The sequence below is a fragment of the Streptococcus mitis genome (assembly GCF_902159415.1).
Classification (GTDB): domain Bacteria; phylum Bacillota; class Bacilli; order Lactobacillales; family Streptococcaceae; genus Streptococcus; species Streptococcus mitis_BG.
Genome location: NZ_CABGJU010000001.1, coordinates 1 through 230686, shown reverse-complemented (window position 1 = coordinate 230686; position 230686 = coordinate 1). Strand labels below are relative to the sequence as shown.

The 230686-nt window shown below is 39.8% G+C and carries 213 protein-coding genes, 11 tRNA genes, 1 other RNA gene, 1 pseudogene and 2 other annotated features (1 of these 228 cut by a window edge); of the genes and pseudogenes, 45 read left to right on the top strand and 181 right to left on the bottom strand.

Going from position 1 to position 230686, the window contains the following annotated elements; genetic code table 11:
• The 4 genes from metG to FN031_RS01135 form a co-directional block, all read right to left on the bottom strand.
• A protein-coding gene (gene metG, locus FN031_RS01150) for a methionine--tRNA ligase (protein ID WP_142556886.1) crosses the window boundary here: on the bottom strand, nucleotides 1-680 show its beginning. The gene continues 1318 nt to the left of window position 1, outside the view; only the first 680 of its 1998 coding nucleotides appear in the window; the start codon lies at nucleotides 678-680; its stop codon lies beyond the left edge, outside the window.
• Nucleotides 681-813: 133 nt separating this feature from the next.
• Complete coding sequence (locus FN031_RS01145) at nucleotides 814-2073, bottom strand: ABC transporter permease (protein ID WP_142556884.1); 1260 nt, start codon at nucleotides 2071-2073, stop codon at nucleotides 814-816.
• A 1-nt stretch (nucleotide 2074) separates the two neighbouring features.
• Nucleotides 2075-2776, bottom strand: coding sequence for an ABC transporter ATP-binding protein (locus FN031_RS01140; RefSeq protein WP_142556882.1), 702 nt, complete (start codon nucleotides 2774-2776; stop codon nucleotides 2075-2077).
• On the bottom strand, nucleotides 2760-3947 hold the full coding sequence (locus FN031_RS01135; RefSeq protein ID WP_142556879.1) for an efflux RND transporter periplasmic adaptor subunit: 1188 nt from the start codon (nucleotides 3945-3947) through the stop codon (nucleotides 2760-2762). Before FN031_RS01135 ends, FN031_RS01140 begins: the two co-directional genes overlap by 17 nt.
• A 238-nt stretch (nucleotides 3948-4185) precedes the next feature.
• Here FN031_RS01135 and gor point away from each other — a divergent pair, with 238 nt between their 5' ends.
• Nucleotides 4186-5532, top strand: coding sequence for a glutathione-disulfide reductase (gene gor, locus FN031_RS01130; protein ID WP_142556877.1), 1347 nt, complete (start codon nucleotides 4186-4188; stop codon nucleotides 5530-5532).
• Between the two features lie 145 nt (nucleotides 5533-5677).
• Nucleotides 5678-6217: a biotin transporter BioY gene (locus tag FN031_RS01125; RefSeq protein WP_075567818.1), complete on the top strand. Its 540-nt coding sequence runs from the start codon at nucleotides 5678-5680 to the stop codon at nucleotides 6215-6217.
• Between the two features lie 52 nt (nucleotides 6218-6269).
• Here FN031_RS01125 and FN031_RS01120 read toward each other — a convergent pair whose 3' ends face one another.
• Nucleotides 6270-6485, bottom strand: coding sequence for a YdbC family protein (locus FN031_RS01120; RefSeq protein ID WP_006145796.1), 216 nt, complete (start codon nucleotides 6483-6485; stop codon nucleotides 6270-6272).
• 97 nt (nucleotides 6486-6582) lie between these two features.
• On the opposite strand from FN031_RS01120, the gene FN031_RS01115 reads away from it, so the two are divergent.
• Nucleotides 6583-6903 carry a hypothetical protein gene (locus tag FN031_RS01115; protein WP_075567823.1) on the top strand — a complete coding sequence of 107 codons (321 nt, stop codon included), beginning with the start codon at nucleotides 6583-6585 and terminating at the stop codon, nucleotides 6901-6903.
• A 28-nt stretch (nucleotides 6904-6931) separates the two neighbouring features.
• Here the strand turns inward: FN031_RS01115 and FN031_RS01110 are convergent, their stop codons facing one another.
• From FN031_RS01110 to rpsP, 9 genes are all read right to left on the bottom strand, one after another.
• Nucleotides 6932-7270, bottom strand: coding sequence for an ATP cone domain-containing protein (locus tag FN031_RS01110; RefSeq protein ID WP_075567824.1), 339 nt, complete (start codon nucleotides 7268-7270; stop codon nucleotides 6932-6934).
• A 12-nt stretch (nucleotides 7271-7282) separates the two neighbouring features.
• Nucleotides 7283-8002, bottom strand: coding sequence for a tRNA (guanosine(37)-N1)-methyltransferase TrmD (trmD, locus tag FN031_RS01105; RefSeq protein WP_142556876.1), 720 nt, complete (start codon nucleotides 8000-8002; stop codon nucleotides 7283-7285).
• Nucleotides 7992-8510, bottom strand: a complete 519-nt coding sequence (rimM, locus tag FN031_RS01100) for a ribosome maturation factor RimM (RefSeq protein WP_142556874.1) — start codon at nucleotides 8508-8510, stop codon at nucleotides 7992-7994. Before rimM ends, trmD begins: the two co-directional genes overlap by 11 nt.
• Before the next feature lie 30 nt (nucleotides 8511-8540).
• Entirely contained in the window at nucleotides 8541-9329 is a 789-nt protein-coding gene (locus FN031_RS01095) for an alpha/beta hydrolase (protein ID WP_142556872.1), read from the bottom strand.
• Between the two features lie 98 nt (nucleotides 9330-9427).
• Nucleotides 9428-10285 carry an alpha/beta fold hydrolase gene (locus tag FN031_RS01090; RefSeq protein WP_142556870.1) on the bottom strand — a complete coding sequence of 286 codons (858 nt, stop codon included), beginning with the start codon at nucleotides 10283-10285 and terminating at the stop codon, nucleotides 9428-9430.
• A 149-nt stretch (nucleotides 10286-10434) separates the two neighbouring features.
• Nucleotides 10435-11337, bottom strand: coding sequence for a DMT family transporter (locus FN031_RS01085; RefSeq protein WP_142556868.1), 903 nt, complete (start codon nucleotides 11335-11337; stop codon nucleotides 10435-10437).
• 65 nt (nucleotides 11338-11402) lie between these two features.
• On the bottom strand, nucleotides 11403-11747 hold the full coding sequence (locus FN031_RS01080) for a MazG nucleotide pyrophosphohydrolase domain-containing protein (RefSeq protein ID WP_142556867.1): 345 nt from the start codon (nucleotides 11745-11747) through the stop codon (nucleotides 11403-11405).
• 44 nt (nucleotides 11748-11791) lie between these two features.
• Nucleotides 11792-12031 carry an RNA-binding protein KphA gene (kphA, locus tag FN031_RS01075; RefSeq protein ID WP_075567830.1) on the bottom strand — a complete coding sequence of 80 codons (240 nt, stop codon included), beginning with the start codon at nucleotides 12029-12031 and terminating at the stop codon, nucleotides 11792-11794.
• Between the two features lie 19 nt (nucleotides 12032-12050).
• Nucleotides 12051-12323: a 30S ribosomal protein S16 gene (gene rpsP, locus FN031_RS01070; RefSeq protein WP_004253064.1), complete on the bottom strand. Its 273-nt coding sequence runs from the start codon at nucleotides 12321-12323 to the stop codon at nucleotides 12051-12053.
• A 493-nt stretch (nucleotides 12324-12816) separates the two neighbouring features.
• Here rpsP and FN031_RS01065 point away from each other — a divergent pair, with 493 nt between their 5' ends.
• The 6 genes from FN031_RS01065 (at nucleotide 12817) to FN031_RS01040 (ending at nucleotide 17707) form a co-directional block, all read left to right on the top strand.
• Nucleotides 12817-13413: a DUF3796 domain-containing protein gene (locus FN031_RS01065; protein WP_142556865.1), complete on the top strand. Its 597-nt coding sequence runs from the start codon at nucleotides 12817-12819 to the stop codon at nucleotides 13411-13413.
• A gap of 2 nt (nucleotides 13414-13415) precedes the next feature.
• Nucleotides 13416-13640, top strand: a complete 225-nt coding sequence (locus tag FN031_RS01060; protein WP_001041097.1) for a helix-turn-helix transcriptional regulator — start codon at nucleotides 13416-13418, stop codon at nucleotides 13638-13640.
• A gap of 163 nt (nucleotides 13641-13803) precedes the next feature.
• Nucleotides 13804-14610: a peptidylprolyl isomerase gene (locus FN031_RS01055; protein ID WP_142556863.1), complete on the top strand. Its 807-nt coding sequence runs from the start codon at nucleotides 13804-13806 to the stop codon at nucleotides 14608-14610.
• Between the two features lie 27 nt (nucleotides 14611-14637).
• Entirely contained in the window at nucleotides 14638-14877 is a 240-nt protein-coding gene (locus FN031_RS01050) for a zinc-ribbon domain-containing protein (protein WP_142556861.1), read from the top strand.
• A gap of 113 nt (nucleotides 14878-14990) precedes the next feature.
• On the top strand, nucleotides 14991-16286 hold the full coding sequence (locus FN031_RS01045) for an MFS transporter (protein ID WP_142556859.1): 1296 nt from the start codon (nucleotides 14991-14993) through the stop codon (nucleotides 16284-16286).
• Between the two features lie 116 nt (nucleotides 16287-16402).
• Nucleotides 16403-17707: a hypothetical protein gene (locus tag FN031_RS01040; RefSeq protein WP_142556857.1), complete on the top strand. Its 1305-nt coding sequence runs from the start codon at nucleotides 16403-16405 to the stop codon at nucleotides 17705-17707.
• Nucleotides 17708-17808: 101 nt separating this feature from the next.
• On the opposite strand, the gene FN031_RS01035 is transcribed toward FN031_RS01040, so the two are convergent.
• The 13 genes from FN031_RS01035 to FN031_RS00975 form a co-directional block, all read right to left on the bottom strand.
• A complete protein-coding gene (locus FN031_RS01035; protein WP_142556855.1) occupies nucleotides 17809-19350 on the bottom strand; it encodes an ABC-F family ATP-binding cassette domain-containing protein in 1542 nt (513 codons plus the stop codon).
• On the bottom strand, nucleotides 19331-19825 hold the full coding sequence (locus tag FN031_RS01030; RefSeq protein ID WP_142556853.1) for a VanZ family protein: 495 nt from the start codon (nucleotides 19823-19825) through the stop codon (nucleotides 19331-19333). Before FN031_RS01030 ends, FN031_RS01035 begins: the two co-directional genes overlap by 20 nt.
• Nucleotide 19826: 1 nt before the next feature.
• A complete protein-coding gene (gene rlmN, locus FN031_RS01025; protein ID WP_142556851.1) occupies nucleotides 19827-20912 on the bottom strand; it encodes a 23S rRNA (adenine(2503)-C(2))-methyltransferase RlmN in 1086 nt (361 codons plus the stop codon).
• A gap of 20 nt (nucleotides 20913-20932) precedes the next feature.
• Complete coding sequence (locus FN031_RS01020; protein ID WP_075567838.1) at nucleotides 20933-21463, bottom strand: YutD family protein; 531 nt, start codon at nucleotides 21461-21463, stop codon at nucleotides 20933-20935.
• 163 nt (nucleotides 21464-21626) lie between these two features.
• Nucleotides 21627-22496, bottom strand: coding sequence for an aquaglyceroporin Gla (gla, locus tag FN031_RS01015; RefSeq protein WP_142556849.1), 870 nt, complete (start codon nucleotides 22494-22496; stop codon nucleotides 21627-21629).
• Between the two features lie 158 nt (nucleotides 22497-22654).
• Nucleotides 22655-23821 (bottom strand): ATP-grasp domain-containing protein, encoded by a 1167-nt coding sequence (locus tag FN031_RS01010; RefSeq protein ID WP_142556847.1) that lies wholly within the window; start codon nucleotides 23819-23821, stop codon nucleotides 22655-22657.
• Nucleotides 23822-23833: 12 nt separating this feature from the next.
• Complete coding sequence (locus tag FN031_RS01005; protein WP_142556845.1) at nucleotides 23834-24574, bottom strand: esterase family protein; 741 nt, start codon at nucleotides 24572-24574, stop codon at nucleotides 23834-23836.
• A gap of 21 nt (nucleotides 24575-24595) precedes the next feature.
• Nucleotides 24596-25420 (bottom strand): alpha/beta hydrolase, encoded by an 825-nt coding sequence (locus tag FN031_RS01000; RefSeq protein WP_142556843.1) that lies wholly within the window; start codon nucleotides 25418-25420, stop codon nucleotides 24596-24598.
• A 135-nt stretch (nucleotides 25421-25555) separates the two neighbouring features.
• Complete coding sequence (gene thiI, locus FN031_RS00995; protein WP_142556841.1) at nucleotides 25556-26770, bottom strand: tRNA uracil 4-sulfurtransferase ThiI; 1215 nt, start codon at nucleotides 26768-26770, stop codon at nucleotides 25556-25558.
• An 8-nt stretch (nucleotides 26771-26778) separates the two neighbouring features.
• Nucleotides 26779-27921, bottom strand: a complete 1143-nt coding sequence (locus FN031_RS00990; RefSeq protein ID WP_142556839.1) for a cysteine desulfurase family protein — start codon at nucleotides 27919-27921, stop codon at nucleotides 26779-26781.
• A gap of 103 nt (nucleotides 27922-28024) precedes the next feature.
• On the bottom strand, nucleotides 28025-29935 hold the full coding sequence (locus tag FN031_RS00985) for a fructose-1,6-bisphosphatase (RefSeq protein WP_142556837.1): 1911 nt from the start codon (nucleotides 29933-29935) through the stop codon (nucleotides 28025-28027).
• Nucleotides 29936-29989: 54 nt separating this feature from the next.
• The gene (locus tag FN031_RS00980; RefSeq protein ID WP_185928423.1) at nucleotides 29990-30802 is read right to left on the bottom strand and encodes a pyruvate, water dikinase regulatory protein; all 813 of its coding nucleotides are present in this window, start codon (nucleotides 30800-30802) and stop codon (nucleotides 29990-29992) included.
• Nucleotides 30803-30804: 2 nt separating this feature from the next.
• A complete protein-coding gene (locus FN031_RS00975) occupies nucleotides 30805-31443 on the bottom strand; it encodes a CBS domain-containing protein (protein WP_075567847.1) in 639 nt (212 codons plus the stop codon).
• 238 nt (nucleotides 31444-31681) lie between these two features.
• Here FN031_RS00975 and ppdK point away from each other — a divergent pair, with 238 nt between their 5' ends.
• Nucleotides 31682-34303, top strand: a complete 2622-nt coding sequence (gene ppdK / locus FN031_RS00970; RefSeq protein ID WP_142556833.1) for a pyruvate, phosphate dikinase — start codon at nucleotides 31682-31684, stop codon at nucleotides 34301-34303.
• A 267-nt stretch (nucleotides 34304-34570) separates the two neighbouring features.
• Nucleotides 34571-35017: a DUF6556 family protein gene (locus tag FN031_RS00965; RefSeq protein WP_142556831.1), complete on the top strand. Its 447-nt coding sequence runs from the start codon at nucleotides 34571-34573 to the stop codon at nucleotides 35015-35017.
• 40 nt (nucleotides 35018-35057) lie between these two features.
• Here the strand turns inward: FN031_RS00965 and FN031_RS00960 are convergent, their stop codons facing one another.
• The 4 genes from FN031_RS00960 to FN031_RS00945 form a co-directional block, all read right to left on the bottom strand.
• Nucleotides 35058-37382 carry a DNA translocase FtsK gene (locus tag FN031_RS00960; protein WP_142556829.1) on the bottom strand — a complete coding sequence of 775 codons (2325 nt, stop codon included), beginning with the start codon at nucleotides 37380-37382 and terminating at the stop codon, nucleotides 35058-35060.
• Nucleotides 37383-37472: 90 nt separating this feature from the next.
• The gene (locus FN031_RS00955; protein WP_142556827.1) at nucleotides 37473-39428 is read right to left on the bottom strand and encodes a PTS fructose transporter subunit IIABC; all 1956 of its coding nucleotides are present in this window, start codon (nucleotides 39426-39428) and stop codon (nucleotides 37473-37475) included.
• On the bottom strand, nucleotides 39425-40336 hold the full coding sequence (pfkB, locus tag FN031_RS00950; RefSeq protein ID WP_142556825.1) for a 1-phosphofructokinase: 912 nt from the start codon (nucleotides 40334-40336) through the stop codon (nucleotides 39425-39427). Before pfkB ends, FN031_RS00955 begins: the two co-directional genes overlap by 4 nt.
• The gene (locus tag FN031_RS00945) at nucleotides 40333-41073 is read right to left on the bottom strand and encodes a DeoR/GlpR family DNA-binding transcription regulator (protein ID WP_142556823.1); all 741 of its coding nucleotides are present in this window, start codon (nucleotides 41071-41073) and stop codon (nucleotides 40333-40335) included. The genes pfkB and FN031_RS00945 overlap by 4 nt, the downstream gene beginning before the upstream one ends.
• A 161-nt stretch (nucleotides 41074-41234) precedes the next feature.
• Between FN031_RS00945 and FN031_RS00940 the strand changes: the two genes are divergently transcribed.
• Nucleotides 41235-41322: transfer RNA gene (locus tag FN031_RS00940), tRNA-Ser, on the top strand.
• A 78-nt stretch (nucleotides 41323-41400) separates the two neighbouring features.
• Here the strand turns inward: FN031_RS00940 and FN031_RS00935 are convergent.
• From FN031_RS00935 to FN031_RS00920, 4 genes are all read right to left on the bottom strand, one after another.
• Nucleotides 41401-42735 (bottom strand): Nramp family divalent metal transporter, encoded by a 1335-nt coding sequence (locus tag FN031_RS00935; protein WP_142556821.1) that lies wholly within the window; start codon nucleotides 42733-42735, stop codon nucleotides 41401-41403.
• Nucleotides 42736-43034: 299 nt separating this feature from the next.
• Nucleotides 43035-43382, bottom strand: a transfer-messenger RNA (tmRNA) gene (gene ssrA / locus FN031_RS00930).
• Between the two features lie 112 nt (nucleotides 43383-43494).
• Nucleotides 43495-44322: a Cof-type HAD-IIB family hydrolase gene (locus tag FN031_RS00925; RefSeq protein ID WP_142556819.1), complete on the bottom strand. Its 828-nt coding sequence runs from the start codon at nucleotides 44320-44322 to the stop codon at nucleotides 43495-43497.
• A gap of 13 nt (nucleotides 44323-44335) precedes the next feature.
• The gene (locus FN031_RS00920) at nucleotides 44336-45655 is read right to left on the bottom strand and encodes a CapA family protein (RefSeq protein ID WP_142556817.1); all 1320 of its coding nucleotides are present in this window, start codon (nucleotides 45653-45655) and stop codon (nucleotides 44336-44338) included.
• Between the two features lie 144 nt (nucleotides 45656-45799).
• On the opposite strand from FN031_RS00920, the gene def reads away from it, so the two are divergent.
• Nucleotides 45800-46411, top strand: coding sequence for a peptide deformylase (def, locus tag FN031_RS00915; RefSeq protein WP_075567855.1), 612 nt, complete (start codon nucleotides 45800-45802; stop codon nucleotides 46409-46411).
• Nucleotides 46412-46493: 82 nt separating this feature from the next.
• The gene (gene rlmB / locus FN031_RS00910) at nucleotides 46494-47222 is read left to right on the top strand and encodes a 23S rRNA (guanosine(2251)-2'-O)-methyltransferase RlmB (RefSeq protein WP_142558577.1); all 729 of its coding nucleotides are present in this window, start codon (nucleotides 46494-46496) and stop codon (nucleotides 47220-47222) included.
• Nucleotides 47223-47256: 34 nt separating this feature from the next.
• Here rlmB and trxB read toward each other — a convergent pair whose 3' ends face one another.
• The 7 genes from trxB to FN031_RS00875 all read right to left on the bottom strand — a co-directional run bounded on the left by trxB (nucleotide 47257) and on the right by FN031_RS00875 (nucleotide 51618).
• Nucleotides 47257-48168 (bottom strand): thioredoxin-disulfide reductase, encoded by a 912-nt coding sequence (trxB, locus tag FN031_RS00905; protein ID WP_142556815.1) that lies wholly within the window; start codon nucleotides 48166-48168, stop codon nucleotides 47257-47259.
• A 65-nt stretch (nucleotides 48169-48233) separates the two neighbouring features.
• Nucleotides 48234-48458 carry a DUF4059 family protein gene (locus FN031_RS00900; RefSeq protein ID WP_142556813.1) on the bottom strand — a complete coding sequence of 75 codons (225 nt, stop codon included), beginning with the start codon at nucleotides 48456-48458 and terminating at the stop codon, nucleotides 48234-48236.
• Between the two features lie 79 nt (nucleotides 48459-48537).
• Nucleotides 48538-49281: an amino acid ABC transporter ATP-binding protein gene (locus FN031_RS00895; RefSeq protein WP_142556811.1), complete on the bottom strand. Its 744-nt coding sequence runs from the start codon at nucleotides 49279-49281 to the stop codon at nucleotides 48538-48540.
• Nucleotides 49281-50081 carry an amino acid ABC transporter permease gene (locus tag FN031_RS00890; protein WP_142556809.1) on the bottom strand — a complete coding sequence of 267 codons (801 nt, stop codon included), beginning with the start codon at nucleotides 50079-50081 and terminating at the stop codon, nucleotides 49281-49283. The genes FN031_RS00895 and FN031_RS00890 overlap by 1 nt, the downstream gene beginning before the upstream one ends.
• Nucleotides 50082-50237: 156 nt before the next feature.
• Nucleotides 50238-50594 (bottom strand): Spx/MgsR family RNA polymerase-binding regulatory protein, encoded by a 357-nt coding sequence (locus FN031_RS00885; RefSeq protein ID WP_142556807.1) that lies wholly within the window; start codon nucleotides 50592-50594, stop codon nucleotides 50238-50240.
• A 12-nt stretch (nucleotides 50595-50606) separates the two neighbouring features.
• On the bottom strand, nucleotides 50607-51125 hold the full coding sequence (locus tag FN031_RS00880; RefSeq protein WP_142556804.1) for a methylated-DNA--[protein]-cysteine S-methyltransferase: 519 nt from the start codon (nucleotides 51123-51125) through the stop codon (nucleotides 50607-50609).
• Nucleotides 51118-51618 (bottom strand): GNAT family N-acetyltransferase, encoded by a 501-nt coding sequence (locus FN031_RS00875; protein ID WP_142558575.1) that lies wholly within the window; start codon nucleotides 51616-51618, stop codon nucleotides 51118-51120. The genes FN031_RS00880 and FN031_RS00875 overlap by 8 nt, the downstream gene beginning before the upstream one ends.
• 133 nt (nucleotides 51619-51751) lie before the next feature.
• Here FN031_RS00875 and FN031_RS00870 point away from each other — a divergent pair, with 133 nt between their 5' ends.
• Together FN031_RS00870 and trhA are read left to right on the top strand one after the other, a co-directional pair.
• A complete protein-coding gene (locus FN031_RS00870) occupies nucleotides 51752-52192 on the top strand; it encodes a DUF1836 domain-containing protein (RefSeq protein WP_142556802.1) in 441 nt (146 codons plus the stop codon).
• Between the two features lie 4 nt (nucleotides 52193-52196).
• Nucleotides 52197-52844: a PAQR family membrane homeostasis protein TrhA gene (gene trhA, locus FN031_RS00865; RefSeq protein WP_142556800.1), complete on the top strand. Its 648-nt coding sequence runs from the start codon at nucleotides 52197-52199 to the stop codon at nucleotides 52842-52844.
• A 184-nt stretch (nucleotides 52845-53028) separates the two neighbouring features.
• On the opposite strand, the gene pdxT is transcribed toward trhA, so the two are convergent.
• The 6 genes from pdxT to FN031_RS00835 all read right to left on the bottom strand — a co-directional run bounded on the left by pdxT (nucleotide 53029) and on the right by FN031_RS00835 (nucleotide 56908).
• On the bottom strand, nucleotides 53029-53601 hold the full coding sequence (gene pdxT / locus FN031_RS00860) for a pyridoxal 5'-phosphate synthase glutaminase subunit PdxT (RefSeq protein WP_142556798.1): 573 nt from the start codon (nucleotides 53599-53601) through the stop codon (nucleotides 53029-53031).
• Nucleotides 53602-54477 (bottom strand): pyridoxal 5'-phosphate synthase lyase subunit PdxS, encoded by an 876-nt coding sequence (gene pdxS / locus FN031_RS00855; RefSeq protein ID WP_142556796.1) that lies wholly within the window; start codon nucleotides 54475-54477, stop codon nucleotides 53602-53604.
• Between the two features lie 137 nt (nucleotides 54478-54614).
• Nucleotides 54615-55247, bottom strand: a complete 633-nt coding sequence (locus FN031_RS00850; RefSeq protein ID WP_142556794.1) for a Pr6Pr family membrane protein — start codon at nucleotides 55245-55247, stop codon at nucleotides 54615-54617.
• Between the two features lie 2 nt (nucleotides 55248-55249).
• Complete coding sequence (locus FN031_RS00845) at nucleotides 55250-55588, bottom strand: zinc ribbon domain-containing protein YjdM (protein ID WP_142556792.1); 339 nt, start codon at nucleotides 55586-55588, stop codon at nucleotides 55250-55252.
• A gap of 142 nt (nucleotides 55589-55730) precedes the next feature.
• Nucleotides 55731-56402 (bottom strand): (d)CMP kinase, encoded by a 672-nt coding sequence (gene cmk, locus FN031_RS00840; protein ID WP_142556790.1) that lies wholly within the window; start codon nucleotides 56400-56402, stop codon nucleotides 55731-55733.
• Nucleotides 56403-56410: 8 nt separating this feature from the next.
• On the bottom strand, nucleotides 56411-56908 hold the full coding sequence (locus tag FN031_RS00835) for an SAG1386/EF1546 family surface-associated protein (protein ID WP_142556788.1): 498 nt from the start codon (nucleotides 56906-56908) through the stop codon (nucleotides 56411-56413).
• 45 nt (nucleotides 56909-56953) lie between these two features.
• Between FN031_RS00835 and FN031_RS00830 the strand changes: the two genes are divergently transcribed.
• Nucleotides 56954-57151 (top strand): ferredoxin, encoded by a 198-nt coding sequence (locus FN031_RS00830; RefSeq protein WP_075567870.1) that lies wholly within the window; start codon nucleotides 56954-56956, stop codon nucleotides 57149-57151.
• A 212-nt stretch (nucleotides 57152-57363) separates the two neighbouring features.
• Here FN031_RS00830 and galE read toward each other — a convergent pair whose 3' ends face one another.
• The 5 genes from galE to FN031_RS00805 all read right to left on the bottom strand — a co-directional run bounded on the left by galE (nucleotide 57364) and on the right by FN031_RS00805 (nucleotide 63511).
• A complete protein-coding gene (gene galE / locus FN031_RS00825) occupies nucleotides 57364-58383 on the bottom strand; it encodes a UDP-glucose 4-epimerase GalE (protein WP_142556786.1) in 1020 nt (339 codons plus the stop codon).
• Nucleotides 58384-58488: 105 nt separating this feature from the next.
• Entirely contained in the window at nucleotides 58489-59583 is a 1095-nt protein-coding gene (locus FN031_RS00820; RefSeq protein ID WP_142556784.1) for an NAD(P)/FAD-dependent oxidoreductase, read from the bottom strand.
• Nucleotides 59584-59599: 16 nt separating this feature from the next.
• Nucleotides 59600-60397, bottom strand: a complete 798-nt coding sequence (locus FN031_RS00815; protein ID WP_142556782.1) for a Nif3-like dinuclear metal center hexameric protein — start codon at nucleotides 60395-60397, stop codon at nucleotides 59600-59602.
• Complete coding sequence (locus FN031_RS00810; protein WP_142556780.1) at nucleotides 60384-61061, bottom strand: tRNA (adenine(22)-N(1))-methyltransferase; 678 nt, start codon at nucleotides 61059-61061, stop codon at nucleotides 60384-60386. The genes FN031_RS00815 and FN031_RS00810 overlap by 14 nt, the downstream gene beginning before the upstream one ends.
• A 101-nt stretch (nucleotides 61062-61162) precedes the next feature.
• Nucleotides 61163-63511, bottom strand: a complete 2349-nt coding sequence (locus FN031_RS00805) for a cation-translocating P-type ATPase (protein WP_398575105.1) — start codon at nucleotides 63509-63511, stop codon at nucleotides 61163-61165.
• A 119-nt stretch (nucleotides 63512-63630) separates the two neighbouring features.
• On the opposite strand from FN031_RS00805, the gene FN031_RS00800 reads away from it, so the two are divergent.
• Both FN031_RS00800 and FN031_RS00795 read left to right on the top strand, forming a co-directional pair.
• A complete protein-coding gene (locus tag FN031_RS00800; RefSeq protein ID WP_312847905.1) occupies nucleotides 63631-64380 on the top strand; it encodes a lysophospholipid acyltransferase family protein in 750 nt (249 codons plus the stop codon).
• Between the two features lie 118 nt (nucleotides 64381-64498).
• Nucleotides 64499-64571 (top strand) — tRNA-Thr (locus tag FN031_RS00795).
• Nucleotides 64572-64885: 314 nt separating this feature from the next.
• On the opposite strand, the gene pyk is transcribed toward FN031_RS00795, so the two are convergent.
• The 14 genes from pyk to FN031_RS00725 form a co-directional block, all read right to left on the bottom strand.
• Nucleotides 64886-66391, bottom strand: a complete 1506-nt coding sequence (gene pyk, locus FN031_RS00790) for a pyruvate kinase (RefSeq protein ID WP_142556774.1) — start codon at nucleotides 66389-66391, stop codon at nucleotides 64886-64888.
• A 61-nt stretch (nucleotides 66392-66452) separates the two neighbouring features.
• Complete coding sequence (pfkA, locus tag FN031_RS00785; protein WP_142556772.1) at nucleotides 66453-67460, bottom strand: 6-phosphofructokinase; 1008 nt, start codon at nucleotides 67458-67460, stop codon at nucleotides 66453-66455.
• Nucleotides 67461-67542: 82 nt separating this feature from the next.
• The gene (locus FN031_RS00780; protein WP_142556770.1) at nucleotides 67543-70644 is read right to left on the bottom strand and encodes a DNA polymerase III subunit alpha; all 3102 of its coding nucleotides are present in this window, start codon (nucleotides 70642-70644) and stop codon (nucleotides 67543-67545) included.
• A gap of 157 nt (nucleotides 70645-70801) precedes the next feature.
• Nucleotides 70802-71236: a hypothetical protein gene (locus FN031_RS00775; RefSeq protein WP_142556768.1), complete on the bottom strand. Its 435-nt coding sequence runs from the start codon at nucleotides 71234-71236 to the stop codon at nucleotides 70802-70804.
• Between the two features lie 209 nt (nucleotides 71237-71445).
• Nucleotides 71446-71826 carry a lactoylglutathione lyase gene (gloA, locus tag FN031_RS00770; RefSeq protein WP_004253875.1) on the bottom strand — a complete coding sequence of 127 codons (381 nt, stop codon included), beginning with the start codon at nucleotides 71824-71826 and terminating at the stop codon, nucleotides 71446-71448.
• Nucleotides 71827-71882: 56 nt separating this feature from the next.
• Nucleotides 71883-72242, bottom strand: a complete 360-nt coding sequence (gene rplT / locus FN031_RS00765) for a 50S ribosomal protein L20 (RefSeq protein WP_000124834.1) — start codon at nucleotides 72240-72242, stop codon at nucleotides 71883-71885.
• 49 nt (nucleotides 72243-72291) lie between these two features.
• The gene (gene rpmI, locus FN031_RS00760) at nucleotides 72292-72492 is read right to left on the bottom strand and encodes a 50S ribosomal protein L35 (protein WP_001125942.1); all 201 of its coding nucleotides are present in this window, start codon (nucleotides 72490-72492) and stop codon (nucleotides 72292-72294) included.
• 32 nt (nucleotides 72493-72524) lie between these two features.
• Nucleotides 72525-73055: a translation initiation factor IF-3 gene (gene infC / locus FN031_RS00755; protein ID WP_075567881.1), complete on the bottom strand. Its 531-nt coding sequence runs from the start codon at nucleotides 73053-73055 to the stop codon at nucleotides 72525-72527.
• A 15-nt stretch (nucleotides 73056-73070) separates the two neighbouring features.
• Nucleotides 73071-73201 (bottom strand) — a sequence feature (ribosomal protein L20 leader region).
• 100 nt (nucleotides 73202-73301) lie between these two features.
• Nucleotides 73302-74690 (bottom strand): peptidoglycan-N-acetylglucosamine deacetylase PgdA, encoded by a 1389-nt coding sequence (pgdA, locus tag FN031_RS00750; RefSeq protein ID WP_142556766.1) that lies wholly within the window; start codon nucleotides 74688-74690, stop codon nucleotides 73302-73304.
• A 114-nt stretch (nucleotides 74691-74804) separates the two neighbouring features.
• Nucleotides 74805-76532, bottom strand: a complete 1728-nt coding sequence (gene ezrA / locus FN031_RS00745; protein ID WP_075567883.1) for a septation ring formation regulator EzrA — start codon at nucleotides 76530-76532, stop codon at nucleotides 74805-74807.
• A gap of 78 nt (nucleotides 76533-76610) precedes the next feature.
• On the bottom strand, nucleotides 76611-78557 hold the full coding sequence (gyrB, locus tag FN031_RS00740; RefSeq protein ID WP_142556764.1) for a DNA topoisomerase (ATP-hydrolyzing) subunit B: 1947 nt from the start codon (nucleotides 78555-78557) through the stop codon (nucleotides 76611-76613).
• A gap of 255 nt (nucleotides 78558-78812) precedes the next feature.
• Nucleotides 78813-79361 carry a DJ-1 family glyoxalase III gene (locus tag FN031_RS00735; protein ID WP_142556762.1) on the bottom strand — a complete coding sequence of 183 codons (549 nt, stop codon included), beginning with the start codon at nucleotides 79359-79361 and terminating at the stop codon, nucleotides 78813-78815.
• 11 nt (nucleotides 79362-79372) lie between these two features.
• Nucleotides 79373-80596 (bottom strand): FtsW/RodA/SpoVE family cell cycle protein, encoded by a 1224-nt coding sequence (locus tag FN031_RS00730; protein ID WP_142556760.1) that lies wholly within the window; start codon nucleotides 80594-80596, stop codon nucleotides 79373-79375.
• Between the two features lie 30 nt (nucleotides 80597-80626).
• Complete coding sequence (locus tag FN031_RS00725; protein WP_142556758.1) at nucleotides 80627-83077, bottom strand: bifunctional DnaQ family exonuclease/ATP-dependent helicase; 2451 nt, start codon at nucleotides 83075-83077, stop codon at nucleotides 80627-80629.
• Nucleotides 83078-83198: 121 nt separating this feature from the next.
• Between FN031_RS00725 and FN031_RS00720 the strand changes: the two genes are divergently transcribed.
• Entirely contained in the window at nucleotides 83199-83384 is a 186-nt protein-coding gene (locus FN031_RS00720) for a hypothetical protein (RefSeq protein WP_142556756.1), read from the top strand.
• Nucleotides 83385-83406: 22 nt separating this feature from the next.
• Here the strand turns inward: FN031_RS00720 and FN031_RS00715 are convergent, their stop codons facing one another.
• The 5 genes and pseudogenes from FN031_RS00715 to FN031_RS00695 all read right to left on the bottom strand — a co-directional run bounded on the left by FN031_RS00715 (nucleotide 83407) and on the right by FN031_RS00695 (nucleotide 87892).
• Nucleotides 83407-84258, bottom strand: coding sequence for an NAD(P)H-hydrate dehydratase (locus tag FN031_RS00715; protein ID WP_142556754.1), 852 nt, complete (start codon nucleotides 84256-84258; stop codon nucleotides 83407-83409).
• 55 nt (nucleotides 84259-84313) lie between these two features.
• Nucleotides 84314-85087: pseudogene (locus FN031_RS00710) on the bottom strand (HAD hydrolase family protein).
• Nucleotides 85088-85091: 4 nt separating this feature from the next.
• Nucleotides 85092-85949, bottom strand: a complete 858-nt coding sequence (locus FN031_RS00705) for a bifunctional methylenetetrahydrofolate dehydrogenase/methenyltetrahydrofolate cyclohydrolase (RefSeq protein ID WP_312847904.1) — start codon at nucleotides 85947-85949, stop codon at nucleotides 85092-85094.
• A gap of 525 nt (nucleotides 85950-86474) precedes the next feature.
• The gene (locus tag FN031_RS00700) at nucleotides 86475-87209 is read right to left on the bottom strand and encodes an amino acid ABC transporter ATP-binding protein (protein WP_142556750.1); all 735 of its coding nucleotides are present in this window, start codon (nucleotides 87207-87209) and stop codon (nucleotides 86475-86477) included.
• Nucleotides 87209-87892: an amino acid ABC transporter permease gene (locus FN031_RS00695; RefSeq protein WP_142556748.1), complete on the bottom strand. Its 684-nt coding sequence runs from the start codon at nucleotides 87890-87892 to the stop codon at nucleotides 87209-87211. Before FN031_RS00695 ends, FN031_RS00700 begins: the two co-directional genes overlap by 1 nt.
• 199 nt (nucleotides 87893-88091) lie before the next feature.
• Here FN031_RS00695 and FN031_RS00690 point away from each other — a divergent pair, with 199 nt between their 5' ends.
• From FN031_RS00690 to FN031_RS00670, 5 genes are all read left to right on the top strand, one after another.
• Nucleotides 88092-88322 carry a DUF1797 family protein gene (locus FN031_RS00690; RefSeq protein ID WP_004253825.1) on the top strand — a complete coding sequence of 77 codons (231 nt, stop codon included), beginning with the start codon at nucleotides 88092-88094 and terminating at the stop codon, nucleotides 88320-88322.
• Between the two features lie 241 nt (nucleotides 88323-88563).
• On the top strand, nucleotides 88564-90828 hold the full coding sequence (locus FN031_RS00685) for an ATP-dependent Clp protease ATP-binding subunit (RefSeq protein WP_142556746.1): 2265 nt from the start codon (nucleotides 88564-88566) through the stop codon (nucleotides 90826-90828).
• A gap of 84 nt (nucleotides 90829-90912) precedes the next feature.
• Complete coding sequence (locus tag FN031_RS00680; RefSeq protein WP_142556744.1) at nucleotides 90913-91362, top strand: NUDIX hydrolase; 450 nt, start codon at nucleotides 90913-90915, stop codon at nucleotides 91360-91362.
• Between the two features lie 63 nt (nucleotides 91363-91425).
• Nucleotides 91426-91725: a DUF1827 family protein gene (locus FN031_RS00675; protein ID WP_142556742.1), complete on the top strand. Its 300-nt coding sequence runs from the start codon at nucleotides 91426-91428 to the stop codon at nucleotides 91723-91725.
• A gap of 270 nt (nucleotides 91726-91995) precedes the next feature.
• On the top strand, nucleotides 91996-92628 hold the full coding sequence (locus FN031_RS00670) for a GNAT family N-acetyltransferase (RefSeq protein ID WP_142556740.1): 633 nt from the start codon (nucleotides 91996-91998) through the stop codon (nucleotides 92626-92628).
• A gap of 44 nt (nucleotides 92629-92672) precedes the next feature.
• Here FN031_RS00670 and metK read toward each other — a convergent pair whose 3' ends face one another.
• Nucleotides 92673-93863 (bottom strand): methionine adenosyltransferase, encoded by a 1191-nt coding sequence (metK, locus tag FN031_RS00665; protein WP_142556738.1) that lies wholly within the window; start codon nucleotides 93861-93863, stop codon nucleotides 92673-92675.
• Between the two features lie 236 nt (nucleotides 93864-94099).
• Entirely contained in the window at nucleotides 94100-94798 is a 699-nt protein-coding gene (locus FN031_RS00660) for a GntR family transcriptional regulator (protein ID WP_024054207.1), read from the bottom strand.
• Nucleotides 94799-94938: 140 nt separating this feature from the next.
• Between FN031_RS00660 and guaA the strand changes: the two genes are divergently transcribed.
• Entirely contained in the window at nucleotides 94939-96501 is a 1563-nt protein-coding gene (guaA, locus tag FN031_RS00655; protein WP_142556736.1) for a glutamine-hydrolyzing GMP synthase, read from the top strand.
• A 134-nt stretch (nucleotides 96502-96635) separates the two neighbouring features.
• On the opposite strand, the gene FN031_RS00650 is transcribed toward guaA, so the two are convergent.
• The 6 genes from FN031_RS00650 to rpsO all read right to left on the bottom strand — a co-directional run bounded on the left by FN031_RS00650 (nucleotide 96636) and on the right by rpsO (nucleotide 102254).
• The gene (locus tag FN031_RS00650) at nucleotides 96636-97979 is read right to left on the bottom strand and encodes a DEAD/DEAH box helicase (RefSeq protein WP_142556734.1); all 1344 of its coding nucleotides are present in this window, start codon (nucleotides 97977-97979) and stop codon (nucleotides 96636-96638) included.
• Between the two features lie 152 nt (nucleotides 97980-98131).
• Nucleotides 98132-98827 (bottom strand): alpha/beta hydrolase-fold protein, encoded by a 696-nt coding sequence (locus FN031_RS00645; protein WP_142556733.1) that lies wholly within the window; start codon nucleotides 98825-98827, stop codon nucleotides 98132-98134.
• Nucleotides 98808-99818, bottom strand: a complete 1011-nt coding sequence (locus tag FN031_RS00640; RefSeq protein ID WP_142556731.1) for an ABC transporter substrate-binding protein — start codon at nucleotides 99816-99818, stop codon at nucleotides 98808-98810. Before FN031_RS00640 ends, FN031_RS00645 begins: the two co-directional genes overlap by 20 nt.
• Before the next feature lie 23 nt (nucleotides 99819-99841).
• On the bottom strand, nucleotides 99842-100597 hold the full coding sequence (locus FN031_RS00635; protein WP_142556729.1) for an ABC transporter ATP-binding protein: 756 nt from the start codon (nucleotides 100595-100597) through the stop codon (nucleotides 99842-99844).
• Nucleotide 100598: 1 nt separating this feature from the next.
• Nucleotides 100599-101645: a FecCD family ABC transporter permease gene (locus FN031_RS00630; RefSeq protein ID WP_142556727.1), complete on the bottom strand. Its 1047-nt coding sequence runs from the start codon at nucleotides 101643-101645 to the stop codon at nucleotides 100599-100601.
• 339 nt (nucleotides 101646-101984) lie between these two features.
• Complete coding sequence (gene rpsO, locus FN031_RS00625; protein WP_001018251.1) at nucleotides 101985-102254, bottom strand: 30S ribosomal protein S15; 270 nt, start codon at nucleotides 102252-102254, stop codon at nucleotides 101985-101987.
• A 205-nt stretch (nucleotides 102255-102459) separates the two neighbouring features.
• Here rpsO and FN031_RS00620 point away from each other — a divergent pair, with 205 nt between their 5' ends.
• Together FN031_RS00620 and thrS are read left to right on the top strand one after the other, a co-directional pair.
• A complete protein-coding gene (locus tag FN031_RS00620; protein ID WP_142556725.1) occupies nucleotides 102460-102834 on the top strand; it encodes a hypothetical protein in 375 nt (124 codons plus the stop codon).
• A gap of 319 nt (nucleotides 102835-103153) precedes the next feature.
• Nucleotides 103154-105097, top strand: coding sequence for a threonine--tRNA ligase (gene thrS / locus FN031_RS00615; RefSeq protein WP_142556723.1), 1944 nt, complete (start codon nucleotides 103154-103156; stop codon nucleotides 105095-105097).
• 216 nt (nucleotides 105098-105313) lie between these two features.
• On the opposite strand, the gene FN031_RS00610 is transcribed toward thrS, so the two are convergent.
• From FN031_RS00610 to FN031_RS00590, 5 genes are all read right to left on the bottom strand, one after another.
• Complete coding sequence (locus tag FN031_RS00610) at nucleotides 105314-106375, bottom strand: DUF389 domain-containing protein (RefSeq protein ID WP_142556721.1); 1062 nt, start codon at nucleotides 106373-106375, stop codon at nucleotides 105314-105316.
• A 426-nt stretch (nucleotides 106376-106801) separates the two neighbouring features.
• On the bottom strand, nucleotides 106802-108793 hold the full coding sequence (locus FN031_RS00605; RefSeq protein WP_142556719.1) for an ABC transporter permease: 1992 nt from the start codon (nucleotides 108791-108793) through the stop codon (nucleotides 106802-106804).
• A 1-nt stretch (nucleotide 108794) separates the two neighbouring features.
• Entirely contained in the window at nucleotides 108795-109553 is a 759-nt protein-coding gene (locus FN031_RS00600) for an ABC transporter ATP-binding protein (protein ID WP_142556717.1), read from the bottom strand.
• Nucleotides 109554-109880: 327 nt separating this feature from the next.
• A complete protein-coding gene (locus FN031_RS00595) occupies nucleotides 109881-110855 on the bottom strand; it encodes a sensor histidine kinase (RefSeq protein WP_142556715.1) in 975 nt (324 codons plus the stop codon).
• Nucleotides 110848-111525, bottom strand: coding sequence for a response regulator transcription factor (locus tag FN031_RS00590; protein ID WP_000548968.1), 678 nt, complete (start codon nucleotides 111523-111525; stop codon nucleotides 110848-110850). Before FN031_RS00590 ends, FN031_RS00595 begins: the two co-directional genes overlap by 8 nt.
• 95 nt (nucleotides 111526-111620) lie before the next feature.
• On the opposite strand from FN031_RS00590, the gene FN031_RS00585 reads away from it, so the two are divergent.
• A complete protein-coding gene (locus FN031_RS00585) occupies nucleotides 111621-112697 on the top strand; it encodes a DUF2974 domain-containing protein (RefSeq protein WP_142556713.1) in 1077 nt (358 codons plus the stop codon).
• A 103-nt stretch (nucleotides 112698-112800) separates the two neighbouring features.
• Here the strand turns inward: FN031_RS00585 and FN031_RS00580 are convergent, their stop codons facing one another.
• Nucleotides 112801-118806, bottom strand: a complete 6006-nt coding sequence (locus tag FN031_RS00580) for a YSIRK-type signal peptide-containing protein (RefSeq protein WP_142556711.1) — start codon at nucleotides 118804-118806, stop codon at nucleotides 112801-112803.
• 553 nt (nucleotides 118807-119359) lie between these two features.
• On the opposite strand from FN031_RS00580, the gene FN031_RS00575 reads away from it, so the two are divergent.
• Nucleotides 119360-119989 (top strand): MBL fold metallo-hydrolase, encoded by a 630-nt coding sequence (locus FN031_RS00575; protein WP_142556709.1) that lies wholly within the window; start codon nucleotides 119360-119362, stop codon nucleotides 119987-119989.
• A gap of 38 nt (nucleotides 119990-120027) precedes the next feature.
• Here FN031_RS00575 and FN031_RS00570 read toward each other — a convergent pair whose 3' ends face one another.
• Nucleotides 120028-121920 (bottom strand): M13 family metallopeptidase, encoded by a 1893-nt coding sequence (locus tag FN031_RS00570; protein WP_142556707.1) that lies wholly within the window; start codon nucleotides 121918-121920, stop codon nucleotides 120028-120030.
• A gap of 180 nt (nucleotides 121921-122100) precedes the next feature.
• Here FN031_RS00570 and FN031_RS00565 point away from each other — a divergent pair, with 180 nt between their 5' ends.
• The 5 genes from FN031_RS00565 (at nucleotide 122101) to FN031_RS00545 (ending at nucleotide 125968) form a co-directional block, all read left to right on the top strand.
• Entirely contained in the window at nucleotides 122101-122823 is a 723-nt protein-coding gene (locus FN031_RS00565; RefSeq protein WP_142556705.1) for a metal ABC transporter ATP-binding protein, read from the top strand.
• Nucleotides 122820-123668 (top strand): metal ABC transporter permease, encoded by an 849-nt coding sequence (locus FN031_RS00560; protein ID WP_142556703.1) that lies wholly within the window; start codon nucleotides 122820-122822, stop codon nucleotides 123666-123668. The genes FN031_RS00565 and FN031_RS00560 overlap by 4 nt, the downstream gene beginning before the upstream one ends.
• Nucleotides 123669-123693: 25 nt before the next feature.
• The gene (psaA, locus tag FN031_RS00555; RefSeq protein ID WP_142556701.1) at nucleotides 123694-124626 is read left to right on the top strand and encodes a metal ABC transporter substrate-binding lipoprotein/adhesin PsaA; all 933 of its coding nucleotides are present in this window, start codon (nucleotides 123694-123696) and stop codon (nucleotides 124624-124626) included.
• Between the two features lie 108 nt (nucleotides 124627-124734).
• Nucleotides 124735-125229: a thiol peroxidase gene (tpx, locus tag FN031_RS00550; RefSeq protein ID WP_142556699.1), complete on the top strand. Its 495-nt coding sequence runs from the start codon at nucleotides 124735-124737 to the stop codon at nucleotides 125227-125229.
• A gap of 88 nt (nucleotides 125230-125317) precedes the next feature.
• Complete coding sequence (locus FN031_RS00545; RefSeq protein WP_142556697.1) at nucleotides 125318-125968, top strand: metal-dependent transcriptional regulator; 651 nt, start codon at nucleotides 125318-125320, stop codon at nucleotides 125966-125968.
• 76 nt (nucleotides 125969-126044) lie between these two features.
• On the opposite strand, the gene dtd is transcribed toward FN031_RS00545, so the two are convergent.
• The 22 genes from dtd to FN031_RS00430 form a co-directional block, all read right to left on the bottom strand.
• Nucleotides 126045-126488 (bottom strand): D-aminoacyl-tRNA deacylase, encoded by a 444-nt coding sequence (gene dtd, locus FN031_RS00540; protein WP_142556695.1) that lies wholly within the window; start codon nucleotides 126486-126488, stop codon nucleotides 126045-126047.
• Between the two features lie 30 nt (nucleotides 126489-126518).
• Nucleotides 126519-128735, bottom strand: coding sequence for a RelA/SpoT family protein (locus FN031_RS00535; protein ID WP_142556693.1), 2217 nt, complete (start codon nucleotides 128733-128735; stop codon nucleotides 126519-126521).
• A 127-nt stretch (nucleotides 128736-128862) separates the two neighbouring features.
• The gene (locus FN031_RS00530) at nucleotides 128863-129993 is read right to left on the bottom strand and encodes an ABC transporter ATP-binding protein (RefSeq protein WP_142556692.1); all 1131 of its coding nucleotides are present in this window, start codon (nucleotides 129991-129993) and stop codon (nucleotides 128863-128865) included.
• A 112-nt stretch (nucleotides 129994-130105) separates the two neighbouring features.
• Nucleotides 130106-130975, bottom strand: a complete 870-nt coding sequence (locus FN031_RS00525) for a helix-turn-helix domain-containing protein (protein ID WP_142556690.1) — start codon at nucleotides 130973-130975, stop codon at nucleotides 130106-130108.
• 3 nt (nucleotides 130976-130978) lie between these two features.
• Entirely contained in the window at nucleotides 130979-131365 is a 387-nt protein-coding gene (locus FN031_RS00520; protein WP_075567919.1) for a Mini-ribonuclease 3, read from the bottom strand.
• Nucleotides 131358-132701, bottom strand: a complete 1344-nt coding sequence (gene cysS / locus FN031_RS00515) for a cysteine--tRNA ligase (RefSeq protein ID WP_142556688.1) — start codon at nucleotides 132699-132701, stop codon at nucleotides 131358-131360. The genes FN031_RS00520 and cysS overlap by 8 nt, the downstream gene beginning before the upstream one ends.
• Before the next feature lie 17 nt (nucleotides 132702-132718).
• Entirely contained in the window at nucleotides 132719-133240 is a 522-nt protein-coding gene (locus FN031_RS00510; protein WP_142556686.1) for a dihydrofolate reductase family protein, read from the bottom strand.
• 162 nt (nucleotides 133241-133402) lie between these two features.
• On the bottom strand, nucleotides 133403-134164 hold the full coding sequence (locus tag FN031_RS00505) for a nucleoside phosphorylase (protein WP_142556684.1): 762 nt from the start codon (nucleotides 134162-134164) through the stop codon (nucleotides 133403-133405).
• Between the two features lie 3 nt (nucleotides 134165-134167).
• Nucleotides 134168-135025, bottom strand: coding sequence for a GNAT family N-acetyltransferase (locus tag FN031_RS00500; protein ID WP_142556682.1), 858 nt, complete (start codon nucleotides 135023-135025; stop codon nucleotides 134168-134170).
• Between the two features lie 11 nt (nucleotides 135026-135036).
• A complete protein-coding gene (cysE, locus tag FN031_RS00495; RefSeq protein WP_142556681.1) occupies nucleotides 135037-135654 on the bottom strand; it encodes a serine O-acetyltransferase in 618 nt (205 codons plus the stop codon).
• 14 nt (nucleotides 135655-135668) lie between these two features.
• Nucleotides 135669-137891, bottom strand: coding sequence for a polyribonucleotide nucleotidyltransferase (pnp, locus tag FN031_RS00490; RefSeq protein ID WP_142556679.1), 2223 nt, complete (start codon nucleotides 137889-137891; stop codon nucleotides 135669-135671).
• 447 nt (nucleotides 137892-138338) lie between these two features.
• Nucleotides 138339-139205, bottom strand: a complete 867-nt coding sequence (gene metF, locus FN031_RS00480; protein WP_142556677.1) for a methylenetetrahydrofolate reductase [NAD(P)H] — start codon at nucleotides 139203-139205, stop codon at nucleotides 138339-138341.
• Between the two features lie 62 nt (nucleotides 139206-139267).
• Nucleotides 139268-141517 (bottom strand): 5-methyltetrahydropteroyltriglutamate--homocysteine S-methyltransferase, encoded by a 2250-nt coding sequence (gene metE / locus FN031_RS00475; RefSeq protein WP_142556675.1) that lies wholly within the window; start codon nucleotides 141515-141517, stop codon nucleotides 139268-139270.
• Between the two features lie 524 nt (nucleotides 141518-142041).
• Nucleotides 142042-142335 (bottom strand): helix-turn-helix domain-containing protein, encoded by a 294-nt coding sequence (locus FN031_RS00470; RefSeq protein WP_142556672.1) that lies wholly within the window; start codon nucleotides 142333-142335, stop codon nucleotides 142042-142044.
• Entirely contained in the window at nucleotides 142325-142690 is a 366-nt protein-coding gene (locus FN031_RS00465) for a type II toxin-antitoxin system RelE/ParE family toxin (protein ID WP_142556670.1), read from the bottom strand. The genes FN031_RS00470 and FN031_RS00465 overlap by 11 nt, the downstream gene beginning before the upstream one ends.
• Before the next feature lie 155 nt (nucleotides 142691-142845).
• Complete coding sequence (locus FN031_RS00460) at nucleotides 142846-143211, bottom strand: TIGR02328 family protein (RefSeq protein WP_142556668.1); 366 nt, start codon at nucleotides 143209-143211, stop codon at nucleotides 142846-142848.
• Nucleotides 143195-143599, bottom strand: coding sequence for a YbgA family protein (locus FN031_RS00455; RefSeq protein ID WP_142556666.1), 405 nt, complete (start codon nucleotides 143597-143599; stop codon nucleotides 143195-143197). Before FN031_RS00455 ends, FN031_RS00460 begins: the two co-directional genes overlap by 17 nt.
• A gap of 100 nt (nucleotides 143600-143699) precedes the next feature.
• Entirely contained in the window at nucleotides 143700-146744 is a 3045-nt protein-coding gene (locus FN031_RS00450) for a type I restriction endonuclease subunit R (RefSeq protein WP_142556664.1), read from the bottom strand.
• Between the two features lie 54 nt (nucleotides 146745-146798).
• Nucleotides 146799-148511 (bottom strand): restriction endonuclease subunit S, encoded by a 1713-nt coding sequence (locus tag FN031_RS00445; protein WP_142556662.1) that lies wholly within the window; start codon nucleotides 148509-148511, stop codon nucleotides 146799-146801.
• Nucleotides 148508-150079 (bottom strand): type I restriction-modification system subunit M, encoded by a 1572-nt coding sequence (locus tag FN031_RS00440; RefSeq protein WP_142556660.1) that lies wholly within the window; start codon nucleotides 150077-150079, stop codon nucleotides 148508-148510. Before FN031_RS00440 ends, FN031_RS00445 begins: the two co-directional genes overlap by 4 nt.
• A gap of 149 nt (nucleotides 150080-150228) precedes the next feature.
• Nucleotides 150229-151395 carry an AbiH family protein gene (locus FN031_RS00435; RefSeq protein WP_142556658.1) on the bottom strand — a complete coding sequence of 389 codons (1167 nt, stop codon included), beginning with the start codon at nucleotides 151393-151395 and terminating at the stop codon, nucleotides 150229-150231.
• 46 nt (nucleotides 151396-151441) lie between these two features.
• Entirely contained in the window at nucleotides 151442-154087 is a 2646-nt protein-coding gene (locus FN031_RS00430; RefSeq protein ID WP_142556656.1) for a DEAD/DEAH box helicase family protein, read from the bottom strand.
• A 136-nt stretch (nucleotides 154088-154223) separates the two neighbouring features.
• Between FN031_RS00430 and FN031_RS00425 the strand changes: the two genes are divergently transcribed.
• A complete protein-coding gene (locus tag FN031_RS00425) occupies nucleotides 154224-154850 on the top strand; it encodes a TVP38/TMEM64 family protein (RefSeq protein WP_142556654.1) in 627 nt (208 codons plus the stop codon).
• A gap of 35 nt (nucleotides 154851-154885) precedes the next feature.
• Here the strand turns inward: FN031_RS00425 and FN031_RS00420 are convergent, their stop codons facing one another.
• The 13 genes from FN031_RS00420 to FN031_RS00350 form a co-directional block, all read right to left on the bottom strand.
• A complete protein-coding gene (locus FN031_RS00420) occupies nucleotides 154886-156040 on the bottom strand; it encodes an MFS transporter (RefSeq protein ID WP_142556652.1) in 1155 nt (384 codons plus the stop codon).
• Nucleotides 156041-156214: 174 nt separating this feature from the next.
• The gene (gene ftsX / locus FN031_RS00415) at nucleotides 156215-157141 is read right to left on the bottom strand and encodes a permease-like cell division protein FtsX (protein WP_142556650.1); all 927 of its coding nucleotides are present in this window, start codon (nucleotides 157139-157141) and stop codon (nucleotides 156215-156217) included.
• Complete coding sequence (ftsE, locus tag FN031_RS00410) at nucleotides 157134-157826, bottom strand: cell division ATP-binding protein FtsE (RefSeq protein WP_075567932.1); 693 nt, start codon at nucleotides 157824-157826, stop codon at nucleotides 157134-157136. The genes ftsX and ftsE overlap by 8 nt, the downstream gene beginning before the upstream one ends.
• Nucleotides 157827-157841: 15 nt before the next feature.
• Nucleotides 157842-158937, bottom strand: a protein-coding gene (gene prfB / locus FN031_RS00405) for a peptide chain release factor 2 (protein ID WP_142556648.1) whose coding sequence is annotated in 2 segments (ribosomal slippage) — nucleotides 157842-158864 and nucleotides 158866-158937 — 1095 coding nt in all. Because the reading frame shifts where the segments join, the coding sequence is not laid out codon by codon here.
• A gap of 177 nt (nucleotides 158938-159114) precedes the next feature.
• Nucleotides 159115-160374, bottom strand: coding sequence for a TRZ/ATZ family protein (locus tag FN031_RS00400; RefSeq protein ID WP_142556646.1), 1260 nt, complete (start codon nucleotides 160372-160374; stop codon nucleotides 159115-159117).
• Between the two features lie 121 nt (nucleotides 160375-160495).
• Nucleotides 160496-162244, bottom strand: a complete 1749-nt coding sequence (locus FN031_RS00395; protein ID WP_142556644.1) for an ABC transporter ATP-binding protein — start codon at nucleotides 162242-162244, stop codon at nucleotides 160496-160498.
• A 1-nt stretch (nucleotide 162245) separates the two neighbouring features.
• Entirely contained in the window at nucleotides 162246-163970 is a 1725-nt protein-coding gene (locus FN031_RS00390) for an ABC transporter ATP-binding protein (protein WP_142556642.1), read from the bottom strand.
• Nucleotides 163971-164280: 310 nt separating this feature from the next.
• Nucleotides 164281-165219, bottom strand: coding sequence for a peptide-methionine (R)-S-oxide reductase MsrB (msrB, locus tag FN031_RS00375; protein ID WP_142556640.1), 939 nt, complete (start codon nucleotides 165217-165219; stop codon nucleotides 164281-164283).
• A 124-nt stretch (nucleotides 165220-165343) separates the two neighbouring features.
• Nucleotides 165344-166213 (bottom strand): homoserine kinase, encoded by an 870-nt coding sequence (gene thrB, locus FN031_RS00370; protein ID WP_142556639.1) that lies wholly within the window; start codon nucleotides 166211-166213, stop codon nucleotides 165344-165346.
• 1 nt (nucleotide 166214) lies between these two features.
• On the bottom strand, nucleotides 166215-167501 hold the full coding sequence (locus FN031_RS00365) for a homoserine dehydrogenase (RefSeq protein WP_142556637.1): 1287 nt from the start codon (nucleotides 167499-167501) through the stop codon (nucleotides 166215-166217).
• A 140-nt stretch (nucleotides 167502-167641) separates the two neighbouring features.
• The gene (gene yaaA, locus FN031_RS00360) at nucleotides 167642-168364 is read right to left on the bottom strand and encodes a peroxide stress protein YaaA (protein WP_142556635.1); all 723 of its coding nucleotides are present in this window, start codon (nucleotides 168362-168364) and stop codon (nucleotides 167642-167644) included.
• A 45-nt stretch (nucleotides 168365-168409) separates the two neighbouring features.
• On the bottom strand, nucleotides 168410-168820 hold the full coding sequence (locus tag FN031_RS00355; RefSeq protein ID WP_142558573.1) for a peptide deformylase: 411 nt from the start codon (nucleotides 168818-168820) through the stop codon (nucleotides 168410-168412).
• 215 nt (nucleotides 168821-169035) lie between these two features.
• Nucleotides 169036-171720 carry a cation-translocating P-type ATPase gene (locus FN031_RS00350; RefSeq protein WP_142556633.1) on the bottom strand — a complete coding sequence of 895 codons (2685 nt, stop codon included), beginning with the start codon at nucleotides 171718-171720 and terminating at the stop codon, nucleotides 169036-169038.
• A 271-nt stretch (nucleotides 171721-171991) separates the two neighbouring features.
• Between FN031_RS00350 and FN031_RS00345 the strand changes: the two genes are divergently transcribed.
• Nucleotides 171992-173182, top strand: coding sequence for a cation diffusion facilitator family transporter (locus FN031_RS00345; protein WP_142556631.1), 1191 nt, complete (start codon nucleotides 171992-171994; stop codon nucleotides 173180-173182).
• Between the two features lie 43 nt (nucleotides 173183-173225).
• On the opposite strand, the gene scrK is transcribed toward FN031_RS00345, so the two are convergent.
• Both scrK and FN031_RS00335 read right to left on the bottom strand, forming a co-directional pair.
• Nucleotides 173226-174113, bottom strand: coding sequence for a fructokinase ScrK (gene scrK / locus FN031_RS00340; RefSeq protein ID WP_142556629.1), 888 nt, complete (start codon nucleotides 174111-174113; stop codon nucleotides 173226-173228).
• A gap of 141 nt (nucleotides 174114-174254) precedes the next feature.
• Entirely contained in the window at nucleotides 174255-176150 is a 1896-nt protein-coding gene (locus FN031_RS00335; protein ID WP_142556627.1) for a sucrose-specific PTS transporter subunit IIBC, read from the bottom strand.
• Nucleotides 176151-176515: 365 nt separating this feature from the next.
• Between FN031_RS00335 and FN031_RS00330 the strand changes: the two genes are divergently transcribed.
• Nucleotides 176516-177970, top strand: coding sequence for a sucrose-6-phosphate hydrolase (locus FN031_RS00330; protein WP_142556625.1), 1455 nt, complete (start codon nucleotides 176516-176518; stop codon nucleotides 177968-177970).
• On the top strand, nucleotides 177951-178916 hold the full coding sequence (locus FN031_RS00325) for a LacI family DNA-binding transcriptional regulator (protein WP_142556622.1): 966 nt from the start codon (nucleotides 177951-177953) through the stop codon (nucleotides 178914-178916). Before FN031_RS00330 ends, FN031_RS00325 begins: the two co-directional genes overlap by 20 nt.
• Before the next feature lie 39 nt (nucleotides 178917-178955).
• Here FN031_RS00325 and FN031_RS00320 read toward each other — a convergent pair whose 3' ends face one another.
• The 22 genes from FN031_RS00320 to FN031_RS00210 form a co-directional block, all read right to left on the bottom strand.
• On the bottom strand, nucleotides 178956-180230 hold the full coding sequence (locus FN031_RS00320) for a hydroxymethylglutaryl-CoA reductase, degradative (RefSeq protein WP_142558571.1): 1275 nt from the start codon (nucleotides 180228-180230) through the stop codon (nucleotides 178956-178958).
• Nucleotides 180230-181402, bottom strand: coding sequence for a hydroxymethylglutaryl-CoA synthase (locus tag FN031_RS00315; protein WP_142556621.1), 1173 nt, complete (start codon nucleotides 181400-181402; stop codon nucleotides 180230-180232). Before FN031_RS00315 ends, FN031_RS00320 begins: the two co-directional genes overlap by 1 nt.
• Nucleotides 181403-181579: 177 nt before the next feature.
• Nucleotides 181580-182029, bottom strand: coding sequence for a threonine/serine exporter family protein (locus FN031_RS00310; protein ID WP_075567996.1), 450 nt, complete (start codon nucleotides 182027-182029; stop codon nucleotides 181580-181582).
• Nucleotide 182030: 1 nt separating this feature from the next.
• Entirely contained in the window at nucleotides 182031-182792 is a 762-nt protein-coding gene (locus tag FN031_RS00305) for a threonine/serine exporter family protein (protein WP_075567997.1), read from the bottom strand.
• Between the two features lie 106 nt (nucleotides 182793-182898).
• Nucleotides 182899-184758, bottom strand: a complete 1860-nt coding sequence (gene pknB / locus FN031_RS00300) for a Stk1 family PASTA domain-containing Ser/Thr kinase (RefSeq protein ID WP_142556619.1) — start codon at nucleotides 184756-184758, stop codon at nucleotides 182899-182901.
• Nucleotides 184755-185495, bottom strand: coding sequence for a Stp1/IreP family PP2C-type Ser/Thr phosphatase (locus FN031_RS00295; RefSeq protein WP_075567999.1), 741 nt, complete (start codon nucleotides 185493-185495; stop codon nucleotides 184755-184757). Before FN031_RS00295 ends, pknB begins: the two co-directional genes overlap by 4 nt.
• Nucleotides 185496-185510: 15 nt before the next feature.
• Nucleotides 185511-186824, bottom strand: coding sequence for a 16S rRNA (cytosine(967)-C(5))-methyltransferase RsmB (rsmB, locus tag FN031_RS00290; RefSeq protein ID WP_185928422.1), 1314 nt, complete (start codon nucleotides 186822-186824; stop codon nucleotides 185511-185513).
• Entirely contained in the window at nucleotides 186817-187752 is a 936-nt protein-coding gene (gene fmt, locus FN031_RS00285) for a methionyl-tRNA formyltransferase (RefSeq protein WP_142556614.1), read from the bottom strand. Before fmt ends, rsmB begins: the two co-directional genes overlap by 8 nt.
• Nucleotides 187753-187763: 11 nt before the next feature.
• Entirely contained in the window at nucleotides 187764-190160 is a 2397-nt protein-coding gene (locus tag FN031_RS00280; protein ID WP_142556612.1) for a primosomal protein N', read from the bottom strand.
• Nucleotides 190161-190244: 84 nt separating this feature from the next.
• Complete coding sequence (gene rpoZ / locus FN031_RS00275; RefSeq protein WP_006153745.1) at nucleotides 190245-190559, bottom strand: DNA-directed RNA polymerase subunit omega; 315 nt, start codon at nucleotides 190557-190559, stop codon at nucleotides 190245-190247.
• A gap of 24 nt (nucleotides 190560-190583) precedes the next feature.
• Complete coding sequence (gmk, locus tag FN031_RS00270; protein ID WP_142556610.1) at nucleotides 190584-191210, bottom strand: guanylate kinase; 627 nt, start codon at nucleotides 191208-191210, stop codon at nucleotides 190584-190586.
• Between the two features lie 136 nt (nucleotides 191211-191346).
• Nucleotides 191347-192960 carry a ribonuclease Y gene (locus FN031_RS00265; protein WP_075568005.1) on the bottom strand — a complete coding sequence of 538 codons (1614 nt, stop codon included), beginning with the start codon at nucleotides 192958-192960 and terminating at the stop codon, nucleotides 191347-191349.
• Nucleotides 192961-193170: 210 nt separating this feature from the next.
• On the bottom strand, nucleotides 193171-194268 hold the full coding sequence (locus tag FN031_RS00260) for a nucleotidyltransferase (protein WP_142556608.1): 1098 nt from the start codon (nucleotides 194266-194268) through the stop codon (nucleotides 193171-193173).
• Nucleotides 194269-194277: 9 nt separating this feature from the next.
• A complete protein-coding gene (locus FN031_RS00255; RefSeq protein WP_312847903.1) occupies nucleotides 194278-195018 on the bottom strand; it encodes a class I SAM-dependent DNA methyltransferase in 741 nt (246 codons plus the stop codon).
• Between the two features lie 206 nt (nucleotides 195019-195224).
• A complete protein-coding gene (gene rsfS / locus FN031_RS00245) occupies nucleotides 195225-195578 on the bottom strand; it encodes a ribosome silencing factor (protein WP_142556604.1) in 354 nt (117 codons plus the stop codon).
• The gene (yqeK, locus tag FN031_RS00240) at nucleotides 195579-196172 is read right to left on the bottom strand and encodes a bis(5'-nucleosyl)-tetraphosphatase (symmetrical) YqeK (RefSeq protein WP_142556601.1); all 594 of its coding nucleotides are present in this window, start codon (nucleotides 196170-196172) and stop codon (nucleotides 195579-195581) included.
• Nucleotides 196172-196801 (bottom strand): nicotinate-nucleotide adenylyltransferase, encoded by a 630-nt coding sequence (locus tag FN031_RS00235; RefSeq protein WP_142556599.1) that lies wholly within the window; start codon nucleotides 196799-196801, stop codon nucleotides 196172-196174. The genes yqeK and FN031_RS00235 overlap by 1 nt, the downstream gene beginning before the upstream one ends.
• A 48-nt stretch (nucleotides 196802-196849) precedes the next feature.
• On the bottom strand, nucleotides 196850-197161 hold the full coding sequence (gene yhbY / locus FN031_RS00230) for a ribosome assembly RNA-binding protein YhbY (RefSeq protein WP_000060171.1): 312 nt from the start codon (nucleotides 197159-197161) through the stop codon (nucleotides 196850-196852).
• 210 nt (nucleotides 197162-197371) lie between these two features.
• Entirely contained in the window at nucleotides 197372-198478 is a 1107-nt protein-coding gene (gene yqeH, locus FN031_RS00225) for a ribosome biogenesis GTPase YqeH (protein WP_142556597.1), read from the bottom strand.
• Between the two features lie 2 nt (nucleotides 198479-198480).
• Complete coding sequence (locus FN031_RS00220) at nucleotides 198481-199008, bottom strand: YqeG family HAD IIIA-type phosphatase (RefSeq protein ID WP_142556595.1); 528 nt, start codon at nucleotides 199006-199008, stop codon at nucleotides 198481-198483.
• A 14-nt stretch (nucleotides 199009-199022) separates the two neighbouring features.
• On the bottom strand, nucleotides 199023-199931 hold the full coding sequence (locus tag FN031_RS00215) for a magnesium transporter CorA family protein (RefSeq protein ID WP_142556593.1): 909 nt from the start codon (nucleotides 199929-199931) through the stop codon (nucleotides 199023-199025).
• A 51-nt stretch (nucleotides 199932-199982) separates the two neighbouring features.
• Nucleotides 199983-200549: a mechanosensitive ion channel family protein gene (locus FN031_RS00210; protein ID WP_142556591.1), complete on the bottom strand. Its 567-nt coding sequence runs from the start codon at nucleotides 200547-200549 to the stop codon at nucleotides 199983-199985.
• A gap of 229 nt (nucleotides 200550-200778) precedes the next feature.
• On the opposite strand from FN031_RS00210, the gene FN031_RS00205 reads away from it, so the two are divergent.
• Nucleotides 200779-201744: an aromatic acid exporter family protein gene (locus FN031_RS00205; protein ID WP_142556589.1), complete on the top strand. Its 966-nt coding sequence runs from the start codon at nucleotides 200779-200781 to the stop codon at nucleotides 201742-201744.
• 78 nt (nucleotides 201745-201822) lie between these two features.
• Here FN031_RS00205 and FN031_RS00200 read toward each other — a convergent pair whose 3' ends face one another.
• Entirely contained in the window at nucleotides 201823-202068 is a 246-nt protein-coding gene (locus tag FN031_RS00200; RefSeq protein ID WP_142556587.1) for a DUF3165 family protein, read from the bottom strand.
• 19 nt (nucleotides 202069-202087) lie between these two features.
• Nucleotides 202088-203929 (bottom strand): translational GTPase TypA, encoded by a 1842-nt coding sequence (gene typA / locus FN031_RS00195; RefSeq protein WP_142556585.1) that lies wholly within the window; start codon nucleotides 203927-203929, stop codon nucleotides 202088-202090.
• A 160-nt stretch (nucleotides 203930-204089) separates the two neighbouring features.
• Between typA and FN031_RS00190 the strand changes: the two genes are divergently transcribed.
• Complete coding sequence (locus FN031_RS00190) at nucleotides 204090-204815, top strand: 16S rRNA pseudouridine(516) synthase (RefSeq protein WP_142556583.1); 726 nt, start codon at nucleotides 204090-204092, stop codon at nucleotides 204813-204815.
• A 40-nt stretch (nucleotides 204816-204855) separates the two neighbouring features.
• On the opposite strand, the gene FN031_RS00185 is transcribed toward FN031_RS00190, so the two are convergent.
• The 10 genes from FN031_RS00185 to FN031_RS00140 form a co-directional block, all read right to left on the bottom strand.
• Nucleotides 204856-205089: a DUF4190 domain-containing protein gene (locus FN031_RS00185; protein WP_142556581.1), complete on the bottom strand. Its 234-nt coding sequence runs from the start codon at nucleotides 205087-205089 to the stop codon at nucleotides 204856-204858.
• A gap of 189 nt (nucleotides 205090-205278) precedes the next feature.
• Nucleotides 205279-205506 carry a hypothetical protein gene (locus FN031_RS00180; RefSeq protein ID WP_075568018.1) on the bottom strand — a complete coding sequence of 76 codons (228 nt, stop codon included), beginning with the start codon at nucleotides 205504-205506 and terminating at the stop codon, nucleotides 205279-205281.
• Between the two features lie 102 nt (nucleotides 205507-205608).
• Entirely contained in the window at nucleotides 205609-205860 is a 252-nt protein-coding gene (locus FN031_RS00175) for a hypothetical protein (protein ID WP_142556579.1), read from the bottom strand.
• A gap of 179 nt (nucleotides 205861-206039) precedes the next feature.
• Nucleotides 206040-206273 carry a DUF4190 domain-containing protein gene (locus FN031_RS00170; RefSeq protein ID WP_142556577.1) on the bottom strand — a complete coding sequence of 78 codons (234 nt, stop codon included), beginning with the start codon at nucleotides 206271-206273 and terminating at the stop codon, nucleotides 206040-206042.
• Between the two features lie 86 nt (nucleotides 206274-206359).
• Nucleotides 206360-206740, bottom strand: a complete 381-nt coding sequence (locus tag FN031_RS00165; protein ID WP_075568021.1) for a rhodanese-like domain-containing protein — start codon at nucleotides 206738-206740, stop codon at nucleotides 206360-206362.
• A 5-nt stretch (nucleotides 206741-206745) separates the two neighbouring features.
• Entirely contained in the window at nucleotides 206746-206970 is a 225-nt protein-coding gene (locus FN031_RS00160) for a YqgQ family protein (protein WP_185928421.1), read from the bottom strand.
• Nucleotides 206971-207020: 50 nt separating this feature from the next.
• Nucleotides 207021-207488 carry an ECF transporter S component gene (locus FN031_RS00155; RefSeq protein WP_142556573.1) on the bottom strand — a complete coding sequence of 156 codons (468 nt, stop codon included), beginning with the start codon at nucleotides 207486-207488 and terminating at the stop codon, nucleotides 207021-207023.
• Entirely contained in the window at nucleotides 207466-208239 is a 774-nt protein-coding gene (locus FN031_RS00150) for a bifunctional hydroxymethylpyrimidine kinase/phosphomethylpyrimidine kinase (RefSeq protein WP_142556571.1), read from the bottom strand. Before FN031_RS00150 ends, FN031_RS00155 begins: the two co-directional genes overlap by 23 nt.
• On the bottom strand, nucleotides 208229-208978 hold the full coding sequence (gene truA / locus FN031_RS00145; protein WP_142556569.1) for a tRNA pseudouridine(38-40) synthase TruA: 750 nt from the start codon (nucleotides 208976-208978) through the stop codon (nucleotides 208229-208231). Before truA ends, FN031_RS00150 begins: the two co-directional genes overlap by 11 nt.
• A gap of 85 nt (nucleotides 208979-209063) precedes the next feature.
• Nucleotides 209064-209519, bottom strand: a complete 456-nt coding sequence (locus FN031_RS00140) for a GNAT family N-acetyltransferase (RefSeq protein ID WP_142556568.1) — start codon at nucleotides 209517-209519, stop codon at nucleotides 209064-209066.
• A 69-nt stretch (nucleotides 209520-209588) separates the two neighbouring features.
• Between FN031_RS00140 and FN031_RS00135 the strand changes: the two genes are divergently transcribed.
• The gene (locus FN031_RS00135) at nucleotides 209589-210251 is read left to right on the top strand and encodes a prepilin peptidase (RefSeq protein ID WP_142556566.1); all 663 of its coding nucleotides are present in this window, start codon (nucleotides 209589-209591) and stop codon (nucleotides 210249-210251) included.
• Nucleotides 210252-210292: 41 nt separating this feature from the next.
• Here the strand turns inward: FN031_RS00135 and FN031_RS00130 are convergent, their stop codons facing one another.
• The 6 genes from FN031_RS00130 to FN031_RS00105 all read right to left on the bottom strand — a co-directional run bounded on the left by FN031_RS00130 (nucleotide 210293) and on the right by FN031_RS00105 (nucleotide 217929).
• Nucleotides 210293-210856, bottom strand: coding sequence for an aminodeoxychorismate/anthranilate synthase component II (locus FN031_RS00130; RefSeq protein ID WP_142556564.1), 564 nt, complete (start codon nucleotides 210854-210856; stop codon nucleotides 210293-210295).
• Nucleotides 210857-210883: 27 nt separating this feature from the next.
• On the bottom strand, nucleotides 210884-212065 hold the full coding sequence (gene trpB, locus FN031_RS00125; RefSeq protein ID WP_142556562.1) for a tryptophan synthase subunit beta: 1182 nt from the start codon (nucleotides 212063-212065) through the stop codon (nucleotides 210884-210886).
• 63 nt (nucleotides 212066-212128) lie between these two features.
• Nucleotides 212129-212360, bottom strand: a binding site (T-box leader).
• A 41-nt stretch (nucleotides 212361-212401) separates the two neighbouring features.
• The gene (locus tag FN031_RS00120; RefSeq protein ID WP_142556559.1) at nucleotides 212402-213625 is read right to left on the bottom strand and encodes a DegT/DnrJ/EryC1/StrS family aminotransferase; all 1224 of its coding nucleotides are present in this window, start codon (nucleotides 213623-213625) and stop codon (nucleotides 212402-212404) included.
• A 28-nt stretch (nucleotides 213626-213653) separates the two neighbouring features.
• Entirely contained in the window at nucleotides 213654-214346 is a 693-nt protein-coding gene (locus FN031_RS00115; RefSeq protein WP_142556557.1) for a sugar transferase, read from the bottom strand.
• Nucleotides 214347-214451: 105 nt separating this feature from the next.
• Nucleotides 214452-216194: an ABC transporter ATP-binding protein gene (locus FN031_RS00110; protein WP_142556555.1), complete on the bottom strand. Its 1743-nt coding sequence runs from the start codon at nucleotides 216192-216194 to the stop codon at nucleotides 214452-214454.
• Nucleotides 216184-217929 carry an ABC transporter ATP-binding protein gene (locus FN031_RS00105; protein ID WP_142556553.1) on the bottom strand — a complete coding sequence of 582 codons (1746 nt, stop codon included), beginning with the start codon at nucleotides 217927-217929 and terminating at the stop codon, nucleotides 216184-216186. The genes FN031_RS00110 and FN031_RS00105 overlap by 11 nt, the downstream gene beginning before the upstream one ends.
• Before the next feature lie 262 nt (nucleotides 217930-218191).
• Between FN031_RS00105 and FN031_RS00100 the strand changes: the two genes are divergently transcribed.
• Both FN031_RS00100 and FN031_RS00095 read left to right on the top strand, forming a co-directional pair.
• On the top strand, nucleotides 218192-219019 hold the full coding sequence (locus tag FN031_RS00100; RefSeq protein ID WP_142556551.1) for an exodeoxyribonuclease III: 828 nt from the start codon (nucleotides 218192-218194) through the stop codon (nucleotides 219017-219019).
• Between the two features lie 11 nt (nucleotides 219020-219030).
• Complete coding sequence (locus tag FN031_RS00095; protein ID WP_142556549.1) at nucleotides 219031-219417, top strand: bleomycin resistance protein; 387 nt, start codon at nucleotides 219031-219033, stop codon at nucleotides 219415-219417.
• Between the two features lie 63 nt (nucleotides 219418-219480).
• Here the strand turns inward: FN031_RS00095 and FN031_RS00090 are convergent, their stop codons facing one another.
• The 3 genes from FN031_RS00090 to FN031_RS00080 all read right to left on the bottom strand — a co-directional run bounded on the left by FN031_RS00090 (nucleotide 219481) and on the right by FN031_RS00080 (nucleotide 222632).
• Complete coding sequence (locus FN031_RS00090) at nucleotides 219481-219885, bottom strand: PaaI family thioesterase (protein WP_006149914.1); 405 nt, start codon at nucleotides 219883-219885, stop codon at nucleotides 219481-219483.
• Between the two features lie 71 nt (nucleotides 219886-219956).
• Nucleotides 219957-221435, bottom strand: a complete 1479-nt coding sequence (locus tag FN031_RS00085; RefSeq protein WP_142556547.1) for a UDP-glucose--hexose-1-phosphate uridylyltransferase — start codon at nucleotides 221433-221435, stop codon at nucleotides 219957-219959.
• 18 nt (nucleotides 221436-221453) lie between these two features.
• A complete protein-coding gene (locus FN031_RS00080) occupies nucleotides 221454-222632 on the bottom strand; it encodes a galactokinase (RefSeq protein WP_142556545.1) in 1179 nt (392 codons plus the stop codon).
• A 164-nt stretch (nucleotides 222633-222796) separates the two neighbouring features.
• On the opposite strand from FN031_RS00080, the gene FN031_RS00075 reads away from it, so the two are divergent.
• A complete protein-coding gene (locus tag FN031_RS00075; RefSeq protein WP_142556543.1) occupies nucleotides 222797-223804 on the top strand; it encodes a LacI family DNA-binding transcriptional regulator in 1008 nt (335 codons plus the stop codon).
• A gap of 39 nt (nucleotides 223805-223843) precedes the next feature.
• Here the strand turns inward: FN031_RS00075 and FN031_RS00070 are convergent, their stop codons facing one another.
• The 14 genes from FN031_RS00070 to FN031_RS00005 form a co-directional block, all read right to left on the bottom strand.
• Complete coding sequence (locus FN031_RS00070; protein WP_142556541.1) at nucleotides 223844-224884, bottom strand: alcohol dehydrogenase catalytic domain-containing protein; 1041 nt, start codon at nucleotides 224882-224884, stop codon at nucleotides 223844-223846.
• A 125-nt stretch (nucleotides 224885-225009) separates the two neighbouring features.
• Nucleotides 225010-225852, bottom strand: coding sequence for an aldo/keto reductase (locus FN031_RS00065; RefSeq protein ID WP_142556539.1), 843 nt, complete (start codon nucleotides 225850-225852; stop codon nucleotides 225010-225012).
• 311 nt (nucleotides 225853-226163) lie between these two features.
• Nucleotides 226164-227684 carry an ABC transporter permease/substrate-binding protein gene (locus FN031_RS00060; RefSeq protein WP_142556537.1) on the bottom strand — a complete coding sequence of 507 codons (1521 nt, stop codon included), beginning with the start codon at nucleotides 227682-227684 and terminating at the stop codon, nucleotides 226164-226166.
• Entirely contained in the window at nucleotides 227677-228405 is a 729-nt protein-coding gene (locus tag FN031_RS00055) for an ABC transporter ATP-binding protein (RefSeq protein ID WP_142556535.1), read from the bottom strand. The genes FN031_RS00060 and FN031_RS00055 overlap by 8 nt, the downstream gene beginning before the upstream one ends.
• Nucleotides 228406-228576: 171 nt before the next feature.
• Nucleotides 228577-229725 carry a DUF4767 domain-containing protein gene (locus FN031_RS00050; RefSeq protein ID WP_142556533.1) on the bottom strand — a complete coding sequence of 383 codons (1149 nt, stop codon included), beginning with the start codon at nucleotides 229723-229725 and terminating at the stop codon, nucleotides 228577-228579.
• A gap of 112 nt (nucleotides 229726-229837) precedes the next feature.
• Nucleotides 229838-229925, bottom strand: a tRNA-Ser gene (locus FN031_RS00045).
• A 6-nt stretch (nucleotides 229926-229931) separates the two neighbouring features.
• Nucleotides 229932-230005, bottom strand: a tRNA-Ile gene (locus FN031_RS00040).
• A gap of 31 nt (nucleotides 230006-230036) precedes the next feature.
• Nucleotides 230037-230107: transfer RNA gene (locus FN031_RS00035), tRNA-Gly, on the bottom strand.
• 19 nt (nucleotides 230108-230126) lie between these two features.
• Nucleotides 230127-230199 (bottom strand) — tRNA-Phe (locus tag FN031_RS00030).
• A gap of 4 nt (nucleotides 230200-230203) precedes the next feature.
• Nucleotides 230204-230277 (bottom strand) — tRNA-Met (locus FN031_RS00025).
• Nucleotides 230278-230291: 14 nt separating this feature from the next.
• Nucleotides 230292-230381, bottom strand: a tRNA-Ser gene (locus FN031_RS00020).
• A gap of 10 nt (nucleotides 230382-230391) precedes the next feature.
• Nucleotides 230392-230465 (bottom strand) — tRNA-Ile (locus FN031_RS00015).
• Between the two features lie 13 nt (nucleotides 230466-230478).
• Nucleotides 230479-230552: transfer RNA gene (locus FN031_RS00010), tRNA-Met, on the bottom strand.
• A gap of 5 nt (nucleotides 230553-230557) precedes the next feature.
• Nucleotides 230558-230631, bottom strand: a tRNA-Pro gene (locus tag FN031_RS00005).
• Nucleotides 230632-230686: the final 55 nt, after the last annotated feature.

Below are 230686 nucleotides of genomic sequence, written 5' to 3'. Positions count from 1 at the left end.
GGGACAGGTACACCCCAGGTAAAGGTTGTACGAGAAACTGCTAAGTCTTCCAAACCAGGTTCAATGAAGTTACGAAGCATTTCATTGAGACGACCATCAGGAGTGATGAAGTCAGGATGTGATTTGAAAAATTCGACCAAGCGGTCTTGGTATTTGCTGAGGCGAAGGAAATAAGACTCTTCTGAAACCCACTCCACTTCGTGACCTGATGGAGCGATACCACCCGTCACATTTCCATCTTCGTCACGGAAAACTTCTGCAAGCTGGCTTTCTGTAAAGAATTCCTCATCGGATACTGAGTACCAGCCAGAATATTCACCTAGATAGATGTCATCTTGAGCTAGCAAGCGTTCAAAGACTTGAGCCACTACTTTTTCATGGTAGTCATCAGTTGTACGGATAAATTTATCGTAAGAGATATCTAGTAATTGCCAGAGTTCTTTGACTCCAACCGCCATACCGTCGACATAAGCTTGAGGTGTGATGCCAGCTTCTTCTGCTTTTTGTTGAATCTTTTGACCATGCTCATCAAGACCAGTCAGATAAAAGACATCGTAGCCCATCAGGCGTTTGTAACGTGCTAGGACATCACAGGCGATAGTTGTGTAGGCAGAACCGATATGAAGTTTACCAGATGGATAGTAAATCGGTGTTGTAATATAAAAATTCTTTTCAGACATAATATTTCCTTTCCAGGCTAATGAAACCTGTTTTTCTAACACTTCATTATATCATATTTTGATGATTTTCGATAAGGAAATCCATACAAAAACAAGACAGACTTGTGTCCATCTTGTTTTCCTGTTGATTATCTTATTCATAGCGAAGGGCTTCGATTGGATCTAGCTTAGAAGCTTTATTGGCTGGTAGAACACCGAATATCATACCGATACCTGCTGAGACCGCTAAACTAAAGAGAGCGATTGGGATGGATACGCCAACCTCGATTCCTGCAATCAAGTTTTGAAGAAGAACTCCTGCAAGCATGGTCACCCCTGCAGCCAGCACAAGACCAATGAATCCTCCTAACAAGGTTAAAATCATGGATTCAATCAAGAACTGAACTAGGATATTAGCCCGAGTTGCTCCTAGTGCTTTCCGTAAACCAATCTCACGGGTACGCTCTGTCACCGAAACAAGCATAATGTTCATAACACCCGTACCACCAACAAAGAGGGAAATCCCCGCAATGGCACTAATAATCGTTGTTATGAAGCCGAACATTTGTTGCACTTCGTTGAAGGCTTCCGTTGCATCAGCTATCTGATACTCCCCTTGTTGGAGACCTGCAATCTCCGTCATTCTTCTTGCCAATTCTGGACCTAAAGTCTGAGTCAAGCTCGTATCGTTAACACGAAAGACAATATTTGAAATCTCGTCTGTGTTAAAATTAGCTGCCAAGGAAATATTGGTCGTGATTGGCATTCCTCCAATCCCAAAAGTTTTAGCAGCCTTAGCTTCTTTACTTGCATAAACACCAATAACACGGTAACTGATTTCATTTACTTCAACAATTTGGTTGAGGGCTTCTTTTGCTGAACCAAAAAGGCTATTAGCAAGTTCTTCATCTAAAATGATCACGTTTGCAAAATCCTTATAATCCTGCGCTCTAAGACTTCGACCTGCAATGATTTTATTTTCGACCGCATCCATATAAGTGACATTCCCACCCGTCATGTTAGCGTGTTCGACCTTTTTATCCTTGTAGGTCAAGGTCACATTCATCGAGTTAGTTACGTAGTAGCTATCCACTCCCTTGAGCTTAGCTGCTTCCTTAACCCAAGCTTCTTGAGGTTTTGGTGGTTCAACAATAACATCTTCCTCTTTACCAGACAGAGTTAGAGCAGATTGCTTCTGGGTAAAGGATCCGTCCTTACTCTTTGTAGGTGAGAAAAAGACATGAATGTCTTTCTGAGACTTGGTCATGTTTTTATTGACCTGACGAGACATGGAATCTCCCAAAGCCATGATAACAACAACAGAGGAAACACCGATGATAATACCGATCATGGTCAAGAAGGAGCGCATCTTGTGAGCCATGATAGATGAAAAGGCAAATTTCAGATTCTGCATCTTAGTTTTCCTCCTTTTCTACTTGGACACTATCAGACGAAATGATACCGTCACGAATGACAATTTGTCTTTTGGCGTAAGCAGCAATTTCAGGTTCATGCGTAACCATGATGATGGTTTTTCCTTCTTTGTTTAATTCAACTAAGAGTTGCATGATTTGATTTCCTGTTTTAGTATCCAGGGCTCCTGTAGGTTCATCTGCCAGAATAATAGAAGGATTGTTAACGAGAGCACGCGCTATGGCTACTCTCTGCTTCTGACCACCTGATAATTCCGATGGTAAGTGATGGCTTCTGTCAGTTAATTCTACTTTTTCTAGATATTCCTTAGCTAGTTTACGCCGTTTTGAAGCAGAAACCCCCGCATAAATCAAAGGCAATTCCACATTTTGCAATGCATCCATCTTAGATAAGAGAAAAAACTGTTGAAAAACAAATCCAATCTCTTGATTTCGAACTTTAGCTAACTGTTTTTCACCCAAACCAGCGACTTCTTTTTCTTCTAAGTAGTACTCACCGCTTGTAGGGGTATCCAACATTCCAATAATATTCATGAGAGTAGACTTACCAGAACCAGACGGTCCCATGATTGCTACGAATTCACCTTCATGAACTTCTAAATTAATATTCTTCAGAACCTGTAATTCTTGATCTCCATTACGATAGCTACGGCAAATATTTTTGAGGCTAATTAGCTGTTTCATCAGTCTTCACCTCTTTTCCTTCTTCTAAGGAAGCTGTCGGATTACTGATGACTTTTGCTCCATCTGTCAAACCAGATGTGATTTCTTGGTTTTCTGCGTCCGCATTACCCAATCCAACTTCAACTTTTTTAGCTTTCTTATTCTCGTCAAGAATCCATACAAAGTTCTTTTCATCTTCCATGACCACACTAGTAATTGGAACAATCAAGGCCTTGCTACTATTCTTAACTTCAATGCTTACAGTAAATCCTTGTTTCAAATCTCCAACTTCACTTGTAACATCAATAGTGAAAGGATATTTAGATCCTGAATTAGATGCATTTAAGCTAGAACTTGATTCACTGTTATTTTTTGGATAGTTTGAGATATAAGAAATCTTACCAGTCCAAGTCTTATCAGGATAAACCTTAGTAGTAAATGTAACTTCTTGACCGACTGAAAGGTTAGCAAGATTATACTCAGATAGTTCTCCTTTAACCTGTAAATTATCATTACTTACAATATGAACCAGAACTTGACTATTTCCAGTTGGAGATTTTGAAACATTTCTGTTTACCTCAACGACCGTTCCTTCAACTGTGCTTAATACCGTCGTTGCATTCAACTGAGCTAATGCTTTTTCTTGTTGAGCTACTGCATCTGCACGAGTATCACGAGCATCACTAATTTGAGAATCAATAGAAGAAACTGATGAACCAGAAGTTTGAGCTTGAGCTCCATCTACACTACCTTCGAGTCCTGCTTGAGGAATAGCTGGCGTTGCCTCTGCACTATTGCGCGCTTGGTATAATTCATTGATATGACGGTCAGCCTTAGCAATGGCGCGAGTAGCAGCATCATAAGCAGCCTGCGCTTCAGAACTGCTATACTTTACTAAAGCTTGCCCTTCACTAACCTGATCTCCAACCGAAACCAAGACCTCATCTAGTTCACCCTTGCTGCCATCAAAATAGACGTATTGCTCATTCTGAGCAGTTACACTACCAGATAAGAGAACTGATGATGCAACTGTCCCTTCTTTTGCAATGACAATATGACTTGGTTCATCACTAGCTACTGTCTCACCCGGTTGTCTAAACAGTAGGATAGCTCCTGCTCCTAGTACAAGGGCTGTCGCAACGCCAATAGCTGTATATAAAGGCCATTTTTTAGATTGTGACTTCTTTTTCATTTCAATACCTCTTTTATAAACATATATTAAGATTATAGCACAAGACCTAAAAATGGACAATTGCTTTCTAACTATCCAAAACTATTCGCTGAATCTTTTATTGTTGTATTAGTTATATAATACACCTTCTTTTTTATTTTTGCAAGCATTTTCTTAAAAATTTTAAGCGTAGCAGATTTTTGCATTGGCCTCCAAAAAAAGATAGAATATGACTAGAAAACAAGTAAAGGAGCTTTCTATGAGAGAATATGATATTATCGCCATCGGTGGAGGTAGCGGGGGCATTGCTACCATGAACCGTGCTGGTGAACATGGTGCTAAAGCTGCAGTTATTGAAGAAAACAAACTAGGAGGAACCTGCGTTAATATGGGTTGTGTACCTAAAAAAATCATGTGGTATGGAGCCCAAATCGCAGAAAGTATCCACAAATATGGACCTGACTATGGTTTTACAAGTACTGGGAACAAATTTGATTATGCAACTCTTCGTAAGAATCGTGAAGCCTATATTGACCGTGCTCGTTCTTCTTATGATGGAAGCTTCAAGCGTAACGGAGTTGATTTGATTGAAGGACGTGCCGAGTTCGTTGATGCTCATACTATCAGAGTTAACGGTGAGTTGATCCACGCTAAGCATATTGTGATTGCGACTGGAGCTCATCCTCATATCCCTTCTATTCCTGGTGCTGAACTAGGTGGTAGCTCAGATGATGTCTTCGCCTGGGAAGAGTTGCCTGAATCAGTAGCTATTCTGGGTGCTGGTTACATTGCTGTCGAATTAGCTGGTGTACTCCATACACTTGGTGTTCAGACAGATTTATTTGTCCGTCGTGAACGTCCACTACGTGGATTTGATAGCTATATCGTTGAGAGTCTAGTTCAAGAAATGGAAAATACAGGACTAAACCTCCACACACATAAGGTTCCTGTTAAACTTGAAGAAACTGAACAAGGTATTACCATTCATTTCGAAGATGGCAGCACTCATACTGCCAGTCAAGTTATCTGGGCAACTGGTCGCCGTCCAAATGTTGAAGGACTTCAACTCGAAAAAGCTGGTGTCACCCTCAATGAACGCGGCTTTATCCAGGTTGATGAATACCAAAATACTGTCGTTGAAGGTATCTACGCTCTTGGAGATGTCACAGGTGAAAAGGAACTAACTCCTGTTGCTATCAAGGCTGGTCGTACCCTATCCGAAAGACTTTTCAACGGTAAAACCAATGCTAAAATGGACTACACGACTATTCCAACTGTGGTTTTCTCACACCCAGCAATCGGAACAGTCGGTCTGACTGAGGAAGAAGCTATCAAAGAGTACGGCCAAGAAAACGTCAAAGTTTATACTTCAAAATTTGCTTCTATGTATTCTGCAGTTACTAGTCATCGCCAAGAGGCTCGTTTTAAACTCGTTACAGCTGGTGTAGACGAAAAGGTAGTTGGCCTTCATGGAATCGGCTACGGAGTTGACGAAATGATTCAAGGTTTTGCAGTTGCTATCAAGATGGGAGCTACAAAAGCTGACTTTGATGCTACTGTCGCTATCCATCCAACAGGTTCAGAAGAATTTGTTACTATGCGTTAATCAATTAAAAGAGACCATTTAGGTCTTTTTTATTGATTTCAAATCGGCCGTCACAAAAAGAGTTAACTATTTCAAAATTAACAGTTGACTTTATCTAACAAGATTATATAATAGTTACTATAAATAAAAAAAGAGGTTAACTATTTTGAAAAAAGCACATATCTATGCCATTCCTGCTATAGGAGCTGCTCTTATTGCAGTATTAGCCCAGATTAGTATTCCCATTGGTCCTGTTCCTTTCACTCTGCAGAACTTTGCTATTGGACTGATAGCTACTGTTTTTAGACCTAGAGAAGCCGTCCTCTCTGTTGGACTATATCTATTACTTGGCGCCATTGGTCTTCCTGTTTTCGCTAGCGGAGGAGCTGGTTTTCATGTTTTGGTAGGCCCAAGTGCTGGTTATCTTTGGTTCGACCTTGTCTATGCTGGACTTGCTTCCTATCTCATTCACACAAATAGTGGCGTCTTACGTATTTTCTTTGCGAATCTCTTGGGTGATTCTCTTGTCTTTGTAGGTGGTATTCTCAGTCTCCACTTCCTAGCTGGGATGCCTTTTGATAAAGCATTGGCTGTCGGTGTCATTCCATTTATCATCCCTGATCTTGCTAAAATTGTAGCAATTAGCTTTATCAGCCGACCACTACTTCAACGTCTCCGTACTCAACCCTATTTTTCAAGCAAATAAAAAAGAGGCCGGGATTTTCCCTGCCTTTTTTCGGTTCTTCTTAAATGAATGCTTATTGGTTCTTAAAGGCATCCACCATCACTTGAAACTCTTCGTTTGAAAGTGTAATTCCTTTTCCCATCTTTGTGTGATCGGGGCTCCAACTACGAATATCAAACTTTGCTGGTGCTCCATTAAAACTAACACGATTGATTTCTTTAGTCCATCCTTTTTCATTTTCAGATAGGGTAAGTAAGTGTTCTTCAATTTCAAAAGTAAATTCAGCCATGTTTTTCTCCTTTTTTGTATTCTACTGATTATTCGTAAAATCTTGTAGATTTTCTATAATTTTTATATAATAATGATAGATTAGAAAGGAGGCTCTTATGAAACTTTTATTCAAAAAAACGCTAGAAAAAGTCCAAAGCTTCCTTTATGGACAAGATGAGCCTACCCCAATCCAAAATAATTCATTAGCTACTACTATTCAGCAAGCCATTCAGAAAAAAACAGCTGTTCATATTATTTTTTCTGAGACTAGCTTTACTGGAGATATCATAAAATACGATACTGAGCGCCAGCAACTGATTGTTAAAAATTTTGCAAAAAATATTACTCGTATTATCCGAATATCCGATATTCGAAGGGTTAGTTTTGTCCCTTCAACCGTTCAAACTGCACAAAAAAACAGATTTAAGAAAGAGTGAGATGTTTCTATCATCTCACTCTTTTAGCTTAGCGAATTTGTTCAAAATGTAAGTGAACAGCTATGTGATCACCATAGCCACTTCTCTCCAAGTCACGTTGCAGACGGTAAGAGATATAGTGTTCAGCAATAGTGATGTAGCCTGCACCTAGTAAGCGGTGCTCAACCATTGACTGGATCATGCTGATAGTTGCACGTTCCACTTTTGCTTCTTCAAGATCCAACACAACTTTCTTAGTGACTTGGGCGAGATTTTGGCGTAAATCATCTGTCAAGACATAAACTGTCTGTGCAGCTTTCAGAATAGCCTGATAGATTTTATCTGGGTTAAAGTCTGCGACTTGTCCATCACGTTTAATTACTTGCATAAGTTTCTCCTTTTAATCGTTTTTTTCTTTAATTTCAGCCAACATTTTTTCTTCTTCTGCTGTCAATTCATAATTTTCCAGCAAATCTGGCCTACGTTGGTAAGTTTTCTTAAGACTTTCATAGAGTCGCCATTGTCGAATCTTCTCATGGTGACCACTCATAAGTACCTCTGGAACCACCATACCACGATAGTCATAAGGCCGTGTATACTGAGGATATTCGAGTAGGCCTGATGAAAAACTATCATCTTGATGACTAGATTCTTTACCAATCACCTCTGGTATCAAGCGAACTGTAGCATCAATCATGGTCATTGCTGCAAGCTCTCCTCCAGTTAGTACATAATCTCCAAGAGATATTTCATCTGTAATTAAGGTCTTAATACGCTCATCATAGCCCTCATAGTGCCCACAGATAAAGATGAGTTCCTCTTCTTGAGCCAAATCTTCAGCATAGGCTTGGTCAAACTGTTTCCCAGCTGGGTCTAGGAGAATCACGCGCGGATTATTCTTTTCAATCGCATCAAAGGCATCAAAGATTGGTTGTGCTCGAAGTAGCATACCTTGGCCACCACCATATGGTTCGTCATCCACATGACGAGCTTTTTCTGCATAGTCTCGAAAATTATGGTATTGAATATCTAAAAGTCCCTTTTCACGAGCTTTCCCAACAATCGAATGCTCTAGCGGTGAAAACATTTCAGGAAAGAGGGTTAAAATATCAATCTTCATCGTCTAACCCTTCTAAGAGTTCTACATCGACACGGTTATTAGGAATATCAACATTGAGAATAACTGGCGGAATATAAGGTAAGAGAAGGTCTCGTTTACCTTTACGTTTAACCACCCAAACATCATTAGCTCCTGGTTGAAGGATTTCCTTAATGGTGCCGATTAGCTGATCGTTTTCATATACCTCTAATCCAATAATCTCATGGTAGTAAAACTCACCTTCATCAAGATCATTGAGATTAGCTTCAGCAACTTTTAAACTATGTCCTTTATATTTTTCAATATCATTGATGTGATACATATCCTTGAACTTGACAATATCAAAGTTCTTTTGCTTACGGTGGCTAGCAATAACCACTGTTCGAACAAACTGATCCTTTTCATCAAACAAGGCTAACTCTGCGCCTTTTTTAAAGCGTTCTTCAGAAAAATCTGTCACGGACAAGACTCGCATTTCACCCTGCAAGCCTTGCGTATTGACGATTTTCCCAACGTTAAAGTAGTTCATCTTGTCTCCTGTACTCTCCTTCTTTCCATCTTATTCTGACAATTCTCGAATAATAGTCGTAATTTTTTCTGATTCTGACCATTGTAAATAGTGGTGATTCCCTCCCAAAATGAGTTTAGTATTGGAAGTCCAATATTCTGAGTCTCTGTACTCTTTTTCTCTATAAGCCTGACAAAAAATAAATACAGGGACATGAGCTTCTATAGATACATTCTCAAAATCTTCCTCAGTAATCTCTCCAGATATTCGAAATTTTGTATCTTGATTTTCCAACTCTGAGCCTTTTTCTTGCATTATTTTCCAGATTTCTTTATTAGTTTCAGGACTAAATGTTGCTTGAGTTAAGTTCTTAAAATAAAGTTCAGGACCACACTCGTCAATCAACCTCATCTGCTCTTCCATTTCTGGATAGGGATTTTCTGAAAAATCAGAAAACATTACTTTTTTAGTTGTTGGTTCAATTGCTAGTAAAGCCTTACACTTAATTGATTTGTTGAGCAATTTGCAAGCTAAAATTCCACTCAAACTATGTACACAAAGTATATATTCAGAAATCGCCAATTCTTCAAGTACTTCATAAACCGCGTCTACAAGATTATCCAGTTTTTTTCCAGCTTGGTCATGAATCGGACTCCTGCCTGTGTTTGGAAAATCAATTGTCAAATAACCAATTGTGGGAGGAAGTTTTTCAAGTATAAGTGAAAAATTTTCATAACTTGGTAGCAAACCTGCGCCATTTAAACAGACAAGCACTTTCTTTTGCTTTTTATAAGTAACAGAGAGACTACCAATTTTTGTAGTTACTTCAAACCGTTTCATAAAGAAATCCACTCATTCTATAACAATGATTTATTAAAAACCCTTATCCTTTATTTTATCACGTTCCAGGGATTTTCACAAGTTGGATAGGTTCTATCTTACAAGGCTACTACTTCTTCAAAAAAATCACCAACTATCTGATTAAACTCTTTAGGGTGGTCATTCATCGGTTGGTGTTTACTATCTGAAATCGTTACTTGACGCGCATTGGGATTTAGAGCAATGATACCATCATAGATTATTTTTAGGTGTTTGGGAAAATCATTTTCGCCTCTTACTAATAGCATGGGAGGATTTCCTTTATATCCTTCTATCTCATGGACTGCCAAGAAACCTGTGATTCCAAGGTTCAAAAAAACATCTCGCCCAGTTTCTAGAATGGCAGTTTTGACTAGTTCTCTTGTGATAGGATTATCACTACACATTTTTGAGTTCTTATCAGCAATCACCTTCCAAGGAATCGTTTTATACATAAGAGAACTATATTTGATTCGACCTCTTTCTTTATCTGATAGGTAACGATGCTGTCCCCAACTATCTACCATGACTAAGGCTAGGACTCTTTCTGGATGGCGATAGGTGTACTCTTGAAGTGGATTTCCTCCCCAAGAATGACCAACCAATATCACCTTATCCAACTGGAAATAGGACAAAATAGCATCTACATCTTGAACAGCGCCTTCCAAGTCAGGTAAACCAACTTTCATAGGTGATTCACCCTGTCCTCGAACATTGACAAAGTAGAGGTCAAATCCATCAAAAGCATCATACTGGTGGGCCCACATCTGACTACGGCCACAAGCTCCATGATAGAAAATAATGTGGCCTTTACTTCCGTTTCCAGGACGATGATAAACAACCAAATCACAATCTAATACTGGTATAATGTGGCGTACCAAAGTCTCGGGTTCTCTGTTATAAAAAGCAATAGCTTCAGCAATATCATTTGGCTTCATTTCTATACTCTCTCCTCTTTATCCTAATATCATTCTTTTTATCTATTTTATCATGCTATATTAAAATCATCGTTTTCCAGACCTAATTTTATTAAAAATTTTGAATTTTCTGCATCATTTAGATAAAGAAAAAGACTGCTAAGCAATCTTTACTTTTTTCTCATCAGATTCATGCCTAAAATTCCAGCAATAATCATGGATGCACCAAGCAAGTGATAACTATAAATTGGCTCCTGCAGAATTACCGCTCCTGCTACAATGGTTAAAACAGTTCCTAGATTTCCAAAAACACTAACTGTTGATGCTCCTAGTCTAACAATAGCATAAATAGATAAAGCCGCTGTTACGATTGAGGCTAGAATTCCTAAATAGAGGATAGAAAAGATATAGCCAACATGACCAAGGGGTTCAAAATATCCCATTAGATTGCTACTTGCGATGTAAGAAAAGAGACTTAAGCAATTAAAAACAATAAAGCCGACTAGAATCACAACTACAGTCAGGTCCATAACCTTGTACTGGCCTCCCTTGTACTTGCTAAGGATATTATTAATGGCATTTGAGAAAACAGATCCAAGCATCAAGACATAGCCAAAGATACCTGCCCCTGCATCGAAATTAGCACCCTTACTGAGGAAAATATAAACAACACCTGCTACTGAAAGAAAAAGAAAAAACTTTTGAACCATCGTGGTTTTTTCCTTTAAGAATATTGAGGCCAAAACGAGAGTAATGATGGGCACCAGGGCTTGCAAAATTCCAGCTTCGGAGGATGAGATATACTGGAGAGCAAAAGATTGAAACATAAAAAAGAGGAGGGGATAAAAGAGACTCATTGGTAAGATTGATAAAATATCCTCTTTTGTAAGTTTTACCTGTATCACCTTGGTTTGTTGAAGAATGAATAAGACTAGAGCTGCCACAGTATAACGATGGGCTAAGTTTGTCAAAGGACTAGCAAATCCTAAGGCAACCTTGGTAAATAGAAAAGAAAACCCAATAATAGTTGAAAAAGATACGGCTGCCAAATAGGCTTTTGTTTTTTCGTTCATAATTTATAACTCCTTTTGCATCTAGATATCATCAAGTAAAAATGTATCAGATTCAGAACTGGTATTTAATGATGACTGCTTTCGTTAGTCTCATCAAGATACTGTTCTAGATTTCGGTCATGATTGTATTTAACAGATGCTTTCTTGTCTTTCTCAAAAATTGTCTTCGTTAAATCAATATTATTTATAGCTGCAATCGCAACTGTATAGTGAATAATATCAGCTAGTTCGATTGCTAATTCAATATTTGAGTCTTGAACCCCTGCTTTTCGCCCAGAACGTCCATTCAAAACTTCAGCTACTTCTCCGACCTCTTCAACTAATTTTATAAAAAGACCTTCCTCTGTTCGTGATTTCTTGTAATGTTCTAACAAATAGGCCTCTAATTGTCTAATAGTTACATCTTTCATGCTATTCTCCTTGCAAAAAAAGCGAGACCTAAGTCCCGCTCTTTTTATTTTTCATCAATAACGATTCTTACTTTTTTGTCTTCAGTTGGGACAGAGTAGACAATCGTTCTTATCGCTGAGATAGTGCGACCTTTACGTCCAATCACACGACCTACATCACTCTGGTCAAGATTCAAATGGTATTCCATAAACTCTGGAGTGTCTTGAATTTTGATAGTTAAGGCATCTGGTTGTGAAATCAAAGGTTTCACAATTGCAATAATGAGATTTTCAATCGTATCCATCTGTCAACCTACTTTAAACTTATTTTGAGAATTTAGAATCGTGGAATTTCTTTAATACGCCTTCTTTTGAAAGGATGTTGCGAACTGTATCTGAAGGTTGAGCTCCATCAGCCAACCATGCAAGAATACGGTCTTCTTTCAAAGTCACTTGGTTTTCTTCAACAAGTGGGTTGTAAGTTCCAACTGTTTCGATGAAACGTCCATCACGTGGTGAACGTGAATCTGCTACGTTAATACGGTAGAAAGGTTTTTTCTTAGAACCCATACGAGTCAAACGGATTTTTACTGCCATTTTTAATATCTCTTTTCTTTTATTTTTTATTTCGGTGAAATAGCTAAGCTATTTAGCACATGTTCTATTATAACAGATTTTCGAGAGGTGTCAAGAAAAAAACTTGACAGACTTTAAAATTTTTAGAAATTTATTAGACTAATAGGGATAAATTAGAAAGAGAAACTTTATGAATACTACTTTTGATACTATCTATAAAGACTACCCTGTCAAGTCCTATATCTCTCCAAATCGTAATGTCCAAGCTTGGCTCCTAAATCCCAAGCACGTTCCCAAATGAAACAAGGACTTATTAACAAAACTATCCAAACCAAATCCGATGCATTGCTTCAAACAATTTTTTAGTTGTTTGACTAGCGAGGTCTTTAATTAAAAAATTTTTTCAAATAATTACCACATTGACACATAAATTCTTGCTTTCTAAATTTAAATGTGATATATTTATAACATAAATCTAAGTGTGATATATTTATAACACAAAAAGGAGTCTATCATGAAAAAAAGTCAAAAAATGCGTGGCCTCATTGCAATGATTGCCGTAGCTCTCTTTATTGATTTTATTGTTTTATTTGGTTCTAATCTTAGTTTGGGACCCAAGTTAGTTATTACTGGTATTTCAGTGCAAGGTCAAATTATAGCTATTTGGAGCTGGCTACGTATGAAACCACGGCCTCATAAGATTCAGAAAGATAAGGAGAAGACTATTTTTGACTTGTCTGCTAAGCTTTACACGGTACTTGTGTTGGCAGCAAGCATTTTTTATACAGTAGGGTTTTTGGTTGCAACCCCTAGCGAAAGCTCTGGTATTAGAGAATGGATTTTGGGAATTGGCCTCGTTATTGAAGTGAGTGTATTTGGTTTTTTCTGTTTTAAAAATGTCAAGGAAACTCCGGACGAACGCTTTTATGCTAATTTAGCCAAGGCAGCTAGCTTGATGTTTGTTTTTATACTAGGCGCACTGATGATCCTAGCAGTTATCATTGGGTATATGGGGTCTCTCACTCTTTACATGGGCCAGATCTTTATTAGCATAGCTGCCTTGATTCTCATCTTTGCGGTTGTCTATCTTATCTTAGAACGGAGAGGATAAGCATGGCAAAAGAAAGCAAGATTATTACTAATCTCAAATCTGTTCGTGAGTCCACAGGCATGACCCAGCAGGAGTTAGCCGACCTCATCGGCATGCGACGCGAGACAATTCTGCACTTGGAAAATAACCGTTACAATCCTTCGCTGGAAATGGCTCTTAAAATTGCTCAAGTTTTTAATCTGAAAGTAGAAGACCTCTTTGAACTCAGACAGAAAGAGGAAGCATAACTCTTTTCGAGACCTAGCATTAAGTTCATTGATTAATGTTGAAGATTTTCAAGATGATGATGAAATCCCAACTATTATCTAAGCCAGTTCTGTAAACTACTAATATTTGAAATCCTTTGTCAATTAAGGTACAATAGTATAAATGATTCTTGAAAGGATTACTATGAAAAAAATAGCTACACTTCTCTTAGTTTCTACTTTTGTCCTTGCTGGATGTACTAGTCTCAAACGTACACTTCGTGGGGATGATTACGTTGATACAAAAATTGCTGAAGAAGAACGTTCAAAAGCTGCAAACAAAGAAGCTGCTGACTTAAAAGATGCCTTGACAAATGAAAATGCTAACTTCCCTCAACTTTCTAAGGAAGTTGCTGAGGACGAGGCTGAAGCTATCCTCCACACAAGCCTAGGCGATATCCGCATCAAGCTCTTTCCAAAGTTAGCTCCACTTGCCGTTGAAAACTTCCTTACTCACGCTAAAGAAGGTTATTACAATGGAGTTACCTTCCATCGTGTGATTGACGGATTTATGATTCAAGGCGGAGATCCAAAAGGAAATGGCACCGGTGGTGAATCTATCTGGCATGGCAAGGATAATACCAAGGATACTGGAACTGGTTTTAAAAATGAAATCTCTCCTTATCTATACAATATCCGTGGCTCCCTTTCAATGGCAAATACTGGACAGCCAAATACCAATGGTAGCCAATTCTTTATCAATCAAAGTACAACAGACTATTCTGCTAAACTTCCTACAAGTAGCTATCCTAAGAAAATTATCGAAGCCTACAAAGAAGGTGGAAATCCTAGTCTTGATGGCAAGCACCCTGTCTTTGGACAAGTCATAGAAGGTATGGACGTTGTAGATAAGATTGCTAAGGCTGAAAAAGATGAAAAAGATAAACCAACTACTGCTATCACAATTGATAGCATTGAAATTGTGAAAGACTACGATTTCAGTAAACAATAACATCATTAACTTTAAGGAGATTATAAAATGATTCTATTTTGGGGGTCAAAAGGTTACCAAAAAGTATTGGGAAATACACAAACTGCTATCGAGTGTGGCCATTGTAACAATGTTGGTACTTGGGAAATTACGGAATACGGACGTAAATTTACTCTTTACTGGATTCCACTCTTTCCTTACGGAAAAACTTATTTCGTTTCTTGCCCGATATGTCACTATGGAAAAGAAATTCAAAAGTCTGAGATTGAACAATATCTAAACTATTAATAAAAGATAGGTCAATAGACCTATCTTTTTCATTAGTCAGTAACAATTCTGAAAGCGCTCCCTTGCGTATAATTCTATGGTATAATAGAGTTAACAATTTATGGAGGCTTTCTATGAAACCATATAAAATAAGCTTGATAAGACTTTGCTTGGTCTTATTAGGATATTTAATCTATAATCTAGTTTATTTTGCCCTCTTCTATTCAGCAGGTTATGCTTTTTTTATTCTATGGCCTGTATTCTTTTTAGCAATAGGTTTGATTCTTTTAGGTAATTTTTTTGCCTTTAGGGATCCTCTCAAATTAAAATCAACCTATAAAGAGAATCCCTTAGTTCGAAAGACTAGTAATATACAACTAATTTTAGCGACTATCGGAGTTTGCTTACAATTATCAAATATGGCATATCTACGTTGGTGGCCAATCAATTATATTGACAATTTCCCGACATTGTTAAGTGTTAGTCTCCTATACACTATTATCTTCTTTATTGGTCACTTTCAAAAAGTGAAACTTAAGCTATACGATAAAACCTCAAACAAATCAAGTTTTGTTTTTGGGACTATAGTCGTTTTGTTATGTAATTTATTGTTAATCACCAATAGCAAAGTTTCAGTATGGGGGTCGACGGATCAATATGTACAGGACTTTAAAGACTTTGGCCTAAAAGGAAAAGTCGAAGTATATGAGAAAAAACATTTAATCGAGCCTTATAACGGAACACTTACTACTTTATTCTATAATGAGACTTTATCGAACGGAGAAAGTTTTATCGATTTTATTTATGTTTCTGATGTTCATAATGGAACACACGTGACAACATTAGATGAAAAGGACAAAAAAGAAATTCGTTCCTATCTTGAAAACGATACGGAAAAAGAGTTATTTGATAAAGTTACACTTGAACAATTTGAATTTGTCCTAAAAGTCTACGAAGAAAGAATAAGAGATCTAAATCTAAAAGATGATATAGTGACTAAACTTAATGAGGCAGTTGGTTTCAAATTACTAGAGAATTATTCTGTCGAGATTACACCAGCTGACAAAAGAAAATTTTATAGTATTCTAATTAAAGAAGCTGTAAAAAACAGAGAAAATGGAGATACGGATATTGCAGGATTTTACAATATCGATATTAACAAGCATATCAACAATAAATCTCTAATCATTTCTATCAAGCACTTAAATTTTAGTGTCATCGAGGATACACAGAATAATAAAAATGATAATCGTGTAGACTACTTAAAAGATAAATTAACATCACTTCCAGTTGGAACGCTATCCGATGGTATCTATAAATTCACTGTTAGCACTTTATCTGACGGTAAATATATCGACATCACCATCACGATGGTTGTTGAAAATGGTAAGAGTTACTTTGAGAAAGACACTGTTAAGCAACTAAATTAGTCAAAAATCCAAGTCAAATAGATTTGGATTTTTGATTTTACAGTTCCATGTAAGCGCTCTATTTTCTTATCCAGTTATGATATAATACAGTTAACAGTAACAAAGGAGGTTTTCCTATGAAACCTTATAAAATAAACCTATTCCGGCTTGGTTTACTCTTATTTTCGTATTTAATCTTTAATGTCGTTTATTCGATTACTTATGATTCCGGAGGTTTTGCTTTTATAATCTTGTGGCCTGCATTTTTCGCCTCATATGCTGGAATAGTGCTAGGAAATATTTTTATTTTTAGAGATATTTCAAAATTAAAAGCCTCCTTTAAAGATAATGAGTTAATCCAAAAGACTTCTACTATACAGTTAGTTCTAGCTACAATTGGATTTTTCATGCAAATAATAGGTTTTAAGCGAGCGGCTCCACTTAATTTCCTTGATAATTATCCACTACTAGTTAGCGCTAGTATTGTGTACTCTATCATTCTCCTTATCAGTATTTATCAGACAATAAAGTTAGGACAAGGGAAAGATATTTTGGCCATACTTGGTTTTATCTTTGGAGTTACGGTAATTTTTTATACTAACCTAACACTGCTTACAATCTCTTTCTCTCCCTCTTCGCCAGCCATTACATACTCTACTCCCGATTTTGCTGAGGAATTCCAATCACTTGGGCTTAAGGGAAAGGTTGAGTTAGTTGAGAAACACAGAGAGATTGAAGCGTTTAACGGAACAGTCTACAAGCTAACATATACAGAAAAATTATCGGATGGAACTATTTTAAAAGAATATATTTACGCAAAAATTCATAAAGTAGACGGAGAACATTTATCAAATTTCTTTCTTCCTTCAGGAACAGATCTCGAAACACTTCTTAATGACAAAGAAAAGGCACTGTTTCACACTGTCAAACAAGACGAATTTAGTTTCTTGCTAGATGTATACAAAGAAAGACCGAATCTACAACAAGAAGAAGATAGTTTCAAAAATGCTACTGCTGACAAAATAAATAAGCTTTTTGATACACCAGAAAAAATTGCTTCTAGTTTTGAATTTAGAAAATATCCTATAGAAAACTACTATATTGCAATTATTGCACAGGCTGTCAGCAATCGAGAAAAAGGCGATTCTGACGCTGCTGGTTTTTATAATATTACAACAAAAGATTTCATGAAAAACAAAGGTCTTACTCTCGATTTTGATTTCGACCTTTCGAAAATCAAGGTAGAAAATGGTAGTCCTGTGGAGACCTTAAAGGAAAGAATCTTATCTTTACCAAAAAATTCATTTTCCGATGGAATCTATAACATCAGTTGTTCTTATGATGAAAATGGAATCCAAAAGAAAGTTACCTTCCCATTTGTTGTTGAAGATGGTGTGGGACACTTTGAAGAGGATGTAATCGAAGAAAATCAAACAAATTAGTTATTTTTGATACTAAAACAAGTTGATAACAGTACGACTTCTACTATTTGCAACCCTCATAAAAAATCCAAGTCAACGAGACTTGGATTTTTTTTAACTATTTATGTTAGTTCATTAAAATCCCAGATTTGATCCATCCAGCCTTCATAGAAGTCTGGTTCGTGGCAAACCATAAGGATAGAACCTTTATATTCTTTCAGTGCTCGTTTTAGTTCATCCTTGGCATCCACATCCAAGTGGTTGGTAGGTTCGTCTAGAACAAGGACATTATTCTCACGATTCATCAAAAGACAGAAACGAACCTTGGCTTGTTCCCCACCTGATAAGACTTGAATTTGGCTTTCGATATGCTTAGTCGTCAAACCACAGCGAGCAAGGGCTGCACGGACTTCTGCTTGGTTGAGAGCTGGAAAGGCATTCCAAACAGCTTCTAAAGGTGTCTGACGATTGCTGCCTTCCACTTCTTGCTCAAAGTAGCCAAGTTCTAGATAATCACCGCGTTCAACTTCCCCAGCAATTGGCGGGATAATACCCAAAAGAGACTTCAAGAGGGTTGTTTTACCGATACCATTGGCACCAATAATGGCAACCTTTTGATTGCGTTCAAAGGTAAGATTTAATGGTTTTGTAAGTGGGCGGTCGTAACCAATCTGCAAGTCTTTGGCTTGGAAGATAAAGCGTCCAGGTGTACGAGCTGGTTTAAAATCAAAGGACGGCTTTGGTTTCTCACTTTGAAGCTCGATAATGTCCATCTTATCCAATTTCTTCTGGCGAGACATTGCCATATTACGGGTAGCAACACGCGCCTTATTACGGGCTACGAAATCCTTGAGATCAGCAATTTCTTTCTGTTGACGCTCATAGGCTGCTTCCAGTTGCGATTTCTTCATGGCATAGACCTCTTGGAACTGGTAGTAATCGCCAGAGTAGCGTGTCAACTGTTGATTTTCAACGTGATATACGATATTGATCACATCATTGAGGAATGGAATATCGTGAGAGATAAGAACAAAGGCATTCTCATAGTTTTGAAGATAACGCTTGAGCCAATCAATATGCTCCGCATCTAGATAGTTGGTTGGCTCATCAAGAAGTAGGATATCTGGCTTTTCAAGGAGGAGTTTAGCCAAGAGTACCTTGGTTCTTTGTCCACCAGATAAGGCTGTTACGTCCGTATCCATACCATAATCCATGACACCAAGAGCACGCGCGACTTCGTCAATCTTAGCATCCAAGGTATAGAAGTCACGACTTTCCAAACGGTCTTGAAGTTCGCCAACTTCTTCCATCAATGCATCAATATCAGCTCCCTCTTCTGCCATTTCCATGTAGAGTTCATTGATACGTGCTTCGGCTTTGAATAATTCGTCAAAGGCTGTACGCAAAACATCACGCACAGTTTGACCTTCTTTGAGAACTGCATGCTGGTCAAGGTAGCCTGCTGTCACATATTTAGACCATTCCACCTTACCTTCATCAGGTAACATTTTTCCAGTTACGATGCTCATGAAGGTTGATTTTCCTTCACCGTTGGCACCGACTAGTCCGATATGTTCCCCCTTGAGGAGACGAAAGGACACGTCTTCAAAAATCGCACGGTCACCAAAACCGTGACTTAAATTTTTAACTTCTAAGATACTCATTTTTATTCCTTATCTTGTTTTTATGTAGTAGTTTATAGAGGACCCAGGCTAGGTAGCCACCTAAAGTATTGGTCCATAAATCATCAATCTCAAAGACCCGATTGAAATCAAAGAAAAAGTCTAAAACTAGCTGTGTGCACTCGATGCTTAAGCTCAATAAAAAGCTTAACAAAATCACTCTCTTCGTTTTTCTTAGACTAGGGATGAGATAGAGAAGCTGGAAAATTAATGGGAAGAGCAAGAGGACATTTAAGGCGTTTTGCAAAAAAATCCAAAATAGTTGTATAGGGCTGGTTACTTCTCCCAGGTTCCACAAAGAGTTAAAAGGCGTCAAAAGAAAAACCAGGCGTCCAAAAGTTTGAATACCTGGAGTTTCCACTCCTGTAGGAAGTTGAGGCTGGGGAGTAAAACAAAAACAGACGATACAAAGACTGTATAACACGATTCCCAGGCTTAGTAATTTTTTTCGATTCATCTTATGGATTTACTTCAGCTACTGCTTTTTGGCGATCACGTTTCATGGTATTTGAACGCAATTGTCCACATGCGGCATCGATATCTGTACCGTGTTCCTGACGAACAACACAGTTGATGCCTTTTTTCTTGAGCGTATCATAGAAGGCCATTACACGCTCTTTAGGACTACGACTGTATTGGTCGTGCTCACTGACCGGGTTATAAGGAATCAAGTTGACATATGACAATTTCTTAATGTTTTTCAGCAATTCTGCCAACTCAAGTGCTTGTTCGACTCCGTCATTGACTTCATTGAGCATGATATACTCAAAAGTTACACGGCGGTTGGTTGTTTCGATGTAATACTCAATCGCTGCAAAGAGTTTTTCAATTGGAAAGGCACGGTTAATCTTCATAATGCTTGAACGCAGTTCATTGTTTGGAGCATGAAGAGAAACAGCAAGGTTAACCTGTACTCCTTCATTAGCAAAATCACGAATCTTGTGAGCCAAACCAGAAGTTGATACGGTGATATGACGAGCGCCGATTGCCATTCCCTTATCGTCATTGATGGTACGAATAAAGTTCAAAACGTTATTGTAGTTATCAAATGGTTCTCCAATACCCATAACAACGATATGGCTAACACGCTCATCTTGACCACGTTCGTCAAAATATTTTTGAACCAACATAATTTGAGCTACAATTTCTCCGTTATTGAGGTCACGTTGCTTCTTGATTAAACCTGACGCACAGAAGGTACAACCGATATTACATCCTACCTGAGTTGTTACACAGACTGATAAACCGTAGTGTTGACGCATAAGCACCGTCTCAATCAGCATACCATCTGGTAACTCAAAGAGGTACTTCACAGTACCATCGGCTGACTCTTGAACGATACGTTGTTTCAAGGGATTGACTACAAACTGCTCGTTTAGTTTGGCAATCAAATCCCTAGATAAGTTAGTCATTTCTTCAAATGTCTGAACACGTTTACGGTAAAGCCACTCCCAAATCTGATCAGCACGGAATTTCTTTTCTCCTTGCTCCAAGACCCATTCTTGCATGCCTTGGCGTGTTAAACTATAAATCGACGGTTTCATCTTCTCTCCTTATTCTTTGGTCATTTCTGACGAATAACAAAATGACGGTCTTCCTTAACCTCTTTTTGAGGTTTTTGCTCTTTTCGACGACGTCTATTTCTTTTGTCTGTATGATTTTTTTTCTTGTTTTGGGAAGGTTTCTTGCCTCTTCGAGAGTCTTTTTCTTCCTCTTTTTTGCGAATCTTCTGGTCGAAAGATGCTCGTTTAGGCGCCTGGTTTTCTAAAACGAAATAGGCACAACCATAACTACAGTACTCAAGTAGATAATCCTGTAAACGACTGATTTTTTCTAAAGATTCTTCAGCTCGTTCATTTTTATAAAATCCACGTAAGCGCAACTGTTCATTACTCCAGTCACCTACTATATAATCATACTTGTTTAAAACTTCGGAAAAACGTTGAGTAAAAGCCGTTGCATCAAAAGCATCCTTGCTATTTTCAACCAAGATAAAAGAAAAACCTTCAGCTTCAACCTTAGTATCATTCAGATGAAATTCCGGACCAGGGAATTTATTGTAATTGTATAATTCAGGTGCAATTTCTTTACGCATAATCTTCCTTTTTAACGTTTACTTAATACTTTATTTTACCATATTTTTGCCATATTTACAGCTTTTGATTTAAAATGAAAAAAGTCTGACTATTTCACCCTATAATTCTAAAAGACACAACTGTACAAAAAAGAAAAAACTGGGGAAACCCAGTTTTTAAATATTATAGGTAAAGTAATTTGAAAAGTGCTACAGCGGCAATAGCAGCAGCAATCGGTGCAACTACTGGTACCCAAGCATACCACCATTTTGAATCACCCTTGTGTTCACCAAGGATTGATTTAGGGAGTACAGCGTGAAGAAGACGAGGTCCAAAGTCACGGGCTGGGTTCAAACCTGGTCCTGAAGGTCCACCAAGTGAAGTAACCAAAGCCATTACCAAGAAACCAAGTGCCATATGACCTACTGCAACACCTGCTGTTGTGTGTGGTGCTGTTTGAGCTTTAATTGCCAAGTCAGAGAAGTCAACATTTTGACCAGCTTGAGTTGCCATTTGTTTCATGTATTGGAGGACTTCAGCTCCAAAGAAGTTCTTTGTCAAACCAAGTGCTGCAAAGAAAAGAACAAATGATCCAATAAACTCATTGATAAATCCGTTCACAGTTGCTGCATAACGTGATTCTTTTGTACCATGATCCAAACTTGAAATAGTTGAGAAAGATCCCAGGATGTTATTTGGATTTTCCGTCTTCAAGTAGTAGGGACGGTGAGTCGCAACAACCAAGGCTTGTCCGAAGATTGCTCCCAAAACTTGCGCGATGATGTATTGTGCTACTTGTGACCAAGGGAAGAGACCGCTAACTGCAAGTCCAAGAGTGAAGGCTGGGTTGATGTGGTTTCCAGAAACGTTACCAAACATCAAAGCTGGAATCATAACCCCCATACCGTAACCAACAGCGATAACGAGCCAGCCACTTTGGTGACCTTTCGTACCTTTAAGTTCAACGTTGGCAACCGCACCATTTCCCAAGATGATCAAGATGGCTGTTCCCAAAAATTCAGTGGCATATTTGACTGCCCATGCGAAATCCATTGATAGATTCTCCTTAATATTTTTTAGACAATCCTTATTCTATCAATTTTTAAACCTTTTAGCAACAGATTTTCTAAAAGAATCCCACAGGAAAACGCTTTTATTTTAACTCTTCAAAAAAGACCTAACAAAGAGAGTTTGTTAAGTCCTGATTTTGATTATTCTTGACGCTGACCAAAGTCCTTAATCATCTCTTCCATTTCCTCACGACTTGGTGTCGTTAGCATATAGAGATAGTCTCCTTGCAATTCAGCAAAAGCAGCTGGCATGATTTTTTTGACCTTGAATTGGTGACCGTATTTGGCGAGCAAGTCTTCCTCTGAATATACATAGTTAGCGTTGGCCCGACGAGATGTTGCAAGACAATATTGAGTTTCAAATGGAGACTCTGGGAATGGTTCACCCGCAACGATAGCCGCATAGCCCTTATACAAATCGAAAGAATGGGCATAATTATAGACATCAATTGTGAAACCACCAGCAGGACGATTATTGTACTCAATCGCGATGTAATCATCACCGTCTCGGAAGAACTCAATGTGGAAGAAACGTTCTTTCATACCAAATTCCTTAACAATAGCCTCACCATACTTGCGAAGTTTTGGATCCATATCTTTAAGAACATAATAAGAATTGTCCATCTTGTAAATCATGAGATCAAGGGGTGTATGTGCATAGTCAAAGGTAGTTGAAAAGACAATATTTCCATCTCTATCTACCAAACCATCGAAGGTACAGATTTCACTAGAGTTAACAAATTTTTCAAAGAAATAAATGGTTGAGTGGTCCCATTCAGCCTTAAAGTGGTTTACATCATCTTCTGTTTCAAGTTTGAAGGTTGCTGCCGCACCTACTCCATTGTCAGGTTTTGCAATCATGGGAAGACCGATTTCTTTCACAGCTTTGTCAACATCTGCTTCTGTTTCAATGACAGCTCCTGGCACAACTGGAACTCCAGCTTTTTTGAAGAGTTTTTTCATCTCAGACTTGAACTTGGTCTTCTTGAGGTCTTCTGGTTTGGCACCAAAAACATTGAACTGTTCACGAAGGGCAGCATCTAACTCAAGCCAGTATTCATTGTGTGATTCAATGCGGTCAATTGGACCATGTTTATAGAAAAGAAAGGCAACTGCTCGTTTCACCTCATCGATATTTTCAAGATCGTCAACTCGAAAATACTCCGTCAAGCTATTGCGCAATGGTTCATCTAGTTGTTCGTAGGGTTCTTGCCCAATCCCTAGAATTGTGATGCCTTTATTGGCTAACTCAATACTAAATTGCTGAAAATTTTGTGGGTAATAGGGTGAAATTACAAGATAATTCATAAGCAACTCCTTTTATAGACTCATGTGACCGAGGAAATAAGGCATTTGTTTGCGCCACCATTCCCAATCATGGGCAACATCATGTCCCCATTCTGCAAACCAGGCAGGAATTTGTTTTTGGTCAAAAGCTTCCTTGAGCTTATAGTAAGAAGGCAGGCCATCCTGCTCCCAAGCGCCTAGACCTGTACATACAATAATTTCAGCCTGACGGTAACGGTCAATAAACCAACCATCATTTTGATTCCAGATATAGTCTACTGGTGAATTTTGATAGATAGCATCATCATTGTAGTAGTCACCTACAAAGAAACGCGCATCGTATACACCGCTAAGGGCAATTACCTTGGTAAAGACATCTGGATGTTGGAGGAAGAAATTCAAAGCGTGATAGGCCCCCATAGAGCATCCTGTTGTCATCATACCGTCAAACCAGCCTGTCTTGTGCTTGATAAAAGGAATAGCTTCTTCAATCACATATCGTTCATAGGCACGGTGCATCTCAGCTTGATCATGACTATTTTTCCAAGTCGCAAGCCAGCTCTCACTATCTACACTTGAAAGGGTAAAGAACTGCACGCGACCTTCTTCAATAAAGGATGCACAAGCATTAATCATGCCAAAATCATAGTATTCATTGTGGCTACCACCTGAGGAAGCAAAGACGACAACTGGGATACCTCCATGTCCATATCGATTGACATACATTTTACGATTTAGATTTCCACTCCAGTGGCTAAGATGTTCAATATGCATATCCTGTCTCCTTTATACTAATTACCAATTTTCTGCAAAAAAGCGTAAGCAAGCCGGTAGATTTTCTGACCATGGAATTTCATGGTGGATAGCCCCAGCCTGAACCTTGAGTGAGAGATTTTCCAACTGTACTCCTCCTGCTATCAAATCATGATAATAACGAAGGGAAGAGTCAATATAGGCCTGCTTAATATTGCCAGCCATGAGAGTCTTATCTGTGTCGTCTGCTTCTTCCGTCCCAACATAGATAAAGACACGCTGGTCAGGCAAGAGTTTTTTACGCTCGATATAGCGATCAAAGGCCTCTTGGTGAAGCCAGTTAGCAGATGAAAAGACTCCCAAGCAACCAATCTGATTTTGATACTCCAAGCCGATAAATTGGGTAATATTGCCACCTAGAGAGGATCCAATCATAGCAGTGTGCTTGCGGTCAGACTTTGTACGATAGTTTTCGTCTATAAAAGGCTTAACCACTTCCATGACAAACTCTGCATACTCGACTCCCTTACCACCAAATTGTTGGCCAGGAATATTAGACTCTTGGAATTTCCAGGCTGCGTACTCATTCATCCGTCCTAGACCATCATTGTCAATAGCTACCACAATCATGCGACTGATATCAGGATTTCGCTTGATGGCAGGAATAATCTTCCAAGAATGTCCAACGTAAGATTCCTTACTATAAAAGACGTTTTGTCCATCGTGGAAATAGACAACTGGGTAAGTTCGATCCGTGTCTTTCTCATAGTTTTTAGGAAGAAGTACACGTACCCGTCGCTCCTTACCTGTGTAGGGAACTACTAATTTATGCTCTCGCATTTTCAGGTAAAAGTAAGATTGATTCATTGTCAGAAAACTCTCTATATTCAAAATTTTACCTTATTATAGCATAAAAATAGAAAAAAAGTCAGTTTCCGTCCAAATTTAGAACAATAAACTAACTTTTTTTACTTATTTTATTTTTTCCTCTGGTTTTTCTGATTAAAGGAGGTCTTCAATTAATTCATCGACAGCATCTTTTTCGGCTTGTGGTGTGATTTCTGTGATCATAATCCCTGCCACTGCTCGCTCAACCAATCCTTCAACGTCCATACGTGTCTCATACTGCTCGGCATTCTTAATCTTTGGATTTGTTTTCGGACGATCAGGCGCAAAAATCGTACAGCAGTCTTCAAAAGGTTGGATAGAAATTTCAAAGGTGTCAATTTCCTGAGCAATATCTATGATTTCCAACTTATCCATAGTTACAACTGGACGGATAATTGGTGTATTGGTCACAGCATTGATAGCCTGCATACTTTCAAGAGTCTGGCTAGCCACCTGTCCAAGACTTTCACCATTTATAATGACCAAACCATTTCTCACTTCACGGATACGGTCTGTAATTCGCATCATAAAGCGACGAGTCAAAGTCATGAGATAAGCTTCTGGAGCTTTAGCTTTAATTTCTTCTTGGATCTCAGTGAAAGGCACTTCGATAAACTGGATATTCCCACCGAACTTAGTCAATTTACGGGTCAAATCCTGAGCTTTCTTGAGGGCACCTGGACTAGTATATGGTGGACTAGCGAAGTGAACAGCCTCGATATCTACGCCACGTTTCAAAGCAAGATAACCTGCTACAGGAGAGTCAATCCCCCCTGATAGCATAAGCATACCTTTCCCAGAAGTGCCAACTGGCAAACCACCAGCACCACGAATGGTCTCATAGGAAAGATAAGCCGCCTCTTCACGAATCTCCACTTGCAGATTGATATCGGGATTTTTCATCTGGGCTTGAATAGTTGGAATGGCATCAAAAACAGCACCACCAAGAACTTGGTTCAGTTCACGACTATCCAGTTCAAAGTTGTGATCACTACGTTTGCTAGAGATCTTAAAGGTCATTCCTTCCTTATAGATGTCCTGCATAATCTCTTGGACAGCAGACTTAAGAACCTCTACAGATTTTTCAACCTTATATACTGGTGAAAAGTTTTGAATCCCGAAAACTTGTTTGAGTGACTCAGCTACTGGTTCATAATCAGCACCATTCAAATAAGCATGGGCACGGTCGCGATCAGCAGTTACCTTGACTTGAGGATAGATAGATAAAATGTCTGAGATATTATTACGTAGTTTATTAATGAAACGCATCCGGTTTTTACCTTTGGTTGACAGTTCCCCGTATCGAATCATAATTTCTGAATACTGCATGAATACTCCTATCTTACTTTTCTAGTTTGATTGTAAATTAATTTTAGTTTGGTCAAAAATTGCTCCACTTGACTCATGTCATTTTCTAGGTCTAGGCTGAGGCGGACTGCTGACTGGGCCTTATCTTTTTCAACCCCCATAGCAATCAAGGTACCAGCAGGTTTTCCTGCCTTGGACGAGCAAGCAGAGGTTGTAGAAATGAAAATATCGTAGTCTTCAAATGCGTGTACGATAACTTCACCACGGACACCCTTAATCCCAAAGGTCAGAATATGAGGAGCAAAGTCTTCCTCACCTGAGAAGACAAAAATATCTGGATAATCAAGAAGGGCTTGACGGATGACTTCCTTCATCTGACTTGTTTTGCTCGTAAACAAATCTAGATTTTCCATAGCCAAACGTAAGGCCTTGGCTGTTGCTGCAATACCTGCTACATTCTCAGTAGTTGAACGATAATCACGCTCTTGGCCACCACCAGTTAATAGGGGCGTAATCTTCTTACCAGATTTGATGTAGACAAAGCCAACACCACGAACTCCGTGAAACTTATGACTCGAGAAGGTCGCAAAATCCACTCGGTCAGTTAGGTAGGATTCTGTCGGAATCTTAGCTAAAGCTTGAACCGCATCAACATGGAAGGAAATCGTTGGCTTATCTGCTAAAAGTTCTGAGATAGCTTCAATAGGCTGGATTGAGCCGATTTCATTATTAACAGCCATAACAGAGACTAAGGTTGTATCTGGACGGAGTAGATTTGCCAAGGCAGCTACATCTACAAAACCTTTCTCATCGACTGGTGCGAAATCCACCTCAAATCCTTGAGTCTTCAGCCAAAGAGCTGATTCCTTAACCGCTGGGTGTTCAATATCAGATACGATAATGTGTTTACCAAACTGCGCCTTTTCAAATGCAACCCCTTTGATAACCCAGTTATCTCCTTCGGTACCACCTGAGGTAAAGAAGACTTCTTCGCTTTTCTTACCAATTAAATCTGCAATTTGTTGACGAGAAGCTTCTAAAATTCTGGTAGACTGATCCCCCAAACGATGAAGGCTAGATGGGTTACCAATAATTTTTGCAGACACCTGCATATAGGTTTCAAGTACTTCAGGATAAGGCTTGGTCGTAGCCGAATTATCAAAGTAAATCATTGTTTCTCACACTTTCTAAAATCACTCCTTCTATTGTAACACGAAAGGAAGGCTGGAACAAGAAAGAAAAAGCCCTAAATTCTAGTAGAACTTAGGGCAAGTTTCAACAGTCATAAAACTCATGTAGCAAATCAAAAAGTTCTTGTTGTTGAGCCAGCAGCATTTGTCCAATGCTAGTTGATTTAATCAAAGTGCGTTGGTCAACATTTTCAATAACTCTCTTCAAAGATGTTTGAGCAAAAGGATCTTCAACAACCTTTTGCGAGCCTTCAAAAGGCTGATGGGTTACCAATTGAAAACCGTAAGAATTATTCAGTAAGGAATATCCTGCTGTTCCTGTCTTCTTTTGATAAGCTTTACATAGACCTCCGTCAATGACAAAGAGCAAACCACCACCACGAATAGGAGATTCTCCCTTCACAGTCTTAACTGGAGTATGGCCATTGACCATTCTAGATTCTTGAGAGAAAAGTCCAAATTCTTCCAAAATAAGCTGGCAGACTTTCTCAGAAGTCCGATAAGAAAAATATGAATTTTCCACTTCTTTATGAGTGTCCTTATCTTCAATAAAATAGCGCTCTAAAGTTGTCATCTTATCTTTGCCAAAAAGTGGTGAAACTGCCCCTCTCCAACAATACCAAATTAAATCTGTTGAAAAATCATCTACAATTTCCTTATTCTTTGCTGCTTGACGAATATGGTATTCAAAGAAATCCAACAATTCTCTTCCAGCATAACGAGACTGGTTAATAATTAGAGGTTTCAATTCTCCAGACGGTTCAAGTGGTATACAACCATGAAAGAGTAAATGCTGGTTATAAATTTTATACATGGATCCTTTTTTCATTAACAGTTCTATATGCTTAGCCAGTTTAAGTGACCCTTGAAAGGAGGCTAGGAGACTGTCAACTGCCTGAGACTCCTCCAAATTCAATTCTGCTGGATTGGCTGGATTAATCGTTTGAAAGCAAGTATTCGTAAGATTATATTTTTTTCCATCAATTGTCACACACTCTTTCAAATAATCAATATTATCCAGTTTAACCTGATCCTCCATTTGAAATTCTGGTCTTCTTTTTATCAGTTGAGTTTCCAGTTTAAATTGGATAATAGAAAGAGCCTGATGCACCTTTTCCAACTGTAAAATTTCTTCGCTTGTGAAATCAGCCTCTCTATTTCCCAGGATTGGCCTAAACTTGGGATTGGCCTTATAGGTTCTGTCAGCAAATAGTGTTAAGGATCGAAGATTTAAGCCGTAAGCTTTCTCAATATCCCATAAATAGCCATAGCGGGCTGCAATACGTAGCGCATTTAACATACAGGCCTTCGAACCGAAAAAGCCTCCCATCCAGATAATGTCATGATTCCCCCACTGAATATCCAAAGAATGGAATCGCAAGAGTTCATCCATAACTTGCGGACTACCAGATCCTCTGTCATAAATATCGCCAACCACATGTAAATGGTCAATCAATAAGCGACGAATACTGCTAGAAACACCAAGAATAAAGGGAATAGCTTCTCCTAGCTCGATGACATAGGAGAGGATATTTTCAAAATATGACTTTTTATCTGCTAAAGCTCTATCGCTGTAGACCAATTCTTCGATGATATAAGCATATTGAGGTGGCAATGCCTTCCTAAGCTTTGACCGAGTGTACTTGGCAGCTGCAAAAGTCAGTAGAGCCAATAACTGAGGAATCGTTTCCTTGTACCAATCTCTGATTTTATCGTCTTGCTTCAAAATAAGTTCAGGATATGAAACAAGGGCTGACAATCTGTTTTTATCATCTTGCGACAAGGAATCTCCAAAGCAATCCTTAATCTTCTCATTAAGAATACCAGCACAACTTCTTAAAATATAGTCAAAGGCCGCAAATTCACCATGAATATCACTGATATATAGCTCTGTTCCCTTTGGAAGGTTTAAAATTGCTTCAAGGTTGGTCAGTTCTGTGATCACCTTTTGTCGAGAATCAAATTCTCTCAGTAAAATACGCTTGTATTGCTCCATTTTTGACCTCCAGCACACTATCCTTTTACGACAAATAATGCACTATTTATTTTCTTAGTTCATTTTCTTTAAATGCTCTTCGATTAAGAAAGCTGTTTCTTCAATTGATTTATCTGACATATTAATGACTCGAGCTCCATATTTTCTGAAGACCTTCTTAGAATAGTCCAATTCCTGATAAATCTTTTCCAAATCTGTGTAGCTAGTTTCCTGGGTTAAGCCCAAAGAATCCAAACGATTACTGCGAATCTTAACCAATTTTTCCGGCTCACATACTAAACCAATTAGGCGCCGAGAATCAATTTTTTCCAAGACTTGAGGCAAGGGAACTTCTGGAATTAGAGGAAGGTTCGAAACCTTATATCCTTTATTTGCTAGATAAATACTGAGCGGTGTTTTAGACGTACGGGATACCCCTAGCAGGACTATGTCAGATTCTAAAAATCCCTGCGGTGCTTTACCATCATCATATTTGACTGCAAACTCAATTGCTGAAATTTTATTAAAGTATTCGCTATCTAAACGGTGAAGGGTGCCAGGTACTTCTATCGGATCCCTTCCTGTCTTTTCTTTGATAATTTCAAAAAACGGATGCATCAAATCCAAATAGGATAGCCCATGCATCAAACTAAACTCCCTTGCTACCGAAGCTAACTTGCCATCGACCAAGGTACTGATAACTAGGGCATCATCCTTGATGGCATCACGTAAAATGTCCAACAATTCACCTTCCTTGTTGATAAAAGGGAAGCGATAGCTATTATTAAAAATGATGTCTGGATATTGAGCTGTAACAGCGGATAGCAATTTTTGGGAAGTCCCGCCCAAAGAATCTGAAATACTATAAACAATCATTTCTTTTTTCATATTTATTCCTCTTCTCTATTTACCTCAGTGCTTCGAGCTTGCTGAATAATATAGTCCAACAAAGCTGTCTTTGTCACACTACCTAAAATCTGACGTTCATTTTCTTGGTCGACTATCGGCAAGGAATCAATGGCGTAATCCTGAAGGAGTACAGCAGCTTCCAAAATATTCATATTTTTATGGCATGTTTTAATATGAGGCATCCTGGTCATGCAGACAGCAACCGGAGTACTGGCAATATTTGAATTGAGAGAAGCCCTCAGAAGATCTTTACGTGACATAATTCCAAGAAGAAGCTTATCTTCATCGATGACATAAATAACGTCTGCATCGTACATAAAGAGAGTAATAATAGCATCCTGGATATAGGAATCACTGGTGACCAGGACTGGTGAAGTCATAATATCTGCCACTTCTTTCCTAAAGGTATCAAAAAAGAAGACCGATTCTAAATCAGAGCCTGAGTATGTATACCCAACTTTAGGAGTGGCCTTTAGGATTCCAACTAAGGTTAAGAAGGAAAGATCCGACCGTAGCGTTGCTCGAGAAATATCTAGTAAGTCAGATATTTTTTCACCACTCAGAGGTTGCTGGTCTTTAACAATTTCTACAATCTTTTTTTGTCGTTCGCTTAATTTCAATTCACAGAAAACCTTTCTATATTCTATATAGGTTCCAAATAACGATTGGAAGAACATGCTTATTTTTATTATACTAAATCAATTCTAAAATAAGCATCATGTTTATTGAATATTATAGCAATTATTTAAAATATGTCAATCATTATATGCAGTTTTTTCATTTGACAAAGATATATGATGTATATTACAATGGTTTTGTCTTTAATTGTGACACATATTTAATATTTTGGAGGCGACTATGACAAAATGGATTTATTCCTTCGAGGAAGGAAGCGCAAACGACAAGGCACTCCTTGGTGGAAAAGGGGCCAATTTAGCAGAGATGAGCAATTTAGGATTGCCTGTTCCTCCAGGTTTTACCATTACTACCGACAGCTGTATTAAGTTTCTCGAAAATCCCGATTTCTTTGATTCTTTTTTAAAAGATGATATTTTGGAAGCGGTTTCTAAATTAGAAAGAAAAACCAATAAATCGTTTAACGTAGAAAGCTCAAGTCTTCTTTTAGTTTCGGTTCGTAGCGGAGCAAAATTTTCTATGCCAGGTATGATGGATACCATTTTAAATCTTGGCCTTAATGACCAGAGGACAAGAATACTTGCAGAGCAGACTAATCCTGAGTTTGCCTATAATTGCTATCGACGTCTACTTCAGATGTTTGCAGATGTTGTATATGGGATTTCTAAAGAACTGTTTGATGAACTCCTAAAAGACTTTGAAAAAGGTCATGGTAAAACAGTTAAAGAGCTGACACTAGATGAGCATCAAGACTTGGTTAAGCAATATAAAGAAATCTATCTTAAAGAGAACCAATCTTTCCCTGAAAATCCTATGGACCAACTTTTTGCTGCTATTCAAGCTGTCTTTAATTCTTGGAATAATAATCGGGCCAAGGTCTACCGAGAACTTAATAAAATTCCTCATGATTTGGGAACTGCCGTTAACGTCCAGGTAATGGTCTTTGGAAATAGTGACCAAAACAGCGGAACAGGAGTCTGTTTCACTAGAAATCCTGCTAGTGGAGAAGATCAACTATTCGGTGAATTCTTACTGAATGCTCAAGGAGAAGACGTTGTAGCTGGTATACGGACTCCAGAACCAATTGCCGCTTTAGAAAAAGCTCAACCTCAAGTTTTCAAAGCCTTTAAAGAGTATGCTAAAATCCTTGAAAACCACTACAAGGACATGCAAGATATCGAATTTACCATTGAGAAAGGAAAACTGTATATTTTACAAACTAGGGATGGCAAACGCACAGCTAAAGCTTCATTAAAAATTGCTTTGGACTTAGTAGACCAGGGTATTATTAGTAAAAAAGATGCCCTGATGAGAGTATCCCCTTCTTCTATTAGTCAGCTCATTCACCCAGTCTTTGAAGAAGCTACAATGGAAAAAGCAACTCTCATTGCACAAGGTTTACCAGCCAGCCCAGGAGCTGCTACTGGGGAAATAGTTTTTACAGCAGAACGAGCTAAAGAATTCCACAATTTAGGAAGAAAGGTTATTTTAGTAAGACAAGAAACATCGCCCGAAGATATTGAAGGCATGGTCGTTAGCCAAGCTATTGTTACCAGCCAAGGTGGTATGACTTCTCATGCAGCGGTTGTTGCTAGAGGAATGGGTACCTGTTGTGTAGCTGGATGTGGGGAACTAAAGATCAGCGAGGAAGAGAAGACACTTTATTGTGGTAATCTTGTTTTAACAGAGGGAGATATCATTTCTGTTGATGGTAGTTCCGGTTGTGTTTATATCGGAGAAATTCCTACAGTCTTGATTGAGAATAATGAAGACCTTCAGCGCCTTCTTTCTTGGGCAGATAAAGTTGCCCGTCTTAAAGTTCGTGCTAATGCTGAGACTGTCAAAGATTTACAGACAGCTATGAATTTTGGTGCCCAAGGGGTAGGACTAGCCCGTACTGAACATATGTTTTTTGGTCAGGATCGAATTTTGGAAGTTCGTCGCCTCATTCTAGCCGATAAGGAAACAGAAATGAAAGCCGCACTCAAGAATCTTTTAGAATTTCAAGAAGAAGACTTCTATCAAATGTACAAAACAGTTGAGGACAAACCTCTGATTGTCCGGCTTCTAGATCCGCCCATGCATGAATTTTTACCTAAAGAACCGCAGGAAATCAAGCTTCTTGCTGAAAAACTCAGTAAGTCACCTGAAAAACTGGCCCACCAAATTGTAAGCTTACAAGAAAGCAACCCTATGTTGGGCCATAGAGGTTGTCGCCTTGGAATTACACAGCCAAATATTTACAAAATGCAGACTGAAGCTATTTTTAGAAGTGCCATCAAATTACATCAAGAGGGGATTAAAATTAAACCTGAAATCATGATTCCTTTAATTGCTGATAAAAAGGAGTTAGAATTTGTAAAATCCTATCTGACTCAACACATCCAGTATATCTTTAGAGAACATAAACAAGAGCCCTTCCCATATGAAATTGGTACCATGATTGAGTTACCACGCGCTTGTCTGACTGCAGACAAACTGGCTCAAGAGGCTGATTTCTTCAGCTTTGGTACTAACGATTTGACTCAAATGACCTATGGCTTTTCTCGAGACGATATTGGAAAATTTATAGGTCATTACAAAAAGATGAGCATTCTCTCATCTGATCCATTCCAACATATTGATCAGGAGGGAGTTGGTGAGTTAATGCACGTTGCAATCAGCAAGGCTCGCCAGGTAAAACCAAACCTGTCTATCGGTATTTGTGGAGAGGTCGGTGGTGATCCGTCTTCTATCTCTTTCTTCCAGGAAATTGGTGTCACCTATGTTTCCTGCTCACCTTATAGGGTCCCTGCAGCTCGACTTGCTGTCGCTCAAGCCGCTTTCGAAGATAATAAAGACTAGTTTCCTTTATATTCATTAAATAAGGCTGGGATGATTGATCTCCCAGTCTTACTTAAGAGTAGAAGCATCTTTTAACCTTCAATCCACCAGTTATGATTTATCACCAAACTTCTTGCTTTACATATTAAAGAAAAAAATCTACTGGTTGCGTTTTCAAAACTAAAAGTTTTATTTTTTTAAGACAATTTAAAATAAAAAACGTATAATAAAAATATAAAATGAATCCAAATTCATATTTAGTTTTGCAAAGGAGTTTGAAAAACCATTATGTCTAACTATTCTCGCCAAAATAAAAGATCAAACAAGGACAGTCAAGAAAGTGGCAAGGCTAGCCACCACATCAAGAAAGGTCTATCTGCTTTTCAGAAAACCTTAACCTTGATCGGTAGTATGTTGGGAATTATTACTGCGACGATTACCATTAGCAATGCAATGAAGTCCAATGAACAAAAGAAAGCAGATACTAGTCCTGTTACCCAAACAACCATCATCAAAGAGATCCAAAAGGAAACTCCTGCTGAATCTAATAGTCCTTCTCAACATCAAGAAAATAACCAAGATACTAATGCTGCAACAAGTGGAGTTGATCATAAAAATGACAACAAGGTTCAATCAGAAGAAAATACTCAAGCTCCTAACAATGTTCAACAAAATCAGACTGAAGGAGCTGCTCAATCTAATACAGTTGCCACAGATAATAAAGCAAATCCATAAAAAATTAGCTTCTCTCCGATTTCGGAAAGAAGCTATTTTTTTATTGTTGTAAGACTTTTCGAGGTTTTGTTCCTTCAGCAGGTCCAATAACACCAGCTATCTCTAATTCTTCCATCAATCGAGTTGCTCGGTTAAAACCAACCGATAGACGGCGTTGAATCATGGATGCACTTGCTTTTTGAGTTTCAATAACCAAAGCCTTGGCTTCTTCAAAGAGTGGATCCCCACCCTCATCGCCAGAGCCAGAATCACCATCAGTCTCAGAAACTTCTCCAGGATCAAAACTGTCATCATAATCAGCATCTGCTTGAGCCTTAATAAAGCTAACAATACGTTCCACATCATCATCAGAGATAAAGGAACCTTGCAAGCGAACAGGATGGTTTTCATCAATTGGTTTAAAGAGCATATCCCCTCGACCAAGCAATTTCTCAGCACCATTTTCATCCAAAATCGTACGTGAATCCGTTCCTGAAGAAACAGCGAATGCTACACGTGACGGCACATTTGCCTTAATCAAACCAGAGATAACATCCACTGAAGGACGCTGAGTTGCAAGAATCATGTGAATACCAGCTGCACGCGCCTTTTGTCCGAGTCGGATAATGGCATCTTCTACTTCCTTGCTGGCAACCATCATCAAATCTGCCAACTCATCCACAATCACGACGATTAAAGGTAGAGGTACTTGTTTGTACTCTGATTGAGTGTTGAATTCCTCAACTTTAGCATTAAAACCGGCAATATTTCGTACTCCCACTTTGGCGAAAAGTTCATAGCGGTTTTCCATCTCATCTACGACTTTTTGAAGAGCTTTACTTGCCTTGCGAGGATTTGTTACAACTGGAATCAAGAGATGAGGGATATCGTTGTAAACTGATAACTCGACCATCTTAGGATCCACCATCATAAACTTGACTTGGTCTGGACGAGCCTTCATCAGAATACTTGCGATAATACCATTAATTGCAACAGATTTACCTGAACCAGTAGAACCAGCTACAAGTAAGTGAGGCATTTTAGCCAAATCAAAACTACGAGCTGTTCCGTTAACGGCCTTCCCAAGAGGAATTTCCAAAAGATTTTCAGGTTTGGTTTGCGACTGCTCCCAAAGCTCACGGAAGGAGACTGTTGCAATCTCAGAGTTTGGAACTTCAATCCCAACTAGAGATTTACCCGGAATCGGTGCTTCGATACGGACATCTTTAGCAGCCAAGGCCAAAGCTAAATCATCTGCTAAGTTTGAAATACGATTAACACGAACGCCAACTGCTGGTTTAACCTCATACTTAGTTACTGATGGACCTATTTCAGCACGTTCAACCGTTACCTTGATACCGAAACTTGCAAAGGTTTCTTCCAAAATCTTGATATTCTCTCGAACAATTTTCTTTTCTTTAGACTGATCTTTTGGTTTATCAGGTGCAAAGAGTTGCAAGCTTGGAAGCTTATACTCCAAGGACTTTTTAGCAGAAAAATCTACTTCAACATCTTCATCTTCTGCATAGTCATCCTCCTGAGGAATGTCATCTACTTTAGGATAATCATAGTCCGCTTGCGGGAGAATAATCTCAGGTTCCACCCATTCTTCCTCAGGAAGCGGTGGAAAATCTTGCAGGGCTTCTTCTGATAAGATTTCTCCCGTTTCCATATCAATTGGAGGTAAACTCAATGCTTCTTGTTCTTCTTGTTCTCTCAGCAATCTTTCTTGCTCTTCTGCTTCTTTACGAGCTTTTTCCTCCTCGCGTTTGATGAAGCGTTCTTGTTTTCTCTGCTCGCGTCGTTCCATCCATAGGCTCATGCGAGCTGCAAGGAAATCAGCAATGTCATAGATAGACCAAGGACTAGCCAATAGCATTCCGATTAAGATAAAGATAGCACCTATAAAGTAAGTTCCAATATTTGAAAATAGAAATGCTATCGGAATGTAAAGACCTACCCCTAACAAACCTCCACCAGCAAAACTAGTCACTTGAAAGCTGGTTAAATCTTTATAGATTTGACCAATCGTTCCTTGAAAGACCGCTGCAGCCAAACTATATTTCCAAACTAGATAGGCTTCAAAAATGAGAAGTAAGCCTGCAAAAATAAAGAAGAAGCCTGCTAGCAAGCCTTCTTGCTTATGAATCCATTTAAAGAAGAATAGATAGATGATTAGAGAAAAAATAGCTAGATAAGCTAGACTACCCACAAGTAAGCGGATTAGATTGTAAATACTGATTCCTACAGCTCCCCATTTAAGAGCAGCAAAAATCAAGAAAATAGCCAGTACTAACGAAATTAACATCCGCTGAATAGCTTTCTTTCTTTCTATTTCTGCTTTAGACGGTCTCCGTCTATTTTTATTTGTATTCTTATTTGCCATGTTTCCATTATAACATATTTCATAAACTTTTCGAGAGTCTAAAAAAATGACTGATCACTTTCGTGTTCAGTCATTTGAATGTGTTTATGATTATTTTTCTAAAGGTTTACGAAGGTAACCGTAAACGACACCACTAACAAGGGCTCCTACCAAGACAGAGACAAGGTAAAGAAGAGCGTTTGAAGTAAGGGCGATAACGAAGATTCCTCCGTGAGGAGCCATGAGCTTGATACCTGTGAGACCAACCAGTCCACCTGCTACAGCAGAACCAAGGATAAAGCTTGGGATAGCACGAGCTGGGTCTGCTGCACCAAATGGAATCGCTCCTTCAGTGATGAATGATAAGCCCATAACGATGTTCGTCAAACCAGAGTTACGTTCTTCTTTGGTGAATTTATTCTTGAAGAGGAGGGTTGCAACAAAGATAGCAAGTGGTGGAACCATTCCTCCAGCCATAACAGCTGCCATAGCTACTGAACCACCAGTAGCAACAGTTGCTGCAAGAGTACCTGTACCAAAGACGTAAGCTGCTTTATTGACAGGGCCACCCATATCGACAGCCATCATTCCACCAAGGACGATACCTAGAAGGACAGCTGAACCACCTTCAAGACCAGCAAGGAAGTTGTTCATACCAGTGTTGATTGCCGCCATTGGGATGTTAACGGCTAGCATGACAAATCCTGTCAGGATTGTTCCAAATAGTGGCAAGAGAAGGATTGATTTAGCACCTTCAAGTGAACGAGGAACTTTTACATATTTCTTAATCAAGAGAACCAAGGCACCAGCAATAAATCCACCAACAAGGGCTCCAAGGAAACCTGATGATACTCCTGCAAGAGCTGAAGTTGCTTCACCACCCTGAGCATAAGGAATCTTACCAAAGGCATAACCTTCTTTAGCGATAGCACCAGCTACGAAACCGGCTACCAAACCTGGTTTTTCAGCGATTGAGTAAGCAACATATCCTGCAAAGACTGGAAGCATCAAACCAAAGGCTGAAGCACCAATTTTCATGAACATAGAAGCTAGTTCATGGTAAGAACCAAGATTCCCAAGGCTCTCATTTGGCACACCCATAGCGCCATCAATCAAGAAGGCAAGGGCAATCATGATACCACCACCGATAACGAATGGCAACATTTGGGATACACCACTCATCAAGTGTTTGTAGAAGGAACCACCGAGACTTTGTTTTTCATTAGATGCTGTTGAAGCTTTCGCTCCGTTAGCAGCACGGTAGACTTCAGCATTCCCAGAAAGAGCCAAGTTGATCAATTCTTCTGTCTTACGGATACCGTCTGCAACTGGACGATTGACCAACGGTTTGCCATCAAAACGATCCATCTCAACTGCTTTATCAGCAGCGATGATAACAGCTTTAGCCTTACGAATATCTTCTGCTGTCAATTTGTTGCCAACACCGCTAGCACCGTTGGTTTCAACCTTGATACCAACACCCATTTCCGTAGCCACTTTTTGAAGAGCTTCTTGGGCCATGTATGTGTGGGCAATTCCTGTTGTACAAGCTGTAACTGCTACGATAAAGTCACCAGATTCATTTGCAGGAGTTTGAACTGGTTCTTGAGCTTTTTCTGAAGCTTGGTTAAAGAGTTCAATGACTTGATCAGCTGATGTTACTTGACGAAGCTTATCAGCAAATCCGTCTTTCATCAAATATTGTGACAATTCTGCCAAGGCAGCCAAGTGGGTATCATTAGCACCTTCTGGAGCAGCAATCATAAAGAAGAGGTCAGTTGGTTGCCCGTCTAAACTTTCGTAGTCAACACCCTTGTTTGACTTAGCAAAGAGAACTGTTGCTTCTTTAACTGCAGCATTTTTGCTGTGAGGCATCGCGATACCGTCACCCAAACCTGTAGAAGTCAAAGCTTCACGCGCTAAAATTCCTTCTTTAAAGGTTTCAAAATCTGTCACATATCCGTGTTCAACCAAGCTACGAATCATTTCTTCGATAGCTGCTGTTTTTTCAGTTGCTTGCAAATCTAACAACATCACATCTTTTCTCAATAAATCTTGAATTTTCATCTTTTTTCTACCTCAACTTTTTCATAAGTTTCTTTAATAAATGCTGCAGTTGCTAAATCATCTGAAAATGTAGTTGCTGTTCCACAAGCCACTCCCCATTTGAAAGCTTCTACTGCGTCTTTTGATTTGACAAACTCACCGGTAAATCCAGCAACCATAGAGTCACCAGCACCAACTGAGTTTTTAACTGTTCCTTTAATCGGTTTAGCAAAGTATGCTCCCTCTGATGTTACCAGAAGGGCACCATCGCCAGCCATAGAAATAATCACGTTTTGAGCACCTTTAGTCAGCAATTCTCGAGCGTATTTCTCTATTTCATCAAGGCTTTCAAGCTTGACTCCAAAGATAGCTCCCAGTTCATGATTATTTGGTTTGACCAAAAGTGGTTGATAATCCAAACTATCAATCAAGGTTTGACCTTCAAAGTCACAGACTACTTGAGCGCCTGTCTGACGCGTCAAGACAATCAAATCCTTGTAAATGATATTGCCTAGGTTTTTAGCGCTTGATCCTGCAAAGACAACTGTATCTTCTGCTGTTAAACTTGAAAGAATAGCTTTCAACTCTTCAAGTTGCTCTGCTTCAACAGTAGGACCAGTTCCGTTGATTTCTGTTTCTTGGTCGGCTTTAATCTTAACATTGATGCGCGTGTCTTCTGCCACTTGGACGAAGCGTGTCTCAATGTTCTCTTCAGCCAAAGTGTCTGTGATAAATTTACCAGTAAATCCACCAATGAAGCCCGTCACTGTATTTGGAATATCCAAACGTTTCAAGACACGGCTAACATTGATACCTTTACCACCAGCAAACTTATCATCACTATCCATACGATTGACACTACCAACTTCCACTTTGTCCAAACGGACAATGTAGTCTATAGATGGATTGAGTGTGACTGTATAAATCATACTTCTATTACCTCCGTTTTCTCTTTGATAGCTGACAAGAGTTCGTGACCCTTGCTTGTAATGACAATAGCACGTTTTATAGGAGCTACCTTAGCAAAACAAGACTGACCAATCTTAGATGAATCTGCCAAGACATATGTCTGTTTAGCATTTTCTAGGATAGCACGCTTGACGGCGCCCTCCTCCATATCTGGAGTTGTAAAGTAACCTTCATCTACACCATTCATTCCAATAAAGGCACGATCAAAGTGCAGTTGGTTAATCTGATTGAGAGCTACTCCTCCGATACTGGCATCAGTTGTCATTTTAACACCACCACCAATAATGACGGTCGGAATTTGCTTATCCACTAATTGCACTGCATGGTGGATGGAATTAGTTACTACGGTAATGTCTTTTCGATTCAATTCCTTAATGAGAAAAGCTGTCGTACTTCCTGCATCCACAAAGATAACATCCTTTTCTTTAATCAGAGAAGCTGCCTTTTGAGCAATCAACTTTTTCTCTTGAAGGTTTTTGACAGATTTTTCTTGAATGGTTTCTTCTTCTTGCAAGGAGTGAGGCAACTCTGCTCCTCCATGCACTCGACGAAGTTTATTTTCAGACTCCAATTCATCCAAATCACGTCTAACTGTTGATTCTGAAGTATCTAACAAGCCTACCAATTTCTCTAGAGAGACGATTTTATGCTTACTCAATTCTTCTAAAATCACCTGTTTTCGTTCAGTTTTTAACACAAACCTACCTCCTGTCAACGTTTACATTTTATATTCTATCATAAAAAAAATAAAAGTCAATCATTTTTTGTCATTTTCTTTCATTTTCTATCACTCTTCTTTTTACTTCAAATAAATTTGCAAGAAATAAGGCTTTATGGTAGACTAGGTTAGTAAGTATTGGAAGATTACTCAAGAGGCTTAAGAGGCCGTGTTGGAAACGCGGTAGGCGTGTTAAAGCGTGCGTGGGTTCGAATCCCATGTCTTCCGTCTACATAAAAAAGATACCCAAGTATTTTTGGGTATCTTTTTTCTTATATGTCAGTTCTAAAACTAGAGGGGAATTTATTAAAAAATATCAAAGAGCAATTTCACATTCAGAATCGTTAAGATAATGGAAACAATATAACCGAGGATCGTATTCCATTTGGCATTGGTAAATTCGCCCATCAGTGATTTCTTAGAAGTTAGATAAATCAGAGGGAAGATTGAAAATGGAAGAGCAATCGAAAGAAAGACCTGTGAATAAACCAGTAACTGATCCAAGGTTTTTTCCTGATGACCAAATAAAACAGCAACGATTATGACTGGTAGCAAGGCAAAGAGGCGAGTTGCTAAACGAATAAACCACTGAGGCAATCTCATATGTAAGAAGCCTTCCATGACGATTTGCCCCGTCAAGGTACCTGTAATGGTCGAATTTTGACCACTGGCTAATAAAGCCAAGGCAAACAAGGTTGATAAGGTCGAGCTAGCTATAGCTCCTGAAATAGTAGAATCCTGCAAGGCATTATACATTTGAGAGAAGGCAGAAATCTCAGATGCATGGCCGAAAAAGAGAGCCGCCCCGAGAATTAATAGAAGGGAGTTAACCACAAAGGCCAAGGATAATTGGAGATTTGAATCCCAGGTCATAAAGCGCACCGCTTTTCGAACATCATCCTTGTCCTTGTGATTGATTTTCCGAGTTTGAGACAAGGAAGAATGCAAATAGAGGTTATGAGGCATAACCGTCGCACCTACAATCCCCAGAGCTAAAGTTAATTGACTTTCATGTCCTGGCAAAGGACTCTCAAATAAGGTCGAATTGGGTAAATAACCCTCAGCGATTCCTTGGAAACTTGGATTTGATAAAGCTACCAGATAAGTAAAGATTGCTAAAATGGTTAAAATCAGTGTTGTCACAATAGCTTCTATCTTCTTAAAGCCAAATTTCATCAAAAGCAATAAGAGAAAGACATCTAGAACCGTCAAAAGGATGGCTATCATAATCGGAATCTTAAAAAGAAGATTGAGAGCAATCGCTGAACCTAGAACTTCTGCCAGGTCTGTCGCCATCAAGGCCAACTCCAAAATCACCCATAAGCTATAACGAAGCCATTTGGGTGAATGATGACCCGTTGCTTGAGCCAAGTCCATCTGGGTTACAATCCCAAGCTTTCCTGCCATCTGTTGAAGCTGCATAGCAATAAGAGATGAAATAAAGATGACAAACAAGAGACTATACTTATAGGAAGCACCACCGACTACGCTGGTAATCCAGTTTCCTGGATCCATATAACCAACTGCGACAAGAGCACCCGGACCTAAAAAGGCCCTTAAATTTTGCCAGAAATGATTATTATTGGGAGTCTCGATGGACTGATTAATCTCAGAAAGTGAAACCTTTTTATGAGATGACATTGCTCTTTACCTCTTTCTAAGCCTACCCTTTCATCGCTTATCATTACTGAAAGATAATCTAAAATTACAAGATGCTGAAAATGAATGTAAAAATCGCCAATCATTTTCATTATTTTTCTTAAGGCACCTTAATTATAACACAAAATATGATAAAAACTTAAGAAAATTCAGGACTTGATTAGAGGTTTAGGATACAACTGAAAATTGTATCCTTTTTGTAAAAAAGAATACCAAAGAACAAAATAAAAAACGCTGTAAGTACAACGTTTTAGAAAGGAATGCAAAAGAATGCAAAAGAATAATGGAGCCGGTGGGAGTCGAACCCACGTCCAAACATCTGCTAACATATTTGTCTACAACCATAGGTTATGTATTGTTTTAACAGTCCCTCGACACATAACTCAAGCCTAGAAACTGCGAGTCTATCAATCTCTTACCAAACTGCTAGACAAAGTTTGATCGTATCTCGCTAATAATAAGACCTATCATCAGACACGAGCAATCCGAATCGGGTCACGCCTGCTGGTTTTTAGGCAGCTAGAGCGTAAGAAGTATTATTTTTTGCAGTTATATTTAACTGAGCGTTTACGTCGCCACACGAGTCGCAAAATATGCCTCATAATGCCTGTCGAATCCGTAACGACCCCAAAAGACAATAGAACTATTATACCTTATCTAGGGTAAAAATGCAAAAACTATCTAAATTCTATAATAGATAGGTATCTATTTTAATTCAGTCCTATTATTTTCTTTCTATTTCTATCTATTCTTATCTAACCAGTTCTCCAAGACTTGATAGACTCCTCCTTCACTATTTGCAGGAGCAATCTCTGTCGCCACCGCTTTAGCCTTTTCATCTGCATTTTCCATAGCATAGGCTATTCCTGCTAATTCTAACATTTCTATATCATTTTCACTATCGCCGAATGCCATGATTTCCTCAGATTTTATACCCCAGCGTTTAAGAAGTTCTTGTAAAGCCCATGCTTTATGAATACCATCTTGGATAATATCTAAACAACCATAGCCACTAGAAACAGCCTGAACATGACCATTAAAAACCTGATTAAAATCTTCTTGCACTTGATCCGTTTTATCTTCTCCAACCACCAAACTCATTTTGAGAACTCCTCCAAAAAGTTCTGGATGGAGTTCCTCCACAAAATTCATTCTTTGATAAAAAAGCTCAATCATTTCTGGTGTCATAAATTTATCAAGTTGAGTAAAAATAGTACCTTCTTTAACAAATCCACCATTCATACTTGTGATGACAAATTGATTCTGACACTCTTGTCCCTTAAAAAATGTCAAAGCTTTTTCAACTAATTCATCATCCCAGGTTTCAACTTGGATCAATTGATTATTTTCAAAAATCTTTGCTCCATTAGCGACAATTAGAACTACACGATCGGTCAAGTGACCGAGCAACTGACGTACTCGATGAATTTCATTCCCAGTCGCAATGACAAATCGTATTCCCTTCTCATCTAACCTATCTAAGATTTTCTCTAACCGCGGTAGGTCTAGAAGGCCTTGGGCATCCAGTATTGTCCCATCCATATCTGTTGCAATCAGTTTAATTGTCATGATTTCTCCTTTTCTACCACTTCAATCCTACAAATTCTTTCATTTCTTTGTAGGCAGTATCAATTCTTTCCTTAGTTTCTTCATCCAATTTATCGCGATGAGGACCACCTTCTATAAAGTCCTCTAAAATATATGTCTGATAAAGGTAAAGTAAGTAACCATCTGGTGAATAAGTTCCTTTTGATGTGCGATTAACCCAAGTTGGATGAGCCTCTGCAGTTTCAATTGTTGTCTTTCCAGCTTTTTTCTTAATGGTTAAATCCATCAGAACTCCACGTTCCGTCCACTTAGCATTCTCTACATCTTGCATAGTTTCAATGCGTTGATTTGATAGAAAATTTCCCATCGAATAGATAATTAGCTTTTTATCCCCATCTTTTTCAAGTATTTCTGCTGGTTCAACTACATGAGGATGCCCACCAAAGATAATGTCAGCTCCCCAACCAATCATCTTGTGATAGAGATTTTTTTGTTCTTCAGTCGGATCTAATTGGTACTCGATACCCATTTGTGGCATGACAATTGTGATATCCGCCTCTTTTTCAGCACGTTCGATCTCAGCCCTCATTTTATCTTCGTTTAAGTCAGATAAGTAATGATTGTAGTCTTCTGGAGAAATATACTCCTCGATACCGTTGAAGCCATAAGAATAAGCTAATAAAGCAATCTTTATGCCATTCACCTCCTTAATTACTAGAGGTGCCTTGTCACGTGGCTCATGAGTATATACTCCAATAGGTGTTATACCTGCTTTTTCAATCGTATCAGCTGTAGAAATCACTCCTTCTAATTGAGAATCAAGTATGTGATTATGTGCCAAATCTAGCACCTGATAACCCGCATCCTTAATGGCATCCATAACTTCAACTGGAGCATTAAACAAAGGATAGCCAGCTAGATTGTAGTTCTGGTTTATAGTTCCTTCAAAATCTCCAATAACTAAGTCCGCCTTCTTAAACCACGGCTTTACATAATCAAAATTTTCGTGGAAATCATAGCTACCGTCTTCTTGTTTTGCTGAAAAGTAGATGATGTCATGATAAAGCAAATCCCCGTGAGCCATTATTCGGGCGCTGGTTTCTTGCTCTGCCCCTTTTTGGTTTGCCCGAGATTTAGACTCTTGCTGCCACACGGCCGAATCGCCACTAGTTAAAGATGTCCCTAAACTAGTTTCTAATAATAAAGTCAATAACATTGAAAGAACAACTATTACCAATAAGACTATAATAAAGGTTCTATTACTCCACTGAGTGTAATTCTTAAAAAATCCAACAGGCTTACTTATAATGTGTAAAACAGTTCTATTTCTTCTCTTCTGACTACGTTTTTCCATATTTTTCTCCCTGCTTTTTTGATGCAAGTATCCTTTCTTTATTATATCATAGACAGTTTTGTATTTCATCTAGCGATAAACTCCTAGGCTTTCTTTCTAGGTAATTTTGTGTTATCATGAAGAAGTAAGAAAAGGAGAGAGAAAATGTCTGCTATAGAACGAATTACCAAAGCCGCTCATTTAATTGATATGAAAGATATTATACGCGAGGGGAACCCGACACTTCGAGCTGTTGCCGAGGAAGTAAGCTTCCCCCTAAGTGATCAAGATATCATTCTTGGAGAGAAAATGATGCAATTTCTTAAACATTCCCAAGACCCTGTCATGGCTGAAAAATTAGGACTTCGTGGAGGAGTTGGTCTTGCAGCACCTCAACTAGATATCTCAAAACGAATCATTGCTGTACTAGTACCAAATATTACTGAGGAAGATGAAACACCTAAAGAAGCATATGACCTACAAGCTGTCATGTATAATCCAAAAATTGTTTCTCACTCAGTCCAAGACGCTGCTCTAGGGGAGGGAGAAGGCTGCTTGTCTGTAGATCGTGCTGTTCCCGGCTACGTTATCCGCCACGCTCGAGTAACCGTTGACTATTTCGATAAGGACGGAGAAAAACACCGCATTAAACTTAAAGGCTACAACTCAATCGTAGTTCAACATGAAATCGACCACTTAAATGGCGTCATGTTCTACGATCGCATTAATGAAAAAGATCCTTTCGCTATCAAGGATGGACTCCTTATCCTTGAATAATCAACAAACTGAGTCAAAAGGTATTCAATAAAATCTTATTGATTTCGCTTTGCACTAGTATTTAAATGATAGATAAAAAATGATGAAAACAAATGATATTGTTTACGGTGTTCACGCCGTTACTGAAGCTCTCTTAGCCAATACTGGAAATAAGCTTTATATCCAGGAAGATTTGAGAGGGAAAAATGTTGAAAAAATCAAAGAGCTAGCAACTGAGAAGAAAGTCTCTATCTCTTGGACTTCCAAAAAGTCCCTTTCTGAAATGACTGAAGGAGCTGTTCATCAAGGGTTCGTTTTACGTGTTTCCGAATTTGCCTATACTGAACTAGACCAAATTCTTGCTAAAACAAGTCAAGAGGAAAATCCACTCCTATTGATTCTCGATGGACTAACTGATCCACACAACTTAGGTTCTATCTTACGAACAGCCGATGCAACCAATGTTTCAGGTGTTATTATTCCAAAACATCGAGCTGTCGGTATCACACCCGTAGTTGCAAAGACAGCCACTGGTGCTATCGAACATGTTCCTATTGCTCGAGTTACCAATCTAAGCCAGACCTTGGATAAACTTAAAGATCAAGGATTCTGGACTTTTGGAACTGATATGAACGGAACACCTTGCCATAAGTGGAATACCAAAGGGAAAATAGCTCTCATTATCGGTAATGAAGGAAAAGGTATCTCTAGTAATATCAAAAAACAAGTGGACGAGATGATTACCATTCCCATGAATGGTCACGTACAGAGCCTCAATGCCAGTGTTGCTGCTGCCATTCTCATGTATGAAGTCTTCCGAAATCGACTCTAATAAAAAGTTTCCAATCAGTTGATTGGAAACTTTTTTAACTATGTTCAGTAATAAATTTATAGGCTTCTTGACCTGCAATAGCTCCATCACCAACTGCTGTTGTAATTTGACGGAGGTCTTTCTGACGTACATCTCCAACTGCAAAGATACCATCCACTGCAGTTTTCATATGGGTATCTGTCATAATCCAACCTGACTCATCTTGTATTTGTAAATCCTTTGTAAATTCGCTAACAGGATCCAAACCTACATAGATAAACACTCCACCAAAAGCATGTTCAGTTACTTGATGAGTCTTAACATTTTCAATCATTGCAGACTCAACACGATTTTCACCCTTGATTTCTTTGACGACAGAATCCCAAATGAATTTAATTTTATCATTAGCAAAGGCACGATCTTGCAAAACCTTTTGAGCACGAAGTTCATCACGACGGTGAACGATGGTTACAGATTTGGCGAACTGAGTCAAGAAGATTGCTTCTTCAACAGCCGAATCTCCTCCACCTACAACCAATAAATCTTGGTCTCGGAAAAAGGCTCCATCACAGACTGCACAGTAAGAAACTCCACGACTATTCAGTTCTTCTTCACCCGGAACTCCCAAGAGACGATGTTTTGAACCAGTCGCTACGATAACTGTGCGAGTTTCAAATTCTTGATCATCTGTGATTACTTTCTTAACATCACCATGGTTCTCAATATTTTTTACAAAGCCATAGAGATGTTCAACACCTAGATTTTCAAGAGGTTCAAACATCTTTTCTGCTAACTCAGGTCCACTAATGTTAGCATAACCTGGATAGTTTTCAATGTCAGAAGTGTTGTTCATCTGACCGCCAGGAAGGCCACCTTCAATCAAAGCAACTTTTAGGTTACTGCGAGCCGCATACAAGGCTGCAGTCATCCCAGCAGGACCTGCACCGATAATAATCGTATCGTACATTCTGTTTCCTTCTTTCTTGTTGTAACTATTTTTATTCTATCTAAATAACTTCAATTATACAAGTATTATGCCTTGATTACTAACAATAGACTCATCGTTGCAAAGGATAGCACAGGAGTTGTTAATACACCAATCATCATCATATCAAAGAGGTGGGCTTGACGTGCCTTAGCTGTCTTATCCACACCGGATAAAGCTCTCAACCCAATCCAAAGTCCCAATACAATTAAGATGACCAACATGGTTAAAAGTAGGCTCTCTATATACAAAGTGAATATTTGTAGTAGCATGCTCTCACTCATTTCTTATATTTTTAAAGAGCAAACCCAGTTAGCTTAGCCAACTGAGTTTTTCTTATCTTCTATTATATCAAATATAGGTCCGTTTGTAACTAGCAAAAAACTCTTTTGTTCGTTCTTCTTTAGGATGGTTGATAATCTCATCCGGTGTTCCAGATTCAATAATCTTTCCTTTATCCAAGAATAACACCTTATCAGCAACCTGAGCAACAAAAGACATATCGTGACTAACCAAAATCATGGTTTGACCTGATCTTGCAGCATTGGCAATCGATCTTTCTACCTCCCCAACCAATTCTGGATCAAGGGCTGAAGTTGGTTCATCCAAGAGCAAGACATCTGGTTTCATGGCTAGAGCACGCGCTATTGCGACCCGTTGCTTTTGTCCCCCTGACAAGTGACGTGGATAATGCTGTTCACGATCAGAAAGCCCAACCTTAGCCAACTCTTCTTTAGCAATCTTAGTTGCTTCTTCGTCTGATAGTTTTTTAACGACAATCAAGCCTTCCTTGACATTATCAAGAGCTGTTCTGCGTTCAAACAAATTGAATTGTTGGAAAACCATGGACAGTTTACGACGAAGAGCCAGAATTTCCTCTTGAGTAATTTGAGAAAAATCGACTTTAAAGTCATCAATCTGAATACTTCCGCTATCAGGAGTTTCTAGATAATTGAGACTACGGAGAAAGGTTGATTTCCCAGCCCCTGAAGAACCAATCAAGGCAACAACCTCTCCTTTTTGAATATCTAAATTCAGATGATCTAAAACGGTTTGACCTGAAAAGGACTTGCTTAAATTTGAAATTTTAATCATTAGCGAAGCTCTCCTTTCACATCTGTTTCGATAGTATCTGGCGCGGAAATAGCCATTTTTCTTTCAATAAAGCGACCAAGATTTTCAATAGCGATATTTACCACCCAGTATACAAGGGCAACTGAGATAAAGCGTTCAAAGTAGCGATAGTCTGCACCACCCAAAATCTGAGCTTGAGCAAAGATTTCTACAACACCTGCACTAAAGGCTAGAGAAGTTCCCTTGGTCAAGCCAATCAAGGAGTTAATCAAGGTTGGAGTCGCTACTACCGCTGCATTTGGAATAATGACTCGACGATAAACTTGTACACGTGTCATACCAAGACTACGAGCGGCTTCAATCTCACCTGAATTTACAGAAAGAATTGCCGCACGGAGAGTTTCGCTGGCATAGGCTGCTTCATTAAAAGCAAAAGCCACAATCGCAAATGTTGCCGCTGGAATGGCATTAATGTTTAGAGAAGTTCCCCATTGTTGATTCAATGCTTTCAGAGCTAATGGAATTCCGTAATAGGTCAACATCAGTTGAACTAAAATTGGAGTTCCTTTTAGGAAACTAACAAAAAAGGCTTGTACTGGGTATATAAATCGAACTCGGTTGATTTTCACAATAGCAAAGACCAGGGCTAGCATGATTCCAAAAAAGGCACCAAATACTGTTAACATCAATGTTGTAGGTAATTGCTGTAGAATTCTTGGAATCCCATCAAAAACAGAACGCCAACTAAACAGTTTGCCATCCGGGATATATTGCATCAAATTTTGATACCAATCAGATGCTAAAATCGTTGTAACATTCATAGAAACATCCTCTCAAGATAATGATTCATTCTATCATACTTATGCTCTAATTAAAAATATTTGCTACGAGCATATCAGACTTCATCTATCTTCTAGTTTATCATACTTTAAAAGTGGGAGCTTATATATTTTATCTATCAAGTAGATAAGTAAAATCTATTTTAATGCTAACTCTTCGTATTCTTTACGGTAGCCAATCTGCTGAATTCGTCCATCTTTCACAAGAATTGGTCGTTTTAACAACATTCCATCACTAGCTAAGAGTTTAGCTGCTTCTTTATTAGATAAAGTTCCAACCTTATCTTTCAAACCAAGCTCACGATATTTTATTCCACTCGTATTGAAGAACTGTTTTAATTCAAATCCTGAAGTTTCTAACCAGTTTAAAATCACCGTTTCACTTGGTGTTTCTTCTACTATATGAACGTCCTTATATTCTAGTCCGAGTTGATCTAATTCTTTCTTTGCTTTTTTACAAGTTGTACATTTTGGGTATTCGATAAATTCTAACATTTTCTTCTCTTTCTATTCTTTTTCTTTCTTCTCTTTAAATGCTGCACCTTCATGTTTCAAGAGCCAAGCCTTCTTTTCGAGTCCCCAAGCATAGCCTGTCAGACGACCTCCAGCACCTAGCACGCGATGACAGGGTACAAGGATAGACCAGGGATTTCGACCTACTGCTCCTCCGACTGCTTGAGCAGAAGCTACCTGCAAGTCCTTGGCTATTTGTCCATAAGTAACAGTCTTACCAAAAGGAATTCCACGCAAATAGTTCCAAACTCTTTTTTCAAAGTTACTTCCGATAGGAGCTAAGGGCAATTCAGACAAGTCCGGATCTTGCCCCTTAAAATAGGTATCTAAATAGGAAATAATTTGATTTAAAATGGGATGACCTTCAACGACAGTTACAGCTTTTTCAGGTAATTCTCTCTCAAAATCGCTCTCTTCTTCGACCCATATCCCAAACAGATAATGGTTATCAGCTACCAGAGATAAGATACCAATCGGAGAACTATACAGCATCTTTACATACATTTTAGACATTTGATTTTACTTTCTGATAGGCCAAGCGTTCCCCGTCTACAGGAACTTTCCCAACTTGTTTAAAACCAAGCTTCTCAAAAATATGTTGCATGACTTTATTTTGATCGTGTGTATCAGAACGAAAATCTAGGTAATCAAAGCCTTCAATCAAGCCTTCCAAGAAGGTCTGAGCAACACCTTTGCCTTGCACATCACTAGCAACTGCAATACGGTGAAATACTAAGTATTCTGCCTCTTTTCCTTCCCAGTTGCCATCATAAATGGCTTCATAAGCTTTTTCTGGGCTCTTGGTAACTGCTGCATAGGCTAAGAGCTCTCCTTCTTCCAAAGCTACATAGGCTTGACCAGAGATAATATCGTCAATAATCGTCTCCGTATTTGGGTAGCCATTTTGCCACTGGGTACTCCCAGCATCTGCCAAGCATTTCTTGGCTTCCTCAATCACTTGCATAATTGCATCAACTTCGTTTGGAAAGGCTAAGCGAATCTCCATCATCTATCCTCGTTTCATACTATTTTCTCTCATCATAGCATAATTTATTTCTTTCTACAAGCACTTGAGACTTGACTTATAATTTCTATTATTTTATAATCTAGTTATGAAAACTAGATAAAAGGAGTTGGAAATGAAAACTACTTTTTCCTATCCAAAATGGGAAGAAATTCCAAATATCAATCTCTATCTGGACCAGGTTCTACTCTATGTCAATCAAATCTGTCCCCCAGTTTCTCCCGATAAAGAGAAAGGTTTGACAGCTTCTATGGTCAATAACTATGTCAAACACAGCTATCTGACAAAACCTGAAAAGAAAAAATACCAACGCAAACAAATCGCCCGTTTGATTGCTATTACAACTCTTAAGTCCGTTTTTTCGATCCAAGAAATTGCTCAAACCTTAAATACCCTACACACAGATGCTAATTCAGAAGAACTCTACAATGCTTTTGTGGATTATATGAACGAAGACATTGACCCAGACAATCCTATTATCCAAGCAAGTTGTCAAACAGTCAAACTCTATCATCAAACACTAGCACTCGTTTACACAGAATCTGAAAAGGAGTAAATAAATGAATACTAGTCTCAAACTTAGTAAACGCCTTAGTTTTGGAGAAGAAATTGCCAACAGTGTCACTCACGCTGTCGGTGCATTGGTGATGCTCATCTTACTTCCCATTTCATCAACTTACAGTTATGAAGTTCACGGATTTTTATCATCCATTGGTGTTTCAATTTTCGTTATTAGCCTCTTTCTCATGTTCTTATCATCAACTATTTATCATTCGATGGCTTATGGTTCGACTCACAAGTATGTCCTACGCATTATTGACCATTCCATGATTTATGTTGCAATTGCAGGTTCTTATACTCCCGTCGTTTTGACTCTGATGAATAACTGGTTTGGATATCTCATTATCGCCATTCAGTGGGGAACAACCATCTTTGGCATCCTCTATAAAATCTTTGCCAAGAAAGTTAATGAAAAATTTAGTCTCATTCTCTATCTCATCATGGGATGGCTCGTTTTGGCTATCTTACCAGCAATCATCAGCCAGACAACTCCTATCTTCTGGAGCCTCATGGTATCTGGTGGACTCTGTTACACAGTTGGAGCTGGTTTTTATGCTAAGAAAAAACCATACTTCCACATGATTTGGCATATGTTTATCTTAGCAGCATCAGCTTTGCAATATATCGCTATTGTTTATTACATGTAAAAAAGAGGCTGGGACAAAAGTTCTAGCCTCTCAATTGTCTTTGGATTGTCGAGCAAGACGCAGTGGTTGAGTGGGCTCTTCTACGCTGATTTCATCAGCTTTTACAGCCCTACTCAGCTGTGCGGAGGTAGGACGACGAAATCGAATTCAAACGAATTACCGATTTCGGTCCTACTCTCTTTTTCTATTTACACATATCGATAAAGTACTGGTGTAAGCGAACATCGGTTGTCAATTCCGGATGAAATGAGGTCACTAGCATATTCTTTTCTCGTGCTGCAACGATTTGATCATGCACTACTGCTAGAACATCAACATCTTTACCAACTTCACGAATAATAGGGCCTCGGATAAAGGTCGTGGGAATGTTGCCAACCCCCTTGCAGTCAGCTTCTGTATAAAAACTTCCTAACTGACGTCCATAGGCATTACGCTCTACTAGGATATCCATCGTCGCTAGATGACTTTCTTCCTGAGAAGTAATTTGTCTCGCTAGCAAGATCAAACCAGCACAGGTTCCAAAAACCGGTAAACCATTGAGAATAGCCTCTCTTAAGGGAGTCAACATTTGCTGATCTCGCAGCAATTTTCCCATAGTTGTAGACTCACCTCCTGGCAAAATCAAACCTGATAGCTCACTTCGATGTTGCTGAAAATCTTCTAGGTTTCGCAGTTCAATACTTTCAACTCCTAGTTGAGCAAGCATTTTCTCGTGTTCTACAAAGGCACCTTGCAAGGCCAAGATTCCGATTTTCATCTATTTTCCTCGCTCCGCCATGAGAATTTGGATCTCGTTCTCGTTGATACCTACCATGGCTTCTCCTAAATCTTCAGAGATTTGAGCCAGAATTTGAGGATTCTGATAATTGGTAACAGCCTTGACAATTGCTGACGCACGTTTAATAGGATCACCTGACTTGAAAATCCCTGAGCCAACAAACACACCTTCTGCACCTAGCTGCATCATAAGAGCAGCGTCCGCTGGTGTTGCAACCCCTCCAGCTGCAAAGTTGACAACTGGTAATTTTCCATTTTCGTGGACATATTGAACTAATTCTACAGGTACTTGGAGTTCTTTTGCAGCAACATATAACTCGTCCTCACGGAGGTTTTGAATGCGGCGAATTTCTTGATTCATCATACGCATATGGCGAACAGCTTGAACGATATCTCCTGTTCCAGGTTCTCCTTTTGTACGAATCATTGAAGCACCTTCAGCGATACGACGCAAGGCTTCTCCTAGGTCTTTAGCACCACAAACAAAAGGAACTTGAAATTCTTTCTTGTCCACATGGAAACGATCGTCAGCTGGAGACAGAACTTCGCTCTCATCAATATAGTCAATCTCGATAGCTTCTAAAATCTGAGCTTCAACAAAATGCCCAATTCGAACCTTAGCCATAACTGGAATGCTGACCGCTTCTTGGATTTCCTTAATCATCTTTGGATCACTCATGCGAGAGACACCACCAGCAGCACGAATGTCAGCTGGAATTCGTTCCAAGGCCATAACTGCTGCCGCACCTGCAGCCTCAGCAATTCTTGCTTGTTCAGGGTTTTGAACATCCATGATGACGCCACCTTTAAGCATCTGTGCCAAATTTTTATTTAATTCATAACGATTTTCAGTCATTTTTTTCATCCTCAATAGTTGTATTGGTAGCTACAATTTTATTGTAAGGTATAAAAGACTTCATAACAAGATAAAATAAATCGATTTGTCCGGGTACAATTATCTCTATAACAAAAAAGCACCCACATTGGGTACTTTTATTTCTTAGTTTTTTTAATGCTTTTGACAAAATAAAAGAGATATCCTGAAACCATGTAGGCAACAAAGATAGTGGCTGCCCATCTAAAGACAAAGCCCCAACCATGTTTGGTAGCATTCAAAAAGAAATAAGGGAAGGGACTATCCTTAGCATTAGGGACATCCATCTTTATAACAAAGCCGTTTAAAAGGGCAAAAATCATATAAAGCAATGGAAGGCTAGTCCAAAGCATGGGATCAACTAGCTTATATTGACGACTCTTATCAAAAATAATTGTATCCGCTAAAAACCAGAGTGGGACAATATAATGGCAAAGGAAGTTTTCCAAACGGTAAAAATCTGTCGTCAAGGGAGCTAGCATGAAATGATAGATGACACAAGTAATCATAATACTCATGGTGACACCACCTTTGAGACGTAGAATCCCAGAACTCTGCCAACTATCACCGCCACTACGCATCTTTATCAAAAGATAGCCTGTAAAAAGTGTGACCAAAAGGTTAGAAAGGACTGTATAGTAGAGTAACATGCCAAAACCACCATGCTTAGTAATTTCCAAATAAACACCAAGAAAGGCTGCTATAAATAAAAAGATACGACTATAAAATATTACTTTTTCATTTTTAATCATGATTAAATCTTCTTCACAAATTCTGATTTAAGCTTCATAGCACCAAAACCATCAATCTTACAATCGATGTTATGGTCACCCTCTACAATACGGATATTTTTCACACGAGTTCCTTTTTTGAGGTCTTTTGGCGCCCCTTTGACCTTAAGGTCCTTAATCAAGGTAACTGTATCTCCATCAGCTAATTTATTACCATTTGCATCGATAGCAACAATACCTTCTTCTGCTTCAACTTGTTCAGCAGGATTCCATTCATAAGCACATTCTGGGCAGATAAGAAGTGCTCCATCTTCATATACATATTCTGAATTACATTTTGGGCAATTTGGTAGTTGACTCATGTTATCTCCTTAAAATAATGATGATTATTTGATTGTCAAATTTTCATTAACAGCAACTATTATACCTTAAAATACCTTTTTTGACAAATAATCATGAAAAACCGATTAGCCCAAAAAGTGGTTAATCGGTTTTAAGTTATTCTTATAAATATTTCTGTGCTTCTGCTTTGATTTTGTCAACAACTTCTAAAATAGTAAGTCCTGTTGTATCTAAGTAGATAGCATCTTCTGCTTGCTTCAAGGGAGAAGTTTCTCGATGACTATCTTTATAATCACGCGCTGCAATCTCTTCCTTTAAAGTTTCTAAATCAGTTTCAATTCCTTTTGAAAGATTTTCCTTGTACCGACGCTCTGCTCGCTCATCCACAGAAGCTACAAGAAATATCTTTAATTCAGCCTTAGGTAACACTACCGTACCAATATCGCGGCCATCCATAACAATGCCACCTTGTTGAGCAATCTCTTGTTGAAGAGCAACAAGCTTCTCTCGAATAGCTGGTATCGCTGCAAAAGATGATACTGCATTGGTCACAGCATTTTCCCTAATAGGATGACTAACATCAACATCTCCAAGAAAAACCAATTGTTCGCCACTTTCAGAACGTCCAAAGCTAATTGGATATCGATCCAATAATTCAAGAAGTTGAGAACTTTGATCATGACTGATTTGATGTTGTAAAGCTAAATATGTCGCTGCACGATACATAGCACCCGTATCGAGATAAGTATAACCGAAGTCTTTAGCGATAATTTTCGCAACAGTACTTTTACCACTTGAAGCTGGACCATCAATCGCAATCTGAATTGTTTTCATAGTTGCTCCTATCTTATCTTAAGGACATCACCAGGATTTGCAAACCATGAACCTGTTGACATATGTGAAGGGTTCAAAGCTTCTAGTTGTGCAATAGAAATTCCAGCTCTAGCTGCAATTGCTGCTTCACCTTCTCCTGCCAATACAGTAATTGTACCTTCAGGATCTGTATGAGCCTCTGTAGTATTTTGTTGTTCGTCGGACTCAGTAGTAGCTACTGTAGTCGTTTCAGTCGTTGCTGTCGTTACAGTAGTTACTTCTTCAACTTTAGGATTTGCAGAATCATAAAAATCCTTCAAAGCTGATGTTCTATCACTTCCACCCGAAGATAGGTATACTAAAACAATAATCATACCTATAACAACAATAAAGAAAATGATAGCCAGGGTTGTTAAAATGTTATTCGCTGTAAGAAAAGCCCACTTTCCACTTCTAGAATGGCGCTCACTTCTCGACTCTTCCTTGTTTTCCTCATAAATATCTTCTTGCCATGGTTCTTTTTCCATACCTTACTCCTTGTGTTTTTTCTATTTTCTTATTACAATATAAATATGAAAATCACACTTATACCTGAACGCTGTATTGCATGTGGACTTTGCCAAACTTATTCAGAACTATTTGATTATCATGATAATGGCATAGTACGCTTTTACGATGACCCTGATCAATTGGAAAAAGAGATTCCCACTAGTAATGACGTTCTAGAGGCTGTTAAAAATTGCCCAACACGTGCTCTGATCAAAGATTAAAAGTAATTATTTGGGATACCCAATTATTTTATTCCACTCTCTCTAGTTTAGCATATTTTTCTAGAAAATTATAGTCTTTTTAAAGACTTATTTTATTCTATTTTTATTTATTGTATAAACATTTTAAAAACTATAAGGCTTTCTAGTTATTGCTTTCTAATGACCGTTAAAAAAGAGGAAATTCTTCCTCTTTTTTATATATAACTTTATGTTTAATCTTCAAATCCATTTGGATGTTTGCTCTGCCAACGCCATGCATCTTCACACATTTCTGTAATACCAAGGCCTGCTTCCCATCCGAGTTCTTCCTTAGCTTTTGCTGGGTCTGAGTAGCAGGCTGCAATATCACCAGGGCGACGTTCAACGATACGGTATGGAATTGGGCGCCCAACAGCTTTTTCCATATTTTGGATAATTCCAAGAACTGAGTATCCTTTTCCAGTACCAAGGTTATACACATTGAGTCCAGAGTCTTTTTGAAGCTTCTTAAGGGCGGCAACGTGTCCTTTTGCTAGGTCAACGACGTGGATATAGTCACGAACACCTGTTCCATCTTCAGTATCGTAGTCATCTCCGAAGACTTGAACTTGTTCTAACTTACCAACTGCGACTTGTGTTACATACGGTAGAAGGTTATTTGGAATGCCGTTTGGATTCTCTCCTAGGTCACCACTCTCATGCGCCCCAATTGGGTTGAAGTAACGAAGTAAGACAACGTTCCACTCTGAATCTGCTTTATGGATATCTGTCAAGATTTCTTCCAGCATAAGCTTGGTACGGCCATAAGGGTTGGTAGTTGAAAGTGGGAAATCTTCTAGGATTGGAACAGTATGTGGATCTCCATAAACTGTTGCTGATGAACTGAAAATAATATTTTTGCAGTTATTTTCTTCCATTGCCTTCAAAAGGCTAACTGTACCGGCAATATTGTTATCATAGTAGGCAAGAGGGATACGAGTTGACTCACCAACTGCCTTCAAACCAGCAAAATGAATCACACCTGTTGGCTCTTCATGTTTGAAAATGTCACGAAGTGTATCTGTATCACGGATATCAGCTTCATAAAAAGGAATCTCAACTCCTGTGATTCTTTCTACCACTTCAAGGCTTTTACGATTACTATTAGATAGGTTATCCACTACAACAACCTGGTGGCCAGCTTCAACCAATTCAACTACTGTATGAGTTCCGATATAGCCAGCTCCACCTGTAACTAAAATCTTTTCTTTCATCTTTTTCCTCTATTCTTGAATTATTTTTTTCATTTTACCATTTTTGATAGGGAAAGTCATTTACTATCCTAATCCTATCGTAAAAACTAGGTAAAAAGTTTACGATTATTTCTCTTTAATATATCTTTCAGTCGGATAATCCGCTGGATCCAAGACTCCACTTTTCCCTTGAAGCATTTGGGCTAGGTGATAACCTATAATGGGTCCAGTTGTCAATCCTGACGATCCTAATCCACTCGCAACAAATACTCCTGACAAGTTTGGCACTTGTCCGAAAAACGGCGAAAAATCACTCGTATAAGCACGAATCCCCACACGTTCACCACTTATCATTGCATCTTTTAAGCTAGGATAAAACGAACTTGCTGCTTCAGCCATTTGTTGGAGCAAATTCTCATCAACTGTTAGGTCAAATCCCATGTCATTTTCATGGGTAGCTCCTAGAGATAACTTACCTCCAGGAAATGGTATCAAATCCCACTCACCTTCCGGCATAACTACAGGGTAAGCTCCCATGTCTTGTGGCACTTGGTAATCTCGGAGTTGACCTTTTTGTGGGCGAACATCCACCTCATAACCTAAAGGTTCTAGTATATCTCCCAACCATGCTCCTGTCGCAAGAACAACTTGGTCAAATATCTGATTTTTAATCTGATAACCTGAAGATACAGGTATTATAGTCACCCTATCTTTAATCACCTTAACCTGACTAGCTTCTAGCAAGCGAGTCACCAAGAGTTGTCCATCTACTCGAGCTCCTCCAGAAGCATAAAGTAATCTCTCAAATCCCTCTAGACCAGGAAATAAGTTACTTGCAGTCGCTTGATCTAAAATGGCTAATTCCCCAATCAAGGGAGATTCATCTTTACGTTGCAAGGCTAGTTTATAGAGTTCTTCCAACTTAGATTCATATTTTTTCAAGAGAAAGACTCCCGAGCGTTGATAAAAATCAACCTCCTGTCCAGACTCTTGTAAATCATTCAACAAATCGATATAGAAGTCTGCTCCCAAACGCGCCATCTTGTACCAAACTTTATTGCGTCGTTTAGAAAACCAGGGACTGATAATACCAGCTGCTGCCTTTGTTGCCTGCCCAAGCCCATGATCATAGACAGTCACTTCTACATCAGCTTCTTTAGAGAGATAATAGGCAGTTGTCGCCCCTACAATACCTGCTCCAACAATGGCTACTTTTTTCATTGTCTATACCTTCTAACTAGATATGATGGAATGGATTGGTGGACGCTTGACTTGCGATAACCTCTAGAGACCAAGCATTCTCTTCCTTCCATTCATTCAGGAACTCTGCAATTTTTTCAACAAAGAGAACTTCAATATAGTGGCCTGGATCCAGAGCCAACAAACCGTCTGACAACATATCCTGAGCTGTATGATAATAGATATCTCCAGTGATATAGACATCTGCTCCTTTTGCTAAAGCATCATAGTAGAAAGACTGCCCACTGCCGCCACAAATAGCTACTCTTGAGATTGTTTTTTGCAAATCAGTCTCTTTATAATACACCATACGAAGGCTATCTAGACCAAATACTTCCTTAAGATGACTAGCAAATTCTTCAAATGTTTGAGGTCTAATATTGCCAATACGCCCGATGCCACGTTCAGGACCTGTTTCCTGCAGATAAGTTGTATCCTCAACACCTAACATCTGGCAGAACCAGTCGTTGAGGCCATTTTCAACGATATCAATGTTAGTATGGCTGACGTAGACTGCAATATCATGCTTGATAAGATCAATATAAATCTGATTTTGAGGGCGACTAGCTACCAAGTCCTTTATCGGACGGAAGATAGGCGCGTGCTTAACGATAATCAAATCTACACCCTTTTCAATAGCTTCTGCCACTGTATCTTCACGTATATCAAGGGCAACCATGACTTTTTGGATGTCCTTGTCCAAAGTTCCAATCTGCAGTCCACGATTATCGCTTTCCATAGAAAATTCTTGAGGACAATAGGTTTCATAACGCTTAATTACTTCACTTGCTTTCATGGAGCACCTCCTTGATGGCTTGAATTTTATCTACTAAAACTTGACGTTCTTCATGATTTTTTTCTGGGATTTGACTAAGGGCAAATTCGAGCTTACTTGCTTCTCTTCGCCACTTTTGGACAAATACGGGGCTAAGTTCTTTAGATAGAAAAGGACCAAAACGGGTGTCACTTGCTGATAATTTCATTTCTCCAGCTTCCACAACTAGAATCTCGTAAAATTTTCCAGCTTCCTCTAAAATACTTTCAGCTACAATCTGAAATCCATGCTCTTGTAACCAACTACGTAACTCATCTTCACGATTATTAGGTTGAAGAATCAATCGCTCAACATTGGCTAGTTTATCCAAACCCTCTTCTAATATCGTTGCAATCAAACGACCACCCATTCCTGCAATAGTGATAACAGAGACCTGGTCACTTTCTTCGAAAGCAGCCAAACCATTTGCTAAACGAACCTGAATTTTATTAGCTAATCCATGACTTTCAACATTTCTAACTGCAGATTGATAGGGACCCTCTACAACTTCACCCGCGATGGCAGCTTCAATATGACCTTTTTCAACTAATTCAATAGGTAAATAAGCATGGTCGCTACCGACGTCCAGCAAAACAGCTCCTTGGGGAACAAAAGAAGCAACTGTTTCTAATCTCTTTGAAATCATCTTCTCTCACTTTCAAAAACTCTATTTCCCTTTATTATACCATATTTTATCTGGCAATCCTGCACCTAAAAAAGACCGCAATCATGGATTGCAGTCTTTCTTTATCTTTTAACTTGATAACGACTTGTCAGTATGAAAATCACAATAAAGACGAGCATCATTATGCCATAGATAGGAAATGTTTGACCTGTAAGTGTTGAAATTTCAAGCAACTTTTGGATTCTTGGGAATAGAGCTGTTCCAAGGAAACCTCCAATTGACCAAATAATCAATAACACACGCCACAGGCTAAATGGCAAGCAAGCTCTAACTACAGACATGAAACCAATCGATGCCAATAGATAATACAAAAGTGTCGAAATTTCAATGGCTGTCCAGTCTTGACTGGTTCCAAAAATTTTAACAAAGAGAACACTAAAGACTACCATCAAGGCACTTGGTAAAGCTCGAAGCATGGATTTTCTGAGAAAGTTTTGTTCCACAGGTTTGATATTTCGTTCAAAAGTTAATACAAACGGTGGGAATCCTTCCACAAACTGGTCAATCATAGTTATCTGAATCGGAATGAATGGGAAAATCAAAATCCATTCAGTACGTCCCAACAAAGCACTGGCAATACAGATAACTGCTAGCAAGAATGAATAGATTGTCTTAATCAAGAAAATCGGAGCAATGTGGGCAATATTATTGACCACACGACGACCTTCGAAGAGAATCTCAGGAACATCATTGAAATCTGAATTCAAGAGGACCAGATTTGCAATCTGACGAGTTGCTGGGTCCCCTTCAGCCATAACAATGGAACAGTCTGCCTCACGGAGAGCTAGGATATCATTAACACCATCCCCTGTCATTGCTGTAGTATATCCTGCTTTTTTCAGAGTTTGGATGATCAATTTCTTCTGATGTGGAGACACACGGCCAAAAATAGCTGTTTCTACTGCTATAGCAATCAATTCTTCATCTGAAATTTTTGAACAATCTACATAACTTTGGTAATCTACAAACCCAGCTTTCTGCGCAATACTTGATACAGTAACCGGATTATCGCCAGAGATAATTTTCAGCCCTACTTGTTGCGTTCGTAAGTAATCAAGTGTTTCTGCAGCTCCTTCACGGATAGGATCCAAAATTTCTAGAAGCGCCAATGCCAAGATTGATTCTGGTCGTTTAGGTCTCTGATAGTCTAATTTTTCTTGACTAAGAGCCAAAACTAAGACACGTGAGCCGCGTTCTAAGGCTGCTCTAGCTTCTACTACTTCCTTATCTAGCAACATTTCAGGGGCACCAAGGAAAATAGTCCCAAGCCCCTCCATCTCCATAGCTCCCCACTTACGGTCGCTAGAAAATGGAACACTTGATGAAATTGAGTAACTAGCTTGCCCTTGGAATCGATGACGGATAGCTTGAGCAGTAGGATTTTTGTCTTCACTGTGAGCCATATAGCTAGTTAAGATGGCAACAATAGACTGCTCATCATAAACTTCTGTCAAAGGTAACAGTGAATCAACCTTCATTTTTCCTTGAGTGATGGTCCCTGTCTTATCCAGACAGAGCATATCTACACGCGCCAATGTCTCAACTGAGTACATCTCCTGTACCAAGACCTTTTTCAAACCAAGCTTGATAACAGCGGTTAAGAGAGAGGTGATAGTCAAGAGCGCAATTCCTTTAGGCAGCATTCCCAAAAGAGCTGTAGATGAATTGACTACAGAAGATTTCAGTGGCAAACCTTTTAAGACCAAGGCTTCAAGCAAGAGAGCAATTCCAAAAGGAATAATGATTTTCCCAGTAAAGCCGGCTAGTTGGTCTAGCGATTTCATGATACGTGAGTTGATTGGCTTCACCGTTTTGGCTTCAAGCATGAGCTTAGCTGCGTAGTTGTCCGCCCCCACATGTTTGACCTTGGCAAAGACGGAACCACTGACAAGAAAGCTACCTGACATCATTAAGTCTTCAACTTCCTTTTGGACCAAGTCACTTTCACCCGTTAACATGGCTTCGTTGACTTCAGCAAAACCTTCTAAGACCATGGCATCACTTGGAATCTGATCTCCTGCTGACAAGCGAATCACATCGTCTAAAACAAGTTCTTCAGGATCCAAAGCTATCTCTTGTCCATCACGAATTGTCGTAATCTTTTCTTTATTCAAGAGATTGAGTTTATCAACCATATGTTTAGCACGAAGTTCGGTTACAATCCCAGAAAAAGCATTAAAACAGATAACTGCAAAGAAAACTAGATTGCTCCAAGCTTGAACAAAGGCGAGCGCTAGGGCAATGGCAAAATTTAAAGCATTGAATAAAGTAAAGACATTTCTCTTCACTATCTGCCAAGTACTCGTGCTAGCTGAAGCCTTAAAATCATTGACTAGTCCCTGTTTCTGACGATCTTTAACTTCTGATTGGCTTAAGCCTATAATTTTATTTTTATCCATAAATTCTATCATATCATTTTTTTTTGAATAATTCTAATTTCATATAAAGAGCTTTTCAGACTATACAAAAAACATTTGCCTGTCCTAGTATGATAAGGTATAATAAAAGAAAGAAAACTGAAGGAGACATCATGTTTTATACCTATCTACGTGGGTTGGTTATGTTGATTCTATGGTCAATCAATGGAAATGCTCACTTTCACAATACTGAAAAAATTCCAAGTATGGATGAGAATTATATCCTTGTGGCCCCACATCGTACATGGTGGGATCCCGTCTACATGGCTTTTGCAACCAAACCAAAACAATTTGTTTTTATGGCAAAAAAAGAACTCTTTTCAAATCGTATCTTTGGGTGGTGGATTCGTATGTGCGGTGCCTTCCCTATTGATAGGGAAAATCCTAATGCCTCTGCTATCAAATACCCAATCAATGTCCTTAAAAAGAGCAATCGCTCACTGATTATGTTCCCAAGTGGTAGTCGCCATTCCAACGACGTTAAGGGTGGTGTTGCTCTGATTGCGAAAATGGCTAAGGTTCGTATTATGCCGGTTACTTATACTGGTCCTATGACTCTAAAAGGACTTATCAGCCGCGAGCGAATTGATATGAATTTCGGAAATCCTATTGACATCTCAGACATCAAAAAGATGAATGATGAGGGAATTGAGATGGTTGCAGACCGCATCCAATCTGAGTTTCAACGCCTAGATGAGGAAACAAAAGAGTGGCACAACAATAAAAAACCAAACCCACTCTGGTGGTTTATTCGTATCCCTGCCCTAATCCTAGCTATCTTAGTGGCGTTCTTTACAATTATTTTTAGTTTTATTGCAAGCTTCGTTTGGAATCCAGACAAAAAACGAGAGAAATTACAATAAAGTGATTGTGGCTTAAGGTTTATCAACCTTAAGCTTTTTATCATAGTATCAGTTAATTTCTTGTAAATCTAAGCCAATATTGACAAAAATTTGAATCTGTAGTATACTCTTTTGGTAAGCTGATTTAGCTCAGTAGGCAGAGCGCATCCATGGTAAGGATGAGGTCGCCGGTTCGATCCCGGCAATTAGCATCTTTTATCCGTCCCTTGATAACGGGACGGATTTTTCTTGACATTTTCTCTCCCTTATAGTAGAATAGTCTCTGCGATGAGTCGATAAGTAGCGAGAGCTACTATTGAGCATAAGGAGGTCATAACGCAGGAGCGGACCTTGAGAAATTGTGTGAACCAGTTTCTCACATGGAGATGCCTCTCATACTTTCTGGTTTTGCCAGAAAGTTTTTTTATTGTCTCCATATCTACTACTTCTAATAAACTTTTTAACATCAAAAAAACCTATCATACAAGCTCTAAGGCTTGATGTGATAGGTTTTTAAATTATTTTATTAACGTACCGTACGGATACGCATTGTATTTGTACGAACAGCTTCACCAAGAGGCACACCTGCAACAATAATCATATCATCACCAGATTGAACCAAACCTTGTTCAACGGCAATTTTCTCAGCAAGATCAAACATGTCGTCAGTGTTTGATGGACGGTCAGTAGTTACAGGAATAACACCCCAGTTCAACATCAATCCACGTTGTGTCAATTCGTCAAATGTGATAGCTAAGATATCAGCATCAGGACGATATTTAGAAATCAAACGAGCTGTGTGACCTGTCTTAGTAATGGTTACAATCAATTTAATGTTCATTGAACTTGTTGCATCTTTAACTGCAGAAGCCATAACTTCAGTCTTAGAGTGACGTTCAAACAAATCTGAGTTCAAACGACCATATTCGTTAAGAAGTGTTTGAGCATTCTTGTCAATAGTAGCCATTGTTGTAACTGATTCAAGTGGGTATTTACCGTTTGCAGATTCACCTGAAAGCATTGTTGCGTCTGTTCCATCGATAACAGCGTTAAATACGTCTGATACTTCTGAACGAGTAGCACGAGGTTTTTCAGTCATTGTTTCAAGCATGTTTGTTGCAGTGATAACGACTTTACCAGCTGCGTTCACTTTCGTGATAATGATTTTTTGGTAAACTGGAACCATTTCGAATGGTACTTCGATACCCATGTCACCACGAGCAATCATGATACCATCAGCAGCTTCAATGATTTCATCCAAGTTGTCGATACCTTGTTGGTTTTCGATTTTAGCGAACAATTGAACGTGACCGTTGCCAGTCTCTTCACAGATTGCACGGACTTCGTTGACATCTTTTGCAGTACGTACAAATGAAATTGCGATGAAGTTGATTCCTTGCTCAAGACCAAAGCGGATATCAGCGTTATCACGATCAGCAAGTGCTGGGAAAGGAATTTTAGTGTTAGGGATGTTTACACCTTTTTGTTTTGCGATGATTCCGACATTTTCAACTTCAACTATAAATTCACGGTTAGTAGCATCTTTTTCTACAACGCGAAGACCCAATTTTCCATCATCTACCAATACTTGGTGCCCTACTTCAACATCATCAAAGATGTCAAGACCACCAGCAACGTTCAAAGCGATAACTTCACGAGTTGATTTAATACCTTGTTTTGTAGCAACACGGATTGTTTCACCAGTTACATATGAATACTCTTTAGCATCACCTTCGAACAATTCAGTACGGATTTCAGGTCCTTTTGTGTCAAGAAGGAAACCAACTTTTTGACCAGCAATTTCTTCTGCACGTTTAACAGTAGCCATACGCTCACCTTGCTCTTGGTGGTCACCGTGTGAGAAGTTGAAACGGAATGTATTTGCACCAGCTTGGATCAATTTAGCAATGTTTTGTGCTGATGCTTCAACATCTAATTTTTCACCCCAGTATCCATCATCACCGAATTTTTTCCCACCACGGATTTCTACCGCAGGACCTAATGTAGCAACGATTTTAACACGTTTGTTCATATTTATAAGACTCCTTTATATAGTACAACTTTATTGTATTTTAATTTAACTGTTTGTAGGATTAAGACAAGCTCTTGTTCAAGTTAGATAGTTCTACATCTGCTTTATGTGGGTTATTGACAACAATCTTACCGTCAGCTGTTAAGCTAAACAAAGCTCCCTCTTCTGCTGTTCCAAGAATTGGATTTTCAACCATTTTCTCGTTACGAATACCGACAGCGACTCCACCGATTCCTTGTTTAAGAAGTTTAACGGCGTGTGCTCCCATGCGTGACGCTAGGACACGGTCACGAGCAGTTGGTGATCCACCACGTTGGATGTGACCAAGTTCTGTGACACGAAGGTCACTTGTATCGCCAGCTTCTTTTAGTTTTTGACCAAATTCAGCTGCTGACATGACACCTTCTGCTAAAACGATAATGTTGTGTTTTTTACCGTGTTCATATCCAGCTTTGATGCTTGCTACGATATCTTCAAATTTGAAGCCTTCTTCAGGGATGATGATTTCATCAGCACCTGTTGCAATACCTGCCCAAAGAGCGATATCACCTGCGTTACGTCCCATTACTTCAACAACGAAAGTACGACGGTGACTTGATGATGTATCACGAATTTTATCGATTGCATCCATTGCAGTTGTTACTGCAGTGTCAAATCCGATTGTAAAGTCAGTACCTACGATATCGTTATCGATTGTTCCAGGAAGTCCAATAGCAGGGAATCCATGCTCAGTCAGGCGCATAGCACCATGGTAAGAACCGTCTCCACCAATAACAACAACACCTTCAATTCCGTGTTTCTTCAATTGCTCAATTCCTTTAAGTTGACCTTCTAGTTGTGCAAACTCAGGATAACGAGCTGAGTGCAAGAAAGTACCACCACGAGAAATGATGTCTCCCACTGAAGCAGCATCAAGTGGTGAAATTTTACCAGCAACCATACCAGCATATCCATCATAGATACCAAATACTTCCATGCCTTCTGAAAGGGCTTGACGAACTACCGCTCGAATAGCAGCATTCATACCTGGGGCATCTCCCCCACTTGTTAAAACAGCAATACGTTTCATTTGGTTTTTGCTCCTTTTTCCTTTAACATTCTCCCTGATTATATCACAATTAAAATGAAAATTCTTCTATTTTCCGTAAATTTTACCGATAAATCGTTTTCATAACTATCCCACTCAAAGATTCTTGTAAAGCTATATCTTTAGTGACAAAATAGCCTGATGCAAGGACTGTTTTTTGCTCTTCTTCATAACGAATTACGACTGGCAGTTGGCCTTCATATTTTTTTAAAATATGATAAATTTCTTGATCATGATCATGATTAGCTACCTGAATCCAAAATCGTTCATGAACTGCTTCTTTAAGATCATTCAATACTAGCTGGAGTTTTCCATCTCTAGATTGAGCCTTACCATTCATATAGTAAAACTTTCCTTCTTGTAGATAGTCTCTCAATTGGCGATATCGCTCTGAAAAAACAGTCACTTCTAGCTTTGTTTTGCTGTCACTAACTTTCAAAAAGGCCATATTTTCACCTTTTTTTGTTCGAATAACACGAATCGATAGAATCTCAACGAGCACTGTAGCTGTTTGTCCCTCAGATAAGTCAGATAAGCTAGTGATAGGATAGATGGCTTTTTTAGCTAAAGCAACTAAAGGATGCTGACTGATCCCCACACCTAACCATTCCTGCTCTTTTTGGAATTTCTCAATTTCAGTGTAATCATCTGCTTCTGCCCAACTATAGCTAGAATCTGCAAAGAGGCTACCTAACTCCTCTACAAAGATAAATAGAGTTGGTAGGTTGGTTAAGATTTTTTGTCGATTTTTCTCAAATCCATCAAAAAGACCTACTTCCACTAATGGGCTTAAGAGGCTAATCTTTTTATAATTTTTGGGTAATCGTGTGATAAAATCTTCAACACTGCTAAATGGACGATGCTCGATAATCCAGTAGGCAAAATCACGGGGCATTCCCTTAATACTCTTAAGTCCTAAATGAATTGTCTTATCTGCTAGTTTATCTTGATATGGAACCGTATTGATAGAAAGCGGAGCTAGTTCAAAGCCCATTTCAAGCGCATCTAGAATATAATCTCCGCTAGCATAATTGAGCATGACCTGATAGAAGATCGCTGGAAAATGTGTTTTAAAGTAGGCAAGTTGAAATGCCAGAGCTGCATAGGCATAAGCATGCGAACGGTTAAATCCGTAGCCCGCAAATTTTTCCATAACTGCAAATACTTGCTGAGCTTGCTCAGCAGCATGACCTTTTTTAAGTGCACCTTGAATGAAACTTTCTTCCATCTGATGCATCTCAGCAGCATTCTTTTTCCCCATAGCCCGGCGCAAAATGTCAGCCTTACCTAGGCTAAAACCAGCGTAACGCTGAGCTACTTGCATTACCTGCTCCTGATAGAGCATAATCCCATAGGTTGGTGCCAGAATATCTTCTAGAACAGGATCAAGTACAGTGACTTTTTCCTTACCATGTTTTCTTGCAACGAAGTTGTCAATATAATCGCTAGCTCCTGGTCTATTTAAAGAAGTTGTAGCAACCACTTCTTCAAAGTTCTCAGGTTTCACTCGTTTAAGAAGACGGATAGCTCCTGGTTGTTCAAATTGAAAGATCCCTTTTGTTTTACCTGCAGCAAAGAGAGCCAAAGTTTCTTTGTCTTCAAGGTCAATCTCCTCAATCTTCAAGGATACTCCTTTTGTCTTAAGCAATAACTCTTGCATTTTTTGAACAAATGTTAAATTTCGTAGACCCAAGAAATCCATCTTCAGAAGACCATTGCCTTCGACTCCATGAGCATCATACTGAGTAATCAGCATATCCTCACCATACTTAAGTGGAATGTAATCCGTTAGGGTTTTATCGCTAATAACTACACCCGCAGCATGAATGGAAGTTTGTCTCGGATAGCCTTCTATTTTTTTAGCTATTTCAAAGGCCTTTTGATATTCTATTTTGCTTTGAATCAACTGCCTAAAACTAAGATTTTTAGTATAGGCATCAGTCAGAGTATCCTTTGGTCCAATTTTTTTGGTAATGGCAGTCAATTCATACTCTGGAACACCATAACGTTTAAATATATCTCGGATGGCTTGCTTGGCTCCAAAAGTTGAATAAGTGACAATCTGAGCAGCATGGATACTACCATAACGGTCACGAATATAGCGAATAAACTCTGGACGATAGATATCTGGAATATCAATATCGATATCTGGCATGGTATAACGTTCACGATTTAGAAAGCGTTCAAAGATTAGATTTTTAGCTACAGGATCAATTCCTGTAATATCCAAAGCATAGGCTACAAGACTCCCTACAGCAGAACCACGTCCCATTCCCATATAATAACCTTGAGAACGGCCAAAACGTAAGAGATCCCAAACAACCAAGAAATAATCATCAAATCCCATATCATGAATCACTGATAACTCTTCTTCTAAACGAGCCTGATAAACCTGATTCCATAACCCTTTCTGCTCCAATCCCTGAATAGCTCTTTCCCGAAGTTCTTCAACAGCAGGTCTCTCTGGATTGAAACGTGGAAGTTTGAGACTACTATCAATTTCGTAGGAAGTTTCTTTAATCAATCTTGCAAGATTATCCAGTGCGTTTGGAAACTTCTCTTGGCAAATCTTTTCAAGACGGTCAGCCGATAAAAACAAGTCCTGTTGCGATTGAACATCAACCTCTCTCAAGGTTACGTTTTCTTTAATCGCTTTAAGCATCTGTAGAGCTTCTAAATCCTCAGACTCGAAAGAGTTAACACGATAAAGAGGGAGAAGGGGGTGAGAAACATTCAATTGAGGTGTATCTGGATACACTCCGATATAGTAGTCATGCCCTAAGTCCAAGGAATCAACTTCAGGATAGTAAGGAACAATGACACAAATATCTTCAAGGTAGGAAGAAAAATCAGCCCATTCTTTTTTACCTGTCATTTTTCGTGAAGATATCTTCATCAGGTTGCGATATCCAAGGTTTGACAGGGCTAGAAAACGTAGATTGAGCACTTCTTCTTTATGATAAACTGTCATCTCAAGACCTAATAAAGGTTGCATTCCCTGTTTTTGGCATTCTTTGATGAAATAATAGGCTCCATAGAGATTGTCTTCATCCATGATTCCAAGCGATGAATAGCCATATTCTTTCCCAAGGTTGACATATCTCTTGATTGAAACCATACTCTCCATGAAGCTATATACCGTTTTTGTATCTAGTTGGGCAATCACTCACTACCACCTCCCTTATTCTCTTTATATTATACCATTTTAGAAAATAGAAACACAATTTCTTTCTAATCATTAAACTAAAAAACCATAGCCTAAAAGGCTATGGTTTTATGATATGAAATAAGTTCGAAGAACAATTGCGCCTAGCTTTTTTAACTTAGTTACTTGTATCTTTCGTTAAAAATATCCCGATTAGAACCAGGACTAGTGAGAGATAAGGGAAAACCCTAAACATCTGCCAATCCGGGTCGAATGCTAAAAGTCCAGAAAGCAAATAAGATCCTGCACTCACATATAAGACAGTTTTATTTACTTTCTTGATTCCTATCCGTGTTAAGACAGTTGCTATAGCGTATGCAATTAAATTAGGACCTAGAAAAATCAAGAATACAAATCCCCATGGAGCAGTAAATAAAGCAAGAGTTATAAATAGAAGAATATAGGTAAGTGCCAAATAAAATGAGAAAGATAGAAGAGCCGAAGGTTTCTTGACTGCTTTTGAAGCATTCTTCATATCTTCCACCGAATTATTTTCTACAATTAGTTTATCTTCTTCTTTGTTTAGCTCTACATTTGGATTTTGGTCTGACATTTTTTTCTCCCACTAATTTGTTAAGTTATTTTTATTATATCCCAATTTGTCAAATTAAGCTAGACAGAAAAAGCCATCTATGTTAGTCTCAGATAAACGCTCACATTTGTCTGAAAGAAACTAACATAAATGACCTACACTCCTCCCTATCAAGTTTTTCTGAGTCAGGTGAAATTGTCTAACTCAATTTGACAAATGAGGAGTTTTTATTACTTTTCACGAATCACTTCTACCTTGTATCCATCTGGATCTTTAACAAAGTAATAGTTTGGTTGTGTTCCTGGAAGTCCATTTGGATTTGTCACTTCGTAACCCTTGTCGCTATGTTCTTTATGAAGAGCCTCAAGGTCAGGTGTGCTTAGAGCGATGTGAGCAAAACCGTCACCTACAACATAAGGTCCATGATCGTAGTTATAAGTCAACTCCAATTCATAATCATCGCCATCAAGACCTAGATAAACAATGGTAAAAGCGTGTTCTGGGAAGTCTAGACGACGCAATTCCTTAAATCCAAAAGCATCTTGATAAAAAGCGATTGATTTTTCAAGATTTTCGACTCGCAAGCAAGTATGTAGCATTTTTGATGCCATTTTTTCTCCTTTGTTTAAAAAAGACTGGGACAAATTTGCACCAGTCTTGTGAATAATTATTTACCAAGTTTTGCTTTCGCTGCATCTGCAAGAGCTGTGAAAGCTGCTGCATCGTTAACAGCCAAGTCAGCAAGCATTTTACGGTTAACTTCGATCTCAGCCAATTTCAAACCATGCATCAATTGTGAGTATGAAAGTCCGTTCATACGAGCTGCCGCATTGATACGTGTGATCCACAATTTGCGGAAGTCACGTTTCTTTTGACGACGGTCACGGTATGCATAGTAGTAAGAGTTCATTACTTGTTCTTTTGCAGTACGGAACAAGATGTGTTTAGCTCCATAGTAACCTTTTGCTAATTTTAAAATACGTTTACGACGTTTGCGTGATACAACGCCACCTTTAACACGTGCCATTTATATTTCCTCCAATATTTCCTAGAATTGTTAACTTACAAATACGCGATTATTTCAAGCGAGTAAGCATTGCTTTGATACGTTTGAAATCTCCTGAATGCACCATAGATGCTTTACGAAGATGACGACGTTGTTTCTTAGTTTTTCCGTGGAAACGGTGAGAAGTGTAAGCACGGAAACGTTTAAGTCCACCAGAACCTGTACGTTTGAAACGTTTAGCTGATGCGCGGTGTGTTTTTTGTTTTGGCATGATTTTTTCTCCTTTATTTGACTTTCCGACAATTATTTTTTGTCAGTTGCTGGTGCCAACTGCATGAACATTTGGCGACCATCCATTTTAGCACGTTGTTCGATGATAGCAATATCTTGTGTTGCTTCAGCAAACTCGGCTAAAACTTTTGCACCAATCTCTTTATGGGTGATCATACGCCCTTTAAAGCGAATGGATACCTTCACTTTGTTCCCTTTTTCAAGGAACTTGCGAGCATTGCGAAGTTTCGTATCGAAATCACCCTTATCAATAACTGGGCTCAATCGAACTTCTTTCACGGTCACAACGCTTTGTTTTTTGCGTTGTTCTTTTTGTTTCTTCTGGTACTCAAATTTGAACTTACCGTAGTCCATAATTTTCGCAACAGGAGGTTTAGCTTGAGGTTGAATGAGAACCAAGTCCACGTTCGCTTCATCCGCAAGTGCTTGCGCTTCACCAAGTGGTTTGATACCTAATTGCTCACCCTCAAGACCGATTAAGCGAACTTCACGTACACGAATTTCATCATTGATGAATAAGTCTTGCTTTGCTATGGTTTTCACCTCTTTTTTTATTTTAGAGAAAAACAAGAGCGGACTTGCTAACGCAAATCCGCACTACATGATTATAGTTCATTTCTGAAACTTGATCCGTAGGGGCCAGACAACGTTAGTCGCAAGGCGAGAAGTTCTCACTTCTGCTTTTCTCAACTTTTATATCATATCAAGTTTTCCCTAGTTTGTCAAGATAAAAGTTATTTTTTTCTATCTTTAATTTAAAAATCTATAAAAGCCTATAGTCATCATTTACTACTCACGCGAATAATATATATGATGTGGTTGCAATCGAGAATTGAGAAGTTCTGAAACAGTCACAAAACTATAACCTTGTTCTTTCAAATACTCAATAACTCGTGGAAGCGCATTGATCGATGGTTGATGGATATCATGCATCAGAATAATAGATCCATTGCTAACTTGGTGCTGAATTTCTGTTAAAATTTTTGTTTCATTCAGACTCTTCCAGTCCAAACTGTCTACATTCCACATAATAAAGCTTAAATCGAGACTATTACGAATATCATCAGAGATTGCTCCATAAGGCGGACGCATCAATTTAGAACTAGTTCCAAGAACACTGGTAATTGCAGATTCTGTATCTGTAATTTGTTTCTTTGCATCTTCTAGAGAAAGTTTCGTCAAGACTGGATGGTTCCAACTATGATTACCGACCTCATGTCCTTCTGATTTCATTCGTTTTAGAATGGACTCATTACCAGCTATATTCTTCCCTTGTACAAAGAAGGTTGCTTTTATGCGATACTTAGCTAAGATATCCAAAGCTTGAGGAGTCGTATTCCCATCAGGACCATCATCAAAGGTTAAAGCTACAACTTTTTTATGCTTTTCTCCTTGAATAGTCTCATACAGTTTAGCATCTTTTTCTGCTAGATACGCAACTTTAATCAGTTCAAAATAGTCAGAAATAAGAAGTCCTATTTCCCCTGTGTTTCCTGTTTGATTTACTGGGTATATGATAAGTTGACTATCCTTGTAGGCAAATTTCCAATTAGATAAATCCGTGTTCGAAAAGTCAGCTATAACTTGATTTACAAGTGTTTGCTCTACTTTCTTATCAAGAAGAGCTGATTTAATATCCTCTAATAATTTTCCTTTAGCTGCCGAAGAATCATTGAAGAATTGATCAAGAGTGAAGAGATTGCCATCTTCTTTAAGATAAAGCTGATTTAAGGTTGTATTCTCTAATTCTACAAGATTGGAATTTGACAAATCATAGACTTGTTTTTTAACTACTCTATTTTCAATTCCTCTGAATGAAGAATCTCCTTTTTCTGAATAATAGAAAATCAGATGTTCTTTTCCTTCTACCTTATCTGTAATATCTTTTATCACGATATCTTTGACAGGAGAAATAATACTATCTCCTCTCATTGGATAGTAGGTAATAATTTCTGATTTATCTTTACGGAAATGATCTTTTTGACTTTCTTGCGAAAAAGCACTATCTTTTTCAGATATTAATGCTTCAATCTTTTGTTCAAAGTTCTGTTTAGTTAATACTTTATGGGTGATTGCACCACCTAAAGCAAGTATTGTGAAAAACAATAATCCTACAAGGAAACCTAATTTCACACTATTATTCTCATCATTCTTTCGGGTTGTTCTCTTTTTTGTCATAGTCTTATCATATCAAATTTGAACTATAATTTCAATGAAAAGTGTGTATAACTTGATTCGATATAAAAGGAAAAATCCTAGAATTTTCTAGGATTTTATCTTTGATTTTATCTTTTAAAAACGAATCGTTTCTCTTGTTTTTTCATAAGATGTAACAAAGCGATTAGTTACACCAGGCTCAGCAAGTTCCAAAGCTTGAGATATTTTTTCAAAAGAAGCTTGATAATCAAACTCTGTCTCAAAGATATGCAAGGCTTCATGGAAAGCCTGCTGGATACGTTCATCAAATGATCTGTATCGGTTAGAATATTGTAGTAATTGCTCTGTCAAAGTAGCATTTTGAACAATACTGTACGTTTCAGCTTCCAAAATTTCCATATCATTTGTTGCAATCTCTAGAACACGATTAACAGACTCAATATTAATCTGCGACTGTTCCAATTCAGCCATTAGATCCTCTGTACTATGGCTTGCATCAAAGAATAGTTTCAAGAATTTTTGAGGAATACCTGGAAGATTTCTCTTTTCCATGTAACGCTTAATGGTATGTAGTCGGTTTACATAGACATTTGCTTTTTGACGAGCATTTACATCATCTTTTTCAATTTGAACCAAACGCTCACTAACACCGATTTGATCATCTTCAATATCTTTTAATGTAGTTTGAAGATTTTCTAAACGTTCTTTCAAGATAGAGTATGGTTCTGTTACTTCAGATTGCTCACTTGTCATCTCTTCAACAGTCGTACTCATTGCTGTAATATCAGCTTGCAGACGACGAACACGGTTCACGTCGCTCTCTGAAAGTAAGTATGTCTTACCTAGACGCTCCATATCTTTAACAAGAACTTCGTTATTCTCTTTCAAATGTCCAAGATAAGTAGGAAGCGTAGACATCAATTTTTCAAAAGCTTTTTCAGAAGCAATTTCACGTGTGAAGATATCGTAAAGTGCATTAATTTCTTCTTGGATTTGAGCATTTTCATACTCGGCATTGTCAAGTTCTAGTTTTCGAAGATTTTCATGGTTATTTTTTAATGCCTCATACAAAAGTTGAAGTCTAGATTCGATATCTGTTTCAACAAATTGATAGTTTGCATCTAAAAGCTTACGATAACCCGACTCTAAATCCTCTAATTGTTCTGGTAACTCAGTTGTCAGTTTAGCTACAATAGCTGGAATTCGATCAACAATATGAGTTAAAGCAAGAATATGATTTTCGGTACTATCTAAAACACCAGCAGCTTCAACAGGATCTCCAGAAGAATTCAAGGTTACAAATTGAGAAAACTCAGACTGGATGTGTTCTAGTTGTTTCTCAATCTCAGGTAAAGCTGCACCATATTGTTCAGAATTATCTGCTACTTTGTGCTGTAAACTTTCAAACAAGTCTAAAGCATGAAGTACACGCCCACTATTTTTTGATTCTTGTTTTTCAAGATCTGCTAAAGCTTTACGAATAGAATCAATATCTTCTTCAATCAGACTAATCTGGCTCTCGATTTGCTCTATTTGTTGACGAGCTTTCAAAAATCGGAAAGAATTGTTAAACCCTTCAGCTTCAAAGAGATTGTTCTCAATATCAGCAAACGAATTCAAGGACAAATCAACCCATTTTTGATTCCATTCACGAAATGCAACTTGACTTTGACCAATCAAATGCATGTTTTTCACAGCCTCTACCTCATCATTAACAGGAAGGTTGTAAAGTTCTTCTTTTCTTTGTTCCAAAGCTGCAAGTCTGCTACTATTGCGTTTACGAATTAAAACTGCCATTACATAAGCAACAATAAGTAGAGCGGCAACTGCAATCAAAGTAATAATCAATTGATTATCAGACATATCAAACTCCTTTTATACTTGACACAATTGTATTGATTATATCATATTTTTTTAATAGTGGAAACACTTTCCGCACTTTTATACGTCAAGAGTACTATAGACGGCATTTTCCTCAATAAATTCTCGACGTGGTTCCACGCGATCGCCCATGAGCATATCAAAAATCTTATCTGCTTCTGCGGCATCATCTACTGATACACGAGCCATGAGACGATGTTCCGGATTCATGGTAGTCTCCCAAAGTTGGTGATCATCCATTTCTCCAAGCCCTTTATAACGTTGAATGGTTGGTTTTGATCGACCTTCGCTATATCGAGCCAATGCTTCTTGTAATTGTTTTTCTTGATTGGCTCCTGGTTGAATATACTCTTTGATTTCACTACCAACCTTAACACCATAAATCGGTGGTTGAGCGATATAAACATATCCTGCTTCTAGAACAGGTTTCATATAACGATAAATCAGAGTTAATAAGAGCGTTCGAATATGAGCACCATCGACATCGGCGTCTGTCATGATAACGAGTTTTTGATAGCGAGCTTTACTAACATCGAACTCAGCGCCGAATCCTGTTCCCATAGCCGTAAACAAGCTACGGATTTCTTCGTTGGCAAGGATCTTATCCATGCTAGCTTTTTCAACATTAAGGATTTTACCACGGATTGGTAAGATAGCTTGAAACTCACGGTCACGCCCAGATTTAGCAGAACCACCAGCTGAATCTCCTTCGACAATAAAGAGTTCTGTTTCAGCTGGATTGTTTGAAGAACAATCTGCCAGTTTACCAGGTAAATTAGAGATTTCTAAACCCGATTTCTTACGAGTTACTTCTCGTGCTCGTTTGGCTGCCACACGAGCCTTAGCTGCCAAGATTCCCTTTTCTACAATTCGTTTAGCAATTTGCGGATTTTCCATCAAGAAATCTGAAAATGCCTCACTGAAAAGACGATTCGTGATTTTTACAACTTCACTATTCCCAAGTTTGGTCTTGGTTTGACCTTCAAACTGAGGATTTGGATGCTTGACAGAAATAACGGCTGTCAAGCCTTCACGGACATCCTCACCTGTTAGGTTATCTTCGTTATCTTTTAGAAGTTTGTTTTTACGAGCATAGTCATTGATAACACGAGTTAAGGCTGTACGGAAACCTTGCTCATGTGTTCCACCTTCATGGGTATGAATATTGTTGGCGAAACTCATGACATTCTCGTGGTAACCCGTTGTGTACTGCATCGCGACTTCCACTGTAATATCATCCATTTCACCATCTGTGTAGATTGGTGTATCAAAGATAACATCCTTGTTTTCGTTAATGTACTCAACGTAGCTCGCAATCCCACCTTCGTAGTAATAATGCTTAGTTTGTTCAAGTCCTTCACGTTTGTCAGTAATAGAAATTTGAAGCCCGCGGTTCAAAAAGGCTAACTCTTGAATACGTTTATTTAATTTATCAAAATCAAATGTCGTTGTCTCAGTAAAAATTTCTGGGTCTGGAGTAAAGTGAACGATTGTTCCAGTCCGATTTGTGTCTCCAATAATCTCAAGGTCTGCAACGACATGGCCACGACGGTATTCTTGGTAATGAATCTTACCGTTTCTATGAACACGAACATCCAACTGTGTTGAAAGAGCATTTACAACAGATGAACCCACACCGTGCAATCCACCAGATACCTTGTATCCGCCACCGCCGAATTTCCCTCCGGCGTGAAGAACAGTAAAGACTGTTTCAACGGCAGGTCGTCCTGTTTTCTCTTGGATATCAACTGGAATACCACGCCCATCATCGACAACTGTAATGGAATTATCAGGTTCAATAAAGACCTCGATATGACTAGCGAATCCTGCCAAGGCCTCATCGATAGAATTATCTACAATTTCCCACACTAGATGGTGAAGACCTTCTTTGGCAGTTGATCCAATATACATCCCTGGACGCATACGAACGGCTTCCAGACCTTCCAATACTTGAATTTGACTGGCATCATAATCTTGTGCCTGTTGGTTTTTAATATCTTCTGTCATTTTTTTCCTTTTTCTTACAAGTCAACACTTTATTTGTGTACCACGATCGTTTCAACATGTCTTAATCTGAAGGCAGATATCTCACTAAAAGCTTTATGGCAAGACAACTAGAAATTGGTCAAAACCATTTATATTCGTGATACTTTACACCTCCTCATTATACCATTTTTCCATTAAAAATGCGAATATTTCCTTTATTTTTAATAGTAAAAGAGAGAAATTCTCTTTTTGTAGAAAATCCCTCTCTCTTTTTTATTATTTTCCAAAAATGTCCTGATAAAGCATCCCTTTTCGTAAGCTTTCTGCATCTCCACCTAGTATTTCAACTAAGTGATAAGAAAAAGCTAAAGCTGTTGCAGGACCACGACTAGTAATGATATTGCCATCTACCACGACTGTCTCCTTGATATAGCTTCCATCTGCAATTTGTTCTTGAACACCATCATAACAAGTGAATTTTTTACCGCTAAGAAGCCCCGCTCGATTTAGGACAATTGGTGCGGCACAAATTGCTGCTAACTTCTTACCAGCTTGATTCAGGCCTTGCAACTCATCAATTAAGACTTCATTGTCACGTAGATTAGCTGATCCAGGCATCCCCCCTGGAAGAACTACCAAGTCATAGTCTGACAAATCTCCCGCAAAGACTAAATCTGGAATGACTTGAATACCGTGTGAACCAGTGACCTTATCTTCCAGTCCAACCATTTCACAAGTAATATTTGCTCGACGTAAAATATCTACAACTGTCAAGGCTTCAATTTCTTCAAAACCATTGGCTAACATAACTGCTACTTTAGACATTCTTATCCTCCTTATTTGACCTTTTTCAAAACGACTTTTTTACGTTTAAACTTGGCTCGACCACTTTTCTCATCAGCAAGGTGAGTTTGATAACTCATCGATAAGAGCAATCCAACACCAATTAAATTACTAATAATGGCTGATCCTCCTTGAGAAATAAAAGGCAAAGGAATTCCTGTCAGAGGAAGTAAACCTGTAACGGCACCAATATTTTCAAAAATGTGGAACAGTAACATCATGATAAAACCAGTTGAAATGTAGGTATAAAACTGATTATTGGATTTCAGAGTGATTTTGAGCATGCGATAGATTAATAGAAGGTAGAGTGCAATCACAATGACTGACCCAATAAACCCAAAATCCTCCGCAATCACTGTGAAAATCATGTCACTCTCTCTAACTGGTATTAGTAAATTGGAAACATTAAATCCTTGACCAAACAAGCCCCCACTACCAATAGCAATTTGACCTTGCGCCTGTTGATAGGTTGTTGTCTGCGCATAATCAAAGGGGTTTAACCATGCTAAAATACGGTTAATTTGATAAGTCGGCATCCCAATTTGATGCAAAAATGCTCGTCCATCCTTCGTGATGAAGATGGCTAGAAATCCAACAATAGCAGACATAGCTGTTAGAAAAATCGGGATAATAATTTTCCAAGAAACTCCTGATAATAAAACCATACCTGCAAAAATAGCAACGAAGACGAGAGCTGTCCCCAGGTCACTTTGTAAGGCCAGCAAAACTAAAACAGGAATCGTAAAGAGTACCATCCATAGAATTAGGAGAAAATCTAACCCAATGGTTCGTGCATCTTTTTTATGGTTCTTTGTAAAGGTAACAATGATATAAGCTAACATCAAAATATAGGATATCTTCATAAATTCAGAAGGTTGAAATAAGGTCATCCCTCCGAAAAATACCCAGTTTTTTGCTCCGGTCGCAGCTACTAGTCTAGGATTGTAAAAGACTAAAGGGAGGACCATTAGAATCAATCCTAAGCCATAGAGATATGGGGTGGCTTGCCACAAGAACTTGGTGTTAAAGAACATGACAACAAAGCTAATAATAATTCCGAGGGTAATCCAAGCTAATTGCTGTCCTAGTATTGACCAAATATTGTTAGGATAATCATGGCTAACAGCAATATAAATAGCTACTACACCAATTACCAGTAAACAAAATACTGGTAAAATCAAACTATAATCGACTCGAGAGTCGAGAGGACGTTTCATAAAGTTCTCCTTCTCACTTTTCTAATTCTCTTATGATTTTTTAAAAAATTTAGCTATTTTGGAAATAACTTGGCCTTGATTCGTTTCTTCCAGTCGACAATTCTGTGATAAAGACCTCACGATTTGTTTACCATATCGTTTGGTCAGCATACGACTGTCTAGAATAAGGACAATAGAGGTCTGATTTGAATGTCTCATTGTTCGACCAAGTGCTTGTTTTAGCCGAATAATAGCCATAGGTAGTTGATAGTCATAAAAAGGATTCTTACCTTCCAACCGCAGTTCCTGATTCATCTTTTTGGTAAAAAGGTCTTCAGGATTTTGGAAAGGAAGACGCGTCACCACCTCAATGACACGAGGATGAGCTGAAAAATCAACACCTTCCCAAAAACTACCTGCACCCAGTAAAAGCTCTCGCTCCCCTTTTTCAAAACGTTTTTTTAACTGAGCTGGTTCTCCATGCTTATACTGCGCTAAATGAGGGATTGACAAATAATCAGAGACTTTTAACAAAAGTTCTCTCGAAGTAAACAATACTAAGATAGGCTCTTTCAAGCTACTTACTTCTTCAATCAGATTGACAAGAGCTTGAGCATAGTCTTCTTGAGAAATTTCAGTCACCAATGGAAAATCCTTCACAACTAAGATTTCTTGGTTTTCTTGAAATTGTTCGTCTAGTCTATCAAAAGCAGCATCAGGAAATCCTAATAACTCTGGCAAAGAAACTCTACTACTAATCTCTAAAGTTGCAGAGATACCTAATAGCTGACAGGAGTCCGGAAAAATCTCAGAAAAGAGCAGACGTTGATGACGACTAGAAGAAATTAGAACCTTCTTACTAGAAAACTCCGAAGCGGATAACCAAAATTCACCATCTGAGCAGAAAAACTTCTGATACTCGTGGAGAATTGGCATATCTAATTCAGAAAAATCTTGTCGCAACTGTATCATGGTAGTGCTTGGACACATTCTCCGTTTCCCAGATAGAAACTGATCCATCAGATGACAAAGCTCAAATCGAATGCTCTCCATTAATCGTCTTTGAAGCATCCCGCTTTCTTGAGCCATGATATGGTCTAGTTGATCCACTAAATCATTTAATAAGAAAGACTTCTGTGAAAGATTTTCTAAGGTTAACAAGATTTTCTGGGCTTCATCTAAAATCAAGAGACGCCCCTCTAAGAGACTTGGGTCATCTTCTAGACGGGTAACCAAGTAAGCATGATTGGTCACCAATAATTGGCAACTACGGGCCTTTTTCTGGCTCCGTTTCCAAAAATCCTCTAACCAAAAGAGGGAATCCTTGGAAAGTTTACCATCATGAACTAGATTTGGCAAAAATTGTTGATAACGATAAAGCTGACCAATTTCATCTAGGTCACCTGTATCTGTTTCTGTTAACCAAACCAATAGTTGCATTTTAAAGCGTGTATAAAGACGATTTGTTTCTTCCTCTTGTAAAGCTAGATGAAGGGCATCAAGTTTCAGATAATTCTGTGGACCTTTAAGACTATGGATTGAAAGATGGAAGATCTCTTCTAGTCTTCTAGCTTCTTCTTGTATCACCTGATTTTGGAGAATTTTAGTAGGAACACTGAGTAGAATCCCTTTTTCATTTTCCAGAGATAAAGCCGGTAACAAATAGCCGTAGGTTTTCCCAATTCCAGTCTGAGCTTGAACAAAGGCAATTTGTTTATCTTGTAGGAAATCAAGAACTTTTTGAGCAAAGCTAGCTTGTGGGAGTCTATCTTCTAAGTCCAATAAGGCAATATTGGTCTGAAAATCTTTGGATAGCTTTCGTGGAGAAAGAAGTGACTTTTCTTTTTTCAAAAACAAGCCTTGAACTTCTATTAGATCATGCTCCACAAGGATGGACTGTTTCTGATAAACTTCCTCAATTACTATATATGACTCATATAATAGACTATCTGATAGGCTCAATAAACGTTCCAACAAACCTTTGGGCAGTTGAAACATTTTTTGCCTCATACAGAGAAATAGCTCTGCTGTTGCTTGAGCATCAGACAGGGCTGAATGGGCTTGCTCAAGGGGAATCCCCAACTCTTGGCAGAGAATCCCAAGATTATACTTCTCGAGTCGAGGATAAAATACTTGAGCCAACTCAACAGTATCAATGCGTGGCGTGCGCAATTCATAACCCTCAAAAAAGAGAAATTCCGCCAACAAATTAGCATCGAATTGAACATTGTGCGCAACAAAAATACCGTCTTTGACCAGTTCAAAAATCTTTTCAGCCACCTGAGAAAACTCGGGAGCTTTCGCTAGGCGCTCGTCAGTCAAACCCGTTAGTTCTTTGATATGAGAATCCAAATGTTCATGAGGGTTGACATCTGTAGCATATTGGTCAATAATCTCACCATCTTCAATGACCACAATTCCCACTTGGATAATTTTTGCCTTACTTCCGGTACTTGTTGCTTCTAAATCTACAACCACATACCGATTATTTCTAAAATTCATCACTAAAAATTATATCAAAATTTACACCATTTGACACCCATGAACTTTATTTGAAGAGTCAAGTTTCTTGCAAGATTTTTAAAAAAATGATTGAATAGAATTGAAGAGAAGGAGAAACATCATGAACCCAATGGATTTATTTAACAAAGTTAAAGAATTAATCGAAACAAAAGATTTCGACGCTGCTAAATCTTTCATCGAAGAGAATAAAGATCAACTCGGTGACTACTTTAGCCAAGCCCAAGACTTGATTTCAGGTTCTGAAGGACTTGACGGTCTTGTTGACAAAGTTAAAGGACTCTTCTAACATTCAAAAGGCACCTGAATAATCAGGTGTCTTTTTTTGATATTTTATTCATAAATAGGGGAATATGCTGACTAATGCTTGTCGGTAAGACTACGTAATTATCCTTAGATAAATCTTGAGCAATAGCTGAATGAAGGTAAGTCGCTACCACTATCCTCTCATAGAGACAGGCTTGATGAAACTGACCTGCAAAACCTGCAATCATCCCAGCCAAAGTATCTCCCATCCCACCAGTTGCTTGATAGGGCCCCCCAATCTCTAGTTGATAGTATTCAGACTGACCAGCTTGCCAAATCCGAGTCGCTGGCCCCTTCTCTACTAAAATCGTTTCTTGAGGAAAAGAAGAAAGAGTCCTAGCAGTCGTCTCCTCGCATTGATGCTCAATAGCTACACCTGATAATCTTTCCCATTCCTTTTGATGAGGAGTTAGGATAAGTTGACTAACAGGAAGAGGAAACTGATTTTTTGCCAATATTCCCAAAGCACCGCCATCGATTATCAAAAGCTGGTCTTTTCTGAGGCTATTAAAGACCTGTCTGACGAGTTCTTCTCCGAATGCATCCTCTCGCAAACCCGGACCCAGCAAGACAACTTCTGACTTCTGCAGTTGCTGCTCAAGTAATTCCTTTTCATCAAGGTCAAAAGCCATAGCCTCCGGTAAATGGCTATAGAGAGCTGGAATATTCTCTTTATCCGTTGCTACAGTTACCAAGCCAGCGCCACTTCTAACCGCCCCTAAAGCAGCCATTATAATCGCTCCACCATAGGGATAAGTTCCACCAATCAATAGAAGACGACCGTAGTCTCCCTTGTGACTGTGACGAGTTCTTTCTACAATGACTTTTTCTACTAAGGTTTGATCAATCACTTTCATCTTTTTTTCCTCTCACTCCATTATACTATAAAAGGAGGTTCAAACCTCCTTCTATCTATTTTCCCTTAAATTCCGCAAAGGTCTGTAAGATTTTAGCTGCTACTGCTGGAGAAGGTTCTCCTTTTAGCTCTAACGTTTCATCTGTATATGGACTAAGACCAGCAAAATCGCCTATCTGGACAGAGTAGAGAGATGTTTTAAACAGCTCAATATCATTTTGGTCATTGCCAAAAGCAATGAAGTTCTCTCCACATAACTTTTCAACAGTTGTCGCCTTATGAGTGTCCAAGGGATTAACATAAAGGCACTTTTCATGCGCATGATAGGAGAGATGAGCCTGTCCCAGTCTTTCTAGCTGACCAAGCAGATCATCAAGCAAATCCTCATGGTCTCCCATATAAACGACTACCTTAATCGGAGTCCCTAAGTCCTCGAGTTTCTGATGACGAGCCACCTTTAGGGGATCCACACTGGAGAAAAATGGAATCTTCTCAATAATCTGACCACTGTAGTCAAAGCAATCGTCCACAAAGAAAGGGAGATTATAGGTCTGGCAATAATCTACTAGCGCCAGATAAACTCTAACATCGAGATTTCTCTCATAGATGGCTTTCCCTAGATAATAAGCCACGCCTCCATTCAAACCTATGACCAAGCGCTGACTGAGTTTAGGGCCTAATAAACCCTAGCAATCTCGATAAGAGCGAGCTGAGGCAAATACAAGCTCATGACCATAATCTTCAGCTTTTAAAAGAACCTGCTGAATCTCCTCATCTATGGTCATGTAGTCAAAAGATAGCGTTCCATCCAGGTCAAATACGAATTTCATCTTCCTAGTCCTTGTTCAGTGTACGAAGCGCTGCCTGATAAGTCTGTTCCATTAGCATGGTAATGGTCATAGGTCCAACTCCACCAGGTACAGGGGTGATATGACTAGCAATTGGTGCAACGGCATCATAGTCAACATCTCCACAAAGCTTGCCATTTTCATCTCGGTTCATCCCTACATCAATGACAACTGCACCTGGTTTGACAAAGTCAGTAGTCACAAACTTGGCGCGACCGATAGCTACGACCAAAATATCGGCTTTAGAAGCTACTTGGGCTAGATTATGGGTGCGAGAGTGGGTCAAGGTTACAGTTGCATTCTGGTCTAAAAGAAGCTGGGCCATCGGCTTCCCAACAATATTAGAACGACCAATAACGACCGCATTTTTTCCTTCTAGCTCAATCCCATACTCACGGAACATCTCCATAATGCCAGCTGGTGTTGATGGAATCATGACTGGGTGACCAGACCAGAGACGACCCATATTGAGTGGATGGAAACCATCCACATCCTTTTCAGGGGCAATAGCCAATAAAACAGCTTCTTCATCGATATGTTTTGGTAAAGGCAACTGAACCAGAATCCCATGCCAAGCTGGATCCTGATTGTAGTTGGCAATCAAATCCAGCAATTCTTCTTGGGTAATGGTCTCAGGAACACGAACGACTTCACTACGGAAACCTGCTGCAATTGCTGAGCGTTCCTTGTTGCGAACGTAAACTTGGCTAGCAGAATTATCCCCTACTAAAATAACGACTAAGCCAGGCACCAAGCCTGTCTCTTCTTTTAGTTTAGTCGTTTTTTCAGCTAATTGACCTTGTAACTTTGCTGCCAAAGCCTTCCCATCAATAATCTGTGTCATGTATTTTCTCTTTTCTAACAAATATTTTCTATTATACCAAAAATTATCTGGAGCCTCTAACATTTTTTGGATAGCTCCTCTTATAGTTACAAGCTATAAGAAAACTCAATTAGAAGACCAGTCATTATCTTACTGGAAGATAACGGCCCTCTACAGAATAAAAATATTATTTTTGTTTATGCATTAAAAATAATGTATAATATAAGTAATGGAAGTCTTACAATAAAAGGAGGAAAGCCATGCCAATCTTTAATAAATATATACTATTTTTTATATTTCTGATACTAGCACTATACTCTGATAAGCTTTTCAAAAAGAACCAACAAGTTTGGAAAATTATTTTCGTAATATTAGGTGTACTTACAAGCATTGCCTTCTTATTTTAACTACAAAAAAGTAGGCATCAGCAAATGCTGATGCCTACTTTTTATTTATAACTTTAATCTAAACTAAGTAATGAAGTTTTGCTCTAACTTGTCGAACTATCCACCTAAAAAAGTCGAAATGGATATAATTTTACGACTCTTACAAAACCCTACTCAAGAATTCCTTGGTTCTTTGTTCTTGGGTCTCGTCAAAAATCTGCTCTGGACTTCCGTCTTCGACAACAATACCATCTGCCATAAAGATGACACGATCTGCGACTTCACGCGCAAACCCCATTTCATGCGTCACGATAACCATTGTCATTCCTGACTGAGCAAGTTCTTGCATTACTGCAAGTACTTCGCCTACCATTTCTGGGTCTAAAGCTGAAGTTGGCTCATCAAAGAGCAAAACATCTGGCTCCATGGCGAGACCACGCGCGATAGCAATCCGCTGTTGCTGACCACCTGACAAACTTTGCGGATAAGCATCTGCTTTATCAGGTAAGCCAACTTTTTCTAAAAGTTCTAGCGCTCTCTTCTCTGCTACTTGCTTGCTTTCTCCTTTGGTCTTAATAGGAGAAAGTGTGATATTACCCATGACCGTCATGTTTGGAAAGAGATTAAATTGTTGGAATACCATTCCCATTTTTTCACGCATGGCAAAGAGGTCATTTTTCTTATCCGTAATGTCGACACCTTCAAAGATGACTTTCCCTTTTGTAGCTTCTTCGAGGAGATTCATGGAACGAAGGAGGGTTGACTTACCGCTACCAGAAGGTCCGATAATGACCACAACTTCCCCTTTTTTAATTTCAAGATTGATTCCCTTTAAAACTTCATTCTTTCCAAAGCTTTTATGAAGATTTTCAATTTTTATAAGTGTTTCAGTCATTATTTCTTATCTCCTTGTCCCATACGATTTTCAAAAGCTTTCAAGGCTAATGTTAAGATAGAAGTCATAATCAAGTAATAAAAGGCCGCAAATAACAGTGGAGTCAAAGGTAGGTAAGTGGTTGTTGATACCGTAGTAGCTCCATTCCACAGCTCCATAACACCGATTGCCGACAAGAGCGAACTATCCTTAATAATAGTGATAAACTCATTACCCAAAGCTGGTAAGATATTCTTAACGGCCTGGGGTAAAATGACATAACGCATAGCCTTTCTCGGACGGATTCCTAGCGAATAGGCAGCTTCTAACTGGCCCTTTGGCACTGCATTGATCCCTGCACGAACTGTTTCCGAAACATAGGCACCACTATTCATTGAAATGATGATAATTCCTGGAATCAAGCGAGAGAGTTCGATTCCAAAAATGCCAAATTGAATAGTTGGAGCATCGATACTCATAAGAGCAAAAGCAATCATAATCTGTACCATCATGGGTGTTCCACGAAAAATCCAGATATAAAGGTTGGCCAACCAAACCAAGGGTTTAAATTTTGAACCTTGAGCGAAAGCTAGCAGCATTCCAATAATGGTCCCAAAAAAGACGACTAAAATAGAAATTAGCACAGTTACAAGAGCTCCGTAGTTAAAATAGGGTAAATACTTTGGTAAAAATGAAAAATTCATAGGTCTGCTTCTTTCTATTTTCTATCTCAAAAACTTGTATGAGTATAACATGTTTTGAATAAAAATTCAATGTTTTCTCTTCTATTTTCTGAAAAAAATCAAAAAGAAACAGAAATAGAGAGAAATCTTTGTTTTTTTCTAGTCAAGTAACTATGCTTTATGGTAAAATAGTAACGATAAGAAATGGAGGAGAATCATAATGGAATCACATTTGGTTAGAATCATCAATCGTCTCGAAGCAATGACAAAAGATGGTGGTAACTTAAAACGTAATTTTGAACGCGAAGGTGTCGTTGTGGCTGAAGTAGCCTTTAACCATGATGAAGAAAATGGCCCACTATTTACACTTCGTGATGTAGAAGCTCGTGAAACGTATACTTTTGATAGCATCGATTTGATTGCTATGGAAATCTACGAACTTCTATACTAATCTTTGAACTCGTAGTAGGATTTTAGTCCTACTCCTATGAACAAGAATCCTTTTTGTATTACAAATGGGATTTTTTCGTATCATCCAAATTTTATAATGCCAAAAACTTCAAGTAAAATGACCAAATTAATCTTTTTACTTGAATTGCCTTCCATTCATGATATAATTAGACTATACATATGTTTGACTATTTTTGACCTTATAAAAACTAGTTAAACCTAGAAAGAAATGAGGTAGTTGTATGCTCTGTCAAAACTGTAAAATCAATGACTCAACCATTCACCTTTATACAAATCTCAACGGGAAACAAAAGCAAATTGATCTTTGTCAAAACTGCTACAAAATTATTAAAACAGATCCCAATAATAGCTTATTTAAAGGGATTACGAATTTGAGTAATCGAGATTTCGATCCATTAAGGGACTTCTTTAATGACATTAGTAATTTCCAACCTACTTCTAATAACACTCCTCCGACTCAGTCAGGTGGAGGTTTTGGTGGTAATGGTAGCTTTGGTGGTAATGGTAGTTTTGGTTCCCCAAATCGTGGTCCAGCACAAACCCCTCCACCAAATAAAGAAAAAGGGCTTTTGGATGAGTATGGTATCAATGTGACAGAGATTGCTCGTCAAGGAAAGATTGACCCAGTTATTGGCCGTGACGAAGAAATCATTCGTGTTATTGAAATTCTCAACCGTAGAACTAAGAACAATCCTGTCCTTATCGGAGAACCTGGTGTCGGAAAAACTGCCGTTGTCGAAGGTCTAGCACAAAAAATAGTTGATGGGGATGTGCCGCATAAACTCCAAGGCAAAGAAGTTATCCGTTTGGATGTAGTGAGCCTTGTCCAAGGTACTGGTATTCGTGGTCAATTCGAAGAACGCATGCAAAAACTCATGGAGGAAATCCGGAAACGCGAGGATATTATCCTCTTTATCGACGAAATTCATGAAATTGTAGGTGCTGGTTCTGCTGGAGACGGTAATATGGATGCCGGAAACATCCTCAAACCTGCCCTTGCTCGTGGCGAACTTCAACTTGTTGGTGCTACTACTCTCAATGAATACCGCATCATTGAAAAAGATGCTGCTCTCGAACGACGCATGCAACCTGTTAAGGTTGATGAACCAACAGTGGAAGAAACTATTACTATCCTCAAAGGTATTCAAAAGAAATACGAAGATTATCACCACGTTCATTATACAGATAGTGCTATAGAAGCTGCTGCTACTCTTTCTAATCGTTATATCCAAGATCGGTTCTTACCAGACAAAGCCATCGACCTTCTGGATGAAGCTGGTTCTAAAATGAACTTAACGCTAAATTTTGTTGATCCTAAGGTTATTGACCAACGCCTAATCGAAGCCGAAAATCTCAAGGCTCAAGCTACTAGAGATGAAGACTTTGAAAAAGCCGCCTACTTCCGTGATCAGATTGCCAAATACAAAGAAATGCAAAAGACAAAAGTAACGGATCAGGATACTCCAATTATCAGCGAAAAAACAATTGAGCATATCATTGAACAAAAAACAAATATTCCGGTTGGTGACCTAAAAGAAAAAGAACAGTCTCAACTCATCAACTTAGCAGATGACCTCAAGGCTCATGTTATTGGCCAAGACGATGCTGTTGATAAATTGGCTAAAGCTATTCGTCGTAACCGGGTTGGTCTCGGTACTCCAAACCGTCCAATCGGCAGCTTCCTTTTCGTCGGTCCAACAGGAGTTGGTAAAACTGAACTTTCTAAACAATTGGCTATCGAACTCTTCGGATCAGCAGATAGCATGATTCGTTTTGATATGAGTGAATATATGGAGAAACATAGTGTTGCAAAACTAGTCGGTGCTCCTCCAGGATATGTCGGCTATGATGAAGCAGGACAACTGACTGAAAAAGTTCGTCGCAATCCTTATTCACTTATTCTACTAGACGAAGTAGAAAAAGCCCATCCTGATGTCATGCACATGTTCCTTCAGGTCTTAGATGACGGGCGCTTAACGGACGGCCAAGGTCGTACCGTTAGCTTTAAAGATGCTATCATTATTATGACCTCAAATGCTGGTACCGGTAAGGCAGAAGCAAGTGTCGGATTTGGTGCAGCTAGAGAGGGGCGTACAAATTCGGTACTAGGAGAACTGGGTAATTTCTTTAGCCCTGAATTCATGAACCGATTCGATGGTATTATCGAGTTCAAAGCCCTCAACAAGGAAAATCTTCTTCAAATCGTTGACCTTATGCTGGATGATGTCAACAAACGTCTTGCAAGTAACAATATCTCTTTAGAAGTTACTGATAAGGTCAAGGAAAAATTGGTCGATTTGGGCTATGATCCAAAAATGGGGGCTCGTCCACTCCGCAGGACTATCCAAGACTATATTGAAGATGCTATTACAGACTTCTACCTTGAAAATCCAACTGAAAAAGAGTTGAAAGCTGTCATGACCAGCAATGGAAAAATCATGATTAAATCCAAAAACAAGCTAGAAAAAGTTGAAGCAACTGACTAATACTAAAAAAAGAATGTTCTTACTTGACAGTAAGAACATTCTTTAATATGATAGAAAGAAAGCGCACTCATGAAGGAGAAATCTATGACAAATCCAACATTTGGAGAGAAAAAAGAAGGAGTTACTTACAAAACCAGATATGGTGTTTATGCAGTTATTGCAGATTCAAATAAGGAAAAAATTATCCTAGTTCAAGCTCCAAATGGCGCTTGGTTTCTACCAGGTGGTGAGATTGAAGAAGGTGAAGATCACTTAGAAGCTCTTCAACGTGAATTAATCGAGGAACTAGGTTTCACTGCTGAAATCGGTACTTATTATGGACAAGCTGATGAGTACTTCTACTCTAGTCATCGTGATACCCATTATTACAATCCTGCCTTCCTTTATGAAGCCACTTCTTACCAAGAGGTTCAAAAACCTTTGGAAGACTTCAATCATATCGCTTGGTTCCCAGTCGATGAAGCTATTTCGAAATTAAAAAGAGGCAGTCATAAATGGGCTATCCAAGCCTGGAAAAAGCAACACCAAATTTAGGTTAACTTTCCCAATTTTTCTAAAAAGTGTTATAATAGACATAGAATTACAGGAGGAATCCATATGAAGCTTATCAATACTACTAATTCACACTCTCGTCTTGTTAAAAATCAACTGGAAAGTACTGACGCAACTCTTGTGGAAGTTTATTCTGCAGGAAATACAGATGTTATCTTTACCCAAGCACCGCTTCATTATGAAATCCTCATTTCCAATAAACATAGAGCTATTCGTGAAAAAGAGATCGAAAAAATTCAAGAGTTTTTCTTGAATCGTAAGATTGATAAACAGATGATTGATGAGGCAAATATCAAAACACTTTATTCTGAGAAATTAATTGAAATCTCAATTCCAATAAAATAAACATAATAGCCATTTAAACTGCTCCCAAGATTATAATCTTGAGGGCTTTTTAATTTTCCGAAGTTTTTCTTATCTTGAAATATTATAGACTATAATGAGATATCTCTTTCCGCACTTCGTTAAGTTTGTGTCACTCCTCCAAAATTTGACTTTCAATCTAAATTCTAATAAAATAAAAATTAGTTATATTTTTTAGTAAAAATATGTCTAATTCGAAAATTATATTTTTTTTAGTTATAATAGTGTTAGAAATTTGATAAGGAGTTTAAGATGGAAAAAATTATCTACAGAGAAGCCAAACTAGATGAATACCAAAAAATTGGAAAAGTGTTGGCTGGTGCCTTTATGGACTACCCTTTCATGACCCTTATCAAAGACGATTTGAAGAAACCAGAATACTATCCTGCATTCTTAGAACTAATGGATAGCCTTCTGTCCAGACTCTATATCAAAGGAGAAACCTGTCTTGTCGCTGAACAAGACGGGGAAATAATGGCAGTTGCCCTTTTGCAACAGAAGGATTTTACCATTCTTTCCTATCTATTAAATGATGTCATCAAACTCTTCCGATACATCACGCCAAGAAAACTTTTAAAGTATCTTGATTTAGTTGAGCGCTCTGAACAGCACTTAAAAAAATCAGGAAACTTTGATTGGTATTTGATGATGTTAGGAGTAAACGCTTCTTGTCAAAACCAAGGAATCGGGAGTGCTTTTCTACAAGAAGGCGTTGAACCTTATCTTAAAGCCAAGGGATGCAAACGTTTAGGCCTAATTACTAGTATTGATAAGAACGTCTTCTTTTACAAAAAGAATAACTTTACTTTACTAGATTTTATGATGTTAGAATACGGAACAAAATCTATTGGAAACTGGGCTTTTGTAAAAATACTGGATAACTAATTTAAAACTAAAAAAGATTGGTCTAAGAACCAATCTTTTTTATGTTACTTAACTGCTTCTTTCAAGGCTTCTACCTTGTCCAAGCGTTCCCATGGAAAATCAATATCTGTACGTCCCATATGTCCATAAGCCGCTGTTTGACGGTAGATTGGACGTTTGAGGTCAAGCATTTGGATGATTCCTGCAGGACGAAGGTCAAAGATCTGACGCGCTGCTTTTTCAAGTTTACTTTCAGCTACTGTTCCTGTACCGAAAGTGTCGATACGGACAGATACAGGTTGAGCTACCCCAATCGCGTAAGCCAATTGCACTTCTGCTTTCTTAGCAAGACCTGCAGCAACAATGTTTTTAGCAATGTAGCGAGCTGCATAAGAAGCGGAACGGTCAACCTTAGTGGCATCCTTACCAGAGAAGGCACCACCACCATGACGTGAATAACCACCATAAGTATCTACGATGATCTTACGACCCGTCAAACCTGAGTCCCCTTGAGGACCTCCGATAACGAAACGACCAGTTGGATTGATGAAGAATTTAGTTTCATCGTCAAGATACGAAGCTGGAATCACTTCTTTGATGACCTTGTTAATCACGTCCTCATGGATTTGTTCATTAGTAACTTCTGGATCGTGTTGGGTTGAAATAACGACAGTGTCCACACGCACTGGTTGGTCATTTTCATCATATTCAACAGTAACTTGAGATTTAGCGTCTGGACGAAGGTAGCTAATTTCACCAGACTTACGTAGCTCTGCCAAGCGACGAACCAACTTGTGGCTGAGTGAGATTGGCAATGGCATGAGTTCTTCAGTTTCATCAACTGCAAAACCAAACATGAGACCTTGGTCTCCAGCTCCAATCAAATCAAGTGGATCTTGATCCGCATTCCCACGAACTTCTAAGGCTTCATTAACCCCTTGAGCGATATCTGGTGATTGTTCTACCAAGGATGGGTGAACTCCTACCGTCTCCGCTGAGAAACCGTACTCTGTATTGGTATAACCGATTTCTGCAATAGTATCACGAACCACTCGGTTAATATCGACATAAGCATTGGTTGAAATTTCACCGAAAACATGTACTGAACCAGTATAAACAGCTGTTTCAGCAGCAACGTGCGCCTCTGGATCTTGCTCTAAAATAGCATCCAAGATAGCATCAGAAATTTGGTCTGCAATCTTATCTGGATGCCCCTCAGATACAGATTCAGACGTGAATAATTTACGTTCTGACATAAAAATGTCCCCCCTTAAAAAATATTCGTTATAGAGTTACAAAGAACTGGTAGGAAGAGTATTTACAATCAATCCCACCACCTTATCGGGACCATATAACCTAACTATTATAACACGAATCTTTAAAAAATACTTGTATGATTACTATTTTTCTTACTAGGAAAATGTTTTCTAATCTTAACCAAATAAAAACTCTTAAAGTAGATGAGCTTCTACTTTAAGAGTGATGTTATAAATTAATTATTTTCTAGATAAAATTCAAACCGTTCTCCGACGTATTGGCTCTTTACATACTCAAAAGCCGTTCCGTCATCAAAGTATGAAACCTGGGTCAGGCCTAAAATCGCATGCCCTTTTTCAACTTCTAAATAATGAGCTATCTTTTCTTTTGCTAAACGCGCATATATAGTCTGGTGAGATTTACCAATTCGATAACCATGCTCTTGCAAAGTTTGAAAGAAGTGCTTGGTTACTTCTTCTTTTTTGAAATTTTTGATAAATTTCTCAGGAATCGACGCCACTTCATAGACAACAGGGACTTTGTCAGCATAGCGAACACGCTCCATACGAATGATGTTATCAGTTGGCAGTAAACCAAGTTTAGCCACTTCTTGCTCATTTGGAATGGTTCGACGATAAGAAATCAAGTGACTAGACGGAGTTTTCCCTTGAGCTTTAACAATCTCCGTAAAACTAGTTGTTCCACGCATTCTTTCCTGAACACGTGTGCTTGAAACAAAGGTCCCACTACCTACACGTCGTTCCAAAACTCCTTCTTCAACCAAAAGAGAGATTGCTTGACGTAAGGTCATGCGGCTAACGGCAAATTCTTCTGCTAAATCTCGCTCACTTGGAAGTCTTTCCCCAATTTTCCAACTTCCCTCATCAATGTCTTTCTTGATTTGGTCGTGGATTTTCATATAAGCTGGTAACATGCTTGATCACTTCTTTTCTTTATTTTTTCCATTGTACCCTATCTCATAGGGAAAAGTCAAACCGCACTTGTTTGGTTGGTAATTCTACCCCTTTTATGATAGAATATTCAAGAAGATATTTCTTTGAAGAAAGGGAAAAGATGAGCAACATTTCAACTGATTTGCAAGATGTCGAAAAGATCATCGTACTGGACTATGGTAGCCAGTACAACCAACTCATCTCACGTCGTATCCGTGAGATTGGTGTCTTTTCAGAACTAAAAAGTCACAAGATTTCGGCTGCTGAAGTACGTGCAATCAATCCTATCGGGATCGTACTTTCAGGTGGTCCAAACTCTGTTTACGAAGAAGGATCATTTGATATTGATCCAGAAATTTTTGAACTTGAAATTCCGATTTTGGGAATCTGCTATGGTATGCAGCTATTGACTCACAAGCTTGGAGGAAAAGTTGTTCCTGCAGGTGACGCTGGTAACCGTGAATACGGTCAATCAACATTGACTCACACAGAATCAGCTCTTTTTGCGGGTACTCCAGATGAGCAGCTTGTCTTGATGAGCCACGGGGATGCTGTTACAGAAATTCCTGCTGACTTTGTTCGTACTGGAACTTCTGCAGACTGTCCTTATGCATCTATTGAAAACCCTGATAAGAAAATTTACGGTATCCAATTCCACCCAGAAGTTCGCCACTCAGTTCACGGTTATGATATTTTGCGTAACTTTGCTTTGAATATCTGTGGTGCCAAAGGTGACTGGACTATGGATAACTTCATCGAGATGCAAATCAAACAAATCCGTGAAAAAGTTGGAGACAAACGTGTTCTTCTCGGACTTTCTGGTGGTGTTGACTCTTCTGTTGTTGGGGTTCTTCTCCAAAAAGCTATCGGTGATCAATTGATCTGTATCTTTGTAGACCACGGTCTTCTCCGTAAAGGGGAAGCTGACCAAGTTATGGATATGCTTGGTGGTAAGTTTGGTCTCAACATCGTTAAAGCAGACGCTGCCAAACGTTTCCTTGATAAATTGGCTGGTGTATCTGATCCTGAACAAAAACGGAAGATTATCGGTAACGAATTTGTCTATGTCTTTGACGATGAGGCAAGCAAACTAACAGATGTGAAATTCCTTGCTCAAGGGACACTCTATACAGACGTGATTGAGTCTGGTACGGATACTGCTCAAACCATCAAGTCTCACCACAACGTTGGTGGACTCCCAGAAGACATGCAGTTTGAACTGATCGAGCCACTCAACACTCTTTACAAGGACGAAGTTCGTGCCCTTGGTACTGAACTTGGTATGCCAGACCACATCGTATGGCGCCAACCATTCCCAGGACCAGGTCTTGCGATCCGTGTCATGGGTGAAATCACTGAAGAAAAACTAGAAACAGTTCGCGAATCAGACGCTATTCTTCGTGAAGAAATCGCTAAAGCTGGTCTTGACCGCGATATCTGGCAATACTTCACTGTTAACACTGGCGTTCGTTCAGTAGGTGTTATGGGCGACGGTCGTACTTACGACTACACCATCGCTATCCGTGCTATCACTTCGATCGATGGTATGACAGCTGACTTCGCTAAGATTCCTTGGGAAGTTCTCCAAAAAATCTCTGTTCGTATCGTAAATGAAGTTGACCACGTTAACCGCATCGTCTACGATATTACAAGTAAACCACCTGCAACTGTTGAGTGGGAATAGAGTTAATGAACTAAAAAAGCCTAGAAATCAATATTTCTAAGGCTTTTTGTATTGCTTTAACAACAATTTAACAACAAAAGTCTTAATTCCGTAATCAAAAAACAGCAAAACCACTTGGTTCTACTGTTTTATTTTTAAAATGTTTGGCGTTTAGCTTTGCGCTCTGCACGTCCTCGGGCACGACTTTCTGCTCGCTTAGTCTTCCGACGTTTTTCATCAACAGCCCACTGGATTTTCTTTTTATAGCCAGGCTTGATCTTTTTCTTTTTCTTTTTAACCAGACCAATCATCTCAGTATCAAGCTTATCCTGTCTCTTTTCACGGTTGGCACGACGGTCACGGTCATAAGTGTCTTGGAATTCTCCATCTTTAACCACCTTAGGTACAAACTTAATTCCTATTTTCTCCAATTCACGAATATCAGAGTCATCGCTTGGCTGATAAAGGGTAATGGCTGTCCCTGGTAGACCATTACGTCCAGTTCGTCCAACACGGTGAACAAAGAAGGACAAGTCCTGTGGAATGGCATCATTGATAACGTGGCTGACACCTTCGATATCAATCCCACGCGCCGCCAAGTCAGTTGCTACGATATACTCAAAATCAAGATTTTTCACCTGATTCATAATTCGTTTACGTTCACGAGGTGCAATATCCCCATGAATCTTAGCAACCTTCAAGCCTTGAGCTGTTAGGTAAGCATGCAATTCATCCGCACGAGTTTTTGTATTGACAAAAATCATGGCGAGATACGGCTGCATGACTTGAGTCAACTCATAAATCTGAGCGTTCTTGTCTCTACCCTTTGTCGAAATCAACCAGTTATCAATGGTATCAGAGATAACTGTCTTGGTCTTGATTTTCTCCATGACAGGATTGGACAGGTATTTTTTCAAAAATGGTTGTAGTTTTTGTGGGATAGTCGCTGAAAAGACCATAAACTGCAAGTCCTTAGGAAGACTTCCTGCAATCTTATCAACTGTTTCCAAGAATCCCATATCCAAGGTCATGTCAGCTTCATCGACTACAAAGGTCTTAGCTTTGTGAATGGCTAGGTCACCAGACTTGACCAAGTCATAAATACGACCTGGAGTTCCGATTACGATATGTGGTTGATTACTTGCTAATTTGTCAATCTGACGGGCCTTGTCTGTACCACCAACATAGTTCACAACACGAATCTCAACATCTGAATGTGCTGCGATCTGACGAGCAGCTTGGTAAATCTGTGTTGCTAATTCACGACTTGGAGCTGTGATAACCGCCTGCACACTGTCACTCTCTTCATCCAACTGTTGGAAAATTGGAAGCAAGAAGGTATGAGTCTTCCCTGAACCTGTTTTTGATTCACCAACCAAGTCTCGACCTGCCAAGACAATGGGAATCAACTTTTCCTGCACCTCAGTAGGAGTCGCAAACTTCAACTCCTCCAAGGCTTTTTCTATATAGTTTTTAAATTTAAATTGTGTAAATGACATAATTTCCTCGATTCTATCTATCTATTCATTATACCATAATTTAGTCTATTACAGGGGATGGATTTCCGTCAAGAATAATACCATGAACATTTTAACAACCAAGCATACATAAGAAACACTCCTAGTTACCATGAACAAGGAGTGTTATAGGGTTACTTAAGCTTCCATTCGTCTCTTAGCCAATCACAAAAATAGTGATAACGTTCCTTAAGAGCTTCATGATGCCCATAAGCATCAAATGTGCAATAAGTCGAAGGGACTTTCTCTGAAATCAGATCATGTAGTTCTCTGGCATAAATAGGAGCCTTAGACAGACGATTGGAATGATGGGCACCTTCTGTCTGCCCATTTTGCAGATAAATACGGCTCTGGTTCTGTATCAAATCATGTTCCCTACAAAAGTCTGTAAAATTTGGATACCAGAAGGAACCACAGATAGAAAAGATACAGGCAATGGGAAAATGACTACTATAGAGACTATAAACAGCAGCAAGACCTCCCAGTGAATAGCCGCCATAGGCAATTCTACTTTCATCAAGTAAATAGTTTTTTTTTAGAGTTGCTATAATGCCCTGAAAGAGCTTCTGATGGTATTCATCTCCCCTCCCACCAAAATCTGGAGCCCCTTCTTTCAAAGCACTGGCCTTCCATGGTGTAAAGTCATCCAGACGATTTTCTGGAATCAAACCCACCAAAATCACAGATTGGGATAGGTCTGATAAATAGTCCAATTGCCCATCATTTAACAGAACCATTGGGTAGGCTTGTTGAGGATCATAGCTTGAAGGAAGACTGGTCCTAACTCGAATCCCTTCCCAGTTAAACTCCTTATTTCTTGATAAAGTCATTGATCTTCTCAAGGGAATCGATCACTGCAGGACCGTAATCCATCAACTCATCATAAGAGATGGTCATGATTTTTTGATTTTTGATTGCTGGGACATTTTCCAAAACAGCATTTGCCTTCATCAAATCCACTGCTTTTTCATCTAATTTTTGATTGCGGTCACTAGTTACATAGATAATCAACTCTGGATCCATTGACACTAGATTTTCCAAGGTCAACCCAGAAGTTCCTGTTGCAACATTGGTATAACCAAGTTGGTTGAGCAAGCTTTCTTGTAGGGCTGACTTGTAGGCACCAAAGGTTTCATCATTGTAAGCTACCATAATCAAAGCCTTTTTCTTTTCACCTTGTGTTTCTGGGTTGGCTTTTTTAACCGCATCGATTTTAGCTTGTAATTGCTCTGCGTATTGGTTAGCCTTGTCTTGGACATTGAAAATGGTACCAAGATTCTTCACATCTTCTACGATATTTCCTAGATCTTGTTGGATAGTTGAAAGTGAGGCTTTTTGCGTATAGACTGGGATTTTGTTTTCATTCCAAGCACTAATGGTTCCCAGTGACTTTTCAGAAAACATCATGTTGCGTCCCATCAAGGCATCTGGTTCATAAGAAAGAACCGTTTCTTGTGAGACAGATTTTTTATCGCCGATGTGAGGGATGGCTTCAATCGCATCCTTGTATTTACCAGTTACAGCATTATCAGGATTGAGCATACCAGCAATTTTATCCTGCAAACCGAGTTCAAGTAGGATTTCAGTTGTTGAGAGGTTGTTGGTGATGACCTTTTCAGGAGCTTTTTCAAAGACTTGTTCGACTTCGTTTCCTTTGGCATCATATGTTTTGATGGTTACAGGATAGCTGGTCTCCGTATTAGCTTTTTGACTTGCTTCTGTTGTAGCTGGTGCAGCTGATGTTTCTTTTGATGTATTGCCACAAGCTGCCAAAGTTAAGGTAGCTACTGTTACGAGTAAAATACTAAGTGATTTTTTCATGTTTTTAGTTTCCTTTTTAATGATTATAAATAGTGAATCATGGCTTGCTGATCTTCTGTCCAAGTGACCTTACTTTGAACGCCATAGACAGCCTGCAATGACTCGGGTGTGATGGTCTCTTTTGGAGTACCTTGGTAAACAATCTCCCCTTCTTTCATTAGATAGAGATAGTCTGAATAGCGACAAGCCAGCTGAATATCATGCAAGACAGCTAGCACATTGATCTGAAGATTTTTGACAATGGTCAATAAGTCTAGCTGATACTTGATATCCAAATGGTTGGTCGGTTCATCTAAGAGCAAGAGGGTCGGTTCTTGGGCCAAGGCGCGTGCTAACAGAACCCGTTGCTTCTCTCCTCCTGACAAAGAAGAGTAGAGTCGATTTCTCTTTTCAAGCATATCTACCTTGACCAAAGCATCCTCAACCAAAGCAAAGTCTCTGTCTTTTTCCTTTTGTAAGAAAGAGAGATGAGGAGTTCTGCCCAGCATGACAATCTCCTCAACCGTACAATCAAACTGAAGTTGATTAAACTGCGTGATGACTGCCATCTGCTTTGCCGTTTCTTTGATGCTCATTTGGTCTAGAGGCTTCCCATCTAAAGAAATCAAGCCTTGATTCGGCTTTTCCTGTCGATAGAAGAGTTTCAGCAAGCTGGTCTTTCCACTTCCATTTGGTCCCAAAATAGTATGAAATTGGTTGCCCTCAAGTTTAAGTGAGACTCCTTTGAGAATCTTTTTTTCTCCGATTCCAAAATGAATATCCTGACACATTAAGTCCATATCAGACTCTCACCTCCCTTCGTCTACTTGCAACCATGTAGATAAAGAAGGGGGCACCTACTAGGGCCGTGAAAATACCAATCGGTAGTTCAGCATTTTGAATCAAAACGCGAGCAAAGACATCTGCCCAGACAACAAAGAGGGCGCCTAGTAAGGTTGCTATCGGAAAAAGTCTTCTATAATTTGTACCAACCAAACTTCGGGCCAAATGTGGTGTAATCAAACCGACAAAACCGATGATCCCACAAGTCGAAACTAGGACTGCCGTCATCACAGCTACAATCGTCACATAGAGATACCAATAAAAACGCAAGGGAATTCCCAAAGTCAAAGCCGCCTCATCTCCCATCATCATGGCATTGAAAACACGATATTGTGTAGAGAAAAATAAAAAGGCGATTCCCACGATTATAGTTGGCAAGGTTAAATGAGCCCATGAGGTCCCCGCTAAAGAACCCATGGTCCAAAACTTGATGGTCATAACGCTATCAGCATTGGCCCCAATAGAGATAATAAAGTTTGAAAAAGCCAAAAATAGGGCATTCACTACCGTCCCCGATAAGATTAAGCTAGATGTTGTCATCCTGCTCTGCATGGACGCAATGAGAAGAACTGCAACTGTTGCCGAAATCGCTCCTAAGAAAGAGCCTAGACCAATCATAACTTTAAATCCAAGAATAATACTCAAAGTTGCTCCAAAGGTTGCCCCGGCTGAAATTCCTAATACATAGGGCTCTGCGATTGGATTGTTGACCGTTGACTGCATGACACTGCCACACATGGAAAGACCTGCACCCACAATCAATCCAAGAAAAACCCGTGGCAATCTCATATTCCAAACAATAGCAAGCGTAGACTTTGAAATATCTCCTATCTCAAAAGGAGCCCCTAACTGCCTCAAAATTATCCGATAGGTATCACTCAAGCTAATTTGAACAGACCCCATAGAAACTGCCAGAAACAGAGAAATCCCCAAGGCTCCTAACAGGATAGCTAGTAAAAAACAATATCTCAGGTTTTGATGGTTTCCATAAAATTTGGAAAGCATGAAACCCTCCTTTAATAAAAATTAAAAATTTAGACAATTTTAATAAACAGTATACCACATTTCTAAATCATGAGCAAGACTAGAAAAATGCACACAAAAAAGCCCTCTGAAGTCAGAGAGCTGATTTGAGCTCGGGCTAAAATCCTAGTGAAAAAGATGAAACTCCTTGTGTTCATCGAACACTGTGTCCTTTCCCTATTTTCATACGGATTTTTAACGCCCTTAGCATCATGATTCTTGCTGGATAAAACGTTTGTAGACTAGGCGGCAAGCCGAAGATTGTACTGATGGTACATCGAGGCGAAGCCAACGAAGTATAGAAACGTTTTAGACGCAAGATTAGCGACGAAGTCCAAGAGAGTTGATCAACTCACGGTAACGGTTAACGTCGTTTTTACGCAAGTATGCAAGCAAGTTACGACGGCGACCGATTTTCTTCATCAATCCACGGTAAGTAGCGTGGTCTTTTTTGTGTTGTTTGATGTGTTCGTTAAGGTGGTTGATTTCCCAAGTAAGGACAGCAACTTGAACCTCTACTGAACCTGTATCACCTTCGTGACGTGCATATTGTGCAATGATTTCATTTTTTTTCTCTTTTGAGATTGCCATGATGTTTCTCCTTTTTATTTGGCTTCATCCGAGTGACAGGTTGGCATGCCTGTAACCAAGAAGAAGTTATTTGTCTTTACGACATTTCCTATTCTACCAATAACTAAGTTCTTTGTCAACTGATTTACTATTCTTACCACAAAAGTGCTATAATAGTTATAGGAAGGATATCTAAGTTGACATCTTAAAAAGAGAGGTGATTACCATGCGTAAATTCTTGCAATATCTCCCCTACTATCTGATCATATTTTTCTTTTATTGGCCACTTTATGAGCTGTTATTATGGACTATTACTAAAAACTATATCTTGAAGGAGCTCACCATCGGCAACGTTATTATCTTCTCTCCACTGGTGACTTTCATAGTATCACTATTCTACTCTTATCGTTTCAAGTTCTCAGTTTGGTGGTTAATTGAAGTTGGATTGCTCTTTTGCTTTACCATCATTACTTTTGGAGAATTTATCCTTCTCTACTTCCTAGCCTATGAAATCTTTGCCCTCGCGGGTATGGCTGTTGGTGTCGCTATTAAGAATCTAGTGCAAAAACTGAAAAATAAAAAAATTTCACAAAATCCTTGAAAAATTTCGCAATCATGCTATAATAATGCATAGAGACAAGTCACTTAGAACCTTTTTACCAGAGAGTGCGTGGTTGCTGAGAACGCATATGAAGACTATACTGATACTACTCTACTAACTTTTATGCAAACATAAAACGGTGGCCACGTTAGAGCCAATCAGAGGTGTCCCTCTTTTTTGAGGAACATAAATGAAGGTGGAACCACGTTGCGACGTCCTTTTTAGGATGTCGCTTTTTTGTTTTTCTTTATTTAAAACTGCAACATAGGGAAACACTTCTACTTTAGAAATAATGGATAACCAATATAAGGAGAAAATCATGATTAAGATTACTTTCCCAGATGGCGCTATTCGTGAATTCGAATCTGGCGTTACAACTTTTGAAATTGCCCAATCAATCAGCAATTCTCTAGCTAAGAAAGCTCTTGCTGGTAAATTCAACGGCAAACTCATCGACACTACTCGTGCGATTACTGAAGATGGAAGCATCGAAATCGTGACACCTGATCACGAAGATGCATTGGATATCTTGCGTCACTCAGCAGCCCACTTGTTTGCCCAAGCAGCTCGTCGTCTCTTCCCAGACATTCACTTGGGTGTTGGTCCAGCTATCGAAGATGGTTTCTACTACGATACTGATAACCAAGCTGGTCAAATCTCTAACGAAGATCTTCCTCGTATCGAAGAAGAAATGCAAAAAATCGTTAAAGAAAACTTCCCATCTATTCGTGAAGAAGTGACAAAAGATGAAGCCCGTGAAATCTTCAAAAACGACCCATATAAATTGGAATTGATTGAAGAACACTCAGAAGACGAGGGTGGTTTGACTATCTACCGTCAGGGTGAATACGTGGACCTTTGCCGTGGACCTCACGTCCCTTCAACAGGTCGCATCCAAATCTTCCACCTTCTCCATGTAGCTGGTGCTTACTGGCGCGGAAATAGCGACAACGCTATGATGCAACGGATCTATGGTACAGCTTGGTTCGACAAGAAAGACTTGAAAAACTACCTTCAAATGCGTGAAGAAGCCAAAGAACGTGACCACCGTAAACTTGGTAAAGAGCTTGACCTCTTCATGATTTCTCAAGAAGTCGGCCAAGGACTTCCATTCTGGTTGCCAAATGGTGCGACCATTCGTCGTGAGTTGGAGCGCTACATCGTAGACAAAGAGTTGGCTTCTGGCTACCAACACGTCTATACTCCACCACTTGCTTCTGTAGAACTTTACAAGACTTCTGGTCACTGGGATCATTACCAAGAAGATATGTTCCCAACTATGGATATGGGTGACGGTGAAGAATTCGTCCTACGTCCAATGAACTGCCCGCACCACATCCAAGTTTTTAAACACCATGTTCACTCTTACCGTGAATTGCCAATCCGTATCGCTGAAATCGGGATGATGCACCGCTATGAGAAATCAGGTGCCCTCACAGGTCTTCAACGTGTACGTGAAATGTCTCTTAACGACGGTCACCTCTTTGTGACTCCAGAACAAATCCAAGAAGAATTCCAACGTGCCCTTCAGTTGATTATCGATGTTTATGAAGATTTCAACTTGAATGAGTACCGCTTCCGCCTCTCTCTTCGTGACCCTCATGATACTCACAAGTACTTTGACAATGATGAGATGTGGGAAAATGCCCAAACTATGCTTCGTGCAGCACTTGATGAGATGGGTGTTGACTACTTTGAAGCTGAAGGTGAAGCTGCCTTCTACGGTCCAAAATTGGATATCCAGGTTAAGACTGCTCTTGGTAAGGAAGAAACTCTTTCTACCATCCAGCTTGACTTCTTGCTTCCAGAACGCTTCGACCTTAAGTACATTGGGGCTGATGGTGAAGAGCACCGTCCAGTGATGATCCACCGTGGGGTTATTTCAACTATGGAACGCTTCACAGCTATCTTGATTGAGAACTACAAGGGGGCTTTCCCAACATGGTTGGCACCACACCAAGTAACCCTCATCCCAGTATCTAATGAAAAACACGTGGACTATGCTTGGGAAGTGGCTAAGAAACTCCGTGACCGTGGGGTTCGTGCTGATGTGGATGAACGCAATGAAAAAATGCAGTTCAAGATTCGTGCTTCACAAACTAGCAAGATTCCTTACCAATTAATCGTTGGTGACAAGGAAATGGAAGAGAAAGCTGTAAACGTCCGTCGCTACGGTCAAAAAGAAACAGAAACCATGCCGGTAGATGCATTTGTAGAATTGATTCTTTCTGATATCGCCAACAAATCTCGTGTTGAAAAATAAGAAATAAAAGCTGGGACAAAATCCTAGCTAGCTAGCTAAAAAGCAACAACTGTTTCAGTTGTTGCTTTTTTATATTTTATTTAACCTGAGCTAGTATCGTAATTGGTCAAACCACCACAAATGAAATCTTCATCAACATCCCTTTCTATCCACCAACTTTTGAATATAAGATCTCTTCCCAAGATTTGCTCTCATAAATTAGACAAGTCAATATCCTCAATCCTTGTCTGCTTCATTGTCTGCTTCATTTTCTTTTGCGCGATCGTTTTGTAAATTTTTTTCAGATAGTTTTTGATCAATATACTTGTCAATGGTTTCATAAAATTCCTTGATCGTCTCACTATCTAATTTTTCCGAATTATGGAATTGCTTGACTTTCAATTGAACAGATTCAATACCGTAAGAGGCTTGTTTTTGGCGAATTGTTTCTAATTCTTCTTCTGAAATCGGATCTCCAACAACAGTCAAGACCAATTCATTATTACTTGACTCGTAAACTTGATTAATGACCGTATAATTGGCGAACTCTTTTCCTACGAACTGTTTGATCTCTTGTTTTCGTTTTTCATTCATCGTCAGAGTGACTGCTGAATAGCTGGCTGGAAGGACCAATAATACAATCAAGGATATCAACCCAATTCTAATTTTAATGTTTAGCTCATTAAATGAACTTAAGGCAGATTTTTTCATCATAATTCTTGTTCCAACAATGTTGATTAGCATGATAAAGCCACAGTTGATCAAGAAAAGATAAAGGGCCCCAAATAAAAATCGAACATTTCCATTAGCTAAACCATATCCTGCAGTGCAGATAGGTGGCATCAGAGCTGTTGCGATGGCTACTCCTGGTACGATATTGTTTGCTTCTTTTTTCCTTGAACCAATGACACCTGCTATCCCACCCGCAATAGCAATGAGAACATCCCAAATGGTTGGAGAGGTTCGTGCTATCAACTCGCTACTTGCATAAGATAAGGGAGAAATCCAGAAATACAGAGTCGATACAAGCAAACTGACCAATACTTGAGTAAATAAAACCTGTAGAGATTGCTTGATTAAACGCGTATCAAAAATAGCTAAACCAAACCCCAGTCCAACAATCGGTGTCATAAGAGGGGAAATCAGCATGGCTCCAATAACGACAGCTGTTGAATTCATATTTAGACCTATAGAGGCAATAAAAATCGAACACATCAAAATCAGTGTATCTCTTAATCGAACATGAAGGTCATCATATAATTTCTCACGGTATTCCCGTGTTGAATAGTTTCCGGTCATTGGTTACTCCTTTTATTTCATATAATCTTGTTTCTGCATGGATGATGGTAGAGAGACTTCTGTCCAAACTGACATGTTTTTAATTCTTAGCTGTGATTCTTTTGAACATTATCTTTTAAATATCCATCAGTCCATTCTACATATTATATCAAAAATTTTACAGTCTTTCTCTGAAGAAATCAATTAATTTAAAAGATAGAGAAAGGAAGAAATTTTTGTATCCTTATCCGAAGAAGAGAAACGATATCTCCTCTAAAAGAAGATACCGTTTTAATGTTTAAACACGATGAGTTTGTAGTAGCAATCCTAGCTGATCTAGCCAACAAATCCCGTGCGGAAAAATAAAATGATCACTGTCTGAGAAACATTTTTCAGTGAGAAAAAGCAACAACTGAAATAGTTGTTGCTTTTTTGATACATTTGTCTCTAGATTTGTACAATTCTACGATAGCTTCTTGAAGTAATCATAAAGATTAAAACATAGATCAGGGCAAAGACACCACAGATAGAAAGTGTTACGCTTAGCATCATTGCTGTATCCACAACGCCGATAACCTTGAGAATCAGGCTCAGCATATGATAAGCAAATGCCAAGTGAAGGAATGCGAAGATTACCGGTAGGAAGAAGACAGTCAAGACTTGCTTGTTAATGGTTTTCTTGATTTGTTTTTGGTCCAAACCAACTTTTTGTAAAATCACAAAGCGTTCACGGTCTTCATAGCCTTCTGAGATTTGTTTGTAGTAGATAACGAGTACTGTACCTACCATAAAGATGATAGAGAGGAAAATACCGATAAAGAGAATTCCACCAAAGAGAGCGTTCATTTGGGTAATTGCATCACTTCTAGTAGTTCCATTATAAACCATACCGTCTTCACTCTGGAGATTATGACTAAAATTATTCACATACTCATCAAAATCATCAGATAATTTTAATTGCTCCTCTTGACTTGCGGTCACATCCATACCACCATATAACTGAGTATAGATAGCGGAATCTTGGTATTTATCTAAAAAGCTTTGAAGATCTGGTACAACAAGGTAGTTATAATCCGAAAGTAAGAGAACATACTGGTTTGAAACATGATTGATGATAAAATCTTGCTGGATTTCTTCCTTGATACGATACTCTTGATTGTTAAGACTAAATGCTTTCTGACCTTTTAGTTGGTCATTTTTAGCCCAAAGACCTACTTCATTACCAGTAAGATTTAGCTTTTGTCCAGTCATTTTTTCATAGTCTTTTTGGTCAAAAACTAGGAAAACTGTCTTGGGCATGACGTTGTTTTGCCCTTTTTCAAAGGTAGTTAATTTTGTCCCATCTTGACTAGAAAGACCGAAACTGGCATAGCTGAGAACGTCCTTATTGCTAATCGTTAGGTTCTTTTCACTGGCATATTGAGTTAAAAGTTTATCTAAATCCTCAACTTCTACATTTTGCCCCTTAACATCAAAATCGTGAGGATACATAAGTTTTTTAATATTCTCAGATCCGTTGTAGATACTAGTAGCTGCTGACATAGTAACCAAAACCATGGTTGAAAGGATGGCAATGGTTGCTAATCCGACAGCATTTTTCTTCATACGGAAGATAAGGTTAGAAACAGAGATGAGGTTGTTGGGTTGGTAGTAATATCTCTTGTTTTTCTTGAGCAACTGCAAGAAAACTGTAATACCTGCATTGAATAGAAGGTAGGTTGCAAAAATGACCAACATAACTGCTATGAAGAAAGTTAAGACCGCTGAAACTGGATCTTTTACGCTTTGTGCTAGGTAGTAGCCACCACCTAGAGTAATTAGCCCTACGAGTGTCTGAAGAACTAGGAAACGCCCCTTCTTCTCACCCTTCGCTTTCTCACGAGAAAGCTGGAGAGCATCCATACGAATAATGCGTACAGCGTTCAGGAAAACGATGACTAAAAAGATGACTCCAAATACCAGAAGGATTGAAAGCACTACGGACCATTGGAAAGTTGCAACTAACTCTACCTTCATCTTTGCAAGTTTGAGCAGTAAAGCGAAAATCAGATTATCAAAGAGGGCGCCAATCCCAATCCCAGCAGTAACTGTTACTAGCCCAAATATCAAGAGCTCCTTAAAGGTCATACCAATCAAGTAGCGCTTTTCTAATCCCAACATGCCATAGACACCCAGTTCTTTTGAGCGATTTTTCATGACAAAACTGTTGGCATAAAGCACAATAATGGCAGATGCAAATGTCACTACAATAAGTCCTAGTTGTAGGGTAAATTGTATAGCAGATGCACCACGTAAATCCACAATTTTAGGATTAAAGGCTAGGGAGTAAAAGAGATAGCTGATAGTGACTGCCAAAATGACAGACAGTGCAAAAGGGTAATAGAGTTTGCGGTTTTTGATTAAGTTGGATATGGCCAACTTATTGGTTAATCGAAACATACTAGTTCACCTCACTCGCCATAACAGTCAAGGTGTCAGAGATTTCTTGGAACATCTGACGATCCGTCTTTTCACCACGATAGATTTGATTGTAGAGAATGCCATCCTTGATGAAAAGTACACGTTTAGCACGGCTGGCCGCAGCTGTCGAGTGGGTTACCATGAGAATGGTTTGTCCGCGTTCATTAATTTCATCAAAAACATCAAGCAGGGCTGCAGATGACTTAGAATCTAGGGCTCCTGTTGGCTCATCCGCAAGGAGAATTTCTGGTTCTGTGATGATAGCCCGTGCAACTGCTACCCTTTGTTTTTGCCCTCCAGAGATTTCATAAGGGTACTTCTCCTGCAATTGATTGATGCCAAGATTTTCGGCCGTCACGACCAATTTTTTCATCATTTCTGTAATAGGCTTTCTAGACAATACCAAAGGGAGTAAGATATTGTCTTTAACAGAAAGCGTATCTAACAAATTGAAGTCTTGGAAGACAAAGCCTAACTTTTCACGACGGAAGCTTGATGCTTCAGAATTTTTAATGGTGGCTGTGTCAGTTCCGTTTAGGAAGACCTGCCCACGCGTTGGCTTGTCAAGCATAGCAAGAATATTGAGTAGAGTAGATTTTCCAGATCCAGACTCACCCATGATAGCGACGTAGTCGCCTTTTTCAACGGTAAAGTGAATATCTTTCAGGGCTTCTACTTGGTTGCCTTGAAAGCGAGTTTTATAAATCTTTTGAACGTGTTTTACATCTAATAGTGTCATTTTAACTTCTCCTTTTTAATATCCCATTAATTGAAACTGAGCTTGCATCATTTCGATGCCGAGCTGAACTCGCTCGATATCCTTTGGACTTGGCTTACTTGTTTGTTTCTTTTGTAAAATTGTTTTCATGGTTCCTCTCCTTTTTCTTTATGCTCTAAGTTTACTCCAAAAAAAGATGGCTTGCCATAACATAACCTTACAAAAGAGGCCTTTAATCTTACATTTTTGTAAGATTACATTTTTTATCTAATTGAAGCCTTTTTTCTCACTATATCAAGGTCTAAAGAAGAGCTTGAAAGGTTTCTTCCAAGCTCTTCACAATTCTTTTCATTCAATCAGTAAATTCACTTCAGAGAACTTAATCCTCACCGTTGTTCCTTGCCCAAGCTCGGATTCTATTTGAATTTGATGTCCTAATTCTTGGCTGATTTTCTGGGTTAGATAGAGCCCAAGTCCAGATGACTGCTGGGTCATTCGACCATTATATCCTGAAAATCCACGTTCAAAGACTCGCAACCGATCACTGTTTTTGATACCAATCCCAGTATCTTTGATGCAAAGGTCTGAACCTTCCGTGTAGATTTCAACCCCACCTTCATTTGTGTACTTGAGGCTATTTGATAGGATTTGTTCAATGACTACCAACAGCCATTTTTTATCCGTCACAATCCTTCTGTCCAAGTCATGCAAATTAATACTTAGATCTTTCTGGATAAAGAAAATAGCATATTTGCGAATGACTTCCTTGACCAGATCTTCTATATTTTCTTTCTTCAACACCAAATCATCATGGAAGCTTTCTAAGCGTAGATATTGGAGAACGAAGTTGGTATAGGAATCAATCTTAAAAATTTCCTGCTCCATCTGTTGCTTCAGTTGGCGATCCGCCACCTCGCTCACTAGGAGTTTACTGGCTGCAATTGGTGTTTTTATCTGATGAACCCAGAGTGTATAGTAGTCCACCAAATCATTATAGCGGTTTTCAGCATCTGATTTCTTTTGATAGAGTTCAGATTCACTTTTCTCTAATTTTTCAGTTAGAAGGACTTCCATTGGTGACTTAGCTTTTCTTTCCCCATAGAGCAATTCCTTACGATAACGTTGCAATTCTATCAAGAAATCAAATACCAAAAACAAAAATGTCAAAAATGTAGATAGAAAGAAGAAATAGTTAAAGTAGGGCCCTTGCTTATCAAACAAGATTTCAAAAAGAAAAAGCAAACCTGTAAGCGATAGAATAAAAGCAAAAAAACGGCTACGCGAACGGATATAAGCTAGAAAAAAACTTTTAATATCAAGCATGTTTCAATCCGTACCCTATCCCTTTCTTGGTTTCGATAAAACCAATCAAACCTTCTTCCTCCAGTTTCTTGCGCAAGCGAGCGACATTAACAGACAAGGTATTGTCGTCAATAAAAAAGTCACTGTTCCAGAGTTCCCGCATCAAATCATCACGCGCTACGATATTTCCAGCATGCTCAAATAAAACTCGTAAAATCTGAAATTCATTCTTGGTTAGGCTGATAGCTTTGCCATTGACATGCACATCCATAGACTTGGTATTGAGAATAACTCCAGCATACTCTAAGAGACTTTCATCTCGTCCAAATTCATAAGAGCGGCGCAATAATCCTTGTACCTTAGCTAAAAGGACCTGCTGGTCAAAAGGCTTGGTCACAAAATCGTCAGCTCCCATATTAATAGCCATCACGATGTCCATAGCCTGGTCTCTTGAAGACAGAAACATAATAGGAACTTTGGAAATCTTGCGAATTTCCTGACACCAATGATAACCATTAAAGAGAGGCAATCCAATATCCATCAGGACCAGATGAGGCTCAGACTGAACAAATAACGTCAGAACTTCCATAAAGTCTTCTACCATGACTACTTCAAAACCCCATTCAGAAAGCATTTTCCCAACTTGCTGACGGATGACTGGATCATCTTCTACTAGTAAAATCTTGTGCATCTGCTCCTCCTTTTTTTATATTATAGCAAAATTCTTCTGACTACTAGCGAAATTGATGCAAATCTGATATGATAAAAGTTAAGAAAGGAATTCTCATGGCCAATATTTTTGACTATCTAACTGGTGTTCAATACGATTCTTTTTATGATCTTCCCTTAAATGAACTGGATATACTAGCTCTAACTGAGCTGACCTATCTTTCTTTTGATAACTTACTAGACGAGTCAGATAATCGCTTACTAGATGTCGCAACACGTGTTCCTCGAGAAAACACCATGTTGACCAATAAAGAACGTTTACAGCTCTTAGACCAACTAGCTTCCCACAAACGTTTTAAAAATAGCAAACTTTCTAATTTTGTCAACGAGGTCGACACAGAACTTCAAAAGCAGTTCGCTGCTATGACCTATCGTCTGAACCTAGATACTTATCTGATTGTCTTTCGTGGCACAGACGACAGTATTATTGGCTGGAAGGAAGATTTCCATATGACCTATATGAAAGAAATACCTGCCCAAAAGGATGCTCTTGAATACTTGGAAGATTTCTTTAAACAACATCCAAAACAAAAAGTACTCATTGCTGGGCATTCTAAAGGTGGGAATCTAGCCGTCTTTGCTGCTAGTCAAATCCAGCCTGAGTTGCAAGAAAAAATCTCGGCTATCTATACCTATGATGCTCCTGGTTTGCAGGCTCATCTGACTGAAACCACTGGCTACCAAGACATTATCCCTAAAATTCACCGTTATGTACCCCAGGGATCTGTTATTGGAATGATGCTTGAAGTACCTGATACTCCTATTGTCGTTCGAAGTCTAGCCCTAGGCGGTATCGCCCAACACAATACTTTCAGCTGGCAAACTGAAGGAACTCACTTTGTCCAACTAGAGGCCATCAGTACCGAAAGTCTCCAGATCAAAGACACTCTTAAAGAATGGGTGGACAGTGTGCCCGATGAAGAACTCGAACTCTATTTCAATCTCTTCTTTGGAACTATTTTAGAGTCCGGCATCAACTCTATCAATGATTTATCTTCTATCAGTGCTATCGAGCACATTCATCAACTAGTTTCCCAAGCTAAAACACTGGAGCCTGAACAAGTTGAAGTCTTAAGAAACTTGACGCAACTCCTATTGGATGCTCGCTTCCAAGCCTGGAAAAATCATTTTTAATCAATTGTTTTATAAATTTAAAAGGGAAGACTGTACTGGTCTTCCCTTTTATATTTGCTTAAAGATAGTAAATGATGAAATAATGAAACTTCATGATTTAATATCAATCTACTTTTCTCTTCCGAGCCATAAGACCGAATCCACTCAAGACACCTAACAAGCCAAGAGCAGCAAGGCTAGCATGGTCTTCAGTACCAGTATTTGGCAATTGGTCAGTTGTCCAAACTACCTCTTCAGCTACTGGCGCTGGTTTTTCTTGAGCTGGTGTCGGTACTGGATCTGGCGTTGGCACTGGATCTGGTGTCGGTACTGGATCTGGTGTCGGTACTGGATCTGGCGTTGGCACTGGATCTGGTGTCGGTACTGGATCTGGCGTTGGCACTGGATCTGGTGTTGGTACTGGATCTGGTGTCGGTACTGGATCTGGCGTTGGCACTGGATCTGGTGTTGGTGGCGTCTTCACTTTTTCATAAACGTGCTCGGTGTCACCGTTTGGAAGTTTCTTAGTCTCTACGAAGCGGTAGCCTGGAATATCTTTCTTAGGTTGTTCACCGTCTTCTGTTGGATAACCTGGAATTTCATTCCCTTCCTTATCCTTATGACTTGTCTTAACCTTCTCATAAACGTGCTCGGTGTCACCGTTTGGAAGTTTCTTAGTCTCTACGAAGCGGTAGCCTGGAATATCTTTCTTAGGTTGTTCACCGTCTTCTGTTGGATGACCTGGAATTTCATTCCCTTCCTTATCCTTATGACTTGTCTTAACCTTCTCATAAACGTGCTCGGTGTCACCGTTTGGAAGTTTCTTAGTCTCTACGAAGCGGTAGCCTGGAATATCCTTCTTAGGTTGTTCACCGTCTTCTGTTGGATGACCTGGAATTTCATTCCCTTCCTTATCCTTATGACTTGTCTTCACTTTTTCGTAGACATGTTCTGTGTCACCGTTTGGAAGTTTCTTAGTCTCTACGAAGCGGTAGCCTGGAATATCTTTCTTAGGTTGTTCACCGTCTTCTGTTGGATGACCTGGAATTTCATTCCCTTCCTTATCCTTATGACTCGTCTTCACTTTTTCGTAGACATGTTCTGTGTCACCGTTTGGAAGTTTCTTAGTCTCTACGAAGCGGTAGCCTGGAATATCTTTCTTAGGTTGTTCACCGTCTTCTGTTGGATAACCTGGAATTTCATTCCCTTCCTTATCCTTATGACTCGTCTTCACTTTTTCGTAGACATGTTCTGTGTCACCGTTTGGAAGTTTCTTAGTCTCTACGAAGCGGTAGCCTGGAATATCCTTCTTAGGTTGTTCACCGTCTTCTGTTGGATGACCTGGAATTTCGTTCCCTTCCTTATCCTTATGACTTGTCTTAACCTTCTCATAAACGTGCTCGGTGTCACCGTTTGGAAGTTTCTTAGTCTCTACGAAGCGGTAGCCTGGAATATCCTTCTTAGGTTGTTCACCGTCTTCTGTTGGATGACCTGGAATTTCATTCCCTTCCTTATCCTTATGACTTGTCTTAACCTTCTCATAAACGTGCTCGGTGTCACCGTTTGGAAGTTTCTTAGTCTCTACGAAGCGGTATCCTGGAATATCTTTCTTAGGTTGTTCACCGTCTTCTGTTGGATGACCTGGAATTTCGTTCCCTTCCTTATCCTTATGACTTGTCTTAACCTTCTCATAAACGTGCTCGGTGTCACCGTTTGGAAGTTTCTTAGTCTCTACGAAGCGGTATCCTGGAATATCTTTCTTAGGTTGTTCACCGTCTTCGCTTGGATGACCTGGAATTTCATTCCCTTCCTTATCCTTATGACTCGTCTTAACCTTCTCATAAACGTGCTCGGTGTCACCGTTTGGAAGTTTCTTAGTCTCTACGAAGCGGTAACCTGGAATATCCTTCTTAGGTTGTTCACCGTCTTCGCTTGGATGACCTGGAATTTCATTCCCTTCCTTATCCTTATGACTTGTCTTCACTTTTTCGTAGACATGTTCTGTGTCACCGTTTGGAAGTTTCTTAGTCTCTACGAAGCGGTAGCCTGGAATATCCTTCTTAGGTTGTTCACCGTCTTCTGTTGGATGACCTGGAATTTCATTCCCTTCCTTATCCTTATGACTTGTCTTCACTTTTTCGTAGACATGTTCTGTGTCACCGTTTGGAAGTTTCTTAGTCTCTACGAAGCGGTAGCCTGGAATATCTTTCTTAGGTTGTTCACCGTCTTCTGTTGGAATTAATGTATTCCCCTTAGTGTCTACAAATGAAGTAATTGGACGTACAGTCGGAGTGTATTTTGCAGTTATTTCTGCTCCGTTTTTATCAACTCGTTTGACCGTAACTCCTGAAGCTTTCCCAACAAAGTCTTTTTCTGGTGTGAAAGTTACCACACCATTTTCATCAATGGTATAAGTTCCTTCACCTGGAACAACTTTTTTAGTTGAACCATCATCAAATGTTGGTTTTACTTTATCATCAATTTCTACAGTTTTCTCCACACCATTTACTGTAACTTTACCACCTGTAAAAGTTGGTGTACCATTTTGTGGTTGTCCTTTTGGACCTTCGGATTCTGCATCTATAGATGTTGGTTTAACAGGTATTACAGTTGGAGTATACGTTGCTGTAGCAGTTGCTGTAATATCAGTATCATTAGCATCTTTTCCTAATTTTGCAGTAAGTGAAACTGTGACAGGTGTAGCTGTACCGGTAAATGTTTTCAATGGAACAAAGGTTACTTTGCCTGTTTCATTATCAATTGAGTACGTACCCTGACCATCAATTGTTAGAGTATCAACAAATTCACCTGTTTTTGGATCTACTAGCTTAGCAGGCGAAGAAGCACTTGGTTTTACTGGTGATCCATCTCCAACAGATGTAAAGGTTGGAGTTTCTTTTTGAGTAGCACCTTGGATATCAGTCGAAGACACATTATGTCCTTCAATCGTATCAGTTACTGTAATATGATAGGTTGTTGTAGCAGTTGATGAATCAACTCCATGATCAACTCCCGACTCAGTTCCACCAATTGTTGCTTCAGTTGTGTAATTTCCATTACTATCAATAACATCGATCTTAACAGTATATACTCCTACTTCATTTAAGCTATATCCACTAGCAATGTTATAGTTATTTGCATCTTGTTTAGTGTCAAATACTTTTTGAACTCCTGAAGGCGATGTTACTGTGATACGGGTAATATAGGTTGTCTTATTATATTTAGCATCCTCAGTATCTGAAATTGCAACTGCTGCTTTTGGCTCATTTCGAAGATCTACAGCTGTTCCCTTTGTCGAAGTATAATCTTTTGAAGAAGCTATCGGTTTCGTGTTAACAATCGTTGCAACATCTGAATTTGATGCTATCGTTCCTTTAATAATACCACCAAATCCTGAAGCAGTCATCACTTTCCAAGAATCATCTCCTAGTTTAGAAGCCGTAACAGGTGAACCATCAGATGATGACCAGGTATTACTATTCTTATCGTAGGAAATGACTACAGACATGCCATCACCAGGGAAATTCTTATTCTGCGAAGCATAAGTAGTTACAGGACGTTTTGGTGTTTCTACACTAATTACCTTGTCATTTTCAAGTTGACGAGTATATTCATAGATGTAGAATTTCATTCCACCATCTTTTTGAGCTTCTGTATATACTTGACGCTTAGTCCAGATGGTTGCACCTACACTATTAACTGTTCTTTCTTCAGCATATTCCGCTGGGAGTTCCCAATGACCTGTTGTTTGATTTAGAGTGGCAGTGTGCATATTCCCATCTGTTCCAAGCAATTCAACTTTCTCACGTAGGAATGTTCCAACCACTTTCTCTGTTGAAGCTTCTACAGTAATATTATCCACTCCTACAGTTGTAGTTGCTTCTGATGTAACTGGGACATTAAATACCTTATCTGAGTCCACATCACCTAATTCTTGGTTTTCAGTTACAGCGGTATTAGTAGTACCACTTGCTACTACCCATTTCCCGTTAACTGCTTTAAGGTTTGTTATAGTGCCATCAGGCATCACCATCTTCGCACTTGTTGCACCCTTAGAAATTTTAACTGGTACAGATTTCGAGTACGTTTCAATATTTTGAACTTCAACTTTTGGTTTGACAACCACTGTTAAAGTAGCGTGAGCCTCTTGTCCAGATTGATTCCAGACACTATTTTTAGCTAACTTATCATAATCTTTGGCAAATACTGAAACTGTATAGATACCCGCTTCAGTTAATTTACCTGAAATGATTCCACGCCCCATATTTGTTTGGTCCGCAGCCTGCTCGTCAGAAGTACTGTTAGCTACACTATAGCTAGTACCTGGAATTAGGGTTTTAGAATCATCTAATTGTTCTCCTACTGTATTATAGCCAGATACCCCTGTTACTGCTTTAGAGAATTTTTGTGGTACTCTTACTACTTTACCCTCTACAGTTGTGTAATTATAGGTTCCTCTACTATCTGCAGGTGTCGCACTTGAACCTGATGCATCATAAAATTGGATATTTACATTAGCATCATCTCCAACAGTACGTTCATAACGCTCAGAGTCTGACTTAATTTTTGGAGGTGTATTATCTTGCCATCCAACCCAACCAGAACGAAGGTTCATGATCTGGAAGGTTACAGAACGACCATCTTTATTTGTAGCAGTAATGTCAAAACGAAGATCATAAACCCCATTTTCAATATCTGCGACAACTTTTCCTTGAATGGTATCAGTTGTGGCATCGTATACTACTCCAGGAACAAGGTTTGTTGGTGTAACAGTTGTAATATCCCATCCTGCTGCTTTTGCTTGTTCTGTAACGCCAAAACGTTCTTTCAGATTTTTAATATAAACACGATCAACACCTTGTTCATACCCATATCCGTATATCTCTGTAGCTAGATATTCATATCCGCCATTTGCAGAATAAACTGACGTATTATTAGAAGAAATAGTTGAACCATCGGCACGTAGCTTCCCTTTCCATAAAGGAGCCTCTTCAGCTAATTTCTTAGCTGCATCTGGTGTCAGAGGATAGTCCACACGCCCCTTATTATTATGACCAGCAGCACCACCATTTACGGTATGCATTCCATTACCGGCATCTTTGTCATGTCCATCTCTCTGATTTGAATAGACAACTACTTCAAGTCCCCTTGAATCAGTTCCTTTAATTAGATTTATTTCTTGAACAGGAATTGTATAAGTATCTGAACCTGTGTGTTCAGTAGCACTGATTTTAGAAGCATGAGTTGTATTGGTAGTTTCATCGTTATAGAAATCTTGAGCTGATAAAACTGCACCGTATTTCCCATCACGACCAATGCCAGCTTTTCTTAATTCATCATAGATGGCAAGCATTGAAACATTCAAAGAGTCAAGTTCATTATTAATCTGTTTAGATGTAACATTCTCAATCTCTAAAACATGTTTTGCTTGTGATATCACAAAGTTATTCTTAGAAATTACTTCTTCAATTGCTTTCTTAATATCACCGTCAAAATTATTTTTACGGACAGCTTCGTTTGCAAGGACATTTGTTACCTCAGCCTCAGAAATTACTTGATCCAAAATAGTTTTTGATTCATTTTCTGGACTATATTTGTCCTGCGATTCTTGATTTTTTTCTGTTTCTAATTTCGCTTTTCCAATCTCATTTGATTCAATAACTGTTTGGATTAAAGCTTCAATTTTTTCAACCTCAACATTAATATCTTCTTGTTTAGCTGAATCGTTTACAAGAAGAGTCTTTGCAGAAGCTAATACACTTTGTGCAGTATTTAACACTAATGAATCAGCATGAATACTAGATTTGAGTTTTTCTTCAAGTTCTGTTACTTTTGCACTCAGAATAGATTTTTCAACTTTTTGTAATTCATTGACCTTCTCTTCAGATATTGTCGTTGTCGATTCAACTTCAATATTTCCAGTTTCTAGCCCCGAATTTTCCGTAGTTGATTGAGCTATCTCTGATGTGACACTAGTATTTAGCACAGAACCTTCGTTTGCTGATACTACTCCGCCAGTGAATAACATAATTCCTGTAGCAATTGCTACAGATGCTGCACCAAAACTATATTTACGGATACCATAACGTACGTACTTTTCCGTCCTAAAATCATGTTGTTTCCTCTTCATGAGTTTTACAACCTCCCCTTGTAAAAATATTAATACTAAAGCATATAAAAAAAAGACGATAATTGATGTAAACGCTCGCTTTATCTATAGCCTTAATGTAGATATTTTATCATGTATATTATTATTATTCAAAAAATTTAACTGATATTTTTTTAAAATTTTACTAAATTGATATGGTTTTTCTGTACATATAAACAAAATAATATCTTTTTTGTTCGTTATAAACGTTTTTATATAAAAATATTTACAAACTTCATTAAATTTTCTAAAACTTTGAAAGTTAACACTTAATATAAATACTCATACTAAATTGCTTTTATAAGATTATAAACATAATTTGAGTTTTTGAATAAAAAAATATTTTTATTGGATAATTATATAATTTGAGTTTTCAATTATAGTAGTAACATGTAGTCATAAGGTATTTTTACTTTAACACATTCTAGAAAATCCTTCGATTCTGGAGGGACTTTCTTGATTGTTCCTATTTGTTCCTAATTTTTCTCTTCTGTGTTATACTAGTAGAAGTATATTCTATGAGATTGGAGAACTTATGAAAATTCACAGAACAGTGAATCCTGTTGCTTATGAAAACACCTACTACATTGAAGGTGAGAACCACATAATCGTGGTTGATCCAGGTAGCCATTGGGCTGAGATTCGTAGCGTTATTGAGACCATTAACAAACCTATCTGCGCTATTCTCCTGACCCATACCCACTATGATCATATCTTAAGTCTAGATTTGGTTAGAGATACTTTTGGAAATCCTCCAGTCTATGTAGCAGAAAGTGAAGCTTCTTGGCTCTATACTCCTGTTGATAATCTTTCTGGGCTTCCTCGTCACGATGATATGGCGGATGTCGTGTGTAGACCAGCTGAACACACCTATGTTTTTCATGAAGAATACCAGATTGAAGAATTCCGCTTCACAGTCTTACCAACTCCAGGCCACTCTATCGGTGGAGTTTCACTTGTTTTCCCAGATGGAAACTTGGTCTTAACCGGAGATACGCTCTTCCGTGAAACAATTGGCCGTGATGACCTCCCAACAGGTAGTTTGGAACAAATGCTTGACAGCATTCGCAATCAGCTCTTCACCCTGCCAAACTATGATGTTTACCCAGGTCATGGACCTGCTACGACTATCGCCCACGAAAAAGTATTTAATCCCTTTTTCTAAAATATAAAAACCAAGGACAATCATCCTTGGTTTTTTGATTACCAAATAATCACACGGTCTTCTGGTGAGCGCCACATACCGTCGCCTTCTTTGACATCATAAGTTGTAAAGAAGTCATCAAAGTTAGGCACTTGGACATTGACACGAAGTTTAGCTGGTGCGTGTACGTCGACGCTAGCCATGAGTTTCATCAACTCTGGACGACCTTTCATTCGCCAGATACGAGCAAAGTTATGGAAGAACTCTTCAGCTGAGAAGTCTGGTTCTCTCTTGGCAGCTTCAAGGGCAGCAGCAATTCCTCCTAGGTCGGCAACGTTTTCGGATACAGTTAATTTCCCATTGATTTTTGCACCGTAAGATTCTTGACCATCAAACTGGTCGATAACCTTCTGTGTTTTTTCTTTAAAGGCAGCATAGTCGTTCTCTGTCCACCAGTCCTTGAGACTACCATTTTCATCAAAGGAAGCCCCATTTGTATCAAAGGCATGAGAAATTTCATGGGCGATAACCGCTCCGATACCACCATAGTTGGCAGAAGATGACTGATGCAAGTCATAGAATGGTGCTTGTAAAATAGCAGCTGGGAAGACAATCAAGTTCTTTTGTGGATTGTAGTAGGCATTCACCATATGAGCAGGCATTCCCCACTCCTTGTAGTCAACCGGCTGATTCCACTTGCTCCAACTGTGCTTAATTTCCACACGCGCAAATGCTAGGGCATTCTCAAAGAGACTAGCAGATTCATCTACTACCTTGTCCTTATAGCGAGCTGGCAGTTCTTCTGGATAACCAATATAAGGCTTGATGACATTGAGTTTGACGATGGCTTTTTCTCGAGTTTCAGGAGTCAGCCAGTCATTTTTAGCCAAACGTTCCTTATAAACATCAATCATGATCGCTACTTTTTTCTCTACGTCTGCCTTGGCTTCTGGAGAGAATTTTTCGTGAGCATACCAAAGACCGAGGGCTTGTTTGAATGGTCCTTGAGCTAAATGGTAAGCAGCCTTGCGTTTTTCTTGAGCCTCAGGGACTCCTGAAAGAGCTCGTCCGTAGGCACCCGACAAGATACGAATCTCATCTGTTAGATAACTAGTTGAAAGATTAACCACACTCAAGATCAAGGTTGCCTTAAGCAAAGGCCAAGCTTCTTCACTATAGAATTGCTCTGCTGCTTGCCAGAAACGTTCTTCATCTACAATGACCTTATCAGGAATTTGACCAAGAACAGCTTGGAAAAAGTCATCTAAAGGTAGGGCAGGCGCAAACTTTTTGAAATCTTCATAAGAATATGGATGGTAAAGTTTGGCGTATTCTGAACTTTCTTCATTAGAGAGGACTACAGCTGCGATACGACGGTCCAATTCCAATCGTTTTTCTAAAAGATCTTCGATTTCTTCATCTGAGAAGTTATAGGCTTTGAGAAGATTAGAAGTACTTTCTTTCCAAAGGTTCAACAATTCCTCACGCTGTGGATGGTCTTCCGCATAGTAGGTTGTATCTGGCAAGATTGTTCCTGGTGCACTAGCCCAGAGAACATTGGTTCTAGCATCCATAAAGTCTGGTGATACTCCAAATGGAAGGAAGTTTGGTTTACCAGCTAATTCAAATGCTGCTAGTTTACTTGCGAAATCTGCAAAACTTTCTAAATTCTGGTATTCCTTCAATAAAGGAAGTACTGGCTCAATTCCATCTGCTTCTCGCTTATCGAAATCTCTCACCATGGCGTGGTATTTGACAAAGTTTGCTAGGATAGGATCTTCTGGAAGATCTTCTCCTGCCAACCACTTGTCCGTCGTCGTTAGCATCAACTCTTCGATTTCTTCGTCAAGGTCGATAAAACCACCTGTTCGTGATTTATCGGCTGGAATGACTGCAGTCTTTTCCCATTCACCATTTATGGCATCATAAAAATCATCTTGATAACGTGTCATCTTGTTCTCGCTTTCCTAATTTCACTTATTCTTAGCTTAGCAAAAATTCCTGGGGAATGCAATTAAAAATGCCGTCTCTTCCTGATTGATTTCATCATTAATATTTTAAATTTTTAATAAAATTAACTTGACTTAATTTTTTTTTTAAGGTATATTAAAAGGCAGGAGGAATACAACTGTATGATACGTATCGAAAACCTCAGTGTCTCCTACAAAGAAACATTGGCACTAAAGGATATTTCACTAGTGCTCCAAGGACCAACGATTACCGGAATTCTTGGTCCAAACGGTGCTGGAAAATCAACTTTATTAAAAAGTATGTTGGGCATTATCCCGCACGAAGGACATGCTTTAATTGACGATAAAGAAATGAAAAAATCTCTTAAGAAAGTTGCCTATGTCGAGCAAAAAGTTCATATCGACTACAACTTTCCTATCAAGGTAAAAGAGTGTGTCTCTCTGGGACTCTATCCATCCATTCCACTCTTTCACACTTTAAAAGCAAACCACTGGAAAAAGGTAGATGAAGCACTTGAAATCGTGGGTCTTTCTGACTATGCAGACCGCCAGATCAGTCAACTATCTGGTGGCCAATTCCAGCGTGTCTTGATTGCCCGTTGTCTAGTTCAAGATGCTGATTATATTCTCTTAGACGAGCCCTTTGTTGGGATTGACTCGGTCAGTGAAGAAATTATCATGAATACGCTGAGAGATTTGAAAAAAGCTGGCAAGACGGTCCTTATCGTCCACCATGACCTCGGCAAGGTTGCCCATTATTTTGACCAGGCACTCCTTCTTAATAAGGAACTAATAGCCTTTGGTCCAACAAAGGAGACCTTCACCCAATCCAATCTCAAACAAGCTTATGGTGACCGACTCTTTTTCAATGGAGGTGACCTATGATTGCAGAATTTATAGATGGATTGCAGAATTTCCACTTTCTCCAAAATGCCTTGATTACAGCCGTTGTGATTGGGATTGTTGCTGGAGCGGTCGGATGCTTTATCATTCTCCGTGGGATGTCCCTTATGGGGGATGCTATCTCGCACGCTGTCTTACCTGGTGTAGCTCTTTCTTTTATTTTAGGAATTGACTTCTTTATTGGAGCTATCATCTTTGGATTGCTTGCTTCTGTCATCATCACCTACATTAAGGGGAACTCTATTATCAAGAGTGACACTGCCATTGGGATTACCTTTTCATCTTTCTTAGCTCTAGGCATTATATTGATTAGTGTGGCTAAAAGCTCGACTGACCTCTTCCATATTCTCTTTGGGAATATCTTGGCTGTACAAGACATAGACATGTATATTACTATCGGTATGGGAGCGCTCATTCTCTTGATTATCGGGATTTTCTTCAAGCAACTCTTGATTACATCCTTTGATGAACTCCTAGCCAAAGCTATGGGCATGCCAGTTAATTTCTACCACTATCTACTCATGATACTCTTGACTTTGGTGTCAGTGACTGCTATGCAAAGTGTCGGAACCATCCTTATCGTAGCCATGCTGATTACTCCAGCTGCGACAGCTTATCTTTACGCCAATAGTCTAAAGACCATGATTTTTCTTTCATCAGGCTTGGGAGCTCTAGCTTCTGTCTTGGGACTTTTTATCGGTTATAGCTTTAACCTGGCTGCAGGTTCAAGTATCGTGCTGACATCTGCAAGTTTCTTTCTTATCAGTTTCTTTATCGCACCAAAACAACGATATTTGAAACTAAAAAATAAAAAAATCAATAAATAAGGGGAAACCCTTCTGGAGGAATCTAATGAAAAAATTAGGTACATTGTTTGTTCTTTTTCTTGCTACCATTGGATTAGCTGCCTGTGCTAGCGGAAAAAAAGACACAGCATCTACAAACCAAAAACTAAAGGTTGTAGCAACTAACTCTATCATTGCTGATATTACTAAAAATATCGCTGGTGACAAGATTGATCTTCACAGTATCGTTCCGATTGGTCAAGACCCACACGAATACGAACCACTTCCTGAAGATGTTAAGAAAACTTCTGAGGCTGACCTCATTTTCTATAACGGTATCAACCTTGAAACAGGTGGCAATGCTTGGTTTACCAAATTGGTAGAAAATGCCAAGAAGACTGAAAACAAAGACTACTTTGCAGTCAGCGAAGGCGTTGAAGTCATCTACCTTGAAGGAAAAAATGAAAAAGGAAAAGAAGACCCACACGCTTGGCTCAACCTTGAAAATGGAATTATCTTTGCTAAAAATATCGCCAAACAATTAAGCGCTAAAGACCCTAGCAACAAGGAATTCTACGAAAAGAATCTTAAAGAATACACTGATAAGCTAGACAAACTTGATAAAGAAAGTAAGGATAAATTTAATAACATCCCTGCTGAAAAGAAACTCATTGTAACCAGCGAAGGAGCATTCAAATACTTCTCTAAAGCTTACGGAGTTCCAAGTGCCTACATTTGGGAAATCAACACGGAAGAGGAAGGAACACCTGAACAAATCAAGACCTTGGTTGAAAAACTTCGCCAAACAAAAGTTCCATCACTCTTTGTTGAATCAAGTGTCGATGACCGTCCAATGAAGACTGTTTCACAAGACACAAATATTCCAATTTACGCACAAATCTTTACGGACTCAATCGCTGAAGAAGGTAAAGAAGGTGACAGCTACTACAACATGATGAAATACAACCTTGACAAGATTGCTGAAGGTTTGTCTAAATAATCATTTTAAAAACGTCAGTCACTTTGAATTGGCGTTTTTTTACGGTCAAATCATTGGAAAAATTGAACATTTCCAGGTAAAATGAAAGAAAAAAGATTGGAGTAGCTTATGACTACATTCCTTGGAAACCCTGTTACTTTTACAGGAAAACAACTACAAGTAGGAGACAAAGCACTTGATTTCTCTCTCACAACGACTGACCTTTCAAAAAAATCACTATCAGACTTTGATGGAAAGAAAAAGATTTTAAGTGTGGTTCCTTCTATCGATACTGGAATTTGTTCCCTTCAAACTCGTCGATTTAATGAAGAACTGGCTAGCTTAGACAATACTGTTGTCCTAACGGTATCTATGGACCTTCCATTTGCTCAAAAACGCTGGTGCGGTGCAGAAGGAATTGAAAATGCCATCATGCTATCAGACTATTTCGACCACTCCTTTGGGCGTGACTATGGTCTTTTGATGAATGAGTGGCACATACTCGCTCGAGCAGTATTCGTTCTTGATAGTGACAATATCGTACGCTATGTCGAGTACGTAGATAATATTAATTCTGAACCCGACTTTGAAGCAGCAATTTCTGCTGCTAAAGCTCTCAACTAGAGAAAGCTATCTCTTTATATAGCAGAAAGCTAGAGAAATCTAGCTTTTTTTGATATACTAGTTACAGATAATAAACAAGGAAAAAGCAATGACCCCAAACAAAGAAGATTACTTAAAATGTATTTATGAGATTGGCATGGAAGTTCCTAAAATCACCAACAAAGAAATTGCTGCTCGGATGCAGGTATCTCCTCCAGCGGTAACTGAAATGATTAAGCGCATGCAATCTGAAAATCTCATTCTAAAGAATAAAGAAAATGGCTATTTGCTGACAGACATTGGTTTGAGACTAGTTTCTGAGCTCTATCGCAAACACCGCCTCATTGAGGTATTCTTAGTTCACCACTTAGACTATACTAGCAATCAAATCCACGAAGAAGCTGAAGTTCTAGAACATACTGTATCAGACCTTTTTGTGGAAAGATTGGAAAGTATGTTAGGTTTTCCAAAGACCTGTCCTCATGGTGGTACTATTCCTGCCAAAGGTGAACTTCTGGTTGAGATCAATAACCTGCCACTTTCTGATATCAAAGAAGCAGGAAGCTACCTTCTCACAAGAGTCCATGATAGCTTTGAACTTCTTCAATACTTGGAAAAACATGGCATCCATATTGGAGACCAACTTCAAGTCAAACAGTTTGAAGGCTTCAGTAATACTTTTACTCTGATTCATAACCATGAAGAACTTCAAGTCAGCCTCGAAATCGCTAAGCACCTCTATGTTGAAAAAATGAACTGACCCCCTTATCCCTAGAAGCTTTGTCTTTTAGGGATTTTATAGATAAGAAAAACCAAGCTTGTATGCTTGGTTTTTCTTATCTATTCTTGGTATCTAGGATGATGGTTACTGGACCATCATTGATCAGTTCCACCTGCATATCAGCTCCGAAGACACCTGTCTCAACAGGAACTTCCTTGGCTAGTTCTCGATTTAAGTCTTGGTAAAAAGCCTCAGCCATATCAGGTTTGGCAGCACCTGTAAATGCTGGTCGATTGCCCTTCTTTGTATCTGCAAAAAGAGTGAATTGAGAGATAGAGAGGATTTCCCCCTCAATATCCTTGACTGACAGGTTCATCTTTCCTTCTGCATCCGAAAATATACGCATATTGACGAGCTTTCTCACCGCATAGTCTAGATCTTCTGCTTGGTCTTCAGGGCCAACTCCCACTAGGAGTAATAAACCTTGCTTGATTTGACTATAAACTTGCCCCTCAATGGAGACCTGAGCTTGCTTGACTCGCTGAACGATGATTTTCATAGAAATCCTTTCTGACTGTATCGAGCATACTTAACCATTGGTCCGTTTGACTGAGTAGACTTCTGGTACACTCTTAATCTTATCAACTACTGTTGTCAGAGTTGAAAGATTTGAAATCCCAAAAGAAACGTGAATATTTGCAAATTTCATATCCTTGGTAGGCTGGGCATTTACAGTAGAGATGTTTTTGGTCGTATTTGACAAGACTTGTAACACATCATTCAAAAGACCTGTACGATTGAGACCGTAGATATCAATGTGGGCGATATATTCTTTACTTGAGAATTGATCTTCCCACTCAACATCTAAAAGACGCTGCTCATAGTTTTCCTGCGAACGAAGGTTCATACAGTCAACACGGTGGATGGCAACTCCTCGACCTTTGGTAATATAACCAACGATATCATCACCTGGAACAGGATTACAACATTTGGCAATCCGGATCAAGAGACCAGAAGCACCTTGGATGACGACCCCACCCTCATGCTTGACCTTAAGCGTATCCTTGTTCTCTACCTTGACTTCGCCGCCCTTAACCAGCTCTTCTGCTTCTGCCTTAGCTTTAGCACGCTCTTCTTCACGGCGTTCTTTTTCAGTTAAGCGATTAAAGACGGTGATAGCACCAATTTCTCCAAAACCAATCGCAGCAAAGAGAGATTCTTCTGTCTTGTAGCTGGTTTTTTGGAGAACCTCATCCATGTGTCGCTTATCCATGAATTTATTAGCCACATAGCCATGTTCTTGAAACTGACTGATGAGCATTTCACGGCCTTTATTGATCGATAATTCTTTGTCTTGATTTTTAAAGAACTGACGAATCTTATTCCGAGCCTTGCTGGTCTTGACCATGGTAAGCCAGTCACGACTTGGCCCAAAGGAATTTGGATTGGTAACAATTTCAACCTGGTCGCCTGTTTTCAGTTTTGTAGTTAAAGGAACCATACGCCCATTAACCTTGGCACCTGTTGCTTTTTCACCAATTTTGGTATGAATTTCATAGGCAAAGTCAATCGGTCCGGAATCCTTTGGAAGCGAACGAACTGCCCCATCTGGAGTGAAGACATAAATCTCTTCTGCCAGATAGTTTTCTTTGACAGTATCTACAAATTCCTTGGCATCATCTGCCTGGTCTTGGAGTTCCATCATCTCCTTGATCCAGTTCATCCCAATAGCAGATTCCTTGTTGTTAACTTGACCCTTGATTCCTTTTTTGTAGGCCCAGTGAGCCGCAACCCCGTACTCAGCAACTTCGTGCATTTCCTTGGTACGAATTTGGAATTCAATAGGGCCTTTTGGTCCATAAACAGTAGTGTGGATAGATTGGTAACCATTGGCCTTACGGTTAGCAATATAATCCTTAAAACGCCCAGGCATTGGTTTCCAAAGCTCATGAACATAACCCAACATAGCATAGACATCACTATGAGTCTCTAAGATACAGCGAATCGCAATCAGGTCATAGATTTCCTCAAAACGCTTTTTCTTATCTTGCATCTTACGATAGATAGAGTAGATATGCTTTGGACGACCGTAGATTTTTCCTGTGAGATTCCGTTCGGAAGTATATTCCTCCAACTTGGTCACAACTTCATCGACCAATTCTTCCCGCTCTCTACGCTTCTCCTTCATCATATGGGTAATCTTGTAAAACTCTGTTGGATTGAGATAACGGAATGATAAGTCCTCAAGCTCCCACTTAACACTTGAAATCCCTAGTCGGTGAGCAAGCGGAGCATATATTTCCATGGTTTCTCTAGAAATTCGTTCCTGCTTATCTTTACGGAGGTGATGGAGAGTTCTCATGTTATGCAAACGATCAGACAGCTTAACCAAGATAACACGGATGTCTTCTGACATGGCCATCAGCATCTTGCGGTGATTCTCAGCCAACTGCTCTTCTATAGACTTGTATTCGACCTTACCAAGCTTGGTAACACCGTCTACAATCACTCGAACATCATGACCAAAAACTCTCTCTAAATCATCCAAGCTAGCATCTGTGTCTTCTACCACGTCATGCAAAAAACCACAGGCAACAGTGACAGCGTCCAGCTTGAGCTTAGCCAAGATACCTGCTACCTGGATAGGGTGGATAATGTAAGGCTCGCCTGATTTACGATATTGGCCACTGTGGCACTCTACAGCATAAACCAAGGCCTTATGGACAAAAGCTACATCTTCTTTCGATAAATATTTTTGCGTTAAAGCGACGACTTCATCGCCAGAATAAATTACTTCTTTGGGCATGCATACTCTCCAGTTCTTCCTACCATTTTATCACTTTTTCGACAATAAGAAAACTAGAAGAACCTAGAGCTTTATAAGAAAAACACTGCTAGAATTATTCTAGCAGTGTTTGATCATTTCTTATATCTTAGTAAACTGTTTTTTCAGTTTCTACATCGAAGAAGTGTGCTTTGTTTAGGTCAAATCCAAGTTCAACTGTTGCACCTGCTTGCAAGTAGTCACGAGCGTCAACTTTTGCAACAAACTCGTCTTTACCAACTTGGCAGTATAGGTGAGATTCAGAACCAAGCAACTCTGATACAGAGATAGTTGCTTTAACAACTGATTCTGGGAATGTTTCAAGGAAAGCAGGCTCAGCGTTCACGTCTTCTGGACGGATACCGAAGATCAATTCTTTACCTTCATAACCTTTTTCACGAAGAACTTTCAAAGCTCCTTCTGGAACTTTCAAGTTAAAGCCGTCACCAACGATGTGGTCACCGTTCAATTTAACGTTGATGAAGTTCATAGCTGGGCTTCCGATGAATCCTGCTACGAATTTGTTAACTGGGTTTTTGTAAACTTCTTGAGGAGTACCGATTTGTTCAACACGTCCGATAGTACCTGTTCCAGCAGGGTTCTTAGTAGCTGACATGATAACGATACGGTCTGCAAGTGTCATCGCTTCAGTTTGGTCGTGAGTTACGTAGATAGTTGTTGCTCCGATACGACGGTGGATTTTAGCAATTTCAGCACGCATTGATACACGAAGTTTCGCGTCCAAGTTTGACAAAGGCTCGTCCATCAAGAACACTTTTGCATCACGGACGATCGCACGACCCATGGCAACACGTTGACGTTGACCACCAGAAAGGTCAGCAGGTTTACGTTCCAAAAATTCTTTCAATCCGAGGATTTCAGCTGCTTCTTGTACACGTTTGTCGATATCTTCTTTACTGTATTTACGCAATTTCAAACCGAAAGCCATGTTGTCGTATACAGTCATGTGTGGGTAAAGAGCGTAGTTTTGGAATACCATGGCGATATCACGGTCTTTTGGAGCTACGTCGTTGACAACCACACCATCGATAGATGCAGTACCTTCTGTGATGTCTTCAAGACCTGCAATCATACGGAGTGTAGTTGATTTACCACATCCTGAAGGTCCTACGAAAACGATAAATTCTTTGTCTTTGATATCCAAGTTGAAGTCTTCAACTGAATAGTGTTCGCTGTTTGGATATTTTTTGTAAATATTTTTAAGATTTAATTCTACCATTGTGGAGAACTCCTTTTGTTTTTGATAGTTTTATTATATATGAAAACGCTTTACCTTTCTATGGCAAGTTGACCAAAAAACAAAAAAAGTTCTGTGCAACTTGCACAAAACTTTATAGGATATCTGGTAAGATGAGTTGATAACAGAGTGTTAAATCCGTCAAATCCTTTAATTGAAGCCCTGTTAATTCTTCCCATTTATCAATCTTGTACTGGAGAGAATTACGATGCAAATACAATTGCTGAGCCGTTTTTGTCAGAACCGCACTATTGTCCCAAAGAGACAAAATAATTTCCTGAATCTGGTCTTGGTCCTGAATCAACTGACGAAGGTAGTCCTTGATAATTCTAAGGTCAACCTGTTTTTCTCCAAGGCTCCAGAGATAGAGTTGAGAAAAAGTCTGAACCCCTTGATGGCCTTGACGCCACCAAGTCTTAAAGAGCTCGCGCTCAGACTTGATTAAGTCTGATAAGGATTGTTGAGCATTCTGTGACCAGACCTGCCCCAACATAATCGACAGACGAAGTCCAAAGTCATACTCTACTGCTTCGAGAGTATCTGATAAGATCGAACGAACAGAGATATACTTATCCTGCTGGAGAACAAAGAGATAATCCTGAGCCCCTACCTGAATCGTAGTTAAGTAATTTGGAAACAGGATTCGCATCATATCTAACCAAGAAGAGAGATTCTCCTGTTGGAAATAAGACAGGTGGCAATATACAAGCTGTATTTTCTTGAAAGTTTGAGGCGCTTGGCCCTTACCTTCAATCAAATGGCTATACCAAGGATTGAGCGAGATAGTTTGTTCCTGCTGGGTTAAGAGAGAAACCAATTGTTTCTCACGTTCACTCAGACTAGCTTCCTCCAGCAAAAACCACTGATTATTTGGCAAAGATAGGCAAAGATAACCTTCTTTGTCTACTGGTTGATCTAAGATTTTACCATCTGGAAACCAATCTAGTAGTTCTTTTGCTAACATATGCTATTCCTCCACTTTTTGGATGCACCAAGAGATCAAAGTTTCTAGGCGATCCATATTTTCAGTCATATGGAGATAACCCATGACAGCTTCAAAACCTGTAGACATACGGTAGGTGACAACATCAGCATTCTTTGCCTTGGTATGGCTATTGGTGTTACGCCCTCGTTTATAGATTTCTTCTTCTTTCTCAGTCAGAACTTGCTCCTCCAACATCAGTGAAATCAAACGAGCCTGAGCCTTGGCTGAAACATACTTGGTTGCCTCTTGGTGGAGTTTATTGGGCTTGGTCATACCTTTTAGGATGAGGTGACGGCGAATATACATCGAATACACCGCATCTCCTTCAAAGGCTAGAGCAATCCCGTTAATGAGATTGACATCAATCACGTGTCCACCTCACTCCATCCTTAGTATCCAGTAGCTTAATCCCTTGAGCAGCCAATTGGTCACGGATTTGGTCAGCTGTCGCAAAATCACGATTGGCACGCGCTTCTTGACGTTTTTGAATCAAAACTTCGATCTCTTCATCCAAAACTTCCTCGACAAAAACAATACCAAAGACCTCTAACATAGCTGCAAGAGCTTCCTTAACCGCTGCACCATAGTTGCCTGAATTGATCCACTTGGCCATTTCAAAGACAACTGTGATTCCATTAGCCGTATTGAAATCCTCATCCATAGCAACCACGAACTTATCTTTAAAAGCTTGCAACTCTTGAGAATCTACATCTCCAGTATATGGTTGCTCATAGGTGTTCTTTAGATACTTGAGATTGGTCTCGGCATCACGCACAGCCTTTTCCGTAAAGTTGATAGGTTTGCGGTAATGCTGAGTCGCAAAGAAGAAACGAAGCACTTGGCCATCAATGGTTTTAAGAGCATCATGCACGGTGATAAAGTTACCCAAGGACTTGGACATCTTGACATTGTCGATGTTGACAAAACCATTGTGCATCCAGTAATTAGCAAAAGTCTTGCCTGTCTTGGCTTCTGACTGGGCAATTTCGTTGGTGTGGTGTGGAAACTCAAGGTCAGCTCCACCACCGTGAATATCGATGGTATCGCCTAAAATCTCAGTCGACATAACTGAACACTCGATGTGCCAGCCCGGACGACCAGGCCCCCAAGGACTGTCCCAAGAAATCTCTCCTGGTTTGGCTGCTTTCCAAAGGGCAAAGTCTACAGGATTTTCCTTGCGAGCTGTTTCTTCGTCTGTCCGACCTGAAGCTCCTAGCTCCAAGTCTTCTAAGCTTTTATTGGCCAACTTAGCATAGTTATGGGATTTTTCCACACGGAAATAGACATCGCCCTGACTCTCATAGGCATAGCCTTTTTCAATCAGGTCTTCCACAAAACGGATGATGTCAGCCATAAACTCGACTACTCGTGGATGACGAGTCGCAGGCTTAACGCCCAAGGCCGTAACATCCTCACGAAATGCAGCGATATACTTATCAGCTACTTCTTGAGGTGTGATGCCTTCTTCTTTGGCACGGTTGATAATCTTATCATCCACATCGGTAAAGTTGGAAATATAGGCTATCTCATAGCCACGGTACTCAAAGTAGCGACGAATAGTATCGAAGGCAACTGTCGAGCGGGCATTACCCACGTGGATATAGTTGTAGACGGTTGGCCCACAGACATACATCTTGACCTTACCGTCCTCGATTGGGACAAATTCTCGCAAATCACGAGACATGGTGTCGTAAATTTTAATCATGCGGTCAACTCCCTTCTCTATTTCTGATTTTTTCGGCTGAAAATCAGCTCTGCAAAAGGGCCAAATTGTCTGAGGCTATCCAGTTGGTAAAAGCGCTGCTCTTCCTCTTGGGTAAAGAGGGGAACCCCCTTTCCCAGGATAAGGGGCGCTATCTGAATAATGAGGTGGTCGAATAGATCCGCATCCAAGAGCGGTCCTACCAAGGAATTACCACCAATCACAAAGACATTTTTGCCTTTGTCAATCTGGTGAACAAAGTCCACCACATCCCCAGCAACTGGCTGGTAATTGCTGACAGGCAGGTGCCTATCATGCGTAAAGACATAGTTTTCCGTAGCTTGATAAAAACTTTCTACATCTTGCAAATCTTGGATTTCCTCAAAGGTCCGCTTGCCCATGATGGTGATATCCATTTGCCTGTAAAAGTCGTCATAGCCTGTATCCTCTACAGAACCAAGCTGATGCAGCCAGTCTATCCTGTGCTGGCTGTCTGCCAAGTAGCCATCCATGGTGATACAGCCGTAAAAATATACTGCCATTCTTGTAGTTCCCTTTCTAGTTCTGCTTCGCCTTCACTTAGCAGGATAGACCCAGATGATTAGAGCTAAGCTAATCAAAATATTCAGCAAAATCCTTGCTGGACAAGAAAAATAAGCCAGACAACAGTAATTCCAATTCGTACCTATTAGTAGAGAGTAGTTTTAATCCAAATCTCCAGCAATTACTAGTGCTATCTCAAAGAAAGTCATAGCATCCACTTTTCTATCCTCGCGTCTAGCATCCCATTCGTGATTTTGATGGTCGACATAGTCAGCTGTGTAGAAAAATTGATAGACATTGGCTAGTCGATATTGGGCCCAGGCCATGATAGCTGAAGCTTCCATATCTACAACTCTAGCTCCTGCTGCTAGTCTTCGTTTGACCTTAGCAGCTGTCTCACGATAGAAGGCATCTGTGGTCCAAGACTTTGTTTGAATATGCTCAATGCCAGCTTTATCCAAGGCTTTTTCCATAGTTAAGAGTAGAGATTGCTCATAGGCTATTTCATCACTTGCTGGAGCATAGTGATAACTAGTACCTTCATCACGTAAAGCCGAGATTGGTAGGATAATCTTATCTGCTTGAATAGACTGGTCTAGAACTCCGCAAGATCCTAAAATGATAAAGTTCTTAAATCCTCTTGCTTTGAGTTCTTCTAAGAGTCCAACAACCATTGGAGCTCCAATAAGAGCCATAGCAACTGCTACCTTACTCCCATCTTTTTCATAGATATACCATGGCAGTTTACCATTTAGATTGGTAAGATAGCCACCTTCATAGACTCCGTCTATCTGCTTTACTCGTTCAAGGATTTCTCCATTAAAAGACAAGATAATGGTATCACAGATTTCTCCACCACTAAGGAGGCTTCGATCTGTTGGCTCGATAACAGCAGGTACATTTTCAAATTCTTCTAATAGCATTTATTACTCTTTCGCATTCAGATAAACCACCTGGGTCTGTTTAACAAAGCCAATCTTTTCATACAAACGTTTGGCACCTACATTGCTATCTTCCACGGCAATCTGAAACTCCTTGTCATTTTGCTCAATCAGTTTGTTGACGAGGGATTTTGCTAGATAGCTTCCGTAGCCTTGCCCACGTTCAAGCTCAGCTATTGCTAAACCATAGAGGTAATTCGTATTACTCGATAAATCAACTGTACAAGTTCCAATAACCTGACCGTTTTTTAATAAAATATATAGGCGACTTTCTGGATCTTTCAGAGCTTTAGCGACATATCTATCCACAACATCTTTAGATTCATGTTCCTCTGAAAATGCCTGAAATTTTAACTGACTAATTTGATCCTGATAAGAACGATCTGCTAACAAAACGTCCAGATTGGAAACAGTTGCTAACGGATAAGGTCTTCTATCCTTACCTAACCAGGTTTCTGTCTCTTCATCCTCGACCAGTCCCCAGTTGTTGACAAAATCAGGATGGCGCTCTAGAAAAACACGCTCTGTCTGAAAAGTCACAGACTCAATTGGATAAGATGCCGTTTCTTTCTGAAAACTTCTATACAAAGCCCGCGCAATTCCTTGACGACGATGATTGGGGTGGACCAGGATCGCTACTTCCACATCTTGGTCATCTGCATAGACGGTTAATAGGCCAACAAGTTCACCTTTTTCATAATAAAGGAAAAAGGCGGGCATGTTTGGGTCAAAATTAAGCATGTTAGAGAGATAGGGCTCCCGAAAAGTTCCGTCATAGTTCTGACAGGTAGCAATCAGGGCCTTGACTTCCAATAGTTGGTGGTCATTGGTTGCTTGAATCATATAGGTAACCTCTACAGCCCCGACGACCTGTGACTGGCTTCTCTAGCATGCTCAAGTTTATTGACGTAGTATTCACGTTTTTCTTCAACTTCATGAATAGTTAGCTCATCTTTTTGCCCATGAACGCGGACAATCTTGGCTGGAATACCGACAACTGTTACATCACTAGGTACGTCCGCCACAACAACCGCTGCAGCACCGACCTTGGCATTTTCACCGATTTCAACGGGTCCAATGACTTGAGCATGAGCAGAGATGAGAACACCTTTACGAATGGTCGGATGGCGTTTGCCACAATCCTTCCCAGTCCCACCAAGGGTTACCCCATGATAGAGGAGTACTCCCTTTTCAACGATAGCAGTCTCTCCAATCACGAGACCTCCCCCATGATCGATAAAAACACCTGAATCGATCTGAGCGCCCGGATGGATCTCAATCTGAGTCCAGAAGCGCCAAAACTGACTGTGCATCCGAGCCAAGAGTTTAAAGCCGTGCTTCCAGAGAAAATGAGAGAGACGGTGGGCAGCCAAGGCCTTAACTCCAGGGTAAGTCAGTAAGACTTCCAGGGTGTTACGAGCCGCTGGATCATTTTCTTTTACAATATCAATGGTTTCACGCCACCATCCCATACATTTTTCCTTTCTTATTCTGAATCTTTTGGTGTTTCTGTAGTTTCTTTCTTAGGTTTGTGGTCCTTGTGGTGGTGACGAGGACGATCGCCATGACGATGACCTTTATCCCCTTTTTCTTCTGAACGTTCAGGTTTTGGCGGACGTGGCAAGAGTGCCTTCATAGAAGCATCTACACGACCTTTTTCATCGATCTTAATAACCTTCACATCTACAAAATCACCAATTTGAACTAAATCTTCTACATTATTGGTACGTGTCCAAGCCATTTCAGAGATATGTACAAGGGCATCTGTCTTATCAAATAGGTTGACAAAGGCACCAAATTTCTCGATACGAACAACTTTGGCATGGAAAACTTCATCCACTTTGGCTTCACGAACCAAACCAGCGATGATTTCTTTAGCACGGTTGATGGCATCTTGGTCGCTAGAGTAAATAGACACATTTCCTTCTTCATCGATATCAATCTTAACGCCTGTTTCAGCGATGATCTTGTCAATGGTTTCTCCACCCTTACCGATGACAATCTTAATCTTGTCCACATCAATCTTGATGGTATCAATTTTCGGAGCTGTTGGAGCCAATTCTGGACGAACTTCTGGAATAGTAGCTTCAATCACATCAAGGATTTCAAAACGAGCTTTCTTGGCTTGAGCAAGAGCTTCCGTCAAGATTTCTGCAGTGATTCCTTGGATCTTGATATCCATCTGAAGGGCAGTAATCCCGTCGCGAGTACCTGCAACCTTGAAGTCCATATCTCCAAAGTGGTCTTCCAAACCTTGGATATCTGTCAATACTGTGTAGTTGTTTCCATCTGAGATGAGCCCCATGGCAATCCCTGCTACTGGCGCCTTGATTGGCACACCACCAGCCATAAGGGCAAGAGTGCCGGCACAGATAGAGGCCTGAGATGAAGAACCGTTTGATTCCAAGACTTCTGCTACCAGACGGATAGCGTATGGGAATTCTTCCAAGCTTGGCAATACTTGAGCAAGGGCACGCTCACCAAGAGCACCGTGACCAATTTCACGACGACCTGGTGCACCGTAACGTCCTGTTTCCCCTACAGAGTATTGTGGGAAGTTATAGTGGTGCATAAAGCGTTTCTTGTGTTCTGGATCCAAACCATCGATGGTTTGTGCTTCACCCATTGGTGCCAAGGTCAAGACAGATAGGGCTTGCGTTTGTCCACGAGTGAAGAGACCTGAGCCGTGTACACGAGGTAAGAAGTCAACGACTGCATCCAAAGGACGAATTTCATCAACCTTACGACCATCAGGACGAACCTTGTCTTCTGTAATCAAACGGCGCACTTCTGCGTGTTCCATTTGTTCCAAAATTTCAGCCACATCACGCATGATACGGTCAAATTCTTCGTGATCTGCATATTTTTCTTGGTAAACTGCAGTTACTTGGTCTTTGACTGCTTGAGTTGCAGCTTCACGAGCCAATTTTTCTTCTACTTGGACCGCTTTTTGAAGGTCACTGTTGTAGGCCGCAATGATTTCGGCTTGCAATTCCTCATCTACATGAAGCAATTCAACTACTGCTTTTTCTTTACCTACCGCTGCAACGATTTCTTCTTGGAAGGCAATCAATTCTTTAACAGCTTCATGTCCTTTAAGAAGAGCTTGTAGCATGATTTCTTCTGACAATTCTTTAGCACCAGACTCTACCATGTTGATAGCGTGCTTAGTACCGGCTACTGTCAATTCAAGAAGAGAGCGCTCTGCTTGTTCTTGAGTTGGGTTGATGATGATTTCACCATCGACATAACCTACTTGTACCCCAGCGATTGGTCCGTCAAATGGAATATCTGAGATAGACAAGGCCAATGATGAACCAAACATAGCTGCCATTGGTGCAGATGCATTTTCATCGTAAGAAAGAACTGTATTGATCACTTGTACTTCATTACGGAAACCTTCCGCAAACATAGGACGGATTGGACGGTCAATCAAACGCGCCGTCAAAGTCGCGTCTGTCGAAGGACGTCCTTCACGCTTCATAAAGCCACCTGGAAACTTCCCAGCTGCGTACATTTTTTCTTCGTAGTTAACTTGGAGTGGGAAGAAATCCCCAGTTGCCATTTTCTTAGACATAACTGCTGCAGTCAAGACAGTTGACTCACCGTAACGAACGACAACAGCGCCATTTGCTTGCTTAGCAACCTGACCAGTCTCTACGATCAACTCACGACCCGCAAAAGTCGTTTGAAACACATGTTTTGTCATTTTAATCCCCTTTGGATTGATAAAATTATACGCCTTGCCTACAAAGATCAAGATACTAAGGCCGTCAAAAGCAAAGTAAAAATAGGAAACTGGCGAAGTCTTCGATGAAGACAAGACAGTTTATCTTTTTTACACGGCTTTTCGGCCGGGTTCAATTCATCAAGATACCAAGCCGTTAAGCAACTCAAAGGAAAATAGGAAATCGAACGACGGAGCGAATGCTCCTAGGTAGATTTATCTTTTTCCACAGAGTTGTAGGCGTGTTCAATTACTCATGATATTTTGGACATTTAAAGTTGATTTTTTGCAACCTTAATAATTTAAATACCCTCATCTTTGTATCAAGTACGTACAGAGTCTATTTTATCATATTTTTCTTAAAAAGTACGGGCTTTTCTATAAAAAAAGGAACCATTCTTTTCACCAGAAAAGAATGGTCTGCTTTTTTTATTTTACAGGCTGATGGTTAAACAAGGCATGGGTTGCTTGATGAATATATTGGGCAGTTTCTGCATTGTTCATAGTGTAGAGATGCACACCTGCAACGTCTTGCGTTACCAAGTCCACGATTTGGTCTACGGCATAGGCAAGTCCTGCTGCTTTGAGTGACTCAGGGTCATTCTCATACTTGTCCAAGATAGCCTTAAACTTACGTGGGAGATGGATATTCTCACAAGTCTTCAAGAGACGAAGAGCTTGGTTACGGTTAAGGATTGGCATAATCCCTGCATGAATTGGCACATCAATCCCTGCCAAGGTACACTTGTCTTGGAAATCGTAGAAACGCTCATTGTCAAAGAAAAGTTGCGTTACTAGACTAGAGCATCCTGCATCCACTTTTTTCTTGAGATTTTGGATATCTGAGATTTGATTTGGCGAGTCTGGATGTCCTTCAGGATAACAAGCACCAATGATATCAAAGTGTGGGGCCTGTTCCTTGATGAACTCAATCAAGTCTGTCGCATAACGGAAATCCTTCTGTGGCTCAACTCCTGGAATGATATCTCCACGAAGGGCCAAAATCTTCTGTACGCCAACCTTGTCCAAATCTCTAATGGTTTCAGCAACCTTGTCCTTGGTCAAGTAGATAGCTGGCAAGTGAGCAATGGTCTTAATATTTAAGTCATTTTGAATATAGTCAGCCAAACGAACCGTCGTCTCTTTGATATTAAATTTATTATTACTTGCAGTCACACTGATGAAGTGTGGTGCTAAATCCTGCATATTTTGGAGTGCAGAAATAATTTTATCATTGCCTACTTCTGGGTTTGGAGGGAAAACTTCAAATGAGAGGGACGGTGTTTGACGTGACATATGTATGAACCTTTTCTAGTTGATTTCTTACTGATCAACCGTGTAGGGAGAATTGACTTTTCTTACAATTTCTCACGCGCAGCTTTAGCAGCTTCTACAAGGCGGATCAAGCTTTCTTTAGTTTCTGGGATACCACGTGTTTTCAAACCACAGTCAGGGTTGATCCATACTTTCTTGCTTGGAACTTTCGCAAGGATGGCTTCGATTGTGTGGTCGATTTCGCCTTCATTAGGCACACGAGGAGAGTGGATATCGTAAACTCCAGGACCCACTTCTGTCTGGAAGTTTTGAGCTTTGAGTTCATCCAAGATTTCAAGGTTTGAACGGCTAGCTTCAAATGAGATAACATCCGCATCCATGTTGTCGATAGCTTTGATGATATCTGTGAATTCTGAGTAACACATGTGAGTGTGGATTTGAGTATCTGGCGCTACTGTTGAGTGTACCAAGCGGAAGGCTGGAATAGCCCAGTCAAGGTAATCTTCGTACCAGTCGCTACGACGGAGTGGCAATTTCTCACGAAGAGCAGCCTCATCGATTTGGATAATCTTCACGCCTGCAGCTTCAAGGTCAAGAACTTCATCCTTGATTGCAAGAGCGATTTGAAGAGTAGAATCCTTGATAGAGAGGTCTTCACGTGGGAATGACCAGTTAAGGATGGTAACAGGTCCAGTCAACATACCTTTAACAGGTTTGTCAGTACGGCTTTGTGCGTAGCTAGACCATTTAACAGTGATTGGGTTGAGACGAGTAACATCGCCCCAGATGATTGGTGGTTTAACCCCACGCATACCGTATGATTGTACCCAACCATTCTTAGAGAAGAGGTAACCTGACAAGTTTTGACCGAAGTACTCAACCATGTCATTACGCTCGAATTCACCGTGTACAAGCACGTCAAATCCAACTTCTTCTTGCCATTTAATCCATTCGTCGATTTGTTCTGCCAAGAACTTGTCATAGTCTTCTGCTGACAACTCACCCTTACGGAAGGCCAAACGTTTGGCACGAACTTCCTTAGTTTGAGGGAATGAACCGATGGTTGTTGTTGGAAGGGCTGGAAGTTTGAAGGCATCTTCTTGGATAGCTTCACGTTCTGCAAAGGCTGGCAAACGAGTGTAGTCTGCATCTGACAATCCAGCGATACGAGCACGAAGTTCAGCATTTTCACCAACACGTTCAGTCGCAAAGAGTTCTTTGTTTGCTGCAAGAGCCTCTGCACCTTGACCATTGCGGATAGCATCCAAATCACGGATCTCATCCAATTTTTCAACTGCAAATGCAAAGTGGTTCAAGATAGCTGGTTCAAATTCTTCATTAGCAGTTGTAAATGGCACATGAAGAAGTGAACATGAGCTTGTCAAAACGATGTTTTCAGCTGGGATTTGCTCAAGAACAGCCAAGCTCTTTTCGTAGTTGTTGCGCCAGATGTTCTTACCATTGACAATACCTGCATAAAGAGTCTTGTCAGCTGGGAAGCCACCTTTAACGAGTTCAAGAGTTTTCTTACCTTCAACGAAGTCAAGACCGATGGCATCGACTGGCAATTTCACAAGGTCAGAGTAAATGTCACGAACGTCTCCGAAGTAGGTTTGAAGCAAGACTTCAAGACCTTTTTTGTCAGCCAACAATTTGTTGTAAAGGTTCAAGAAGAGAGCTTTTTCCTCAGCTGACAAATCTTTGACAAGAGCTGGCTCATCGAGTTGGATACGAGTCGCACCAAGTTCAGCCAATTTTGCAAAAACTTCTTGGTAAGCAGCTACAAAGCTATCTACGAAGTCTTCTGCTTTTACGCCTTCTTCAAAGTCTGACAATTGAAGGAAAGTGAATGGTCCTACAAGGACTGGGCGAGTGTTAAGGCCAAGTTCTTTTGCTTCTTGGAACTCATCAAAGATCTTGTGACCAGCCAATTTTACTTGAGTGTCTTTTTCAAATTTAGGAACGATGTAGTGGTAGTTAGTGTTGAACCATTTCTTCATCGGAAGGGCACGAACATCCCCTTTTTCACCTTGGTAACCACGAGCCAAAGCAAAGTAGCGCTCAAGTTCTGATAATTCCAAGTTTTGAACAGATGCAGGAACCACGTTAAAGAGGAAAGCTGCATCTAGGAAGTTGTCATAGTGAGAAAAGTCATTTGATGGGATTTCAGTGATGCCTTTTTCTTTGACGATGTTCCAGTGTTTAGCACGCAATTCTTTAGCAGCAGCCAAAAGTTCTTCTTCTGAGATTTCTTTTCTAAAGTATTTTTCAGTTGTAAATTTTAATTCGCGGAATTCACCCAAACGAGGGAAACCGATAATTGTAGTTGACATGTTTTGTCCTCCAAAAATTGTTGTTGAAACTATCTTAACAGAAAAGAAATCATCTGTATAATTGTAAAAAATTAGGCTTTGATATAGTTTGAAACTATATCAAATTTTAAAGCACAAAAAAAGATTTAGAGAAGATTCCCCAAATCCTTTGATAGATAAAGAGTTATAGCCTTTTCATAGTTGCGACATTCATCGCAAAATAATAGTGAACTGGTAATTTACTATGGCTTGTTATTAGAAAAGACTATAGGTTGATTTTTCTTTTGTAATTCTGATTTTTCCCTGAAAAGTGCGGACGGGAGCAAATTACTTCGTAATTTCATCCCTAATTTTTGAGCCAGAGTGTCTCAGAAATCCCGTTCTAGATAATAAAAAATTATTATCTAGAATACCACTATAGCGGGAAATATCCTCAAAAAGCTCACTTCGTTTGCACTTAGTTTTAAAAAAGTATAATTTTTCTATATTATAAAATTGAGGTACTCTAACTATTAAATTTGTTAAAGTTTCTCAACCGTTACCACTCAACTATTTTCCTGTTCAAGTGGAACGACTGCTAGTGTCTTGCCTAAACTGGCTAAAACTTTTAAGATGGTATCTAACTGAGGGCTAGTCTTACCTGTTTCCATTCTAGCTATGACAGGCTGGCTTACTCCACTGAGTTCTTCTAGCTTTTTCTGACTAATTCCTTGCTCACGTCTAGCCTCAATCAATTCACTCATGATTGCCACCCGCATATCACTTTCAAGGATTTCCTCTTTGGTAAAAAGTTCTGACCGGACATCCTTCCAATTACTTCCAATGGCACTATTTTTCATCACTTAACCCTCTTTCTTTTAAGTCCTTCAGTTCACGCTTGGCTTTTTCAATTTCTCTTCTAGGAGTCTTTTGAGTCTTTTTGACAAAATGATGTAAAAGAACAAAACTTCCCTCAACCCAAGCTACAAATAAAATCCTATCCCGAAGAGGTCTTAGTTCCCATATCTCATCTTCCAAATGTTTGATATAAGGTTCACCAGCTCTAGTCCCATGCTGACTAAGTAGCTCGATATAGTCGTTTAGTTTATTGAGTGTTATGCGACTATCCTTACTTTTACGACAGGCCAATTCTCTCATATAATCCAAGACTGGCTCATTTCCATTTTTGTCCTTATAGAAGTAAATCGTGTGCACCAAGCAACCTCTTTTCAATTTAATTATAACTCAAAAGTTATTAAAAGTAAATTCAAATACTTATAAAAAGAAGACCTTAGAAAATTCTAAAGGTCTCATTTTTATTATTCAAAAAAATTACGAAAAGAGTTATAAATTTAAAAAAATCCTTACTATTACTCCAGCTCTATCCCCTTGTCACGGAGATTAGCCAGACACTCCTCATAGTAGGCAGCATCATGTTCGTTGTAAATAGGACTTTTCAGCTTTTCCTCTACTAAGTCTTGATAAGGAGGGCAGATCTTTCCGCGGTAGTTCTTGTCCAACCACTCTGGACTGACCTTGTAGTCACGGCTAACCATCTCCTTCATAATCAAGCGATGATAGGCAAAGAGACGATAGGGCGAATGGGTAAAGACATAGTCCACCGTCGCATGCTTTCTGCCCCAGCCATTGCCACGCAGAGCGCAACACTCTCGATGCTGTCCTAAGAGCTGAGGACGGGGAAGTTGTGAAATCAAAGCCTCATGCCAAAGTCTCATGGGAGTCTCCTTTCAGCAAGGTAGAATGTTGCAGATATGCATTTGGGTATCGTTCAAGCAAATCTCTCGTCTGATAAATCAAGTCTTCTTTGGTGGCATGACCAGAGTGATAACGCTCCAGTAAAAACATATAGTCCTTACGCTCAGCATCAGTCGCTTTCTTTTTAAAATAGCCCCAAATATGCTGAAAAGCATTGCAAACCTGACCTCTGTGTTCTGGAATCTGGCAGGCACAGTCAATCATCTCTTGAACCTGACTCACCTCCACCACTTCTTGCTTAAGATACTGGCGAATGTCCTTGTAAATATTGCTAGAATGGCTCAAAACAAGGTATTTATTTTCCGCCCAGAGTTGCTGACAAAGGGCACGGTGATTATTAGTTTCCATATTTCTCCTAACTTTCTACTAGTTCCCAGGAAATACGGAAACAAAGTTATATCTATAAAATAAGCGAATTGATTTTTAGATGAATCTAACGTCCACTTTACTAGATTCCTGAATAAATCTCTACTAATGTTTGAATCTGATGTAAAACTTCTTGTTTCTTACGTTCACGAGCTCCATGTCTACGAGAAGTAGGTGGAATAATCGAATCCAAATCAGCTCCACTATTCTCAGCATAACCACGTTGAATAGATCGATCAATGAATAATTGATAATCTTTTACAAGATTTTCAGATTCTGCTAATTCACGAATAGCAACTGCTTTACGTTCTTTACCATAAGCATAAAAAGCGTTGATAATCTCATCATGGTCTTTCAGACTCGCTAAATCAGTATCATTGATAAAGCCAATCACCAACTCTTCCTTAGCACGAATATCAATACTTGAGCGAATGACACGGCTAACTTCAGCTTTCATTACTTCTTTAGACTCAGAGTTCTTCGATTTTTCAACAATTAAAGCAAGGATATAATCTAGATTAATCTCATCCGTTTTTAAGAGTTCAATCTCAAATTCAATATCTGAAAGGTCAACACCTAGGTCTTTCGTTCTTTCATAGTTTTTAAGGTTTAAGAATTCATCTCGAATTTCCACATAAGAACTTCTTAAATCTTGGAGATAACCTTCCGAGATAGGTTTATCGATTTCTTGAAACTCATCATAATTTCTAAGGACATTATCAAGTTTCAGAAACTCACCAAATAACTTAACAAATTCTTTTTTATCATGTTCTGTTTCAATTTCTTGTGGATTAGGGAATCTTTCCAGAATTTCTTGACAGACTTCTGTATAACCTTTGACCTTAATACCCGTTACCTGATCCACGAAACCATCCATGTATTCACTAAAACTTTTTTCTAAGATAATATCAAGCTTATTAGTATCCCCAAAGGTTTTGATAGCTTCTTGCGTAGCCTTTTCTAAATCACGGAAACATACAATATTCCCAAAAGGTTTAACCTTGTTAAAAATTCGATTGGTTCTAGAAAAAGCCTGAATCAAACCATGATAACGTAGATTTTTATCGACAAAGAGAGTATTCATTGTTGGAGCATCAAATCCTGTCAAGAACATACCAACGACAATTAGTAAATCCACTTCCTTAGATTTAACTCGTTTAGAAAGGTCACGATAGTAATTTTGAAACTCTTTCCCATCAGTCGAAAAGTTAGTCTTAAACATTTGATTATAATCGTAGATTGCTTTAGAAAGAATCTCTTTAGACGAAAGAGGCATGGCTGTATCTTGAGGGTCTAGCTCTTCATCTTGAATTTCGCCATACGCTGACTGTTCTTCATTAGGTGCAAAGCTAAAAATGGTTGCGACTTTCAAGCGCTTAGCTTCTGGTAATTCTGCTTGTTGTCTCTGAAGTTCTTCATAGTATAATTTCGCAGCTTCAATACTTTGTACAGCCAGCATGGCATTAAATCCAGATAGTTGTTTTTGTTTATGAGTATAGTGCTGATTTCGATGCGTCTTATCATTATAAACTCTCAACAGATACTCTGTGATAGTTGCTATCCGTTCTGGATGTAAAAGGAGTTCCTTCTCCATCTTTTTGAGTTTCTTTTCATCAAGTTCTCGGCCGACTGCCTTTTCCGCTTCTCTATACTTATTAATTTCAGGCTTGATATAGTTATAATCAACCTTGAACTTCAGCACTTTTTTATCTCGAATAGCATCTGTGATAACGTAGTTATGAAGTTGCTCTCCAAAAACCTCTTGTGTTGTTTCTCCAGTCAAGCTATTTTCTGGGAAAATTGGGGTCCCTGTAAATCCAAATAAAGCATACTGCTTAAAGGCTTTTTTGATACGTTTTTGAGCCTTTCCAAACTGGGAACGGTGACATTCATCAAAGATTAGAACACATTTTTTACTATAGATTTCATGGTTTGGATTTGCTGTTATAAATTTATTTAACTTTTGAATCGTTGTGACAACAATTCGATCATCATTTTCTTCAATACTACGTTGGAGTTCTTTTGTATTGTTGCTACCATTGACTGAATTCGGTTGGAATTTTTGATATTCCTTCATGGTTTGATAGTCTAGATCTTTTCGATCCACCACAAAAATCACTTTATCAATATAGTCCAACTCTGTGGCCAATCGAGCAGTTTTAAAACTAGTCAATGTTTTCCCAGAACCCGTCGTATGCCAGATATAACCACAGGCATTGATCGTACCGAAATTCTTCATTTCATTTGTGGAATGAATCTTTCGTAAAATACTCTCTGTTGCTGCTATCTGATATGGGCGCATGATGAGTAAGGTATTATCAGCATCAAAGACACAATACTTGGTCAATACTTCCAAGAGGACTCGTTTACTCAAGAAAGTAACGGTAAAGTCCTCCAGGTCGTGAATCGTTTTATTTTTTCGGTCTGCCCATTCACAAGTGAACTCATAATGATTTTTATTTTGAGCTGTCGTATTTGCAAAGTAGCGTGTATAAGTCCCATTAGAAATGACAAAAATTTGAATGTATTTGTATAAAGAATTTTCGCTATTGAAGCTTTCCTTGCTATATCTATGGATTTGTTCAAATGCTTCTTTAAGACTAACCCCGCGTCTCTTCAATTCAATCTGAACTAACGGTAGACCATTCACTATAATTGTGACATCATAACGGTTGGTATGACTACCCACTTGGGTCACCTGGTTGATAACCTGCATGCTGTTGTTATGAATATTTTTCTTATCAAGGATAAAAATATTTTTAATTCGTCCATCATCAAAGACAAAATCATAGATATAATTCTCTTGGATTTTTCGAGTTTTTTCAACTAATCCTTCATTGGGGCAATCCAGATACTCTACTACAAAGCGATCCCACTCAGCATCCGAAAAAGTCACCTTATTAAGTTTCTCTATTTGCACCTTAGCATTTGCTAAGAGCTCTTCAGGCGTATGAATATTTAATCGTTCATAGTTAAGGTGATTCACCAAATCAGAAATTAACTGATTTTCTAAATCAGCCTCTGACTGATACTCTCTATCCGTGCGATACTCTGGTTGGTATTCAGCCAAGAGAATCCCTTCATTTGTTTCCGCAATTACTTCATGTATTTTTGAATAATCAACCATAGCATGCTTCCTTTTTGTTTTAATTGAGATTCTTTCTCAAAATGATTAAAGACTTTATCTAGTAAAGTTTAATAATTGTTCTCGCCAGTATTCATACTGTTTCTGTCTTAGTTCAATTTCCTTTGGAAGACCTTCAGAAAGAGAGTTGGTTAAAGTGTTAAAATTATCAAGAATGGAGACGATTCTTTCTTGTTCTGTAATGGATGGTAAGTAAAAAGTCATTTTATCAATAGCATCCTTAGATAATCTCGGAATACTTGCCTTTCGAACTTGCGATTTGAGTCTATCTTGCTTACTTAACAAGACATAGTACATAAATTTATCAGAAATATTATCTGACGTCTCTAATGTGTACACATCATCTGCTGCCCAAAAGTCCATAGCACTATACCCAATTTCACCAGCCGCCCCTGCACAAATTACAAAGCTAGTATTTTTCACTCTGTTTGATTCGGTATAATATCCTAAGGGCGTCAAACTGTTTTGATAAACTGGAAAACTTCCTGTAGTAGCTAACTGTTGTCTCACAAGACGTTTCCCACGTTGTAAATTGACAATTTGTCCCAACTTCACTCGAATTGGGCCAAAAACCCAATTTAAGAGCCTAATGATGTCTTGTCTGTACTGTACTGTACTGTCAGTGTACTCGCCTTCGGCGACGAATGTCAAGAGTTTTTCTCGGAAATATTCGTACTGTTTTTGACGCAGTTCAATCTCCTTGGGAAGTCCGATGTTCAGATCATTACAAACCATGTCAAAGTTGTCTAGAACTTGAACAATACGAGATTGGATTTCGAGAGATGGGTATGGAATCTTAATGTTATTTAAATTTTGTTGATTTAACTTTGGTTGCGCTGCTCCAGTAATATATGGTGATAAATCTAGATAATTTAAATAATAGTTAACAAACTTTTGATTAATAATGTTGTCAAATTTTAATACATGAGCATGATTATTTACCCATGTTTTACCTGAAATGGAAAATGCAATAGGTGTTTTACGAACAACTAAATTTGCTCCATCCTCTGATATCAAAAGATAGTCTCCATCAAATATAAAACTATCAACATAATCTACTATTCCAGAAGCGCCATAATATGGATAAATACCCAAACTACGCCCTCCTTTTGCAACTGGCTTTCTCATGTTATCTAAGTTTTCTGCTACTTCCCCTAGCGTCTTCCACTCAACCTGATATACATCATCTTCAAATAATAAGAGTTTATCTCGATAAAAAGAATATTGCTTTTTACGTGAGGTCAATTCTGAGGTCAATTCTGAGGTCAATTCTGTTACATAATTAGTGAATTTGTCAAGTATTTGCACTATTTTATCTTGAATTTTTATAGGAGGGACGGGAATTAATAGTTTAGTTAATTTATCAGATTTTAGCGCAGGTATACCGGCGCCATGTTGAAAATCCATAAGATATTTTTGATTCATTTTTAAAAAATGATATACAAATCTATTTTTCACTTGAGTTTCATCAGGAAGTATATAATAGCAATGAGCATTAGCCCAAAATTTAGTCTCTACAAAATTGACAAAACCTGCAGAAGCCCCACCTTGACTTACAATAATTGTATTAGCTTCCACATTGTAATCATTAGTTCTGCCTGAATAAGTTTGTCCACCATTATACGCAGGATATAATCCATCATCTATCAACAGATTCTTGTTTAGCTGCTTACCTTTATTAACAGAACAAACTTCACCCAACTCTTTCCACTCAACAGGGCAGTTCTGGATATCTTCTAGGATGTTCATGATTTACCTCCTAGTTCCTCTACTATTTTATCTATCTCTGCACGCAAGTGGTCAATCTTAGCAACAGTTTCAGCAATTTCTTGATTGAGTTCATCAATATCAATCTTCTCACGTGTATCTTCTTGTTCAACATAGGTTGAGACAGAAAGGTTATAGTCCTGCTCTGAACCAATCACCTCATTATCAACAAGAGCTGATTTGTAGTCCACACTTTGATAATTAGCGAATAATTCAACGATATGATCGATATTCTCGTCCGTCAGGATATTGTTATTGGTCTCTTTTTTGAATTCCTTACTCGCATCGATAAAAAGGGTTTTATTCTCTAGTTTATTCTTCGCTAGAACCAAAATTGTCGTTGCAATAGAGGTTCCAAAGAAGAGATTATCAGGCAGAGCAATAACCGCTTCGACAAAGTTATTATCTACCAGATACTGACGAATGGTCTTCTCCGCACCACCACGATAGAAAATACCTGGGAAACAAACAATGGCTGCTCGACCTCTGTTAGACAAGTGGTTGAGACTATGCATGATAAAAGCAAAGTCAGCTTTTGACTTAGGAGCTAGTTTTCCTGCTGGAGAAAACCGGTCATCGTTTATGAGAGTTGGGTCTCCATCTCCCACCCATTTGACAGAGTATGGAGGATTAGAGACGATAGCATCGAACGGTTTTTCATCTAAATGCTGAGGATTTAAAAGTGTGTCTCCTCGCTTAATATCAAAGTTATTGTAGTTGATGTTGTGCAAGAACATGTTCATCCGAGCCAAGTTATAGTTGGTCATATTAATTTCTTGACCAAAGAAACCATCCTCCAAGATATGGTCTTCGTATTGCTTTTTCATCTGAAGCAAGAGTGAACCCGAACCACATGTGGGGTCGTAAACCTTGTTAATCTTGTCCTTACCGACCATTACTATACGAGCAAGTAATTTAGAAACTGTCTGAGGAGTGAAGAATTCACCACCACTTTTACCAGCATTACTCGCATAATTGGAAATTAAGAATTCGTAGGCATCCCCAAAGGCATCGATATCATTTTCCGCAAAGTTGCCAAAGTTAATACTATTGATACCATTAAGAATATCAGAAAGACGTTTATTTTTTTCTGGTACAGTTCCACCAAGAATGTTGCTTCGTGTGTCTAAGTTATCAAATAATCCTTTGATATCATCCTCTGACTTGAATCCAATCGCTGATTTTTCAATGTCTTGGAAAATATTGGCTAAATCTTCGTTTAAATTTTCATTTTGTGAAGCATTCTTGACCACATTTTCAAACAGCTGACTTGGAAGAATAAAGAACCCCTTATCCTCAACTGTCCCTGGTTTGAAATCTCGTTCAGCTTCTTGGTCACTCAAATCGGCATAACGGAATTCTAAATCTCCAGCTTCATGCTCAGCGTGATCAAAATAGTCTGCCATATGCTCTGAAATAAAGCGATAAAATAGAATTCCCAATATATATTGCTTGAAATCCCAGCCGTCAACAGCCCCACGAACATCGTCCGCAATCGCCCAAATTTTACGGTGAAGCTCCTTACGCTCTGCATTTTCTTTACTTGCCATTTTTACTTTCCTTAATTAATGTATTATCCTTTCTATTTTATCATATTTTAAGAAAACCCACTCGACATAGGAGGACGAGTGGATTAGAAATATTTTTAGATTAAGATTTTACAATTGTATTCTATAAATTCAATTATTTTTTGATTTTATTACGGTAGTAGAACATCTTTCATACCATCCTTATCATCACTCTTTATAAATACAACATTTCGTTTTCCTGTTAACTCTATCAGTTTTTCTTTCCCAAGAATGATTGCAAGATTTTTAACAATCGAACGTTTAGCTTGCTCATCAAAATAAGTGAAAATAAATCGATAAGGATACTCACCTTTCTTTGCTAATTCAAAACATTTTTGAAATATTTCTTTATCCAAAGGGTCTACTGAGTGACCAAAAATAACAATGTTTTTAGAATTTTTTTTAGAATTGGGACTACTTAGCTCTCTACCCGGTATTTTTATATTTTCGGTAAAATAGGTTAATTTAAAAAATATCTCAAACTTATTTCCAGTTTCCTTAACAACTCTTTGATAGTATTTCTGGTAAGGAATCAAATCACTATTGATATCATTTTCTTTGTCCTCAATCCCAAAGACCATGGTGTTAACTCTACTGAATGTTCTTTCTAAATCAATTTGCCCATGTATAAAATGAATTCTTTCTTCAATAGTTCCAAGTAAATAAGCTGACGTGTTAGTATAATTAAAATTCAGGACATAGGAATTTGACAAATCCGATATTGCATCTAGGGCTGTTGGTCTTACTTCAATTTCTCGAACTTCAAAGTCTAAGTAATCCAAATATGACAGATAGATTTCTAATAGTTCAATTAATAAATCAAGTTCCTTAATGAAAATATTATTAAGTTCGTCTATTAGCAACTCTTTTTCGCTGTTGTCGAATTCTACCTTATCGATTTTTTCTTCAATTATTTTAACTAGATAATGTTTTGCATTGTAATTACTAATATCTGGTAAATTATTATCAAATTCATAATAATCAGCATAGCCAGTACATGCAAATAATACATCACTATTCTCTTTAAAATACATTATTGCATCTGCAAGTTGAGAAATCATGATTTCAAGATTTGACCAATTTTCTCCAAGTCTATCTTTGTTTTCATTAATAAAGTTCAAATACAAATTATCTTTGTATTTATCAATATCTATATTTTTAAAATCTAGAAAGGTTTGTAAATCACTTTCTGGTTCAGCGAATAATCTCTGTTCAAACTCAATGAATTCTTCATACTTCGTTTTTCGCTCCATTGCAATATCAAAACCATTACCCAGAATTAAAATTGTATCTGCCAAAATTTTCTCCTTTTTTCTTTGTATAAATATTAAAATAGTTGTCTCCCTACTTCAACGCACTTTTGACCTTTTTCTTAGTGATGATGCGATCGTTTTTGTTTGCTAGGGATTTGAGTCTGGCTTCGAGCAGGATTTTTCGGCCTGCTTCGTTGCGGGTGTAGACGAGTTGGTAGTTGCCTATATGTGGTGCGACGGCATTTTGGAAGAGCTGGGCATCTTCCTTGCGTTTTTCAAAGAGGCTAGGAACTACAAAATACTTGGACTGACCTGCCGGAACTTTTTTAGCGACTAAGAGGTAGCGTTGATTGTCCACTGGCGCAAAGAATTCTCCCAATGCCTTTGAAAAGAGTTCCTTGTCTCGCATACTGCCACCTTTTAGATAGGCAAAGACGTTAAAGCTGTCCTTGTCCTCATCGACCTGCACGCGCGACTGGTCATCAGACAAATGCCCCGCAGTCACCATGACCTTACGAATAGCTTCACCAATCTGGCGCAGCCGTTTATAAGGACTCTTGTAGCTGTAGTATCGAAAGGCTGTAATGGCTAGGAAGAGGACACAAAGAGCTGTCAACCATGGTAAGGCAAAGAAGGTTAGTCTAAAGACATAAGCTAGGAGACTAATGGCAAATACCATCAGAGCATAGCGTAGCCACCTTTCAGCATCCGCTAGGGCAAGCAGAGGGATTCGTTTACTGTCGGTCGCAACTTCATTGACAATCTCAATCTTATCTGCAACGATGAGAGAGTCCTGCCATTTTTTACGAAGGGAGGCACGATTTTTGGATAGTTCCTTGATCTTCTCGTTATAGTCTTCCAGGTTCTTTTTCTTAAATGGGAACTCAGGAAAGTTCAAGCGATCCAGACCTGTTTCAATGGTATCTTCCTTATAGGACAAGCCAAGGAAATGGTCCATACGACGGGCAAGGGTTTGTAAGTCCTGATATGGATTGAGGTCTAGTTCCTCTTGATCCTCCTTAGAAAAGACTGGATTTTTGTACGGTTTGATGGCTACTAGGTGCCAGATATTACTAGTCTTATCTGGATGCCCTGGCCAGATACGGATGGCACGGCCCCGCATTTGATTACTGAGCATAAAGCTTCCGACAAAACTTCCGAGGATGAGAGAGTTGACACAAGGTGCATCCCATCCTTCTCCCAAGAGAGACTTGGTTCCGACCAAGACCTGGATAGAACCACGTTGGAAGAGCTCGGTCACTGCTGCGACCATCCCCTTAAAGCTAGATGGAAATCCTACTTGGAGATAGGCCTCTTGGTCGAGTTTTCCGATGGCTGAGAAGGTCAAGTTGGTATTTGGGATGAGCGCTTCAAGTTCTGCCTTGACACTAGCAGGTATGATCACGACACTACCAGAAAGGACTGCTATAGGGACAGATAGGCCTTCCTTTTGTGCACTTCTGCGAATGGTTTCAAAATAAGGGAGGACACCTAATTGCGTGATTGGTGCTTGGTCATCTCCCAGATAACTGGCAAAATCCTTACGGATATAGTCCGCCAAGACCAACTGTCTCAAGTCCTGACCTAGACTAGCATACTCGGTCTCAAAGATAGATGCAATACCAGCCAGTTTTCCTAGAGATTGGTTGAGGATTTGGTCATTGGCCTTGGATTTGACCAAGAAAACCTGACGTTTTTCAATCAGTCCTCTTGATTTCAGTTCTGCTTCTATTTTTTTCTTTGTCTCCTGCGGATCCTCATACCAGTCAGGAGTTTGATAGAGAAGGCCTTGCAAGAGGACTTCGAGCCAGTAGTAATTAAGAGCAGGCAAACCTTCAGCACCTAGTAAATCTCGTAGATATTTGGGGATTTCCAGCTTTTGAGCCTGTAGATAAATGAGGAGTGCTGAGAGATACTTGGGATCCTCAAGGAGCATATCCGCAGAAACTTCCCCTTTGAGAACCTTGGAACTCCGAATCAACTCTTGGAAGTCAGTATCAAGGACTAGTTGGCTGACATACTGCCACTTGGTGTCTTCAAACTCTTCCAAGCGCTTGTCCTCTTCCTTAGTCGGAAAACAGATATAGACAAAGTCCTGATGAGGGCAAAGAGTGTCTTCCTTGACCAGTTCTGGGACTGTGATTTCTTGGTCAATCTCGCCACACATCTGGAGATAGCGATCCCAGAGTTCTGGTTCACTGTCATAAGGCGGTGTCGCAGTAAGAGAGATGACTTGCAGTTGCTGGTAGTTTTTACGGAAGTCTTCTAAGCTTTTCCACCATTCATTTCTCAAGTGATGGCATTCGTCCAGACAGAGGGTTTCGACACCCCTTTCTTTGAGTCTGGCAAGCAGGTCAAAGCCTACAAAATCCTCAACCTCGCCGTTATCTTCTTGAGATTGCACCTGTTGCATAGCACTGTGAAAAGCTTGATAGGTGGCAATGGTGATTTGCTTCATGTCCTTGAGATTTTGAGACACGAGACTTGTGACCTGGTTTTCATCCTCTAAAAAGGCCTGGCGAATCCTATCCACCCATTGTTCCCGGATGGTAACCGTCGGTACCAAAACGAGGGCAGGCTTATCAAAGCGACCAATCAACTCGATTCCTATGGTTGTTTTCCCTGAACCAGGCGCTGCCACCAAGTGGACATGACCATCTGCTTGGTATTCTTGGAAGTTGTCCAATACCTGTTTTTGGTAGTTGCGCCAAGTGCCATTAAACTTCAATCCTAACATGATTTTCCTCATTCTAAGCTGTCATTTTCTTATTCCCATTTTATCATACTTGAGTCAAAGTCACACGAAGTATCCCATCTAGTCTTTCTCCTCAAAATATGGTATAGTAGATTTATACTATTTAAGAGGAGTTTACATGTCATCCGATAAACAAATGAAGGCTATTTCTCCCCTTCTGCAGCAAGTCATCCATTTTTCATCCATAGCAGGTGGAATTGGTACGATTATCTTTTGTATTTGGGCCTATCAAGCTGGGATTTTACATTCCAAGGAAACCCTCTCTGACTTTATCCAACAGGCAGGTATATGGGGGCCTCCACTCTTTATCTTTTTACAGATTTTACAGACGGTTGTTCCCATTATCCCTGGTGCTCTGACATCTGTTGCGGGTGTTTTCATCTATGGGCATATCGTGGGTACTATCTATAACTACATTGGTATCGTCATTGGTTGTGCTATTATCTTTTACCTAGTAAGGCTCTATGGTGCGCCTTTTGTCCAATCAGTCGTCAGCAAACGGACCTATGATAAGTATATCGGTTGGTTAGATAAGGGCAATCGCTTTGACCGTTTCTTTATCTTTATGATGATTTGGCCAGTTAGTCCTGCAGATTTTCTCTGTATGCTGGCTGCCCTGACCAAGATGAGCTTCAAACGCTATATGACTATCATCATCTTGACAAAGCCTTTTACATTAGTTGTTTATACCTATGGTTTGACTTATATCATCGATATTTTTTGGCAGATGCTTTCTAATAAATAAAAAAACTCAAGGAACTTATATCCTTGAGTTTTTTGTTAAACTTCTTTTTTCAATAAAATAGAAACAATGACTGATGTTGCAATCATCCATGCTCCTAGGATAATAAAGGTCAATCGACCATCTGTAGTCACCAAGCCAATCCCTGAAAGAACAAAGGGTGTTAATGATGCTCCAAAAGAACATCCCAAAACAGCAAATGAAGTTGCTTTGTTGAGGAGTTTTGCAGGAATTCGCTCAGATATCAACTGAAAGACTGTCGTCAGAGCGATGCTGTAGGCAAATCCTCCCAGGGTAGAACCTGCAACCACCACCCAGAGTGATGGGGAAAGAGCAATGATGATTTGCCCTATCCCAAAAGTGACACCAGCGACCAATAGAAGTCTTTCCTTGAAGGTCGAGATCAGGAAAGAAAAGCTGATTCCAGCTAGAATCCCAATCAACTGCATGGCACTAAGTACCAAACTGGACAACTGAGCATCTCCAAAACCTGCCTCAATCATGAGACTAGGGATACGGAAGGTGATGGCCGTATTTGTACATACAATCACTGCGGCTGCAATAGCAAGGAAGAAAATGAGCTTTTTCATAGAAGCAGTCAATCTTACTGCTTCTTCTGTCTGATGCTTGGACTCATGAATTTCTTCCTTGTTGTAAGGGACAAATAAAAGAAAGAGCACCAAGACTACCAAGCCTGCGGCATAGGCCAAGAAACTAGCCGTCCAGCCATATGCTAAGAGTTGACCAACTGCCAAAGTCAAGATAGAGGCTCCTACTACTTCAGCTGACCCACGAAAACCAAGCATCTGGATACGAGTTTTGCCGTGGTAACGTTCACTGATGATGGAGATAGCCTTGGCATTAAGCATTCCAACTCCAAGTCCAAATAGCAAGCGTGTAGCAAAGACAAAGTAATAACCCTGATACCAGAAAGGCGCCGTTCCACTGATGGATAAAATCAAGAGCCCCAGAGTTAACTGGAGACGTTCCGGAAACATACGCTCTAGAACTCCATTTAATAAAAGCATAGCCATAATCCCAAAGGATGGGAGGCTGACCAAGAGCTCAACCTGACCGGTCGAATAGCCCTGATAATAGTCAAACATGGCTGGCAGGGCGCTCGAGATTGAAAACGATGTGATTAATACTAACGATAAGGAGAGTATACTCACTTTTTCCAAAAATTGTTTCATTTTTTCCTCATTCATGATTCATTTTAGTAAAAAAGGTCCTTTCCTATCATACACTCTTTAGCCAAAATTGGCAAGCGACTGAGCACCAAGACCAAAAGAAAAAGCAGGGCAATCAGACTAAGCTAAGCCTCGAGTGCATCCCACTTTTTAGTATTTTTTAAAATTAAATTTGCCTTAGATTTTCAAGAATCGGCGCATTGAAATCCCTGATCCAAGTGATCCGATACAAATACCGATAACAAACAAAAGACCGATCATAACTGGATTAAAGATGTCAGGTGTAATCAATGATAGGTTTTGACCAACCAATGACGGGTTAACAGATTGGAAGACTTTATTATAGATAAAGTAAACCAAAATTGATGGAAGAGCTGCTCCCAACAATCCGATAAAGGCACCTTCCAGCAAGAATGGTCCACGGATGTAACTATTCTTGGCACCAACCAATCGCATAATCTGAATTTCACGGCTACGTGAAATGATAGTGATACGGATGGTATTTGAAATCAAGAAGACTGCGATAAAGATCAAGAGTCCTGCAATGACCAAGCCCCAAACACGGATGAATGAAGCCAACTTGAAGAGACGTTCTGTATTGGCACCACCGTCTTGGACCTCAGAAACACCTTCAATCTTTTTAGCATCTTCAGCTACTTTCTTAACATCACTTGGTGAATTGGTATCTACGATATAGGCATCGTGAAGGGGATTGGCATCTCCTTCAAAGACTTTCCACTCTTCACCCATTGTTTCAGTCAACTTGTCATACTGTTCTTCCTTACTTGAGAAAGTGACATTCTTAACTGCTGACATAGACTTGAGGGCGTTATAGACCTTGTGGTAGTCGTTATTGGTAACTGTTTGGCCTTCTTTTACAATAGTTTCACTATTATCCTCAACATCCTTACGGATATACACCATTACACGGACGTTGTTTTCAATATCAGTTGCTAATTTTGCAGTGTTAAAGATAACTGAAGCAAAGATTGCAACCAAGGTCAAGGTGATCATTACTGAACTAATGGCAGCAATGGTCATCCACCCATTACGCTTTAAACTCTTTAAAGACTCAAATAGGTGACGAAAAAATCTACTAATCATCGTATCCGTACTCTCCTTTCGCTTCATCACGTACCACGCGACCATTTTCGATGGCAATAACGCGGTGGCGCAAGGTATTTACGATTTGGCTGTTGTGGGTCGCCATCAATACTGTTGTCCCTTGAAGGTTGATACGTTCCAAGAGGTTCATGATTTCCCATGAGTTATCTGGGTCCAAGTTTCCTGTTGGTTCGTCGGCAATCAAGACCTTAGGATTGTTTACGATAGCACGGGCAATGGCGATACGCTGTTGCTCACCACCTGAAAGCTCATTTGGGAACGAACGCACCTTGTGCTTCAATCCAACTAGATCCAAGACTTCCATAACACGTTTTTTGATATTACGACGTCTTTCACCAACTACCTCCATTGCGTAGGCAATGTTCTCATAAACAGTTTTCTTTGGTAACAGTTTGTAGTCCTGAAAGACCACTCCTACGTTTCTACGTAGCATTGGAACATCTTTCTTTTTAATTTTAACAAGGTTATAGCCAGCAACTTGCAAGCTCCCGTTGTCGATTTTTACCTCACGATACAAGGCACGGATAAAGGTTGATTTTCCGGCACCTGAAGGTCCTACAATGTAGGCAAACTCTCCTGCATCGATACTTACAGTGACGCCACGTAGGGCAGTTGTCCCGTTGTCGTATTTTTTGACAACATCTCTCATTTCAATGATTGACATGTGACTTCCTTTCTATTAACTAATACGCCATTTTAGATAGGCATCGATGAAACCGTCTAGGTCTCCATCCATTACCTTATCTACTTGCGCAACTTCAAAGCTAGTACGATGGTCTTTGACCATAGTATAAGGGGTAAATACATAGGAGCGGATTTGGCTTCCCCATGTAATTTCTTTTTTCTCTCCCTTAAGTGAGTCTACCTCAGCAGCTTTCTTTTCTTGCTCCATTTGGTAAAGTTTAGCTTGAAGCATCTTCATAGCACGGTCTCGGTTTCCGTACTGAGTACGGTCAACAGTCGATGCTACGACAATTCCCGTCGGAATATGAGTCAAACGAACACCGGTCGAAACCTTGTTGACGTTCTGTCCACCTGCTCCACCTGAACGGAAAGTATCCATCTTGATATCATCTTCTCGGATATCTACTTCGATGGTATCATCCAATTCTGGCATGACTTCTACAGAAGTAAAAGAGGTGTGGCGACGTTTGGCTGAGTCAAATGGTGAGATACGCACCAAACGATGAACTCCCATCTCTGACTTTAGGAGGCCATAAGCATTCGGCCCTTCGAATGATAGGGTCACTGACTTGATTCCCGCTTCATCACCTGCTTGGTAATCCAAAATCTCAACCTTGAATCCCTTGGCATTTCCATAGCGAGTATACATCCGAAGGAGCATATCGCCCCAATCCTGAGCCTCTGTTCCTCCAGATCCTGGGTGAATCTCAAGGATGGCATTGTTATGGTCATAAGGCTCAGACAAAAGAAGGGTCATCTCGTAGCTAGTCATCATTTGGTCCAACGTTCCTAGCTGCTCGATTAACTCTTCACGGACAGATTCATCCTCTGCCAAAAAGTCTAGTAAGATTTCAACTTCATCCTGTAATTCTTCCATCTTGTGGAAAGTATTATAGGTGTTTTTTAGTTCGTTTAATTCTTGCGACGTTTTTTGGGCCGCGATATTATCGTTCCAAAAATCAGGTTCAGTCATTTTGTTTTCCAAAATGGCAATATCTTCTTCTAACCTTTCGAGGTCAAAGAGACCCCCTAAAAGAAGCTAATTTTTCACGATTGGTGTCAATTTTCTGACGAATTTCTGAAATGTCCATAAATACTCCTTTTTGTATCTTTTTATTATACCATAAGTTCTCTTATTTATCTAATCTACTTTTTGAAAATTTCTAAATACAAGTTTTGTATGCCTAGTAAAAGCCTTGTTATTACTAGTAAAATAAGAAAATCTCATAAGGTTTTTCTCATGAGATTTAGAGATTTTATGCTTATTTTTACAGTGAGACTGTTAACACATGTCCGTCTTTCACGACTTGTTCTCCACCAATATAGACGTCATCAACATCACTGGATTTGACGGCATAAACTAGGTGAGATAGCATGTTTTCTTGAGGTTGAAGATGGATTTTGCCTTGGGGCTGAATAACGAGAAAATCAGCCTGCTTGCCTACTTCTAAACTACCAATCTCAGCTTCCATTCCTAACACCTTAGCACCCTCGATTGTCAAGGCCTTGAGGGCAGTTTCGATTGGAAATTGGCTGGCATCGCCACTCTTCATCTTCTGTAAGAGTGCTGCCGTCCGCCCTTCCTCAAACATATCCAGGTTATTGTTTGAAGCGACTGAGTCCGTCGCAATACCAACTGCTACTCCTGCCTTTTGAAGTTGGACGACTGGTGCAATGCCTGAGGCTAGTTTGAGGTTGCTGATAGGATTGTGAGCGATAGCGACTTGCGAATCTGCCAAGCGGGCAATCTCTGCTTCATTTAACTCCACACCATGGGCAAAGACAGCTTTATGGTCTAAATAGCCAAGCTCATCTAGAAAGGCTAATGGGCGTTTGCCATAGCGTTTCAGGATAATTCCCGATTCTTCCTGGGTTTCTGCCACGTGGATATGAAGGGGAATATTTTTTTCCTTTGCTAGGTCAAGACTTGCTTCAAGCAATTCTCGACTACAACTGTAGGGCGAATGAGGGGCCACCATAACCTTGAACTTGGGATCCTGGTATCCTTTGATTGTCTCGATGACAGCTCGAATTCTAGCGATAGTCTCATTCGTAGTCTCAGCTTCTGAAGAAAAGAGGGTTGGAGAAAAATAGCAACGCATCTTAGAAACCTTGATCGCCTCATAAATCTCCGCTATATCCACTCCATTAGGATTATACATGTCGTTGAAGGTTGTTGTTCCAGACTGGAGCATTTCTGTCAGAGCCTCTTTGACGGCCTTTGTAGTCATCTCTGGTGTAAACTGAGCTTCTGCTGGCCAGATATAGTCATTGAGCCATTCATGGAGATTACTGTCATCGCGAATGCCTCTCAAGCCTGTCATGGCAGAATGGGTATGGCAGTTGACCAAGCCAGGCATGATCCAGGCTCCCTGATAGTCTATGATTTGATCTGCTTGTTTAAGAATCTCTTGATTTTCCTGACCGACATAGACGATTTGGGATTCTTTGACAGCCAAAATCCCATCCAAATAGACATGGAAATCTTGGTCACAAGTCACGATATTTACATGCTGAAAGACTTTCATCCCTAGGTTCCTTTTCTATATAAGTATTCAAACTGGATAATTTTTCTAGCTATTGTAACAAAAAAGTCACCCGAAGGCAACTTTTCTTGTTTGTTCATTGGCATTATAATGGATTTCCCATTTATTCTGGGCTAAAAGCTGCTGCTTGCTGCATTTGATAGTATTTGCCTTTTCTCGTCATTAGCTCCTCATGATTGCCATACTCGACAATATCTCCATCGACCAAGACAAGAATCAAATCTGCATCCTGAATGGTCGATAAACGATGGGCGATGATAAAACTTGTCCGCCCCTTCAAGAGTTTGGCAAAGGCATCCTGAACCAGCACCTCTGTCCGAGTATCGATGGATGACGTTGCTTCGTCCAAGATAAGAATCTTAGGGATGGCTAGAAATACACGGGCAATGGTCAAGAGCTGAGCCTGACCGACTGACAGTGATTCACCCGCATTTTCAAGCTTGGTATCATAGCCCTGTGGCAATTGTTGGATAAAGAAATCTGCATTCGCTGCCTTGGCTGCTGCAATGACCTGCTCTCGGCTAGCATCAGGATTTCCAAAGGCAATATTGTCATGAATAGTTCCTTGCTTAAGCCAAGTATCTTGGAGCACCATTCCAAACTGCCGTCTCAATGATGCACGGGTATAGTCATAAATCGAGTGACCGTCTAGCAAAATATCTCCTGAGTTAATAGGATAAAAACGCATGAGGAGATTGATAAGGGTAGACTTGCCAGCACCCGTTGGACCAACGATGGCGACCTTACTACCCGCTGGGATATCCATAGACAAGTCCTTAATCAAAATCTTTTCAGAATTGTAGCCAAAAGAAACATGCTTAAAGGAAATGGCTCCCTTGACTTGGTCACTGTTTAATTCTTCCAGACCAGTTTCTGTAACTTCAGGACTTTCTAGAACAGCATAAACACGTTCTGCGCAGGCTAAGGCACTCTGCAACTCAGCCAAAACTGATGAAATATCGTTAAAGGGTTTGGTATACTGCTGCACATAGTTCAAAAAGGTCACCAAACGACCAATGGTCAAAGTGGAACCTGCCATGATGCGTAAGGCCCCTACCCCAGCAAGAAGGGCATAAATAAGGGAATTGACAAATCGTGTCGAGGGATTGACTGTTGACGAATAAAAGATAGCCGATTGAGAATAACCTGAGTAGTTGTCATTAGCCTCATGAAGTCTATCGATAAATTCTTCCTGAGCATTAAAAGATTGGATAATGTTTTGCTGACTAAGTGACTCTTCAATCAGCTGGGTTTGAATCCCCCTAGTCTCCGTCTGCTTCTGAAAGAGATGGTAGGACCTCTTGGCGATAAAGCGTGAAATGACCATGGACAGAGGTGTTAAAAGTAGAACTAATAACGTCATCAAGAGATGAATTTGGAGCATGGCAAGGATGCTGACCAAAATCATCAATACTCCGATAAAAAATTGGTTGAAAATCATATTCAGACCCGCTACCAACTGTTCAATATCTGTCGTCACACGGCTGACCATTTCCCCACTACCTTGTCTATCTACAAGGGCGATTGGGAGACGATGGAGTTTTTCAATGATTTTCTCCCGCAAATCTCTGGTATAGGAAAAGATGAGACGATTATAGAGGAGAGGATTGGCCCATTGTACTAGCGTATTTCCGATGACTACCAAAATCATCTGGAGAAAAATTTGCCAGAATACCTGAGATGAACCTGTCACTAAGACTTGGTCAATCACCTGTCCAATCAAGATTGGCAGATAGATAGATAGGGCCACTTGAGCAATGGTTCCCAAGAAAGCCAGGAAAAGAAGGATGGGATGGCTTGCTAAATCTTTTGCTAATCGTTTAAGGGTTTGACTTGCATGTTTGCCTTTCATTCTAATCCTCCTTTCCATGTTGGGAAGCATTGATCTCACGATAGACTTGACTAGCCTTCATCAATTCATCATGATTTCCAAGTGCTAATTGTTGCCCCTTTTCTAAAAGAAGAATCTGGTTCGCAATCTTCAAGGTCGAAGTTCGTTGGGAAATCAGGATCAAGCTAGTATTTGGCAAGTTTTCCTGAACGGCCTTTAGAAGATTAGACTCAGTTATCGTATCAAGGGCCGAAGTCGCATCATCCAAGATGAGAAAAGGAGCTTGACGTAAAACTGCTCGGGCAATGGACAAGCGTTGCTTTTGACCACCTGAGAAATTACGACCTCCTGCTTGGACCTCTGCGTCCAAGAGTCCTTCTTTTTCACTGACAAAATCCTTGGCCTGGGCAATTTCCAAAGCCTGCCAGAGTTCTTGGTCAGAGACTGTCTCTTCCATCCCTAAAGTCAAGTTGGAACGTATGGTCCCCTTAAAGAGTTCAACCTTTTGAGGGACATAGGCCATCCAGGACCGCCATTCAGAAAGATTTCGAGGGCTACGCCCATCATGATAAAGGGTTACAGTGCCACTATCTAGTTGGTAGAGACCAAGCAAAACCTGAACCAAGGTTGACTTACCAGAACCAGTCCCACCGATAATTCCAAGAATTTGCCCTTCTTTCATTCCAAAAGAAATATCCCTTAGAGAAGGTTGAGCTGCATCTGGATAAGTAAATGTCAAGTGACTGACTTGTAAAGCTTGGGCACCAGACACTCTTCCAGCCTGCATCTCAGAAAGAATATCCTCAGGTTCTTCAGCAAAAACTTCCTCAATCCGCTTAGCAGAAATATAAGACTGGTTGAGCGAATTGATGAGCATGGCTAGTTTAATTAACTCTACCAAGATTTGCAGGAGATAGTTAATCAGGGCAATCAAGGCACCTTGACTGAGCCAACCTCCCTGGATAGAAATATAGCCATTCCAGATAATCACTAACAAGGTTCCGTTGACGATCAAATAAGTTAAAGGTGTCAACAGACTAGACCAGTAACCTGTCTTCATTTGGATAGCCGTATAGACTTGATTGAGTACTTGGAAGTTCTCGATTTCTCGTTTTTCTTGGCCAAAGGCACGAATCACACGCATACCTTGTATCTGTTGGCGTGTTTCCTGAACCAGCTGGTCTGTTTTCTTTCTCAAATTACTATAGAGAGGATTGACCAAGCGTGATAAAACGACAATGACAACGGTCAGAATGGCAACCATGGCCAAAAACCAGAAGGTCAATTCAGACGATAGTCGATAAGCCATAAAGATAGCCCCAAAGACGATAATGGGAGCTCTTAAAAATAGACGTAAGAATTGATTGATTCCCGTTTGAATCTGATAAGTATCTGATGTTAAACGTGTCACCAAACTCGAGATCGTTAAACGGTCTCTAGTGTCCTTAGGCAAAGATAGAATATGACGATAGAGGTCATTGGTCAACTCCTTGGTAAAGCCTACTGCTGCCTTGGCTGAGTAAAATTGAGCAACTAAGGCTACCAAAACGCCGATAACCGCAAAAACAAAGAGGAAACCCATTTGCATCCAGAGGTGACCCTGATCTTTTTTGGGGATAGATTGGTCGACAATCCCAGCTATCACCATGGGAACCAAGAGTTCAAAAACGGCTTCTAGCAACTTAAACAAGGGCGCTAGGAAAGACTCCTTGAGGTAAGGTTTAAAGTAAGAAAGTAAGTGTTTCATAAGTCCCTTCTATTTCAACATGAAGAGAGTGGGACAAAAGTCCTAGCTTCTCAATTGTCTTTGGATTGTCGAGAAAGACGCAGTGGTTGAGTGGGCTCTACTACGCTGATTTCATCAGCTTTTACAGCCTTATACTCTTCGAAAATCAAATTCAAACCACGTCAGCGTCGCCTTACCGTACTCAAGTACAGCTTGCGGCTAGCTTCCTAGTTTGCTCTTTGATTTTCATTGAGTATTACTCAACTGTGCGGAGGTGGGACGACGAAATCGAATTCTAACGAATGACCGATTTCTGTCCCACTCTCTCTTTTTACTTGTTCAAATACGGAAGTAGGTAGCCATAGCCTGCTGCTTCCATTTCATCCTTAGCTATAAATCGTAAGGATGCAGAATTGATACAATAGCGTAAACCACCTAGTTCCTGAGGTCCGTCTGTAAAGACATGTCCCAAGTGAGCATTTCCTGAACGTGAACGAACTTCGATACGCTCCATACCGTGACTCAAGTCCTGGTAGTAATGAATGAGTTCCTTGGAAATAGGACGGCTAAAACTTGGCCAACCACAGCCTGAGGCAAACTTATCCTTGGCAAAGAAGAGGGGCTCACCAGTCGTGATATCGACATAAATTCCTTCCTCAAAAGTTTGGTCATAAGCATTGCTAAAGGGAGCTTCCGTCGCCGCCTCTTGGGTAACTCGGTAGGACTCTTCTGATAAACTTTCTCGTAAAACTGCCTGACTCGGTTTTTCATAGTTAGCAGCATCTATCAGTGGTTTCTCAGCATCTCTCACATCAATGTGGCAATAGCCACCAGGATTTTTCTTGAGATAGTCTTGGTGATAGTCTTCAGCCAGGATGTAGTGACGTAGTTTCTCCACTTCTACTGCAATTTTACGACCGATGAGGAGTTCTTGCTCGCGAACTACTGTATTGATCGTTGGTAGATCAGCTTCTTCTAGGTAATAAATCCCTGTGCGGTATTGACGACCACGGTCATTCCCTTGTTGGTTGACAGATAAAGGATCAATGACTCGGAAATAATAGAGTAAAATCTCATGGAGCGAGACCGCCTTCTCATCATAAATGACTTGCACAGTCTCTGCGTGATCTGTTTCTTTGATCAGTTGATAATTGGTGGTTTCTACTTGACCATTAGCATAACCAACACTGGTTTGCAGCACTCCAGAAATACGGGAAAAGTACTCTTCTAAGCCCCAAAAACAACCACCTGCTAAATATATTTCTGCCATTTCAAATCCTCCTTGACCGTCTGTCGGCCGTTAAACACGAGAAACAATTTATATCCCGTATTTCATTTTCAAAAAAAGGACAGGAAGCTCTCTAATAGAGAGTTTCCCCATCCTATTGTTCCGTTTATTTTGCTTCGACGCGAACGCCTTGTGTATCTACTTGCAAATCATGAAGCTTGCCTTTGAAGGGTTGCTTTTCAAGCTCAGCCTTAATCTTAGGCATCTTGTCAGGATCAGCCAAGACCATAACAGTCGGACCAGCACCAGACAAGTAGGTAGCATAAGCACCATTTCTCTTAGCAACTTTCTTGATGGTCGCAAATTCTCTCACCAGTTCTTGACGGTAACGCTCATGGAAAAGGTCACTCTCAATCGCCTGGCCTGCTTTGACCATATCTCCAGTCAGTAGGGCTGCAATAGCCACATTGGCAATAGAACTTGCCGCAACGGCTTCCTTGTAAGAGAGTTTCTTAGGCAAGACACCACGACTATCTCGAGTTCGCAATTCATAGTTTGGAATGTAAGCTAGAAAGGCACACTCTGGGAAAGGCGCCACAACAGCTGAAACCTGACCTTCGACTGAGCTTGCAATGACTAGATTACCATAGATAGCTGGCGCAACATTATCAGGATGCCCTTCAATCTTAGTCGCCAATTGTAATTTTTCATGTTTGCTTAGTTTCAAGTTTCCGAGTTGATTTGCCAGTTCAATCCCAGCAACGATGACCGAGCTCGATGAACCTAGTCCACGCGCAAGCGGAATATCGCTGACCATCTTCAGACGTCTAGGTTGGAGGTCTGGATCAATTTGTAGAGCAATCTTCAGCAAAAGATTACGTTCATCACGTGGAATCCATTTGCTTAATTGGTGCTCAATCATCCATTCTTCACGTTCCTCACAAACCTGAATTTCTAGATACTTAGTTACAGCTACTCCAACCGAGTCAAAACCAGGACCCACATTGGCACTTGTAGCAGGTACAATAATCTTCATCTTAGTCTCCTAAAACCTTGAAGGTGTTGAGAAGTTCAAACTCGGCTACCGCCTTCAAAGCTGCTGTAATATTTTCAAGCTGGGCCTTGTTGATTTTATGAGTGATGATGACAACACGAGCCTTGCCTTCTTGCTTACCATCTTGAAGGATTTGCTTGAAGGAAATATCTTCTGCGTTAAAGAGCTCAGCCAATTTCAAGACTTGCCCTTTTGAGTCTGGAGCCAAGATTGAGAAATAATAGTTAGCTTTGACATCTTCTGGCTTAGCCAAGACTACTGGACGACTGTATTCATTAAAGGCTTTTCCAATTGTTCCATCATTCAAACGACGAACGATACGGGCAATATCAGCCACAACACTTGTTGCAGTTGGTTTTTGACCTGCACCTGGTCCATAGTACATAGACTCCCCGATACCGATAGATTCCACAAAGACAGCATTCATAACACCATTAACACTTGCAAGTGGATGTTCTTTAGGAAGGAAGGTTGGCGTAACCTCAGCAGCAATACCAGAAGCTGTTTCTTCAACAGAACCAACTAGTTTCACAACATAACCAAGTTCTTGAGCTACTGCTACATCTTCTGGAGTAATGTTGCGAATTCCTTGGTGGCCTACATCTTCAAACTTAACATTCATTCCAAATGCAAATTGGCTGAGGATGACCATCTTGTAGGCTGCATCAATCCCGTCAACGTCATTGGTAGGGTCGCTTTCAGCAAAACCAAGTCGTTGGGCTTCTGCCAAAGCATCTTCATAAGACCAACCTTCTGTTACCATTTTGGTCATCATGAAGTTAGATGTTCCGTTCACAACACCAAGAACACGTGTGATTTTGTCTGATGCTAGTGAGTTGACCAAGGTACGAAGGATTGGGATTCCTCCTGCAACAGCTGCTTCATAGTATAGGGCAACATTGTGAGCTTTGGCTACCTCAAGCAATTCTGCACCATGGACTGCTAAAAGGTCCTTGTTAGCTGTCACGACGTGTTTCCCTGCTTCTAAAGCACGAGTGATAAATGTTTTAGCAGGTTCGATACGTCCCATCAACTCAACAACGATCGTGATGTCTTTGTCTGACAAGATTTCATCGATATTTGTTACAAAATTAAAATCATTTCCTGCTTCAAGCAAACGGGCTTTCTCTTGATCGTCTTTGACCAAAACTTTAGCTACTTCAATTTCTGACTGAGCTGCTTGAACAATTTTTTCTCTATTTTCCTTTAGCAAGAATGGCACACCACTGGCTACTGTACCAAATCCAAGTAAAGCAATCTTAACTGACATGTTTGTCTCCTCGAAATTTTCTAATAGTCCTATTATACCAAAATTGTGTGAAAATTCCTACCATTCTAAATAAAAAATAGCAAGTCCAAATCATAAAAAGCTTGCTCCTATAAAGATAGGGAGCAAGCTCTACTTTCATTCTATTTTACAAAGACCAATTCCTTGCCAGTAGACAGGTCCTCTCGATAGTTAAAATCTGCAAAACTAAGACCTTTAATCTCTTCAACCGAGGTTACCTGATTTTCCATCAAGGCTGTCAAGAAAGCCCCTCTAGCTTTTTTAGAAATGGTTGAGTGGATTTTTAGTTTTCCATCTCTTTCTTCCATAAATTTAAAGGTCACCATTTTCTCACGAATTTCTTTAGGAAAGACATTTTCAAACTCCGAAGACAAGAGAGAAAAGATTAATTCTTGATCCTTCATCGACTCCTCATAGGCTGCCTGCCAGTGACTTTTCAGGCTTTTTCCAGCGACTTTGAGCTTCATCAAAAAGTCCAGTCTGTGAGGCGCTATCGGAGCCAAGGCCGGGATCACACCATAGAGGGCTGACGTTATCATGAGGTGTTTCTCCAGATATGTTTGCTCCGCCTTGGTGAGATTGTCCCGTTTGATGTTGCGATACATGAGTCCATCAAAGAGGTGCAAGGCTGGATAGTTTATCGCAGTTCCATTTTCTAAGGCATGAATATGGTCGTACTCCTCTTGCGCTTTTTCAGCGGATATTTTGAAAAAGTTCTCCAGCTCTTGGGCAGAATATCTTGCCAATTCTTCCAGCACTGCCTGACTTTCAGGACGCAAAGGATTTGCCTCTAAACTAGGGATTTCGGTGTTCATTTCTTTTGCAGTTGGGATTAGAATTTTCATAGTGTTAGTGTAGCATATTTTTTTAGGACTACCAAGGATTTAAGCTTAAATAATACGACCTTCCAAATGATCCAATTCATGCTGACAAATCTGAGCAGGAAATCCTGTCAGGGTAATGGTTTGCTCTTGCCAATGGATATCTCTATAGGATACGGTAATTTTTTCGTACCGAGTTGTCGGTCTGACACCTGTCAGCGACAAACATCCTTCTTCCGTCTTGTATGAACCTTCAAAGGACAAAAGAACTGGATTAAACATGACCATGGGAATCATGCCGATATTAAAAATAATGACGCGTTTTTGCGCCCCAATCATATTGGCGGCCAGTCCAACACAGGTTTCTCGGTTAGCCAATAGGGTATCCTGCAAATCCTTTGCTAGGGGTAAATCTTCCTGACTAGCAGGCTGGGATACCTGCGACAAAAACAAGATATCTTTTACAATTTTCTTTTCCAAGATTCTTTCCTCCATACCATATCATTCTCCTTGATTATAGCACAAAATTATACTCTTCGAAAATCAAATTTAAACCACGTCAGCTTCACCTTGCCGTACTCAAGTACAGTCTGCGGCTCTCTTCCTAGTTTACTCTTTGATTTTCATTGAGTATTATTTCAGTTTATATTTACATAAAAACAAAAAGCCATCCGAAGATGACTTTTCATAATTGTTTAAATAGCGTTTTTATCTTTTCCAAGTGCTCGTTGAACTGCTTTGACAATCTCAACAAGGACTACAATCATAAGCGCTCCTATGGCGACCACCATCCATTGAGTCAAGCTCAAATTTGAAACGTGGAAGAGATTATTAAATCCAGGAACTAAAATCGTCACCACAAAGAGGACAAAGGCAACTGGGATAGACCAGTTAAAGGTCTTGTTCGTAAAGAGTCCCACTTTAAAGATTGATTGGTAAACCGACTTAACGTTAAAGGCATGGAGCAATTGGATCAAACCGAGAGTTGCAAAAGCCATGGTAAGGGCATCCGCATGGATTTCAGTATGACTTTGGTGCTCTGGAAAGAGAAGAGCCCAACCATAAACACCTAAAACTAGCATGGTTTGGAATATCCCTTGATAAATGATTGCTCCGAAGACACCACCATCAAAGAAGTTAGACTTACGCCCACGTGGTTTGTGAGTCATGACGCCTGGCTCAGCTGGTTCCACACCAAGGGCGATGGCTGGTAGCGTATCTGTTACCAGGTTAATCCATAGCAAATGCACCGGTTGAAGCACATCCCAACCTAACAATGTTGCAAAGAAGATGGTGAAAACTTCAGCCATATTAGCAGACAAGAGGTATTGGATTGATTTTTGGATATTTGAGAAGACCTTACGTCCTTCTTCTACCGCTACGATAATGGTTGCAAAGTTATCATCAGCAAGGACCATATCAGAAGCTCCTTTAGAAACTTCTGTACCTGTAATCCCCATACCGATACCGATGTCAGCTGTCTTAAGTGATGGCGCATCATTAACCCCGTCACCCGTCATGGCAACAACCTTGCCTTCATTTTGCCAAGCTTTAACGATACGAACCTTGTGCTCAGGCGATACACGCGCGTAAACAGAGTATTGCTTAAAGACTTTTTGGAATTCTTCATCAGTGAGTTCATTCAACTCTGCACCAGTGAAGACATGGTCTTCTGTATCATTTGGATCGATGATTCCGAGACGTTTGGCGATAGCTTCCGCTGTATCTTGGTGGTCACCAGTGATCATGATTGGACGGATACCTGCTTCCTTAGCAACACGGACAGCTTCTGCAGCTTCTGGACGCTCAGGGTCAATCATGCCGACCAAACCAGAGAAGATGAGGTCAGATTCAACAATTTCAGATTCCAAGGTTGGAATTTCATGACTTGTCTTATAAGCCATCATCAAGACACGAAGGGCTTGTTTGGCCAAGTCTTTATTGATAGCAAGGATAGCATTTTTATCTTCTTCTGTGATTGGGCGAACTTCTCCGTTGACTTCGATGCGTGTCACGCGTTTGAGCAATTGGTCAGGCGCACCCTTGACAGCGATAAAGTAAGAGCCATCTGCTTCCTTATGAATGGTAGACATGAGTTTACGGTCTGAGTCAAATGGCAATTCAGCCACACGTGGCTCATCCTTCAAGACTTCACGAACATCAAAGTTGTGGTCCAAACCAAACTGTACAAGAGCTGTCTCCGTTGGATCACCAATCAGCTTGCCAGATGGATCCACCTTGGTGTCATTGGCAAAGTTCATGATACGGAGGGTATTATTGGTAGCAGGAATCTCAGTTGCAGCACTTTGTAATTGACCGTTGGTATAAACTTTCTCAACCGTCATTTGGTTCATAGTCAAGGTACCTGTTTTATCAGATGCGATGATTTCTGTTGAACCAAGAGTTTCAACCGCTGGCAATTTGCGGACAATCGAATTACGTTTTGCAAGGGTTGTAGTTCCCAAAGATAGAACGATAGTTACAATGGCAGGGAGACCTTCTGGAATCGCAGCAACCGCAAGAGCAACCGCAACCATCAAGCCTTCCAACGGATGTTCACCACGAACGAATACACCAACCAAGAAAGTAATAACGGCAATCACAATAATCAAGTAAGTCAAGGCCTTAGATAATTGTTCCAGGCTTTGCTTCAATGGTGTCTCTGTCTCGTCGGCATTAGCCAACATATCTGCAATCTTACCAACTTCTGTATACATACCAGTGTTAGTCACAACACCAATACCACGACCGTAAGTTACGTTTGAGTTTTGGTAAGCCATGTTAACACGGTCCCCGATACCAGCATCCGCTTCAACAAGTCCTGTCACATCTTTTTCAACTGGGACAGATTCCCCTGTAAGAGCTGCTTCTTCGATTTTAAGGGAAGCCGCTTCAAACAAGCGCATATCTGCAGGCACCACATCTCCCGCTTCTAGCAAGACGATATCCCCAGGCACCAATTCTTTCGAATCAATCTCAATAACATGACCATCACGACGAACACGGGCCATGGGGCTAGACATATTTTTAAGAGCTTCAATGGCTGCTTCTGCTTGACCTTCTTGGTAAACACCAAAGGCAGCATTCAAGACAACAACGGCCAAGATGATAATAGCATCTGTTAAACCATCCATCCCTTCTGTAATCACAGAAAGTGCTGCTGCCGCCAGCAAGATGATAATCATCAAATCCTTAAATTGATCAAGGAATTTAGCTAGTAGGCTACGTTTCTCGCCCTCTTCCAACTCATTACGACCATAAGTCGCTAAACGTTCTTGAGTTTGAGCAGTTGACAAACCTTCGATAGATGAATCCAATTTCTTTAGGACTTCTTCTGCGGTTTGTGTGTAAAACAAGTCTTTATTTTGTTCTTTTGACAAAACAGTCTCCTCCTTTTTTGGCCTCTTTTTGCAAAAAAAGAGACCTGTTTTTTAAAAAAACAAGTCTCGCTGTTTAATATAGTGCCGGAAATAATTCGTAATGACGACACTATCGCGGTTTCCCGCCAGCTACTCCCTTGAGTAGTTCTATTATATCAGAATTTCAAAAGTTTTCAAGGGTTGAGGTGAAATTAGCTTACTTCCTCTATTTGAATTTTCCTTGGAAAACCAGTATAATGAAAACATACTGAAATGCTAGAAAGGGAGTTAGATGAATCAATCGGTTTCAAACTTAAAATTGGCTGAGCGTGGTGCTATTATCAGCATTTTGACTTATCTATTCTTATCTGCAGCTAAGCTAGCAACAGGACACCTACTCCATTCATCCAGTTTGGTGGCAGATGGTTTTAACAACGTTTCAGATATCGTCGGAAACGTGGCCCTCCTCATCGGGATTCGTTTGGCTCGCCAACCGGCAGATAGAGACCATCGCTTCGGTCACTGGAAAATAGAGGATTTGGCAAGTCTCATCACTTCCATCATCATGTTTTACGTTGGTTTTGATGTTTTACGAGATACCATTCAAAAGATACTCAGCCGAGAGCAAACAGTCATTGATCCACTTGGGGCGACTCTGGGAGTCATCTCTGCTATCATCATGTTTGTAGTTTATCTCTACAATACCCATCTGAGCAAGCAAGCCAAGTCTAAAGCCCTTAAGGCAGCAGCCAAGGATAATTTATCAGATGCCGTAACATCTCTTGGAACATCTATTGCGATCCTAGCTAGCAGCTTCAACTATCCAATCGTGGATAAGTTGGTCGCCATTATCATTACCTTCTTTATCCTTAAAACTGCTTATGACATTTTTATCGAGTCATCCTTCAGTCTTTCTGATGGTTTTGATGAACACTTGCTCGAAGATTATCAAAAGGCTATCATGGAAATTCCTAAGATCAGCAAGGTCAAATCTCAACGTGGTCGTACTTACGGAAGCAATATTTATCTGGACATTACTCTGGAAATGAACCCAGATCTGTCTGTTTTTGAAAGTCACGAAATTGCGGATCAGGTTGAATCCATGTTATCAGAACGCTTTGGTGTCTTTGATACAGATATTCATATCGAACCAGCACCAATCCCTGAAGATGAAATCCTAGATAATGTCTATAAAAAATTGCTCATGAGAGAGCAACTAATCGACCAAGGAAATCAACTGGAAGAGTTACTTGCAGAAGACTTCATTTATATTCGCCAGGACGGACAAGAACTGGACAAGGATGCCTATAAGACTGAAAAAGAACTGACATCAGCCATTAAAGAGCTTCATCTAACCTCTATCAGTCAGAAAACAAAACTCATCCGCTACCAAGTCGGCGACACCATTCATACCAGTATCTGGCGCCGCCACGAAACTTGGCAAAATATTTTCCATCAGGAAACGAAAATAGAAAAAGACTAAAACAGAACTCCCAACTTTCTCAGCTGGGAGTTTTCCTATATTCTTATTTTGCGACACTCTTAGCAAGAACGAAGTTCCCAAGAGTTGCTGAACCATTTCCTGCAACAGCCGGAGTCACGATATAGTCGCGCACATCTGGAACTGGTAGGTAGCCATTGAGTAGGGCTGTGAATTTCTCACGGACACGGTCAAGCATGTGTTGTTGAGCCATAACCCCACCACCAAAGACGATGATATCTGGACGGAAAGTTACGGTTGCATTAACTGCAGCTTGAGCGATATAGTAGGCTTGAACATCCCAGACAGAGTTGTTCAGTTCAATGTTTTCCCCACGAACACCTGTACGAGCTTCCAAACTTGGACCAGCTGCATAACCTTCCAAACATCCATTATGGAAAGGACAAACACCTTTAAATTCTTTTTCAATGTCCATTGGGTGTCTAGCCACATAATAATGACCCATCTCAGGGTGACCAACACCGCCAATAAACTCGCCACGTTGGATAACACCTGCACCGATACCTGTACCGATAGTGTAATAAACCAAGTTTTCGATACGACCGCCGGCATTATTACGAGCAACCACTTCACCGTATGCAGAACTGTTTACGTCTGTCGTGAAATACATAGGCACGTTTAGAGCGCGACGAAGTGCACCAAGCAAGTCGACATTTGCCCAGTTAGGTTTTGGAGTTGTTGTGATAAATCCGTAAGTTTTTGAGTTTTTATCAATATCGATTGGGCCAAATGAACCAATGGCAAGTCCTACAAGATTGTCGAATTTTGAGAAGAACTCGATGGTTTTATCGATTGTTTCAATAGGTGTTGTTGTAGGAAATTGTACCTTTTCTACAACATTATAGTTTTCATCTCCGACAGCACAGACAAATTTTGTACCGCCTGCTTCCAAGCTTCCGTATAGTTTTGTCATGATAAACCTCTTGTATTTATTTTCTTTATTATAGCATATTTCCAGACTGAAAATTGCTCAATATTTTAGATTTTCCTCTGTAAATTTTACCATTCAATCAAAAACGAACAAACATGACATTTGTTCGTTTTTATAAATCTATTAAGCTTTAACTTCGATGATTGCGTCACCCTTAGCAACTGTTCCAGAAGCAACTGGATTTACTGAAGCAAAGTCTGCAGTGTTTGTTACGATAACCATAGTTGTGTTATCAAGACCTGCAGCAGCAATCTTAGCTGAGTCAAATGTTCCAAGAACATCTCCAGCCTTAACCTTATCACCTTGATTAACTCTTTGGTTGAAGCCTTCACCGTTCATTGACACAGTATCAATACCAACGTGAATTAAGATTTCAGCACCGTTAGCTGTTCTCAATCCATAAGCATGGCCAGTCGGGAAGACGATTGCCACTTCAGCATCAGCTGGTGCATAAACAACATCTTCACTTGGTTTTACAGCGATTCCTTGTCCCATAGCTCCGCTTGAGAATACTGGGTCATTGACATTTGAAAGAGCAACAACGTCACCAACGATTGGTGTTTGGATGACACCTTCGCTAAGTGAAACAAGATTACCAGTTACTGCTTCTTCTGTTAAACGGTCAGTTTCAGCTTCAGAAATTGCTCCTGAAACTTCTTCTACTTCATCTTCGTAACCAAACATGTAAGTAAGAGCAAAACCAAGTGCAAATGATACAGCTACCATAAGAAGATATTGTAGAAGTTGTCCATTACCAATGTAAAGCATTGTACCTGGGATGATTGTGATACCATTACCAGTACCAGCAAGTCCTAGGATTGAAGCAAGTCCACCACCGACTGCACCAGCAATCAATGAAAGGAAGAATGGTTTACGGAAACGCAAGTTAACCCCGAAGATAGCTGGCTCAGTAATACCAAGGAAGGCAGATAGAGCAGCTGGGAAAGCAAGAGTTTTAAGTTTTGGATTTTTAGTTTTCACACCAACGGCAACAGTTGCAGCACCTTGAGCAGTCATAGCAGCTGTGATGATGGCGTTGAATGGGTTAGCATGGTCAGCAGCAAGCAATTGAACTTCAAGCAAGTTGAAGATGTGGTGAACACCAGATACGACGATCAATTGGTGAACTCCACCGATTAAGAAACCACCAAGACCGAACGGCAAGTTAAGGAGTGCTTTTGTTCCAAGAAGGATGTAGTTTTCAACAACGTGGAAGACTGGTCCGATAATAAACAAACCAAGAATTGACATTACCAAAAGTGTTACGAATGGTGTTACCAAAAGGTCAAGGACGTCTGGAACAACCTTACGAACAGCTTTTTCAAATTTAGCTCCGACAACCCCGATGATGAAGGCTGGAAGAACTGATCCTTGCAAACCTACAACTGGGATAAATCCGAAGAACTGCATTGCAGTTACTTCACCACCAGAAGCAACGGCCCATGCATTTGGAAGTGAACCAGATACGAGCATCATACCAAGAACGATACCAACGGCTGGATTACCACCGAATACGCGGAATGTTGACCAAACAACCAATCCAGGCAAGATAATAAAGGCTGTATCAGTCAAGATTTGAGTGTAAGTTGTCACATCTTCTGGAAGTGTCATCCCAAGAGCAGTCAAGAGACCACGAACACCCATGAAGAGACCAGTTGCTACGATAACTGGAATGATTGGTACGAATACGTCACCGAAAGTACGGATAGCACGTTGGAACCAATTTCCTTGTTTTGCAGCTTCCGCCTTCATATCTTCTTTAGAAGATGTTGGCAAACCAAGAGCTACGACCTCATCGTACATCTTGTTTACTGTACCAGTACCAAAGATGATTTGGTATTGACCTGAGTTAAAGAAAGCGCCTTGAACTTTTTCCAAGTTCTCGATAGCATCCTTATTGATTTTCGCTTCATCTTTTACCATAACACGGAGGCGAGTAGCACAGTGAGCTACACTGTTGACATTCTCACGTCCACCCAAGGCTTCGATGACTTTTTTTGCAATTTCTGTATTGGTCATTTGCAAAAATCTCCTTATAAAAAATTTATTCTTATTTGAAAGCGATTTATTCGCCCTACGAATATTATTTTATCATCTTTCGAAAATATGTCAAGCGTTTTACAGAAAAAGTTTTTTGATTATTAAAATTTTTGATAGTTTTTGCTACATTCTTGATAAAATTCTCTCAAAATCGCCTGTTTTTACGTGTTTTTATGTGTGTGTTTTTCAAAAACTTTCATCTTTTCACTGATTTTCATATAAATGGATTCCTAATTATCTGTCAATCGTTTGACATTTTTTTCTTAAATTCGATATAAAAGACTTGCTTTTTTATGAGGAAACGTTTACTATTAAGATAGTAGAAATTTTGGAAGGAAGATAACATGAAATGGACAACTGAACGTCGCTACAGACGTTATGAAGATTGGACTCAAGAAGAAATCAAACAAATTCAAGAAAATGTGGCTCAGTCTCCATGGCATACAAGCTATCACATCGAACCCAAGCAAGGTCTTTTAAATGATCCAAATGGTTTTTCATATTTTGATGGCAAGTGGGTTGTCTTTTACCAAAACTTTCCCTTTGGTGCAGCTCATGGGTTAAAGTCTTGGGTACAACTTGAAAGTGATGATTTAGTTCATTTTTCAGAAACTGGTGTCAAGATTTTGCCTGATACTCCACTCGATAGCCACGGCGCTTACTCAGGATCTGCTATGCAGTTTGGGGATCAATTATTCTTATTTTATACAGGTAATGTTCGTGATGAAAATTGGATTCGCCATCCTTACCAGATTGGTGCCTTAGTGAACAAGGATGGAAAGATTGAAAAGATTGACAAAATCTTGATTGACCAACCTGCTAATGCCACTGACCACTTCCGCGATCCACAGATTTTTAACTTTAAAGGGCAATACTACGCTATCGTTGGTGGTCAAGATTTGGACAAAAAAGGGTTTGTCCGTCTCTATAAGGCTATCGATAATGATTATACAAACTGGCAAGAAGTCGGAGATCTTGACTTCAACAATGACCGCACTGCTTATATGATGGAGTGCCCAAATCTAGTCTTTGTCGGAGAACATCCTGTCCTTCTTTACTGCCCACAAGGTTTGGATAAAAAGGTTCTTGACTATGACAACATCTATCCAAATATGTATAAAATCGGCGCTTCCTTTAACCCCGAAAATGCTCGTATGGTAGATGTGTCTGAACTTCACAATCTTGATTATGGATTTGAAGCCTATGCCACTCAAGCCTTCAATGCCCCTGATGGACGTGCCCTAGCAGTCAGCTGGCTTGGTTTACCAGATGTTTCTTATCCATCTGACCGTTTCGATCACCAAGGAACTTTTTCATTAGTCAAAGAACTTACAATCAAGGATGGCAAACTCTATCAGTACCCTGTAGCAGCTATCCAGGAACTTCGAGCATCAGAAGAAAAATTATCAAATCGTTCTGAAACCAAAAACACCTACGAACTTGAGCTTAACTTAGAAGCTGACAGTCAAAGTGAAATCGTCCTTCTTGCTGATAAAGACGGCAAGGGGCTATCTATCAATTTTGACCTTGTCAATGGCCAAGTAACCGTTGATCGTAGTCAAGGAGGTGAGCAATATGCTCAAGAATTTGGAACTACTCGCTCTTGCTCAGTTACTAATCAAGCAACTACTGTCAATATCTTCATCGACAACTCAGTCTTTGAAATCTTTATCAATAAAGGAGAAAAGGTATTTTCTGGTCGTGTCTTCCCTCACAAAGATCAAAATGGAATCTTCATTAAATCTGGAAACCCAACTGGAACGTACTACGAATTAGAATATGGTCGCAAAACTAACTGATGTCGCAAAATTAGCTGGCGTCAGCCCTACTACTGTTTCACGTGTCATCAACAAAAAGGGTTATCTGTCAGAAAAAACCATTCAAAAGGTTAATGATGCTATGCGTGAGCTGGGCTATAAACCCAACAACCTAGCTCGAAGTCTTCAAGGAAAATCTGCCAAGTTAATTGGGCTCATTTTCCCTAAAATCAGCCATGTTTTCTATGCTGAATTGATTGACAAATTAGAACACGAACTCTTCAAAAAAGGTTACAAGACCATCATCTGTAATAGTGAACACGATTCGGAAAAAGAACGCGAATACATCGAAATGCTAGAAGCCAACCAGGTGGACGGCATCATTTCGGGAAGTCATAACCTTGGGATTGAGGATTACAATCGCGTAACCGCTCCGATCATTTCATTTGACCGTAACCTATCACCAGACATACCTGTCGTTTCTTCTGACAACTATGCTGGTGGTGTCCTAGCCGCTCAGACCTTGGCTAAAACTGGAGCCAAATCTATTATCATGATTACAGGAAATGACAACTCCAATTCACCAACTGGTCTTCGTCATGCTGGTTTTGCTTCTATCTTACCAAAGGCTCCTATTATCAATGTTTCCAGTGATTTTTCACCCCTTCGTAAGGAAATGGAAATTAAAAATATCCTGACAAAACAAAAACCAGATGCGATTTTCGCCTCTGATGATTTGACTGCTATCCTCATTATCAAGATCGCCCAGGAGCTCGGTCTGTCAGTTCCTGACCAGCTAAAGGTGATCGGCTATGATGGAACTTATTTCATTGAAAATTTCTATCCTCACCTCACTACCATTAAACAACCCTTGGAAGAAATTGCTCGCCTGACAGTTGATTTGCTTCTACAAAAAATTGAAGGTAAAGAGGTTGCTACTACTGGCTATTTCTTACCAGTTAGTCTCTTGCCTGGTAGAAGTGTCTAACCATATAAAAAACTCAGACTACTTAAGTCTGAGTTTTTCTTATGAGCGTAATGCTTTTAAAATACTTTTTGCTTTTTCTAAGTTAAATGTTTTTTCAGCAATCAAACCTTCTACTAGCTTTGGTACTTCTGCTTCTTTGGCTCCTGCCAAGAGGGCCAAAGATTTTGCTTGCAATTTCATATGTCCCTGCTGAATACCTGCCCCAACCAAGGCCTTAAGTGCAGCAAAATTCTGAGCCAAGCCCATAGATACAATAATCTGTGCTAGGTCTTTCGCAGATGGTTGACCTAAAAGTTCGTGACTAAGGACAACACGAGGGTTGAGACCAATAGAACCACCCTTGGTTGCAATTGGCATAGGAAGAGTCATCTCTCCAATCAGTTCCTCTTTCTCTGAGTCTAATGTCCACAGACTAAGTCCTCGATAAAGACCATCACGACTAGCATAGGCATGGACTCCTGCTTCGATTGCCCGCCAATCATTTCCTGTCGCAATCAAGAGAGCATCAATCCCATTAAAGATCCCCTTATTATGAGTAGCAGCTCGGTAAGGATCTGCTTGAGCAAAATGACTAGCCAAGACAATCTTGTCAGCCAATTCACGCGCTTCATCCTTATTAGGACTCAAATAGCGAAAAGCAATACGACAGCTAGATGTCACCAGAGACTCTGTAGCATAGTTAGATAAAATTCCCATGAGACTTTGTCCACAGCTTAGACTCTCAAGATGAGGTTTTAAAGCCTCTAGCATGGTATTAAGCATATTAGCTCCCATAGCTTCTTGAGTATCAACGTGAAGATAAACAACCAGAAAATCTGTCTGTCCAGAAACTTTCTCAACTCGTAACTCTCGAGCTCCTCCTCCTCGCTTTACAATTGAGGGATAAGCTTGATTTGCTATTTCAAGTAGCTGGTCTTTTTGATTCAGAATTTTCTGACAAGCCTGTTCTCTATCTGGGACTTGATAAAGAGCAACCTGACCAATCATTAGTCTTTGCTGAACATGGGCACTAAAACCACCAGATCTATTGATAATCTTGCAAGCAAAACTAGCTGCTGCCACTACTGATGGTTCTTCGGTCACATAAGGAACTGTATAAGCCTGATTATTTACTATTACCTCAGGTACAATTGAAAAGGGAAGAGAAAAGGTCCCTACTACATTTTCACTTAGCTGGTCAGCAATAGCAACACTCAAAGTCTCATTCTTCTCCAGATTCTCTTGAAGTTCATGAGAGAGCAATTCAGAATCCCTAAGCGTTTTTAGACGTTCTGGATATGTTTTTTTTGAAAATCCACTCCAATTAATCTTCATCATTTTTCAACCTTGCTATAATAACGGTGATGTTCTAAAATTTCAACCAGAGCATATTCCTGGTCTTCATAGCCCGAGAATTTAGCAGAACCTGAATCATCAAGGTGTGTCTCCTCATAGAAGACTTTTTCGTATTCTTGGACTGATAGAGCTTTACGCTTGTCTAGCACTTTGATACGGTCTTTATCTAGATACTTCTCATAGCCTTCAACCAATTCGACACTAAAGAACTCAGATACTGCTCCACTACCATAACTGAATAGTGCAATCCTATCTCCAGCTTTCAATGTTTCTGCGTTTTCCAAGAGAGAAAGTAAGCCAAGAAATAGAGAGCCTGTATAGATATTACCAACTCGATTACTATAGACAATAGAAGCGTCAAAGTGTTTCTGTAAGAGCTCTTGTTTTTCCTGAGACAAGGATTCCTCCAATAGCTTATTAAAACCTTTAAGTGCTAATTTAGGATACGGCAAGTGGAAACATACTGCCACAAAATCATTTAAAGTCCAATTAAATCGTTTTTTATATTCTTCCCAAGTAGTTTGCAAACAATCTAGATACTGCTGGGTAGAATATACTCCATTTACAAAGGGCGTAATCGAGTAATTCGGACGCCAGAAATCATTGATATCTCTAGTCTGAGCTACATTATCATCATTAAAGCTTAAAATTCGTGGATTCTGAGTAATCAACATTGCAATACTACCTGAGCCCTGCGTAGGTTCACCCGGTGCATTAATACCATATTTTGCTATATCACTAGCAAGAACAAGCACTTTTGATGCTGGTGAATTTTCAACATGCAACTTGGCATAGTGTAGAGCGGCTGTCGCTCCATAGCAAGCTTCTTTGATTTCAAAACTGCGAGCAAAAGGTTGAATACCAAGTAAGCCATGCACAAAAACAGCTGCCGCCTTACTTTGATCAATACCAGATTCTGTCGCGACAATGACCATATCAATTTCTTGCTTTTCTTCTTCTGTCAGGATAGAATTCCCAGCACTAGCTGCAAGGGTCACGATATCTTCAGTCAAAGGAGCGATACTAATCTCCTCTAGTAAAAGTCCTTTTGTATATTTTTCAGGGTCTACCCCCCGTGCATTTGCTAAGTCTTGTAGTTTCAAGACATATTGACTGGTCGCAAAACCAATCTTATCAATACCGATTGTCATATTTACCTCTGTATTTAATCATTCATTGTAAAAAATCGTCCAAGTCTATTTTATCACAAATTAAAACAAAATAGAGAAAAAAGCCTTAATCCAAAACTCATACTATTTTCTAAACATTCATCAATCATCATCTGAATCACTCCTGTTTAATAGCTTTACTCAATTAAAAATCGAACCTTAGATGGTTCGATGTGATTTTAAATGATGATACAATTTTAGAATAACTGTCCCACTGGCCATTCCAATTGAGATGACAAGAGCTAACATGACAACCAGCATTGAACTAGCAATGGCATTTCTATAGTCTCCTGTAACAAAGAATGAAGTTGTTCGATAAGACAGATATCCTGGAACTAAGGGCGCCAATATGGCAAGGCTAAAAACAACTGCAGGTGTTTTATAGATAATGCTCATAATCTGGCTAATACATGAGCCAATTACGGCAGCAATGAAAGTTGCTAAAATGACGTTAGTCGGCTCCTTAAGAACTAGATAGAGCAACCAGATAAACATTCCTAAAACTCCACCAGGAATTAGCATAGAACGTTGTACGTTTAAAACGATTAAAAAAGTGATAATTGCTAGTAAACTCGCTAGAGCTTGCAATAAAAATGTTGTTAAATTCATATTAGTAGTTCATGAGTACCAGGGCGACAGAGGTGCCAGCCCCCAAGGCAAGGGTAATCAGCAAGGATTCAAACATCTTACTCATACCAGAGTTAATGTGATTGGTCATGATATCACGCACAGCATTGGTTAAGGCAATCCCTGGCACGAAAGGCATGACAGCCCCTGCTATAATTAAGTCAGCCGTTGAAGGCAAACCAGAATAACGAGCCCAAACTTGTGCAATCAAGCCAAAGACCAAAGCACCTGCAAATGCAGTCATAAAGGGGATGCGAATAAATTTTTCTACATAAAGAGAAAAAGTAAAAGCAAACAAGGTCGCAACTCCTGCGCCAATCGCATCATAAGGATTTCCGCCAAACATAATAGAAAAGAATGGAGCACTTAAGGTTGCAGCAATGGTTAACTGTACTTTAGAGTAGGGCAAGGATTTTTCATTTAAAGCCTGCAATTGAACAAAGGCTGTCTCTAAATCAATTTGCCCAGAAACAAGCTGTCGCGAAATCTGGTTGACATCACAAACTTTCTCAATATTGTAGAGAGACGAAGTCACTCGCTTCATACGAGAGATATTGGTATTTTCAATAGAGAAAAAAATGGCCGCTGGCATGGCTAAAACATTGCAATCCATTATCCCTTGTGAATGAGCAATGCGGATCATAGTATCTTCTACACGATGAATTTCCGAACCATTTCGAAGTAAAATCGTGCCTGCAAGCATAATGATATCAATCACTGCATTGAGTTCTTTTGATTCCTTCATTTTCTCCCCCTTTTTGATATCCTTTATTTTATCATAAAATCTTCAGAAAAAAAACTTTGCCACAAATTCTGTGACAAAGTTTAATTACTAGTCTGTATTAACTACCTCAGTTGTGCTCAGGTGTTGTTTGACTGGTTTCTGCCTCACGAGTTTGAGGAGGTGTTACCTCGATTCTATTTTCATGAGGTACTTGTGGTGTGATTGTAGTAGTTGTCGTTTGTTTTGGTTTATAAACAGAAATTTTAACATGAGTTTTGCTAAGATCAAGATCCTCATATGGTTTTGGACTTTGATTGATTACAGTTCCTTCAATAGTTCCCTCAAGAACTGTCGAAACTTCTACTACCTCAATATTAGCTTCTTTAACACCTACAACTTGAATCAAATTATTTTTTGTAAACTCAAGACTTGAGCCGATATAATAAGGCATTGAAACAGTTGTAACCTTTTTAGCAACTGTCAAGGTTATCTCAGTCGCCTTGCTAAGATCGTAAATTGTTCCTTCTGACAAACTTTGTCTCATGACAAGACCAGGTTCAGTTTCACTAGATTCTTCCTCAACAATCTTAATCAGATTTTCTGGGACTTTCTTTTCTTTTAACTCTGCTACTACATCTGAAGATTTTCGTCCAATATAGTTCCCTATTGGGAATGAAGGCTTACCTGATGAAACAATCAGATTAACTTTAATACCTTCTTTGCGAGATGAACCTCCATCTGGATCCGTTCGAATAACTCGTCCTTCTTCTACTGTATCACTGGATTCGCTTTTCTCTTCACCAATTTCAAAATTGGCATTTTTCAGAGTTTCTTTGGCCTCAGCCACTGTTTGCCCTGCTACCTTCGGAATCACAACTGTTGCTGGCGTCTTAGATATAATCCATAGTATAGAAGAGAGCACCAGAATAAAACTAGCAAGGAGAACCAAGTAACGAGCCTTAAAGCGACGCTTCTTCACCGGCTTAGCTACTTCCTTAGGTTTAGGAGCTGCTTGAACGCTCGGTTTCTTAGTCTGAGGACGACTATCTTTTGGTTCAACCTTAGGAATCGTTGTCAAGGTTTGTTGCTGAATCTTTGGTAATGTTTTTGTATCAACCTTACTTGTATCATCAAAAACACGTTTAGATTCATTACGTCTATTGTGAGAGAGACTGCTCAATAAGTCTACATACATCTCAGAGACTGTTTGATATCGATCCGTTAATTTTTTCGCTGTCGCTTTAATAACAACATTTTCTAATGATTGTGGTACCGAAGGATTTTCAGCTATAACAGATGGGAGTGGTTTCTGAAAATGCTGAAGGGCAATCGTGACCGCACTATCTCCATCATATGGGACATGCCCTGTTAACATTTCAAAGAAAATAATTCCCATGGCATAAATATCACTCTGAAACGTAGCTTTAGAGCCACGAGCCTGTTCAGGCGATAAATAGTGGACAGAGCCCAACATAGAGTTAGTTTGAGTCAAGCTGGTTTCCGCAAAAGCTACCGCGATACCAAAGTCAGTAACCTTAGCTGTTCCATCTGGAGTCAAGAGAATATTTTGAGGCTTTAAATCACGGTGAACAATTCCTTTTGCATGTGCTAAACGCATAGCTAGCAAGATCTGACCCATGATACGAACTGCTTCCTCATTTGAAAGAGGATAGTGTTCTTTAATATATCGCTTAAGATCGAGACCTGCTACGTATTCCATAGCTAGGTATTGCTGACCATCTTCTTCACCAATATCAGTAATCCGAACGATATGAGGATGATCCAGGTCTGCCATCGCTCGCGCTTCCCGTTGAAAACGCGCAACAGCTATAGGATCCGTCTGGTAGTTGGTCCTCAGGACCTTTACAGCTACCTCTTCCCCATCTAAAATCAAATCCTTGGCCAGGTATACATCTGCCATGCCTCCACGACCAATTTGTTTGATAATTCGATACCGTCCGGCAAAAATCTTGCCGATCTGGATCATAGTGCCGCCTCCTCCTTAATCGAAACAAGGGCAACACTTATGTTATCAAGCCCTCCGGCATTATTTGCAAAACGAATCAAGGTTGCTGCTTTATCATCCAGTGAGATATCACTTGTTACAATATCACAGATTTCACTTCCAGAAATCATATTGGTTAAACCATCACTATTAAGCAAAATATAGTCTCCTGGTTCAAGTGTGATAATTCCCATGTCTGGTTGAATTTCATCTTTTTGACCAATAGATTGAGTGATGATGTTCTTTTGAGGATGTGCTTCTGCCTCTTCTTGAGTTAATTGTCCAGCTTTGAGCAGTGCGTTAACCAAAGAATGGTCACTTGTCAAAAGATGATATTCTTCTCCACGGATTAAACCGATACGCGAATCACCGATATGGGCATAAATAGCTTGATTCTCAATGATAGCAAGAGCTTCTAAGGTTGTTCCCATACCCCTATAAGCTTCATCACGACCTAGTTGGTAAATCTTTTGATTTTCAATTTCTAAATTATGGGCAAACCATTCGCGAACTTCATTTACAGTGTCAATTTGAGTATCCACCCAAGCCACACCTAAGTCCGTTACCGCCATTTCACTAGCAATATTGCCTGCACGATGTCCTCCCATTCCATCAGCCAAGATAATCATCGTATGACCTGCTCGGTTGACAAAAAGGTTGACATAGTCTTGATTGTTTTTTCGTTTCTGACCCACATCTGTTAATAATGAAATTTCCATTGTGTCAGTTCCTTCCTAATCAGATATCTTTCGAAATTGGCTGATGAAGAATCCGTCACTACCATACAGTTCTGGAGTAATGAGGATACAACCATCTTTTAAGATATCTTTGCATTCATGTTCTAGTTTAACCTGCTCAAACTCAGGGTGTCTTTCTAAAAATGTCTGAACGACTTGAAAGTTTTCCTCCGAGACTATAGTACAGGTACTATAGGTTATTATACCATCTTTTCGTAGTGTTTGACAAACACTACCTAATATTTCCAACTGAATTTCCTGTAAAGACATGAAATCCGCAGTTTCTTTGTTGTATTTAATATCCGGTTTTCGACGTAAAAGCCCTATTCCAGAGCAAGGAGCATCCACCAAAATCCTATCAAAACAATTTTGACCAAAAAAATCATGAACTTTCCTAGCATCTAGTTTTTCTGTTCGTACGCGATCCGCTACGCCTAAACGCTCTGCATTTTCTTGAATCAAATTGAGTTTATGGTCGTAGAGATCCAATGCAGTCACCTGACCTGTCGTTAGATAAGAGGCTATATGAACTGTTTTACCACCTGGGGCTGCACAGGCATCCAAAACCTTCTCCTCTCCTTGTAGATGAAGAGTTGGTGCAACCAGTTGACTAGATTCGTCCTGAATGGTAATAGCACCCTCTGCAAATAAGTGATGACCAGCAAAATACCCTTGTTCTTTGACCAGACCAGTATTTGATAAGATAGAATCACTTGCACTAAGCAAAGTTTTGATTTCTTCTTTTCGACTCAAATCAGTTACCCGAATACTGGCTTTATTACGCTTTAGTAGACTTTCAAAAATTGCTTGCGATCTCTCTTCGCCATACTCTTCCTTTAGTTTAGAAACTAACCACACTGGCAAAGAGTAGGCGATAGAATCACGCTTATTTTTACGCTTGATACTAGCAATATCTGGCAAACCTTCTCGTAAGATACGGCGAAGGACTGCATTGACCAGTTTTTCGCTACCTTTTTTACGAAGTTTAGCCAGTTCCACCGCTTCATTGACCACTGCATGGTCGGGAAGCTTATCCAAGTATTGGAGTTGATAGACGCTCATGAGAAGCAAAACATAGAGCCAGTTGTCTAGCTTGTCTCTATCCTCAATAAAGTGAGATAAGTACCATTCCAAAGTTAGTTTACGGGCAACAGTCCCGTAAACAAGCTCAGTCACCAAGCCTTTGTCAGCTGCTGACAGTTGACTTCCCTTGAGGTGTTTATTTAAGGCGATATTGGAGTAGGCTTGATTGACAAGGACGTCCTCTAGCACCTTTAAGGCTAAGTTTCTAGCCAGTTCCACTTTAATCACCAAATCGTTCTCCTATTGCCAAAGTTCGTCCCACACCGTTGAGGAAGGAAGCAATGTCCATTTTAGGTTTCCCAGCTGGTTGAACTTGTTTAAGAGACAGGGCTCCTTCTGCTGTCGCGACAATCAATTCTTTCTTACCGATGGAAATAATCTCACCCGGATTTCCCTGACCTTCTACAGGCAGAGCTTCATAGATTTTGAAGCGTTCCCCCTTGAGAAAGGTGTGGGCAACTGGCCAAGGATTCATTCCACGGATTTGGTTGAAAAGTTGACGGTTGGTCTTGTTCCAGTCCAATTTTTCTTCCTCTGGTTTGATATTTGGTGAGAAGGTTACTTGGCTTAGATCTTGCGGTTGAGGCTGAATGTCACCAGCTATATAAGCAGGTAGAGTATCCAAAAGCAAATCACGCCCAACAATGGCCAATTTTTCAAACAAAGTTCCAACATTGTCCTCATCAGTAATGGGAATACTGCGACGAGAAATCATGTCCCCTGCATCCATTTCCTTGACCATTTCCATAATGGTTACTCCTGCTTCTTCATCACCTTGAATCAAGGCATAATGGATAGGAGCCCCACCACGATGTTTAGGAAGGAGGGAAGCATGAACGTTGACTGCAAAATCCATGCTATCAAGGAGTTTACTTGGGAGAAATTGTCCAAAAGCTGCAGTCACAATCCCGTCAGCACCCAAATTTATGATAGCTTCCATTTCTGGACTACCCGACAATTTTTCTGGTTGGTAGATAGGAAGTCCTGCTTCTTTAGCAGCTTGTTTAACTGGGGTTTCTTGGATAACTTTTTTACGGCCGACAGCGCGGTCTGGCTGAGTTACAACCGCTACAATCTCATAGCGGTCATCTGTCAAAAGACCCTTCAAAACGGTCGCTGAAAACTCGGGAGTTCCCATAAAGATTAGTTTTGTCATCTTTTCTCCTTTTATAAAAATTGCTGCGGTTCGTGATCAATACTGAGACGAAGCTCGCTATTTTCCCGTTCTTGAGTTAGAGCCAAGACCTGATTCAGGGTTGAAGCTAACTCATCTTCTAAACGATATTTGATTAAAATCTGATAATGATAGAGGTTGTGAGTGCGAGCGATAGGTTTTGGCGTTGGTCCAAGGATGATACAAGCATCCGATAAACCTGACCGCAAAATTTCCATGACTTCATAAGCACGTTTGACAACCTCTTCTTCCTTCTTGTGAGAGAGGGTAATTCCAATTGTAAAATAATAGGGTGGATAACCTAGCTGACGTCTAATGGCCATTTCATAGGTGTAGAATCCTTCATAATCCTGGTCCTTGGCAAATCGTATAGCATAGTGCTGAGGATTATAGGACTGAATCAAAACCTGTCCAGCCTTCTCCGCCCGACCTGCTCGGCCTGCCACCTGGGTCAATAGTTGGAAGGTTCTCTCTGAAGAACGAAAATCAGGTAGGTTCAAAGCAGTATCCGCATTGAGAACTCCAACCAAGGTCACATTTGGAAAATCCAAACCCTTGGCAATCATCTGGGTTCCTAGCAATATGTCCGCTTCACCATTGCCAAATTGTTCAAGTAAAGCTTGGTGACTGCCTTTTTTACGAGTTGTATCCACATCCATGCGTAGAATGCGTGCCTCTGGAAAGAGTTCCGCTAGCTCATCGTAGGCCTTCTGGGTCCCTGTTCCATAATAGCGAATACTACGACTCTGACAGTTTGGACAGACATGAGGAATTTCCTTAGAAAAACCACAATAATGACAATTCATAGTCTTGGTATCCATGTGCAGGGTAAGAGAAATATCGCAGTTAGGACAGGTATCTACAGCCCCACATTCTCGGCACATGACAAAGCTAGAATAACCACGACGATTGAGCATGAGAACAACCTGCTCTTTTTTATCCAGTCGATCTTGAATTGCCTCAATCAGTGGTGGTGTAAAGTTTGATGTTTCATTCTGGCCGATGTAATCACGGAAATCGATCAGTTGAACCTCAGGAATACTTGCTAAAGGATTGGCCCGTTGTGTCAGACGTAGATGTTGATAAACACCCTTACCAGCACGCGCACGGCTTTCTAGACTTGGTGTTGCAGAACCAAGGACTAGGGCAGCTTGATTGTACTGAGCTCGTAAAAGAGCCACATCTCTAGCATGGTAACGAGGATTGCTGTCTTGCTTATAGCTAGCCTCGTGCTCTTCATCGATAATGATAACACCTAGATTTTTCAAAGGTGCAAAAATAGCAGACCTGGCCCCAACAACTACCTGAGCATCTCCACGCTCCACCTTGCGCCACTCATCATACTTTTCACCGTTGGACAAGCCTGAGTGAAGGATGGCAACTTGCTCACCAAAACGAGCAATAAAGCGCTCGGTCATTTGAGGTGTCAGAGAGATTTCCGGAACTAGAACAATCGCTGTTTTTCCCATATCCAAGGCACCTTGGATAATCTGCAAGTAAACCTCGGTTTTCCCACTTCCAGTGATTCCTTGTAGAAGAAAGGGAGGGTGTTGCTTACCAATCGCGCCAACAACTGCCTCACAGGCTTGTTTTTGTTCTGGGTTTAATTCTAGGGCTTGATTCGACTCGATTCCTTCAAAGTAGGTAGCTGAACGTTGAACTTCCTTCTGAAGAATCGTCAAAGCACCCTGTTCCACAAAGAAGTTAACTTGTTCCCGTGAGTAATGTTCTAACAAAGCAGCCAAAGGAATACTTTCTGGACGTGCTAATAAATAATCACGCAGTTCCAATTTCTTCTTGGCACGGTTTGAGATTTCTATCTGTTCTAATTTGTCAAGATTCACTTGAATCCAAGACTGTGTTTTAACCTTCTTCTGGTCTATAGCCTGATACTCGAGTTTCAAAAGCCCTTTTCGAGTCAATCGCATCATCTCGGCCTGCTTTTTCAAGTCAAGCGATGAAAAGGCTAGAGATTCTTGCGAACCGAATAAGCGTTCCTTTTCCTCCTGACTCAAGCCTTCCAGAGGATAGAGGATTTTATCATAGCTAGAATTCAAAAATCCTGGAAGCATAGCTTTTAGAATAGAAATCTTGTATGAAAAGACTGACTTACGTAATTCTTCAGCTAGCCAGAGTTGTTCCTCCGTTAAGACAGGAGAAAAGTCCAGCACCTCAGCAATTTCTTTCAAGTCCTCATCTGCCACATCTACATCAGATTCTTGTTCCATTCCAAGAACAATTCCCTGAATCAAGCGATTGGCCTTCCCAAAAGGCACATGAACCCGCATACCAACTTCCAGCATATCTACAAATTCCTCAGGGACCTTATAACTGTATGGTTGGTCTGTCTGCATCAAGGGAACATCTACAATGATCTTTGCAATAGCCATATCCTCACCTCCTTCTCTTCTTAAATCGTTTTAATTGATTGAGTATTCTTGCAATAGAAAAAATAAGATTGAGTCCCCCCAACCTTAAATTTTTTCACCTTCTTCTTTTTCTTTAGCGATTTGCTCTTTGATTTTCTTTTCTTCTTCTTCTCTCAAGCGTCTTTCTTCTTCGATACGACGTTGAACAGCTTCACGTTTTCCTTCTGGATCTGGGTGGATGGTTACGTTCCCTGATTCAATTTCTTCCAAGGCACGAAGAGTCGATTTTTCAGACTTAAATTCTTGAGTTGGGGGTGCTCCAGCTTCTAATTCGTGGGCACGTTTTGCTTCCAAAATTACGAGTGAATATTTTGATGGTACCTTGTCAAGCAAGGTATCAATAGAGGGTTTTAACATCATTTACTTGTACCTATTTTCTATAGTTTAGCGAATATTTGGAGACTTGGGTAACATATCCTGGTAGTGACCGATAACCCGATCGACACGGAAATGTTCTGCTTCAATGACACGTTTCACACGCTCGGCAGCAAGAGGAACTTGGTCGTTGACAATAGCATAGTCATACTCACGCATTAAAGCAATTTCTTCCTTAGCTTTTTCAATACGCTGAACAATCACTTCTGCACTATCTGTACCACGACCTACGAGACGGTCTTGCAATTCTTCCAAATCTGGTGGAGTCAAAAAGATAAAGACGGCATCTGGAACTTTTTTCTTGACCTGAAGAGCTCCTTGGACTTCAATCTCAAGGAAAACATCAATTCCTTTATCAAGCGTTTCGTTGACATAAGTTAGGGGAGTTCCATAGTAGTTACCTACATACTCTGCATACTCTAACATCTGTCCTTGACGAATCAACTCTTCAAATTCTTCACGCGTACGGAAGAAATAATCAACACCATCAACTTCTCCAGGCCGTTGTGCCCGTGTCGTCATAGATACTGAATATTGAAATTGATTTTCAGAACTCTCAAAAATTTCTCTTCTAACCGTTCCTTTCCCAACCCCAGAAGGGCCTGAAAAAACGATTAGTAAGCCTCGGTCTGCCATTATATCTCCTTTGGATAGTTTGTGAAATGACCTGAAAACCTGAGCAAGATTATCTGTATAAAGGCATTTCTAGTAACTACAATCTTTCTATCTAGTGTAACAAAAAAGCAGTAATTTTTCAACTGCTCTTTCTTATTTATTTTGCATAATCAACTGCACGAAGTTCACGAATTACGGTTACCTTGATATTTCCTGGGTAATCGAGATTGTTTTCGATTTTCTCACGAACTTTGTGAGCTAAGATTGTGACCTTATCGTCCTTGATTTGGCCTGGATTTACCATGATACGGATTTCACGTCCTGCTTGAAGGGCAAAGCTGTTTTGAACACCTTCAAAGCTATTAGCGATTTCCTCTAAATCATGGAGACGTTTGATGTAGCTTTCAAGCGATTCACTACGAGCTCCTGGACGAGCGGCACTCAAGGCATCCGCTGCAGCAACAAGAACTGCAATAACACTTTCAGGTTCTACATCTCCGTGGTGACTAGCAATGGTATTGATCACAACTGGGTGTTCCTTGTACTTGCGAGCCAACTCCGTACCGATCTCAACGTGGCTGCCTTCTACCTCACGGTCAATGGCTTTACCGATATCGTGAAGGAATCCTGCACGACGAGCGAGAGCCGCATTTTCACCAAGTTCACTAGCCATGATACCAGCCAACTTAGCAACTTCAATCGAGTGACGCAAGACATTTTGACCGTATGAAGTACGGAACTGCAAACGACCCATGATTTTCATCAAGTCTGGGTGAAGGTTCGGTGCCCCAATTTCGTAGGCTGCAGCTTCACCATATTCACGAATCTTATTGTCAATCTCTAGACGATTTTTCTCAACCAACTCTTCGATACGAGCTGGATGGATACGTCCATCCTTAAGTAAGGTTTCCATCGTCATACGGGCAATCTCACGGCGGATAGGATCGAAACCTGACAAGGTTACCACTTCTGGCGTATCATCAATGATGACATCAACCCCTGTCAAACTTTCAAAAGTACGGATGTTACGACCTTCACGACCAATGATACGACCTTTCATAGTATCATCAGGCAGATGAACTGTCGAGTTGGTAGACTCAGCTACATACTCACCAGCAATTCTCTGCATCGCTTGGGACAAGATGTCCTTAGCAAGCTTATCTGAACGTTCCTTAACTTCTTGCTCAGCCTCACGAATGCGACTAGCAATTTCTTTAGTTAAGTTTTCCTCTGTCTGAGCTAAGATAATATCTTTTGCTTCTGTCTGTGTCAGAGAACCGATACGTTCCAATTCAGCTTCTTTTTGTCTTTCGACTTCCTCTAATTGCTCTTCCCGTGCATCAAGGTTTTTTGCTCTATCAGAAATACTTTGTTCTTTTTGTTCAAGAGTTTGTTCTTTGTTCGTTAAATTGTCATCTTTACGGTCAAGACTCGCTGCTCGTTCGGTCAAACGAGTTTCAATTTGTTTGAGTTCTTGACGTTCTGATTTAAATTCAGCGTCCACTTCTTCACGGTATTTTCTGGCTTCCTCTTTGGCCTCCAATAGTGCTTCTTTTTTAAGAGACTTACTTTCACGTTTAGCTTCATTCAATAATAAATCAGCTTCACGCTCAGCTTGTCCACGTAAATTAGTTGCTTCTTGTTCAGCATTTAAAAGCATCAACTCTGCAGCCTCTTGTGATGATTTCATCTTGACTGAGATGCTGATATATCCAATGACTAAACCTATGATGACGGCAAAAACAAGAATCGCAATTGTCATGATTTCCATGTTTTTACCTCAATTTATTTGTTTATCTGAATGACATACATTCTTATACATTCTACCACAAAAAAATATTTTTAACAAACCTTAAATGGAAGATATTTTGGTCATTTTTTTATGGAAAATCCTTTATTTCCTTATTAGAATAGGGCTATTTGAAAAGAAATATTTTTACTTATTTTTTACAAAACAAAAAAAGCCTACCTCTCAGTAGACTTAATTCGATTCGATTTTAATTGGCACTCGGCCAAAATTTTGCTCTGCTATGCTTGGTTGTCCTAGTTGATAAATCTGGTCTGCCTTTTGGGTCATGGCGTCCCAGGGCTCTTTGCCAATTCGGCTAACTAACTGGACTTGATCTTTCAAATCTTTAAGGTGTTGTCTACCTTTTTCGGTAAAACCTAGGACATGAATGGCTTCTGGCAAGTCACTTTCTCTAGCCTGCACCAAGATATAGGTCAAGAGGCGTCGCACACGCGCCTTGGTGTAGCGTTTGGTAGCCACTAACTCAACCAATTCCTCAATAGATTTTGCTATTTTGATGGCTTCCTTGATGCGCACTGCCATTTCCTGATTGACCTGATAAATAGTACTTAAATCTGGATTTGACAAGATTTGATAGCGTAAAAGTGGAAAATAATCTTCCCAACTCACCTTACTAGCATTTTCAAACAGCTCAATAGTTGGCATAAAGCGTTCTAAGAAATCTGAGTCTGTTTGGTGCTGACGGATAGCTGTCGCCGAAGCAAAGTCCACATCCTTGTCCACAGAATGATATCCAGCTCCCTGGCGCTTGATTGGATGAAGTTTGATATCTCTTCCAGCAACTGCCTTGGCGTAGGCAAGAGCTAAGACATGATTGGGCGTATCACCCGAAAAATCAAGACTTGCAAATTCCTTCCACATAGCTTGCGTTTTCTGAGGGTAGGAGAGGGAATCAGGTAGATTGTCCACAAAATTCTCCATCTCTTGACCACGTTCTGCATATAAATCAGCAATTTTCTGGTAATCTAGAACTTCTTCTGTCCCAAAAGCTAGGCTATCAATCCCTAACTGTGCCAATAAATTTACTGCTCCTTGTCCAAAGAAATCCGCTGCCTGAACACTGACTAAAAAGGGTAATTCTACAACTAAGTCCGCTCCATTCTCTAGTGCCATTTGAGCCCTTGTCCACTTGTCAACGATAGCCGGCTCGCCACGCTGCATGAAATTTCCAGACATGGCAACGATCTTCAGGCCTTCCGCCTGTTCTAGCAGGTATTTGTGGCCATTATGAAAGGGATTGAACTCCGCGATAATACCAGTGATGGTCATGATATTCTCCTACTTCTGCGCTATAAAAAACCAACGGGTGCTGGTTTCTGTCGGTTCCTTATCCTCAAAGTCCGCAAAGAGTTTGAAGGATTTAAAACCAGCCTGTTCCAGCAAAATATCATAGGTCAAGACTTCGTAAGTCCGTTCTTCATGCACCTCATCATGACGGCTAAAGGACCCGTCTGCTTCCTTGATAAAGAAAGTCAGTTCATGCACGATAGAATGAGGAGCTTCGTCCTCATAGGTATCCCAAAGCATGGCAAAGTCTTCTGCATTTTCATGGTAAGAATAGCCTGGAAAAACTTCGTCAGTCTGGTAGGTCGAATGCACATCAAAGATAAAAACACCATCTTCATTGAGGGCATTATAGACTTCTTTAAAAACATCCCCTACTTCTACTTCATCCTGCATGTAGCAAATAGAGTCCGAATAACAAGTGACAAAGTCATAAGTTCCTGCCTTGGACAAATCCAGCATATTGCCTTCAATAAAATCAATCTTTTGCTTGGCTGAAGCAGCTCTCTTTTCGGCAATCTTCAACATATCCGCGCTTAAATCAAGCCCAGTCACATCAAAGCCTGCTTGAGAAAAGCGAACGGACTGGATGCCTGTACCACAAGCCAGCTCCAAGAGTTTCTTTCTCTCCTTAGTCTTAGGCAAATGACGCAGGGAAAAATCCGTCCATTTATCGTATAAACTATCGTCCATCACAGCATCGTAAACAGCCGCAAAGGTTTCATAAGTTGCCATAATTAAGATACAAAGAGTGTTAAAAGCAAAGAGAAAATAGGAAACTTTCTGCCGTATCATCAGATAAAAAGAAAGTTACTCTTTTTCTCACAGCTTTTAGCTCGTGTTCAGTTTCAACATCAACCAAACACGACACCCTTACCTTTCTAACAATTTTCTTCTGAAATAAGCAAAGAAACCCAGTTGACTGCAACTGAGTTCATCTCCTACGCTAAGGCTTCTGAGAGATCTACAGAATTTGCCTCATGCCATAGTTTTTCTAGGTTATAGTGGGCACGCATTTCTTCTGAGAAGATATGCACAACGACTCCATCGAGGTCTAGCAAGACCCAGCCTCCAGCTGCATCGCCTTCGACATGACTACCTTTAAAGCCAGCTTCAGCTACTTTTTCACGGATATTCTCAGCGATAGCATCCAATTGACGACTATTCATAGAGCTAGTAATCACAAAGTAGTCTGTCACACTGGTCAATTCTTGTACATCAAGTGCGAGGATATCCTCCGCACGTTTCTCATCAGCCGCTTTCACGACCAGTTCTAATAATTCTTTTTCGTTCATTTAATCCTCTTTCAAATAGTGCACATAGGCGTTATAGGTTTCAAGGGTTTGGGGATAGATAGGAAATCCCTGGTGAGCCAAATGCTCCACGGTACGAGCTGTTTCGTAGGCCACCGCCTTATTGAGTGACAAACTTGCAATCTCACGCGCCTGATCTACACCTGGAAAGGCACGATTATGCTCGATATAGTCTGCGACGTAGATGACCTTATCTAGGTCGGTCATCTGATTAGCCCCGACTGTATGGATTTCAATAGCTCGTAGGATTTCAGCATTTTGCAAATCCAAATCTTCCTGAATCTTGTAAATTCCTACCATCCCATGCCAGACATTATTACCCCAATTTTTGAGGTCAGGGTCTAGCTGATAACGATCAATCAAGTCTAGGAATTCCTGATCAGACAGTTTTTTAGCATAGTCATGAAGGAGACCTGCCAAACCAGCCTTTTCAACATCTACACCAAAGCGCTGAGCTAATTCTATGGCTGCACGCTCTACACCCAGACAATGGGTTAGACGTTTTTCAGGTAGGAGCTCTGCCATTTTTTTCAACAATTCCTCGCGGGAACAGTTGATGTAGTCTTGATATGCCATCAGTAAAGCCCTTCTTTCTCAATATAGTCTAGCACTAGTTTTGGCAAGAGAAAGTTAGGTGTGCGACCTTGGGCGATGAAATCACGTACCATACTGGATGAAATATCCATAAGAGGCACATCCACCCAGATGACTGGATAAGAAGTCCCAGCCTTGTAGCGTGGTCGTTGAACCCCTACAAACTGAACGAGCTCCACCAGTTCATCAATTCTATACCACTTAGGTAAATAGTCTACCATGTCGGCACCTATGATAAAGTAATAATCTGTATCTGGATTCTTCTCTGTCAGAATCTTCATGGTGTCGTAGGTGTAGGAAATGCCCCTGCGCTCTAGCTCGATTGTCTCAATAGCTAGTCCTTCAATCCCGTCAATCGCCAATTCAAGCATTTTAAGACGGTGATGTTCAGGAATGGTTTCCTTTTTGTCTACGTGAGGTGGCTGGTATTCAGGCATCAGCAACACTTGATCCAATCCCAACTGCTGACGCACTTGGTCTGCCACGATCAGGTGGGCATTGTGAACAGGGTTAAAATTCCCCCCTAAGATTCCAACTTGCTTGCGTTTTTTATCCTTGATTTCTGGCTCTAACTCCACTTTTGTAAAGGGAGTTAATAATTCGATTGCCATAGGTTAATCTCCTTTACTTTTCTGTAAAAACAGTTTTGGAGTAGCGTTTTAGATTTCTTTGACTTTTTTAGAAATCTTACGATTTTCTTTCTTGCTTGATTGTTTATACAAAATCAAGATACGTCCGATTTTTTGGACTGTATCCACACCGATTTCTTCTTCCAAGATTTCAGCTACTTCGTGGATGTTTTCATCTGTATTTTGCAAGAGAGTAACCTTTATCAATTCACGGGCATCCAGTGCCTGACGAACGCTGGTTTTGATTTGGTCGTTAAGTCCATTTTTCCCGATTTGGATGATGGGTTTGAGGGTGTGTGCCTGGCTGTTGAGGAAGGCACGTTGTTTTGATGTTAATGACATATTCTTTCTTCCTTTTTTGATAGTTATTTTAGGTGCTAGGGGACGGTCGGAACTAATTTTCCAAAGATTTCATCTTTGAAAAATGGATTTCCTGACCTCACAATTGAGCCTAGGTCTCAATTGTGCCTCTTGCCAATCTAAAGATTGGCAAGACACCACGGCAATAACTATCTTTTTATGAGCTCACTTTGTTCGCTCAGTGATTTTATTTTAAATAATTGCTTTTCTTGTGACGACTGCGACGCCTTCCGGGGCCCAGACTGCTACTTTGGCAGTTCCTGTTACACGGATCCAGCCTAGTCCTGAAATAACTAAGTCTGTCTTATCCTTGATAGTAAAGACATGTTGGACCAGTTTTGGAAACTCTTCTTTTTCCTTGTTATTTGGTGGTGTAAGAAGGGTTCCAAGGTGCTTGTCGTAAAAGTCACTAGCTCCTTCAAGCTTGGTACGATGAAGTTTGAGTTCATTATCAAAGAAAGCTGTGAAACCTTGCTTTTCTCCTGCGATGAAGTCAAAGCGTCCTAAACCTCCTAAAAAGAGAGTTTGCTCAGGATTGAGCTGGTAGGTTTTAGGTTTGATTTCCTTTTTAGGACTGACATACTTGAGATTTTTAGCCGTCAAGTAGTGGGCCATCTGATGACGATGGATAATTCCCGGTGTATCATAGATATAAGAACCATCATCAAGCGGGATCTCAATCTTATCTAAGGTTGTCCCTGGGAAACGTGATGTTGTAATGACGTTCTGGTCACCCGTAATTTCCTGGATAATTGCGTTGATAAGAGTTGATTTCCCAACATTGGTAACCCCAACCACATAGACGTCACGACCCTTACGGTAGAGCTCAATTTTATCAATGACTTCCTTGATAGCATACTTGTTTTGAGCTGAAGTCAGAACGACGTCAACAGGACGTAGACCTTCTTCGTGGGCACGTTCCATAAGCCATTGACTAATCTTACCTGGCTTAACAGACTTAGGAAGGATATCTTTCTTATTTCCAACCAAGAGAACATCATTGCCTGATACAAAACGAGGCAAGCCTGGGATAACAGAGCCATTAAAGTCAAAGATATCAATCACATTGACCACCAAGGCATCACTGTCTCCCACCTCGTGCAAGAGTTTTAGGAAATCATCATCCGTCAGTTGCACATCCGTGATTTCATTGTAATGACGAAGACGAAAACAACGTTGGCAATAAACTTCACCAGTCTCCAAACCTTTTTCGAGTGCTGACTGAGGCGTAAACCCTAGACCAGTCTTATCTGTCGTCTGAATGGTTGCTCCACAACCAATACAGAGAATTTCTTCCATAGTTAGATTCCTTTTTTATATGTGATAGGCCCGTACTTTTCAGTGATTTGTTTTATGACACGACGCTCACGAGCGCGGTTAATCTGTGTTTTGATAGAGTCGTGCTGAACTAAGGGCTTGACCAAAATCGAACGAATCCCAGCACGGTGAGCCGCTCGAATATCCGTCATGAGCTGATCCCCAACCATGACCACTTCGTTTTTATCATAGTGGAATTCCTTCATGGCGCGGTCAATCCCGAAAGTAAAGGGCTTCAAAGCCCAATAAACATAGTCAATCCCAAATTTTTCAACCGCACGTTGAACTCGTTCTTTAGAGTTGTTAGACACTACGATAATGCGAATACCAGCATCACGAAGGTCATGTAACCACTGCTTCATTTCTGGAGTCCCATCAGGGTTATTCCAAGCAATCAGAGTGTTGTCTAAATCCACCAAAACAGCTTTGATCCCTTGGTTTTTCAGGCTTTGGACTGTCAAATCATAAACTGCTTCTACAGCAAAGTCTGGCATGTAGTTTTCAATAGCCATTTTGACTCCTTTTCTTAACTTATTTTTGCAATTTTTTTGAGAAAATGGGATAGAACAAGCCACAGGACAGCACTAGCCAAAGTGATATAAATCCATGCATGCTTATTCTCCATAAATGGAAGAGGAACATTCATCCCGAAAAATCCTGTGATAACCGCAAGCACGGCCAATAAAACTGAAATGATGGTCAAGGTTGTCAAGTTATCATTCAGGTTATTGTTTAGAATGTTGTTGTAAGACCCTGACAGTTGTTGAAGAACTTGAGAAATCAAATCTGTCATAGATACCAACTGATGAGCCTCAATCATGGCATCATCAAACTGCTCTTTTTCAATTTCGTCCAAACGACGATAGAGGGCATGCCCTTGGATATGTTCCAGTAAGATACGGTTTTGTTTGGCAGCTGCCGTTAGATAAACCATACCTGTCTCCAAGTCGGAAAGAGCAAAGAGATTTTTCTTGGTTGTTCTCTGACGAAGTAAGCTGTTGACTTCATCTTTACTCTTATCCATCTTTTCAATGATTGGATAATAGGCGTTACTAATGATTTCTAGACTAGCAAAAAGAAATTTGTAAATAGAAAGCGACTCATGGCTATCCAGATAAGCTAACATCTGATCAATGACATAAGCATTCTTATGGTTGCTGATGGTAATCATTCGTTTGTTTTCAACGATAAAGGTCATAGGAATTGCTTCATAGTACTCCTTGTCCTTTTCTAAGTCCAGAACATTGTAGATAAAGGTCACTGTGCCATTCTCACGGTTGTAATCCATATGGGCACGTTCATTTTTATCCAGCGCATATTCGATGGTTTCCTTATCCAATCCGTAGATTTCAGATAAATCTTCAAGATTTTTAATTTTTTCTACATCTAGATTGATCCAAACACAACCATTTCCTAATTGCTCATCTAAAAACATCGTTTCTCCTTTACCAAACTCTTTCTATTGTACCATAAAAGAGGTAAAATTTCAGTTCTCTTCTTTCCTTGAAAAATTGCTGACAACCGTGATACTTCTATTGGGAACAAAGTGAAGGACTTCATCCTCACTGCGCAGTTGAGTCGTACGAATACCAACACTCACAACCTTACCAGAGATTGTAATCGGACCATTCGTAAACTCAACTTGATCTCCAACATCTAACTGGCGCTCAAAGAGGATGAAAAAGCCATTGACCACATCTGACAAGAAGCCTTGAGCACCCATCCCGATTGCCACCCCAGCAATCCCAGCACCTGCCAGAAGACTTGATACAGGTAAGCCTAGAGTAGACAAAACAAAGTAGAGTAAAAAGAAATAGAGGGTGTAGTTCAAAATATTTTCAATCAATCTAGAAATTGTCTTTTGGCGCGCCTCATCTTTCTGGGAAAATTTTAAGGATGGTTTAATAACTCTTTTCACAACTTGATGGAGAATTATTTTAACGATATAAAAGACAATAAAAAGAAGGACTAGAGAGACTGATTTTGAAAATAACTCTTCTAGAATACTGCTGATATTTAACTTATCGATATAATTTTGAATAAATGTTGGCATAGTAAGCTCCTTTCCTAACATTATACCATAAAACGATATCTGAACCAGTTTGGTAAATATTCATTCTGCCTATACTATTATTAGATTCACTTGATTTCAAAACATATTTATACTATAATCAAACCACTGCATGGAGAACAAATTATTTTCTCAATAACTCTCTTGAAATAGACCTTTCTACCTCACCTACTACTAAAACTTTAAAGAATTTATCTCAAGGAAATATTCTATGTCTATCACTCAACGTACTTTAAAACTTGTTTTGGCAACCTGCTTTGCCTGTTTTCTAGCTTACTTTTTTGAACTATCCTCAGCTGTTTCAGCTGGAATCATTGCTATTTTGAGTCTCTCTGATACACGAAGAAGCACCATAAAATTAGCCCGCAATAGACTTTTCTCAACCTTGCTTGCTCTGACAATCGGTGTTATTGCCTTTCAACTAACTGGTTATCATATTTGGAGCTTCGGACTTTATCTTGCTGTATATGTGCCTCTTGCCTATAAATTTGGCTGGGAAATCGGCATAACGCCTAGTAGCGTCCTAGTTAGTCACCTTTTAGTCCAGCAATCCACTTCTCCTGAGCTGTTGTTGAACGAAATGCTACTTTTCCTCATCGGTACCAGTTTTGCTCTTCTAGTCAATCTCTATATGCCTTCACGTCAACAAGAGATTCAGCTTTATCATAGTCTTGTAGAAGAAAAATTAAGAGACGTTTTTCTACGCCTAGCCTATTATCTAAAAAAAGGAGATGGACGCAATCAAGCTCAACTAGTCAATGAACTTGACCAACTATTGGAGGAAGCCCTCAAACTAGTCTATCTGGACCATTCTGATCATCTCTTTCGTCAAACAGACTACCATATCCACTACTTTGAAATGCGCCAAAGACAAACCCGCATTTTAAGAAATATGGCCGAGCAGATTAACACCTGCCAACTAGCCGCTAGTGAGAGTCTAATTGTCGCTCAGCTCTTTTCAAAAACAGCTAGCCAACTGAGTCAAACCAATCCAGCCTATAACTTGTTGGAAGACATCGAGAAATACCTGCAGGTATTTCGCAATCGTTCTCTCCCTAAAACAAGAGAAGAGTTTGAGACACGAGCTACACTATTACAACTCTTTCGCGAATTAGAACACTTTATTCAAATAAAAGTAGATTTCTACCAACGTTACTCTAAAAATGCAACAGAGTGATTTAAGACAAAAAACACCTTTCAGACTGCAGAAAATTGCAATCCGGAAGGTGTTTTTGTTTATGAATATTTTAAGCCTTTATTTCTTTCCTTCAGACATGAGATGAATATCTTTCAAGCTAAAGTATGCCAAAGCTATCATTGCTATTGCAACGAAAAATTCTGCTGGTAGCTGGAAGATTTGGAAAGCCGACATCATCACTAAAATCAAGAGAGCAACCAGACCAAAGACTAATATTACAACATTGACTGTTCCCTTAATACTTTTTGGAGTCGCAAAAATATAAAGTAAGAGTAATAAAATCCCTATGATTAAGTAGACCATCTTTATCTCTTTCTAGCCTTTATTCAGCTGATTTTTTCTTTTTATTTGCTTTCTCACGCTCTGCCTTGTTAAGGATTTGCTTACGTAAACGGATTGATTCAGGCGTTACTTCCATGTATTCATCGTCATTCAAGAACTCAAGTGATTCTTCAAGTGTCAAGATACGAGGAGTCTTGATAACTGCTGTTTGATCCTTAGTAGCAGAACGAACGTTAGTCATTTGTTTTGCCTTAGTAATGTTAACGGTCAAGTCATTCTCACGAGAGTTTTCACCGATGATCATGCCTTCGTAAACTTCAGTACCTGGGTTGACAAAGATCGTACCACGTTCTTCGATAGACATGATAGCGTATGTTGTTGCCTTACCAGCATCGATAGAAACGAGGGCACCACGGTGACGTCCACCGATTTCACCTGGAATCACTGGTAAGTATTGGTCAAAAGTATGGTTCATGATTCCGTATCCACGAGTCATTGACAAGAACTCAGTTGAGTATCCAATCAAACCACGCGCAGGAACTAGGAAGACCAAACGAGTTTGACCGTTTCCAGTTGCAATCATATCCAACATTTCACCCTTACGCTCAGAAAGACTTTGGATAACGGAACCTTGGTATTCTTCTGGTGTGTCGATTTGCACGCGCTCAAATGGCTCACACTTCACTCCATCAATTTCTTTGATGATAACTTCTGGACGAGACACTTGAAGTTCATAACCTTCACGACGCATGGTTTCAATCAAGATTGACAAGTGCAACTCTCCACGTCCTGAAACAGTCCATTTATCTGGTGAATCTGTTGGCTCAACACGAAGAGATACGTCTGTTTGCAACTCAGCTTGCAAGCGTTCTTCTACCTTACGAGAAGTTACCCACTTACCTTCACGACCAGCAAATGGTGAGTTATTGACCAAGAAGGTCATTTGAAGAGTTGGCTCATCAATGTGAAGAACTGGCAATGCCTCAACTGCATCTGTAGGAGTGATGGTTTCCCCAACGAAGATATCTTCCATACCTGATACGGCAATCAAGTCACCAGCCTTGGCTTCTTGGATTTCACGGCGTTCCAAACCAAAGAAACCAAAGAGTTTCGTCACACGGAAGTTCTTGGTTGTACCATCCAATTTAGAAAGGGTAACTTGGTCTCCAACCTTAACAGTACCACGGAAAACACGTCCGATACCGATACGACCAACGAAGTCATTGTAGTCAAGAAGAGATACTTGGAATTGAAGTGGCTCATCTGAGTTATCGATTGGAGCTGGAATGTGGTCAATAATGGTATCAAAGATTGGCGCCATAGTCTTTTCTTGGTCGGCTGGATCATCTGACAATGAAGATGTTCCGTTGATCGCTGATGCATAAACGACTGGGAAGTCAAGCTGGTCATCATCCGCACCAAGCTCGATGAAAAGTTCCAAGACTTCATCCACTACTTCTGCTGGACGAGCTGATGGTTTGTCGATTTTATTGATAACGACGATTGGGACAAGGTCTTGTTCCAAAGCTTTTTTCAATACGAAACGAGTTTGGGGCATAGTACCTTCATAAGAGTCTACGACCAAGACTACACCGTCAACCATTTTCATGATACGTTCAACTTCTCCACCGAAGTCCGCGTGTCCTGGTGTGTCCATGATATTGATACGAGTTCCGTTATAAGCTACGGCAGTGTTTTTCGCAAGAATCGTAATTCCACGCTCTTTTTCAATATCGTTTGAGTCCATTGCACGTTCAGCTAATTCTGTACGTGCATCAAGTGTTGATGATTGTTTCAACAATTCATCAACGAGGGTTGTTTTTCCGTGGTCAACGTGGGCAATAATGGCTACGTTGCGGATATCTTCTCTTAATTTTGTCATGATTTCCTCTGTTATATTCAAAAATTTATTTTCTAACTGAACGATTATACCACAATTTTAGGTAAATGACTTAACTCAAGTAAGTGTAAATGTTTTCAAAAACTTTTCTTCCCATACCTTTTCTTTTCAAAAATAGCATCTTGTGATAAGATAGGCTGGTATGCGTTTAGATAAATTATTAGCCCAGGAAAAAATCAGTCGGAAAACCATGAAACAAGCTCTCCTGAAAAAAGAAATTTTAGTAGATGGACAAGCGGCTTCTTCCCTTTCACAGAATATCGATACAGGCTTGCAAGAGCTGATTTGCCAGGGAAGAAAAATCCAAGGGTATGACCACACCTACCTCATGCTCCATAAACCAAATGGTGTCGTGACAGCAAGCAAGGACAAGGAACTACCAACGGTCATGGATCTACTGCCTAAGCATCTCCAGTCAGAGCAACTCTATGCAATTGGTCGACTGGATCGAGATACAACAGGACTTCTCCTCTTAACAAACAATGGCCCTCTGGGTTTTCAACTTCTCCACCCTCAATATCATGTCGATAAAACTTATCAAGTTGAGGTGAACGGCTTGCTCACACCAGATCACAACCAGCAGTTCAAAAACGGGATTGTCTTTCTTGATGGAACTATTTGTAAACCTGCTCAGCTTGAGATTCTATCTTCAAGTTCTAGTCTCAGCCGAGCCACCATCACCATCTCTGAAGGGAAATTTCATCAGGTCAAAAAAATGTTCCTCTCAGTTGGTGTCAAGGTCACTGCCATCAAACGAGTTCAGTTCGGGGATTTTACATTAGATTCAGAGTTAGCAGAAGGTCAATACCGACCCTTGAATCAAGAGGAATTGAAAATCATTAAAAACTACTTAGAGAAAAGTGAATAAAATAAAAAAGCTTTAAAACTAAAGCTTTTTAAAATCTTCTTTAGCGTATGAATAGCATGACACCTAAAATAAAGTGAAGAACAGAAATTACAATACCTACTATATTGAGAGTTCGTTCTTTTTTATAGTCTAGTTCAGGTTCTTTTTGAAGTGAGATAGCCAAGACTAGACCAACGATACCCAAAAACAGGCCTACGAATGGATTTAGTAATCCGAGGACAATAGATAGGATACCTGAAATGAGTGAGTGTTTTTTCTTTTGCTGCGCATTCATTATATAAAAACTCCTTAATTTTGATACTCATTAATAATACCATTAAAATTGGATTTATTCATTTGGTAGCATTTTTGTACTATGTTAACCAATTTTTTGAAACAAGAAGAACTAGAAATGATTAAAATCCACTTAACGAAAAGTAGATAAAACAAAAAAGCTTTAAAACTAAAGCCTTTTTTAGATTCTTTAACTCATATTTAAAAAAATTCCAATAATCCAGTTAAGTGCAGAAAGAACAATACCTACAATCGCTAGAATTCTTTCTGTTTTATAGTCAAGTCCAGATTCTTTTTGACGTGTGTTAGCTTCTATTATAGCGAGAACTCCTAAAACAATACCTACCACTGGAATCACAAGACTAGCTACGATTGATAGGATACCTATATTACGTGCGGTTTTTTTCTTTTCTTGCATGTTTAAAATCTCCTTAAAATTTAATACAAATTCATTATACCATACAAAGCTATTTTGTCCTTGAATAAAATAAAAAAGCTTTAAAACTAAAGCTTTTTTGCTTTAATTAATTCTCGAAAGCTGTGAGATAAGTACGATACAGATAAGTGCAGAAATCACAATCCCTAACACAATCCCTAAAATAGAGAGAATTTTTTCTGTCTTATAGTCTAGTCCAGACTCTTTTTGATGTGAATTAGCCAAGGCCAAACCAAAAATACCAAAAATAATACTTAACACTGGAAATCCAAAGGCAACTATAATAGATATGATACTCAAAACAATTGGCGATTTTTTCTTTTCTTGTGTATTCATATTATAAAAACTCCTTAAATTTATTACAGATTCATTATACCACACAAAGAGATTTTATCTAATGTGCAATAAAAAACCTTTCCCTTGAGCCGGGAAATATTAGAAATGATTGATACCTACTTCGAGAAGATTGGATAAAATAAAAAAGCTTTAAATATAAAGCTTTTTTAAATTCTTACTTAGCTATAAAATAAAGCGATACCCGCAATCCAGTTAAGGACAGAAACTACAATCCCGACAATACTTAGGATTCTTTCTCTTTTAAAGTCTAAACCAGATTCTTTTTGACTTGAATTAGCCATGACTAGTCCAACGATACCTAGAATCAGTCCTACTATTGGAGATAGCAAGCCAAGGACGATAGATAGAATACCTAAAATAAGTGGGTGTTTTTTCTTTTCTTGTGTATCCATATTATAAAACTCCTTAAATTTATTACAAATTAATTATACCATAATACGCTAGCTTTATCTATCATTCGACAGATTTTTACATAAGATTAGCTAGTCTTGACCTTTCCTGTCCAAGAATCCAGTCCATAAGAAAGGATATAAATATCTGAAAAGCCTTGTTTTTTCAAGAAAATTGCTGCATTGGTAACACGTTGCGCACGTTGGTTTTCATAAAGAAGAACAGGCTTATCCTTACGAAGAGCCGCAAGGCTTGTCTTCAATTGATTTGAAGGAATGTTACGAGCACCAAGGATATGTTTTCTATGGAAGTCTGCTGGATCACGCAAGTCAATTAACTGACCTGTACGAATTAAAGACTCAAACTCCGCATTGTCAACAATTTTTGCTGCACGACGAATACGAAGATAATTGTATCCCATCCATACTAACATCGCCACTATAAGTCCCCATAATACCCAAGTTATCATAATACCTAATCTCCATTTTTTTCTAAATAGTCTAATTCTATCTTGTGCTCTCTGCGAAGAACAGCCTCTGCTTCTAAATAATCCAGCTTATCCATCAAGCCAGCATCATAGATTCGAGATAGTTCAATCTTCATTAATTCAATGTCATAAAGACGTTTCCCCATATAGACAAGAATGCCGAACTGTTTGAGAAATTGTTGCACATCGTAGAGTGTTTTCATAGCTTTCATTTTAGCAAAAAATCAGAGTTTTTTCAATAGTAGCCATTGAAGATTGTCTTTTACTGTTTGCGAATCTTAGTAATACTTTGGCAGAGAAGGAATCCGACAAGCATTCCAACAAAATTCTGAACCAGATTGTGAGGAACATCAGCCAAAGCTTGACCCCAACCTTTCATCCAAGCAGTCGCAAAGGCATAACCAGCAACCATGACAAGCGATGCCAAGACTAATCCTAACCATTGCCATTTTCCTTTAAATCCGGCAAAATACCCCTGCGAACCATGGAAAATTAAGCTGAAGATCATCCAGTGAGGATAACCTGAAATCAGGTCAATGAGAAAACCTCCTAGACCCCCAACGATGCCTCCTTCACGTCGCCCAAAATAAAAGGCAGTAAAGAAAATTCCAGCATCCAAAAACGTGAGGATTCCCGTAGCAGTTGGGATTTTCACTACATAACCCAAAGCTACGGATAGGGCTGTTAAGATGGATACTAGGGCGATTTTACTGGTTTTTGTTTGCTTCATATTGTCTGACTCCATATTGATCTGCTTGTGCAATGGCACGGTAAACAAAGGCTTTAGAACTCTCAACTGCTGGTAATAGCTCCTCTCCCTTAACTAACTGACTAGCAATGCTAGATGCAAAGGTACATCCTGCACCAGCATTTTGACCGTCTAAGACTGGATTTTCTAAAATGGTAAAGTCTTGACCATCATAAAAGACATCCACAGCCCTATCCTGACTGAGGCGATTCCCACCCTTGATAATGACTGCTGGTGCACCCAAAGCATATAATTTCTTAGCTGCATCCTTCATATCGTCCAAGGTTTCAATCATTTGATCTACCAAAAGTTCTGCCTCTGGAAGATTAGGTGTAATGACAGTCACATAAGGGAAAAAGCGAATCAACTCTTGACAGAGCTCGCTGACAGCAACATCATGCGTTTCCTTACAAACGAGAACTGGATCCAATACCACTGGAACTCCTGTGCGTTCCTTGATAAAGTTAAGAGCTTTCTCAGCAACACCAACAGTCGGTAAGAGACCAATCTTAATCCCTCCAAAGTCTACGCTCTTGAGACTATCCAACTGTTGTTGGAAAATAGTCTCATCTGTTGGGAAGACCTCAAAACCATTTTTCGTCAAAGCAGTTAAACAAGTCATAGCTACAAAACCATGCAAACCATTTAAAGTATAGGTCGCAAGGTCAGCAGCTAGTCCACCACCACTAAAAATATCATTTCCTGAAAGTGCTAAAATACGATTATTCTTCATAACGAATCTCCTTCAAATACAAACCATTGGGTGCTGCAGTTGGACCTGCCAACTGTCTGTCTTTTTTCTCCAAAATTAGGTCAATCTGCTCAATTGGCATACGATTGTTGCCAATTTTTAGCAAGGTCCCAACCATATTTCGAATCTGTTTATAGAGGAAACCATTGCCAGAGAAGGTAAAGGTCAAAAATTGACCGGTCTCGTCAACCCTAAGACTGGCTTCCGTGATCGTTCTTACCTTGTCCTCCACACTGGTTCCGGCAGCAGTAAAACCGGTGAAATCATGGGTTCCTTCTAATTTCTTCACAGCCTTTTGCATGCGTTCCACATCAAGTGGATAGGGATAGGGGGTGGCATAATGACGTCTCATAGGATTTTTAGGACGACCCCTATCCACGATAAACTCGTAGGTCTTGCTGTGCTTGGCATAGCGGCAATGAAAATCATCAGCCACTACCTCAATCAAAATGACATCTATATCTTCAGGACTTTGAGTATCGAGAGCAAAGCGAAGCTTTTCCTCATCCATCTGATAGGGAAGATCAAAGTGGATAACCTGACCTAAGGCATGGACACCGCTATCCGTTCGCCCTGCACCATGGATGGTAATGGCCTGCCCTTTATTTAATTTGGTTAAAGTTTTTTCAATTTCCTCTTGGACACTACGCGCGTGTGGTTGCCGCTGAAAACCAGCAAAGGCGTAGCCATCATAGGAAATGATTGCTTTATATCTAGTCATGTATCTATTTTATCAAGAAAATTTCTCTGCAACAAGTTTGAAAACCAAAAATTGTACGGGGACAAATATTGATATAATCTAATTCTTATCTAGATTTTGTCATCATATATTTTCGTACAGGTACTTCAACCATTTGAACGATTTCAAATCCTTCTTTCTGGTAAAGATTGTAAGCTGTTTGATTTGCCTCGTAGACATTTAGAGAAATAGTGTCTATGTCTTCATTTTCAAAGGCCAAACTAACAAATTTCCTTAAAGCCTGGCTACCTAATCCCTGCCCCTGTTTCTGAGGATTGATAAAAAATCTCCCGATATGAAGATTCCTGTCTTCTAGCCTGATTTTCTGGATAAGCCCCACAAACTCTTGTCCATCAAATATTGAAAAAATTCCTTCCAAATCTTGCAAGACTTGAATGGTCAAGGGAAAAGGAATCATTGGTCCCATCCATTGTACTTGAAAGGATTTGCCAAGGGAGTTGGACCATTGACATACGAGCTGAGTGTTTTCTGTGCTCACATTTTCTTCAAAACGAATTGTCATCTTGACCTCACCATCTTATCTGTGTTTCTCCATTATACTATTTCTTCCTTTTTTTCCGAATTAATAAGTATGATTCATTTTTACTTTTTTCTTGTAGGAGTTATTATTGCTTCCTTTCTAGGTCTTGTCATTGACCGCTTTCCTGAGCAGTCTATTATCTTTCCTGCTAGTCACTGCGATTCCTGTCAGACTCGTTTGAGACCACTGGATTTGATTCCAATTGTCTCTCAAGTAGTACATAGCTTTCGTTGTCGCTACTGTAACTCAAGCTATCCCTTTTGGTATGCTCTCTTTGAGTTTGGATTGGGGCTTCTCTTTCTAGCTTTCTCCTGGGAATTTCTAACCTTAGGACAACTTATTCTGATAACTGCTGGCTTGACCTTAGGAATCTATGATTTCCAGCATCAAGAATATCCCTTGCTCGTCTGGCTGACCTTTCACCTAATTCTCATGGTTTGCTGTGGTTGGAATCTAGTTATGATTTTCTTTCTTATTCTGGGAATTTTGACTCACTTTATCGATATCCGCATAGGTGCAGGGGATTTTCTTTTTCTAGCCTCTTGTGCGCTTATCTTTAGTCTGACAGAATTACTAATTTTGATACAGTTCGCTTCAACAACTGGCATTCTAGCTTTTCTCCTACAAAAGAAAAAGGAAAGACTCCCATTCGTGCCTTTCCTCTTATTTGCTACCTGTATGATTATTTTGGGTAAGCTTTTGCTTTTAGGATAGTCAGACTCTCTATGAGAGCTTTTATTTTGTCATCCTATTCCTTAGATAACCTTTTCAATGAAGTTTCTTATGGTTGATAGTCCATCTGGTGTCCCTATACTTTCTGGATGATATTGGAAGCCATAGATAGGGAGCTTCTTGTGTTGAAAACCCATGATAACCTGATCTTCTATCGCACGAGCGGTAACTTCAAAGTCTGCGGGTAATTCCTCCACCATAAGACTATGGTAACGCATGACTGAACAGTTATTCTCTATACCCTGATAAAGAATGGATGGAGCTTCAAATTGGAGCTGACTTTGTTTACCATGCATGACCTTTGGAGCCAAACCTAGTTTTCCACCAAAAGCCTCTGCAATAGCCTGATGTCCCAAGCAAATTCCCAAAATTGGCTTTTTCCCAGCAAAATCTCGAATCATTTCCTCCATTTTTCCAGCATCAGCTGGCCAACCAGGTCCAGGAGAAAAGACAAGAGCTTTTGCCTTTTCTGCTACTTGATAGAGACGAGGATCGTCATTTCTCAAGACCTCAACAGGAGAAAAGGTTCCGATATATTGAGCTAGATTGTAGGTAAAAGAATCATAATTATCAATCAATAAAATCACAATTTTCTCCCTTTAATCTTGGAATGATTAGTTATTTTTAGCTTCAAGGTAGTCTGCAATGGCAGCTACGTCCTTGTCTCCACGACCAGAGACATTGATGATGATAATCTCATCTTTACTTAGTTTTGGTGCGCGTTTGACTGCTTCAGCGATAGCATGTGAGCTTTCAATCGCCGGGATAATTCCTTCTGTTTTACTTAATAAAAGTAAGGCTTGAACAGCTTCTTCGTCTGTCGCTGCTACATATTCTACTCGACCAGAGTCTTTAAAGTAGGCATGTTCTGGACCAACCCCTGGATAGTCCAAACCTGCTGAAATAGAGTATACTGGAGCAAGTTCCCCATCTTCCTTAAAGACTGCATAGGTCTTCATCCCATCAACAATTCCTACGCTACCCTTGGTCATTGTTGCTGCGTGTTTGTCGGTATCTAAACCATGACCAGCAGCTTCTACTCCAACCAATTTGACTTCTTCATCAGCTACATACTGTGAAAAGGCACCGATGGCATTAGAACCACCACCTACACAAGCAATAACGTAGTCTGGCAGACGTCCTTCTTTTTCCAAGATTTGACGACGTGATTCTTCACTGATGACTTTTTGGAATTCATGAACAATCGTTGGATAAGGGTGAGGTCCAACAGCAGAACCTAAAACGTAGAAGGCTTCAAGGTCATTCATCCATGCTCCAAAGGCTGCATCAACCGCATCTTTGAGGGTACGAGTACCAGTTTCAACTGCGTGAACAGTTGCTCCCATCATCTCCATGCGGAAGACATTGAGACGTTGACGCTCCACATCTTCTGCCCCCATATAGACATCACATGCCATACCAAATTTGGCCGCAGCTGCAGCTGTCGCAACACCGTGCTGCCCAGCTCCTGTCTCAGCAATGACACGCTTTTTACCCATTCGTTTTGCAAGAAGGATTTGACCCAAAACATTATTAAGTTTGTGAGATCCAAGGTGGTTAAGGTCTTCACGCTTGAGATAAATCTTAGCTCCACCTAGGTGTTCTGTCAAGCTTTCTGCATAATATAACGGTGTCTCACGACCTGAATAATCCTTCAAGTAATGACGAAACTCAGCTAAAAACTCTGGATCATCCTTGTACTTATCAAAAGTCACTTCCAACTCATCCAACAAAGCCTGAATCGGCTCAGGTACAAAACTACCACCAAATTGTCCAAAATATCCTTTAGTTGTCATAAAATTTTCCTCTTTTCTATTATTTCAAAATATGAAAAAACCCACACACGGAATCCACTTCCATGTGAGGGCGTTCGTAACGCGGTACCACCTCAATTGTAAAGAGACTATCCCCTTTACATCTCTGCCTTGTCTAACAACAAGTTGCACTGTAAGGTGTGCGCACCGAATTTTCATTGTTTCAAATTCATTTTTTCAAATCAGCCCAATTTCACTATTTTCAACCACCTGTTCGCAGCAACCACAGGCTCCCTGAAGATCTAAAATAATTACTTTTCTGATTTGTTGAAATTATTATATGTCATTATCTATTCTTTGTCAATGATTTTTAAACGATTATTTTGAAGAAGCAAGAATTTCTTCAGAAACTCTAACAAAAGTCTCAATGATATAGTCTACTTCTTCATCCGTTAATTTCGTGTGAAGCGGTAATGTAATTTCATTTTCAAAGAAAGCATAAGCTCGCGGATAATCTGCCATGTCAAAGCCAAGATTCTTATAGGCTGTCAAAAGCGGAAGCGGTTTGTAGTGGACGTTACTTGCGATTCCTGCCTTGGCCAATTCTTGAATAATTTGATTGCGTTGTTCGAGATTTGCTCCTTCTACATGGGTGATGTAGAGGTGACGACAAGATTCAACTGCATCTGTCTCATGAGCCAATGGGTGAATACAAGTTCCCGCAAATCCATGGTCATAGCAATCCACGATGTCCTTACGACGTTGTAATAAAGCAGGATAACGGTCCAACTGAACCAGACCAAGCGAAGCCATGATATCCGTCATGTTGCACTTGTAGGCTGGTGTTACGATATCGTATTCCCATGAACCCAGTTGCATCTTGGCAAAAGCATCTTTTGTTTGACCATGAAGGGAAAGGATTTGGAATTCCTTGTACATTTCTTCATCGTCAATCGCTGGATTGGCTTTCCAGGTCGCACTTCCTCCCTCAGCAGTTGTAAAGTTCTTGACTGCATGGAAAGAGAATGATGTGAAGTCAGCGATTGAACCGGCTGGTTGTCCCTTGTAGGTTGAACCTAAAGCATGAGCACTATCAGAGACAATCACAATACGGTTAAAGGCCTTTTGCCACTTGCTAGCAGCTGTAAATAGGTCACGTTTCTTTTCTACAACTTGGAACAAACGGTCGTAGTCACAGATAATACCTGCTAGCTCTACCGGTATGATGACTTTAGTCTTCTCAGTAATAGCTTGTTCCAGTTGATCATAATCCATCTCAAAGGTATCAGCTTGGATATCAACCATAACTGGTGTCGCACCAACGTGAGTAATAACACTGCATGATGCTGTATAAGTCATAGCTGGAACGATGACTTCGTCACCAGGCCCTACTTCAAGCACGCGCAAGATCAATTCAAGGGCTGCTGTTGCAGAGTTGAGGCAGACTGTCTTAGGTGTCTGAGTATAGACAGATAGACGACGTTCTAATTCTTTTGTCTTTGGACCTGTTGTGATCCAACCAGAACGGAGGGTATCTGCTACTTCCGCAATTTCTGCTTCGGTAATATCAGGTGGTGAAAATGGAATATTGTAATTTGGCATTGATTTACTCCTTTAACTTGTGGCTACTTTATTTTAAAACTTCAACGACCGTCTGCAACATGATTTTGATATCACCTATGAAACTAAAATCACGCAGATAGGCTAGGTTAAAGTGCATTTTCTCTGGAAGAACTCTTTCTACATAAGCCTGATCAACTGTCATACCTTTTGCCGTCATTTGACTGATAATAGTATCCTCGTCCTTATAGTTGATACTAGCTAGGGACGTAATTCCCGCCGGCAATAACAAGGTCGCCATCATCTCAGGACTATATTGCTCAGTATAGCGTGGCACTTCAGGTCGTGTTCCTACAAAGGACATTTCCCCTTTGAGGACATTGATCAATTGCGGCAATTCATCCAAACGAACACGGCGGATGAAATTTCCAACTTTAGTGATACGACTGTCATTTGCAGAAGTTACAAGACTTCCTTTTTTATCCGCATCTGTCACCATGGTTCGGAACTTCCAAATTTTGAAATATCTGTTGTACTGGGTTACCCGTTCTTGCTTGTAAATAACAGGCCCCTTACTATCGAGTTTGATCCAGATACTTAGAACAATAAATAAGGGTGAGGTCAAGAACAATAGGACCAATGCTAGTAAGAAATCCAAACAACGCTTGAGGACCAGACTTCCTTTTCTTTGAGAGACTAGCTGGTAGTAGGGTTCAACCTCGCTTAATTGTATCTCGAGGGGTAGTTCATCCCATTTCAGCATGCATATTCTCCTCTGTTTTTAGTATAGTAAAATTTATCAACATCCTTCATTATACCACAAATTAGAAAGCTAGGTGAAAGAAATCTAGCATTTTAAATCTTCCTTTTAAGATAAGGCTCCTGCTTGTAAGCTATACATCTTGTGATAAGTTCCACCTAAAGTCAAGAGCTCCTCGTGTGTTCCACTCTCGATAATCCGGCCCTTATCTAAGACATAGATACAATTAGCATCTTGGATGGTAGAAAGACGATGGGCGATGGCAATGGTTGTCCGCCCTTTTCGCATCTTTTCCAAGGAATTCTGAACCAGAGTTTCTGTTTCCGAATCAATATTGGCTGTCGCTTCATCTAAAATCAAGATTTTAGGCTGACTGGCGACTGTTCTGGCAAAGGCAAGAAGTTGACGTTGACCAGTTGAAAAGCTAGAACCTCTCTCTGAAACAGGAGAGTCATAGCCTTGAGGTAATTCTTGAATAAAAGTATCTGCATCCACAAACTCTGCTGCAGCCTTAACTTCCTCATCGCTAATTTCTTGGTACATGGCGATATTAGACTTGATAGTTCCATGATAGAGGAAGGGTTCCTGCAAGACAAGACCCATGTTTTTTCTTAGTTCTTGATGGCTATAGTTACGAATGTCTACATTATCAATCAAAACCCGTCCTGACTGAAATTCGTAAAAACGCATCAGGACATTGATAATAGAGGACTTCCCTGAACCTGTATGTCCCACAAAGGCAATGGTTTCCCCCTTCTTGACTGAAAAGGAAATATCGTCCAAAATTTGATTTACTCCATCATAGGAAAAACACACGTGCTCAAAACGAATATTTCCTTCTCTGATTGCTAGCTCACTGTCAGCTTGGACAGGTTCATAATTGCTTTGATCAATCAGTGCAAAGACTCGCCCTGCTGATACCATCGAAGTCTGAAGAATTGAGAAGTTTTGCGTGACCTCTATCAAAGGATCAAAGAGACGATTGATGTACTGGATAAAGGCATACATGGTACCTGCTGTCATCCCGATATAGAGGCCTCTATATCCAAAATAGGCCATGAGAACTGCATAACCTAAGAGTTTCAACAAACTCATGGCAGGACGTAAAAAGAGGGCGTCCAAGGCTACTGAACGGTTGGCATAGACGTAGTGTTCTTCATTAATCTCATCAAATTCATCCTGCAGGCGTTTTTCTTGATTAAAGGCTTGAATAATTCGAATACCTTCAATACTCTCTGCCAACTTGCTATTTATATCTGACAAAAAGCTTCTCGTTTTTTCGATGATTTTAACTGATTTTTTTCGGTAGAGATTAACCAAGATAAAAATCAAAGGTAGAAATAGAAGAACCAAACCTGTCAAACGAAAATCCAGGACCATCATTGTATAAAGAGTTGTCACAAAAATAAAAATAGCTGAAATAAAGCTAGACAACAGCCCTGAAAACATATCACTGATGGTCTCTGTATCATTAGTCAATCGTGAAACGATAGAACCTGAAGGTGTCTTGTCAAAATAAGACATGCCTAGTTTTTCCATATTGGCAAAGGCATCTCTGCGAATATCTCTAACAATGCTATAAGATACACGCGCAAAAAGTAGATTACCGATATATTGAATCAGGGTTTGTAGGATATAAAGACCATAGTAGGCTATCAAAACAGTAACAGCAAACTGACTCAGATTCCCCAGATACTGGTCGATAAAGTGTGAAGCAACCAGAGGAATGATACTCTTGATAACCGTTGTTGCTAGGAGAAATGATAGGGCTAGCAGGGTTAAGAGGCTATAGGGCTTGAGATAACCAAGCAATCGTTTCAATACTGTCCATTGTTCTTGCTTATTCTGCATCTTCTTCTCCTTTCATTTCCAATTGTTGGGACTGATAGGTCTGGGCATACCAACCATCCAAGGCTAGTAAGTCCTCATGAGTCCCACGTTCGATAATCTGTCCATTTTGCATAACCAAGATCAAATCAGCGTGGACAACTGCACTGAGGCGATGGGCTGAGATGATCGTTGTTTTGTTTTTGCGAGTGGCTTTAAGATTATCAATAATAGCATACTCGGTCTTGGCATCTACAGCCGATAAGGAGTCATCTAAAATCAAGATATCAGGATTTAAAATCATAGCACGGGCCATGGCAAGACGTTGCTTTTGACCACCAGACAAACTAACTCCCTTTTCACCGATAATCGTATCGAATCCCTGAGGCATATCCACAATATCATGATAAACTTGGGCTAATTTGGTCGCATATTCAACGTCAGATAGAGACAAGTCAGGATTACCAAAACGAACATTTTCTAAAATAGAACTAGCAAAAAGAAACTGGTCTTGAGGAACATAGCCCATGAGACCTCTGAGGTCGCTCAGACGATAGTCTCGTATATCATGCCCATTGAGGTAGATGGCTCCTTGATTGACATCGTACTCTCGTAAGAGTAGCTTCATCAGCGATGTCTTACCTGAACCAGTCTGTCCTACCAAGCCCAGTGTTTGTCCCTTTTCTAGACTAAAGTGAATCCCATGAAGAGTTTCTTCATTTTCATATGAAAAACTATCAATTGCATATTCCAAACGTCCATTTTCAATCTTGGAAATGGGAGCTTCTGGATCTTTAACGAGCGACTCTTGAGACAAGAGATTTTCAATGCGCTGGTAAGAAACCTTCCCTCTTTGAGTGATATTAAAGAGAAAACCAATCGCCATCAAGGGCCAGACCAGCATATCCAAGTAAGAGATAAAAGTGACTAGATTACCGACAGTGACATTTCCTTCTTGGACCATGAAAGAACCAACCAAAAGTGTTAGAACATAAGATAAGCCAACAAATAAGAGAACCATTGGATCAAACAAGCTGTCATATTTCATGGTTTGCAAGTTCTTTTGAAAGGTTAGTTGATTGACTTCTTGAAAAGCATCCAATTCATGGGCTTGATAGCCGAAAGACTTGGTCACCTTAATACCTGATACAGATTCCTGAACCTTGTTGTTAAGTTCAGAAAAAGCTTCCTGAGATTCGTTAAATGCTTTATGGGTCTTTCTTCCTAGACGACTGGTCGCCATAGCCATAAAGGGCAGGGGTAAAATAGCCACCAAGGTCATTTGCCAAGAAATACTAAAAAGCATGGTCAACAAGGTAACAAGTGCAGTGATAGAAGCATCGACAGCTGACATGACTCCTCCACCTGCAAGACGGGTTAGAGCATTGATATCATTAGTCGCATGCGCCATTAAATCTCCAGTTCTATAGGTCTGGTAAAAAGCCGGAGACATCTTTGAGAAATGTTCAAAGAGACGTGAACGCATGATTTGTCCTAATCGATAGGAAGTCCCTAAGATATACATGCGCCAAACATAGCGCAGGTAGTACATCCCAAAGGCCGCTAGGAGTAGATAGATAAGATTCAGCAACAGATCCGACTGAGTCAAATTTCCCAAAGTGATGGCATCAATGACATGTCCCATCACCATGGGAGGAATGAGGTTGAGGACAGCTACCAAACTAAGAGCGACTATCCCAACTAGATAACGGCGTTTTTCTAATTTGAAAAACCACCAGAGTTTTTGAATGATGAACATAAGTTTCCTTTCTAATTGAAAAGGGAAACCTGAGGCATGAACCCCAGGTTTTCTTTATTCATAACTTACAACAAACACTTTTCCTTTATCGTACGCTCCGATAAAGATATTCATTGGAGTAAAATCCTCTTCCTTTTACTCGCCTTCCATAAATTACTCCTTATTATAAACGAAAGAGGGTGTTTTTTCAAACCATACGCTGGGGAAATAGGCCTTTTTTTGGTATAATATAGTCAATAATCTGAATGAAAAAGGAAGTAATATGAAACTTATCTCATGGAATATTGATTCCCTAAACGCTGCACTCACGAGTGACTCTGCGCGTGCGAAATTGTCACAAGACGTTCTCCAAACCTTGGTTGTTGAAAATGCTGATATCATTGCCATCCAAGAAACCAAGCTTTCAGCTACAGGGCCTACTAAAAAACACCTTGAGGTCCTGGAACAACTCTTCCCCGGATATGAAAATACTTGGCGTTCCTCTCAAGAACCTGCCCGTAAAGGCTATGCTGGAACCATGTTCCTCTATAAGAAAGAACTGACTCCAACGATCAGCTTTCCAGAAATTGGTGCACCTTCTACCATGGACTCTGAAGGTCGCATCATCACCCTAGAATTTGATAAATGTTTCGTGACTCAGGTCTACACACCTAACGCTGGTGATGGCCTCAAACGTTTGGAAGAACGTCAAGTCTGGGATGTCAAATATGCAGAGTACTTGGCTCAACTAGATAAGAAAAAACCTGTCCTAGCAACAGGAGACTACAACGTTGCCCATAAGGAAATTGACCTTGCCAACCCAGCCAGCAACCGTCGTTCACCAGGTTTCACGGACGAAGAACGTGAAGGATTTACAAACCTTTTAGCCAAAGGATTTACAGACACCTTCCGCCATATTCACGGAGATATTCCAGAACGCTATACTTGGTGGGCACAACGTAGTAAAACTTCAAAAATCAACAACACAGGCTGGAGAATCGACTACTGGCTCACAAGTAACCGTGTAGCCGACAAGGTTACCAAGTCAGACATGATTGACTCCGGTGCCCGTCAAGACCATACACCGATTGTCATGGAGATTGATTTCTAAGGAGAAAACGAATGGACTATCAAGCTGTCATCCCTGAATTTGTCGTATCGGATATCGAGAAATCGCGTCACTTCTACTGCGACTTATTGGGATTCTCTGTCGAATACGAGCGTCCAGAGGAAAAATTTCTCTTCCTTTCGCTTGAAGACTGCCAACTTATGCTAGAAGAAGGCAACGCAGAAGAATTATCCCAACTGACTTATCCTTTCGGGCGTGGTGTCAATATTTCCTTTGGTATCAAGGATGTCCCCAGACTCTATCAGAAAGTAATCGAGTCTAACTATCCTATTCATCGTCCTTTGACTAAAAGAGAATTTCGTGTTGGTGAACAGTATATCTACCCTCATGAATTTGCAGTTCTAGACCCAGATGGCTATTTTTTAAGATTTAGTGAATAAGATAATAGAGTACTAAACGGAAAAAGTAATTAGAAAAAGAGGCCTGCGCCTCTTTTTTCCCTTCTAAATTCTAATTCTTTTTTCTTCTGAGCGCTCACCTGTTATAAACATGGTAAAGGTTGCTTTGCAGACATTTTTTCCATCTTGGTTGATGAGGTCTACATCGACGACACAGGTGGTGCGTCCTTTATGGACACATTCTCCCTTGATGGTCAATTCATCTCCAAGATATCCTGCTTTTAAGTAATTGATGGAAGACTGTAAGGTTACAACATCTAAATCAAGAGAAATAACGACTAAGCCACTGATTTGGTCACACAGAGTATAAAGATAACCTCCGTGGGCATTGCCATAATAGTTAAGAGAAGAGTTCACGACCTTGGTAGTTACGGTGACACGCCCATCTCTCATCTCCTTGATTTCATAATTTTCAAATGCTGATATGGCATCAAAGTGAAAATCCTTCATACATTCCTCCTAGTCTTTCAAACGCTATCATACTACTTTTTATACTAGTATGCAAGAGGAAGGTCCTGACACTATGGCATAAGTCCAACATGATTTATAAAACGCATAAAGGCTGCTTGTCCTTCTTCTGTTTGTTTGTATACACCTGCATCTTCGAGGACTCGGGCAAAAATCTTCCCGACAGACTCTTTAACGATTTCAAGAGCTTGATTTTTGTCTCTTAAGTCTGGATGTCTTTCTTTCAACTCATCTGCCCATTCTTGGTGATAAGTTGCAACTGAGACATCCTCTCCGACTAGGTAAGCTGCCACCTGCTCTACTTCTTCCTTCAAGCGGGGTGGCAAGATAGCCAAGCCCATGACCTCTATCAAGCCGATATTTTCCTTCTTGATATGTTGGACGTCCTTATGAGGATGGTAGATGCCATCTGGATGCTCTACTGAGGTTTGATTGTCCCTCAAGACCAAGTCTAACTCAAATTGTCCATCTCGTTTACGGGCTATTGGTGTGATGGTATGGTGCGGTGTCCCGTCACTTTCTGCCAAGACCTGCACACTTGGATCTGAGTATTGTCGCCAAGCCAGCAAGATTTTATCCGCTAGCTCTGTCAAATCTTCTGCTGAATCTGAAGTCAATCGAATGACAGACATAGGCCATTGGACAATTCCTGCCCTGACAGACTCAAAACCTGCAAACTTAAATGTCTTTTGTAAAGGTGCTACTTCCATTGGGAAAACATGACGACCACCTTGATAATGATCATGGGTCAGGATAGAACCGCCCACAATCGGCAAATCAGCGTTAGACCCTACAAAATAGCCTGGAAACTGCTCCACAATTGCTAACAAACGTTCGAAACTTTGTCGACTAATGGCCATAGGACAGTGCTGGCTATCTAGGAAAATACAGTGCTCATTAAAGTAAGCATAAGGCGAATACTGGAATCCCCATTCCTGACCAGAAATATCAAAACGAATAATTCGGTGATTGCTTCTAGCTGGATGATTGACACGACCATGGTAGCCTTCATTTTCCATACAGAGCTGACATTGAGGATAGTTACTCGACTTAACCAACTTAGCTGCGGCAATCTCTTTTGGATCCTTTTCAGGCTTGGAGAGATTGATGGTAATCTCAAGTTTACCGTAGTCAGACGGAACACGATAAGCAATATTCTTTGCGATAGCCTTCAGTTTGATGTAGTCATTCTTCTGACTAAGTTGGTAAAAATCTGCAATTGCCTGCTCTGGCGACTGGGCATAGGTATCCCAAAAGTCCCGATTAACCTGACTTGGACAAGGGGTTACCAAGTCCATGAAGTCAGCACCGAGAATCTCACGCGCAGCCTGACTATCTTCAATCGTTTCCAATCGAACGGCTTCCTCGACAAGCTGATCTTTTAGTTCAATCAAGTTATCCTGGTCAGTCTCAACGTCCAAAACTCCTTCACCAACCAAGACCAAAACACGATTGGTTAAATAAATCCGATCTAACTCTTCAAAGCTACTTTCTGCAATGACTTTAGTCACAAATTTTTCTACTAAGGTCACTAGATAACCTCCTTCTGACTATTCAAGAACGCGAGTTCCACCTGCCACTTCAGCGATATAGAAGCTTGGAGCGTAGCCAATGATTTCTTCATAGTGCTTGCCTACAGCTTCTTCAAAGGACTCAACAGCATCCTTTTGAACCAAGGCAATGGCACAACCACCAAAACCTGCTCCTGTCATACGAGCACCGAGAACACCTTCTTGAGCCCAAGCTGTATGAACAAGGGTATCTAATTCCAAGCCAGTTACTTCGTAATCGTGCTCAAGTGAAACATGAGAAGCATTCATCAAACGACCAAACTTGTCCAAATCTCCTGCTTGAAGAGCCGCTTGCGCTCTAAGGGTACGTTGGTTTTCAAGAACTGCATGACGCGCACGTTTCAAACGATTTTCGTCTTTGATGAGGTAGCTGTATTCATCAAAAGCCCACTCATCCAATTCACCCAAGGTTTGAATATTTAAGGCCACTTGGAGTTCTTCTACTGCTTTTTCACACTCAGCACGGCGTTCATTGTACTTAGAATCCGCAAGTTCACGGCGTTTGTTAGTGTTCATGATAACGACAACATTATCCTTCAAATCAAGGGGAACCAAGTCGTATTCTAAACTATTTGTATCCAGATAAATGGCACGTTGGTCTGTCCCCATACCGATAGCAAATTGGTCCATGATACCAGAGTTAACACCAATAAAGTTATTCTCTGTCAATTTCCCGATTTTTACTAAATCTAGACGATCCAATTTTAGGTCAAAGAGGTATTCTGCCACGACACCAGTCAATAGCTCCAAGGATGCAGATGAAGACAAACCAGCACCATTTGGAATATTCCCATAGACATAGAAATCAAACCCTTTATCAATCACATGACCAGCTTCTTGCAAGAAATGTAGGACACCTTTTGGATAGTTAGTCCAGTTGTGCTCTTTCTCAAACTTAAGGTCAGCCAGAGGAACTTCGATAATGCCTTTGTCCTCAAAGTTTGCGGAGTAGAAACGAAAAACTTGGTCATCACGCTTGCGTGCTGCTCCATAAGTTCCTAGTGAAATAGCAGCTGGGAAAACATGGCCACCATTATAGTCAGTATGTTCCCCAATCAAGTTGATACGACCTGGTGAAAAGAAAGTTTGGTCTGCTTCTTGACCAAAAATAGCTAAAAAATCTTTGCGAAGTTCTTCTGCAGTTAAATGTAGTGTCATATGAATTCTCCTTTGACTTTTGGTTAATGTAAGCTTAACTTGTAATCGTTTTCTTCTATTGTACCCAAGGGGTTTGCTTAGGTCAATATTTTTTACCTATATTTTACTAAACAATAGGTAAAAAGAAAGAAAATATGATATAATAACCTAAAAAGGGGGTTACTATGGCTACATTAAAAGATATTGCTCAATTAGCATCTGTTTCAATCGCAACTGTATCCCGTGTCCTTAATCGCGATCAGAGTCTATCTGTCACAGAAGAAACCCGACATCGTATCTTGACAGTTGCTGAAGAGTTAGGGTATACCAAGCATCTCAAAACTGGCCAATCCCATAAACTAAAGCAAAAAATTGCCATCATCCAATGGGTAAGTGAGCAAGGCGAGCTTGAAGATCTCTACTATTATCAAATTCGATTAGGGATTGAAAAAAGAGCCCAGGAATTGGACTATGAAATCTTGCGCTATTTCAATGACCAACCCTTCACGCTTAGTGAGGAAGTCATAGGTATTCTCTGTATTGGAAAATTTAGCCAAGATCAAATCTCTTCTTTTGAAGAATATCAAAAGCCTCTCGTTTTTATAGATAGTGATACACTCTCTCTTGGTCACACCTGTGTTATTACAGATTTTGAAAATGCTATTAAACAAGTAATTGATTTCTACACTGAACATGGCATAAAAAAAATCGGAATCCTTACTGGACTTGAAGTCACAACCGACCAAGAAGAACTCATCCAAGATAAACGTTTAAAATACTATAAATCTTATACACAAGAAAAAGGGATCTATCATGAGGAGCTTGTCTTTCAAGGACAATTTAGTGCCCAATCTGGTTATGATTTAATGAAGGAGGCCATAGATTCCATAGGAGATAAACTACCACCAGCATTTTTTGCAGCTAGTGATAGTCTCGCAATCGGCGCTTTAAGAGCTCTCCAAGAAGCTGGAATCGGACTCCCTGAGCGCGTTAGTATGATATCCTTTAATGACACTATTCTCACCAAACAGGTCTTCCCACCTCTTTCCAGTATAACCGTTTATACTGAAGAGATGGGGCGTACAGGAATGGATATTCTCAACAAAGAAGTGCTCCATGGTCGCAAAGTTCCTAGTTTGACCATGTTAGGGACTAGATTGACATTAAGAGAAAGTACACTAAATTACAAATAAGAAAAACTTACAAAAAAATGGATGCTAGCACCCATTTTTTTATTCAATCACAATTATAGACTTAATAGCCTTACGCTCGTCCATATCTTTATATGCTTGATCAATATCTTCTAAACTATAGCTATCTGTAAAGACACGCCCTGGATTAATATCTCCATCAAGGACAGCTTTTAACAAGATTTGTTTATCGTAAGTTGTTACCGAAGCCGCTCCACCTGCAACTGTTATGTTTTGAGCAAAGGTAGAACCAATTGTACGATTATTGTAGTGTGGTACTCCAACAAAGCCCATTCGTCCTCCATTATGAAGCACTCCTAAAGCTTGGTCAATGGACGCTTCTGTTCCAACACACTCTAGAGCCGCGTCTGCTCCACCACCAAGAATCTCACGGACTTTGGCAATTCCTTCTTCACCACGCTCTTCAACTATCGCTGTAGCACCTGACGCCAAGGCCATTTCCTGACGGTCCTTGTAACGGCTCATGAGGACTATTTGCGAAGCGCCTCTCATCTTAGCAGCAATCACTGCACATTGACCAACTGCGCCGTCTCCAATTACGACAACCTTGTCTCCTGGTTTAACATCTGCCACACGCGCTGCATGGTAACCTGTTGGCATAACATCTGCTAGACTTAAGAAAGATTTGAGCATAGCCTCTGTATAGTCAGAAGGTTTCCCAGGAATTTTGACTAGGGACCAATTCGCATAATGGAAACGAATATATTCTGCTTGAACACCAGTAGACAAGTTGCTATTACCCAAATGACGATCACAAGTTCCATCAAAGCCATCATGACAGGCATCACATTCCCCACAACCATGTGTAAATGGGGCAATGACAAAATCCCCTGGTTTCACTGTCGTGATAGCCTCTCCAATTTCTTCGACAATTCCAATAGCTTCATGACCACTGTTCAAACGGCCTTCTTTTATATTAGGATTACGATATGTCCATAAGTCCGTACCACAGACACAAGTTCTCACGATACGGATAATAACATCATCCGCTTCCTTAATCTGCGGACGTTCCACTTCGACAAGACCAACCTGTCCTGCCTTACTATACACTACTGATTTCATAAAAACAATCCTCTCTGTTTCTTACTAATTCTAGTATACACTTTTATATCCCATATTGTAAGAGGAAAATCTTCCAAAGGAAGTTTTTGGTCGATTATCCCCTATTTGATGATGATAAAATTAGACTAGCTTAAAAAAGATAAAAATCTTTCTGCTGTTTCTGGTTCTTGATGATTATGAAAGAGGGTACTTCCTTGGTCTAATCCTTCTATGCTCTTCATTTCATCTTCTGTTAACTCAAAGTCAAAAATATCAAAGTTCTCTTCCATTCGTTCTTTACGAACAGACTTAGGAATGACAACCACATCACTTTGAAGTAAGAAACGTAGGGCTACTTGGGCTACGGATTTGCTATATTTTTCCCCAATTTCTTTCAAGAGAGGAGTATTGAAGAAATCATTTTTGCCTTCAGCAAAAGGGCCCCAAGATTCAATTTGACAATTATACTTCTCCAAATACTTTTTGGCTTCTTTTTGTTGATAGAATACATGGGTTTCTATCTGATTGATAGCTGGCTTGATCTCCACAAAATACTGAAGATCAATAAAGCGATTTGGTGAAAAATTAGAAACACCAATGGCACGGACCTGCCCTGCCTTATAGGCTTCTTCCATAGCTCTGTATGTGCCATAGTAATCACCGAAAGGTTGGTGAACCAACAAAAGATCAATATAATCTGTTTGAAGTTTTTTTAAGGATTCTTCAATCGAAGCCTTGGCCTTTTCATAGCCTGCATTCGAAATCCAAATCTTTGTCGTAATGAAGAATTCTTCACGTGGAAGACCCGATTCCAAGATAGCTTCCCCTACACCTGCTTCATTGCCATAGATTTGAGCGGTATCAAAAGAACGATATCCAACCTCGATAGCATCAAGAACTGCTCGCTTTGTTTCATCTACCGGAGTCTGAAAGACTCCAAAACCTAATTGAGGCATTTTGACATTGTTGTTTAAGGTCTTGTAATACATATTTTTTCCTTACTACTTTTGATACTTTTAGTTTACACTCAATTTGAAGATTTGTATACTACAACACCTCCCATCTTCTTCAGTATTTTGTTTCGATTATTTCTTTATTCCTATGGATAATAGAAGTAAGAACATCTGTTACGGAGCCTACTGGAATGCAAAACAGAAAGGAATCTTTAAAAAATCTCACCTTATCATCAGAATTTCACTAGCTGTCTTGTTAACACTTATACTACTTTTAATCTAATACAAAAACCCTATCCTGTCTTAAGCAAGATGGGTTTTTTGTTAGTATAAAGTTATTTCTATATTTATTTTTGAAGTATTCCTTCTTGAAGGAGAAAATCACGTGCCACTTCTTCAGCTTTTTGTCCTTCCACACCAACCTGATAATTCATCTGACTCATCTGACTCTCGGTGATTTTACCAGCTAACTGATTTAATACAGCTTCCAATTCTGGATGTTTTTTCAGTAATTCTTCCTTCATCAACGGTGCCCCTTGATATGGCGGGAAGAGTTGTTTATCATCCTCCAGAACCACTAAATCATAGCGAGCAATTTCAGCATCTGTTGAGTAAGCATCTGTAATTTGAATGTCCCCTGACTGGATGGCTTGGTAGCGAAGAGCTGGCTCCATGGTTGCCACATTGAGATTCAATCCATAAACAGACTGCAAGCCCTTGTTTCCATCCTCACGGTCATTAAACTCCAGAGTGAATCCCGCCTTGAGCTGTCCTTCTACTTTTTTCAAGTCTGAAATCGTCTTAAGCCCATATTCTTGCGCAATTTTTTTAGGAACTGCTATAGCATAAGTATTTTGATAAGCCATGGGTTTAAGAAAGGCTAGTTGATCCTGTTTGGCAATACCATCACGAGCTACCTCGTAAACCTTTTCTGGGTCATGCTCAATTTGTGGAGATGATTGGAGGAGACTCTCTGTCACTGTTCCAGAAAATTCTGGATAGATATCAATGTCCCCTTTTTTCAGCGCTTGGTAAAGAAAGTCTGTCTTCCCAAAATTGGGTTTAACCGTCACCGTCATATCCGTATTTTCCTCGATGAGAAGTTTATACATATTCATGAGAATCTCAGGTTCAGGTCCTAACTTCCCAGCAATGACGAGATTGTCTTTCTCATTATGTGGAATGATGCTTGGAACATAACTAACTCCCAAACCAAGGACCATGACAGCAAAGGTCGAAACAATAGTACGCAACTTTGCCTTTTCCAACCATTTGAGTATGACATTAAAGAGAATGGCCAAGATGGCTGATGAGATTGCTCCGATTAAAATGAGACTAGCATTCCGACGATCAATTCCCAAAAGGATAAAGGAGCCCAATCCACCAGCTCCCACAAGAGCTGCTAGAGTAGCTGTACCAATGATCATAACGGTCGCTGTTCGAACCCCCGATACAATGACAGGCATGGCAAGTGGAATTTCAAACTTCTTGAGTCGCTCCCACTTGGTCATCCCAAAAGCAATCCCTGCCTCCTCAAGACTAGGATCAATGCCATTCAGGGCTGTGATTGTATTTTCTAAAATTGGGAAAATAGCGTAAATGACAAGAGCTGTGAGTGCTGGTAAGGTTCCAATCCCCATGAAAGGAATAAAGAGCCCCAACAAGGCCATTGAAGGAATGGTCTGGAAGATACCTGCAACTTGTAGCACCCAAGTCGCTACTTTTTTGTGACCATTTAGATAAACCGCAAGTGGGATGGTCAGAAAAATAGCGACCAATAAGGTCAGAAGAGATAATTGCAGGTGTTGACCCAGAGCTGTTAACCAATCACTAAATCGCTCCTGAAAGGTTGAAATGAAATTAGACATGAAGGCCACCTCCAAACAAGTTTGCTACAAAGTCTGTCGAAGGTGCTTGTAAAATTGTTTCAGGGTCAGCAACCTGACAGATTTCCCCATCCTTCAATACTGCAATTCTATCTGCTAATTTCACTGCCTCGTCCGTATCATGAGTAACAAAAATAATTGTTATCCCAAATTCCTGATGCAAGGCCTTTGTCAGATCTTGGAGATGTTTTCTTGAGATGGCATCTAGAGCAGAGAAAGGCTCATCCATAAGGAGAATCTTGGGTTGTCCAATTAAAGCACGAACAATCCCTACCCTTTGTTGCTCTCCTCCCGATAACTCACTAGGCATGCGCTTTGCATACTCTACAGCAGGCAGACCCACCTTGTCCAATAGTTCTTCTGTTTTAGAGGCGATTTGTTCCTTGCTCCAGCCCTTCATCTCAGGAATAAGGGCAATATTTTCAGCAACTGTTAGATTTGGAAAAAGAGCAATAGCCTGTAAGACGTAACCTATTGATAGACGGAGTTCCCGTTCATCATAGTCCTTGATCCGTTTTCCATCCATATAGATATTGCCATCAGCCGGTTCCAAGAGACGGTTAATCATCTTGATCATGGTGGTCTTTCCAGATCCTGAAGGACCCACTAGCACCATGAATTCTCCATTTTCAATGCGGAGATTGACATCCTTTAAAATGTCCTTATCCGTGTAGCGCAAGGCTACATGTTTGTATTCAATCATATTCTTCCTCACCATCTCCTTAAAAGCTAAGATCCTTATCTCACTTTTTATAAGAGTGTAATCATTATTATAATATTGTAATACTAGATATTACATCTGTCAACGATTTTGATTTGAAATCATATATAAGAAAAAGAGCTTGGCTAAGGCCAAACTCTCCATTATGATTGATTATTCTTCTTCCACCAAGCGTTTAAACTCTGCCTGGATTTCTGTATTTTCTGTCGGTTTTAAGTACATGACACCACCATTTGTTGTTGGTGAATGAAACACAATCGCTTCTCCTGTGTTGGTTATCGCAAAGAAGTAACTATGCACATCCGGGTATTTATCCCAATTACTATAACGCTCTACAATTCGGTACTGGGCAGTTCCTATCCCATTATCCGAGTATTCGGCATTCATTTTTTCACTTGGTCCATTACCAAAAGTATAGAGATTATCTGGACCGACATCTCCTCCCGATATTCCCTTTTTGTAATTCGGTTGGCCAAGTCTTTCGCCCCACCCTTTTATGAAGTCTTCTAATTTAGCAGATTTGTTGGCATTCCAAGGAGCTTTTTGTTCAGTTTGAGAACTATTTATACTACCAGAAAATTCAAATTGTTGCCAATCAAAATCACGTATATCAATTATTTCAGATTCTGATTTACCAAAAATATCATGCAAGGAATTATTTCCTGGCACTTTAATATCTTGTTCTTTTACTATAGAAGCGGCTTTCTGGTTTGGATTGAGTTGATAGAGAACTCCCCTACCTTCTCCGGTTCCAGAAGACCAACTCAATTCAAGAACCTCTCCACCTTTATAGATAGTCGTAGTATTCCTAGCTCCACCATGTCCAGCTACATATCCCTCAGATAAAAGTAATGGTTTATCATTCTCTAAGTAATAAAAGCCTGATATAGAGTAGCTTCCATCTGATTGCTGGACTCCAATAATTAGCTCCTCAACGCTATCTTCATTCAAATCAACATAGGCATAACGAAGTTTATCAGAGTTAAAAACAGAATTTTCAACAACCCAGCTGCCAATTGGTCGTTTAGTAGCACTTAAACTATTATAAAGCGAAGGAATTAAAGAGAGGTCTTTGGGTGAAGAAAATATCTTTCTATAACTATCGAAAACAGGCTGATAAAGATAACGAAAGAATTGTTTTTGATCCTCAGTCGAGTTAACACTAGTTAAAGTAGATTGACTTGTTGACGTTACTAAACTAGAATTCTGACTAAAATTATCTGACTTAGTAAAACTACACCCAAATAAAAATAAACTTAGCGAAATAACAAAAAAGAAAACTACTAAATATTTAAATTTCATAAACACTCCTTAAACATAAAATAGGACTAAAACTAGTTATAGTATAACAAAAATTAAATAAAGTAAGAAGCAAGAAGAAAATAAAAAAAAAGAGCTAAAAGCTCTTTAATGACGGAGAATAAGGGATTCGAACCCTTGCGCCAGTTACCCGACCTAACGATTTAGCAAACCGTCCTCTTCAGCCTCTTGAGTAATTCTCCTATTAATGGGCACGAGTGGACTCGAACCACCGACCTCACGCTTATCAGGCGTGCGCTCTAACCACCTGAGCTACGCGCCCAAGTAAAAACTTGGTAATGAACAAAGTTCAAAGCGGGTGACGAGAATCGAACTCGCGACAACAGCTTGGAAGGCTGTAGTTTTACCACTAAACTACACCCGCATAAAATAATATAAAAATATGGCGCGAGACGGAATCGAACCGCCGACACATGGAGCTTCAATCCATTGCTCTACCAACTGAGCTACCGAGCCAATATTGCGGGAGCAGGATTTGAACCTACGACCTTCGGGTTATGAGCCCGACGAGCTACCGAGCTGCTCCATCCCGCGTTAATTATAAATAAAGGAGGATGTGGGATTCGAACCCACGCACGCTTTTACACGCCTGACGGTTTTCAAGACCGTTCCCTTCAGCCGGACTTGGGTAATCCTCCATAATTTCAATGGACCTTGTAGGACTTGAACCTACGACCACTCGGTTATGAGCCGAGAGCTCTAACCAGCTGAGCTAAAGGTCCAACAAGATCAATATAGCGGCGAAGGGGATCGAACCCCCGACCTCCCGGGTATGAACCGGACGCTCTAGCCAGCTGAGCTACACCGCCATCAATCGGGAAGACAGGATTCGAACCTGCGACACCTTGGTCCCAAACCAAGTACTCTACCAAGCTGAGCTACTTCCCGAAGTAAATAAAAAAATGCACCCTAGAGGAGTCGAACCTCTAACCGCCTGATTCGT

Coding starts and splice junctions, on each gene's coding strand:
- FN031_RS01145 (WP_142556884.1), bottom strand. CDS start 2,073: ATGCAGAATCTGAAATTTGCCTTTTCATCTATCATGGCTCACAAGATG.
- FN031_RS01140 (WP_142556882.1), bottom strand. CDS start 2,776: ATGAAACAGCTAATTAGCCTCAAAAATATTTGCCGTAGCTATCGTAAT.
- FN031_RS01135 (WP_142556879.1), bottom strand. CDS start 3,947: ATGAAAAAGAAGTCACAATCTAAAAAATGGCCTTTATATACAGCTATT.
- gor (WP_142556877.1), top strand. CDS start 4,186: ATGAGAGAATATGATATTATCGCCATCGGTGGAGGTAGCGGGGGCATT.
- FN031_RS01120 (WP_006145796.1), bottom strand. CDS start 6,485: ATGGCTGAATTTACTTTTGAAATTGAAGAACACTTACTTACCCTATCT.
- FN031_RS01115 (WP_075567823.1), top strand. CDS start 6,583: ATGAAACTTTTATTCAAAAAAACGCTAGAAAAAGTCCAAAGCTTCCTT.
- FN031_RS01110 (WP_075567824.1), bottom strand. CDS start 7,270: ATGCAAGTAATTAAACGTGATGGACAAGTCGCAGACTTTAACCCAGAT.
- trmD (WP_142556876.1), bottom strand. CDS start 8,002: ATGAAGATTGATATTTTAACCCTCTTTCCTGAAATGTTTTCACCGCTA.
- rimM (WP_142556874.1), bottom strand. CDS start 8,510: ATGAACTACTTTAACGTTGGGAAAATCGTCAATACGCAAGGCTTGCAG.
- FN031_RS01095 (WP_142556872.1), bottom strand. CDS start 9,329: ATGAAACGGTTTGAAGTAACTACAAAAATTGGTAGTCTCTCTGTTACT.
- FN031_RS01090 (WP_142556870.1), bottom strand. CDS start 10,285: ATGAAGCCAAATGATATTGCTGAAGCTATTGCTTTTTATAACAGAGAA.
- FN031_RS01085 (WP_142556868.1), bottom strand. CDS start 11,337: ATGAACGAAAAAACAAAAGCCTATTTGGCAGCCGTATCTTTTTCAACT.
- FN031_RS01080 (WP_142556867.1), bottom strand. CDS start 11,747: ATGAAAGATGTAACTATTAGACAATTAGAGGCCTATTTGTTAGAACAT.
- kphA (WP_075567830.1), bottom strand. CDS start 12,031: ATGGATACGATTGAAAATCTCATTATTGCAATTGTGAAACCTTTGATT.
- rpsP (WP_004253064.1), bottom strand. CDS start 12,323: ATGGCAGTAAAAATCCGTTTGACTCGTATGGGTTCTAAGAAAAAACCT.
- FN031_RS01065 (WP_142556865.1), top strand. CDS start 12,817: ATGAAAAAAAGTCAAAAAATGCGTGGCCTCATTGCAATGATTGCCGTA.
- FN031_RS01060 (WP_001041097.1), top strand. CDS start 13,416: ATGGCAAAAGAAAGCAAGATTATTACTAATCTCAAATCTGTTCGTGAG.
- FN031_RS01055 (WP_142556863.1), top strand. CDS start 13,804: ATGAAAAAAATAGCTACACTTCTCTTAGTTTCTACTTTTGTCCTTGCT.
- FN031_RS01050 (WP_142556861.1), top strand. CDS start 14,638: ATGATTCTATTTTGGGGGTCAAAAGGTTACCAAAAAGTATTGGGAAAT.
- FN031_RS01045 (WP_142556859.1), top strand. CDS start 14,991: ATGAAACCATATAAAATAAGCTTGATAAGACTTTGCTTGGTCTTATTA.
- FN031_RS01040 (WP_142556857.1), top strand. CDS start 16,403: ATGAAACCTTATAAAATAAACCTATTCCGGCTTGGTTTACTCTTATTT.
- FN031_RS01035 (WP_142556855.1), bottom strand. CDS start 19,350: ATGAGTATCTTAGAAGTTAAAAATTTAAGTCACGGTTTTGGTGACCGT.
- FN031_RS01030 (WP_142556853.1), bottom strand. CDS start 19,825: ATGAATCGAAAAAAATTACTAAGCCTGGGAATCGTGTTATACAGTCTT.
- rlmN (WP_142556851.1), bottom strand. CDS start 20,912: ATGAAACCGTCGATTTATAGTTTAACACGCCAAGGCATGCAAGAATGG.
- FN031_RS01020 (WP_075567838.1), bottom strand. CDS start 21,463: ATGCGTAAAGAAATTGCACCTGAATTATACAATTACAATAAATTCCCT.
- gla (WP_142556849.1), bottom strand. CDS start 22,496: ATGGATTTCGCATGGGCAGTCAAATATGCCACTGAATTTTTGGGAACA.
- FN031_RS01010 (WP_142556847.1), bottom strand. CDS start 23,821: ATGAATTATCTTGTAATTTCACCCTATTACCCACAAAATTTTCAGCAA.
- FN031_RS01005 (WP_142556845.1), bottom strand. CDS start 24,574: ATGCATATTGAACATCTTAGCCACTGGAGTGGAAATCTAAATCGTAAA.
- FN031_RS01000 (WP_142556843.1), bottom strand. CDS start 25,420: ATGAATCAATCTTACTTTTACCTGAAAATGCGAGAGCATAAATTAGTA.
- thiI (WP_142556841.1), bottom strand. CDS start 26,770: ATGCAGTATTCAGAAATTATGATTCGATACGGGGAACTGTCAACCAAA.
- FN031_RS00990 (WP_142556839.1), bottom strand. CDS start 27,921: ATGATTTACTTTGATAATTCGGCTACGACCAAGCCTTATCCTGAAGTA.
- FN031_RS00985 (WP_142556837.1), bottom strand. CDS start 29,935: ATGGAGCAATACAAGCGTATTTTACTGAGAGAATTTGATTCTCGACAA.
- FN031_RS00980 (WP_185928423.1), bottom strand. CDS start 30,802: ATGAAAAAAGAAATGATTGTTTATAGTATTTCAGATTCTTTGGGCGGG.
- ppdK (WP_142556833.1), top strand. CDS start 31,682: ATGACAAAATGGATTTATTCCTTCGAGGAAGGAAGCGCAAACGACAAG.
- FN031_RS00965 (WP_142556831.1), top strand. CDS start 34,571: ATGTCTAACTATTCTCGCCAAAATAAAAGATCAAACAAGGACAGTCAA.
- FN031_RS00960 (WP_142556829.1), bottom strand. CDS start 37,382: ATGGCAAATAAGAATACAAATAAAAATAGACGGAGACCGTCTAAAGCA.
- FN031_RS00955 (WP_142556827.1), bottom strand. CDS start 39,428: ATGAAAATTCAAGATTTATTGAGAAAAGATGTGATGTTGTTAGATTTG.
- pfkB (WP_142556825.1), bottom strand. CDS start 40,336: ATGATTTATACAGTCACACTCAATCCATCTATAGACTACATTGTCCGT.
- FN031_RS00935 (WP_142556821.1), bottom strand. CDS start 42,735: ATGTCATCTCATAAAAAGGTTTCACTTTCTGAGATTAATCAGTCCATC.
- FN031_RS00925 (WP_142556819.1), bottom strand. CDS start 44,322: ATGACAATTAAACTGATTGCAACAGATATGGATGGGACAATACTGGAT.
- FN031_RS00920 (WP_142556817.1), bottom strand. CDS start 45,655: ATGGAAAAACGTAGTCAGAAGAGAAGAAATAGAACTGTTTTACACATT.
- def (WP_075567855.1), top strand. CDS start 45,800: ATGTCTGCTATAGAACGAATTACCAAAGCCGCTCATTTAATTGATATG.
- rlmB (WP_142558577.1), top strand. CDS start 46,494: ATGAAAACAAATGATATTGTTTACGGTGTTCACGCCGTTACTGAAGCT.
- trxB (WP_142556815.1), bottom strand. CDS start 48,168: ATGTACGATACGATTATTATCGGTGCAGGTCCTGCTGGGATGACTGCA.
- FN031_RS00900 (WP_142556813.1), bottom strand. CDS start 48,458: ATGCTACTACAAATATTCACTTTGTATATAGAGAGCCTACTTTTAACC.
- FN031_RS00895 (WP_142556811.1), bottom strand. CDS start 49,281: ATGATTAAAATTTCAAATTTAAGCAAGTCCTTTTCAGGTCAAACCGTT.
- FN031_RS00890 (WP_142556809.1), bottom strand. CDS start 50,081: ATGAATGTTACAACGATTTTAGCATCTGATTGGTATCAAAATTTGATG.
- FN031_RS00885 (WP_142556807.1), bottom strand. CDS start 50,594: ATGTTAGAATTTATCGAATACCCAAAATGTACAACTTGTAAAAAAGCA.
- FN031_RS00880 (WP_142556804.1), bottom strand. CDS start 51,125: ATGTCTAAAATGTATGTAAAGATGCTGTATAGTTCTCCGATTGGTATC.
- FN031_RS00875 (WP_142558575.1), bottom strand. CDS start 51,618: ATGGAGATTCGCTTAGCCTTTCCAAACGAAGTTGATGCAATTATGCAA.
- FN031_RS00870 (WP_142556802.1), top strand. CDS start 51,752: ATGAAAACTACTTTTTCCTATCCAAAATGGGAAGAAATTCCAAATATC.
- trhA (WP_142556800.1), top strand. CDS start 52,197: ATGAATACTAGTCTCAAACTTAGTAAACGCCTTAGTTTTGGAGAAGAA.
- pdxT (WP_142556798.1), bottom strand. CDS start 53,601: ATGAAAATCGGAATCTTGGCCTTGCAAGGTGCCTTTGTAGAACACGAG.
- pdxS (WP_142556796.1), bottom strand. CDS start 54,477: ATGACTGAAAATCGTTATGAATTAAATAAAAATTTGGCACAGATGCTT.
- FN031_RS00850 (WP_142556794.1), bottom strand. CDS start 55,247: ATGATTAAAAATGAAAAAGTAATATTTTATAGTCGTATCTTTTTATTT.
- FN031_RS00845 (WP_142556792.1), bottom strand. CDS start 55,588: ATGAGTCAACTACCAAATTGCCCAAAATGTAATTCAGAATATGTATAT.
- cmk (WP_142556790.1), bottom strand. CDS start 56,402: ATGAAAACAATTCAGATTGCGATTGATGGTCCAGCTTCAAGTGGTAAA.
- FN031_RS00835 (WP_142556788.1), bottom strand. CDS start 56,908: ATGGAAAAAGAACCATGGCAAGAAGATATTTATGAGGAAAACAAGGAA.
- FN031_RS00830 (WP_075567870.1), top strand. CDS start 56,954: ATGAAAATCACACTTATACCTGAACGCTGTATTGCATGTGGACTTTGC.
- galE (WP_142556786.1), bottom strand. CDS start 58,383: ATGAAAGAAAAGATTTTAGTTACAGGTGGAGCTGGCTATATCGGAACT.
- FN031_RS00820 (WP_142556784.1), bottom strand. CDS start 59,583: ATGAAAAAAGTAGCCATTGTTGGAGCAGGTATTGTAGGGGCGACAACT.
- FN031_RS00815 (WP_142556782.1), bottom strand. CDS start 60,397: ATGAAAGCAAGTGAAGTAATTAAGCGTTATGAAACCTATTGTCCTCAA.
- FN031_RS00810 (WP_142556780.1), bottom strand. CDS start 61,061: ATGATTTCAAAGAGATTAGAAACAGTTGCTTCTTTTGTTCCCCAAGGA.
- FN031_RS00805 (WP_398575105.1), bottom strand. CDS start 63,511: ATGATAGAATTTATGGATAAAAATAAAATTATAGGCTTAAGCCAATCA.
- FN031_RS00800 (WP_312847905.1), top strand. CDS start 63,631: ATGTTTTATACCTATCTACGTGGGTTGGTTATGTTGATTCTATGGTCA.
- pyk (WP_142556774.1), bottom strand. CDS start 66,391: ATGAACAAACGTGTTAAAATCGTTGCTACATTAGGTCCTGCGGTAGAA.
- pfkA (WP_142556772.1), bottom strand. CDS start 67,460: ATGAAACGTATTGCTGTTTTAACAAGTGGGGGAGATGCCCCAGGTATG.
- FN031_RS00775 (WP_142556768.1), bottom strand. CDS start 71,236: ATGTCAGACCAAAATCCAAATGTAGAGCTAAACAAAGAAGAAGATAAA.
- gloA (WP_004253875.1), bottom strand. CDS start 71,826: ATGGCATCAAAAATGCTACATACTTGCTTGCGAGTCGAAAATCTTGAA.
- rplT (WP_000124834.1), bottom strand. CDS start 72,242: ATGGCACGTGTTAAAGGTGGCGTTGTATCACGCAAACGTCGTAAACGT.
- rpmI (WP_001125942.1), bottom strand. CDS start 72,492: ATGCCAAAACAAAAAACACACCGCGCATCAGCTAAACGTTTCAAACGT.
- pgdA (WP_142556766.1), bottom strand. CDS start 74,690: ATGACAAAAAAGAGAACAACCCGAAAGAATGATGAGAATAATAGTGTG.
- ezrA (WP_075567883.1), bottom strand. CDS start 76,532: ATGTCTGATAATCAATTGATTATTACTTTGATTGCAGTTGCCGCTCTA.
- gyrB (WP_142556764.1), bottom strand. CDS start 78,557: ATGACAGAAGATATTAAAAACCAACAGGCACAAGATTATGATGCCAGT.
- FN031_RS00735 (WP_142556762.1), bottom strand. CDS start 79,361: ATGTCTAAAGTAGCAGTTATGTTAGCCAATGGTTTTGAAGAAATTGAA.
- FN031_RS00730 (WP_142556760.1), bottom strand. CDS start 80,596: ATGAAACGTCCTCTCGACTCTCGAGTCGATTATAGTTTGATTTTACCA.
- FN031_RS00725 (WP_142556758.1), bottom strand. CDS start 83,077: ATGAATTTTAGAAATAATCGGTATGTGGTTGTAGATTTAGAAGCAACA.
- FN031_RS00720 (WP_142556756.1), top strand. CDS start 83,199: ATGAACCCAATGGATTTATTTAACAAAGTTAAAGAATTAATCGAAACA.
- FN031_RS00715 (WP_142556754.1), bottom strand. CDS start 84,258: ATGAAAGTGATTGATCAAACCTTAGTAGAAAAAGTCATTGTAGAAAGA.
- FN031_RS00705 (WP_312847904.1), bottom strand. CDS start 85,949: ATGACACAGATTATTGATGGGAAGGCTTTGGCAGCAAAGTTACAAGGT.
- FN031_RS00700 (WP_142556750.1), bottom strand. CDS start 87,209: ATGACTGAAACACTTATAAAAATTGAAAATCTTCATAAAAGCTTTGGA.
- FN031_RS00695 (WP_142556748.1), bottom strand. CDS start 87,892: ATGAATTTTTCATTTTTACCAAAGTATTTACCCTATTTTAACTACGGA.
- FN031_RS00690 (WP_004253825.1), top strand. CDS start 88,092: ATGGAATCACATTTGGTTAGAATCATCAATCGTCTCGAAGCAATGACA.
- FN031_RS00685 (WP_142556746.1), top strand. CDS start 88,564: ATGCTCTGTCAAAACTGTAAAATCAATGACTCAACCATTCACCTTTAT.
- FN031_RS00680 (WP_142556744.1), top strand. CDS start 90,913: ATGACAAATCCAACATTTGGAGAGAAAAAAGAAGGAGTTACTTACAAA.
- FN031_RS00675 (WP_142556742.1), top strand. CDS start 91,426: ATGAAGCTTATCAATACTACTAATTCACACTCTCGTCTTGTTAAAAAT.
- FN031_RS00670 (WP_142556740.1), top strand. CDS start 91,996: ATGGAAAAAATTATCTACAGAGAAGCCAAACTAGATGAATACCAAAAA.
- metK (WP_142556738.1), bottom strand. CDS start 93,863: ATGTCAGAACGTAAATTATTCACGTCTGAATCTGTATCTGAGGGGCAT.
- FN031_RS00660 (WP_024054207.1), bottom strand. CDS start 94,798: ATGTTACCAGCTTATATGAAAATCCACGACCAAATCAAGAAAGACATT.
- guaA (WP_142556736.1), top strand. CDS start 94,939: ATGAGCAACATTTCAACTGATTTGCAAGATGTCGAAAAGATCATCGTA.
- FN031_RS00650 (WP_142556734.1), bottom strand. CDS start 97,979: ATGTCATTTACACAATTTAAATTTAAAAACTATATAGAAAAAGCCTTG.
- FN031_RS00645 (WP_142556733.1), bottom strand. CDS start 98,827: ATGACTTTATCAAGAAATAAGGAGTTTAACTGGGAAGGGATTCGAGTT.
- FN031_RS00640 (WP_142556731.1), bottom strand. CDS start 99,818: ATGAAAAAATCACTTAGTATTTTACTCGTAACAGTAGCTACCTTAACT.
- FN031_RS00635 (WP_142556729.1), bottom strand. CDS start 100,597: ATGGACTTAATGTGTCAGGATATTCATTTTGGAATCGGAGAAAAAAAG.
- FN031_RS00630 (WP_142556727.1), bottom strand. CDS start 101,645: ATGCTTTCCAAATTTTATGGAAACCATCAAAACCTGAGATATTGTTTT.
- rpsO (WP_001018251.1), bottom strand. CDS start 102,254: ATGGCAATCTCAAAAGAGAAAAAAAATGAAATCATTGCACAATATGCA.
- FN031_RS00620 (WP_142556725.1), top strand. CDS start 102,460: ATGCGTAAATTCTTGCAATATCTCCCCTACTATCTGATCATATTTTTC.
- thrS (WP_142556723.1), top strand. CDS start 103,154: ATGATTAAGATTACTTTCCCAGATGGCGCTATTCGTGAATTCGAATCT.
- FN031_RS00610 (WP_142556721.1), bottom strand. CDS start 106,375: ATGACCGGAAACTATTCAACACGGGAATACCGTGAGAAATTATATGAT.
- FN031_RS00605 (WP_142556719.1), bottom strand. CDS start 108,793: ATGTTTCGATTAACCAATAAGTTGGCCATATCCAACTTAATCAAAAAC.
- FN031_RS00600 (WP_142556717.1), bottom strand. CDS start 109,553: ATGACACTATTAGATGTAAAACACGTTCAAAAGATTTATAAAACTCGC.
- FN031_RS00595 (WP_142556715.1), bottom strand. CDS start 110,855: ATGCTTGATATTAAAAGTTTTTTTCTAGCTTATATCCGTTCGCGTAGC.
- FN031_RS00590 (WP_000548968.1), bottom strand. CDS start 111,525: ATGCACAAGATTTTACTAGTAGAAGATGATCCAGTCATCCGTCAGCAA.
- FN031_RS00585 (WP_142556713.1), top strand. CDS start 111,621: ATGGCCAATATTTTTGACTATCTAACTGGTGTTCAATACGATTCTTTT.
- FN031_RS00580 (WP_142556711.1), bottom strand. CDS start 118,806: ATGAAGAGGAAACAACATGATTTTAGGACGGAAAAGTACGTACGTTAT.
- FN031_RS00575 (WP_142556709.1), top strand. CDS start 119,360: ATGAAAATTCACAGAACAGTGAATCCTGTTGCTTATGAAAACACCTAC.
- FN031_RS00570 (WP_142556707.1), bottom strand. CDS start 121,920: ATGACACGTTATCAAGATGATTTTTATGATGCCATAAATGGTGAATGG.
- FN031_RS00565 (WP_142556705.1), top strand. CDS start 122,101: ATGATACGTATCGAAAACCTCAGTGTCTCCTACAAAGAAACATTGGCA.
- FN031_RS00560 (WP_142556703.1), top strand. CDS start 122,820: ATGATTGCAGAATTTATAGATGGATTGCAGAATTTCCACTTTCTCCAA.
- psaA (WP_142556701.1), top strand. CDS start 123,694: ATGAAAAAATTAGGTACATTGTTTGTTCTTTTTCTTGCTACCATTGGA.
- tpx (WP_142556699.1), top strand. CDS start 124,735: ATGACTACATTCCTTGGAAACCCTGTTACTTTTACAGGAAAACAACTA.
- FN031_RS00545 (WP_142556697.1), top strand. CDS start 125,318: ATGACCCCAAACAAAGAAGATTACTTAAAATGTATTTATGAGATTGGC.
- dtd (WP_142556695.1), bottom strand. CDS start 126,488: ATGAAAATCATCGTTCAGCGAGTCAAGCAAGCTCAGGTCTCCATTGAG.
- FN031_RS00535 (WP_142556693.1), bottom strand. CDS start 128,735: ATGCCCAAAGAAGTAATTTATTCTGGCGATGAAGTCGTCGCTTTAACG.
- FN031_RS00530 (WP_142556692.1), bottom strand. CDS start 129,993: ATGGTAGAATTAAATCTTAAAAATATTTACAAAAAATATCCAAACAGC.
- FN031_RS00525 (WP_142556690.1), bottom strand. CDS start 130,975: ATGTTAGCAAAAGAACTACTAGATTGGTTTCCAGATGGTAAAATCTTA.
- cysS (WP_142556688.1), bottom strand. CDS start 132,701: ATGATTAAAATTTACGACACCATGTCTCGTGATTTGCGAGAATTTGTC.
- FN031_RS00510 (WP_142556686.1), bottom strand. CDS start 133,240: ATGGCAGTATATTTTTACGGCTGTATCACCATGGATGGCTACTTGGCA.
- FN031_RS00505 (WP_142556684.1), bottom strand. CDS start 134,164: ATGCTATTAGAAGAATTTGAAAATGTACCTGCTGTTATCGAGCCAACA.
- FN031_RS00500 (WP_142556682.1), bottom strand. CDS start 135,025: ATGATTCAAGCAACCAATGACCACCAACTATTGGAAGTCAAGGCCCTG.
- cysE (WP_142556681.1), bottom strand. CDS start 135,654: ATGGGATGGTGGCGTGAAACCATTGATATTGTAAAAGAAAATGATCCA.
- pnp (WP_142556679.1), bottom strand. CDS start 137,891: ATGACAAAACATGTGTTTCAAACGACTTTTGCGGGTCGTGAGTTGATC.
- metF (WP_142556677.1), bottom strand. CDS start 139,205: ATGTCACGTCAAACACCGTCCCTCTCATTTGAAGTTTTCCCTCCAAAC.
- metE (WP_142556675.1), bottom strand. CDS start 141,517: ATGTCAACTACAATTATCGGTTTCCCTCGTTTGGGTGAATTCCGCGAA.
- FN031_RS00470 (WP_142556672.1), bottom strand. CDS start 142,335: ATGAAAAATAGTGCCATTGGAAGTAATTGGAAGGATGTCCGGTCAGAA.
- FN031_RS00460 (WP_142556668.1), bottom strand. CDS start 143,211: ATGAGACTTTGGCATGAGGCTTTGATTTCACAACTTCCCCGTCCTCAG.
- FN031_RS00455 (WP_142556666.1), bottom strand. CDS start 143,599: ATGGAAACTAATAATCACCGTGCCCTTTGTCAGCAACTCTGGGCGGAA.
- FN031_RS00450 (WP_142556664.1), bottom strand. CDS start 146,744: ATGGTTGATTATTCAAAAATACATGAAGTAATTGCGGAAACAAATGAA.
- FN031_RS00445 (WP_142556662.1), bottom strand. CDS start 148,511: ATGAACATCCTAGAAGATATCCAGAACTGCCCTGTTGAGTGGAAAGAG.
- FN031_RS00440 (WP_142556660.1), bottom strand. CDS start 150,079: ATGGCAAGTAAAGAAAATGCAGAGCGTAAGGAGCTTCACCGTAAAATT.
- FN031_RS00430 (WP_142556656.1), bottom strand. CDS start 154,087: ATGTTAGGATTGAAGTTTAATGGCACTTGGCGCAACTACCAAAAACAG.
- FN031_RS00425 (WP_142556654.1), top strand. CDS start 154,224: ATGTCATCCGATAAACAAATGAAGGCTATTTCTCCCCTTCTGCAGCAA.
- FN031_RS00420 (WP_142556652.1), bottom strand. CDS start 156,040: ATGAAACAATTTTTGGAAAAAGTGAGTATACTCTCCTTATCGTTAGTA.
- ftsX (WP_142556650.1), bottom strand. CDS start 157,141: ATGATTAGTAGATTTTTTCGTCACCTATTTGAGTCTTTAAAGAGTTTA.
- ftsE (WP_075567932.1), bottom strand. CDS start 157,826: ATGTCAATCATTGAAATGAGAGATGTTGTCAAAAAATACGACAACGGG.
- FN031_RS00400 (WP_142556646.1), bottom strand. CDS start 160,374: ATGAAAGTCTTTCAGCATGTAAATATCGTGACTTGTGACCAAGATTTC.
- FN031_RS00395 (WP_142556644.1), bottom strand. CDS start 162,244: ATGAAAGGCAAACATGCAAGTCAAACCCTTAAACGATTAGCAAAAGAT.
- FN031_RS00390 (WP_142556642.1), bottom strand. CDS start 163,970: ATGAAACACTTACTTTCTTACTTTAAACCTTACCTCAAGGAGTCTTTC.
- msrB (WP_142556640.1), bottom strand. CDS start 165,219: ATGGCAGAAATATATTTAGCAGGTGGTTGTTTTTGGGGCTTAGAAGAG.
- thrB (WP_142556639.1), bottom strand. CDS start 166,213: ATGAAGATTATTGTACCTGCTACAAGTGCCAATGTGGGTCCTGGTTTT.
- FN031_RS00365 (WP_142556637.1), bottom strand. CDS start 167,501: ATGTCAGTTAAGATTGCTTTACTTGGATTTGGTACAGTAGCCAGTGGT.
- yaaA (WP_142556635.1), bottom strand. CDS start 168,364: ATGAAAATTCTAATCCCAACTGCAAAAGAAATGAACACCGAAATCCCT.
- FN031_RS00345 (WP_142556631.1), top strand. CDS start 171,992: ATGAATCAATCGGTTTCAAACTTAAAATTGGCTGAGCGTGGTGCTATT.
- scrK (WP_142556629.1), bottom strand. CDS start 174,113: ATGACAAAACTATACGGAAGCTTGGAAGCAGGCGGTACAAAATTTGTC.
- FN031_RS00335 (WP_142556627.1), bottom strand. CDS start 176,150: ATGACCAATACAGAAATTGCAAAAAAAGTCATCGAAGCCTTGGGTGGA.
- FN031_RS00330 (WP_142556625.1), top strand. CDS start 176,516: ATGAAATGGACAACTGAACGTCGCTACAGACGTTATGAAGATTGGACT.
- FN031_RS00325 (WP_142556622.1), top strand. CDS start 177,951: ATGGTCGCAAAACTAACTGATGTCGCAAAATTAGCTGGCGTCAGCCCT.
- FN031_RS00320 (WP_142558571.1), bottom strand. CDS start 180,230: ATGAAGATTAATTGGAGTGGATTTTCAAAAAAAACATATCCAGAACGT.
- FN031_RS00315 (WP_142556621.1), bottom strand. CDS start 181,402: ATGACAATCGGTATTGATAAGATTGGTTTTGCGACCAGTCAATATGTC.
- FN031_RS00310 (WP_075567996.1), bottom strand. CDS start 182,029: ATGAATTTAACAACATTTTTATTGCAAGCTCTAGCGAGTTTACTAGCA.
- FN031_RS00305 (WP_075567997.1), bottom strand. CDS start 182,792: ATGAAGGAATCAAAAGAACTCAATGCAGTGATTGATATCATTATGCTT.
- pknB (WP_142556619.1), bottom strand. CDS start 184,758: ATGATCCAGATCGGCAAGATTTTTGCCGGACGGTATCGAATTATCAAA.
- FN031_RS00295 (WP_075567999.1), bottom strand. CDS start 185,495: ATGGAAATTTCATTATTAACAGATGTGGGTCAGAAACGAAAAAACAAT.
- fmt (WP_142556614.1), bottom strand. CDS start 187,752: ATGACAAAACTAATCTTTATGGGAACTCCCGAGTTTTCAGCGACCGTT.
- FN031_RS00280 (WP_142556612.1), bottom strand. CDS start 190,160: ATGGCTATTGCAAAGATCATTGTAGATGTTCCCTTGATGCAGACAGAC.
- rpoZ (WP_006153745.1), bottom strand. CDS start 190,559: ATGATGTTAAAACCCTCTATTGATACCTTGCTTGACAAGGTACCATCA.
- gmk (WP_142556610.1), bottom strand. CDS start 191,210: ATGGCAGACCGAGGCTTACTAATCGTTTTTTCAGGCCCTTCTGGGGTT.
- FN031_RS00265 (WP_075568005.1), bottom strand. CDS start 192,960: ATGGAAATCATGACAATTGCGATTCTTGTTTTTGCCGTCATCATAGGT.
- FN031_RS00260 (WP_142556608.1), bottom strand. CDS start 194,268: ATGACCATCACTGGTATTATCGCGGAGTTCAATCCCTTTCATAATGGC.
- FN031_RS00255 (WP_312847903.1), bottom strand. CDS start 195,018: ATGGCAACTTATGAAACCTTTGCGGCTGTTTACGATGCTGTGATGGAC.
- rsfS (WP_142556604.1), bottom strand. CDS start 195,578: ATGAACGAAAAAGAATTATTAGAACTGGTCGTGAAAGCGGCTGATGAG.
- yqeK (WP_142556601.1), bottom strand. CDS start 196,172: ATGGCATATCAAGACTACATCAACTGTTCCCGCGAGGAATTGTTGAAA.
- FN031_RS00235 (WP_142556599.1), bottom strand. CDS start 196,801: ATGGCAATCGAATTATTAACTCCCTTTACAAAAGTGGAGTTAGAGCCA.
- yhbY (WP_000060171.1), bottom strand. CDS start 197,161: ATGTCATTAACATCAAAACAACGTGCCTTCCTCAACAGCCAGGCACAC.
- yqeH (WP_142556597.1), bottom strand. CDS start 198,478: ATGGAAGAAATTCTCTGTATTGGTTGTGGAGCAACCATTCAGACGACA.
- FN031_RS00220 (WP_142556595.1), bottom strand. CDS start 199,008: ATGGCTATTGAAAACTACATGCCAGACTTTGCTGTAGAAGCAGTTTAT.
- FN031_RS00215 (WP_142556593.1), bottom strand. CDS start 199,931: ATGTTTTTAGATGAGCAATTAGGAAATGGTTGTGTTTGGATCAATCTA.
- FN031_RS00210 (WP_142556591.1), bottom strand. CDS start 200,549: ATGCCAACATTTATTCAAAATTATATCGATAAGTTAAATATCAGCAGT.
- FN031_RS00205 (WP_142556589.1), top strand. CDS start 200,779: ATGTCTATCACTCAACGTACTTTAAAACTTGTTTTGGCAACCTGCTTT.
- FN031_RS00200 (WP_142556587.1), bottom strand. CDS start 202,068: ATGGTCTACTTAATCATAGGGATTTTATTACTCTTACTTTATATTTTT.
- typA (WP_142556585.1), bottom strand. CDS start 203,929: ATGACAAAATTAAGAGAAGATATCCGCAACGTAGCCATTATTGCCCAC.
- FN031_RS00190 (WP_142556583.1), top strand. CDS start 204,090: ATGCGTTTAGATAAATTATTAGCCCAGGAAAAAATCAGTCGGAAAACC.
- FN031_RS00185 (WP_142556581.1), bottom strand. CDS start 205,089: ATGAATGCGCAGCAAAAGAAAAAACACTCACTCATTTCAGGTATCCTA.
- FN031_RS00180 (WP_075568018.1), bottom strand. CDS start 205,506: ATGCAAGAAAAGAAAAAAACCGCACGTAATATAGGTATCCTATCAATC.
- FN031_RS00175 (WP_142556579.1), bottom strand. CDS start 205,860: ATGAATACACAAGAAAAGAAAAAATCGCCAATTGTTTTGAGTATCATA.
- FN031_RS00170 (WP_142556577.1), bottom strand. CDS start 206,273: ATGGATACACAAGAAAAGAAAAAACACCCACTTATTTTAGGTATTCTA.
- FN031_RS00165 (WP_075568021.1), bottom strand. CDS start 206,740: ATGATAACTTGGGTATTATGGGGACTTATAGTGGCGATGTTAGTATGG.
- FN031_RS00160 (WP_185928421.1), bottom strand. CDS start 206,970: ATGAAAGCTATGAAAACACTCTACGATGTGCAACAATTTCTCAAACAG.
- FN031_RS00155 (WP_142556573.1), bottom strand. CDS start 207,488: ATGAAGCAAACAAAAACCAGTAAAATCGCCCTAGTATCCATCTTAACA.
- FN031_RS00150 (WP_142556571.1), bottom strand. CDS start 208,239: ATGAAGAATAATCGTATTTTAGCACTTTCAGGAAATGATATTTTTAGT.
- truA (WP_142556569.1), bottom strand. CDS start 208,978: ATGACTAGATATAAAGCAATCATTTCCTATGATGGCTACGCCTTTGCT.
- FN031_RS00140 (WP_142556568.1), bottom strand. CDS start 209,519: ATGACAATTCGTTTTGAAGAAAATGTGAGCACAGAAAACACTCAGCTC.
- FN031_RS00135 (WP_142556566.1), top strand. CDS start 209,589: ATGATTCATTTTTACTTTTTTCTTGTAGGAGTTATTATTGCTTCCTTT.
- trpB (WP_142556562.1), bottom strand. CDS start 212,065: ATGACAACTAAAGGATATTTTGGACAATTTGGTGGTAGTTTTGTACCT.
- FN031_RS00120 (WP_142556559.1), bottom strand. CDS start 213,625: ATGCCAAATTACAATATTCCATTTTCACCACCTGATATTACCGAAGCA.
- FN031_RS00115 (WP_142556557.1), bottom strand. CDS start 214,346: ATGCTGAAATGGGATGAACTACCCCTCGAGATACAATTAAGCGAGGTT.
- FN031_RS00110 (WP_142556555.1), bottom strand. CDS start 216,194: ATGCAGAATAAGCAAGAACAATGGACAGTATTGAAACGATTGCTTGGT.
- FN031_RS00105 (WP_142556553.1), bottom strand. CDS start 217,929: ATGTTCATCATTCAAAAACTCTGGTGGTTTTTCAAATTAGAAAAACGC.
- FN031_RS00100 (WP_142556551.1), top strand. CDS start 218,192: ATGAAACTTATCTCATGGAATATTGATTCCCTAAACGCTGCACTCACG.
- FN031_RS00095 (WP_142556549.1), top strand. CDS start 219,031: ATGGACTATCAAGCTGTCATCCCTGAATTTGTCGTATCGGATATCGAG.
- FN031_RS00090 (WP_006149914.1), bottom strand. CDS start 219,885: ATGAAGGATTTTCACTTTGATGCCATATCAGCATTTGAAAATTATGAA.
- FN031_RS00080 (WP_142556545.1), bottom strand. CDS start 222,632: ATGACACTACATTTAACTGCAGAAGAACTTCGCAAAGATTTTTTAGCT.
- FN031_RS00075 (WP_142556543.1), top strand. CDS start 222,797: ATGGCTACATTAAAAGATATTGCTCAATTAGCATCTGTTTCAATCGCA.
- FN031_RS00070 (WP_142556541.1), bottom strand. CDS start 224,884: ATGAAATCAGTAGTGTATAGTAAGGCAGGACAGGTTGGTCTTGTCGAA.
- FN031_RS00065 (WP_142556539.1), bottom strand. CDS start 225,852: ATGTATTACAAGACCTTAAACAACAATGTCAAAATGCCTCAATTAGGT.
- FN031_RS00060 (WP_142556537.1), bottom strand. CDS start 227,684: ATGTCTAATTTCATTTCAACCTTTCAGGAGCGATTTAGTGATTGGTTA.
- FN031_RS00055 (WP_142556535.1), bottom strand. CDS start 228,405: ATGATTGAATACAAACATGTAGCCTTGCGCTACACGGATAAGGACATT.
- FN031_RS00050 (WP_142556533.1), bottom strand. CDS start 229,725: ATGAAATTTAAATATTTAGTAGTTTTCTTTTTTGTTATTTCGCTAAGT.